General features: G+C 67.7%; 156 protein-coding genes, 1 tRNA gene and 2 pseudogenes (1 of these 159 only partly in view). 103 read left to right on the top strand and 56 right to left on the bottom strand.

Annotated features, from left to right (window positions below; genetic code table 11):
• The 4 genes from LRM18_RS08475 to LRM18_RS08490 form a co-directional block, all read right to left on the bottom strand.
• Positions 1-725, bottom strand: the 5' portion of a protein-coding gene (locus LRM18_RS08475) for a pilin (protein WP_049470973.1). 28 nt of this gene lie to the left of the window's left edge; 725 of the gene's 753 nt are visible here — the first part of the coding sequence; it begins with the start codon at positions 723-725; its stop codon lies off the left edge, out of view.
• A 39-nt stretch (positions 726-764) separates the two neighbouring features.
• Entirely contained in the window at positions 765-1,238 is a 474-nt protein-coding gene (locus LRM18_RS08480; protein ID WP_005419622.1) for a DUF494 family protein, read from the bottom strand.
• Between the two features lie 43 nt (positions 1,239-1,281).
• Positions 1,282-2,409: a DNA-processing protein DprA gene (gene dprA, locus LRM18_RS08485; protein ID WP_206632106.1), complete on the bottom strand. Its 1,128-nt coding sequence runs from the start codon at positions 2,407-2,409 to the stop codon at positions 1,282-1,284.
• 153 nt (positions 2,410-2,562) lie between these two features.
• Positions 2,563-3,693, bottom strand: coding sequence for a LysM peptidoglycan-binding domain-containing protein (locus LRM18_RS08490; protein WP_053461515.1), 1,131 nt, complete (start codon positions 3,691-3,693; stop codon positions 2,563-2,565).
• Between the two features lie 126 nt (positions 3,694-3,819).
• On the opposite strand from LRM18_RS08490, the gene def reads away from it, so the two are divergent.
• The 5 genes from def (at position 3,820) to LRM18_RS08515 (ending at position 9,852) form a co-directional block, all read left to right on the top strand.
• The gene (def, locus tag LRM18_RS08495) at positions 3,820-4,332 is read left to right on the top strand and encodes a peptide deformylase (protein WP_049470976.1); all 513 of its coding nucleotides are present in this window, start codon (positions 3,820-3,822) and stop codon (positions 4,330-4,332) included.
• A 120-nt stretch (positions 4,333-4,452) separates the two neighbouring features.
• Positions 4,453-5,376: a methionyl-tRNA formyltransferase gene (gene fmt / locus LRM18_RS08500; protein ID WP_270953510.1), complete on the top strand. Its 924-nt coding sequence runs from the start codon at positions 4,453-4,455 to the stop codon at positions 5,374-5,376.
• A gap of 3 nt (positions 5,377-5,379) precedes the next feature.
• Positions 5,380-6,711 carry a 16S rRNA (cytosine(967)-C(5))-methyltransferase RsmB gene (gene rsmB, locus LRM18_RS08505; protein ID WP_270953512.1) on the top strand — a complete coding sequence of 444 codons (1,332 nt, stop codon included), beginning with the start codon at positions 5,380-5,382 and terminating at the stop codon, positions 6,709-6,711.
• Positions 6,712-6,733: 22 nt separating this feature from the next.
• Entirely contained in the window at positions 6,734-8,443 is a 1,710-nt protein-coding gene (locus tag LRM18_RS08510) for a glycosyltransferase family 39 protein (protein WP_270953514.1), read from the top strand.
• A gap of 152 nt (positions 8,444-8,595) precedes the next feature.
• On the top strand, positions 8,596-9,852 hold the full coding sequence (locus LRM18_RS08515) for an O-antigen ligase (protein ID WP_270953741.1): 1,257 nt from the start codon (positions 8,596-8,598) through the stop codon (positions 9,850-9,852).
• Positions 9,853-9,882: 30 nt separating this feature from the next.
• Here the strand turns inward: LRM18_RS08515 and LRM18_RS08520 are convergent, their stop codons facing one another.
• Entirely contained in the window at positions 9,883-10,689 is an 807-nt protein-coding gene (locus LRM18_RS08520) for a glycosyltransferase family 2 protein (RefSeq protein WP_053505332.1), read from the bottom strand.
• Between LRM18_RS08520 and LRM18_RS08525 the strand changes: the two genes are divergently transcribed.
• On the top strand, positions 10,688-11,746 hold the full coding sequence (locus tag LRM18_RS08525; RefSeq protein WP_270953743.1) for a CDP-glycerol glycerophosphotransferase family protein: 1,059 nt from the start codon (positions 10,688-10,690) through the stop codon (positions 11,744-11,746). The two genes, LRM18_RS08520 and LRM18_RS08525, sit on opposite strands and share 2 nt — an antisense overlap.
• A gap of 124 nt (positions 11,747-11,870) precedes the next feature.
• On the opposite strand, the gene LRM18_RS08530 is transcribed toward LRM18_RS08525, so the two are convergent.
• The 4 genes from LRM18_RS08530 to LRM18_RS08545 all read right to left on the bottom strand — a co-directional run bounded on the left by LRM18_RS08530 (position 11,871) and on the right by LRM18_RS08545 (position 16,112).
• Complete coding sequence (locus LRM18_RS08530; protein WP_053461509.1) at positions 11,871-13,409, bottom strand: PH domain-containing protein; 1,539 nt, start codon at positions 13,407-13,409, stop codon at positions 11,871-11,873.
• Positions 13,406-13,906, bottom strand: a complete 501-nt coding sequence (locus tag LRM18_RS08535) for a PH domain-containing protein (protein WP_057493874.1) — start codon at positions 13,904-13,906, stop codon at positions 13,406-13,408. The genes LRM18_RS08530 and LRM18_RS08535 overlap by 4 nt, the downstream gene beginning before the upstream one ends.
• A gap of 75 nt (positions 13,907-13,981) precedes the next feature.
• A complete protein-coding gene (ribA, locus tag LRM18_RS08540; protein ID WP_270953520.1) occupies positions 13,982-15,118 on the bottom strand; it encodes a GTP cyclohydrolase II RibA in 1,137 nt (378 codons plus the stop codon).
• A gap of 73 nt (positions 15,119-15,191) precedes the next feature.
• Positions 15,192-16,112 carry a lauroyl acyltransferase gene (locus LRM18_RS08545; RefSeq protein WP_053505329.1) on the bottom strand — a complete coding sequence of 307 codons (921 nt, stop codon included), beginning with the start codon at positions 16,110-16,112 and terminating at the stop codon, positions 15,192-15,194.
• A gap of 61 nt (positions 16,113-16,173) precedes the next feature.
• Between LRM18_RS08545 and dtd the strand changes: the two genes are divergently transcribed.
• The 5 genes from dtd to LRM18_RS08570 all read left to right on the top strand — a co-directional run bounded on the left by dtd (position 16,174) and on the right by LRM18_RS08570 (position 20,225).
• A complete protein-coding gene (gene dtd, locus LRM18_RS08550; RefSeq protein WP_057493876.1) occupies positions 16,174-16,614 on the top strand; it encodes a D-aminoacyl-tRNA deacylase in 441 nt (146 codons plus the stop codon).
• A gap of 91 nt (positions 16,615-16,705) precedes the next feature.
• A complete protein-coding gene (rpoD, locus tag LRM18_RS08555; RefSeq protein WP_049470997.1) occupies positions 16,706-18,559 on the top strand; it encodes an RNA polymerase sigma factor RpoD in 1,854 nt (617 codons plus the stop codon).
• A gap of 566 nt (positions 18,560-19,125) precedes the next feature.
• Positions 19,126-19,455 (top strand): hypothetical protein, encoded by a 330-nt coding sequence (locus tag LRM18_RS08560; protein ID WP_223224756.1) that lies wholly within the window; start codon positions 19,126-19,128, stop codon positions 19,453-19,455.
• 40 nt (positions 19,456-19,495) lie between these two features.
• Positions 19,496-19,571, top strand: a tRNA-Ile gene (locus LRM18_RS08565).
• Between the two features lie 120 nt (positions 19,572-19,691).
• Positions 19,692-20,225 carry a hypothetical protein gene (locus LRM18_RS08570; protein ID WP_270953525.1) on the top strand — a complete coding sequence of 178 codons (534 nt, stop codon included), beginning with the start codon at positions 19,692-19,694 and terminating at the stop codon, positions 20,223-20,225.
• 78 nt (positions 20,226-20,303) lie between these two features.
• On the opposite strand, the gene LRM18_RS08575 is transcribed toward LRM18_RS08570, so the two are convergent.
• From LRM18_RS08575 to LRM18_RS08590, 4 genes are all read right to left on the bottom strand, one after another.
• Complete coding sequence (locus LRM18_RS08575) at positions 20,304-20,777, bottom strand: fasciclin domain-containing protein (protein WP_223224773.1); 474 nt, start codon at positions 20,775-20,777, stop codon at positions 20,304-20,306.
• 324 nt (positions 20,778-21,101) lie between these two features.
• Positions 21,102-21,524, bottom strand: coding sequence for a hypothetical protein (locus LRM18_RS08580; RefSeq protein ID WP_270953527.1), 423 nt, complete (start codon positions 21,522-21,524; stop codon positions 21,102-21,104).
• A 6-nt stretch (positions 21,525-21,530) separates the two neighbouring features.
• The gene (locus LRM18_RS08585) at positions 21,531-22,361 is read right to left on the bottom strand and encodes an alpha/beta hydrolase (RefSeq protein ID WP_049471000.1); all 831 of its coding nucleotides are present in this window, start codon (positions 22,359-22,361) and stop codon (positions 21,531-21,533) included.
• Positions 22,362-22,481: 120 nt separating this feature from the next.
• The gene (locus LRM18_RS08590) at positions 22,482-22,880 is read right to left on the bottom strand and encodes a DoxX family protein (protein ID WP_270953530.1); all 399 of its coding nucleotides are present in this window, start codon (positions 22,878-22,880) and stop codon (positions 22,482-22,484) included.
• Between the two features lie 120 nt (positions 22,881-23,000).
• Here LRM18_RS08590 and LRM18_RS08595 point away from each other — a divergent pair, with 120 nt between their 5' ends.
• Positions 23,001-23,420, top strand: coding sequence for an H-NS histone family protein (locus LRM18_RS08595; protein ID WP_270953532.1), 420 nt, complete (start codon positions 23,001-23,003; stop codon positions 23,418-23,420).
• Positions 23,421-23,428: 8 nt separating this feature from the next.
• A complete protein-coding gene (locus LRM18_RS08600) occupies positions 23,429-23,836 on the top strand; it encodes a hypothetical protein (RefSeq protein ID WP_049471007.1) in 408 nt (135 codons plus the stop codon).
• A gap of 22 nt (positions 23,837-23,858) precedes the next feature.
• On the opposite strand, the gene LRM18_RS08605 is transcribed toward LRM18_RS08600, so the two are convergent.
• A complete protein-coding gene (locus tag LRM18_RS08605; protein WP_049471009.1) occupies positions 23,859-24,500 on the bottom strand; it encodes a glutathione S-transferase family protein in 642 nt (213 codons plus the stop codon).
• Positions 24,501-24,966: 466 nt separating this feature from the next.
• On the opposite strand from LRM18_RS08605, the gene LRM18_RS08610 reads away from it, so the two are divergent.
• Entirely contained in the window at positions 24,967-25,419 is a 453-nt protein-coding gene (locus LRM18_RS08610) for a PA2169 family four-helix-bundle protein (protein WP_014648535.1), read from the top strand.
• Positions 25,420-25,557: 138 nt separating this feature from the next.
• Here the strand turns inward: LRM18_RS08610 and LRM18_RS08615 are convergent, their stop codons facing one another.
• Entirely contained in the window at positions 25,558-28,914 is a 3,357-nt protein-coding gene (locus LRM18_RS08615) for an autotransporter domain-containing protein (protein WP_270953537.1), read from the bottom strand.
• A 175-nt stretch (positions 28,915-29,089) separates the two neighbouring features.
• Between LRM18_RS08615 and LRM18_RS08620 the strand changes: the two genes are divergently transcribed.
• From LRM18_RS08620 to LRM18_RS08625, 3 genes are all read left to right on the top strand, one after another.
• Complete coding sequence (locus LRM18_RS08620; RefSeq protein WP_103282065.1) at positions 29,090-29,608, top strand: Rossmann fold nucleotide-binding protein; 519 nt, start codon at positions 29,090-29,092, stop codon at positions 29,606-29,608.
• Positions 29,609-29,699: 91 nt separating this feature from the next.
• Positions 29,700-29,900, top strand: coding sequence for a hypothetical protein (locus LRM18_RS20335; protein WP_326422214.1), 201 nt, complete (start codon positions 29,700-29,702; stop codon positions 29,898-29,900).
• A gap of 104 nt (positions 29,901-30,004) precedes the next feature.
• The gene (locus LRM18_RS08625; RefSeq protein WP_270953540.1) at positions 30,005-30,355 is read left to right on the top strand and encodes a VOC family protein; all 351 of its coding nucleotides are present in this window, start codon (positions 30,005-30,007) and stop codon (positions 30,353-30,355) included.
• A 15-nt stretch (positions 30,356-30,370) separates the two neighbouring features.
• On the opposite strand, the gene LRM18_RS08630 is transcribed toward LRM18_RS08625, so the two are convergent.
• Positions 30,371-31,000: a TetR/AcrR family transcriptional regulator gene (locus LRM18_RS08630; RefSeq protein WP_270953542.1), complete on the bottom strand. Its 630-nt coding sequence runs from the start codon at positions 30,998-31,000 to the stop codon at positions 30,371-30,373.
• A gap of 125 nt (positions 31,001-31,125) precedes the next feature.
• Here LRM18_RS08630 and LRM18_RS08635 point away from each other — a divergent pair, with 125 nt between their 5' ends.
• Positions 31,126-32,598, top strand: a complete 1,473-nt coding sequence (locus LRM18_RS08635; RefSeq protein WP_270953544.1) for an MFS transporter — start codon at positions 31,126-31,128, stop codon at positions 32,596-32,598.
• Positions 32,599-32,608: 10 nt separating this feature from the next.
• Here LRM18_RS08635 and LRM18_RS08640 read toward each other — a convergent pair whose 3' ends face one another.
• Positions 32,609-32,914 (bottom strand): KGG domain-containing protein, encoded by a 306-nt coding sequence (locus LRM18_RS08640; RefSeq protein WP_049471020.1) that lies wholly within the window; start codon positions 32,912-32,914, stop codon positions 32,609-32,611.
• 194 nt (positions 32,915-33,108) lie between these two features.
• Here LRM18_RS08640 and LRM18_RS08645 point away from each other — a divergent pair, with 194 nt between their 5' ends.
• Positions 33,109-34,593: a DUF4434 domain-containing protein gene (locus LRM18_RS08645; protein ID WP_270953546.1), complete on the top strand. Its 1,485-nt coding sequence runs from the start codon at positions 33,109-33,111 to the stop codon at positions 34,591-34,593.
• A 4-nt stretch (positions 34,594-34,597) separates the two neighbouring features.
• Here the strand turns inward: LRM18_RS08645 and LRM18_RS08650 are convergent, their stop codons facing one another.
• On the bottom strand, positions 34,598-35,062 hold the full coding sequence (locus LRM18_RS08650) for a MarR family transcriptional regulator (protein WP_053505837.1): 465 nt from the start codon (positions 35,060-35,062) through the stop codon (positions 34,598-34,600).
• A 50-nt stretch (positions 35,063-35,112) separates the two neighbouring features.
• Between LRM18_RS08650 and LRM18_RS08655 the strand changes: the two genes are divergently transcribed.
• The 3 genes from LRM18_RS08655 to LRM18_RS08665 all read left to right on the top strand — a co-directional run bounded on the left by LRM18_RS08655 (position 35,113) and on the right by LRM18_RS08665 (position 39,762).
• Complete coding sequence (locus LRM18_RS08655) at positions 35,113-36,024, top strand: S41 family peptidase (protein WP_270953549.1); 912 nt, start codon at positions 35,113-35,115, stop codon at positions 36,022-36,024.
• Between the two features lie 98 nt (positions 36,025-36,122).
• Positions 36,123-37,019 carry an NAD(P)-dependent oxidoreductase gene (locus tag LRM18_RS08660; RefSeq protein WP_154331232.1) on the top strand — a complete coding sequence of 299 codons (897 nt, stop codon included), beginning with the start codon at positions 36,123-36,125 and terminating at the stop codon, positions 37,017-37,019.
• A 211-nt stretch (positions 37,020-37,230) separates the two neighbouring features.
• Positions 37,231-39,762: a methyl-accepting chemotaxis protein gene (locus LRM18_RS08665; RefSeq protein WP_270953552.1), complete on the top strand. Its 2,532-nt coding sequence runs from the start codon at positions 37,231-37,233 to the stop codon at positions 39,760-39,762.
• Between the two features lie 78 nt (positions 39,763-39,840).
• Here LRM18_RS08665 and LRM18_RS08670 read toward each other — a convergent pair whose 3' ends face one another.
• Entirely contained in the window at positions 39,841-40,227 is a 387-nt protein-coding gene (locus tag LRM18_RS08670; protein ID WP_046432666.1) for a DUF2628 domain-containing protein, read from the bottom strand.
• 217 nt (positions 40,228-40,444) lie between these two features.
• On the opposite strand from LRM18_RS08670, the gene LRM18_RS08675 reads away from it, so the two are divergent.
• Positions 40,445-40,615, top strand: a complete 171-nt coding sequence (locus LRM18_RS08675) for a hypothetical protein (RefSeq protein WP_005419553.1) — start codon at positions 40,445-40,447, stop codon at positions 40,613-40,615.
• Positions 40,616-40,675: 60 nt separating this feature from the next.
• Here the strand turns inward: LRM18_RS08675 and LRM18_RS08680 are convergent, their stop codons facing one another.
• Positions 40,676-42,721, bottom strand: a complete 2,046-nt coding sequence (locus LRM18_RS08680; protein WP_270953558.1) for a TonB-dependent receptor — start codon at positions 42,719-42,721, stop codon at positions 40,676-40,678.
• 494 nt (positions 42,722-43,215) lie between these two features.
• On the opposite strand from LRM18_RS08680, the gene mdoH reads away from it, so the two are divergent.
• The 5 genes from mdoH to hemC all read left to right on the top strand — a co-directional run bounded on the left by mdoH (position 43,216) and on the right by hemC (position 49,194).
• Positions 43,216-45,141 (top strand): glucans biosynthesis glucosyltransferase MdoH, encoded by a 1,926-nt coding sequence (gene mdoH / locus LRM18_RS08685; RefSeq protein ID WP_053506877.1) that lies wholly within the window; start codon positions 43,216-43,218, stop codon positions 45,139-45,141.
• Positions 45,142-45,191: 50 nt separating this feature from the next.
• The gene (locus tag LRM18_RS08690) at positions 45,192-45,851 is read left to right on the top strand and encodes an alpha/beta hydrolase (RefSeq protein ID WP_270953561.1); all 660 of its coding nucleotides are present in this window, start codon (positions 45,192-45,194) and stop codon (positions 45,849-45,851) included.
• A 3-nt stretch (positions 45,852-45,854) separates the two neighbouring features.
• Positions 45,855-46,898 (top strand): sensor histidine kinase, encoded by a 1,044-nt coding sequence (locus LRM18_RS08695; RefSeq protein WP_049471035.1) that lies wholly within the window; start codon positions 45,855-45,857, stop codon positions 46,896-46,898.
• A 10-nt stretch (positions 46,899-46,908) separates the two neighbouring features.
• A complete protein-coding gene (locus LRM18_RS08700; RefSeq protein ID WP_049471037.1) occupies positions 46,909-47,640 on the top strand; it encodes a LytTR family DNA-binding domain-containing protein in 732 nt (243 codons plus the stop codon).
• A 642-nt stretch (positions 47,641-48,282) separates the two neighbouring features.
• Complete coding sequence (gene hemC / locus LRM18_RS08705; RefSeq protein ID WP_270953564.1) at positions 48,283-49,194, top strand: hydroxymethylbilane synthase; 912 nt, start codon at positions 48,283-48,285, stop codon at positions 49,192-49,194.
• Positions 49,195-49,311: 117 nt separating this feature from the next.
• Here hemC and LRM18_RS08710 read toward each other — a convergent pair whose 3' ends face one another.
• Positions 49,312-50,088: a DUF481 domain-containing protein gene (locus LRM18_RS08710; RefSeq protein ID WP_014648509.1), complete on the bottom strand. Its 777-nt coding sequence runs from the start codon at positions 50,086-50,088 to the stop codon at positions 49,312-49,314.
• A gap of 106 nt (positions 50,089-50,194) precedes the next feature.
• A complete protein-coding gene (locus LRM18_RS08715; RefSeq protein WP_053461456.1) occupies positions 50,195-50,797 on the bottom strand; it encodes a hypothetical protein in 603 nt (200 codons plus the stop codon).
• An 80-nt stretch (positions 50,798-50,877) separates the two neighbouring features.
• On the opposite strand from LRM18_RS08715, the gene LRM18_RS08720 reads away from it, so the two are divergent.
• On the top strand, positions 50,878-51,849 hold the full coding sequence (locus LRM18_RS08720; protein WP_049467495.1) for a YafY family protein: 972 nt from the start codon (positions 50,878-50,880) through the stop codon (positions 51,847-51,849).
• A gap of 26 nt (positions 51,850-51,875) precedes the next feature.
• Complete coding sequence (locus tag LRM18_RS08725; RefSeq protein WP_270953569.1) at positions 51,876-52,670, top strand: MetQ/NlpA family ABC transporter substrate-binding protein; 795 nt, start codon at positions 51,876-51,878, stop codon at positions 52,668-52,670.
• Between the two features lie 508 nt (positions 52,671-53,178).
• On the opposite strand, the gene glpK is transcribed toward LRM18_RS08725, so the two are convergent.
• The 3 genes from glpK to LRM18_RS08740 form a co-directional block, all read right to left on the bottom strand.
• On the bottom strand, positions 53,179-54,678 hold the full coding sequence (gene glpK, locus LRM18_RS08730; RefSeq protein ID WP_270953571.1) for a glycerol kinase GlpK: 1,500 nt from the start codon (positions 54,676-54,678) through the stop codon (positions 53,179-53,181).
• 105 nt (positions 54,679-54,783) lie between these two features.
• A complete protein-coding gene (gene glpD / locus LRM18_RS08735; RefSeq protein WP_270953573.1) occupies positions 54,784-56,289 on the bottom strand; it encodes a glycerol-3-phosphate dehydrogenase in 1,506 nt (501 codons plus the stop codon).
• Between the two features lie 128 nt (positions 56,290-56,417).
• A complete protein-coding gene (locus LRM18_RS08740) occupies positions 56,418-57,053 on the bottom strand; it encodes an OmpW family outer membrane protein (protein ID WP_019660737.1) in 636 nt (211 codons plus the stop codon).
• Positions 57,054-57,239: 186 nt separating this feature from the next.
• On the opposite strand from LRM18_RS08740, the gene LRM18_RS08745 reads away from it, so the two are divergent.
• From LRM18_RS08745 to lpdA, 3 genes are all read left to right on the top strand, one after another.
• The gene (locus LRM18_RS08745; protein ID WP_270953579.1) at positions 57,240-57,755 is read left to right on the top strand and encodes a DNA-deoxyinosine glycosylase; all 516 of its coding nucleotides are present in this window, start codon (positions 57,240-57,242) and stop codon (positions 57,753-57,755) included.
• Positions 57,756-57,922: 167 nt separating this feature from the next.
• The gene (gene aceF / locus LRM18_RS08750) at positions 57,923-59,644 is read left to right on the top strand and encodes a dihydrolipoyllysine-residue acetyltransferase (RefSeq protein ID WP_150827067.1); all 1,722 of its coding nucleotides are present in this window, start codon (positions 57,923-57,925) and stop codon (positions 59,642-59,644) included.
• Positions 59,645-59,751: 107 nt separating this feature from the next.
• On the top strand, positions 59,752-61,560 hold the full coding sequence (lpdA, locus tag LRM18_RS08755) for a dihydrolipoyl dehydrogenase (protein ID WP_057494523.1): 1,809 nt from the start codon (positions 59,752-59,754) through the stop codon (positions 61,558-61,560).
• Between the two features lie 663 nt (positions 61,561-62,223).
• Here lpdA and LRM18_RS08760 read toward each other — a convergent pair.
• The gene (locus LRM18_RS08760) at positions 62,224-63,042 is read right to left on the bottom strand and encodes a hypothetical protein (RefSeq protein WP_049466590.1); all 819 of its coding nucleotides are present in this window, start codon (positions 63,040-63,042) and stop codon (positions 62,224-62,226) included.
• 457 nt (positions 63,043-63,499) lie between these two features.
• Here LRM18_RS08760 and LRM18_RS08765 point away from each other — a divergent pair, with 457 nt between their 5' ends.
• From LRM18_RS08765 to LRM18_RS08805, 9 genes are all read left to right on the top strand, one after another.
• A complete protein-coding gene (locus LRM18_RS08765) occupies positions 63,500-63,865 on the top strand; it encodes a hypothetical protein (RefSeq protein WP_014648497.1) in 366 nt (121 codons plus the stop codon).
• Between the two features lie 31 nt (positions 63,866-63,896).
• Positions 63,897-64,697, top strand: coding sequence for a F0F1 ATP synthase subunit A (gene atpB / locus LRM18_RS08770; RefSeq protein ID WP_049466592.1), 801 nt, complete (start codon positions 63,897-63,899; stop codon positions 64,695-64,697).
• Positions 64,698-64,770: 73 nt separating this feature from the next.
• On the top strand, positions 64,771-65,076 hold the full coding sequence (atpE, locus tag LRM18_RS08775) for a F0F1 ATP synthase subunit C (protein ID WP_005411133.1): 306 nt from the start codon (positions 64,771-64,773) through the stop codon (positions 65,074-65,076).
• 106 nt (positions 65,077-65,182) lie between these two features.
• A complete protein-coding gene (locus LRM18_RS08780) occupies positions 65,183-65,653 on the top strand; it encodes a F0F1 ATP synthase subunit B (protein WP_005419512.1) in 471 nt (156 codons plus the stop codon).
• A 2-nt stretch (positions 65,654-65,655) separates the two neighbouring features.
• Positions 65,656-66,183, top strand: a complete 528-nt coding sequence (locus LRM18_RS08785; protein ID WP_049466594.1) for a F0F1 ATP synthase subunit delta — start codon at positions 65,656-65,658, stop codon at positions 66,181-66,183.
• Between the two features lie 44 nt (positions 66,184-66,227).
• Positions 66,228-67,775 carry a F0F1 ATP synthase subunit alpha gene (gene atpA, locus LRM18_RS08790; protein ID WP_005419511.1) on the top strand — a complete coding sequence of 516 codons (1,548 nt, stop codon included), beginning with the start codon at positions 66,228-66,230 and terminating at the stop codon, positions 67,773-67,775.
• A 97-nt stretch (positions 67,776-67,872) separates the two neighbouring features.
• Complete coding sequence (atpG, locus tag LRM18_RS08795) at positions 67,873-68,736, top strand: F0F1 ATP synthase subunit gamma (RefSeq protein WP_005411129.1); 864 nt, start codon at positions 67,873-67,875, stop codon at positions 68,734-68,736.
• A 37-nt stretch (positions 68,737-68,773) separates the two neighbouring features.
• Positions 68,774-70,180 (top strand): F0F1 ATP synthase subunit beta, encoded by a 1,407-nt coding sequence (atpD, locus tag LRM18_RS08800; RefSeq protein ID WP_005419510.1) that lies wholly within the window; start codon positions 68,774-68,776, stop codon positions 70,178-70,180.
• A gap of 113 nt (positions 70,181-70,293) precedes the next feature.
• Positions 70,294-70,716, top strand: a complete 423-nt coding sequence (locus tag LRM18_RS08805) for a F0F1 ATP synthase subunit epsilon (RefSeq protein WP_005411127.1) — start codon at positions 70,294-70,296, stop codon at positions 70,714-70,716.
• Between the two features lie 207 nt (positions 70,717-70,923).
• On the opposite strand, the gene LRM18_RS08810 is transcribed toward LRM18_RS08805, so the two are convergent.
• Positions 70,924-71,307, bottom strand: coding sequence for a GtrA family protein (locus LRM18_RS08810; RefSeq protein ID WP_270953596.1), 384 nt, complete (start codon positions 71,305-71,307; stop codon positions 70,924-70,926).
• A gap of 83 nt (positions 71,308-71,390) precedes the next feature.
• Here LRM18_RS08810 and glmU point away from each other — a divergent pair, with 83 nt between their 5' ends.
• Together glmU and LRM18_RS08820 are read left to right on the top strand one after the other, a co-directional pair.
• Entirely contained in the window at positions 71,391-72,758 is a 1,368-nt protein-coding gene (glmU, locus tag LRM18_RS08815; RefSeq protein WP_049466599.1) for a bifunctional UDP-N-acetylglucosamine diphosphorylase/glucosamine-1-phosphate N-acetyltransferase GlmU, read from the top strand.
• A complete protein-coding gene (locus LRM18_RS08820; protein ID WP_270953599.1) occupies positions 72,727-73,260 on the top strand; it encodes a GNAT family N-acetyltransferase in 534 nt (177 codons plus the stop codon). The genes glmU and LRM18_RS08820 overlap by 32 nt, the downstream gene beginning before the upstream one ends.
• Positions 73,261-73,307: 47 nt before the next feature.
• On the opposite strand, the pseudogene LRM18_RS08825 reads toward LRM18_RS08820, so the two are convergent.
• The 7 genes and pseudogenes from LRM18_RS08825 to LRM18_RS08855 form a co-directional block, all read right to left on the bottom strand.
• Positions 73,308-74,732: pseudogene (locus tag LRM18_RS08825) on the bottom strand (HAMP domain-containing sensor histidine kinase); the annotation flags it as partial.
• The gene (locus LRM18_RS08830; protein WP_064239236.1) at positions 74,657-76,003 is read right to left on the bottom strand and encodes a sigma-54 dependent transcriptional regulator; all 1,347 of its coding nucleotides are present in this window, start codon (positions 76,001-76,003) and stop codon (positions 74,657-74,659) included. The gene LRM18_RS08830 and the pseudogene LRM18_RS08825, both read right to left, overlap by 76 nt.
• 125 nt (positions 76,004-76,128) lie before the next feature.
• Entirely contained in the window at positions 76,129-76,512 is a 384-nt protein-coding gene (locus LRM18_RS08835) for a PDZ domain-containing protein (RefSeq protein WP_164688600.1), read from the bottom strand.
• Position 76,513: 1 nt separating this feature from the next.
• Positions 76,514-77,716: an FtsX-like permease family protein gene (locus tag LRM18_RS08840; protein WP_057495084.1), complete on the bottom strand. Its 1,203-nt coding sequence runs from the start codon at positions 77,714-77,716 to the stop codon at positions 76,514-76,516.
• Between the two features lie 21 nt (positions 77,717-77,737).
• On the bottom strand, positions 77,738-79,042 hold the full coding sequence (locus tag LRM18_RS08845; protein WP_270953604.1) for an ABC transporter permease: 1,305 nt from the start codon (positions 79,040-79,042) through the stop codon (positions 77,738-77,740).
• A gap of 10 nt (positions 79,043-79,052) precedes the next feature.
• A complete protein-coding gene (locus LRM18_RS08850) occupies positions 79,053-79,775 on the bottom strand; it encodes an ABC transporter ATP-binding protein (protein WP_049466611.1) in 723 nt (240 codons plus the stop codon).
• A 24-nt stretch (positions 79,776-79,799) separates the two neighbouring features.
• Complete coding sequence (locus LRM18_RS08855; protein WP_049466613.1) at positions 79,800-81,077, bottom strand: efflux RND transporter periplasmic adaptor subunit; 1,278 nt, start codon at positions 81,075-81,077, stop codon at positions 79,800-79,802.
• A 202-nt stretch (positions 81,078-81,279) separates the two neighbouring features.
• Here LRM18_RS08855 and glmS point away from each other — a divergent pair, with 202 nt between their 5' ends.
• The gene (glmS, locus tag LRM18_RS08860; RefSeq protein WP_270953607.1) at positions 81,280-83,118 is read left to right on the top strand and encodes a glutamine--fructose-6-phosphate transaminase (isomerizing); all 1,839 of its coding nucleotides are present in this window, start codon (positions 81,280-81,282) and stop codon (positions 83,116-83,118) included.
• Positions 83,119-83,566: 448 nt separating this feature from the next.
• Entirely contained in the window at positions 83,567-83,998 is a 432-nt protein-coding gene (locus LRM18_RS08865; RefSeq protein ID WP_064239232.1) for a CBS domain-containing protein, read from the top strand.
• A gap of 67 nt (positions 83,999-84,065) precedes the next feature.
• On the opposite strand, the gene LRM18_RS08870 is transcribed toward LRM18_RS08865, so the two are convergent.
• Both LRM18_RS08870 and gloA read right to left on the bottom strand, forming a co-directional pair.
• Positions 84,066-84,494 (bottom strand): VOC family protein, encoded by a 429-nt coding sequence (locus tag LRM18_RS08870; protein WP_049464657.1) that lies wholly within the window; start codon positions 84,492-84,494, stop codon positions 84,066-84,068.
• Between the two features lie 90 nt (positions 84,495-84,584).
• A complete protein-coding gene (gene gloA, locus LRM18_RS08875) occupies positions 84,585-85,100 on the bottom strand; it encodes a lactoylglutathione lyase (RefSeq protein ID WP_270953610.1) in 516 nt (171 codons plus the stop codon).
• 124 nt (positions 85,101-85,224) lie between these two features.
• On the opposite strand from gloA, the gene LRM18_RS08880 reads away from it, so the two are divergent.
• A complete protein-coding gene (locus tag LRM18_RS08880) occupies positions 85,225-86,337 on the top strand; it encodes a PLP-dependent cysteine synthase family protein (protein ID WP_057495081.1) in 1,113 nt (370 codons plus the stop codon).
• Between the two features lie 137 nt (positions 86,338-86,474).
• On the opposite strand, the gene LRM18_RS08885 is transcribed toward LRM18_RS08880, so the two are convergent.
• On the bottom strand, positions 86,475-86,879 hold the full coding sequence (locus LRM18_RS08885) for a hypothetical protein (protein WP_049464654.1): 405 nt from the start codon (positions 86,877-86,879) through the stop codon (positions 86,475-86,477).
• A 170-nt stretch (positions 86,880-87,049) separates the two neighbouring features.
• Between LRM18_RS08885 and LRM18_RS08890 the strand changes: the two genes are divergently transcribed.
• Entirely contained in the window at positions 87,050-89,080 is a 2,031-nt protein-coding gene (locus LRM18_RS08890) for a M3 family metallopeptidase (protein ID WP_270953613.1), read from the top strand.
• A gap of 105 nt (positions 89,081-89,185) precedes the next feature.
• Here LRM18_RS08890 and LRM18_RS08895 read toward each other — a convergent pair whose 3' ends face one another.
• Together LRM18_RS08895 and LRM18_RS08900 are read right to left on the bottom strand one after the other, a co-directional pair.
• A complete protein-coding gene (locus LRM18_RS08895) occupies positions 89,186-89,989 on the bottom strand; it encodes an SDR family oxidoreductase (protein ID WP_270953615.1) in 804 nt (267 codons plus the stop codon).
• Complete coding sequence (locus LRM18_RS08900) at positions 89,986-90,552, bottom strand: DUF1415 domain-containing protein (protein WP_103282041.1); 567 nt, start codon at positions 90,550-90,552, stop codon at positions 89,986-89,988. The genes LRM18_RS08895 and LRM18_RS08900 overlap by 4 nt, the downstream gene beginning before the upstream one ends.
• Positions 90,553-90,744: 192 nt before the next feature.
• On the opposite strand from LRM18_RS08900, the gene LRM18_RS08905 reads away from it, so the two are divergent.
• From LRM18_RS08905 to LRM18_RS08915, 3 genes are all read left to right on the top strand, one after another.
• The gene (locus tag LRM18_RS08905) at positions 90,745-92,211 is read left to right on the top strand and encodes a benzaldehyde dehydrogenase (RefSeq protein ID WP_270953618.1); all 1,467 of its coding nucleotides are present in this window, start codon (positions 90,745-90,747) and stop codon (positions 92,209-92,211) included.
• Between the two features lie 17 nt (positions 92,212-92,228).
• Complete coding sequence (locus tag LRM18_RS08910) at positions 92,229-93,356, top strand: NAD(P)-dependent alcohol dehydrogenase (RefSeq protein WP_049464645.1); 1,128 nt, start codon at positions 92,229-92,231, stop codon at positions 93,354-93,356.
• A 95-nt stretch (positions 93,357-93,451) separates the two neighbouring features.
• A complete protein-coding gene (locus LRM18_RS08915) occupies positions 93,452-94,549 on the top strand; it encodes a helix-turn-helix domain-containing protein (protein ID WP_053461427.1) in 1,098 nt (365 codons plus the stop codon).
• A 35-nt stretch (positions 94,550-94,584) separates the two neighbouring features.
• On the opposite strand, the gene LRM18_RS08920 is transcribed toward LRM18_RS08915, so the two are convergent.
• Positions 94,585-95,067 (bottom strand): YajQ family cyclic di-GMP-binding protein, encoded by a 483-nt coding sequence (locus tag LRM18_RS08920; RefSeq protein ID WP_049464641.1) that lies wholly within the window; start codon positions 95,065-95,067, stop codon positions 94,585-94,587.
• 95 nt (positions 95,068-95,162) lie between these two features.
• Here LRM18_RS08920 and LRM18_RS08925 point away from each other — a divergent pair, with 95 nt between their 5' ends.
• From LRM18_RS08925 to LRM18_RS08945, 5 genes are all read left to right on the top strand, one after another.
• Positions 95,163-96,059, top strand: coding sequence for a DMT family transporter (locus LRM18_RS08925; protein WP_014038546.1), 897 nt, complete (start codon positions 95,163-95,165; stop codon positions 96,057-96,059).
• Between the two features lie 209 nt (positions 96,060-96,268).
• A complete protein-coding gene (locus LRM18_RS08930; RefSeq protein WP_010481369.1) occupies positions 96,269-97,276 on the top strand; it encodes a methionine ABC transporter ATP-binding protein in 1,008 nt (335 codons plus the stop codon).
• Positions 97,273-97,962: a methionine ABC transporter permease gene (locus LRM18_RS08935; RefSeq protein ID WP_064239224.1), complete on the top strand. Its 690-nt coding sequence runs from the start codon at positions 97,273-97,275 to the stop codon at positions 97,960-97,962. The genes LRM18_RS08930 and LRM18_RS08935 overlap by 4 nt, the downstream gene beginning before the upstream one ends.
• Before the next feature lie 206 nt (positions 97,963-98,168).
• Positions 98,169-98,447, top strand: a complete 279-nt coding sequence (locus tag LRM18_RS08940) for a type II toxin-antitoxin system RelE/ParE family toxin (protein ID WP_270953626.1) — start codon at positions 98,169-98,171, stop codon at positions 98,445-98,447.
• A 10-nt stretch (positions 98,448-98,457) separates the two neighbouring features.
• Positions 98,458-98,757 (top strand): HigA family addiction module antitoxin, encoded by a 300-nt coding sequence (locus LRM18_RS08945; RefSeq protein ID WP_049439995.1) that lies wholly within the window; start codon positions 98,458-98,460, stop codon positions 98,755-98,757.
• A 40-nt stretch (positions 98,758-98,797) separates the two neighbouring features.
• On the opposite strand, the gene LRM18_RS08950 is transcribed toward LRM18_RS08945, so the two are convergent.
• Positions 98,798-99,400: a lipocalin family protein gene (locus LRM18_RS08950; RefSeq protein WP_049464637.1), complete on the bottom strand. Its 603-nt coding sequence runs from the start codon at positions 99,398-99,400 to the stop codon at positions 98,798-98,800.
• 128 nt (positions 99,401-99,528) lie between these two features.
• Between LRM18_RS08950 and LRM18_RS08955 the strand changes: the two genes are divergently transcribed.
• Complete coding sequence (locus LRM18_RS08955; RefSeq protein ID WP_270953631.1) at positions 99,529-99,852, top strand: hypothetical protein; 324 nt, start codon at positions 99,529-99,531, stop codon at positions 99,850-99,852.
• A 69-nt stretch (positions 99,853-99,921) separates the two neighbouring features.
• Complete coding sequence (locus tag LRM18_RS08960) at positions 99,922-102,018, top strand: prolyl oligopeptidase family serine peptidase (RefSeq protein WP_270953633.1); 2,097 nt, start codon at positions 99,922-99,924, stop codon at positions 102,016-102,018.
• Positions 102,019-102,136: 118 nt separating this feature from the next.
• On the opposite strand, the gene LRM18_RS08965 is transcribed toward LRM18_RS08960, so the two are convergent.
• A complete protein-coding gene (locus LRM18_RS08965) occupies positions 102,137-103,330 on the bottom strand; it encodes a pyridoxal phosphate-dependent aminotransferase (protein WP_270953635.1) in 1,194 nt (397 codons plus the stop codon).
• A 241-nt stretch (positions 103,331-103,571) separates the two neighbouring features.
• On the opposite strand from LRM18_RS08965, the gene LRM18_RS08970 reads away from it, so the two are divergent.
• The 8 genes from LRM18_RS08970 to hslU all read left to right on the top strand — a co-directional run bounded on the left by LRM18_RS08970 (position 103,572) and on the right by hslU (position 111,059).
• On the top strand, positions 103,572-105,683 hold the full coding sequence (locus LRM18_RS08970; protein ID WP_270953636.1) for a S9 family peptidase: 2,112 nt from the start codon (positions 103,572-103,574) through the stop codon (positions 105,681-105,683).
• A 53-nt stretch (positions 105,684-105,736) separates the two neighbouring features.
• Positions 105,737-106,162, top strand: a complete 426-nt coding sequence (locus tag LRM18_RS08975; RefSeq protein WP_103282035.1) for a YbaN family protein — start codon at positions 105,737-105,739, stop codon at positions 106,160-106,162.
• Positions 106,163-106,244: 82 nt separating this feature from the next.
• Complete coding sequence (locus tag LRM18_RS08980; protein WP_270953639.1) at positions 106,245-106,517, top strand: lipoprotein; 273 nt, start codon at positions 106,245-106,247, stop codon at positions 106,515-106,517.
• A complete protein-coding gene (dapF, locus tag LRM18_RS08985; protein ID WP_270953641.1) occupies positions 106,510-107,361 on the top strand; it encodes a diaminopimelate epimerase in 852 nt (283 codons plus the stop codon). Before LRM18_RS08980 ends, dapF begins: the two co-directional genes overlap by 8 nt.
• On the top strand, positions 107,358-108,032 hold the full coding sequence (locus LRM18_RS08990; protein WP_270953643.1) for a DUF484 family protein: 675 nt from the start codon (positions 107,358-107,360) through the stop codon (positions 108,030-108,032). The genes dapF and LRM18_RS08990 overlap by 4 nt, the downstream gene beginning before the upstream one ends.
• 16 nt (positions 108,033-108,048) lie before the next feature.
• Positions 108,049-108,945, top strand: a complete 897-nt coding sequence (gene xerC / locus LRM18_RS08995; protein ID WP_164082546.1) for a tyrosine recombinase XerC — start codon at positions 108,049-108,051, stop codon at positions 108,943-108,945.
• Positions 108,946-109,030: 85 nt separating this feature from the next.
• Positions 109,031-109,582: an ATP-dependent protease subunit HslV gene (hslV, locus tag LRM18_RS09000; protein WP_049464619.1), complete on the top strand. Its 552-nt coding sequence runs from the start codon at positions 109,031-109,033 to the stop codon at positions 109,580-109,582.
• A 103-nt stretch (positions 109,583-109,685) separates the two neighbouring features.
• Positions 109,686-111,059 carry an ATP-dependent protease ATPase subunit HslU gene (gene hslU, locus LRM18_RS09005; RefSeq protein ID WP_049464617.1) on the top strand — a complete coding sequence of 458 codons (1,374 nt, stop codon included), beginning with the start codon at positions 109,686-109,688 and terminating at the stop codon, positions 111,057-111,059.
• Between the two features lie 96 nt (positions 111,060-111,155).
• Here the strand turns inward: hslU and LRM18_RS09010 are convergent, their stop codons facing one another.
• Entirely contained in the window at positions 111,156-112,148 is a 993-nt protein-coding gene (locus tag LRM18_RS09010; protein ID WP_150827055.1) for a Gfo/Idh/MocA family oxidoreductase, read from the bottom strand.
• A gap of 45 nt (positions 112,149-112,193) precedes the next feature.
• The gene (gene smeT, locus LRM18_RS09015; RefSeq protein ID WP_005411090.1) at positions 112,194-112,853 is read right to left on the bottom strand and encodes an efflux transporter SmeDEF transcriptional repressor SmeT; all 660 of its coding nucleotides are present in this window, start codon (positions 112,851-112,853) and stop codon (positions 112,194-112,196) included.
• 208 nt (positions 112,854-113,061) lie between these two features.
• On the opposite strand from smeT, the gene smeD reads away from it, so the two are divergent.
• From smeD to smeF, 3 genes are all read left to right on the top strand, one after another.
• The gene (gene smeD, locus LRM18_RS09020; protein WP_164688589.1) at positions 113,062-114,246 is read left to right on the top strand and encodes a multidrug efflux RND transporter periplasmic adaptor subunit SmeD; all 1,185 of its coding nucleotides are present in this window, start codon (positions 113,062-113,064) and stop codon (positions 114,244-114,246) included.
• 12 nt (positions 114,247-114,258) lie between these two features.
• A complete protein-coding gene (gene smeE, locus LRM18_RS09025; RefSeq protein WP_049464609.1) occupies positions 114,259-117,381 on the top strand; it encodes a multidrug efflux RND transporter permease subunit SmeE in 3,123 nt (1,040 codons plus the stop codon).
• A gap of 109 nt (positions 117,382-117,490) precedes the next feature.
• Positions 117,491-118,891: a multidrug efflux RND transporter outer membrane subunit SmeF gene (smeF, locus tag LRM18_RS09030; protein ID WP_130768212.1), complete on the top strand. Its 1,401-nt coding sequence runs from the start codon at positions 117,491-117,493 to the stop codon at positions 118,889-118,891.
• Between the two features lie 79 nt (positions 118,892-118,970).
• Here smeF and LRM18_RS09035 read toward each other — a convergent pair whose 3' ends face one another.
• The 4 genes from LRM18_RS09035 to LRM18_RS09050 form a co-directional block, all read right to left on the bottom strand.
• Positions 118,971-119,393 carry a low affinity iron permease family protein gene (locus LRM18_RS09035; RefSeq protein WP_049464604.1) on the bottom strand — a complete coding sequence of 141 codons (423 nt, stop codon included), beginning with the start codon at positions 119,391-119,393 and terminating at the stop codon, positions 118,971-118,973.
• A gap of 77 nt (positions 119,394-119,470) precedes the next feature.
• The gene (locus LRM18_RS09040) at positions 119,471-119,797 is read right to left on the bottom strand and encodes a hypothetical protein (protein ID WP_049464602.1); all 327 of its coding nucleotides are present in this window, start codon (positions 119,795-119,797) and stop codon (positions 119,471-119,473) included.
• 74 nt (positions 119,798-119,871) lie between these two features.
• On the bottom strand, positions 119,872-120,132 hold the full coding sequence (locus LRM18_RS09045; RefSeq protein ID WP_064239212.1) for a hypothetical protein: 261 nt from the start codon (positions 120,130-120,132) through the stop codon (positions 119,872-119,874).
• Positions 120,133-120,331: 199 nt separating this feature from the next.
• Positions 120,332-120,784, bottom strand: coding sequence for a nucleoside deaminase (locus tag LRM18_RS09050; protein WP_005419409.1), 453 nt, complete (start codon positions 120,782-120,784; stop codon positions 120,332-120,334).
• Positions 120,785-120,864: 80 nt separating this feature from the next.
• Between LRM18_RS09050 and ubiE the strand changes: the two genes are divergently transcribed.
• The 5 genes and pseudogenes from ubiE to LRM18_RS09075 all read left to right on the top strand — a co-directional run.
• On the top strand, positions 120,865-121,626 hold the full coding sequence (gene ubiE / locus LRM18_RS09055) for a bifunctional demethylmenaquinone methyltransferase/2-methoxy-6-polyprenyl-1,4-benzoquinol methylase UbiE (RefSeq protein ID WP_270953660.1): 762 nt from the start codon (positions 120,865-120,867) through the stop codon (positions 121,624-121,626).
• Between the two features lie 183 nt (positions 121,627-121,809).
• Positions 121,810-123,738 carry a M1 family metallopeptidase gene (locus LRM18_RS09060; RefSeq protein ID WP_053505151.1) on the top strand — a complete coding sequence of 643 codons (1,929 nt, stop codon included), beginning with the start codon at positions 121,810-121,812 and terminating at the stop codon, positions 123,736-123,738.
• Between the two features lie 127 nt (positions 123,739-123,865).
• Positions 123,866-124,597: a hypothetical protein gene (locus LRM18_RS09065; protein WP_270953663.1), complete on the top strand. Its 732-nt coding sequence runs from the start codon at positions 123,866-123,868 to the stop codon at positions 124,595-124,597.
• Positions 124,585-125,220, top strand: a complete 636-nt coding sequence (locus tag LRM18_RS09070; RefSeq protein WP_270953665.1) for an HAD family hydrolase — start codon at positions 124,585-124,587, stop codon at positions 125,218-125,220. Before LRM18_RS09065 ends, LRM18_RS09070 begins: the two co-directional genes overlap by 13 nt.
• 36 nt (positions 125,221-125,256) lie before the next feature.
• Positions 125,257-125,346: pseudogene (locus LRM18_RS09075) on the top strand (HAD family hydrolase); the annotation flags it as partial.
• A gap of 144 nt (positions 125,347-125,490) precedes the next feature.
• On the opposite strand, the gene LRM18_RS09080 reads toward LRM18_RS09075, so the two are convergent.
• Entirely contained in the window at positions 125,491-126,429 is a 939-nt protein-coding gene (locus LRM18_RS09080; protein WP_005411078.1) for a carbohydrate kinase family protein, read from the bottom strand.
• A gap of 283 nt (positions 126,430-126,712) precedes the next feature.
• Between LRM18_RS09080 and LRM18_RS09085 the strand changes: the two genes are divergently transcribed.
• The 9 genes from LRM18_RS09085 to LRM18_RS09125 all read left to right on the top strand — a co-directional run bounded on the left by LRM18_RS09085 (position 126,713) and on the right by LRM18_RS09125 (position 138,524).
• Positions 126,713-127,759, top strand: coding sequence for a rod shape-determining protein (locus LRM18_RS09085; protein ID WP_005419402.1), 1,047 nt, complete (start codon positions 126,713-126,715; stop codon positions 127,757-127,759).
• 121 nt (positions 127,760-127,880) lie between these two features.
• Positions 127,881-128,978: a rod shape-determining protein MreC gene (gene mreC, locus LRM18_RS09090; RefSeq protein ID WP_053505148.1), complete on the top strand. Its 1,098-nt coding sequence runs from the start codon at positions 127,881-127,883 to the stop codon at positions 128,976-128,978.
• The gene (gene mreD / locus LRM18_RS09095) at positions 128,975-129,460 is read left to right on the top strand and encodes a rod shape-determining protein MreD (RefSeq protein WP_049470244.1); all 486 of its coding nucleotides are present in this window, start codon (positions 128,975-128,977) and stop codon (positions 129,458-129,460) included. Before mreC ends, mreD begins: the two co-directional genes overlap by 4 nt.
• A 3-nt stretch (positions 129,461-129,463) precedes the next feature.
• Positions 129,464-131,527, top strand: coding sequence for a penicillin-binding protein 2 (gene mrdA / locus LRM18_RS09100; protein WP_270953686.1), 2,064 nt, complete (start codon positions 129,464-129,466; stop codon positions 131,525-131,527).
• Positions 131,524-132,636 carry a rod shape-determining protein RodA gene (rodA, locus tag LRM18_RS09105; protein WP_053461406.1) on the top strand — a complete coding sequence of 371 codons (1,113 nt, stop codon included), beginning with the start codon at positions 131,524-131,526 and terminating at the stop codon, positions 132,634-132,636. Before mrdA ends, rodA (LRM18_RS09105) begins: the two co-directional genes overlap by 4 nt.
• A gap of 60 nt (positions 132,637-132,696) precedes the next feature.
• The gene (gene rodA / locus LRM18_RS09110) at positions 132,697-133,791 is read left to right on the top strand and encodes a rod shape-determining protein RodA (protein ID WP_187756830.1); all 1,095 of its coding nucleotides are present in this window, start codon (positions 132,697-132,699) and stop codon (positions 133,789-133,791) included.
• 1,004 nt (positions 133,792-134,795) lie between these two features.
• Positions 134,796-135,941, top strand: a complete 1,146-nt coding sequence (gene mltB, locus LRM18_RS09115) for a lytic murein transglycosylase B (protein ID WP_049468725.1) — start codon at positions 134,796-134,798, stop codon at positions 135,939-135,941.
• Positions 135,938-137,209: a septal ring lytic transglycosylase RlpA family protein gene (locus LRM18_RS09120; protein ID WP_154331206.1), complete on the top strand. Its 1,272-nt coding sequence runs from the start codon at positions 135,938-135,940 to the stop codon at positions 137,207-137,209. The genes mltB and LRM18_RS09120 overlap by 4 nt, the downstream gene beginning before the upstream one ends.
• 100 nt (positions 137,210-137,309) lie before the next feature.
• Positions 137,310-138,524, top strand: coding sequence for a D-alanyl-D-alanine carboxypeptidase family protein (locus tag LRM18_RS09125; RefSeq protein ID WP_074726183.1), 1,215 nt, complete (start codon positions 137,310-137,312; stop codon positions 138,522-138,524).
• Between the two features lie 222 nt (positions 138,525-138,746).
• Here LRM18_RS09125 and LRM18_RS09130 read toward each other — a convergent pair whose 3' ends face one another.
• The gene (locus LRM18_RS09130; protein WP_080355554.1) at positions 138,747-139,805 is read right to left on the bottom strand and encodes a lipid A deacylase LpxR family protein; all 1,059 of its coding nucleotides are present in this window, start codon (positions 139,803-139,805) and stop codon (positions 138,747-138,749) included.
• Positions 139,806-140,159: 354 nt separating this feature from the next.
• Here LRM18_RS09130 and LRM18_RS09135 point away from each other — a divergent pair, with 354 nt between their 5' ends.
• From LRM18_RS09135 to gnd, 7 genes are all read left to right on the top strand, one after another.
• Positions 140,160-140,438 carry a YbeD family protein gene (locus LRM18_RS09135; protein ID WP_049467948.1) on the top strand — a complete coding sequence of 93 codons (279 nt, stop codon included), beginning with the start codon at positions 140,160-140,162 and terminating at the stop codon, positions 140,436-140,438.
• Positions 140,426-141,136 (top strand): lipoyl(octanoyl) transferase LipB, encoded by a 711-nt coding sequence (gene lipB / locus LRM18_RS09140; RefSeq protein WP_154331205.1) that lies wholly within the window; start codon positions 140,426-140,428, stop codon positions 141,134-141,136. Before LRM18_RS09135 ends, lipB begins: the two co-directional genes overlap by 13 nt.
• Positions 141,137-141,153: 17 nt before the next feature.
• Complete coding sequence (lipA, locus tag LRM18_RS09145; protein WP_049467944.1) at positions 141,154-142,164, top strand: lipoyl synthase; 1,011 nt, start codon at positions 141,154-141,156, stop codon at positions 142,162-142,164.
• A gap of 223 nt (positions 142,165-142,387) precedes the next feature.
• A complete protein-coding gene (locus LRM18_RS09150; RefSeq protein ID WP_049467942.1) occupies positions 142,388-144,565 on the top strand; it encodes a carboxy terminal-processing peptidase in 2,178 nt (725 codons plus the stop codon).
• 191 nt (positions 144,566-144,756) lie between these two features.
• Complete coding sequence (locus LRM18_RS09155; RefSeq protein ID WP_049467940.1) at positions 144,757-145,347, top strand: DUF2242 domain-containing protein; 591 nt, start codon at positions 144,757-144,759, stop codon at positions 145,345-145,347.
• A 17-nt stretch (positions 145,348-145,364) separates the two neighbouring features.
• Positions 145,365-146,603 (top strand): hypothetical protein, encoded by a 1,239-nt coding sequence (locus LRM18_RS09160; protein ID WP_270953753.1) that lies wholly within the window; start codon positions 145,365-145,367, stop codon positions 146,601-146,603.
• A gap of 10 nt (positions 146,604-146,613) precedes the next feature.
• A complete protein-coding gene (gene gnd / locus LRM18_RS09165; RefSeq protein WP_049467934.1) occupies positions 146,614-147,519 on the top strand; it encodes a phosphogluconate dehydrogenase (NAD(+)-dependent, decarboxylating) in 906 nt (301 codons plus the stop codon).
• 192 nt (positions 147,520-147,711) lie between these two features.
• Here gnd and LRM18_RS09170 read toward each other — a convergent pair whose 3' ends face one another.
• On the bottom strand, positions 147,712-148,791 hold the full coding sequence (locus tag LRM18_RS09170; RefSeq protein ID WP_270953695.1) for an oxidoreductase: 1,080 nt from the start codon (positions 148,789-148,791) through the stop codon (positions 147,712-147,714).
• 171 nt (positions 148,792-148,962) lie between these two features.
• Here LRM18_RS09170 and LRM18_RS09175 point away from each other — a divergent pair, with 171 nt between their 5' ends.
• The 5 genes from LRM18_RS09175 to LRM18_RS09195 all read left to right on the top strand — a co-directional run bounded on the left by LRM18_RS09175 (position 148,963) and on the right by LRM18_RS09195 (position 154,030).
• The gene (locus tag LRM18_RS09175) at positions 148,963-149,346 is read left to right on the top strand and encodes a BON domain-containing protein (RefSeq protein ID WP_049467929.1); all 384 of its coding nucleotides are present in this window, start codon (positions 148,963-148,965) and stop codon (positions 149,344-149,346) included.
• A 193-nt stretch (positions 149,347-149,539) separates the two neighbouring features.
• Positions 149,540-151,357 (top strand): ATP-binding protein, encoded by a 1,818-nt coding sequence (locus LRM18_RS09180; protein WP_053461397.1) that lies wholly within the window; start codon positions 149,540-149,542, stop codon positions 151,355-151,357.
• Positions 151,354-151,794 (top strand): response regulator, encoded by a 441-nt coding sequence (locus LRM18_RS09185; protein ID WP_053461396.1) that lies wholly within the window; start codon positions 151,354-151,356, stop codon positions 151,792-151,794. Before LRM18_RS09180 ends, LRM18_RS09185 begins: the two co-directional genes overlap by 4 nt.
• Positions 151,795-151,798: 4 nt before the next feature.
• A complete protein-coding gene (locus LRM18_RS09190; protein ID WP_064239197.1) occupies positions 151,799-153,310 on the top strand; it encodes an ATP-binding protein in 1,512 nt (503 codons plus the stop codon).
• A gap of 597 nt (positions 153,311-153,907) precedes the next feature.
• Positions 153,908-154,030, top strand: a complete 123-nt coding sequence (locus LRM18_RS09195) for a hypothetical protein (RefSeq protein WP_270953700.1) — start codon at positions 153,908-153,910, stop codon at positions 154,028-154,030.
• Positions 154,031-154,288: 258 nt separating this feature from the next.
• Here LRM18_RS09195 and LRM18_RS09200 read toward each other — a convergent pair whose 3' ends face one another.
• On the bottom strand, positions 154,289-155,032 hold the full coding sequence (locus LRM18_RS09200) for a 20S proteasome subunit A/B (protein WP_270953702.1): 744 nt from the start codon (positions 155,030-155,032) through the stop codon (positions 154,289-154,291).
• A gap of 91 nt (positions 155,033-155,123) precedes the next feature.
• Here LRM18_RS09200 and folK point away from each other — a divergent pair, with 91 nt between their 5' ends.
• Complete coding sequence (gene folK, locus LRM18_RS09205; protein ID WP_049466693.1) at positions 155,124-155,609, top strand: 2-amino-4-hydroxy-6-hydroxymethyldihydropteridine diphosphokinase; 486 nt, start codon at positions 155,124-155,126, stop codon at positions 155,607-155,609.
• A gap of 58 nt (positions 155,610-155,667) precedes the next feature.
• Here folK and LRM18_RS09210 read toward each other — a convergent pair whose 3' ends face one another.
• A complete protein-coding gene (locus LRM18_RS09210) occupies positions 155,668-156,405 on the bottom strand; it encodes a pteridine reductase (protein ID WP_049466695.1) in 738 nt (245 codons plus the stop codon).
• Between the two features lie 59 nt (positions 156,406-156,464).
• Between LRM18_RS09210 and LRM18_RS09215 the strand changes: the two genes are divergently transcribed.
• Together LRM18_RS09215 and LRM18_RS09220 are read left to right on the top strand one after the other, a co-directional pair.
• Positions 156,465-157,649, top strand: coding sequence for an SAM-dependent methyltransferase (locus tag LRM18_RS09215; protein ID WP_057494987.1), 1,185 nt, complete (start codon positions 156,465-156,467; stop codon positions 157,647-157,649).
• On the top strand, positions 157,646-158,038 hold the full coding sequence (locus tag LRM18_RS09220) for a VanZ family protein (RefSeq protein ID WP_103282023.1): 393 nt from the start codon (positions 157,646-157,648) through the stop codon (positions 158,036-158,038). The genes LRM18_RS09215 and LRM18_RS09220 overlap by 4 nt, the downstream gene beginning before the upstream one ends.
• Before the next feature lie 105 nt (positions 158,039-158,143).
• Here the strand turns inward: LRM18_RS09220 and LRM18_RS09225 are convergent, their stop codons facing one another.
• The 3 genes from LRM18_RS09225 to LRM18_RS09235 all read right to left on the bottom strand — a co-directional run bounded on the left by LRM18_RS09225 (position 158,144) and on the right by LRM18_RS09235 (position 164,436).
• Positions 158,144-160,501, bottom strand: a complete 2,358-nt coding sequence (locus LRM18_RS09225) for a family 20 glycosylhydrolase (protein ID WP_270953707.1) — start codon at positions 160,499-160,501, stop codon at positions 158,144-158,146.
• Between the two features lie 111 nt (positions 160,502-160,612).
• Entirely contained in the window at positions 160,613-163,276 is a 2,664-nt protein-coding gene (locus tag LRM18_RS09230) for a TonB-dependent receptor (RefSeq protein ID WP_057494989.1), read from the bottom strand.
• A gap of 143 nt (positions 163,277-163,419) precedes the next feature.
• Complete coding sequence (locus LRM18_RS09235; protein ID WP_014038497.1) at positions 163,420-164,436, bottom strand: glucokinase family protein; 1,017 nt, start codon at positions 164,434-164,436, stop codon at positions 163,420-163,422.
• Between the two features lie 376 nt (positions 164,437-164,812).
• Between LRM18_RS09235 and LRM18_RS09240 the strand changes: the two genes are divergently transcribed.
• From LRM18_RS09240 to LRM18_RS09260, 5 genes are read left to right on the top strand one after another with little or no spacing between them, the layout of a single operon-like run.
• On the top strand, positions 164,813-166,102 hold the full coding sequence (locus LRM18_RS09240) for a sugar MFS transporter (RefSeq protein WP_049466707.1): 1,290 nt from the start codon (positions 164,813-164,815) through the stop codon (positions 166,100-166,102).
• Between the two features lie 39 nt (positions 166,103-166,141).
• A complete protein-coding gene (locus LRM18_RS09245) occupies positions 166,142-167,209 on the top strand; it encodes a LacI family DNA-binding transcriptional regulator (RefSeq protein WP_005411045.1) in 1,068 nt (355 codons plus the stop codon).
• Positions 167,210-167,216: 7 nt separating this feature from the next.
• On the top strand, positions 167,217-168,245 hold the full coding sequence (locus LRM18_RS09250; protein WP_270953718.1) for an SIS domain-containing protein: 1,029 nt from the start codon (positions 167,217-167,219) through the stop codon (positions 168,243-168,245).
• Complete coding sequence (gene nagA, locus LRM18_RS09255; protein WP_053505134.1) at positions 168,245-169,393, top strand: N-acetylglucosamine-6-phosphate deacetylase; 1,149 nt, start codon at positions 168,245-168,247, stop codon at positions 169,391-169,393. The genes LRM18_RS09250 and nagA overlap by 1 nt, the downstream gene beginning before the upstream one ends.
• Complete coding sequence (locus tag LRM18_RS09260; protein WP_270953720.1) at positions 169,393-170,460, top strand: heparan-alpha-glucosaminide N-acetyltransferase domain-containing protein; 1,068 nt, start codon at positions 169,393-169,395, stop codon at positions 170,458-170,460. The genes nagA and LRM18_RS09260 overlap by 1 nt, the downstream gene beginning before the upstream one ends.
• The last annotated feature ends 96 nt before the right edge of the window (positions 170,461-170,556 follow it).

Genomic DNA, 170,556 nt, shown 5'->3' on the forward strand with positions numbered 1-170,556 from the left:
TTGTCGTCGCTCTCGCCGCTGCATTGCCAGCGGCCGCTGTCGCGGTCGTATTCCAGCCACAGCAGGTCGCCATCGAGGCTCTTGCCGGGCACGGCCAGCGTGGCTTCGATGCCACAGTGGCCATTGTTGAAGCGGCCGATGTTCACCGCCGACAGGCCGGCCTGGGTGAAGTCACCCGGGGCCGGGAAACCGGCGTCGTTGGCACCCGGGCAGCGGCCTTCATCATCGGCGAAATGCTGCACCTGGTCCTTCAGTGGCTGCAGGGCATTGACCGCCGTGGCGACCTTGGCGCGCACGGTGTAGTCGTTGTAGGCAGGCAGTGCGATCGCCGCGAGGATGGCCACGATCGGCACCAGTACCAGCAGCAGCCCGCCGCCGATGATCGCGGTCAGGGCGCAGCCGGAAAGCTTCTTTTTCGGGGGCGGCAGGACGCCGGCCGGGGCCGGGGTGGCATAGGGCGTGGAAGGCGGCAGCACCGGCGGCTGCGGCGGCGGGGGTACGGCCGGTTCAGGCTCGGGCTCGGCGACCGGTGCGGCCACGTCCAGCGCCGGCACGATCAGGCCCAGCTCATCGACCACAGTGCGCAACGGCTGCCATTGCGGCAGGCCGTCACGCCACACCAATGTGTCCAGGGAGATCTGGTTGCTGCGGAACAGCTCGACCAACTGTTCCGCCGGCAGCGGGCCTTGCTGCCGGTTGCCTTCTGCATGGAACCACTCGCTCACGGGGACGCTCCTGAATGCGCTATGCCCCCAAGTGTACGGTCAGTGCAGGGGTTCTGGCTCGTCCATGAACATCTGCGTTTCCATCCAGGCATAGGCCGCTTCGGAGCCGGGCTGGTTGAACAGCACCATCAGCACGACCCACTTCAGGTCGTCCAGGTCCAGTTCGTCCTGGTCCAGGGCCATTGCCCGGTCCAGTACCAGCTCGCGCTGGTCGGCGTCGAGGATGCCGTGCTGCTCCAGGTACAGCAGGAAGCCACGGCATTCCACGTCCAGCTTGTCCAGCTCGGGCCCGTGGTAGATGCGCACGGGACCATCGACCCGCGCCTGGGCCACGCTCGGTCGCTGCGCGGCCAGGGCATCGAGCCAGTCGAACGCCTTGTTGATCTCGGTGGGGCTGAAACCGGCCTGGATCAGGCCGTTCTGGAGCGAATCGCGGTCACGGATCAGGTCCGCATCTTCGCTGAAATAGTGTTCAAACAGGTACAGCAGTACATCCAGGATGCTCTCTTTCATTGCCCCTCGGCCTGCGTCGCGCGACGCTGTGGAGGTGAAGAAACTAGGGAGTTCGACAGTAGCGGCCGTGTACGCACACCACGATTCCCGCCAGTTCCATGGCCAGCAGCATGGAGGACACCTGTGACGCCGTCAATCCACAACGCGTGATCAGTGAATCCATACCGCTTGGGTTGTGGTCCAGCGCCCGCCACAAGCACTGGTAGTCAGGGTCGTCGGCCCAGCGCGCCGGCAGGAGCGCCGGCGGTGCCTGTTCAGTGGGGGTGGCCAGGCGCGATTGCAAGCCCGGCAGCTGCTGGCGGAGGGCGGGCGCCAGCAGTTCCAGGACGTCCTCGGGGCGCTCGACCAGCGCGGCGCCCTCACGGATCAGGCGGTGGCAGCCCGCCGCGCACGGGTTCAGCACCGATCCGGGCAGTGCGCAGACCTCGCGGCCTGCCTCGGCGGCCAGCCGCGCGGTGATCAGCGCACCCGAGCGCTGGGCGGCCTCGACCACCACGGTCGCCAGCGCCAGCCCGGCCACCAGCCGGTTGCGTGCGGGAAAGTGGCCGGGGCGGGCGGCCGTGCCGGGCAGGTATTCGCTGAGCACCGCGCCTTCGGCGGCGATGCGCGCCTGCAGCCGGGCGTGGCTGTCCGGATAGGCGCGGTCAGGGCCGGTGCCGATCACCGCCACGGTGCAGCCACCGGCGTCCAGCGTGGCCTGGTGCGCGGCCGCATCGATGCCTGCGGCCAGGCCACTGGTCACGGCCAGGCCGGCCTCGACGAAACAGCCCGCAAAACGCGCGGCCAGTGCGCGCCCGCCCGGGGTGGGGGAACGGCTGCCGACCAGCGCCACCGAGGGGCGCCAGGCCAGGCAGGGATCACCGGCGACGAACAGCGCCAGCGGCGGGTTGGGCACCTCCAGCAGCGATGGCGGAAAGGCCGGATCGGTGCAGGGCAGCAGGTCATGGTTGTCCTGTTCCAGCCAGCGCAGGGTGGCTGTCCAGGCCCGGCGGTCAGGACGTTCCAGTGCGGCGCATTGCTCCGGCGTGCAGCCGTGCGCGCGCCAGTTCGCGCTGCCCTGCGCGATGGCGGCCTGCGCATCGCCCGCGGCCTGCAGCAGGGCCCGTCGTGGCGCCAGTGCGCCTCCCGCCATCAACAGGCGCAGCAGCGCCTCATATGCATGCGTGGTCATCCCCTACTATCGGCCGGATACAACGAAGGCGCCCTAGGGCGCCTTCGCATGTGACCGTCAGGGTTTGCCGGAGCGCCCTGCAGGGTCGACTGTCAGTCGAGCATCGCGCGCAGCGCGGGCGTTTTCGCGCATCTGGACGAAAAGCAGCCGACTCTACTTGGCGTCCGGGTGCAGCGCGTTGTAACCCACCTGCACCGGCTTCACGCCCTGCATCACCAGCGCATAGCTGACGTTGTCGAAGGTACGGAACACCATCGCATGCGCGGCATATTCGTCCGGCAGCGAGACCCGGCCGGCGCCGGTGCTGAGCGAATCGTCCATGCGCGAGGAGGTCGGGTACTTCATGCGGTGCGCCACATGGCGGCCCGGGCGCCACAGCGAGAACACGGTGCCGTTGTCCACGCCCTGGGCCCGGCCGGCCGAGATCGCGATCACGTCGCGCGGGCCACCGGCGTTGAACATGTCGGTGACGGCCAGCACGCGCACGTCCACGCCCTCGACGCCGGCAGCGGGCACGTGGGGCACGAACTGCAGGTCGTACGGCCGCGCCTCGATCGGCACCAGGCGGTCGCCGGCGCGCACTTCGCGGCCGCCGACGTTCTTGTCCAGCACCAGCGTGGAGGCCTCGACCTGGCCGCCGGCGATCCGGGTGATGGTGCCGGTGGCGACCTGGGCCAGCTCGTAGCCGAGCACGCCACGGCGCGCGTTGGGCGCGTTGTAGGCCTTCCACAGGTTGCCGCTGCCCGGGGTGACGTCGCCATTGGCGGTCAGGTCCTCGGTCGGCTTGGGCTGGGCGTAGCGCACGGTCGGGCGTACCACGGCCCAGCGCTGGCCCACCTGGGCATCGGCCAGGCGCACGTAGACGGTGTCACCGCCCGCAGCGCGCAGGCGGCTGTCCTCCAGGCCGACCACGTAGGGCAGCTGCTTGATGCTGTCGACGACGCTCAGCTGCTTCAGGAACGGCTCGACCTGGGCCAGCGGAATGGCGTCGATTGGGGCCTCCTGGCGCGGACCGGCCTGGGACACGGTCACCCGGTCCAGGTAGGCCAGGCTCAGCACGTCACCGGGATAGATCAGGTGCGGGTTGGCGATCTGCGGATTGGCCTGCCAGATCTCCGGCCACAGCCAAGGCTTCTGCAGGAAACGCGCGGCGATATCCCACAACGTATCCCCTTTTCGGACCACATAGGTGTCCGGGTGCCCGCCATTCACTTCCACGGCGGTAGCATAGGCAGCCACGGTCAGCATCGCCGCGGCGACGACCGTACGAAAACGAAGCAACATAGGTGTGAAGCCCTGATTCCCCAACAGGTCCACGCACTATAGTCCAGAAACCGGGGCGCAAGGCAAGCGTTGGAGCTAGAATCTGCGACGTATGCCGGCGTGCCGGCCCCCTACCCGGAAACAGCCATGGCCCTTCTCCCCATTCTCGAGTTCCCCGATCCGCGCCTGCGTACCAAGGCTGCGTTGATCGAAGCCGCCGAAGTCACCACGCCGGCCTTCCAGGAACTGATCGACAACATGTTCCAGACCATGTACGACGCGCCCGGCATCGGCCTGGCCGCCACCCAGGTGGACGTGCACAAGCGCTTCATGGTCATCGACGTCAGCGAAGAAAAGAATGAACCGCATGTGTTCATCAACCCGGAAATCGTCGCCAAGGAAGGGGGCCGGGTGTACCAGGAAGGCTGCCTGTCGGTGCCGGGCATCTTCGCCGACGTGACCCGTGCCGACACCATCACCGTGAAGTACCTGGACCGCAACGGCCAGGAACAGCAGCTGGAGGCGGGTGAAGTCCTGGCGACCTGCATCCAGCACGAGATGGACCACCTGGACGGCAAGCTGTTCATCGACTATCTGTCGCCGCTCAAGCGCGAGATGGTGCGCAAGAAGCTGGCCAAGCAGCGCAAGCACGTGGCGTGATCGCCGATCCGGGCCGCCCTTCGGGTGGCCCGTGCCTGCGCGACGCGCGCGGGCTCTACGGCGCCGGCCGACGGCGCCGTTTTCTTTCCTGCACGAATCCATCCTGCAAGTGGGGTAGCCATGAGGATTGTCTTTGCCGGTACGCCGGAATTCGCGGTGTCGTCGCTGCGCGCTGCGGCGCGCCACCACGAGGTCGTGGCCGTCTATACCCAGCCTGACCGCCCGGCCGGCCGTGGCCGTGGCCTGGCGCCGTCGCCGGTCAAGCTCGAGGCCGTGGCCCGCGGCATTCCGGTCTACCAGCCCGAATCGCTGAAGGACCCGGCTGCCCAGCAGCAGCTGCGTGACCTGCAGCCGGACCTGATGGTGGTGGTCGCCTACGGCCTGATCCTGCCCAGGGCCGTGCTGGCGATCCCGACCCACGGCTGCTGGAACGTGCATGCGTCGTTGCTGCCGCGCTGGCGTGGTGCCGCGCCGATCCAGCGCGCGATCCAGGCCGGTGACCCCACGACCGGCGTATGCCTGATGCAGATGGAGGCAGGGCTCGACACCGGCCCGGTGCTGCTGCACCAGCCGTTGCCGATCGCGGCGACCGATACCGGTGGCCAGCTGCATGACAAGCTGGCCGAACTGGGTGCACAGGTGCTGTCTGATGGCCTGGGCCTGCTGCGTGCCGGCATCAAGCCGATCGCGCGGCCGCAGCCGGAGCAGGGCGTGACCTACGCGCACAAGCTGGACAAGGCCGAGGCCCGGCTGGACTGGGCGCAGGACGCCCACGCGCTGGCGCGCACCGTGCGTGCCTTCAACCCGTGGCCGATCGCCGAGGCCACGCTGGCCGGCGAGCGCCTGCGCATCCATGGCGCGGTGGCGCTGGACGTGGCCCATGGCCAGGCGCCGGGTACCGTGCTGGCGGCCAGCCGCGACGGCATCGACATTGCCTGCGGCCAGGGCGTGCTGCGCCTGCGCACGCTGCAGCGCGAAGGCGGCAAGGCGATCACCGCCGCCGACTACCTCAATGCACGCCGCGACCTGCACGTGGGGGCATAAGCGGTGTCGAAGCAGAATGATTTCTCCGTCGCCAAGGCGGCGCCGGGCGCGGCCACCCGCATGCTGGCCGCACGCGTACTGGCGCAGGTGTTCACCCGTGGCCGCTCGCTGAAGGCGGAACTGGCCTGGGCCCTGCCCAAGCTGGCCGACAGCCGCGATCGCGCCCTGCTGGAAGCACTGTGCTTTGCGGTCCTGCGCCGCCGCAGTACCTATGACGCGGCCCTGCAGTCGTGGATGCAGAAGCCGCTGTCGGCGCGCGACGCCGACCTGCGCACGCTGCTGATGGTGGGCTTCGCGCAGCTGGACGTGCTGGAACTGCCGGCGCATGCGGCCCTGTCGGCCACGGTCGACGCCGCCCGCGCGCTGGGCCGTGAGCGCCAGGCCGGGCTGGTCAACGCGATCCTGCGCCGCGCGCAGCGCGAGGGTTTCCCGGAGCAGCCTGCGCGTGACGCCTTCCCGGCGTGGTTGGCCGATGCCATCGAGCGTGACTGGCCGGCGCAGGCCGAGGCGATCTTTGCTGCCAGCCTGCAGCCGGCGCCGCTGTGGCTGCGTGCCAACCGCCAGCAGGGGGGGCGTGACAAGGCGCTGGCCACGCTGGCCGAGGCCGGCATTGCCGCCGAAGCCAGCCCGCTCAGCGCCGACGCGCTGCGCCTGGCGGCGCCCATCGCGGTGAACCAGCTGCCGGGATTCGCGGACGGTGCGTTGTCGGTGCAGGACCTGTCGGCGCAATGTGCCGCCGACGCACTGGCGCCGGCGGCCGGCGCCCGCGTGCTGGATGCCTGCGCGGCGCCCGGTGGCAAGTCGGCGCACCTGCTGGAACGTGACCCGGGCCTGCGCCTGCTGGCGCTGGATATCGACGCGCGCCGACTCGCGCGTGCGCGCGACACCTACACCCGCACCGGCGTGGGCGAGGGCGCGCAGATCCGGGTGGCCGATGCAAGCGACCCCGGTGCCTGGTGGGATGGCACGCCGTTCGACGCGATCCTGCTGGATGCTCCGTGTTCGGCCACCGGCGTGATCCGTCGCCAGCCGGACGTGATGTTCCATCGCCGCGCCGAGGACATCGATGCGCTGGTCGGCGTGCAGGCCCGCCTGCTGGAGGCCTGCTGGTCGATGCTGCGCCCGGGCGGCGTGCTGCTGTACGCCACCTGCTCGATCCTGCGTGCCGAGAACATCGATCAGGTAAGGGCCTTCCTGAAATGGCATCCGGACGCGGTGGCAGAGCCGCTGGATGACAGATTCGGCCTGGACTGCGAGGGCATTGCGCGCCAGCGACTGCCCGGTGACAGCGATGCTGACGGATTCTTTTACGCGCGTCTGCTAAAAACAGCCTGACCCTGCTGACGTTGCGAGTCCCATGCTGAGATCCCGCGCATCGCGCGAGACGTGGTTGTTGGTGGTGATGGCCCTGCTGGTGCTGGGGGCCGGGCTGGGCCTTCGTGATCCGTGGCCATCGGACGAACCGCGCTTCGCGCTGGTGGCCAAGCAGATGATCGACAGCGGCCACTGGCTGTTCCCGCACCGCGGCACCGAGCTGTACTCGGACAAGCCGCCGATGCTGATGTGGTGGCAGGCCACGCTGTACGGGCTGGTCGGGCAGTGGCGCGTGGCGTTCCTGCTGCCGTCGCTGCTGGCGGCGCTGGGCACGCTGTGGTGCGTGGTCGATCTGGGCCGGCGCCTGTGGACGCGGCGGGTGGGGCTGTATGCCGGCTGGGCGCTGCTGTTCGCGCTGCAGTTCACCTTCCAGGCGAAGAAGGCGCAGATCGATCCCCTGCTGCTGCTGTTCATCACCCTGGCCAACTATGGCCTGCTGCGCCACCTGCTGCTGGGGCCGGCGTGGCGCTGGTGGTGGCTGGGCTGGTTCTTCGCCGGCATCGGCGTGATCACCAAGGGCGTGGGCATGCTGGCGCTGCTGATGATCGTGCCAGCGGCGATCGCCGCGGCGCTGCAGTGGCCCCGGGTAAGCCTGCATGCGCGCGACGTGCGCTTCTGGCTGGCGCCGCTGGCGTTCCTGCTGGCGGTATCGCTGTGGCTGGCGCCGATGCTGCTGGCCGGCTTTGCCACCGGCTCGGACGAATACCGCGCGTACATGGACGACATCCTGTTCCAGCAGACGGCGCGGCGCTATACGCATTCGTGGGACCACCACCAGCCCGGCTGGTACTTCCTGGCGACGATGCCGCTGATGTGGGTCCCGGCCTTCCTGGCGCTGCCCTGGGCGATTCCGGCCTGGCGCCGCCGGCTGCGCCGCCGCGACGCGCGCTATCTGCTGCCGCTGGCCTGGTGGCTGATGGTGGTGCTGTTCTTCTCGATCCCCGATGGCAAGCGCGATGTCTACATCCTGCCGGCGCTGCCGATGTTCTGCCTGGCGCTGGCGCCGTTGCTGCCGGGGCTGCTGAAGCGGCGCGATGTGCAGGCCGTGGTGGGGCTGTTCACCGGCCTGCTGTCACTGGGCCTGGCCGTGGCCGGCGCGATGGCGGTGGTGGGCGACCCGGCCTTCGAGCTGCGCCTGACCCATAGCCGCGGGCTGGCGCCCGGGGCCGTCAATGCACTGGCCTGGACGATCCTGGCGATGGGCCTGTGGGGCGGCCTGAGCCTGCTGGCCTGTGGCCGCCGCCGGCAGCATGCGCTGGTATCGACCCTGGCGATGGTCTGGGTGCTGTACAGCCTGGTCGGCTACCCGTTGCTGAACGATTCCAGTTCCGCCCGCGGCCTGATGCGCACGGTCGGCGCGCGCCTGGCCCCCGATGCCGAGCTGGGACTGGTGGCCTGGAAGGAACAGCATCTGCTGCTGGCCGATCGCCCTGCGGCGACCTTCGGTTTCGAGACCGATTGGGACGAGCAGCTCCTGGCGGCCACGCGCTGGCAGCGGCTGGCGCCCGATCGCCGTTGGCTGCTGGTCCATGAATACGCGATGCTGTCGTGCATCGACCGCAACCGCTCCGAACTGGCTGGCGTGGCCAACCGCCGGCGCTGGTGGCTGGTGCCGGCAGCGGCGGTGAAGGTGCCCTGCGTGGTCACCGCAGAGGAGCGGGAACGTGAACGGCGTCTGCAGGAACATGACTAGCCCGCCCCCTTCCTGCTTGTCCAGTCTGCCCAAGCGTGGCCAAAGGCAGTAAAACAGCAGGCCGGGATGGCCTGCATCGGCCGTTCCCGTTCTTCCAGCCGATTGCAGCGATACTTCCCGACGTGCCAGCTTCACCGGACAACCTGAACCTCATGGCCGGCGATCCGCTGGGCGTTCCCGCCGGCGGGCGTCACGGGGTGGCCCACGGCCTGGCCCAGCTGGGCCTGTTCTGCCTGCCGGCCCTGGTGCTGACCGTGCCGATCAACCTGTTGCCGTACGGCCTGCTGCTGCTGCTCAGCACCCTGCTGGCGCCGGAGCTGCTGTGGCGCGCGCGCGGCATGGCGGGCCAACCGGTGAAAGTGCTGGCCTGGCTGATGCTGGCGGTGCTGGCGCTCGGCCTGCTGTCGGTGCTGCTGTTCGAGCAGGGCCTGCGTGACGTCGACAACCGATCGCGGTTCGTGGTGATTCCGTGGATCGCGCTGTGGGTGTGCGCGCTGCGTCCCAACCTGCGCTGGCTCTGGTATGGCGCGTTGACCGGCCTGCTCGCCACCTTCGTGATGTCGCTGTGGCAGGTGCTGGACGGCGCCCCGCGCGCGGACCTGTTCACCAACGCCATCGTGCTGGCCGACATCGTGATGGTGCTGATGGTGCTGCTGGTGTTCTGCCGCCCGTCGCGGCGCTGGTCGCTGGTGATCCTTGGCATGGCCGCTGGCTGCGGCACCATCGTGCTGACTGGCAGCCGCGGTGTGTTTGCCGCCCTGCTGGCACTGCTGGTGGTGCTTGCGCTGAGCCTGCGCTGGCGCACCGGCGCGGCGCGCCTGTCGGTACTGGCCGGCATGCTGGCGATCGGTGCGACCCTGCTGCTGTCGGTACCGGAACTGCGCCACCAGGTCCGCCTGAGCGAGCTGCACAGCGACGTGCAGCGGATGGAACTGGGCGACAGCGACTCGTCCGCCGGGGCCCGCGTGGAGCGCCTGCAGGTGGCCTGGCAGACCTTCCTCGACCATCCGCTGGTGGGGGTGGGCATCGGTCATTTCGACAGCGCGATGCTGCGCGTGCCGGTCTGCCGCGAGAACCCGGAAGAGTTGCGTTGCCACCTGGGGCATGCACACAACGATGTCGCCGAATGGGCAGCGACCCAGGGCGCACCTGGCCTGCTGCTGTTGCTGGCGGTGTATGGCATCCCGCTCTGGCTGTTCGTGCGCCTGCATCGCCGCAGCGGACGATCGACCTTCCGGGGCCCGGCCGCCGCCGGCATCATGCTGGTGATCACCTACGCACTGTGCGGCCTGACCCAGTCGATGTTCGCGCACCAGATGACCGCCAGTTTCTACGTGACCCTGGTCGGCCTGCTGACCGGCCTGTCGATCGTCGAGGGCGCGCGCCACCGGGCAATCAGCGGGACGTGATCCAGCGGCGCCCCGCACAGGGCCGGGCGATCAGGGGTTCGGCGGGTCAGCCACGGCCTGGCCGTTGCCCAGCATCCACAGCATGATGGTCTTCTGGCGCACGTAGTTGGCGCGCACATAGGCGTAGACCAGGCCGTGCCAGCCGTCGCGGAAGCCGCCACGGAACAGGAAGCCGCGCCAGAACCGCCAGGCCGGCGCCAGCACCAGCTTGCCCAGCGTGGCCCGTTTGCCGCGCGCGAATTCGTGCTCGGCCATCATCCGTGCGTACTTCTCGGTCTTGGCCAGCTGCTGCTGCAAGGAGCGGTAGGGATAGTGGATCAGGTCGCCGCGCAGGGTGCCGACGCTGCCATCGACGCTGGCCGCCTCGTGGATCTCGCGCTTGCCGCGCCAGCCGCCGCGGCGGCGGTCGAACAGGCGCATCACCCGGTCCGGGTAGGCGTTGCCATGGCGCAGGAACCTGCCGAAGTACTCCGACAGGCGCGCGAAGCGGTAGCCGGCATGACCGGCGAAGCCCGCTTCACGGGCCTGTTCGATGGCCGCGCGCAGTTCCGGGCTGATCCGCTCATCGGCGTCCAGGCACAGCACCCAGTCGTGGCGGGCCTGCCCGACGCAGTAGTCCTTCTGGCTGCGGAAGCCGTCGAACGGGCGCTGCAGCACCCGGGCGCCCGCGGCCTCGGCGATGGCCACGGTGGCATCGGTGGAGTACGAGTCGATGACGACGATCTCATCGCAGAAGGCCAGCGAGGCCAGGCAGTCGCCGATGCGGCCCGCCTCGTTGAACGCGATAATGCAGGCCGAGATGCGAGGCCGTTCGATGGGAGCGGTCGTGGAGGACATGATGGCCGGGTACCTGTTGTTTGCGACGGAGCGCTATGCGCTGCCTATTCTCGCCCCGTTGGCGCAGGCCTTGCACGCCTCCGGGCAGGAGGTCGCGGCCTGGTTCGAGGACGGCGCGGCCGGCAGCCAGCTGCCAGGGGTGCCCAGCATCGGCCTGAAACAGGCGCTGGCGATGCGGCCGCGTGCGGTGTTCAGCGCCGCCAACTGGGTGCCGACCTTCCTGTCCGGGGCCAAGGTGCAGTTGTTCCATGGCTTCAACGTGGAGAAGCGCGACAGTGCGCGCGGCCACTTCCGGGTGCGCGGGATGTTCGACCTGTACTGCACGCAGGGGCCGGCCACCACCGCGCCGTTCCGTGAGATCGCGGCCCAGCAGGGCCACTTCGCCGTGGCCGAGACCGGCTGGCCGAAGCTGGATCCGCTGTTCCGCGACGACGGTGGCGAGAGCGCCGCGCTGCGCGCAGCAGCGGGCGGGCGCCCGGTGATCCTGTTCGGTTCGACGTTCACCGAGCGCCTGAGTGCCGCCCCGCACCTGCATGCGGAGATCGCGGCCGACATCGCGGCCGGTGAGCGCTACTGGCTGCTGACACTGCACCCGAAGTGCCCACCGGACCTGTTCGAACGCTACCGCGCGCTGGCCGGCGCCCATGCGCGCTTCATCGAGCCGGAGCAGGTGATGGCCGCACAGCGCGCTGCCGATGTGCTGGTGTCGGATACCTCGTCGATCGTTTCGGAGTTCATCGTCCAGCACAAGCCGGTGGTGACCTTCCGCAACCGCGTGCCCAAGCCGCACATGATCGACTTCGACGACCCGCTGCAGCTGCCGGCGATGCTGCAGCGCGCGCTGCATCCGGACGCGGCGCTGCAGGCGGAGATCGTGCGCTATGCCGACGCCATCCACCCTTACCGTGACGGCCTGTCCAGCGAACGGGTGATCGCGGCCACCGAGGATTTCCTGTCCGGTGAAATGGGCGCGTTGCGACGCAAGCCGTTCGGCAGCTGGGTGCGCGACCTGCAGATCCGCAAGGACCTGGGCTATTGGGGGCCGTCGCAGCGCTGATGGGTTGATGCGGATCCACGCCATGCGTGGATGCACGACTCCGCTCGCGGTAGGGCCGGCCGCTGGCCGGCAACCTCGGCAATGTCTGCGGTTGCCGGCCAGCGGCCGGCACTGCCTGTATTGCTTACCAGCGCAGCGTGCGCCGCGCCAGCGCTGCGGCCAGCTGCTCCATCACCTGGTGCGCCTGCGCCCGCGGCAGGTAGTGCAGGGTGAGCGCCACATCGCCATGCGCGCCGGCGGTATCCAGTTGCAGGCTGCTGGTACCCAGCAGCTTGTCCAGCGGTGAGCGCCGCAGGCGCAGGCCCTGCACCTTGTCCAGTTCGGCCCAGCGCCACCAGCGCTTCCACCAGCCGCCGCGCACGGCTACGTAGTGGTCATCCAGGTACCAGCCCATGCGCGCCATCTGCCGGTGCGCGACCAGCAGCGCCACCGGCAGCCAGGCCAGCACCAGCAGGCCCCACGTTCCCCAGCGCCAATAGCCCGCGACAGCCAGCAGGGGGACCAGCACCAGCGCGCCCAGGCACAGCCGCCACCATCCACGCTGCGGGATGGACTGCCACTGCGCCGGCGGCCACTGCAGCCGGGGCAGCAGGTGCCGCACCAGCTGCGTGCAGTGCTCGCGGGGGGCCAGCGGCGCCAGCTCGCGCAGGGCGCGATCCTCGTCGCGCGAGGGGCCGCCGGCAGCGCTGTCGATGCGCAGCTGGCGCAGTCCGAACCAGCGATGCAGGGTGGTTTCGCGCAGTGTCCAGGCCTGGATGCGGCGTCGCGCAACACTGCTGCGGGTGCGGCTGAGCAGGCCGGCCGAGACGGTCAGCCGGCGATCCTGCTCGCTGAGGGTGAAGCCGTGATAGCGCAGCAGGGTCAGCACCACCGACAGCAGGCGCAGCCCCAGCCAGCCCAGCAGCAGGGCCGCTGCCAGCAGCAGGAAAGCGCCGGCCACGCCGGGGTGCAGGTGGCTGGCATAACCGAATGCCTCGCGGCCGCCACGCTGGATGGCCGCGTCCATCACCGGGCGCGGCACGGTCTGGAACAGCACGCCGAAGGCGGCGACCGCCAGCGCCCAGCCGCGGTTGGAAAGCAGGCCCATGCGCACCACGTCCCAGCCCGACAGGCGCAGCAGGACGTGTTCGGTGCCGGCCGCGGTGTCCGCAGGCGTGGCGACAGCGTCGGCGGCCTGCGGTGCCTGCCCACGCTGGCGCACGAGACGTTCCAGCGCCAGCGCCTGGTCCAGCTTCAGCACCCGCATTTCCGCTTCCGGACGCACGCCGCCAGCCGACTCCAGGCGCAGCTCGGCCACGCCGAACAGCCGGTGCAGCGGGTTCTGCCGCACTTCCACGTTGTGGATGCGGGCGAACGGGATCTCGCGGCGGTTGCGCGCCAGCAGTCCGCTGCGCACGGTGATCGCGTCGCTGCCGATGCGGTAGCGGTAGCTGAGGTACTGCAGCACCGAGACCAGCACCAGCGCGGCAATCGCCGACAACGGGATCAGCTGTGCCCACATCGGATCGCGGTCGCCGCGCTGGCCGAACACCAGCAGTGCCACCAGTGGCAGGAAGTAGTGGCGCAGTTGCATCAGCAGCACGAACAGCCACGACCACGGGTGCAGGCGATGGTCTTCGCCACCGTCAGGCAGCGATGCGGGCAGGGGCGGTGGCAGGCTCACAGGGCGTCGGCGTCCTGGTCCAGCTGGTGCGAAAGCGTGTCGCGCAGGCGTTCGGCATCGACTTCATCCAGGCCGCTGACAGTCACCGCACTCATGCGGGTACCGGCGGTGTGCACGATCAGCGTGGCCAGGCCGGCGCGGCGTTCCAACGGGCCCCTGCGCAGGTCCAGGTGCTGCACGCGCGAAATGGGAATGCGGGTTTCCAGCTGCCACATCAGGTCGCGGCGCAGGCCCAGCCCCTGGGCATCCAGCCGCCAGCGGGTGCGGGTCAGTCGCCGGCGGCCGAGCCATGCGCCGAAGGCGATGCCCGCCAGCAGACCGATCACGGCGGTCCATAGGCCGCCTGGCAGATCGAAGAACCAGCCAGCTGCGGCCAGTGGCAGGCCCGGCACGAACGCGCCGCCGAATGCGCCTTCCAGTGCGGCCAGGCGCGCGGCGCGTTGCGGCAGCGACTGCCAGGCATCGGTGGGTGGGGCGGTAGGGGCGACGTCGGTCACGCAGGCTCCGTCAGGCGGCAGGGCGGGCGGTGGCGGCGCTGGCCGCACCGCGCAGACGGTAGCAGGTCGGCTGCGTTACTGGGCAGCCTGGATCAGCGCGTCAACATCCAGCAGATGGCCTGCACGATCGGCCTTGGTACGCAGGTAGTGCTCGTTCTCGGCAGTGATCTCGCCGGTGACCGGAATGCAGTCCAGCACCTCGATGCCGGCGTTGCGCAGCCGCTGTGCCTTGGTCGGATTGTTGCTGAGCAGGGCCACGCGCGAAATGCCCAGGCCGTGCAGCATCGCCACCGCACTGCCGTAGCGGCGCTCGTCGGCGCCGAAGCCCAGCTGCGCATCGGCATCGATGGTGTCCAGGCCGTCGTGCTGGTAGCCGTAGGCGCGCATCTTGGCCGCGATGCCGGTGCCGCGGCCTTCCTGGTCCAGGTACAGCAGCACGCCGCCGCCCAGTTCCTTCAGTTTGCGCAGGCCACGCCGCAGCTGGTCGCCGCAGTCGCACTTGAGTGAACCGAACAGGTCGCCGGTCAGGCATGAGGAGTGCACGCGTACCGGCACCACTGTCGACAGGTCCGGTTCGCCGACGATGATCGCGACCTGGTCGCGCTGGGCCACGCCGCCGCGGAACACCGCGAAGGTGGTCATGCCGACATCGCGCAGCGGCACCGGCGAACGGGCGACCAGTTCGTAATCGTGGGCGGCGTGTGCCGCGCCCTCGGCCAGGTCGCACAACGCCACTTCGGCCGCACCCGCAAAGGTCGTGTCCTCCGCATCCAGGCGCACCGCCACCATCGCCGGCAGCAGCAGGCCCAGGCGGGCCAGCTCCACCGCGCCGGCATCGAAGGCGTCGCCGGCACTCCAGTCTTCGGGCATCGGGCCGGGTTCGCGCAGGTAGCCCAGCGAGGGCAGGGCATCGAAGGCGACGCCGGCCAAGGGCAGGCGTGCGCCCTGCGGAGCCTCCACGCCGAGCACGCGGGCACGGGTGGCGGTCAGGAACAGGTAATGGCGTTGGCGTGCAGCACTGGCGAACGCGGCGAAGCTGCTGGCCGTGGCGCTGTCCAGCGCGATCACGGCCAGGCGCTGGCCCTGGCCGTCGTGGAGCAGCACCGGGCGACCGGCACGCAGTTCGGCCACCGCGCGTTCGCAGCGGATCGCGGCGGGGTCGCCGAACAGGGAAGAGGCAGCAGTCATGGCAGGACCGGGGGAGGCGGACATCGCAGTCTCTATGGGGGCAGCGGCGTCGTATTCAACGTGGTGCGGCCGCCGGTCGCAGGCGACCGGATAGCCGTCAATGCGGATGTTCTTCGGTCGCGTACGGGTCTTCCTCGCCGCTGCCCGGGGGCCGCAGCGTGTAGCGCTTGTAGGTCCACTGGTACTGCGCCGGGTCGCGACGGGCGATGCGCTCGATGCCGGCATTGAGCGCGGTGGCGGCCACCTGCGGGTCCGGGTCGGCCACGGCCGGGTCGGTCGGCTCGATGTGCAGGGCGAATTCCATGTCCGGCCCGATGCGCTCGCACCAGCCATACAGCACGGTGGCGCCGGTGCGCTCGGCCAGGCGGTTGACCAGGGTCATGGTCAGCGCCTGCACGCCGAAGAACGGCACGAATACGCCATCGCCGGCCTTGGGCTGCTGGTCGGGCAGGATGCCGGTGGCGCCGCCCTCCTTGAGTACCTTGAACAACTGGCGCACGGCCGGGCCCTCGGCGCGCACCTGCTGCACGTTCTGGCCGCCGCGCACCAGCTGCAGGAAGGCGTCGCTGGCTTCGTCCTCCGGCGGCTTGTAGACGATGGCGATCTGCCCGCGCGAGGCCAGCCACTGGTTCAGCAGCTCCCAGTTGCCGAAGTGCGGGGCGGCCACGATCACGCCCTTGCCGCTGGCCAGGGCTGCGTCGTACAGGGCTTCGCCGTGGCGCTGCTGCAGGTGCAGGCGCAGGTTGTCGGCCGGCTTCCGGCTCCACAGGCGCAGGGTCTCGATCGCCTGCAGGGCGGTCGAGCGCAGCAGCTCGCGGTGCAGGCGGTCGCGCGCGGGACCGTCCAGCTCCGGGTAGGCCAGTTCGAGGTTGCGCCGGGTAACGCGGCTCTCCCGGGCATTGAGACGGACCCATGTCCATGCCAGGGCGCGCGCGAACGCCCGCAGCAGCGGCCAGGGCAGGCGGGCGAACAGGGTGGTGGCGCGGTAGACCAGCCGGGCTTTGCGGTGCGGATTCATCGGCGCCAGTTTAGCCAAGGGCGCTGCTATCGTGGCCGGCCCTGTTCATCCGGAAACCACCATGCTCATCCTGATCCAGCGCGTCAGCCAGGCCGCCGTCCATGTGGACCAGGAGGTGGTGGGGCAGATCGGGCCCGGCCTGCTGGCCCTGGTCGGCATGGAGCCGGGCGACAGCGAGGCCCAGCTGCAGCGCATGGCCGAGCGCCTGCTGGGCTACCGGGTGTTCGCCGACGAGGCCGGGAAGATGAACCGCTCGCTGCGTGATACCGGCGGCGGCCTGCTGCTGGTCAGCCAGTTCACCCTGGCCGCCGACACCCGATCGGGCATGCGGCCCAGCTTCACCACCGCCGCGCCGCCGGACGAGGCTGAACGCGGGTTCAATCGATTTGTCGGGATCTGTCGTGAAAATCACGCGCCAGGGGTGGAAACGGGCCGGTTTGGTGCCCATATGGTCGTCAGCCTGGTCAATGACGGTCCTGTGACCTTCCTTCTCCGGCCCTGAGCCTGCGGGACCACCGCTCGGCAGGCGGGGCCCCGGGCTGGTATAATGCTACGTTCCCTATTTCCTACCCAGCCGGTGGCGCGAGCACTACATGGCCAACGAACGTCCTGCCCAATCCGAAATCAAGCAACTGATCAGCAAGGGCCTGGAACAGGGCTACCTGACCTACGCCGAAGTCAATGACCATCTGCCGGACGACATGGTCGACCCGGAACAGATCGAAGACATCATCGGCATGATCAACGGCATGGGCATCGATGTCCATGAAGTTGCGCCGGATGTGGAGACCCTGCTTCTCAACGACGGCAACACCGGCAACCGCGAAGTCGATGACACCGCGGCCGAAGAAGCCGCCGCTGCGCTGAGCGCGCTCGACACCGAAGGTGGCCGTACCACCGACCCGGTGCGCATGTACATGCGCGAAATGGGCACCGTCGAGCTGCTGACCCGCGAAGGCGAAATCGCCATCGCCAAGCGCATCGAGGAAGGCCTTTCGCAGGTCCAGGCCGCCCTCGGCCAGTTCCCGGTTTCGGTCGAGTCGCTGCTGAACGACTACGAAGCCCACAAGGAAGGCAAGAAGCGTCTGGCCGAAGTGATCGTCGGCTTCAACGATCTGGTCGACGAAGAGCCGGCGCCGCCGGTGGCCGCTGCCGATGACAGCAGCGATGCCGATGCCGAAGCCGACGAAGACGAGGACGATGATGTCGAGGGTGGCGAGGAAGAAGCCGCACCGACCGGTCCGGATCCGGAGGAAGTCGCTGCGCGCATGCAGGCGCTGAGCGACGCCTTCAACGCCTTCAAGAAGGCGGCGACCAAGGGCGACAAGAAGAACCTGCCGCGCCTGCGCGAAGAGATGTCGGCGGTGTTCGTCACCCTGAAGCTGCCGCTGCCGCTGACCGACGTGCTGACCAAGCAGCTGCGCGACACCATGGCTTCGATCAAGGCCCATGAGCGCCGCGTGCTGAACCTGGCCACCGTCACCGCCCGCATGCCGCGCAAGGACTTCATCCGTTCCTGGGAAGGCAACCAGACCAACCTGGAATGGGTGGAAGATGCACTGAAGCGCAAGCAGAAGTGGTCGTCGGCCCTGCGCGACGTGAAGGACCAGATCATTGCCGAACAGCAGGCGACGATCGACATCGAGAAGCTGACCCAGCTGGACCTGGAAGAGCTGAAGGAAATCAGCCGTGCCATGGCCTACGGTGAAGCCAAGGCGCGCAAGGCCAAGAAGGAAATGGTCGAGGCCAACCTGCGCCTGGTGATCTCGATCGCCAAGAAGTACACCAACCGTGGCCTGCAGTTCCTTGACCTGATCCAAGAAGGCAACATCGGCCTGATGAAGGCGGTGGACAAGTTCGAATACCGCCGCGGTTACAAGTTCTCGACCTACGCCACCTGGTGGATCCGCCAGGCGATCACCCGCTCGATCGCCGACCAGGCGCGCACCATCCGTATTCCGGTGCACATGATCGAGACGATCAACAAGTTGAACCGCATTTCCCGCCAGATGCTCCAGCAGTACGGCCGCGAGGCTACGCCGGAGGAGCTGGCCAAGGAAATGGACATGCCGGAAGACAAGATCCGCAAGGTGATGAAGATCGCCAAGGAGCCGATCTCGATGGAAACCCCGATCGGCGACGACGAGGATTCCCATCTGGGCGACTTCATCGAGGACACCAACGTGGAGTCCCCGATCGAGAACACCACCAACATCAACCTGTCTGAAACCGTGCGCGACGTGCTGGCCGGCCTCACCCCGAGGGAAGCCAAGGTGCTGCGCATGCGCTTCGGCATCGACATGAATACCGACCACACGCTGGAAGAGGTCGGCAAGCAGTTCGACGTGACCCGCGAGCGCATCCGCCAGATCGAAGCGAAGGCGCTGCGCAAGCTGCGTCACCCGAGCCGCTCGGAGCAGCTGCGCAGCTTCCTGGATATCGATTGATTTCCAGCGGTTGTTGCAGCGTTGAGAAACCCCGCCTGGTGCGGGGTTTTTCTTTTCCGGATGCCTGCGCTTTCTGTAGAGCCGAGCCATGCTCGGCTGCTGTTCGCGATGACGTATCCGGAAGATCTTCTCAACGAGTGACGGTTGCTTGCCGCACCTTGTGACGCAACTGGCCTGAGGATTGTTGAGGACTGTGCTGCAAAGGAGGAGACCATCCAGCGCAAATCCCAAGTGGCTCAATGCTGTGAGCTTCCTGCTGTGTGTGATTGGTATGGACCATGTCGCATTCGCCAATTGAAGCCACTACCTTCGCTTCCACACAGTCCCCTTCAGGTGCTCAACACACCTTCGTAGGCGGACTGTCTGCCGCAACAGCAGGCAATCCAAGGTCAAACCGCATCACTCGTCATCCCGGTGAGTCCAAGCGTTTCTGGCCGGGTGGCGCGCAGCCATACAAGACCCTGCATGGGGGAAAGCTGCGGGCGGCCCTACGACCGTGTTGAAGCACCCGGTCGCCTCTCTCAACAGGAGGCGCAACAGGTTCGACAAATCGTAGGAGAGTGCGTATGGAACTGAAGATGGTTGTCGATGCATGCGGCAGGGATGGATCGGATGCACGTGACTGCAACTTCCCGCCGTTGTTGGACTGGGACGATGTAATGCGTGATGAGCGCGATGACCCCCTCGGATTCGCCCGCCGAGCAACACTGGCGTTGCTGACGCAGCCGAGTGCTGGATTGCTTGCCGGATTCAGGGGCGACAACCAGAAGGCGCTTGAAGAGGCCAGAAGGACGGTGGCATTGTTTCAGGCACACCTGCGGCGGCAGGCGTGGTTTGCGGAAGTGGCGGAGAGGCGGTTGGGGCGCGTTGCCGAGGTTCTTGCTGCTGCCGGGTAGCCGATCGAGCGCAGGCTCCACTACACTGTGACGCTGCGCGGGGCCTATAGCTCAACGGTTAGAGCAGGGGACTCATAATCCCTTGGTTCCAGGTTCGAATCCTGGTGGGCCCACCAAGAAATTGGCACTCAGGCTCCACCCCGGCGCTTTTTTCGTACCGCCCGGAAACGTCAGCGCTTGCACGGTGGTTTCACTGGCACGTCGTGACAGCCACAGCCTGCAGCGGCTGCCGGTGCGTGTGCACGACGCCGGCCAGGGCACGCGCGCTGAAGATCATCCGGGAGGTTCATGTGCCGCATACACTGGACGTTGTTCTGAAGACGGCAGGCTTCAGTGTCCTCGCGGCGCTTCCGCTGGCGGCGATCGTGTTTATCCATCGACGCGGCGCACGGCACGCCCGTGCCGCATTGGCATCAGGGGTGCAGGTGAGCGCTCCGCGCCGAATCTCCAAGCGGTCCATGACCCTGGTCATGATCGACGGGAAAGAGGATCGTGAGCACTACTTCTTTGATGCAGAGGCGTTCTATCTGCAGCGGGGCGCGGTGCCCACGGCGGTTCCTCTCACGCAGATCATTGCGGTCAGGCGAACCTCCGACGTCATCTACGGACGCTATGTCTGGCAGGTGGATTTCAGCAGCGCGTCGGGCAGGCGCAGTGTGCGCTTCACCACCAACCTGACACTGTTCAACCGCGATTTCCTGTTGTTCCTGGAGGCGGTGCGGAAGGCCAATCCACTCGCAACTGTCGAACAAGCGGGCATCTTCTTCTGACGGCCAACGGCATGCCTGCACGGCAGCAGCGGCAGCCGCAGCGCGACTGCCGCCATGCCGTCTTCCCGCTGCCTGCACCTACTTCGGCATCAACACCGTATCGATCACATGGATCACGCCATTGGACTGGCCAACATCGGCAATGCTGATGCCGGCCTTGCCACCCTTGGCATCGATGACCCACAGCTTGCCGTCATGCAGGGCGACCGTGAGCGGTTCACCTTCAACGGTCTTCAGCGTGGCCTTGCCGCCGTGCTTCCTGGCGTCGGCCAGCAGCTGCGCAGCACTGTAGTTGCCCGGTACAACATGGTAGGTCAGGATCTTGGTCAGTTGCGCCTTGTTTTCGGGCTTCACCAGCGTATCAACGGTACCTGCGGGAAGCTTGTCGAAGGCTGCATTGGTTGGCGCGAAAACGGTGAAGGGGCCGGCTCCATTGAGCGTGTCGACCAGGCCGGCCGCCTTGACCGCAGCGACCAGGGTCGTGTGGTCCTTGGAGTTGATGGCGTTCTGGACAATGGTCTTGGTGGGATACATCTCGGCGCCGCCGACCATCACGGTATTGGCGGCGAAGCTCGTGGACGTGGCTGAAACGAGTACGGCGAAGCTTACGGTAGCGGCTATCCGCTGAAGAGCTTTCACGGCGCGTTCCTTTATGGGATGCCCGCAAGGCGCGGGCATCCTACATACGCGTGGGCGAGGTCGCTGGATGCAGGCAGAGCGCTCTGGATGCGGATCCGCAGGAAAAGGCGCGCGTTGTAAAAAGCAAGTGAATTCCCGTTGCATGGGGCAATGATCTGCCGCGGCCGAACCCGCGAACCCTGCACGGGTCCAACGGATATCGGGCGTGTCGACGCCGCGGAGTACATGGAGCGCGGGCTATTCGCCGTTGCGTTGGCTGAGTTCTTCGAGCCGTGCGCGGCTGACAGACTGGTGATTGCCGCAGGTGGGGCAGCTGAGCGCGGCCGCACCGTCGAGATCGACAAGACCATGGTTGGGGATGGCCCTGAACTGCCGGGAACACCTGATGCATGAGCAATCGATCCGGGTGACCTGCAGGAGTGTGCCGTCTGCCCGCGTCACTCCCTCGACGCTGATTACGTAGAACTGTCCGATGTCACGCATGAAGATGAACGATCGCCCTGGTTTTGTATGGCCGCCCATCATGCTGCTTTGCCGCTCGCATGGCACGAAGCGCGCGCGATCCAATGCTGAAGAATTAAGAATGCTGCTGCAGGCTCCGCAGATCGGAGAGGTGCGCGCCGCCGGCGTCCGGGAAAGGCCGACGCCCTTCCCGGACATCTTCGATCAGCTTTCCAGGAAGGCCAGCAGGTCGGCGTTGATCCGGTCCGCGTGCGTGGTCGGAATGCCGTGCGGTGCACCTTCGTAGGTGATCAGCTTGCCGTTCTTTACCAGCTTTGCGGAAAGAACGCCGGAGTCGGCGTATGGCACCACCTGGTCATCGTCGCCATGGATCACCAGGACGGGAATGGAAATGCCTTTCAGGTCTTCGGTGAAATCGGTCTGCGAGAAGGCAACGATGCCGTCGTAGTGCGCCTTCGCCGAGCCCTGCATGCCCTGTCGCCACCAGTTCCAGATCACCGCGTCCGAGGGCTTCGCGCCCGGGCGGTTGTAACCATAGAACGGGCCTGCCGGCACATCGTGGTAGAACTGCGCACGGTTGGCCGCCAGTTGCGCCTGGAAATCGTCGAAGACGGCCTTGGGCGTGCCCTGCGGATTTGCTGCAGTCTTGACCATCAACGGTGGCACCGAGCTGATCAGCACGGCCTTGGACACATTCTTCTCGCCGTGGCGTGCGATGTAGCGGACCACCTGGCCACCGCCGGTGGAATGGCCGACATGCATCGCTCCCTGGGTGCCCAGTGTCTCGACCACGGCCGCAACATCGTCGGCGTAGTGATCCATGTCATGGCCATCCGACACCTGGCTGGAGCGCCCATGCCCGCGGCGGTCGTGCGCGACCACGCGGTATCCCTTGTTGACGAAGAACAGCATCTGCGCGTCCCAGTCGTCGGAGGTAAGTGGCCAGCCGTGATGGAAATGAATGACCTTGGCGTCACGCGGACCCCAATCCTTGTAGAAGATCTCGACACCGTCTCGGGTGGTAACCGTAGCCATTTCAGGTTCCTCGCTGTTGGGAGTTGGGAGCGTCCGGCGTCGCGGCGATCACCGCGACCGAGTCCATTGCAGGCAGCGCTGCGCGCCGCCCTGCGCGCAACGCCTGAGGTGCCGCTGCTGTTACCGCTGCGCGCGCCGACCGCGCCCATCCACGCTGTAGCGCCCTGCACCGGTGCAGGCCAGCAGCAGGAATCCACCGGCCAGGCCCAGGTTCTTCAGGAACATGATCTGCTGGGTCGGGTCGGCGAGGTTGTGGTGGAAGATGGCGGCGGTGACCAGGCTGAAACCTGCCAGCATGATCGACACCAGCCGGGTCTGGAAGCCGAGCAGGATGCACAGGCCACTGCCGATCTCGAAGGCAATGGTCGGCCATAGCAGGATGCCGGGCACACCCATGGCTTCCATGTAGCCCTGGGTGCCACTGAGATCACCCAGCTTGCCCAGCCCGGAGACGAGGAACAGCGCCATCAGCAGGATGCGCGCAAGCAGATAGGCAAGCGAATGCGATGCGTGGCTCACGTCGAGGTCCTCTGAGGATGGCTGGCGAAGGCGATCGGAGCCCACGTCCGGTGAAGCCTGTGTGCAGGCGGCCGTCGCCGTGTCTTGACAGCCACCACGCCCCCGGTGGACCTTTCCTGCATGACGATCGATATCGAATCGCTCAGCCTTCGCGAGCTGGGTGCCCTGGTGGTTGCCGCCGAACAGCGGAAACAGCTTATTTCCCGTCGCCGTCCGGCCGCTGCGGTGCGGCGGATGCTGAAGGCCGCCGCTGCCGAAGCCGGCTATACCCTGGACGAACTGTTCGGCGCAGCGGCGGTCGACGCGCCCGCACCCGGCGCCAAGCCCGCGCGGCGCAGGACCGGCAAGGTGGCGGCCAAGTACCGCGATCCGGAGTACAAGCGGCTCACCTGGTCCGGACGTGGCCGCATGCCGCGATGGCTGGCGTCCAAGGTGCAGAAGGGTCACAAGGTCACCGACTTCCTCATTCCCGGCCTGGCCCGGCCGACGGCGCGCAAGAGCAGCCCCATCGGCAAGCGCACGGTCTTCAAGAAGGACTGAACCGCGGCATGGCAGATGATGCAGGCATGACGATCGCGCCCAGGGCCCTGTACACCGCCGCAGCCGCAGCCGTGCTGGTCAGTCTGCTCGCCTGGGCGGTGGAATGGAGCGGGATGGCCTATGTCTGCCCCTACTGCCGGGTGCAGCGCACGGTGATCGGCATTGTGGGCGTGCTGACGCTGTTCGCGCGACCGGGCGGCATCGTGGTGCCCTGGCTGTCGTACACCAGCGGCGCGTTCGCCTTCGTGGTGGCCGCGATGCAGCACTTCAACGGCTGGAAGCGCATTTCCGCGGGCGACTTCCGCTTCAACGAGCAGTGGTACATCGACCCCTGGCTGCTGTCGGGCTGTGCGATGCTGATTCTGATGGCGCAGTTGATGCTGGTGCAGGCGGCGTGCCGGCGCAGGCTGCAGTGATGCCTCGACGCGGGGCGCAGCGCTAGGCGTTCTGGAACACCGCCAGCTGCGCGGCGAAGGCCCGCTGGTAGGCGGGCCGCTGCGTCGCCCGGTCCGCGTAGGCGGCCACCTGTGGGTACGGGTCGAGCAGCCCGCTGCTGTTCAGCCGCAGCAGTACCGAGACCATCATCAGGTCACCCACACTGAATTCGCCGTCCAGCCATGGGCTCCTGGCCAACCACGTCGACAGCTGCGCCAGCCGGGTCCGGACCCGCTCATCGAGCATCGGCAGCCGCTGTGCGTACCATGGCTGTTCGCGCTCCAGTACCCAGGCCATGGAGCGTTCGACAATCGGCGGCTCCACCGTGTTCAGCGCGGCGAACAGCCACATGATCGCGCGCGTGCGGGCGTCGGGCTCGCGTGGCAGCAGGCCGGCGTGCCGTTCGGCCAGGTGCAGGACGATGGCGCCGGATTCGAACAGGGTCTGGCTGCCCTCCTGCCACGTCGGAATCTGCCCGAATGGATGCCTGGCCAGGTGCGCGGGCTGCTTCAGCTCAGCAAAGGTGAGCAGGTGCACGTCGTAGGGCACCTCCAGTTCCTCCAGTGCCCAGCGCACGCGCATGTCCCGGGCCAGGCCCTGGCCGCGGTCGGGGGAGTTGGCAAAGGCGGTGAGCACGGGAAGCATGGGTACACGCTCGGGTCGGCAAGGCTTTCATGGTCCGACGAACGGGCGGGCCGGGAATCGACACCGGCGCTGGCGACGTGCACGTCGCCTGCACGCGTTCTGCACGGGAGCACGGGCGCGGATTCATCAAGCTGCCGGGGTCATCCGTAGCTACAGGCAGGTAGGCATGAATACTCCCGGTAAACCCAAGCCCAGTGGACGCCAGCGCAACATCCTCCTGGCGGCGCTCGCCGCCGTGCTGGTGATCGTCCTGATCATCCTGTTCATTCCCTGGTGAGGCTGCGCGGGCACGCGCCGTGAACGGCATGCCGCTCTGACGTGAAGCAGTCAGTCCGGGTTGGGTGAAGTGATCTGCGCATCAATCGCTGCTCACCCGCGAACCACATGGGCCTGTCCACAGTGACCCCACAGGCAGCGCAGTCGAGGCTGCTTTTCTCCCCCGAAACGACGAAACAGGAGCAACGCCATGAGCACCCAGTCCACCATCGAACATCGCCTCAACGACCTGATCGAAATCGCTCGTGACGGCAAGTCGTTCTACGAAGAGGCTGCTACCAAGGTGAAGGATGCCGAGCTGTCGGCGCTGTTCACCCGCATCGCCGGGGTCAAGGGCCGCATCGTCGCCGCACTGAGCGGTTCGGTTGCCGCCAGCGGTGGCAAGCCGGCCGAACACGGCACCGTGGTGGGTTCCATGCAGCAGTTCTATGGCAAGGTCCGCGCCGCCTTCGGTGACACCAACTATGGCTACGTGGCCGAGCTGGAAGAATCCGAAGACCGCCTGCTGGGCGCGTTCAAGGACGTGCTGCAGGACAACGAGCTTCCGCCGGCGGTGCGCCAGGAAGTGACCCAGCTGCTGCCGGAAGTGCAGGAATGCCACAACGTGATGCGTGCTCGAAAGCACGCCATGAAGGCAGCCTGATCGTTCTTAGCGGCTGCTTCCGCTGAGTCGCCGAAGCCGGGGCAGTACGCTGCTCCGGCTTTTTTTTGCGGTACGTGGCAAGAAAGTGGGGGTGGCCCTCCGGCCACCCCGATTGTTCAACCAGACGCGGCTTCGGAATCAGAAGCGCACCGACCACCGTGCTTGGGCGCCGTGGTCGCGGCTTTCGCTGCCGAACTGGCCGCTGTAGCCCAGCTCCAGCTGCTGGCGCGCGGTCAGCCAGGCCGACAGGCCCAGCTCGGCGACCACCGCGTTGTCGGCGATCGGTGCACCGTTGACCGCAAACGTCGTGCTGCCGTTGGCGAAGGCCAGGTTGGCGACCTGGCTGCGATCACCGGAGGCGCGGCGATAGCCGACGCCACCGCGCAGGTGCAGCCAGCTCTCCTGCTGGAACGAAGCCTTCAGCCCCTTGTCGAAGCGCACGCCGGCGGTGGCGATGATGGTTCCGCTATCGTCCACCTTGCCCTGCAGTGCCGCTGCTCCACCGCGTTCGTTGACGCGCTTGAGGTCCACTTCGACACGCGCCACCTGCAGGTACGGTTCCAGCCCGGCCTCCGGGCCACCGAAGCGGTAGCCGGCTTCGATGAAGGCCTGGCGGGTGCGGGCGTCGTAACGCGCGCTGAGGCTGTCACTGAAACCTGCGAAGGCGACCTCGCGAGTACTCTTCACCTCGTGCTTGCTCCATGCCACACCACCGCGCAGGCCGAAGCCGCCCCAGGTGTGGCTGGCATAGGCACCGAAGTGCGTGTTGTCGATCTTCGACTTGGCGCGGCGGTCCTGCTGCTTGACGTCGGTACGGCCGGTCCCGGCCAGCACGCCAACCTGCCAGCCGGAGAACTCGCGGTCGAGGCCGACCAGCAGGCCGTTGCTGTTGGCTTCGGTGCGGGCAGTGTTGTAGTCACCGTCCAGCGTGCTGTTGCCACCGATGGCCTGCACCCATGCACCCGTCGCATCACCGGCGTCCGTACCGGGCGCGGCGACACCGGCGCGGCGTGACAACGCGGCATCGCGCACGTAGCGGCTGCCCTCGACCAGGGCGATGGCCGTGGCCGGATGCAGCTCGCCGCTGAGACCGTCGAGCACGCCGCCGATCTGCTGCGGGAACAGCTGGGTCAGCGGCTTGGGCAGGCCCTGGGCGATCGGCAGCAGGTCGGCCGCCGCCGCCACGGCACGCTGGTTGGGGGTGTTGGCAGCCGTGGTCAGCGAGGCGCCACGGGCGACCTCGATACGCGTGCCATTGGCGCCGTAGGCCAGGCTGAACTGCAGGAAGGGCGAGAACGCGCTGAAGTCGGTCCTGGCGAACTGGCCGCTGATGCCACCGTCGGCACGCAGGAAGTTGAACTGTTCGCCGAGGTAGTACACGCCCGGTTCCGGCAGTGCGACCAGGGTGCCGCCGAGGGTGGCGGTGCCGGTCACGTGCAGCTGGTCACTGCGGCCACCCGGGGCCAGCTCCGCCGCGTACACGCCGGTGGCGCCCTGCACGTAGTTGCCGTTGATGGTCAGCGTGCCGATCGAGTTGCCCGGCGCGATGATGCCGTCGACGCGGGTGTTGCCGAGCGTGCCGACGCCCTTCAGCAGGCCGTTGGCGCCGACCGTGGTGGTGCCGCCGGTCTGCGTGCCGTTGAAGGACACCACGCCGCCGTTGACCACCAGGTTGCTGTTCTTCAGCACGCCACTGGCGCTGACCGTGCTGACGCCCCCGGTGGTGGTCAGCGCGGTGGAGACCAGGCTGCCGTTGAGCAGGAACTGGCCGCCCTGCACCTCGACCGCCGAGGTGAGCGTGTTGGTGCCGTTCAACTCCAGCGTGCCCTCGCGCAGCACCGCGCCGTTGAAGCGGTTGTTGCCGCTCAGGCGCAGCCAACCGATGCCGGACTTGGTCAGCTTGCCGGGGCCGCCGATGTCGTTGGTCCAGTTGTCCCAGGCATCGCCTTCCCAGACCTTGAGGCCACCGGCCTTCTGGTTCATCACCACGTTGGTGTCCACGCGCAGCGAGCCATAGCCTTCGATGGCCTTGCGCAGGTCGACCATGCCCCAGCCGTAGATCGGGTCGATCCCCGGCGCGCCAAGGTCGCGCGCGGTGGTCAGCAGCACGTCGCGGACCTGGGCGTTGTCCAGGTAAGGGAAGCGCTCCATCAGCAGGCCGAGCGCGCCGGTGATGTGCGGCGCCGCCATCGACGTGCCGGTCTTCGTGCCGTAGACGTACTGGGTGTTCTCGCTGTCGATGATCAGCCGCACGTAAGCGGAGGTGTTCTCGACGCGGCCCTGGATATCGCCGGAGACGATCGTGCTGACGATGTCGGTGCCGGGTGCCGAGATGCACCAGTTGGCCGCAACGCCGCAGATGCTGGAGCTGCCATCGATGACGTAGTCGGTTTCCCCGGCGGCCGCGTTGGGCCGGCGCACGTTGGCCACTGCCAGCCAGTAGGGCTCCAGTTCGGGCTTCCAGCGCGGCATCGAGGCCGTGATACCGGCGACCGCACCACTGCCATTGCCGGCCGACCACACCTGGATGAGGGTCGAGCCCGGGGTGTCGCCGTTGCTGGCGTAGATGCTGCCGTACACGCCATAGTCGGCACCGATGTTGGCGTACTGCTGGTCCAGCGCGGCGGCGGTCATGTTGCGCGTGGAAATGCCCCAGCTGTGGTTGATGGCGCGTACGCCCTGCGCCTGGATCTGCGCATACATGTCCAGGGTCGCGGCGTCATCCGGATCGGTGCGGTACAGCGCGCGCGGGCGATAGAAATTGTCGGGGTCCAGGCGCCACTCGTAGTAGGTGTCGCCGAACACGCGGGCGGCGGTGAGGTTCGCACCGAACGCCACGCCGTGCATGCCCTTGCCATCGCGGTTGGCGCCGATGGTGCCCAGTACGTGGGTGCCATGGTCGGCATAGCTGAAGCCGTAAGGCTGGCCGGCAGCGATCAGGCGTGCTGCGAGTGCGGCCGGAACGCCCGCGCCGAGACCATAGTAGTTGTAGCCGGGTTGTTCACCGCGGGTCTGTTCGCAGGCGCCGGCACCTGCGACCACACCCGGCGTCGCACAGTTGGCGCCGATGGTGATGCTGGAGGTATTGCGCCCTGCAAACTCCGGATGCGCCAGCGCGGAGCCCGAATCGAACAGCGCCAAGCGTACGCCCTTGCCGGTCAGGCCGCGTGCATAGGCGTAATCCGCGCCCATCGCAGCCAGGCCCCAATCGGCGTTGAATTCATCGCTGCGCCAGCTGGCGGGATCGCCGGGGGTGCCGAGAACCGCGGACGGGGTGGCTGCGGTCGGCAGCGCCTGAGCAACGGACGCCTCGGCGGAGGTGTTCGTCGGCTGCGCCCACGCGGCCTGCAGCTGGCGCTGCTGCTGCCAGGCATCGAGTGATTCGCTGGCCATGGCTGGCAGTGCGGTGGCCAGCAGCAGCGAGCTGGCGACGGCAAGCGCCAGCGGGCGGTGCGACAGGGAGCGGGACGAACGGCCATACAGCGGGTGATTCATCGGACAACTTCCTTGGTTGACGGACAACAAGGCCGTTAACGGCAAGGCGAGGCGACATCCCCCATTGATGTGAAGATAATTTTATGAACGTGTTAATGTTCTGTGACGGGCATCTGCGGCGGCTCCGCCGGGCAGCGCACCGTGACTCTTTTTTTCCGAGGTGTTGGAGCCGTCCATGGAGAAAGCCGTCCGTAAACCACAGGTGGCGATATTGGGTAGCGCAGACCCTGGCAGCGACGCGTTCGAGCGTGCAGCGGAAGCAGGGCGTTTCCTGGCCATCCAGGGCATCACGGTCGTCAGTGGGTGTGGCAGTGCGGCTACGCGCGTGGCTGCCGAGCAGGCAATCGCCGCTGGTGGCCAGGTGCTCAGCGTCATTCCGGAGAGCAGCATGCCGCCGGCCGACTGGCCGGCGACGGTGGTGGTGCCCTGTGGCATGGGCGATGCGCGCAACCTGATCATGGCCCTGGCCGGCGATGCCTGCATCGTCATCGGCGGGCGCGCCGGTACGATCTCGGAGGTCTGCCTGGCGTGGCTGCACAAGCGGCCGCTGTTGCCGCTTGTCGGGGCCGGTGGCTGGTCCGACGCGCTGCCGGACAACCCGCCGGACGAGCGCGGCAATTCGCCGATCCTGCCGTGGCGCAACCTGGATGAGCTGGCCGCGCAGCTGCGTGTGCTGGGTCTGCTGCAACAGTGAGTCAAGCCGCAGCCGCCTTCACCCGACGTCCTGCGTGCAGCGCTATGGTGGCCTGGCCTGGGCTCACCAGGCTTATCAAGGAGTGATGTCGATGCGTACTTTCAGGAAAGTGATCGCCGGTGCTGTGTTCGCGTTGGCCTGCAGCGGCTCGGTGGCCGTGGCCGGACCGGTCCAGCCCTGCGATCTGCCCTGCTGGAAGGCCTACCAGGCGTGTATGGCCGGTGGGGGTGATGCCATGGAATGCCAGTACGAATACGATCGATGTGTCATGGAGCGCTGCGGCGCGGTGTAAGCCCAGCAATGATCGGCTGATGACGGGCCCCGTCCATGACGGGGCTCTTCTGTTCGTGCGCAAGGTCGGGCAGTCTCGACGCTTCCTTCCCGGTGGAGTGGAACATGGCCGTCAAGCGCGTCGTCGCCAACATCGCCACGTCAGATCCGGCGCGTGCGGCAGCCTTCTACAGCGAACTGCTGGACATGTCGGTGGTGATGGACCATGGCTGGATCGTCACCCACGGCGGGCAGGGCAGTGCCCCCGCCCAGATCAGCTTCGCCAGCGAAGGAGGTTCCGGCACACCGGTGCCGGACCTGTCGATTGAAGTGGACGACCTGCAGGAGGTACTGGAGCGCGTGCGCGCGGCCGGGGTGGCGGTGGAGTATGGCCCCGTCGACGAGCCCTGGGGCATGCGCCGCTTCTTCGTCCGCGACCCGTTCGGTCGGTTGCTGAACATCCTCGCCCACGCCTGAGCGACGGCGAGCGCTTCAGCGACGGGTGCCGCCACGCTTCGGGGCCGGCGACACGCCGACCATGCGCAGGCAATCGGCCACCACCGCCGCAATGAACACCTCTGCGTCCTGCGACGGCACAGCGATCAGGTCGTCGGTGGCGCCGTGCACGCCGGCATAGATCAGCGAGGCGGTGACCTGCGGTGCCGGCAGCTGCCACAGACCCGCGTGTACACCGGCTTCGAGGATGCGAAGCAGCTGCTGCTGGATCGCGTTGCGCTCGGCGTTGCCGCGCTGGTGGTGGTGATGGTTGGGGTACACGACGTCGTGCAGCGCGTGCGTGCGCACATAGATCTCGATGTTGGCGCGGATCCAGGCGCGCAGCCGGGCCACGCCATCATGGGCTGGATGCTGCTGCACGGCCTGGTCGACTTCGGCCATGAACCGCTGTGTGTAGCGCTGCGCCAGCGCCTGCAGGATTTCGGTGCGCGAGGCGAAGTAGGTATAGAACGTGCCCTTGGCCACATCGGCGGCGGCCACGATGTCACTGATGGTGGTCGCTTCCACGCCCTGTGACAGGAACAACGCCTGCGCGGCGTCCATCAGCTCTTCCTGGCGGGTTTCAGCAGGTTTGGTGCGGGGCCTGGCGACTGCGGGAATCGGCATGGGGCGGGGTCCGGGAGCGACGGTCGCCATTCTAGCCTTCCTCCGGCAATGACTGACCGTCGGTCATTGACTGACGGTCAGTCATCAAACTACGATGCGCGCACGCTCTCTCCCGGCATCCGCACATGCAACGCTTCCGACGGCCGGCCCTGGTGCTGGCGGCCTACCTGGGCACCTTCCTCGCCTCGCTGGACATCAGCATCGTCAACGTCGCGCTGCCGACGCTGCAGCAGGCACTGCACACCGACATGGCCGGGCTACAGTGGGTGATCAACGCCTATGCCATCGCCCTGTCCGCAGTGATGCTGTCGGCGGGGCCGCTGGGTGACCGCTATGGCCACCGCCGCATGTGGCTGCTCAGCGTGGCGACCTTCACCGTGGGCTCGCTGCTGTGTGCCTGCGCAGGGAGTCTTTCCGCACTGGTGGCGGGGCGGGCGGTGCAGGGTGTGGCCGGCGCCCTGCTGATCCCGAGTGCGATGCCGATCCTCAGCCATGCGTTTCCCGAAGCGCGTGCGCGTGCGCGCGTGATCGGGGGCTGGTCGGCGTTCAGTGCGCTGGCGCTGGTGCTGGGGCCGCTGCTGGGGGGCGAACTGGTCCAGCGCGCCGGCTGGCCTGGGATCTTCCTGATCAACCTGCCGCTGGGCCTGCTTGCACTCGCGCTGGGGGCCTGGGGCATTCCAGAGCGACGGCATCCGCAGCACGCCGCGCTGGATCCGGCCGGGCAACTGCTGAGCATTGTCGCGCTGGCTGCACTGAGCTATGGCCTGATCGCCATCGGCGAGCACGGCCTGCTGGCACCTGCAACCCTGCTGGCGCTCGGCATCGCGGCTGCGGGCCTGGCACTGTTTGGCCGGGTCGAGCGCCGGGTGGCGCGGCCGCTGCTGCCGCTGGACCTGTTGGCGATACCGGGTTTTGGCGTGCTCAACCTGGCCTCGTTCGTGCTCGGATTCACCGCCTATGCCAGCCTGTTCTTCCTGTCGCTGTTCTTCCAGCAGGCGCAGGGACACGGGGCTGCGCAGGCCGGTGCGCAGCTGGTACCGCAGTTCGTCCTGATGGCGGTGGTGTCGCTGCTGTTCGGCCGGCTGGCGGCGTGGATCGGGCTGCGTACCGCGCTGGTGGCGGGCTATGCACTGACCGGCATGGCGCTGTGTGCGATTGCCACGTTCGGGCCGACCACAGCGCACGGCCAGGCCAGCGCCCTGCTGATGCTGCTCGGCACTGGCATGGGGCTGGCGGTACCGGCGACCGGCATGGCGGTGATGTCATGCGTACCGGTCGAACGTGCCGGCATTGCGTCGGCCACGATGAACGCGCTGCGCCAGGCCGGCATGAGCCTGGGTATCGCGCTGCTGGGCAGCCTGATGGGCCTGCGCGCCGTGCAGCAGTTCGCTGCGGCGGCGCAGGCGTCCGGGCAGCCTGCGATGGCTGCGCAGGCCCGCGCACTCATCCTGCACCCGGCGTTGCCGCTGCCAGGATTGCAGGCCCAGGCGTGGTACCGCAGCGCGATGGCCAGCGGTTTCGACTGGGCAATGACGGTCGCCGGCGTGCTGGCCCTGCTGGCGGCGTTTGCACTCTACCGGCACCGCAAGCCGGGCTGAACCGACGGGCTCAACCCTGCTGACGCTGCGGCGTCGAGGTCGCTGGCGCGGGTTCGGCCGCCTGCTGCTGTTGCCGCCGTGCATTGGCATGGCGCGCGTGCCCGCCTTCGCGGCCGATCGCGGCCATGTGCTGGCGGTTGCGGCTGATTGCCTCGCCACCCTTGCGGCCCGCTTCGCGCGCCTCCGCCGGGCTGAATTCATGTGCGTTGCCGGAGGCGTGGGCGGCGCGTCCCCCCTTGGCGGCGATCGCGCGCTGCTTGTCCTGGTCCATCGAGGCGAAGCCACGGTGGGAGGTGCCGTGACGCTGGTCAGCCATGTGAATTCTCCCGGTGCATGGAAAGGAAGCTCATCCTTGCCGCTACGTGGCTAAGGCAGTGTCCGCACCGGTGGCCTTGCCTTCACGCTGCGTCGCGCGCGCGTTCACGGCCGCGCTACATGGCGGCGCGGAAGCGCCGGCTTGCTAGGATGGAGCCCGCACGCCGGATGGATGCCCGGCCAGGAAGGGACACCATGAACCGATTCGGATGGCTCGCCCTGTTGGCCTGCGCTGCGCCGGCGCACGCGGACAACGCACTGCTGAGCGGCAGTTTCGTCCACTTCGGCTATTCGGCCAGCGATGAGCAACTGCCGGTGGCACAGCTGCCGATGTTCCTCGACGAGCTGCAGGATCTGGGCAATGACACGCTCATCATCGGCCAGACCCGCGCCACCCGGGCTGGCGTGGGCTGTGCCGGCAGTACGCAGGATTTCGAATGGATCGCCGGCTTCCCGGCCAAGCTGGGCACGGTACTGGACGCCGCCGCAGCGCGTGGGATGAAAGTCGCGGTCGGCACCACCTACAGTTCGGGCCAGTGTGCGACGTTCTGGCAGGGATCGAATGCCGCGGCGGTGGCGCAGGATGCCGCGCAGTCGATGGCGCAGCTGGCCCAGCAGTACGCGGCGCATCCGGCATTCGCCGGCTGGTACATCACCGATGAGCCCGCGCAGGTGCCAGCCGAGCGTGCGTCCTTCTACCGCGCGATCGTCTCCGCACTGAAGGCGGCGACGCCCTCCCGGCCGGTGATGGTGGCGCCCTACCTGGCATCCTCCAGCGTCGATCCGGCCAGCGTGGCCAGCGCTGCGCTGCGGTTCCGTGCGGCCACGGGCGTCGACGTGCAGATCTGGCAGGACGGCATCGGCGCGGCGCCGCACGCGAAACTGTTCCAGTGGGATCGACCCGGCTACAGCACCGAGCAGTACTACCAGGCCTTGTCGGCGCAGCTGGGGGCCAGTGGCCTGTGGGCCGACATCGAACTGTTCAACCATGGCAGCCCGCTGTTCCTGGACACCGGCAACGGCCTGTCCGGTGCCTACCGGCCGGCGTCGGTGCAGCGCATCAACCAGCAGTTGTGGAGTGCGCGCTCGGCTGGCAAGCGCGTTGCCTGGCTCAACCAGTACCACCTGTCCGAAGTGGCCGGCCCCGGCCAGGGCTACGGCGAGGCGCCGCGGATGATGAACACCTATCGCGGCCTGTATGGCCTGGGTGCGTCGTACATCGTCGATCCGCTGCGGACCACCTACCACTACAGCGTGGCGCCGGCGGCCAGCTATCCCGACAGCAGCGGCCATGAGCTGTTCGACCGCCGTGTGGGCGACCCGCGCAATCCGATGGATGCGGGCTGGGTCGGCCTGCACGGCAACGTCAGCATCACCCTCGACCTCGGCCAGCGCCGGCGGGTGGACTGGATCGGCCTGCACACCATGACGCGCCCCGCCTGGGGCATCGTCACGCCGACATCGGTGGAGGTGATGTGCGCCGAGCCGGGGACTGCCGCCGTTTCGATCGGCGCGCTGTCGGCACCCTTCACCCAGGCCGGCGTGATGGGTTCGACCGAAGAGGAGTATGTACTCGGCAACGCAGTGCCGCTGGCCGCGCTATGCCGCACGCTGGAGCTGCGCGTGACCAACGGCAGCTGGACCTTCCTCAGCGAAATCGAGATGGCCGCCGAGCAGTAGCGCCTCAGCGCCGGCGCGCGTCCTGCAGGCGCTGGGTGAAGGGGCGCTGTTCGAGCGCGGCAAGCGCTTCGCGCAGCACCTGCTCCAGCGACTGCCCCAGATCGGCATCGAGGCTGCGCGCTGCACGCGCGGTGGCCTGCCATTGCGCCTGCAGCGCAGGCAGCGCCCGCTGCGCGCGCGGGCTCAGCTGCAGGATGCGTTCGCGCCCATCCTCGCCGTTGGCGGCGTGCAGCCAACCGTCGCGCACCATCGCCGCCACCGTCTGGCTGAGCGCCGAATGGCTGAGCCCGCAGGCCAGTGCCAGGTCCTTGATCCGGCAGGGGCCCTGTGCCATCAGCGTGCGCAGTACCGGCGTGTAGCGGGGGCGGTAGTCCAGCTGCAGGTCCCGGTAGGCCTGTTCCACCGCAGGGTCCAGCTGGTCGAGCAGGGCGCGCAGCAGGGTGCCCAGCGTGGCGTGTTGGAGATCCATGACCCGGGATGATATATAAGCACTTACATATCTTCAATGCGGGGTGGGGCATGGCGTTCTCCTGGATGCTCGGTGCGCTGCTGGGCGCGGCCTGCCCGGCGCAGGATGCGGTGCTGCAGGCGGCGGCCAGCGCCGTGCAGGCGCAGTACCTGGACGAGGCGGAGGGCGCCCGTATCGCCGATGCCCTGCGCACCTGGGCGGCGCAGCAGCGCTATGCGGGCAGCTGTGCCGATCCTGTGGCCTTCAGTGCACGCCTGAACCAGGACCTGGACCGCTTCGACGGCCACTTCCACGTTGAACGCGTGGACGCGGCGGCCGGCCAGGACGACTGGCTGATGGCCTGGCGCGCCGATGCCCGCGGCGATGGTGCCGGCGTGCGCGAGGTCCGGGTGTTGGAGGGCAACGTCGGCTACCTGCGGCTGAGCACCTTCTATCCGCTGGATCTGGCCCGGCCGAAGCTCGCAGCGGCCTTCACACTGCTGGCCGACACCGATGGGCTGGTGCTGGACCTGCGCCAGAACGGGGGCGGCGACGACGGCAGCGCGGACCTGCTGGTACGCACGCTGCTGGACACGAAGATCGACGCGGTGCAGCAGCTGGACCGGCGCGGCCAGCGCACGCCGGTACCGCTGCCTCCGGCGAACCTGCCCGCGTACCTGAAACCGCTGGTGGTGCTGATCGACCGCCGCACCGGCTCGGCGGCCGAGTTCGTTGCCTATTCACTGCAGGCGTTGGGCCGTGCCCGCATCGTCGGCACGCGCAGCGGCGGTGCCGCGCATATGTTTGGTGATCCTGTGCTGCTGCCCGATGGCTATCAGATCAGCATTCCCGACCGGCAACCGATCAACCTGCGCACCGGCGGAAACTGGGAACGAACCGGCGTAAGGCCCGATATTGCTGGTGGCGACGACCCGCTGTTCATCGCACGGCAACTGCTGGCGCCGGCAAAGTCGTCACGATGAACGCAGCATTGCGTGGCCATGCTCTCGCAGACGCGCGGATGCGTGCCTAGAATCGAAGCATCCCGGTAGTTCCCGGGCGCTTCGAGTGAATGGACTCAATGAAGATTCTGTTGACCGGCAGTTCCGGGCGCATCGGGCGCGCGATCTTCGGTGCGCTGGCAGCCACCCACGAGGTGGTGGGCCTGGACCGCAGCCCGTTCGCGACCACGCGCATCGTTGCCGACGTCACCGATCGCCAGGCCGTCGCGCGTGCGGTTCGCGGCGTGGACGCGGTCATCCATACTGCGGCCCTGCATGCCCCGCATGTCGGCCTGGTGCCGGATACGGTGTTCCAGCAGATCAATGTGGAGGCCACCGCACACCTGCTGCAGGCGGCGCGCGACGCCGGTGCACGGCGCTTCGTGCTGACCAGCACCACTGCCCTGTACGGCCACGCGGTGGTGGCCGGCGGCTGCCGTTGGATCGACGAAGACACCGAACCGCTGCCGCGCACGATCTACCACCGCACCAAGCTGCAGGCCGAGACCCTGGCCGAAGCCGCTGCCGCGCCGGGCTTCAGCGTTCGCGTGCTGCGCATGGGCCGCTGTTTCCCCGAGCCGCCCGAACGCATGGCAATGTTCCGCCTGCATCGTGGCATCGACGCGCGCGATGTGGCCAGCGCACATGCCGCGCTGCTGCTTGACCACGACGGCATCGGGTTCGCACGCTACCTCGCCTGTGCGCCGACGCCGTTCCGCCGCGAGGACTGCCTGGAGCTGGCCACCCATCCGCGCAGCGTGCTGGCCCGCCGCGCACCGCAGCTGCTGGCCGAGTTCGAGCGCCGTGGCTGGCCATTGCCATTGAGCATCGACCGCGTCTACGACAGTGCGCGCCTGCGCAGCGTGCTGGGCTGGCAGCCGAGCTTCGGGCCGGACGAGGTGCTGCAGCAGTACGCCGTCGGCAGCATCGAGGTACTGCCGCGCGCGCAGTGGCTCAAGGACCGCGTGGCCGAATGAGGGCGTGGGCAGGGACGGGCCGCTGACCCGACCCTGAGCAGATTCAGGAATATCCAGGCGGGTTGCCTCAACCTCGTTGGCGGGCGGCCGCTAACCCGGTGCGCTTCCAGCGCCGGGGCCACCCGGCGGCCGGTGGCCTGCGCGACGGATCGCGCGCCTGCGCGGTGCCCTCGGGGTGCCGGTCGTCCTGAACTGCCTTGTGGACCCTCCCATGCCTTCTTCCCGCTCCGCCGCCGCCCGCCGCCCGGGCAGCATCGCCCACAAGCTGATGCTGGGCACCGCCGCCATCGCACTGCTGTGCTTCGGCCTGACCGCGTTCCTGATCTATCGCCAGGCCAGCACCAGCCTGATCAATGCCTCGCGGCAGACCATGACCAGCGAGGCGACCGCCGAAGCGCGCCAGGTGGCGGCCGATCTGGGCACCGCCTTCGCCAGCAACGATGCCATGGTTGAAAGCGTGCTGGCCCAGCGCGCCCGTGGTGACGTGCCCGACCGCGCCAGCCTGGCGGCGGTGCTCGGCGAGCAGCTGCGCAGCCATCCCGAATGGCTGGGCAAGAGCACCATGTGGGAGGCCGATGCCTTCGACGGCAAGGATGCCGAGTTCGTCAACACCGAGGCGCACGATGCCACCGGTCGCTACATGAGCTACTGGGCCTGGCAGGAGGGCAAGCCGCAGCAGTCGGTGATGACCGATTACACCGAGACCGCCAGCGGATCGGGTGACTGGTACATGGGGCCCAGCCGCGACAAGCTGCCGAAAGTCAGTGAACCGTATGCCTATGACATCGCCGGGCAGCAGGTGCTGATGAGCACGCTGAGCACGCCGATCATCGAGAACGGCAGGTTCCTGGGTGTGTTCACCGTCGACTTCTCGCTGGCAGCGTTGCAGAAGCACCTGGCCACGCTGAAGCCGATGGGGGCCGGTCGTGTCGAACTGCTCTCGCCCAAGGGCGTGGTGCTGGCCTCGGCCAATGCCGCCGAGATCGGCAAGCCGCGCAGTGATGCATTGACCCGCAGCATGCTGGCCGAGATTGCCGCCGACCGCCCGTTCGAGGCCTTCAGCCCCGATGCGGCCGGCAACGTGCGCGTGTATGTGCCGCTGCGCGTGGGCGACGCCCCGCAGCGCTTCGCGCTGGGCGTGGTGGTGCCGCACGCGGTGATCGTGGCAGAAGCGCGCCAGCTGCTGTGGCTGACCCTGCTGGTCGGCGTGGTCGCCGCGCTGACCCTCAGCGCCGGCGTGTATGTGCTGCTGCGCCGCCTGGCGATCCGTCCGTTGGCTGAAGCCGTGCGCGTGGCCGGTGACGTCGCGGCCGGCAAGCTGGACAGCGCGCTGCCGGCGCGCAGCAATGACGAAGTGGGGCGGCTGCTGGACGCGATGCAGGGCATGCGCGGCCAGCTGCAGTCGGTGATGGCTGCGCAGGCCGAAATGGCGCGCCGCCACGATGCCGGTGAACTCAGCTACCGCATGGATGCGGCAGCGTTCCCGGGCGAATATGGCCGCATGGTGGCCGACAGCAACCAGCTGGTGGCCTCCAGCAACGCCGTCACCCAGCGCCTGGTGGAGGTCATGCAGCGTTATGCCGTGGGCGACCTCAGTGTGGACATGGAAGCGCTGCCGGGCGAGAAGGCGGTGTTCACCGCCGCAATGGCAACCACCAAGCACAACCTGGCCGCGATCAACGAGCAGATCCAGCAGCTGGCCGCTGCGGCGGCCGCCGGTGATTTCGCGGTGCGCGGTGATGCATTGCGCTTCGACCATGATTTCCGCCGCATGGTGGAGACCCTCAACACCATGATGCAGGTGAGCGACCACAACCTGGCTGCGCTGTCCACGCTGCTGCGTGCGATCGCCGCCGGTGACCTCAGCACCCGCATGCAGGGGGACTTCCACGGGGTGTTCGCGGTGATGCGCGACGATGCCAACAGCACCGTGCAGCAGCTGACCCAGATTGTCGGCCAGATCCAGCAGTCGGCGGCCAGCATCCGCCTGGCCGCCGGTGAGATCGCGGCCGGCAACAGCGACCTGTCGCGCCGCACCGAACAGCAGGCGGCCAACCTGGAAGAAACGGCTGCGTCGATGGAAGAGCTGACCTCGACCGTGCGCCAGAATGCCGAGCATGCGCTGCAGGCCAACACCCTCGCCGGTTCCGCGGCGGGCGTGGCCAGCGAAGGCGGGCAGGTGGTCAGCCAGGTGGTGCACACCATGGAACAGATCGAAGCGTCCTCGCAGCGCATTGCCGAAATCATCTCGGTGATCGATGGCATTGCATTCCAGACCAATATCCTGGCGCTGAACGCAGCAGTGGAAGCGGCGCGCGCCGGTGAGCAGGGCCGTGGCTTCGCCGTGGTCGCCAGTGAAGTGCGCGCGCTGGCGCAGCGCTCGGCAGGTGCCGCGAAGGAGATCAAGGCGCTGATCGACGCCTCGGTGGCCCAGGTCGGTGCCGGCGCGCAGCTGGTACACGGCGCGGGGCGCACCATGCAGGACATCGTCGGCCAGGTCGGTCGGGTCAACGAGATCATGGCCGAGATCTCGGCCGCCTCGCGCGAGCAGTCGGCCGGCATCGAGCAGGTCAACCAGACCGTGGTGCAGATGGACAAAACCACCCAGCAGAACGCCGCGCTGGTGGAGGAAGCCAGTGCCGCCGCGCGTGCGATGGAGGAGCAGGCCGAGCAGCTGGCGGTGGCGGTGTCGCGCTTCCGGCTGCAGGCCGAGCCGGCGGTCGTGGCACGCCGCGCGGCCTGATCGCACAAATGAAGACGCCCGGCGGGGGCCGGGCGTCGGTTGCATCCTTGCCGCGCATCCCTGCGCCGGTCTGATGGCTTAGAACATTCCTTCAAACGGGTTCCAGCTGGCGCGACCCTCCACCTTCTCCAGGTAGTAGCTGTAGTTGGTGCTGGAGGCGACCAGCAGATTCATCGCGATGAACAGCATGCGCCCGACGACGTCGGGAAGGAACATGCTGATGATGGCCAGCGCGATGTTGATGCCGATGACCACCAGCGCCTTGCGCCACATGCCCAGGATCAACAGGTAGATCGCACCGAAGAACAACGCGAAGAAGTTCAGGTTGATCTTCAGGCGGTCACCGAACGACAGCGCCTTCCAGGCCTGCTTGAAACCGGGATTCTTGGGGGCGCCATGCTGGCGGAAGAAGTTGAAGCGGAACTGCCACTTCGGGCTGAACTGGGACAGGTCAGTGGTATTCATTTTGGGGAAACATCCCTGTGAGAAAACGTTTTCATGATAAGGCAAGTCCTATTCAGGATCCAAGGGCTGCCGTCAAAAATGTGACGCGTGCCGTGTTCCACGTCGTGCGGCCGGGTGCCGCATCGTCACCCGCCTGCCTCGTTTTTGAGTTAGGGTGCGCAGTTCCGCTGCCGCCCCGGTTGGACCCGTGCGGCGGCGGGATGTCCATGGAGGTTGCATGACCACACCTGCTACACCGGAAAACGCACCGGGACCGGTGCTCCTGCCGACACCTGAAGTGGTGCAGGCACAACAACTGCTCGCACGCCAGCAACTGGCGGTGGCGATGGACCGTGCACGCACGGCCGCCACGCGCGACGCGGCACCGGCCGCGCTGGAAAGCGAGTAACCCGCAACACCGTCGATCGCGCTGGCAGGCCGCCAGCGCGATCACGGCGCGCGCCGCCGGTCAGAACCGTGCGGTCATGCTGAGGAAGTAGCTGCGCCCGGCGACGAAGTAGTCGGTGGAGCCCTCTGCATACAGCTTCTTGTCCGCCAGGTTGCTGACGCCACCGCGCAGGGTCAGCACCTCGTTGACGTTCCATGCCGCGGTCAGGTCATACAGGGTGTAGGCCTTGAGGAAGGTCGTGGCGGTGCCGGCCTGCCTGCCGGTGTACTGCGCCGACAGGCTGCTGGAGAACACCGTGCCGGGCGTCCAGTCCAGCGACGAATAGCCGGAGAATTCCGGCGTATCGATCAGGTCGCGGCCGGTGGTCAGGTTCCTGGCTTCCTTCATCCAGGTCGCCGACGTGCGCCAGCGCCACTGCTCGCCGAAGCGGACGTTGAAATTGCCTTCCATGCCACTGGTGCGCGCGCGCTGCACGTTGCTCATGCGCGTCCACCAGAGGCCGTTGAACAGGCCCAGGGGCGCGTACTCGATCTTGTTGCGGAAGTCGGTATGGAAATAGGTCACCCCGGCATCGATCAGGTCATTGTCGAAGCTGATGCCGATCTCGCGGTTGGTGCTGGTTTCCGGATCCAGGTCCGGGTTGCCGGCCATGTAACAGCCGCCGCGGGTATAGCCCAGCGGGATCAGCGAGGTGCAGCCGCGGCCGCCGGACTGGGTAGCCGCGCTGGCTGAGTTCTCGGTCAGGCTGGGCGCGCGGAAGCCCTTGGAGACACCACCGCGGATCGTCCACTGTTGGGCCGGGTGCCAGACCAGGTAGGCACGCGGGCTGACGTGGCCGCCGAACTGCGGGTGATGGTCCAGGCGCGCGCCCACGGTGAGGGCGAGGGTGCGGTGCAGCTTCAGTTCGTCCTCGACGAACAGCGCCCAGGTATCCACGTCCAGATCGGAGCCGCTCACCGCGTTGCCGGCGTAGTCGATCGGCGCGCGGCCGATGGTGTCGGTGTTGGTCAGCTGCTGGCGCTTCCACTGCCCACCCGCCGCGAACTGATGTTCAACGCCCAGGGTGAATGGCGTGGTCAGGCTGCCTTCGATGATCGTATCGGTGGCCTCGGAACGGCCGGTGGCACCAATGTCGTTCGTGTATTCGGTCCAGTACGCGCTGAGCCTGGAGGTGCCGAAGCGCCACCTGCCATCGTGGTTGAGCGCCAGCGAGCTGCGCTTGAGCTCACTGGCACCCCAGGCGCCTTCGTCCTGCTTTTCCAGCGACGCATCGATGAAGGCCTGCTGCACGCCATGGCCCGCCTCCAGCGACAGCGCCTGTGCGTCGCTGAGCGTCCACTGCAGCAGGGCATCGACATTGCGGTCCTTCTCGCCGGCGTAGGCGTTGCCATAGACGCCGCCGTTGGACTGGTCCGACTCACGGCGCATGCTGTTGGCACCGATGCGCAGGCCGAAGCGCTCGCCCAGCGGGCCGGAGAAAGTCGCGCCGATCTGCTGGGTATCGCCGCGCTTGCTGTCACCGGGGCGGGTAAGGCTGTGGGTGGCGCTGCCAGTCCAGGCGTCGCCGATGCGCCGGGTGATGATGTTGATCACCCCGCCCATGGCGTCGGAGCCGTACAGCGAGGACATCGGTCCACGTACCACTTCGATGCGCTCGATCTGCTCGGGCGCGATCCAGTTCAGGTCCTGGCGGCCGAGATCGGGGCGGTAGTGGGTCGAGGCCGAGCTGCCCATGCGCTTGCCGTCCACCAGCACCAGCGTGTAGTTGGACGGCATGCCGCGCAGCTTGATCTTGGACTGCTCGCCGACCGCACTGAGGCCACCGGTCACCCCCGGAACACGGCTGAGCAGGGTGGCCAGGTCGGGCACCGGCTGGCGCTCGATGTCCTCGCGGCTGATCACGCTGATGCTGGCCGGGGCATCCTTGATCCACTGCTGGCTGCCGGAGGCGGTGACCACCACGGCGTCCAGGTCCTGGGGGGAGGCCTCGGCGCTGGCCTCGGCGGCGGCCAGGACGGGCAGGGCCAGCAGGCAGGCGGTGGCCAGGGCGCTGGCCAGGCGGGTGCGCGGCAGGGGCGCGCGGGGGGAACGGGACGGCAGGGACATGACGGCTTCCATGGGAGGTAGGGTGACCCGGTGGAAGCAGCAGGCGCAGGCAGACAGCAGGCAGCTACCCTTCCGTGGGTCGTCGGGCGCGCAGTGCGGACCGGCGCAGCTGGGTGGGTCGCGGCCGTGCGGAAGACGGTGACCTGCCTGGTTTTTGAATGATACCCGTTCTCATTTGTTACGATCCAGTGCCGGCGCGGATGGAGTGACATCTGGCCGTCCCGCGACGTGATCGCCTGCTATTAGCTGAATGGGGAGAAATCCCGGCGTAGGCCTTCGCACCCGGCTTACATTTGGCGCCCTAGACTGGGCCGCATTTTCGATTCCGCCCCGTTGGAGATCGTGTGGGTTCCGGTAGTGACAGACATCGACTGTGCGGCCCCGGGCCGACACAGCCAGGACAAGTGCGGGCGCCGGGAAAGCGCGCCGGGAACCTTGGTGCATGCAGCCCGGCCGGGACGGCCGGCCTTGCCGACGGCGCGGAGTAGGTGTCGATGGGGGTGCAGACCATCCAGGCGGAAGCAGAATCGCCCCGGCGTGATGCCGGTTGGGCGCTGCTGCCCGCGGAATCGCCATTGCCGATGCCCGAGCAGACCCTGCGCCAAGGCGCACTGAAGGTCCGGCGGCACCGCACCTCGCCACGCCTGATCGGCCTGCGTCGGTTGTACATCTTCGGTGGCACGCTCGGGATGACCGCCGTGGCCACGCGGATGATGTGGCGGGTGCTGTCGGCCAATGGCATCAGCGTGCTCGAAGCCTGCCTGCTGGTGCTGTTCGTCGGCCTGTTCGCCTGGATCGCGCTGTCCTTTGCCAGCGCGCTGGCCGGCTTCCTGACCGCGGTGTTCGACCGCGGCTATCGCCTCGGCATCGACCCGGACAAACCGTTGCCGGCCGTGCACAGCCGTACCGCATTGTTGATGCCGACCTACAACGAGGATCCGCGCCGCCTGTTGGCCGGCCTGCAGGCGATCTATGAGTCGGTGGCGGCCACCGGCCAGCTCGACCGCTTCGATTTCTTCGTGCTCAGCGATACCCGCCGCGACGACATCGCCGCAGCCGAGGAACAGGTGTTCGCCGAACTGCGCGACCGGGTGCCGGACGGCCAGGCCCGCCTGTTCTACCGCCGCCGCGGTGACAACACCGGGCGCAAGGCCGGCAACATCGCCGACTGGGTGCGTCGCTTCGGCGGCGCCTACCCGCAGATGCTGATCCTGGATGCCGACAGCCTGATGACCGGCGACAGCATCGTGCGCCTGGTCGCCGGCATGGAGCACAACGCCGACGTCGGCCTGATCCAGACCCTGCCGTCGGTGATCGGTGGCCGCACCCTGTTCGCGCGCATGCAGCAGTTCGGCGGGCGCGTGTATGGCCCGGTGATCGCCCGTGGCGTGGCGTGGTGGCATGGCGCCGAAAGCAATTACTGGGGCCACAACGCGATCATCCGCACCCGCGCCTTCGCCGACCACGCCGGTCTGCCGGCGCTGCCAGGACGCAAGCCATTCGGCGGCCATGTGCTCAGCCACGACTTCGTCGAAGCGGCACTGATGCGCCGTGGCGGCTGGGCCGCGCACATGGTGCCCTACCTTGGTGGCAGCTACGAGGAAGGCCCGCCGACGCTGACCGACCTGCTGGTGCGCGACCGCCGCTGGTGCCAGGGCAACCTGCAGCACGGCAAGGTGGTCGGCAGCCGCGGCCTGCACTGGATCAGCCGCACGCACATGCTGATCGGCATCGGCCACTATTTCACCGCACCGATGTGGGCGATGCTGATGCTGATCGGCATCGCCATCCCGCTGTTCCAGGAGGGCATCGATTTCAATGCCCTGCTGCACCTGTCGCCCAGCGTGTACTGGCGCGCGCAGGACGAAGAACAGGTGGTGCGGCTGTTTGCCGCCACCATGGCGGTGCTGCTGCTGCCCAAGGTCCTGGGCTACCTGGCGATGCTGCTGGACCCGGTCGACCGCCGGGGCTGTGGCGGCGCGATCCGCGCCTTCGTGTCGATGCTGGTGGAAACCGTGCTGGCCGCGCTGATGGCGCCGGTGGTGATGTACGTGCAGTCGCGCGGCGTGGCCGAGGTGCTGTCCGGCCGCGACTCGGGCTGGGACGCGCAGCAGCGCGACGACGGCGGCATCTCGTGGATGGCGCTGATCCGCGGCTACGGCGGCCTGGGTGTGTTCGGCGCCTTCATGGGCGTGCTGGCCTGGGCCGTGTCGCCGTCGCTGGCGGCGTGGATGGCGCCGGTGGTGATCGGCATGGTGTTGGCCATTCCGGTGGTGGCGCTGACCTCCTCGCGGGGGCCGGGCGCCTTCCTGCATCGCCTGGGCCTGCTGGACATTCCCGAAGAGAACATCCCGCCACCGGTACTGGTTCGCGCCGCCCAGCTGCGGCGGGAAGCGGCCGAGCACCCGCCGCTGTACTGATTACCGCACGCCAGCGGCATAATGCGGCTCGAACTTGACGGAGCCGCATCATGCTGCAAACGGTGGAACAGGAAACCGGCGCCTCGCCGCATTGGTCGGTGATCTGGCTGCACGGCCTCGGCGCCGACGGCCACGACTTCGCGCCGATCGTGCCGGAACTGGTGCGGCCGCACTGGCCGGCGCTGCGCTTCGTGTTCCCGCACGCACCGGTGCGGCCGATCACGATCAACAACGGCGTGCCGATGCGCGGCTGGTACGACATCGTCGGCATGGACTTCCGGTCGCGTGCCGACATGGCCGGCGTCCAGGAATCGGTGGTGCAGCTGGACGCGCTGATCGCGCGCGAGATCGAGCGTGGCATCGCGGCGGAGAAGATCTTCCTGGCCGGCTTCTCGCAGGGCGGGGCGATCATCCTGACCGCCGCGCTGGCGCGCACCGCGCCACTGGCCGGCCTGATCGCCCTGTCCACCTATCTGCCCGAGGCCGACAGTGCCCGTCGCGCTGAAGGTGCCGTGCAGGTGCCGGTGTTCATGGCCCATGGCAGTGGCGACCCGGTGATCCCGCAGGCCGTCGCCGCGCACAGCGCACAGGCGCTGCGCACGCTGGGCCTGGACGTGGCGTGGCACAGCTACCCGATGGCCCACCAGGTCTGTGCCGAAGAAATCCAGGCGCTGGGTGACTGGCTGCAGGAACGGCTGGGCGCGGCCTGAGCCATGCCCCCGGCCAGCCCATCGCCGTGGATGCCGGAACTGTGCCGCCTGCCACGGCTGGCGGCGATGCTGGGCCTGGCCGAGCTGGTGGTGGTGGTGCTGGCGCTTGCGCCGGATGGCAGCCGCCACTGGACCGTTGGCGAACTGCTGTCGGCCAGCGGCTTCGCGCTGTGGCTGGCGCTGGCAGTGGCCGCCAGCCTGTGCGTGCTGCGGAAGGCGCTGTCGAGGCTGCCGCAGGTACTGGGCGCCGTTGCCGCGATCGCGCTGGCAACCCTGATCGCGGTGGTCTGCGCCGGCATCGTGCACGCGTTGTACGCGGTGCTGGGTGACAGTTTCGCCAACGGCATCAGCTTCTGGCGCTTCACCCTCGGCAGCGCCGCCACCACCGCGCTGATCAGCGCGCTGGCGCTTCGTTACTTCTATGTCAGCGACCGCTGGGCGGCCCAGGTGCAGGCCAATGCGCGCGCGCAGGCCGATGCGCTGCAGGCGCGCATCCGCCCGCATTTCCTGTTCAACAGCATGAACCTGATCGCCAGCCTGCTGCATCGGGACCCGGCGGTGGCCGAGCGTGCCGTGCTCGACCTGTCCGATCTGTTCCGTGCGGCGCTGGGCGCAGGCGAGGGTGATTCCACCCTGCGCGACGAATGCGAGCTGGCCGAGCGCTACCTGTCGATCGAATCGCTGCGCCTGGGCGAACGCCTGCAGGTGCGCTGGCAGCGCGAGGAACCGCTGCCGTGGGATCTGCCGTTGCCGAGGCTGGTACTGCAGCCGCTGGTGGAGAACGCCGTGCTGCATGGCATCTCGCGCCTGCCCGAAGGCGGCACCATCGAGCTGCACCTGGCGCGCGAGGGCAACGCGTTGCAGATCCGCGTGCGCAACCCGGCGCCCGATCCGCAGGCACCGGGGCTGGCGTTGGCGCGGGGCGCCGGCCATGCCCAGCACAGCATCGGCCATCGGCTGGCCTGGCGCTTCGGCAGCGCCGCGCGGATGACGGCTGGCTGGAGCGAGGGCTACTATGCCTGCCAGGTGACAGTGCCGATCCAGTGAGGGAACGATCGTGAGGGTAGTCATCGCCGATGACGAACCACTGGCGCGCGAGCGCCTGCGCAGCCTGTTGGCGGCGCAGGAGGGCGTGGACGTGGTGGCCGAGGCCGGCAACGGCGAGCAGGCCCTGCACGCGTGCGCGGCGCTGCAGCCGGACCTGGTCCTGCTGGATATCGCGATGCCCGGGCTGGATGGCCTGGAAGCGGCCCGCCACCTGGCCAGCTTCGAACCGCGGCCGGCGGTGGTGTTCTGCACCGCCTACGATGCGCATGCGCTGTCAGCGTTCGAGGCGGCGGCGATCGACTACCTGATGAAGCCAGTGCGTGCCGAACGGTTGGCGGCGGCGATTGCACGCGCCCGCACGTTCCTGGCCGGCCGCGATGGCCAGCCGCAGGCGCACAGCGGGCAGCAGGCGCGCAGCGTGCTGTGCGCGCGCCTGCGCGGCAGCCTGCGCCTGATTCCGCTGGACGACATCCACTACCTGCAGGCCGAGGAGAAGTACGTGGTGGTGCACCACGCGCGCGGCGAGGACCTGATCGAGGAATCGCTGAAGTCGCTGGAGGAGGAGTTCGCCAGCCGATTCATCCGCATCCATCGCAACTGCCTGGTGGCACGCCACGAGCTGGTGGAACTGCGTCGCGGCTCCGGCGGCCAGGTGCAGGCGGTGCTGCGGCATGGCAAGCAGCCGCTGGAAGTGAGCCGCCGCTGCGTGGCGACGCTGAAGCAGGAACTGCGGCATCTGTGAGTGGTCCCGCGCGGCCTGCGGCCGCGACTGCTGTGAAGTCAACAGCAACAGCAACAGCAACAGCGGGTCATGTCTCGTTGTTTCTACGTGCTGGGTCGGGCCGGGGTGGGGTGGCGGGACACGCTGCAAGTACATCCCTGTAAGCTCGATGGCGCCTTGCTCGTGTGCGCTGTCCTGCGCACACGGCAAGTCCGGGGTTGGGCGTCCTGCCCAACCCGCCCGAGGCATGCCTCGGGCCCATGGCGCCAACGGTCCCGCCACCCCACCCCGGCCCAACCCTCTCGTTTTTCCCGCGTCGGACGGCAAAGGCATTGTTGTTATCGGGTGGGGGAAGAGGGGTCAGATCCCTTTTCCTGCGGAAAAGGGATCTGACCCCGGAAGCCGTCGGCTGTTGCCTTTGCTTCTTCATTTTTCTTTTGATCTTCCGTGGCTGGCGCACACGGAAACTGTCAAAGGCCGGGGCGGTGGGGTCATGCGGGGTGTCCGCGGCATGGATGCCGCGGCCAAGCCCCCAGGGATGGGTTCACGGCGTCCCCGCATGACCCCACCGCCCCGGCCAAGCACGGCTTCTGCTTTGATACCCCCAGCCACGAGGGGCTCCGCCGTTGGCCGTATCCGCGCCGAAGGCGCGATAATGGCCGGATGGAAACCGTCCGCATCGCCACCCGCAAGAGCCCGCTCGCCCTCTGGCAGAGCGAACACGTCGCCGACCGCTTGCGCCAGGCCCATCCCGGCGTGCATGTGGAACTGGTGCCGATGAGCACCCGCGGTGACGAGGTGCTTGATCGCTCGCTTGCCGCGATCGGTGGCAAGGGCCTGTTCCTGAAGGAACTGGAGCTGGCCATGCTGCGCGGTGAGGCCGACTGCGCGGTGCACTCGCTGAAGGATGTGCCGATGGAACTGGACGAGCCGTTCGCGCTGCCGGCAATCCTGCCCCGCCACGATCCGGCCGATGGCTTTGTTTCCAACCTGTATGCCTCGCTGGACGCGCTGCCGATCGGTGCCCGGGTCGGTACTTCGTCGCTGCGCCGCCAGGCCCAGCTGCGCGCGCTGCGCCCGGACCTGCAGCTGCTGGACCTGCGTGGCAACGTCAACACGCGCCTGGCCAAACTCGACAATGGCGGCTACGACGCGATCGTGCTGGCCGTGGCCGGCCTGGAGCGCCTCGGCCTGGGCGCTCGCATCGTCGCGCGCCTGCAGCCGCCACAGTGGCTGCCGGCGCCGGCACAGGGCGCCGTCGCGGTGGAATGTGATGGCGGCAATGCGCGCCTGCGGGCGCTGTTCGCCACGCTTGATGACGCAGCCACGCGCGCCTGCGTGGAAGCCGAGCGGGCAATGAACCGCGCGCTGCATGGCAGCTGCCATGTGCCGGTGGCGGCCATTGCGCAGTGGCAGGGCGACGACCTGCACCTGCAGGGCTTGGTCGGCAGTGCCAGCGATGGCCGCGCGGTGCGTGCCGAAGCCGTGGGCCCGGGCAGCGACCCGGAGGCGCTCGGCCAGCAGGTGGCCAGGCAGCTGCTGGATGGCGGCGCCGGCGAGCTGTTGAACGCCTGAGCCATCGCCGGTAGTGCCGGCCGCTGGCCGGCAACCGCGTGCCCCGATTGAATGCAGTTGCCGGCCAGCGGCCGGCACTACCGAAAGAGGAACGGGCGCCCTGGGCGCCCGTTCTGCTTATTTGAACTTGTAGACCACGTTCATCGTGGTCAGCGTATCGGTCTTGCGCTTGTCCTCGGCGACGTCGCTGTTGTAACGCGCCTGCCAGCCGGCCTTCAGCGCCAGGTGCTCGTTCATGCTCACCGAGACACCGAAGTCGTTCTGGCCGAAGGTGTTGTACGAGCCGGACTCGACCAGCAGGGTGTTGACCAGGTCGGTGTTGTCGGTCAGCGAATACTTCATGTCGAACAGGCCACGGCCGATCAGGCCGGTGCGGGTGCGGTCGTCTTCGGTGCTGTGGGTGCGGCGCACACCGGGGCCGATCTGCGCGTCGAACGAGAAGCGCTCGGTGTTCCACAGGCGGGTGCCATAGCCCAGACCGAACGAGCTCTGGCGGTCGTAGGTGGCGAAGTCGTCGCGCTCGGTACGCACCGTGGCGGTCAGCTGGCGGTGCTCGCCCAGCTGCAGCGCGCTGCCGGCGCTGCCGGTGTAGCGGTTGGCAGTGGTGTTGTTGCGACGGGTGGTGGTGCCGTCGTCATTGGTCTCGGTCACCTTGGAGCTGGAGCGCAGGCCGAACAGGTCCATGCTGTGCACCCAGTCGCCGTCGGTGTAACGCAGGCGCAGGCGGCCGTTGAAGCTCTCGGTGCTGCTGTTGCCGCGTGCCGACGCAAAGCCGAGCTCGCCGCCGCTGCCGCTCCACGGCGAGGACATCGCCGCCAGCTCGGAGGCATCCTGCGCGTATGCGAGCGGCGCACACAGCAGCAGGGGGACCAGCAGGGACACGCGCAGGGACATCGAGGGTTCTCCGGAACGGTTGACAGCCGGTGATGATACTGGAAGCGTGATGGCGGTCCGAATCGATCCAATGCGCGCTTCAGCAAGCGTTGCTGCGATCCCCTATTCAGGGCAGATCGACGTGCAATGCCGGGTCGTTGAAGCGCGAATAGCGCAGGCGCAGCTGGAAGCTGCGGCCATGGCTGCTGCCACTGCGCACGATCTGCCGCGGCAGGCCCTGGGCATCCACCCAGTATTCCAGGCGTTCGCCGGGCTGGGCACCGCGCAGCCGGTAGTGACGGGTCTGGACCCCGTCCAGCGCCTGGCTGCCGAGGTCTTCGGCCTGCAGATCGGCCGGCAGGGCGTCGGCCGGCAGCGGGTTGCGCCATTGCTCCAGCAGGCCGGGCGGCGTCGGTACCTGGCGGATCGCGCCGTCGGCCTGCAGGAACAGGGTGTCGCCGATGATGGTCTGCGGACCGGCCGGGGTCTGCACCCGGAATCGATCGGGCGCGACGAAATCCATGGCGCTGCGCACCGGCTGCGGTGCGCCCAGGACCTCCAGTTCGGCGTGGAAGCTGCGCAGGGCCGCGAAACGCTGGCTGGCGCCCAGCACCGCCTGCGCCGGGTCGGCGGCTGGCACGGGGGCCGCGGTGCCGGCCGGCGCGGGCGCGCGATCACAGGCGGCCAGCAGCAGGCAGGCCAGCAGGGACAGGGCGGGCAACCGGCGCATCGGGCATTCCATGGGGTGGGGGCGACCACGATAGCCCAAACGTCCCACACAAGACCCGCGACTCGGACATAATCGGGGGCATGGACCGATACGAACGCATCACCGCCCTGCATCGTCTGCTCAAGTCCGCGCGCTATCCGGTCACGGTGGCGACCCTGCAGGACAAGCTCGGTTGTTCCCGTGCCACCGTGTACCGCGATCTGGCCTTCCTGCGCGACGCGCTGATGGCACCGATCGAGGGCGACGGCGAGGCGGGCTTCCGCTACCAGGCCGACGAGAGCGATCGCTTCGAGCTGCCCGGCCTATGGCTCAGCTCGGAGGAGCTGCATGCGCTGTTGGCCTCCCAGCACCTGCTGGCGCGTACCGGCGGTGGCGTGCTGTCCTCGGTGCTGGCACCGCTGCAGCAGCGCATCGAGAGCCTGCTGGCCGCCCAGGCGGGCGTCTCCAGCTGGCCGGTCGACCGCGTGCGGGTGATCCCGCATCGCGGCCGCAAGTTTGACGAGGGCAGCTTCCGCAGCGTCGCTTCGGCCGTGCTGGAGCGTCGCCAGCTGGCATTCGAGTACCGCGCCCGTTCCACCGACGAGCCGACCAAGCGCACGGTCTCGCCGCAGCGCCTGACCCACTATCGCGACAACTGGTACCTGGACGCCTGGGACCACGACCGCGAGGCCCTGCGCAGTTTTGCAGTGGACCGCATCCACAAGGCACGGGTGGTCGACAGCACCGCCCGCGACGTCGCCGACAGCGAGCTGGACGAGCAGCTCGGCGCCAGCTACGGCATTTTCTCCGGTGCGCCGAAGGGGTGGGCGACCATCCTGTTCAGCGCCAAGGCCGCGCGCTGGGTGGCCGACGAGCACTGGCATTCCAAGCAGCAGGGCCGCTTCCTGGCCGACGGCCGCTATGAGCTGAAGGTGCCGTACAGCGTCTCGCGCGAGTTGCTGATGGACGTGCTGCACTATGGATCGGATGCCGAGATCGTCGAGCCGATGATGCTGCGTGAGCAGGCCAAGGCGCTGCTTGAGCTGGCGCTGAGCAACTACGAACCCTCCTGACACTCCCCCCGAGAATCCCGTCCCCCATGAAGAAGACCCTGTTGTTGCCCCTGCTCGCCGCGGCGCTGGCCCTGACCGCCTGCGGCACGTCCAGCGAGCCCTCGCAGAAGCTGGTGGTGGCCGCCACGGCCGTGCCGCACGCCGAGATCCTCGAGGTGGTCAAGCCGATCCTCAAGCAGGAAGGCGTGGACCTGGACGTGCGCGTGTTCAATGACTACGTGCAGCCCAACGACCAGCTGGTGCAGAAGCAGGTGGACGCCAACTACTTCCAGACCGAGCCGTACCTGGATGCGTACAACCGCGACCGCAAGACCGACCTGGTGAAGGTGATCGGCGTGCATATCGAGCCGTTCGGCGCTTACTCGCGCAAGGTCAAGTCGCTGGCCGAGCTGCGCGAAGGTGCCGACGTGGTGATCCCGAACGACCCGAGCAACAACAGCCGCGCGCTGATCCTGCTGCACAAGGCCGGCGTGATTCAGCTGAAGGACCCGACCAATGCACTGTCGACCCAGCGCGACATCACCGCCAACCCGAAGAACCTGAAGTTCCGCGAGCTGGATTCGGCGATGCTGCCGCGCGTGCTGGACCAGGTCGACCTGGCGCTGATCAATACCAACTACGCGCTGGATGCCGGCCTCAACCCGACCCAGGACGCGCTGGCGATCGAGAGCAAGGATTCGCCGTACGTGAATTTCCTGGTCGCGCGCCCGGACAACAAGGACGACGCCCGCGTGCAGAAGCTGGCCAAGGCGCTGACCAGCCCGCAGGTGAAGGCCTTCATCGAGACCAAGTACAAGGGCGCGGTGCTGCCGGCGTTCTGACTGTGTGGTAGTGCCGGCCGCTGGCCGGCAATCACAGAGCATTGCGAAGATCACGGGTCTGCCGGCCAGCGGCCGGCACTACCCTCAATCCCGCGTACAGCCGCTCGCGCCGGGCCGCGTCCATCCAGCCCCCACTGCGCGGCGATCATCGAGACCAAGTACCAGGGCGCGGTGCTGCCGGCGTTCCGACCGTACGGTAGTGCCGGCCGCTGGCCGGCAATCACCGGGCATTGCGAAGATCACGGAGCTGCCGGCCAGCGGCCGGCACTACCCTCAATCGACGTGGAAGGCGAGGGTGGCAGCGACGGCCTGCTGCCACCCCGCGTACAACCGCTCGCGCCGGGCCGCGTCCATCCAGCCCCCACTGCGCGGCGATCATCGAGACCAAGTACAAGGGCGCGGTGCTGCCGGCGTTCCGACCGTACGGTAGTGCCGGCCGCTGGCCGGCAATCACCGAGCATTGCATTGCGAAGATCACGGGGCTGCCGGCCAGCGGCCGGCACTACCCTCAATCGACGTGGAAGGCGAGGGTGGCAGCGACGGCCTGCTGCCATCCCGCGTACAGCCGCTCGCGCCGGGCCGCGTCCATCTGCGGCTCGAAGCGCCTGTCCAGCCCCCACTGCGCGGCGATCTGTTCACGGCTGGACCAGAACCCTACCGCCAGCCCGGCCAGGTAGGCCGCGCCCAGCGCGGTGGTTTCGGTCAGCCGCGGCCGCAACAGCGGCACACCGAGAATGTCCGCCTGGAAACCGGCCAGGAAGTCGTTGCCGATCGCGCCGCCGTCGGCGCGCAGTTCGCTCAGCGCGATACCAGCATCGGACTGCATCGCATCGAGCACGTCGCGGGTCTGGTAGGCCATCGCTTCCAGCGCCGCGCGCACGAAATGCGCCTTGCGGGTACCCCGGGTCAGCCCGAACATCGCACCGCGCACATCGCTGCGCCAATAGGGCGCACCGAGGCCGACGAACGCCGGCACCAGGTAGGCGCCGCCACTGTCGGGCACCTGCGCGGCCAGTGCCTGGCTGTCACTGGCGCGTTCGATCATGCGCAGCCCGTCGCGCAGCCACTGCACCACCGAGCCGGCGATGAAGATCGAACCTTCCAGTGCGTACTCCACGCGCCCGTCCAGGCCCCAGGCAATGGTGGTCAACAGGCCATTGCGCGAGCGCACCGCCTGCGCGCCAGTGTGCATCAGCATGAAGCAGCCGGTGCCATAGGTGTTCTTGACCATGCCCGGCTGGAAGCAGGCCTGGCCGAACAGCGCGGCCTGCTGGTCACCGGCGATGCCGGCGATCGGGATCGGGTGGTCGAAGAAGAACTGCGGCCGGGTATGCGCGTACACCGCGCTGGAGTCGCGCACCTGCGGCAGCATCGCGCGCGGGATGTCGAGCAGGGCCAGCAGGTCGTCGTCCCAATCCAGCGTGTGGATGTTGAACAACAGGGTGCGCGCCGCGTTGCTGTAGTCGGTCACATGCGCCTGGCCGCCGCTGAGGTTCCACACCAGCCAGCTGTCGATGGTGCCGAACAGCAGCTCGCCACGCTCGGCGCGCTGTTGCGCACCTTCCACGTGGTCGAGGATCCAGCGCACCTTGGTCGCGGAGAAATACGCATCGATCAACAGGCCGGTCCGTTCGCGGATCAGCGCTTCATGCCCTCCGGACTTCAGGCGCTCGCAGATGGCGTGGCTCTGCCGCGATTGCCAGACGATGGCGTTGTGGATGGGCTGGCCGGTGGTACGGTCCCACACCACGGTGGTTTCGCGCTGGTTGGTGATGCCCAGCGCGGCGATATGGCGCGGGTCGATCTGCCCGCGGCTGAGCAGTTCGGTCAACGTGGCATAGACGCTGGTGAGGATCTCGCGCGGGTCATGCTCGACCCAGCCGGGATGCGGGAAGATCTGCGCGAACTCGCGCTGTGCGCTGCCGACGATGTCGCCGGCGCGGTCGAACAGGATCGCGCGCGAACTGGTGGTGCCCTGATCGATGGCCAGCACGTAGCGGGGCGTCATGCAGCGTCTCCGATGGCGATGGGGAAATCCTAATGCATCGATCGCGTTGCGCGCGGCTGCCCTGGTAGCTGCCAACCTTGGTTGGCACACGTGGCAATACGGGGCTCAAAGCCCTTTCTGTGGGAAAGGGATCCGACCCTCCATCCACGCCTGCAGCCGTGCCACCTGCGCAGCATCCAGCCGCAACCCCAGCTTGCTCCTGCGCCACAACACATCGTCGGAGTCGAGCGCCCACTCATGCCTGCGCAGGAAGTCCACTTCGCAGGCATGCAGGCCGCCGCCAAACGCCTCGCCAAGGTCGTGCAGGCCCTGTACACCCTGCAGCAGTTCCGCGCTGCGACTGCCGTAGGCCCCGGCCCAGCGCTGTGCGATCCCGCTCGGCAACCACGGTGCCAGTGACTGCAGGCGCGAGCACGCCTGCGTGGCGTCGCCCCAGTCGCTGCCCGGCAGCGGGTCTCCGCCTGCCGTCCACGCCGGCCCCATCTGTGGCAGCGCTGGCCGCAGCAGCTCCAGCGCCTCCTCGGCCAGCACCCGGTAGGTGGTCAGCTTGCCGCCCAGCACATGCAGCGCCGGTGCCGGGTGGGACTGCAGCTGCAGACGGTAATCACGGCTGAGTCGTGCCGCACGCGGATCGGGATCGGCCAGCAACGGGCGTACGCCAGCGAACCGCCAGACCACGTCTTCCGCTGCGATGGGATCACGCAGGTAGCGATTGGCCGCATCACACAGGTACGTCACCTCCGCAGGGAGCACGCTGCAGCGCGCCGGGTCACCGCGATAGTCGGTGTCGGTGGTGCCGACCAGCAGGTGGTCGTGGGCGAAGGGCAGCAGGAACACCACGCGCCCATCGGGCTGCTGCAGCAGGCAGGCGCTGTCGCTGGGCCAGGGGCGGCGCAGCACGATGTGGCTGCCCTGCACCAGGCGCAGCGCGGGGCCATCGCCGCGCCCCTGCATCTGTTCCAGCAGGCCACCGGCCCACGGACCAGCCGCATTGACAACGGCGCGCGCCGTCACCGGGTGCGGCTGGCCATCGGCGGATTCCAGAATGGCCTGCCATCGGCCCTGCACGGGGCGCAGGTCGATGCAGTGGCTGCGGACCCGCACCTGTGCGCCGCGCTGCGCGGCATCCAGGGCGTTGAGCAGCACCAGCCGCGCGTCATCGACCTGCGCATCGGCGTAGCTGAAGCCGTGCCGCAACGAGGGGGAGAGCCAGCGACCCAGCGGATCGCGTTGCAGGTCCAGTGCGTGCGATGCGGGGAACGCAGGGCTGCGCCGGCCCAGATGGTCGTACAGCCACAGTCCCGCGCGCAGCATCCAGCGCGGGCGCAGGTGCGGCTCCCAGGGCAGGACGAAACGCAGCGGATGGACCAGGTGAGGGGCTTGCCGGCGTACCGTCTCACGCTCACCCAGCGCTTTGCGCACCAGGCCGAACTCGCCCTGTTCGAGGTAGCGCAGGCCGCCATGGATCAGCTTGCTGCTGGCACTGGAGGTGTGTGCGGCCAGGTCATGCTGCTCGCAGAGCAGGACGCGCAGGCCGCGGCCGCTGGCGTCACGGGCGATGCCGGCGCCGTTGATGCCGCCACCGATGACCAGCAGGTCGAGGTCGTCCATCGGGCCTCCGCGTCCTGTGTGTGCGTAGAGTCGACTGTCAGTCGACTCTACAGAACGCGGGTGACGGAAACGACGACGGGCCCCGAAGGGCCCGTCGCGTTACATCCGTGAACCAGGTGCTGCCTGGATCAGAAGCGGGCGCCGATGCCGAAGCCGACGGTCCACGGATCCATCTTGGCTTCGCCGATCTTCTCGCCGCCAACCTTCACGTCCGGGCGGGCGCGCATGTAGCGGGCGTCGGCACGGGCGAACCAGGTGGAGTTGATGTTCATGTCCACGCCGACGGTACCGATCACGCCCTTGGCATCCTTGAAGCGGATGTCGGTGTCAGCGCCGTTGCCCAGCTTCTCGTTGCTGAAGCTCGACTGGTAGTAACCCACGCCCACGAACGGGCGGAACACGTTGTCAGCCTGGCCGAAGTGGTACTGGCCGCTCAGCGCGACCGGCTGCTGCTCGACCGAGCCCAGGCGGGCGTTGTTCGGGCCCTTGAACTTGTTTTCGAACTTGTCGGCAGCGCCCCACAGTTCAACGGCCCAGTTGTCGTTGATGTAGTAGCTGAAGCTGACGGTCGGCGCCGGGCCACCATCGGTCTTCTTCACGCCGGTGATCGGGTCGTTCTTCGGTTCCAGCAGCGAGATGCCGCCGACAACGGCAAAATGCTTGCCCGACGCGGTGTCGGTGCTGCTGCTGTCCTGGGCGAAAGCGGCCGGCGCGAAGGCGGCGGAGGTCAGCAGGGCGAGACTCAGGATACGGATGGAGCGCATGGGGGTATCTCCTAATGTTTCTTGTTTTGGGCCCCCGGTTGCGGGGCGAGCACACCGTAGTCGCCCCAACATGAATCGAATCCGACGCACGTTAAAAAATAGTTTTCCTTGTTCAGCGACCGGTGCGGAATGCCTGTATTCATGGGGTTTCTGGCACGCGGTGACATTCATGCAGTTGGAGAAGATGTGAGCACAGCAACGGTGTGCATCGGCCTGCAAGCGCAGGTGAACGTGGACTGCAGGGTGCTGGTGCTGGGCTCGATGCCAGGCGTGGCATCGCTGCAGCAGCAGCGGTATTACGCCCATCCGCGCAACCGCTTCTGGCCGCTGATGGCCGACATCTGCGGTTTCAGCGTGGACCTGCCCTATGCAGCGCGGCTGCAGGCGTTGAACGCTGCGGGCATCGGCCTGTGGGATGTGATCGGCCGCTGCGAGCGGCGCGGCAGCCTGGATGCGGACATCGTGCGCGGCACCGAAGTGGCCAATGCGCTGCCGGAACTGATCGCCACGCTGCCTGAGCTGACGCTGATCGGCTGCAATGGCGGTGCATCACTGCAGGCCTTCCAGCGCTGGGTGCTGCCGCGGCTGGAGGCGTCGCCCCCGGTGATCGCGTTGCCGTCAACCAGCCCTGCCAATGCCGCGTGGTCGCTGCCGCGCCTGCGCAAGGCCTGGCAACCGGTCGCTGACGCACGGGCGACATGAGGCGGACATCGCCTGGACAATACGCTACCGACTGGTCGCGCACCCGACCCATGGGCAACAGCCTGTCCCGGCTGCGTGTGTACTGAAAACACCTGTAACGGTTGGCGCTGGCCCCCGCTGGCCGCACAATAGACGTTTCCCTACACCAGATTGCCGGAGTTATCCCCATGGCCGAAATCAAGGAAGCACTTGTCCCCGATATCGGTGACTACAGCGATATCCCGGTAATCGAGGTGCTTGTCGCCGTCGGCGACACGGTCAAGAAGGACCAGGGCCTGGTGACGCTGGAAAGCGACAAGGCGACCATGGAAGTGCCGTCGTCGGTGGCGGGCGTGGTCAAGGAACTCAAGGTCAAGGTCGGCGACAGCCTGTCCGAAGGCAAGGTCGTGGCGCTGATCGAAGTGGCCGAAGGCGAAGCCGCCTCGCCGGCCGCCGCCGCACCGGCCCCGGCCAAGGCCGCTGCCCCGGCTGCCGCCACCCAGAGCGCGCCGGCCCCGGCGGCTGCCGCACCGGCTGCCCCGGCTGCCCCGGCTGCCAGCGGCGGTGCGGTTGAAGCCCGGGTGCCGGACATCGGCGATTACACCGACATCCCGGTCATCGAAGTGCTGGTCGCCGTGGGCGACACGGTCAAGAAGGACCAGGGCCTGGTGACGCTGGAAAGCGACAAGGCGACCATGGAAGTACCGTCGTCGGTGGCCGGCGTGGTCAAGGAGCTGAAGGTCAAGGTCGGCGACACCCTGTCGCAGGGTGCCGTGGTCGCCATCATCGAGGCCGAAGGCGCTGCCGCACCGGCCCCGAGCAAGGCCGCTGCTGCCGCCGCCCCGGCCGCTGCCGAGACCGCCACCAAGGTCGAGCCGGTGGCCGTTCCGGCCCAGCCGGACAAGCTGGCGGCCCGCGAGATCGCCTCGGCCGGTACCCCGTCCAGCCCGCCGGTGCAGTTCAACGCCGACGGCGTGCTGCCGGCCAAGGTGCCGTACGCCACCCCGGCCGTGCGCGTGTTCGCCCGCGAGCTGGGCGTGGACCTGCTGCAGGTCAACGGCACCGAGAAGGGCGGCCGCATCACCAAGGGCGACGTGCAGAAGTTCGTCAAGGCCGCGCTCAGCGGTGGCGTGCCGGCTGCCGGCGGTGGCGCCGTCGCCGCCGGTGGTGGCCTGAACCTGCTGCCGTGGCCGAAGGTCGACTTCAGCAAGTTCGGCGAGACCGAAGTCCAGCCGCTGTCGCGCATCAAGAAGATCTCCGGTGCGAACCTGGCCCGCAACTGGGCGATGATCCCGCACGTGACCCAGTTCGAACAGGCCGACATCACCGACCTGGAAGCCCTGCGCGTGGCGCTGAACAAGGAGAACGAGAAGGCCGGCATCAAGCTGACCATGCTCGCCTTCCTGATCAAGGCCAGCGCTGCGGCGCTGAAGAAGTTCCCGGAGTTCAACGCCTCGCTCGATGCCAGCGGCGAAAACCTGACCCTGAAGAAGTACTTCCACATCGGCTTTGCCGCCGACACGCCGAACGGCCTGGTCGTGCCGGTCATCCGCGACGTGGACAAGAAGGGCGTGGTGCAGATCGCGCAGGAAACCGGCGAACTGGCCAAGAAGGCGCGCGACGGCAAGCTGGGCCCGGCCGACATGAGCGGCGGCTGCTTCTCGATCAGCTCGCTGGGCGGCATCGGCGGCACCGCGTTCACCCCGATCGTCAATGCACCGGAAGTGGCCATCCTGGGCGTCTCCAAGTCGTCCATCCAGCCGGTCTGGAACGGCAAGGACTTCGCGCCGAAGCTGATGCTGCCGCTGTCGCTGAGCTACGACCACCGCGTCATCGATGGCGCCCTGGCCGCACGCTTCACCACGTACCTGTCGCAGGTACTGGCCGACATGCGCCGCGTGCTGCTGTAACGCACCGCTTCGCCCCTACCGTGCGGCCGCTGCCCCTGGCGCGGCCGCGTGAACAGATGCAGTGACAGCCCGCCGGCGGCGCCGGCCGGGCATGAGGAAAACCCACCATGGCCACGATTGAAGTCAAGGTTCCCGACATCGGCGATTACAGCGATGTGCCGGTGATTGAAGTGTTGGTCGCCGTCGGCGACACGGTGAAGAAGGATCAGGGTCTGGTGACCCTGGAATCGGACAAGGCCACCCTGGAAGTGCCGTCCTCGGCCGCCGGCGTGGTCAAGGAGATCAAGGTCAAGCTGGGCGACACCCTGTCCGAAGGCGCCGTGGTCGTGGTGCTGGATGCTGAAGGTGCCGCCGAAGCCCCGGCCAAGGCCGCTGCGCCGGCGCCCGCTGCGGCCGCCCCGGCCAGCAAGCCGCCGGTGACCCCGTCGCACCGTGCCCCGGCCGAACCGGCTGCGCCGAAGCCGGCGCTGTCCAGCGGCAAGCCGGCCGACATTGAATGCGAGATGGTCGTGCTGGGCTCGGGCCCGGGCGGCTACACGGCTGCGTTCCGCGCCGCCGACGTCGGCCTGGATACGGTGCTGGTCGAGCGCTATGCCAGCCTCGGCGGCGTCTGCCTCAACGTGGGCTGCATTCCGTCCAAGGCGCTGCTGCATGCTGCTGCGGTGATCGACGAAGTGGCCCACGCCGGTGATTTCGGCGTCGAGTTCGGCAAGCCGACCATCACCCTGGACAAGCTGCGCGAGTACAAGGAAAAGGTCGTCAACCAGCTGACCAAGGGCCTGGCCGGCATGGCCAAGCAGCGCAAGGTCCGCAACGTGCAGGGCGTCGGCAGGTTTGTTTCGGCCAACGAGCTGGAAATCACCGCCGCTGACGGCAGCACCCAGCTGCTGCGCTTCCAGAAGTGCATCATCGCCGCCGGTTCGCAGGCGGTGAAGCTGCCGAATTTCCCGTGGGACGACAAGCGCGTGATGGATTCCACCGACGCGCTGGAGCTGGCCGAAGTGCCGGGCTCGCTGCTGGTCGTCGGTGGCGGCATCATCGGCCTGGAAATGGCCACCGTGTACAGCGCGCTGGGCAGCAAGGTCACCGTGGTCGAGTTCATGGACCAGCTGATGCCGGGTGCCGACAAGGACCTGGTCAAGCCGCTGGCCGACCGCCTGAAGAAGCAGGGCATCGACGTGCACCTGAAGACCAAGGCATCGGGTGTCACTGCCGACGCCAAGGGCATCACCGTGACCTTCGACGCCGCCGAGGAAGGCCAGGCGCCGGCGCTGGCGAAGGGCACCTTCGACCGCGTGCTGGTGGCCGTGGGCCGTTCGCCGAACGGCAAGAAGATCGATGCCGAAAAGGCCGGCGTGCAGGTCACCGATCGTGGCTTCATCCCGGTCGATCGGCAGATGCGCACCAACGTGCCGCACATCTTTGCCATCGGCGATATCGTCGGCAACCCGATGCTGGCCCACAAGGCTACGCACGAGGGCAAGCTGGCGGCCGAAGTGGCGGCCGGCCACAAGAAGGAGTGGGTGGCCCGCGTGATTCCGTCGGTGGCCTACACCAACCCGGAAATCGCCTGGGTTGGCGTCACGGAGACCGAAGCCAAGGCCAAGGGCCTGAAGGTCGGCGTGGCCAAGTTCCCGTGGGCGGCCAGCGGCCGCGCGATCGGCATCGGTCGCACCGAGGGCTTCACCAAGCTGATCTTCGACGAAGAGACGCACCGCATCATCGGTGGCGCGATCGTTGGCGTGCATGCCGGTGACCTGCTGGCCGAGATCGGCCTGGCGATTGAGATGGGTGCGGAAGCCGAGGACATCGGCCACACCATCCACGCCCACCCGACGCTGAGCGAGTCGGTGGCGATGGCCTCGGAAATCTACGACGGCACGATCACCGATCTGTACATGCCGAAGAAGAAGTAAGGCGCCCGCGCCGTTCCGAACGAAAAGCCCCGGTTTCTGCCGGGGTTTTTTGTTGGCTGCGGGGATGCCTTCGGCAGCACATCGCGAGGGTCTGGGCCACTGCGTGGGTGGCAGGCATTTCGACAAATGTCCCCCGTCGCCCGCCTGCGGCGGTCGCCTCCTCCTTTACTTTGTCCAGACGCCTGCCACCCACGCAGCGGCCCGGCTTGCGGACGGAGCAGCCACAGCCGGCTGTTCTGCCACGGCCGCCTGGATGCCTGATACGCGGAGGGAGCGGGGGTTGTGTGCGAAGTAAAGGAGGAGGCGCCGGCCGCAGGCCGGCGCCGGGGGACATTCGCACGCAGCCCCCGCTCCCTCCAGCGCTCGACCACGCATGCGTCTACGGCAATTGCCACCCGCGCAGCGGCTCGACTTGCGGATAGTCGAGAGCCACAGCCTGGGCCGCCGGGATGCCTTACACGCGGAGGGAGCGGGGGGTGTGTGCGAAGTAAAGGAGGAGGTGCCGGCCGCAGGCCGGCGCCGGGGGACATTCGCACGCAGCCCCCGCTCCCTCCGGCGCTCGACCAACCCGCTTCTGCTCTTCGCCAGCAACCCACAAAAAACGCGGCCCCGATGTTCCGGAGGCCGCGCCAGGAGAGAAGATGCCGTGGAAGGGGCAGGGGATCAGAACACGAAGCTGATGCCGGCCACCGGGCCCTTGAACTCCTGCTTCAGGCCGACCGTGCCGTCGCTGCCCTTCTTGTCCACGTCCAGCTTGAACCAGTCGTAGCCGGCGAACACGCCGAAGTTCTTGGTGAAGCGATAATCAACGATCGCATTGGCGCGGCTCAGGTCGCCCTTGTAGTCATCGAAGCTGCCCCAGCGCGTGTTGAGGTACTGGCCCTGCAGCGTGATCATCCAGCGCTCGGACGGAGTGAAGGTCATGCGTGCACCCACCACCGGTGCCACGCCGTCGGCCTTCTCGTTGAGGAACTGGCCTTCGTACACAGTGCCCAAGTCGGCGTAGCCCTTGGTGCTCACCTTGGCGTACTCGCCACCGATCTGCAGGCCCAGGTCGAAGGTGTCGGTATCGACGACCGAGTAGTCGTAGACCAGGCTGGCCACCTGGTACTTCAGCTCGCCCTTCACGAAGCTGCCGGCCGGCACCGTCTCACCGCCGAAGGAAATGCCCTGGTCGAGCGTCTCGCGGCGGTCCTTGTCGTACTTGAAGTAGTTGAACAGCAGGCGCTGGCGGTTGCTGATGCGGAACATGCCGTCGATGCGCGGCTCCCATTCCTTGCCGCCCAGCTTGAAGTCCTGGTCCAGGGAGATGTCCTGGCCGGCCACGGTGGTGCTGCCGCGCAGCGTGTTGTCCGAGTCGATGTTCATCGCACCCAGGCGGATGGCGAAGCGGTCATCGCCTTCGGCGGCGTGGGCCGCAGAGGCGAACGAAGCGCCGGCGGCGAGCAGGGAAAGGGCGAGCAGGGTGGGTACGGGGCGCATCGAAGAGTCCTTGCAGTGGTTCATCAGAATGAAGACCACTGTGCCGGACGCACGCGTCCACCATGCGTGAACGTATGGTCCATGGGGCGTGTACGGTTCAGCCCTGTCGCGATCCTGCAAAAGGATGGCCCCGGAGCGGGGCTTCGGGGCCATCGTGGGACCTGCGGGGTGGAGCCGACGAGGATGCTGCAGGCAGGTCGAATGATCGGACCGGCATGCCTGACGAAAGTTCCGCAGCCTGCGACCAAAGTTCAATACTGCGCCGCAACATGGTGCGGACGTCATTGTCCCCCTGGTGGCACGCAAAAATGTAACCGTTACCGCAACTTGCGGCTTCCAGGGATGAACAGGCAGCGGTTGTCTCGCAAATTGTCCCATTGCTATAATTTGGCGGCTCGATGAGGCCCCCCTGCTTTAGCCGCCTCAGCCTTCCACTTGCAACCACGCGGGACGTCCTGTGCTGAACTCCGTTGATGCGGGTCGGCGACTGATGCTGCGCGCCGCGGTCTACCCGCTGGCCGCGGTCGCTGTCCTGGCCCTGGCCTTCCTGCTGGTGGGTCCGAAATATGCCCTCGGTGCGCTGGCGTCCGGAGTGGCGATTTCCGCCGGTGGCTGGGTGGCTGCACGGATGGCACTGGGCGGTGGCGCGGTGGCCGCAGGATCGGCGATGGCTCGCCTGATCATTGCGATCGTGGCCAAGTGGGTCGTGGTTTTCGGCGTCCTGCTGGTGGGGTTCCTGGTCTTCAAGCTGCCTGCATTGGCGCTGTTGGCCGGTATCGCCGTCGGCTTGATGTTCCAGGTCCTGGCCATGGCCAGGCGTTGACAGAATTCAATTAACTGAAGGTTCCGGACACATGGCGGGCGAGGCTCTAACCCCTACCAGCTACATCCAGCATCACCTGCACAACCTGACCGCGCCGGTCGGCAAGGGTGAGGGTATGTTCTGGCATATCCACGTCGATACCTTCCTCACCGCCGTCCTGATGGGCCTGGTGATCGTGGTCGCGTTCTGGCTGGGCACCCGCAAGGCCACTGCCGGCGTGCCGGGCAAGTGGCAGGCCTTCGTCGAGATCTGCCTGGAGTTCGTCGACCGACAGGCCAAGGACACCTATCACGGCAAGAGCAAGCTGGTCACGCCGATCGCCATCACGATCTTCTTCTGGATCCTGATGATGAACCTGATCAAGATGATCCCGGCCGACTTCATCGCCAAGCCGCTGGAATGGGCGGGCATCCATTACTGGAAGCCGGTACCGACCGCTGACGTCAACGCCACCCTCGGCATGGCCATCAGCGTGTTCTTCCTGATGCTGTTCTTCGCGCTGAAGTCCAAGGGCCTGCTGGGCTTCATCAAGGAATTCCTGACGGCGCCGTTCGGCAAGTGGATGATGCCGTTCAACCTGATCCTCAACATCGTCGAGTGGCTGAGCAAGCCGATCTCGCTGGCGATGCGACTGTTCGGCAACATGTTCGGCGGCGAAATCGTGTTCCTGCTGATTTGGGTGCTGGGTGGTGCCGGTTTCTTCGGTGCCATTGCCGGTGGTGCGTTCGGCCTTGGCTGGATGCTGTTCCACCTGCTGGTGATCCCGCTGCAGGCCTTCATCTTCATGATGCTGTCGATCGTGTACCTGAGCCTGTCGGAAGACGCTCACTGAGTTTCAAGCTTCAACGCGTTTCAACCTTCATCCGTTTCATCACCCTTAGCAACTTAAGTTCCTGGAGATAACCATGTACTTCGCCGTCCTGACCAACTTCGCGCAGATTCAGAGCTCCACCGCCCTTGCCGTCGGCATCATGATCGGCCTGGCCGCGCTGGGCGCCGGTCTGGGTCTGGCCATCATGGCTGGTAAGTTCCTGGAGTCGGCCGCGCGCCAGCCGGAACTGATCCCGGTCCTGCAGGTCCGCATGTTCATCACCGCCGGCCTGATCGACGCCGCGTTCATCATCTCGGTCGCCGTTGGCCTGCTGCTGGCCTTCGCCAACCCGCTGTCGGCTGCCTTCGCTGGCGCCGTCACCAAGGCTCTGGCCGGCTGATACAGCGGTTTGAGACGACCGGGTGCTGATGCACCCGGTTTCGGATGAAGGCCGGATGTGCCGCTACGGCGGCGCGTCCACCCCGAAACCAGCGATCGAGCTAACCATGAATATCAATTTCACCCTCCTTGCGCAGGCGCTGGCCTTCGCTGGTCTGATCTGGATCATCGCGACCAAGATCTGGCCGCCGCTGATGAACGCGATCGAAGAGCGCCAGCAGAAGATTGCTGAAGGCCTCGCCGCGGCCGACCGCAGCCAGAAAGACCTGGCCCAGGCGCAGGAGAAGGTCAACGAAGCGCTGAAGGAAGCCCGCACCAAGGCCAACGAGATCATCGATCAGGCCCACGCGCGTGCCAACCAGATCGTTGATGCTGCCCGTAACGAAGCGATCACCGAAGCCACCCGTCAGAAGGAACTGGCCCAGGCTGAAATCGACGCCGCCGCCAACCGTGCCCGTGAAGATCTGCGCAAGCAGGTGTCCGCGCTGGCCGTGACCGGTGCCGAAAAGCTGCTCAAGCGCGAAATCGACGCCAACGCCCACAAGGCGCTGCTCGACGAGCTGGCCTCGGAGATCTAAGGATGAGCCAGGCCCTCACGCTTGCCCGCCCGTACGCCCGCGCCGCGTTCGCGACCGCGCGCGACGAAGGCGCGTTCGCGCCGTGGTCGGACGCCCTGGCGTTCTCCGCCCACGTCGCCGCCGACCCGCGCGTGGCGGCCCTGCTCGCCAACCCGGAGCTGGGTCGTGACGACGCCGTCGCCCTGCTGGCGCCGGTGTCGCACGGCGAGACCTACTCGCGCTTCCTGGCCATCCTGGCCGAATCGCATCGTCTGCCGCTGCTGCCGGAAATCTCCGGCATGTTCGACGCCCTGCGCGCCGAAGCCGAGCACGTGGTCAAGGCCACGGTGACCTCGGCGGCCGAACTGTCGGCCGGTGAGCTGGACGCGATCAAGGCTGCGCTGCGCAAGCGCTTCAACCGCGAGGTCGACGTGACCACCGCGGTCGATGCCTCGCTGATCGGCGGCGCCGTGATCGACGCCGGCGACGTGGTCATCGATGGTTCGCTGAAGGGCAAGCTGGCCCGTCTGCAGACCGCGCTCGCTAACTGAATTCATTTAACGTCCGGCCCCGCTGCCGGCACTAGGACTTGACGATGGCAACCACGCTCAACCCCTCCGAAATCAGCGAACTGATCAAGAACCGCATCGAGAAGGTCAAGCTGGCCGCGGAATCGCGCAACGAAGGCACCGTGACCAGCGTGTCCGACGGCATCGTGCGCATCTTCGGTCTGGCCGACGTGATGCAGGGCGAAATGATCGAACTGCCGAACAACACCTTCGCCCTGGCCCTGAACCTGGAGCGCGACTCGGTCGGCGCCGTGGTCCTGGGTGACTACGAGCACCTGCGCGAAGGCGACGTCGCCAAGACCACCGGCCGCATCCTGGAAGTGCCGGTCGGTCCGGAACTGCTGGGCCGCGTGGTCAACGCGCTGGGCGAGCCGATCGATGGCAAGGGCCCGCTGGGCACCGACCTGACCGCTCCGGTGGAGCGTGTTGCGCCGGGCGTGATCTGGCGCAAGTCGGTCGACCAGCCGGTGCAGACCGGTTACAAGTCGGTCGACTCGATGATCCCGATCGGCCGTGGCCAGCGTGAGCTGATCATCGGTGACCGCCAGACCGGCAAGACCGCCATGGCGATCGATGCGGTGATCAACCAGAAGGGCACCGGCATCAAGTGCGTGTACGTTGCGATCGGCCAGAAGGCGTCGACCATCGCCAACATCGTGCGCAAGCTGGAAGAGAACGGCGCGCTGGCCCACACCATCGTGGTGGCCGCGACCGCCTCCGAATCGGCCGCCATGCAGTACATCAGCGCCTACTCGGGCTGCACCATGGGTGAGTACTTCATGGATCGCGGCGAAGACGCGCTGATCGTGTACGACGATCTGTCCAAGCAGGCCGTGGCCTACCGCCAGATCTCGCTGCTGCTGAAGCGCCCGCCGGGCCGTGAAGCCTACCCGGGTGACGTGTTCTACCTGCACTCGCGCCTGCTGGAACGCGCGGCCCGCGTGTCCGAGGAATACGTCGAGAAGTTCACCGAAGGCAAGGTCACCGGCAAGACCGGTTCGCTGACCGCGCTGCCGATCATCGAGACCCAGGCCGGCGACGTGTCCGCCTTCGTTCCGACCAACGTGATCTCGATCACCGACGGCCAGATCTTCCTGGAAACCGACCTGTTCAATGCCGGCATCCGTCCGGCCGTGAACGCCGGTATCTCGGTGTCGCGCGTCGGTGGCTCGGCCCAGACCAAGATCATCAAGAAGCTGTCGGGCGGCATCCGTATCTCGCTGGCCCAGTACCGTGAGCTGGCTGCGTTCGCGCAGTTCGCCTCGGACCTGGACGAAGCGACCCGCAAGCAGCTGGAGCGTGGCCAGCGCGTCACCGAGCTGATGAAGCAGAAGCAGTACGCGCCGATGTCGATCGCCAACCAGGCGCTGTCGATCTACGCCGTCAACGAGGGTTACCTCGACGACGTGCCGGTCAACAAGCTGCTGGCGTTCGAAGAAGGCCTGCACGCCCACTTCGCCAACACCCAGGGCGAGCTGATCAGCAAGGTCAACGCCACCGGCGGTTGGGACAACGACATCGAAGGTGCCTTCAAGAAGGGCATCGCCGAGTTCAAGACCACCGGCAGCTGGTAATCGCGGTCCTGTAGAGCGGAGCCGCTGGCTCCGCTGGACCAGATGACAAACGGTTGAACAACGCGGGGCATCAGCCCCGCGCCACGGGAAACAAGAGATGGCAAGCGGACGCGAAATCAAAACCAAGATCAAGAGCGTGCAGAACACCCGCAAGGTGACGCGCGCCCTGGAAATGGTCTCGGCCTCCAAGATCCGCAAGGCGCAGGATCGGATGAAGACCTCGCGTCCGTACGCGCAGGCGATGAAGCAGGTGATCGGTCATCTGGCCCAGGCCAGCACCGACTACCAGCATCCGTTCCTGGTCGAGCGCGAGCAGGTCAAGCGGGTCGGTTTCATCGTGATCTCCTCCGATCGCGGTCTGGCCGGCGGCCTGAACAACAACCTGTTCCGCAAGATGCTGGGCGAAGCCAAGGCATGGCAGGACAAGGGTGCCGAAGTGGACCTGGTGACCATCGGCCAGAAGGCTTCGACCTTCTTCCGCCGCGTGAAGGTCAACATGGTCGGCAGCGTGACCCACATCGGCGACGTGCCGAAGCTGGAGTCGCTGATCGGTGTGATCAAGGTCATGCTCGACGCCTTCACCGAAGGCAAGATCGACCGCGTGTACCTGGTCTACAACCGCTTCGTGAACACCATGGTGCAGAAGGCCAGCTTCGATCAGCTGCTGCCGCTGCCGCCGGCTGAGAAGCAGGTCGCTCACCACGACTGGGATTACCTGTACGAACCCGATGCCGCGACCGTGCTCGAGCACGTGATGACGCGTTACATCGAGTCGCTGGTGTACCAGGCACTGCTGGAAAACGTCGCCTCCGAGCATGCGGCACGCATGGTTGCGATGAAGGCGGCGAGCGACAACGCCAACAAGCTGATCGGCACCCTGCAGCTCGTCTACAACAAGGCGCGCCAGGCAGCGATCACCCAGGAAATCTCCGAAATCGTCGGCGGCGCGGCAGCAGTCTGACCGCGTTCGTTCAAAGCACACATTAGAGGATGCAGCAATGAGTCAGGGCAAGATCGTTCAGATCATCGGCGCGGTCGTCGACGTCGAATTCCCGCGTGAATCGGTGCCGAAGGTGTACGACGCACTGAAGGTGGAAAACACCGAGATCACCCTCGAAGTCCAGCAGCAGCTGGGCGACGGCGTGGTGCGTACCATCGCCCTCGGTTCCACCGACGGCCTGAAGCGCAACCTGGTTGCCGTCAACACCGGCCGTGGCATCTCGGTGCCGGTCGGCGCCGGCACCCTGGGCCGCATCATGGACGTGCTGGGCCGTCCGATCGACGAAGCCGGCCCGGTCGCTGCCAGCGACAACTGGGAAATCCACCGCGCTGCGCCGTCGTATGAAGACCAGTCCCCGGCCACCGAGCTGCTGGAAACCGGCATCAAGGTCATCGACCTGATGTGCCCGTTCGCCAAGGGCGGCAAGGTCGGCCTGTTCGGCGGCGCCGGCGTCGGCAAGACCGTCAACATGATGGAACTGATCAACAACATCGCCAAGGCGCACAGCGGTCTGTCCGTGTTCGCCGGCGTGGGTGAGCGTACCCGTGAGGGCAACGACTTCTACCACGAAATGAAGGACTCCAACGTCCTGGACAAGGTGGCGATGGTGTACGGCCAGATGAACGAGCCGCCGGGCAACCGTCTGCGCGTCGCCCTGACCGGCCTGACCATGGCCGAGTACTTCCGCGACGAGAAGGACGAAAACGGCAAGGGCAAGGACGTCCTGCTGTTCGTCGACAACATCTACCGCTACACCCTGGCCGGTACCGAAGTGTCGGCACTGCTGGGCCGCATGCCGTCCGCGGTGGGTTACCAGCCGACCCTGGCCGAGGAAATGGGCGTCCTGCAGGAGCGCATCACCTCGACCAAAAATGGTTCGATCACCTCGATCCAGGCCGTCTACGTTCCCGCGGACGACCTGACCGACCCGTCGCCGGCGACCACCTTCGCCCACCTGGACTCGACCGTGACCCTGTCGCGTTCGATCGCCTCGCTGGGTATCTACCCGGCCGTCGATCCGCTGGACTCCACCAGCCGCCAGATGGACCCGCTGGTCATCGGCCACGAGCACTACGACACCGCCCAGCGCGTCCAGCAGACCCTGCAGAAGTACAAGGAACTGAAGGACATCATCGCGATCCTGGGCATGGACGAGCTGTCCGAAGAGGACAAGCAGGCCGTGTCGCGCGCCCGTAAGATCGAGCGCTTCTTCAGCCAGCCGTTCCACGTGGCCGAAGTGTTCACCGGTTCGCCGGGCAAGTACGTGCCGCTGAAGGACACCATCCGTGGCTTCAAGGCCATCGTCGATGGCGAATACGACCACCTGCCGGAGCAGGCGTTTTACATGGTCGGCGGCATCGAAGAAGCGGTCGAGAAGGCCAAGAAGATGGCCGAGAAGGCCTGATCCGGGCCGGGCGGGAGCGATCCTGCCCGACCTGACGCCGGCGCCGGGCGACCGCCCGCGCCGGTGGACCCCCACGGTGGCATTGCGCCGCCGCGAACAGCGAAGAGATTTGCATGAGCACGATCCGTTGCGACATCGTCAGCGCCGAGCAGGAAATCTTCCGTGGCGAAGCGACCCTGGTCGTGGCCACCGGTGAGCTGGGCGAACTGGGCATCGCGCCCAAGCACGCGCCGCTGATCACCCGCCTGAAGCCGGGCAAGGTGGTGGTGACCACGCCGAACGGCGAGCAGCTGGATTTCGCCATTTCCGGCGGCATCCTGGAAGTGCAGCCGCAGGTGGTGACCGTGCTGGCCGACACCGCGATCCGCGCGCAGGACATCGACGAAGCCTCGGTCCGCAAGGCCAAGGAAGAAGCCGAGCGCATCCTGGCCAACCGCGGCGAAGCGATGGAAGTGGCCGAAGCCCAGCAGAAGCTGGCCGAGGCCGTCGTCCAGCTGCAGGCACTGGAACGCCTGCGCAAGACCCTCAAGCACTGAGGTTCGCGCAGCATCCACGAGAACGCCGGCCCCGTGCCGGCGTTTTTGTTTGGCGCGGGCAGGGCCGACTGGCTGGAGCCGACCGGGTAGAGTCGACTGTTAGTCGACTATCGCGCGCAGCGCGGCATTCTGGCGACCTGATGGAAGAGCAGTCGACTGACAGTCGACTCTACCAATCCCAGCCCCGATCCCGATCCTGGTGCCGTCTCAGCGGTACACCACGTAGCGCATCAGCAGGAACGACACGCACGCCAGACCGCCTTCCACCAGCGGCTTGGCCAGCCAGGTGTACTGCAGGCCCAGCGCCTGGTCGACCAGGCTGACCAGCAGCGTGCTCGCCGCCGTCAGCAGCAGCCACAGCCCGAAGAAGCGTGCAAAGCGCTTCCATCCCAGCTTGCGGGTACCGGCCTCTGCAAAGGTGTAGCGGCCGTTGAGCCAGAAGCCCAGCAGCATGCCGGCCAGGCGACCGGCGATGTTGGCTGGCGCCACCGGCATGCCCAGCGCGGTGGCGGCCACAAACACCAGCCAATCGACCAGCAGCTGCACGAGCCCAATCACGAGGTAGGCGCCTCCCTGGCGGACGAGGCTCATCGGCATGGTGAAGGAGGAAGGATGCCCATGTTAACGGCCCACGCTCTAGAATCACCGGCAACGAATTACGGACCGCCGCTCCCATGACCCAAGCCCTGCACGTCATCATCCTCGCCGCCGGCGCCGGCAAGCGCATGAAGTCGGTGCTGCCGAAGGTGCTGCAGCCGATCGCCGGCCAGCCGATGCTGGCGCACGTGATCGATACCGCCCGCGCGTTGCAGCCGGCGGCCATCCACGTGGTCTACGGCCACGGTGGCGAGGCGGTGCGGCAGTACTTTGCCGACCAGCCCGACCTGCAGTGGGCCGAGCAGGCACAACAGCTCGGCACCGGCCACGCGGTGGCGCAGGCAATGCCGCAGGTGCCCGATGCCGCGCAGGTGCTGGTGCTGTACGGCGACGTGCCGCTGATCCGCGCGCAGACGCTGCGCGACCTGCTGGCCGAGCCGGGGCGACTGGCGGTGCTGGTGGCCGAGGTCGATGATCCGACCGGTTACGGGCGCGTGCTGCGTGACGCCGAGGGCAGGGTCGGCGCGATCGTCGAGCAGAAGGACGCCACCGACGACCAGCTGCGCGTGCGCACGATCAACACCGGCATCATCGCCGCTGAATCCACCGCGCTGCGACGCTGGCTGTCGCAGCTGTCCAACAGCAACGCACAGGGCGAGTACTACCTCACCGACGTGTTCGCCTTCGCCGCGCATGAGTACACCCCGGCCGAAATGGCGCTGGTGGCCGACGCGCAGGAAGCCGAAGGCGCAAACGATCCCTGGCAGCTGTCGCAGCTGGAGCGTGCGTGGCAGCGTCGCGCGGTGCGGGCGTTGTGCGCGCAGGGCGCGCGGGTGCGCGATCCGGCGCGCCTGGACATCCGCGGCACGGTCACCGTCGGCAGTGACGTGCTGATCGATGTCGATGTCATCCTCGAGGGCAACATCGTGCTCGGTGACGGCGTCACCGTGGGCCCGTTCAATCGCCTGAAGGATGTCAATCTGGGCCCGGGCACCGAGGTGCGCGCGCACTGCGATCTGGAAGGCGTGGTCACCGAAGGTGCCGCGCTGGTGGGACCGTTCGCGCGCCTGCGCCCCGGTACCGTGCTGGCCGATGGCGTGCACGTCGGCAACTTCGTTGAAACCAAGAAGGTCACCCTTGGCGTCGGCAGCAAGGCCAACCACCTGACCTACCTGGGCGATGCCGAGATTGGCAGCCGGGTCAACATCGGTGCCGGCACGATCACCTGCAACTACGATGGCGTGAACAAGTCCACCACCACCATCGGCGACAACGCGTTCATCGGCTCCAACAGCTCGCTGGTGGCGCCGCTGACGATCGGCGAGGGCGCCACCATCGCCGCGGGTTCGGTCATCACCCGCACCGCTCCGGACGGCAAGCTGACCCTGGCGCGCGCACGACAGGAAACGATCGATGGCTGGAAGCGCCCGGTCAAGAAGCCCTGAGCCACGTGTCCCGCGCGCCGACGAGCTCGGCCTGTTGCCGGCAATTGAACAGCGTGCCGGCGAACTGCTGAAGGGCCACGAAGCCTATCCGGTGTTTGCCGGCCACGGCCTGGACCTGCAGGCACTGCAGGATGGCCTTCGGCGCGGGCAGCTGTGGGTGGTCGATGCCGCTGAAGGCGGTATTGCGGGTTACCTGCTGGGCGGCGAGCTGTGCGGCGAGTTCCATGTCGTGCAGATGGATGTGGACCCGGCACATGCGCGTCGTGGCCATGGCCGTGCCCTGCTGCGGCATGCCGTGGCGCAGGCCAGGGCGGCCGGTTTTGCCGCCGCGGTGCTGACCACCTTGAGCGATGTCCCGTGGAATGCAGCCTTCTACGCCAGCGAAGGGTTCGTTGAAGTGCCGGAAGCGGAGTGGAGCGAGGGCCTGCGCGCGGTGATGGCCGAAGAGGCCGCGTTGGGGTTCCCGATACACCTGCGGGTGGCGATGCGGCAGGTTGGGTAGGTGCCGACCTGGGTCGGCACATCCACGCATGGCGTGGATCTACCCGATCAAGCCACCGGCAACAGGATCGACACGCACAAGCCGCCATCACCGCGGTTCTGCAGCGACACCCGTCCTCCGTGCGCCTCCACGATCTCGCGGGTCAGCGCCAATCCCAGGCCGGTGCCATTGCGCTTGGTCGAATAGAAGGGCATCAGCGCGTTCTGCAGCACCTGCTCGTTCATGCCCTTGCCGCGATCCAGCACATCCAGGCGCAGCCACTGCGGCAGCCGCGTCAGCTGCACCCGCACGTCATCATTGGGCGGATCGGCTTCGGCGCAGGCTTCGTGGGCGTTCTTCAGCAGGTTCAACAGCGCCTGCCCGAACTGCGCGATGTCGATGCGGCTGCTCAGTTCCTCGTCCGGCTCCTGCTCCAGGGTGAACGGGATCTGCTGGCGCAGGCTGGACAGGAAGGGCGCCCAGTGCACGGTCTGCAGTTGTGGCTGGGGCAGCTTGGCAAAGCGCGCATAGCCACGGATGAAGCCCTCCAGGTGGCGCGCCCGGTCCTCGATGGTGGTGAAGATCTCCGGCAGCCGTTCGAAACGCTCCCGCTGCACCAGCACGCCGCCGGAATGGGCCAGCGAGGCGATCGGTGCCAGCGAATTGTTGAGCTCGTGGCTGATCACCCGGATCACCTTTTTCCACGTCTGCACTTCCTGGCGGCGCAGCTCGGCAGTGAGCAGGCGCACCAGCAGCAGATCGTGAGGGCGGCCGTTGAGCTGGAAGGCGCGGCGGGAGAGGTGATAGACCTGCTCGTCCTCCTCATCGCCTTCTTCGCCCTCGGCATGCACCGCAAAGAGGCTGTCGCCGCCGCGGACGATGGCATCGCGCAGCTCCACCGGCACCTGCTCCAGCACCTCTTCCAGGCGCTGGCCCTCCAGCTTCCAGCCGCCGTGCAGCAGCTTGCGCGCGGCCAGGTTGGAGAACACCACGCGGGCGATGCCATCGCCGCCGGATGCAATCAACAGCATCGCCACCGGCGTGTTCTGCACCATCGTGTCCAGCAGCAGTTCGCGCTGCACCAGGCCCTGCCGCTGTTCGCGCAGCACATCGCCCAGCTCGCGGTGGGCCTGCACCAGGTCGCCCAGTTCGTCGTTGTCCGGCCAGTACACGCCGAAGGTGTACTCGCCGTCGCGGTAGCTGCTGGTGGTGCCGGACAGCGCGCGCATCAACGAGCGCACCGGAGCGGTGGCGCGGCGCAGGGTCCACCACATCAGCGCCAGCAGCAGCGCCGCCGACACCGAGGTCACCACCCAGCCATGGTCCATCCAGTAGGCCAGCAGCCACGGCAACGCAGCGGCCAGGGCCAGCACCGGCAGCAGGCGCAGGAACAGGCGGAAGGTGAACGAGCGCCGTTTCATTCGCGTGGGATGCCGTGCCGGTCCATGCGCCGGTACAGCGCCTGGCGGCTCAGGCCGAGCTCGGCGGCCGCCTGGGCGATGACGCCATGGTGGCGCGCCAGCACGTCCTCGATGCGCGCGCGGTCTGGATCATTGCCGGCGCTCGCGGTGGCGCGCGGTGCCGGTGCCGCACGCGGCAGGTTGAGATCGGCCACGTCGATGCGGTTGCCGGTCGCCAGCAGTTCGGCGCGCTGGATCACGTTGCGCAGTTCGCGCACGTTGCCCGGCCACGGGTGCCGCTGCAGGGCGGCAGCGGCGGCGCTGGCCAGCGGCTTGCCGGCAGCCAGGAAGCGCTCGGCCAGCGGCACGATGTCACCCGGACGTTCGGCCAGCGGCGGCAGCACCAGTTCGACCGTGTTGAGGCGGTAATACAGGTCCTCGCGGAAGCTGCCGTCGCGGATCATCGCCGGCAGGTCGGCGTTGGTCGCGCTGACCACGCGGACCTTGACCTGTCGTTCGCGGTTGGAGCCCAGGCGCTCGAAGCGGCCGGTCTCCAGCACGCGCAACAGCTTCATCTGCCCGCCCAGCGACAGGTTGCCGATCTCATCCAGGAACAGCGTGCCGCCGTCGGCAGCTTCGAACTTGCCTTCGCGTGCCTTGTTGGCGCCGGTATACGCGCCGGCCTCGGCGCCGAACAGTTCCGCCTCGATCAGTTCCGACGGCAGTGCGCCGCAGTTGACCGTGACGAACGGGCCCTTGGCCACCAGCGAGTTGGCCTGGATGATCTGCGCGATCTTCTCCTTGCCAGCGCCGTTGGGGCCGGTGATCAGCACGGGCAGCTCCGAGCGCGCGACCTGGCAGGCCAGGGCGATGACGCGCTCGCTGGCCGGATCGGCGAAGACCGCGCCACACAGGTCGTACTTCTCCTCCAGCGCAGTGCGCTGCCGCAGCTCACGCGCGCGCCGCCGGTCCAGCTCGCGACGGGCCTCGGACAGTTCCAGCAGGTTGTTGACCGTGGTCAGCAGCTTGCGGTCGTCCCACGGCTTGGCCAGGTAGTCGGCGGCACCGGCCTTGACCAGGTCCACTGCGCTGCTCAGGTGGGTCCAGGCAGTCAGCAGGATCACCGGCAGGTCCGGGTGGCGCGCGCGGATCTGTGCGAACAGCGCTTCGCCCTCCTCGCCGGAGGTGGTGTCCTCGCTGAAGTTCATGTCCTGGATCACCAGGTCGACCGGCTGCGACTCCAGCAGCGCCAGGCCCTCGGCCGGGCTCTGCGCCTGCAGGGTGTCGATGTCGTGCAGGGAGAACAGCACGTCCAGCGCGGTGCCCACACTGGCGTTGTCATCGATGATCAGGATCGAAGGCATCAAGCGGTTCTGCAGAAAGGGATGGGCGGCACCGATGGAGCCGTGTTCGTGTCCGTACGCCGGGAGAGCCCGGCGCCACCCATCAAGCATAGCCAAAGCCGTGGCCATGCAGGCGTTGCCGCTTCTCAGGGGCGGGGCGGAGGAGGCGGCGGCGGGGGCGGCGGAGCGTCCAGCGCCTGGCGCCAGGCGTCCACATCCACCGCGACGCTCACCAGCCGTCGCTCCCGCCGCAGCAGCAGGTAGGCCCGCGCGGCGGGGGAATCGATCAGCGCCCGGGACAGGTGATCGATCTGGTACACGGGCGTGTCATCCACGCGCAGGATGCGGTCCCCGCGGCGGACACCGAATCGGCCCTCCGGGCGCGCCGCCTCCACCTGGATCTGCCCTTCGGTCGAGTGCAGCGCCAGCCGGGCCTCGCCCTGCTGCCACTGCAGGGTGCTTGCGCTGCCACCGCCGGCAACTGCCGGCAGTGGGAGGAGCATCAGCAGGGTCATCAGCCGTGTGCGCATCTCAGGCTCCGCGCGTGGCGACTGCGGGGGGGACCGCCGCAGCGCGGCGCGCCGGGCCGAACACCGCGACCTGGCCCAGCGTCCACAGCAGCAGGGCGCCCAGCGGCAGGTACAGCAGCGGCATGCGCGGCAGCTCGTACAGGTTCATCAGTGCCAGGTTGATCGCGTAGGCGGCCAGCATGCCCAGCACGATGCCCAGCGTGGCCAGCAGGAAGTTTTCGGTCTGGAAGTAGCGCAGGATCTGGCCCCGGGTGGCGCCGAGCGCGCGGCGGATGCCGATCTGCTTGCTGCGCTGCTGCACCCAGAAGCTGGCCAGCCCGACGATGCCGAGCGCAGTGACCACCAGCAGCGCCACGCAGACGGTGATCAGCAGGCCGACCATTGCGCGGTCGTTCTTGAAGAAGTCCTCGCGCTGGTCGGTGAACGACTGCTTCTCGCGGATCAGGCGGTTGGGATCGTTGCGGTCCAGGGCCGACAGTGCGGCCTTGAGCACCTCATCGCGGCGCGCAGGATCGGTGCGCAGCATGTAGATGCCATCGCCGAAGACGCGGCGCACCGGCATGATCATGGTGTCATCCCAGTTGTTGCCCCAGCCATTGGGCGTGGCCAGCGTATCGACGATGCCGATCACGTTCACCGTCTGCTTGCCCATGTAGTACGTCTTGCCCAGCGCATTGCCGTCCGGCGCCATCTTGTGCGCGGCGGCCTGGCTGAGGATCACCGGCGTGCCGTTGGCCTTGCTCAGGTTGTCGAAGTCGAAGTACTCGGCCGGCTGGAAGTCGCGGCCGGCAACCAGGTTGAGGCCCAGCGTGCGCAAGGCGTCTTCGGAGAACGTGTACATGCCGACGCTGGCCGTCGGCCGTTCCTGGTTCATTTCGCGCGAAATGCTGGTGTTGGACGAGCTGTTGCGGAACGGCACCTGGTTGATCACGCTGACCGCGGTGACCCCGGGGATGGCGCGCAGCGATGCCAGGTCCTCGCGGGTGCGGGCGGCGGCATCGGTCTGCTTGCCGACGCCGGTCACGCGGACCAGGACCAGCTCGTTTTCGGCCATGCCGCTGGTCCGGCTGATGCGCTCCACGCGCTGGCTGACCAGGAACAGGGCATTGCAGACGATGGCGCAGGTCAGGGCGATTTCAAGCACGATCAGCGCGGCAGCGGTCTTGTGCCGGCGCAGGGTGCTGAGGATGGGGCGGATGTCCATGGGAGGTCCTCGTTCTCGTGCTTACTGCGACTTGAGCTGGATGGCGGGAGTGACCTGCATCGCGCGCCAGGCGGGCAGGAAGCCGGCGGCGAGGCTGGCGAGCAGGGTCAGGCCCAGCGCGAGCAGCAGCATGCTGCCATCCAGGTGGGCCAGCTGCGCGTAGCTGACGGGCTGCTGGCGGACCGCGTACAGCCCCAGCAGGGCCAGTCCGATGCCGAGCACGCCGCCGACCACACCCACGGCACCGGCTTCGACCAGGCACTGCAGGAAGATCTGGCCGCGGCTGGCGCCCAGCGCGCGGCGCACACCGATCTCGCCGCTGCGGCGCAGGAACTTCGCCAGCAGCAGGCCGACCGTGTTGACCAGGCAGACGCCGAGGAAGCCCAGGGCCAGCCACAGCTGCAGCCGCACGTCGCTGGGTACCGCGCCCTTGAAGTCCAGCCACTCCATCACGTTGCGCAGGCGGACGTTGACCGGGCGTTCGAAGCGGCTGGCCTGGCGCTGCAGGCTGGAGTAGTTCTCCAGATAGCGCCGGTAGTCGCCGGCCTTGGACGGATCCATCTCTGCCCAGTACTGCAGGTAGGCGCAGGGCGCGTTGACGGAGTAGCTGTTGGCGCCGTCGGGATTTTCACCGAAGCAGTTCATGTTGCCATTGCTGCCCAGCTGCAGATCGAACGAGGTGGAGATCGGCGCCAGCAGATCCTCTTCCTTGCCGAACGCGCCGGTGGTGAGGTCGAAGAAGTGTGGCTCCGGGTTCCAGGCCTTCATGACGCCGACGATGCGCAGCGCATTGCCCTCGAGCCGGATTTCGCGACCGACGCTGTTCGCGCCCTGGAACAGCTTCTCGTTGAGCGCCTTGGAGATGACGGCCACGCGGGCCCGCCCGTTGTCGTCCTCGCGGGTCCACGGCCGCCCGTACTGCATGGGCACGTTGAACATCGGGAAGAAGTCGGCCGAGGTCCAGCGGGTGTCGATGGAGAACGGCTTGAGCGTACTGTTGTCCGGTTCGATCGTTGCATCACCGGCAGTCATCATCACCTGGCGCTCGGCTTTCGCTTCGCGCAGCAGCGCTTCGGCGTCATAGCGCGTCATCTGCTCTTCCGGTTCCTCCTCAAGGCCGAAGCCGTTGCGGGGCCGCGGGTCGATCTGCGCGTAGAACAGGCGCTCGCTCTTGTCCGGAATGGGGTTGCCGGACAGGACGTGGAACACGGTCAGGGTGGTCATCGAGGCACCGATGCCGAGCGCGATGGCCACCACCATCAGCGCGGTCAGGACCTTGTTGCGGCGGAAGCTGCGTACCGCCAATCGGGCGTAGTAGGCGAACATGGCCGGGCCCTCACTCGTTGACGGCGACGATGTGGCGCGGCGTGGCCAGCACCGGCTCGCGGACCAGGTCGGTGACCTGGCCGTCGACGATGTGCACGTTGCGCTGTGCACGCGCGGCCAGTTCCGGATCATGGGTGACCATCACGATGGTGGTGCCGGCGGCGTTGATCTCCTCCAGCAGTTCCATCACGCCGCGCGCCATCTGCGTGTCCAGGTTGCCGGTCGGTTCGTCGGCCAGCAGCAGGCGCGGGCTGCCGGCCAGCGCACGCGCGATCGCCGCGCGCTGCTGCTGGCCACCGGACAGCTCATTCGGGTAGTGCTTCATGCGCGAGCCCAGGCCGACCTGGGTCAGCGCCTTCTCGATGCGTTCGCGGCGCTCGTTGGCGCTCATCTTGCGGTAGCGCAGCGGCACGTCGACGTTGTCGAACAGGTTCAGGTCGGGGATCAGGTTGAAGCCCTGGAAGATGAAACCGATCTTCTGGTTGCGCAGGCGGCTGCGGGCGTCGTCGCCCAGCGTGCTCACGTCCTGGCCGTCCAGCAGGTAGGTGCCGCTGGTGAAGGTCTCCAGCAGGCCGGCGATGTTGAGGAAGGTGGTCTTGCCGGAGCCGGACGGACCCGTGACGGCGACGAACTCGCCCTCCTTGACCTGCAGTTCCAGTGAGCGCAACGCGTGGGTTTCCACCTGTTCGGTGCGGAAGACCTTGGCGACCGAACGCATTTCGAGCATGTACATGGGGTGTCCTCTCTCCAGAATGTGTCAGTTGACGGAGACGCGTTCGGCGTCCTTGAACAGGTCGCTGCCGGAGACCACGATGCGGTCGCCCGGCTGCACACCCGACTTGATTTCCACTTCGCCCAGGCTGCTGACGCCCAGTTCCACCGGACGCCGCACGGCGGTGCGGCCATCCATCACGTAGGCCATGCCATTGCCCTGCTCGACGAACGGGCCGCGCTCGACCTTCAGCACGTCCTTGCGGGTATCGAGCAGCACCCGCACCGACATCCGCTGGCTCTGGCGCAGGCCTTCCGGCTGCGCACTGGCAAAGCGCACGCGGGCGTTGACCTCGCCGTTGACCACTTCCGGCGACACCGCGCTGATCTCGCCCGGGAAGGGCTTGCCGTTGCCGCCGGTCAGCTGGGCCGGCATGCCGATCGCCAGGTCGCGGGCGAAGCTTTCCGGCACCTTGATCTCGACTTCGAACTTGGACAGGTCGACCACGCCCAGCACCGGTGCATTGGCGGCCAGGTTGGTGGACTGGACGGCCTGCACCTGGCCGACCTGGCCATCGAACGGCGCGCGCAGGGTCAGTGCATCGACCTGGCGTTGCACCTCGGCCACCACGGCCTTCTGGCGGTCGGCCAGCAGGCGCTTGTTGCGGGCATCCAGGTCCGCGCCCTGGCTCTGCAGGCGCGCATCGGTGGTGGCGTTGGCCAGGGTGATGTCGGCCTTCTTCAGCGAGTCCTTGGCCTTGGCCAGGTCGATCTGCGGCACCGCACCGCCGTCATAGCCGCGCTGGTAGCGCTGCAGGTCGCGGTCGGCGGCCTGCCGTTCGATCGTGGCCTGGTCGGTTTCCTTGCGCGACTTGGCGCGGGCCAGGGTCGCGTCCAGCGCGGCGCGGCTGGCCTCGGCTTCCAGGCCCGCCAGCGTTGCCTGTTCCTGGGCCAGCTTGCTGCGCAGTTCCGGGCTGTCGATGATCGCCAGCTCCTGGCCCTTCTTCACCACGTCACCGGCAACGACCTTCAGGTCGACGGTGCCGGCCGACACGGCATACAGGATCGGGCTGTTGGCCGCGATCACCCGTCCATCGGCGGCGATGTCGCGGACCAGATCGCCCCGCTTCACCTCCGCGATGCGCACGCGGCTGCTGTCGAAGGAGCGGCTGGCATTGGACCAGGCATGCACCGCCCAGCCGATGCCGGCCAGCAGCGCGATGGCGCCCAGCGCCGGCCAGCGGTAGCGGTGCCAGCTTGCGCGGGAGGTGCCGGCCGGGGCGGAGGAAACGATCTGGTCCTGTGCGGAAGTGTCGCGGATCATCGGTGCGTGCCTGACGGTGGTAGCCAATAGCAAGCACGTAGCGTGCCAACTTTATTTCATTGCAGATCAATGATTTGGGTGGCTTCCACGAGTGTCCGGGTGTCCGCGGACACCTTTCCGGACACTTTCATTAAGCGGACAGGAGGGCGAAGCCGGACGCGCGGGCTAGAATGCGCCGATCGTCTTCATGGAAACGCGTGACATGTGTGGAATCGTGGGTGCAATCGCCGATCGCGACGTGGTGCCGCTACTGATCGAAGGCCTGAAGCGGCTTGAGTACCGTGGCTATGACTCCTCGGGTATCGCGGTGATCGACCACGCCGAGCGCCCCGAGGTACGGCGTGTGCGCCGTACCGGCCGCGTATCGGAAATGGCGACGGCGGCTGAAGCCGAAGGCTTCCATGCGGTGCTGGGCATCGGCCACACCCGCTGGGCCACCCATGGTGGCGTCACCGAGGCCAACGCGCATCCGCACATCAGCCACGGCGTGGCGCTGGTGCACAACGGCATCATCGAGAACCACGAAGAGCAGCGCGAGAAGCTGCGTGCGCTGGGCTACACCTTCGAGTCGCAGACCGACACCGAAGTCATCGCGCACCTGATCCACCATCACCTGAAGGGCGGCGATGACCTGCTGGTGGCGCTGCAGCACACGGTGAAGGAGCTGACCGGCGCCTACGCGCTGGCCGTGGTCAGCCGTGCCGAGCCGGAGCGCTTCGTCTGCGCGCGTATGGGCTGCCCGCTGCTGGTGGGCCTGGGCGAGGGCGAGAACTTCGTCGCCTCCGACGTCTCGGCGGTGATCTCGGCCACCCGCAAGGTGATCTTCCTGGAAGAGGGCGACACCGCTGAGATCCGTCGCGATGGCGTGCGCATCTTCGATGAGCATGACCGGCCGGTCGAGCGCGATGTGCACCTGTCCGACGTGTCGCTGGCATCGCTGGAGCTGGGCCCGTACCGCCACTTCATGCAGAAGGAAATCCACGAGCAGCCGCGCGCACTGGGTGACACCATCGAGGCGGCGATCGACGCCGGTGGTTTCCCGGCCGAGCTGTTCGGCAAGAACGCCGAAGCGGTGCTGTCGGGCATCGAGGGCGTGCAGATCATTGCCTGCGGCACCAGCTACTACGCCGGCCTGACCGCGCGCTACTGGATCGAGGCCATCGCTGGCCTGCCGTGCAGCGTGGAGATCGCCAGCGAGTACCGTTATCGCGCGGCCTATGCCAACCCGAAGCACCTGATCGTCACCATCTCCCAGTCGGGCGAAACGCTGGATACGATGGAGGCACTGAAGTACGCCAAGTCGCTCGGCCACACGCACACGCTGTCGATCTGCAACGTGCCGGAAAGCGCGATCCCGCGCGCCAGCGAACTGGTGTGCTACACCCGCGCCGGCGCCGAGATCGGCGTGGCCTCGACCAAGGCCTTCACCACCCAGCTGGCCGCGCTGTTCCAGCTGACCGTGGTGCTGGGCAAGCTGCATGGCCGCATCGACGGGGCGCAGGAAGCGGATTACCTGGAGCAGTTGCGCTTCCTGCCGGGCAGCGTGCAGCACGCACTGAACCTGGAGCCGCAGATCGCGGCGTGGGCCGAGCGCTTCGCGCGCAAGTCCAATGCGCTGTTCCTGGGCCGTGGCCTGCATTACCCGATCGCGCTGGAAGGCTCGCTCAAGCTCAAGGAGATTTCCTATATCCACGCCGAGGCCTACCCGGCAGGTGAACTGAAGCACGGCCCGCTGGCGCTGGTGGACGAGGACATGCCGGTGGTGGTGATCGCCCCCAACGACAGCCTGCTGGAGAAGGTGAAGTCGAACATGCAGGAAGTGCGCGCCCGTGGTGGCGAGCTGTTCGTGTTCGCCGACCAGGACAGCAACTTCAATGAGTCCGACGGCGTGCACGTGATCCGCACCCCGCGCCACGCCGGCGTGCTCAGCCCGATCGTGCACACGATCCCGGTGCAGCTGCTGGCCTACCACACCGCGCTGGCACGCGGCACCGACGTGGACAAGCCGCGCAACCTGGCCAAGAGCGTGACGGTGGAGTAACAGCTGTCGGATGGCGGCGACGCTGCAAGCGAAGGGGGCCCGCGTGGCCCCCTTTCGTTTGCAGCGGTGGCAGCGCCAAGTGGGACAGCGGCCGGCTGTTCTGTCCGCGGGCGGCAGGCGTCCGTCAATCTTTAATGCGCAGGGCCGGCAGTATTCAGCGGCGGTTTCAGCCGCGGTGCCATTCTCTGGATCGTCAGTTGGTTCCCACGACGAACTGTCCCATCGATGCCGGTAGTGACCGAGGGTCGCAGTCGTAGAATCGATTGGACCGAGGTCCGGGTTGAGCGGTTGAACCCTTCCTCGTTCGCGTTGCAGCACGTCGCCTGCCGAAGCATTCGATGCGGCAGCCGGGTGCGCCAGACGTGCGCTGAAAGGTCTGTTCCCGGGGAGGGGGCGTATCGGAAGAGCACACTTTTTTGACTTCAGTGACCTGCACCAGGAAACAAGAATGAACGTCCGCGAACTCCTGCAATCCAAGAAAGAAGCTGTCATCACCATCGATGCCGAAGACACGATCGGTGCCGCCGCCCACAAGATGAGCGCGAACAGGATCGCTGCGCTGGTGGTGATGAAGGACGGTGCCCCGGTCGGCATCATTTCCGAGAAGGACATCGTGCGTACCCTGGCCGACGACGGCCCGCAGGCCGGCCGCCGGGTGATTTCCAGCCTGCCGTCCACCGGCCTTGAGGGCATTGCGCCGGACGCCACGCTGAAGCAGGCCATGTCGCTGATGACGTACTCGCGGCGCCGTCATCTGATGGTGACCGACGGCAACCAGCTGGTCGGCATCCTCAGCCTGGGCGATATCGTGAAGAACCTGCTGGGCGAGCTGGAGCTGGAAAAGGCCGTGCTGCAGGATATCTACATGGCGGCCCACTGAAGGCCGCAGCGCTGGATGCAGGGAAGCCGGGCATTGCCCGGCTTCTTCGTTCACGGCGCCGGTGAAATCAGAACGTGACCTTCACCGAATCGGCGCTGTAACTGGCCGGGCCGTGGTAGACCACTTCGATGTTGTTGCCATCCGGGTCGAGCACGAAGGCGCCGTAGTAGCCCGGATGGTAGGGACGTTCGCCCGGCGCGCCGTTGTCGGTGCCACCTGCGGCGATCGCGGCGGTGTGGAAGGCATCGACGGTCGCGCTGTCACGTGCCTGGAACGCCAGATGGTGGCGGCCGGTCAACTGGCCAGCGGCAGCCTTGCTGCTGGCGCTGGAAATGAACAGCTCGTCGGCCCAGAAGAAGTCCGGCCCTTCGCCGCCCAGCGGCACGCCGATCGTATCAAACACCGCCTGGTAGAAGCGGCGGCTGGCGGCCAGGTCACGCACCACCAGCTGCAGGTGGTCGATCAAGCGGCCGCGGTGCAGTTCCATCGTTTCCATGCGAACCTCGCAAAAAAGGGGACGGAGGGGATTAAGTCGCTTCCGGCCAATAGTGCCAGAAACGGCTTAATCCCCTCCGTCCCCTTTTTGTCAGTTGGCGATGATCTCGACCCAGTAGCCGTCCGGGTCCTTGATGAAGGCCAGGTTCTTCATGCGGCCGTCGGTCAGGCGCTTCTGGAAAGTCACGCCCAGGTCTTCGAAGCGCTGGCAGGCCGCCTCGATGTCCGGCACCGACACGCAGATGTGGCCGAAGCCGCGCGGGTCGCTGTTGCCGTCGTGGTAGACCGCGCCCTGCTGGGTCTCGGTGCCGTGGTTGTGGGTCAGTTCCAGCACGCCCGGCAGGCCGGCCATCCACAGGCGGCGCTGGCTGTCGTCTTCCGGCACCACCGCGCCGGTCGGCACATAGGCCAGGAAGTACAGGCTGAACTGGGCCTCGGGGAAGTCGCGCTTGTCGATCAGCTGGTAGCCGAGTACGCGGGTGTAGAAGTCTAGCGAGGCGGTGATGTCCTTGACCCGCAGCATGGTGTGGTTGAACACAAAGCCGCTGGTTTCGGCCGGGGCCTGGGCGGCGACGCCGGGGACATCGCGCAGGGCGGGAATGGTCATGGGGGAGGTCCTTCAGACAGGGCCGTTGCCGGCCGGATGGCCCATTCTACCGGCCGGCACCTGACGGCACTGCGACGTACAATGGCTGGATCGCACCGTTCCGTCCTGAAGACGATTGCCCGCCATGTCGCAGCGTGAATGGGTGGCCGCCGCCATCCGCAAGATCGAAGCCGATTTCAACCGTTCCGCCGATACGCACCTGATCCCGCTGGCACTGCCCGGGTTCGAGGGCATCGACCTCTACCTGAAGGATGAATCGAGCCATCCCACCGGCAGCCTCAAGCATCGGCTGGCGCGTTCGCTGTTCCTGTACGCGCTGGCCAATGGCTGGCTGCGCGAAGGAAGGCCCGTGATCGAAGCGTCCAGCGGCTCGACCGCGGTGTCCGAAGCCTATTTCGCGCGCCTGCTCGGCCTGCCGTTCATCGCCGTGATCCCGGCCACCACCTCGCCGGAGAAGATCGCCGCGATCGAATTCCACGGTGGCCGCTGCCACCTGGTCGAGCGCGCCTGCGACCTCAACTGTGATTCGGAAAAGCTGGCCCGCGAAACCGGCGGCCACTTCATGGACCAGTTCACCTATGCCGAGCGCGCGACCGACTGGCGCGCCAACAACAACATCGCCGAGTCCATCTTCAAGCAGATGGCCGAAGAGCCCAGCCCGGTTCCGGAATGGATCGTATGCAGCCCCGGCACCGGCGGCACCGCAGCCACGTTGGGCCGTTATGTCAGCTACCGCCGGCATGACACCCGCATCCTGTGCGCGGACCCGGAAGTGTCGGTGTTCTTCGATGGTTACAGGGCCGCTGTGGCGGGTGAACAGGACTGGCGCGCGCTGACCTGCAGCGGTGGTTCGCGCGTGGAAGGCATCGGCCGGCCGCGGGTGGAGCCGAGTTTCATCCCGACCAGCGTCGATGCGATGGTGAAGGTGCCCGATGCGCTGAGCCTGGCCGCCATGCGCCATGTGAGCCGGCAGTTGGGGCGCCGCGTCGGCGGCTCGACCGGGACCAACTTCATCGGCGTGCTGCAGGCCGCGCAGTGGATGCGCGAGGCGGGCCACCGCGGCAGCATCGTCAGCATCCTGTGCGACAGCGGCGAGCGCTATGCGCAGAGTTACTACGACCCGGCGTGGTACGCGCGGATGGGGATCGATGTCGACGGCGCCGACGCACAGCTGGCCGCAGCGGTGGCCGGGCAGGGCTTGCCCGAACTGCCGTGGTGCAGTCTGGAAGCGCTGTAGCACGGCAACGCACGGCCGGATCTGCATCGGCTGGGTAGCGTCGACGGTTGCTCGACTGCTCTCCGTTCAGGTCGTGAAATTGCCGCGCTGCGCGCGATGGTCGACCAACCGTCGACTCTGCCCGTCGCCGGGCCGTCTCAATATCCCGCCGCAGTGAACGCATCCAGCACGGCGTCGCGCAGCGCGTCCGGCAACGCCTCGATATCCATCGCGCGGTCATCCAGGTGCAGGCTGGGGTCCAGGATGCTGGCGCGGCCCTGGGCCAGCGCCTGCAGCCACAGCAGCACGCAGATCACGAACTCACGTTCGTGGCCCAGCTGCAACTGGCTGGCGCCGCGCTCGATCACCTCGAACGGGTACCACTCCTGGGCGTCGTTGAAGGTGCCCCCCTGCTGCAGTACCGCCTGCAGCTGCTGCAGATGGCGCGGGGCGTCGTCGCCGGCATCGCACAGCGCGGCGATCCAGGCCAGCTCGGCCGCACTGGCGGTTAATGCCAGCGAGCGCGGCGGTGCGGCGGATGCAACTGCAGCCAGACCTTCCATGTAGGGCCTCGTTCGATAAGTACCGCTGCGGACTCCCCCGCAGCCAGAGCTTCGGCGCGCGGCCGTCAGGCCGACGTGAACGGCAATGCACGCCCCCTTGTCAGCCGCACCTGGCAGCGCCATATCGGGAACGCTGCCCGCGTGCCGGGCCCGTCCCCTGGAGATCTGCCGTGACCGTTGCCAACCCCCTGCTCGATTTTTCCGGCCTGCCGCGCTTCGAGGCGATCCGCCCCGAGCACGTGGCGCCGGCGCTGGACGTGCTGCTGGCCGAGGCCGAAGCCGCCGTCAGCGCGGCCGAGCAGGTGCAGCCGGTGCGCTGGGACACCTTCGTGACCCCGCTGGACGATGCCACCGAGCGCCTGTGGCGCGCCTGGGGGCTGGTCGGTCACCTGCAGGGCGTGGTCAACACGCCCGAACTGCGTGAGGCCTACAACAGCAATCTGCCGCGGGTGACCCGCTTCGCCAGTGCGCTGGGCCAGAACCTGGCGCTGTATCGCCAATACCAGGCACTGGCCGCCAGCCCGGAGGCAGCACACTTCGATGAAGCCCGGCGCAAGGTGCTGGACAACACGCTGCGTGACTTCCGGCTGGGCGGTGCCGAGCTGGCGCCGGAGGCGCAGCAGCGTTTCGCTGCGATCAAGGAGGAACTGTCGGCGCTGTCGGCCAAGTTCTCGCAGAACGTGCTCGACGCCACCGATGCATGGTCGCTGTTCATCGAGGACGAAGCGCGGCTGCAGGGCCTGCCGGAAGACGTGAAGGCCGCCGCGCGCGCTGCGGCAGAGAAGGACGGCAGGACCGGCTGGAAACTGACCCTGCAGATGCCGTGCTACTTGCCGGTGCAGACCTGGGCCGAAGACCGCGACCTGCGCGAGATCCTGTACCGCGCCAGCGCGCAGCGTGCGTCCGAGTTCGGCGACGAGGCCCTGGACAACAGTGGCAACATCGACCGCATTCTGGCCCTGCGCGCCGAACTGGCCGCGTTGCTCGGCTTCGATTCGTACGGCCATTACTCGGTGGCGACCAAGATGGCGCAGGACCCGGCCGAAGTGCTTGGCTTCCTGCGCGACCTGGCCGCGCGTGCCAAGCCGTTCGCGGCCCGCGACCGGGCCGAGCTGGAGCAGTTCGCACGCGCGCAGCTGGGCATCGACGACCTGCAGGCCTGGGACCTGGCGTTCGCCGCCGACCGCCTGAAGCAGGCGCGTTACAGCTATTCCGAGCAGGAAGTGAAGCAGTACTTCACCGAGCCGAAGGTGCTGGGCGGCCTGTTCTCGGTGATCGAGCAGCTGTATGGCCTGCATGTGCAGGAGGACAGCGCGCCGGTCTGGCACGAAGACGTGCGCTTCTTCCGCCTGGTCGATGCGCAGGGCGCGCTGGTCGGCCAGTTCTACCTGGACCTGTACGCACGCGAGGGCAAGCGCGGTGGCGCGTGGATGGATGACTGCCGCAACCGTCGCGTGCGCGCCGACGGCAGCGTGCAGACGCCGCTGGTCTACCTGGTGTGCAACTTCGGACGTGGCGCCAACGGCAAGCCGGCCACCTTCAGCCACAACGAAGTGACCACGCTGTTCCACGAGATGGGCCATGGCCTGCACCAGCTGCTGACCCGCATCGGCGAGCTGGGTGTGGCCGGGATCAATGGCGTGGAATGGGATGCAGTGGAACTGCCCAGCCAGTTCATGGAGAACTTCTGCTGGGAATGGGCGCACCTGCAGGGCATGACCGCGCACGTGGACACGGGCGAGCCGCTGCCGCGCGCGCTGTATGAGCGCATGCTGGCCGCGCGCAACTTCCACAGCGGCATGGCCACCGTGCGCCAGCTGGAGTTCGGCCTGTTCGACATGCTGCTGCACAGCCAGTTCGAACCGGCGCAGGACAGCGTGCTGGCCCTGCTGGACCGCGTGCGCGCCGAGGTGGCGGTGAACCACCCGCCGGTCTGGAACCGCTTCCCGCACCAGTTCAGCCACATCTTCGCCGGCGGTTACGCGGCCGGTTACTACAGCTACAAGTGGGCTGAAGTGCTCAGTGCCGACGCCTATGCCGCGTTCGAGGAAGCACCGCAGGCAGTGGCCGAAACCGGCGCACGCTTCCGCGATGAAATCCTGTCGCGGGGTGGCAGCCGTCCGGCAGCGGAGAACTTCAAGGCCTTCCGTGGTCGTGCCCCGCAGATCGACGCGCTGCTGCGCCACTCGGGCATGGCGTAAACCCTCAGTGTGGCGGGGCCAACCCTGGTTGGCACGTCACCGTTATCCACGCAGGGCGTGGACCCACCGGAATGCCGGCCAGCGGCCGGCACTACCGGAGGCGGGTCATTCGGCGTAGATCATCTTCCGGGTCATGCCGCCGTCGACGATGAAATCCTGGCCGGTGCTGAAGCCGGACAGTGAGGACAGCAGGTACACCGCCAGCGCACCGATGTCCTCGGGGCGGCCGACACGACCGACCGGGTGCTGTGCATGGTCAATGGCCGAGTACGCGGGTGCGTGGCGGCGCGAAGGCGCCTGCCACGCCGCCGTACCGATCCAGCCGGGGCTGATGCTGTTGACCCGCACCGCCGGGCCGGCACTGATCGCCAGCGCATGGGTGAAGGCGACCAGCCCGCCCTTGGCTGCGGCGTAGGCTTCGCTGTGCGCTTCGGACTGCCAGGCCCGGGTGGAGGCGAGGTTGATGATCGCGCCCGCAGCGTTCGCCGACAGCGCCGGCAGCGCGTGCTTGCTGCACAGGAAGGCACCGTGCAGCGACGACAGGCGGCGCTGCCATTCGTCCCAGTCCATGTCCTGCAGCAGCGTGCCGTGCGGTGCGGCGATGCCGGCATTGTTGACCAGTCCATCGATGCGGCCGAAACGCTGCAGCGCGGCCGCGACGAAACCGCGCACGCTGGCTTCGTCCATGATGTCCAGGCGCTGGAACGCGGCGTCATCGCCGCGCTGCCATTCGTCCAGGCAGGCCTGCCCTGCGTCCACGTCGAGGTCGCCGATCAGCACGCGGCCGCCTGCACCGAGCACGGACTGGGCAATGCCACGGCCGATGCCGTTGGCGCCGCCAGTGACCAGCACCACCTTGCCCGACAGCGGCGCGGCCGGCCATGGGGCAATCGATGGCACCGTGCTCACGTCAGGTCCTCGCCACGCAGGCGGCGGTGCCAGCCGTCCACGCCGATGCGGTCGAGGGTCTGGATGTTGCGCTCGACGATCACGTCCGGGTCCGGATAGACGTCCACCGCGCGCGCCACGCTGTCTTCGCGCAGCAGGTGCAGGGTTGGGAAGGGGGAGCGGTTGGTGTAGTTGCTGGCATCGTCCGCCGCCACGCCTTCGAACTGGTAGTCCGGGTGGAAGCTGGCCACCTGCAGGATGCCCTGCAGGTCCAGCGCCTCGATGGCCGCGTCGGCGTTGTCGAGGAAATCGTTGTAGTCGAGGAAGTCGGTCAGCACCTGCGGGTGCACGATCAGCGTGGTATCGATCTGCTCGGCCGGCGTATCGCGCAGCAGCACCAGCTCCTCGGCCAGCTGCTCAACCAGCGCTTCGGGCGTGGTCGCATCGCTGAGCACGATGCGGACCTGCTCCTTCACATACACCGCCTTGGCGAACGGGCACAGGTTCAGGCCGATGACGATGCGCTCCAGCCACAGGCGGGTAGCGGCGATCGGGTCATCGATGGGCAGGGGGGAATCGGTCATGGCGGGCACGTCGGCTGGCGGGGCCGCCCATTGTAGGCGTGTGCCGCTACGCGCCGTTCACTGTGCAGGAACTGGACAGCGGCGATGCTGGAAATCCCCGCCACGTCAATCCCTTGCAGGCCAGCGGCGGATGGCGGATTGCCTGCCGACGGCGGTGGGCGTGGAATGGACGCACGACACAGGAGGACACCCATGACTGCAACTTCCCCGTGGCTGCCGGATGCGCTCTGGTCCGGCACCTTCTTTGATGGCCGTTGGCAGGCCGCCGTGCAGCGGCAGCCGGTGATCGAGCCGGCCACCGGCCGGGCGCTCGGCGAGATCGGCCTGGCCGACCCGGCGCAGGTCGCGCGTTCGGCAGCCGCTGCGGCGCAGGCCCAGCAGGCCTGGGCCGCGGCTCCCTATGAGCAGCGCGCACAGGTGCTGCGCACCGCCGCGCGGCTGGCCGAGGAGAATGTCGACACCCTGGTGGAATGGCTGGTCCGCGAAAGCGGATCGACCCGCCTGAAGGCCGGCTTCGAGGCCAAGGTGACCGTCAAGGCGCTGCACGAGGCCGCCGCACTACCGTCGCGCAGTGTGGGCGAGATCCTGCCCTCCGAACCCGGCCGGCTGAACCTGGCGCGGCGTCGCCCGCTGGGCGTGGTCGGCGTCATTTCACCGTTCAATTTTCCACTGTATCTGGCGATGCGCGCGGTGGCCCCGGCGATCGCGCTGGGCAATGCGGTGGTGCTCAAGCCGGACCCACGCACGGCGGTATGTGGTGGCGCGGTGATTGCCCGCCTGTTCGAGCAGGCCGGCTTGCCCGCGGGCGTCCTGCACGTGCTGCCGGGTGACGGCGCCGCCGGCGCCGCACTGACCAGCGATCCGAACGTGGCGATGATCCAGTTCACCGGCTCCACCGCGGCCGGGCGCAAGGTGGGAGAAGCCGCAGGCCGGCACCTGAAGAAGGTTTCGCTGGAGCTGGGCGGCAAGAATTCGCTGATCATTCTTGACGACGCCGATCTCGAGCTGGCGGTGGCCAATACGGCATGGGGCGTCTACCTGCACCAGGGACAGATCTGCATGGCCACCGGCCGCGTGCTGGTGCACAGGAAGATCCATGATGCGTTCCTGCAGAAGCTGGTGGCCAAGGCGGCGTCGCTGAAGGTGGGGGATCCGGCGCGCGAAGACGTGGCAATCGGCCCGTTGATCAATGCCGGCCAGCGCGACCATGCCGCGCGCGTGGTCGAGCAGGCGGTGCAGGCCGGCGCTTCGCTGGAAGCCGGTGGCACGTACCACGATCTGTTTTTCGCACCGACCGTGCTCGGCAACGTCGACGCCGGCAATCCCGCGTTCAACGAAGAGATCTTCGCGCCGGTCGCCGTGGTGGTGCCGTTCGACGACGACGACCACGCCGTGCAGCTGGCAAACAACAGCGAGTACGGGCTGTCGATGGCCATCGTCTCCAGCGATGTCGGTCGCGCGCTGCAGCTGGGTGAGCGCCTGCGCACCGGCCTGCTGCACATCAACGACCAGACAGTGAACGACGAGGTGATCAATCCCTTCGGCGGCGTGGGTGCGTCCGGCAACGGCACCAGCATCGGCGGCCCGGCCAACGGGGAAGAATTCACCCAGTGGCAGTGGTTGACCGTCAAGGGCGAAGCGCCCGCCTACCCGATCTGATCCAGGAGGACCCACGCATGAACAACGACGCTGCATCCCGTGAGATCACCGCTGCCGTTGTGCGCGGCAAGGAACAGCCCTTCGTCATCGAGCAGGCCACGCTGCGTGGCGTGCAGGATGACGAAGTACGGGTGAAAGTGGTGGCCGCCGGCCTGTGCCACACCGACCTGATCGTGCGCGACCAGTACTACCCGGTGCCATTGCCGGCTGTGCTCGGCCACGAAGGTGCCGGCATCGTCGAAGCGGTCGGGCCCAACGTCAAGGCGCTGCAGGTGGGTGACCACGTGGTGCTGACCTATGGTGCCTGCGGCCACTGCAATCCCTGCCGCGGCGGTCACGGCGCCTACTGCCGGGACTTCTTCGCATTGAATTTCGGTGGCGACGATGGCCACGGCCATACCGCGATCACCGATGCGCACGGCCAGCCGCTGCACGACCACTTCTTTGCACAGTCCTCGTTCGCCACCTATGCGCTGGCGCGCGAGATCAACGCGATCAAGGTGCCCGACGATGCGCCACTGGAACTGCTCGGCCCGCTGGGCTGTGGCATCCAGACCGGCGCCGGTGCGGTGCTCAATGCACTGCAGGTACGGTCCGGCAGCAGCTTCGCCAGCTACGGTGCCGGTGCGGTCGGGCTGAGCGCGGTGATGGCGGCCAAGGTGGCCGGCGCCACCACCATCATCGCCATCGATGTGGTGCCATCGCGCCTGGAACTGGCGCTGGAGCTGGGGGCCACGCACGTGGTCAACAGTCGCGAGACTGACGTGGTCGAGGCGGTGCGTGCGATCACCGGCGGCGGGGCCGACTACGCGCTGGAATCGACCGGGCGCCCGGAGGTGCTTTCAGCCGGGATCGAGGCGCTCGGCGGACGGGGCATGATGGGCGTGGTGGGTGCGCCGAAGCTGGGCACCACTGCCAGCTTCGATGTCAACAACCTGCTGCTGGGGGGCCGCAGCATCCGTGGCATCGTCGAGGGCGACAGCGTGCCGCAGGTGTTCATTCCGCAGCTGGTGGCCCTGTTCCAGCAGGGACGCTTCCCGTTCGACAAGCTGGTGAAGTTCTATCCGCTGGAACAGATCAACCAGGCCGCCGAAGACAGCACCCGTGGCATCACGCTGAAGCCGATCCTGCGCATCGCGGCATGAAACGATGCGTTGCCGCGGCGCCTGGTTCGCCGCGGCAACGCAGGTGTACCCTCGGTAGCCGTGGCCGCATCGGCCACCGGCGGAGGGCGCAGGTGATGATGGCCACGACAGTCGGGCAACAGCAGGTGGTGGCGGCGCGTGCCGCCTTCGCCGAGGGCGATGCGCAGTCATTGCGGCTGTTGCCGTTGCCCCTGCAGCGGTCGTGGCAGCGCTCGCGTGCGGCGGGCCTGCAGCCGGGACAGGAGCCCTGCTATCCACCGCTGCTGGGAGACGGCCGCCACCTGTCCCATCCCGATGACCGGCGCCTGGCGGGCTGCGTGCGGCCCGAGCTCGAACAGCTGTGGGCCGCGTTCGGTGGGCGCGGCTGGACGATGTTCTGCGCCAACCGCGATGGCATGGTAATCGCGCAGCAGGCGCATGGCCTGGAAGACGCGCCCCTGCTGCGGCCGATCCAGGTCGGGCGGCGGCTCGGCGAGAGCGTGATCGGCACCACCGCACCGGCGGTCAGCCTGGCCGACGACCTGCCTGCGCTGGTGCGTGGCAACGAGCACTACCTGCAGCGTTTCGCCCCGGTGTTCTGCCTGAGTGAGCCGCTGCATGATCCCGATGGCCGGGTCTGCGGGGCGATCGACATTACCGGCCTGGGCGAGCGGGATCCGTCCTTGCTGCAGGGCTATTTCCGGCAGGCGGCGCTGGCCAGCGAGAATCGCCTGTTCAGTGCGCTGGCCGACGTCCACCTGCTGGCAGTGCAGCATGATCCGCGCTGGTTGCTGTCGCCGCTGCAGGGGCTGCTGGCAGTGCAGGAGGATGGCCAGCTGCGCGCGGCCAACCGCGTTGCGCGGCGCCTGCTGGGCCTGCCCAGGCGCGGGCCGTTGCCCTTGCTGGACCTGGGCGTGCTGTTTGCCGGCGCCAGTGCGGCACAGCGGCGCCGCCTGCTGCAACCCGGTGCACCGCATCGGGTCCGGCTGGGCGAGGGCAGTGCGGTCTACCTGCAGCATCTGCAGGGGCCGCGGTGCGCGGCGCGGCGCGGTACGCCGCGCCGTGCCAGCAACACCACCGGTACGCCACTGCTGCGTCAGCAGCAGCGCGAGGCGGCACGCCGCGCGGCGCAGGCCGCGGACGGCAATCTCAGCCTGGCTGCGCGCCAGCTGGGTATCTCGCGCACCACGCTGTACAAGCTGCTGCGCGATTGACGCGGGGATCGCCGGGCACGGCCCGGCCGGATCGATCAGTCGCGGAAGTTGTTGAACTGCAGCGGCAGCTCGAACTTGCCCGCTTTCAGCACTGCGATGGCCTCCTGCAGATCGTCGCGCTTCTTGCCCTGCACGCGCAGCTTGTCGCCGTTGATCTGGCTTTCCACCTTCAGCTTGGCGTCCTTCAGTGCAGCGGCGATCTTCTTGGCGATCTTCTGCTCGATGCCCTGCTTGACGGTGATCTTCTGCCGGGCCTGGGCCAGGTTGGTCTCGATGTCACCGAACTCCAGGCTGAGCACGTCGATGCCGCGCGCGGCCAGGCGTGCGCGCAGGATGTCGTTCATCTGCTTGAGCTGGAACTCGGTCGGCGCGGTCTGGTTGATCACATCGCCGTCGCGTTCGAACCGGGCATCCACGCCCTTGAAGTCGAAGCGGGTGCTCAGTTCGCGGTTGGCCTGGTCGATGGCGTTGGTCAGTTCGTGGGTGTCGACTTCGGACACGACGTCGAAGGAAGGCATGGGCGATGCTCCGCAGGATTCAGTGGCGACCATTCTATCGCGAGGGCCCGCATGCCCGTGTTCTGCAGAAGGCGACGACCGGGCGATAATGGGCCATGAACGTGCAACGCTCCCCTTCGCGCGCGGTGGCCTGGATGGTCGCTGCGGTCGCCTGTTTCTCGCTGATGGACGCTGGCATGAAGCAGCTGTCGGCCAGCTACCCCACCCTGGAAGTGACCTTCCTGCGCGGCGCCGCCTCGTTGCCGTTCGTGCTGGTGTGGGTGCTGGCCAGCGCGGGGCCGCGTTCGCTGGTGCCGCGCCGCTGGGGCCTGCACCTGCTGCGCGGGGCGCTGGGCATGGCGATGATCGGCTGCTTCGTGTTCGCCCTGCGCGACCTGCCGCTGTCCACCGCCTACACCATCTACTTCGTCGCCCCGCTGCTGATCGCCGCCTTGTCGGTGCCGCTGCTGGGCGAGCGGGTCGGGCCGCGGCGCTGGGTCGCCATCGGCATCGGCCTGGTCGGCGTGCTGGTGGTGCTGCGTCCGGGCGTGGACGGCTTCATTTCGGTGCCCGGCCTGATGGTGCTGGCGGCGGCAACCGCCTATGCCGTGGCGGCGATCACGGTCAGCCTGCTGACCCGCACCGATACCTCGCAGTCGATGGTGGTGTGGTTCCTGGTCATCATGGCCATCGGTGCCGGCCTGCTGTCCATTCCCGGCTGGGTGCCGCTGCAGCTGGCGCATGCGCCGCTGATCGCCGGCATGGGCCTGGCCGGGGCCCTGGGCCAGATCGCCCTGACCAAGGCTTTCCAGCTGGGCGAGGCCTCGATGATCGCGCCGCTGGAGTACAGCGGGCTGGTCTGGGTGATCGGCTGGGACCTGGCCTTCTGGGGCCAGCTGCCCGACGGCTATACCTGGGTGGGCGCCGCGATCATCGTCGCCTCCGGTCTGTACCTGCTGCACCGCGAGCGGGTGAACCGGCAGGAGCCGCCGAAGCCGCTGGATCATCCCTGAGCCGGTTGGGCCAGGGAATGCGGTCAGAGCCCCTGCGGGTATCCGACCCCGGGGTCGGATCCCGCAGGGGCTCTGACCCCGGCCTACGCGCCGGCGCGGGCGGCTTAGAACCAAAAGGAATAACATTCTGGCCCATGGCGCGGGCGCGCGACCGCCTGCGCTGGTAGGCTGCACGCCCCCTTCCGTCACCCAGCCGGTGAGCCACGCCCGTGATCGAGTTCCAGCGCCTGCACAAATCCTATGCCGTTGCCGGCCGCGAAGTCAGCGCGCTGCAACCGCTGGACCTGACCATCGAAGCCGGTGAGGTATTCGGCATCATCGGCCATTCCGGCGCCGGCAAATCGACCCTGATCCGCATGATCAACCGGCTGGAAGAACCCAGTGGCGGGCGGTTGCTGATCGGCGGCGAGGATGTCACCGCGCTGGACGCGGACGGCCTGCGCGCGCTGCGCCGGCGCATCGGCATGATCTTCCAGCACTTCAACCTGCTGTCCTCGCGCACCGTGGCCGGCAATGTCGCCTTCCCGCTGGAGCTGGCCGGGACGCCGAAGGCGGAGATCGATGCGCGCGTGGCCGAACTGCTGCAGACCGTCGGCCTGGAAGCGCATGCGCAGAAGTATCCGGCGCAGCTGTCCGGTGGCCAGAAGCAGCGCGTCGGCATCGCCCGTGCGCTGGCGACCCGCCCGCAGATCCTGCTGTGCGACGAGGCCACCAGTGCGCTCGACCCGCAGACCACTGCATCGGTGCTGTCGCTGCTGTCGAAGATCAACCGCGAGCTCGGCCTGACCATCGTGCTGATCACCCACGAGATGGATGTGATCCGCCGCGTCTGCGACCGCGTCGCCGTGCTCGATGCCGGCCAGATGGTCGAAACCGGACCGGTTACCCGCGTCTTCCTGCACCCGCAGCACCCGACCACGCGCCGGTTCGTCAGCGAGTCGGAGCATGTGGACGAAGGCGCGTTGCACCGCGATTTCGACGTGGTCGGCGGGCGCATCGTGCGCCTGACCTTCCTCGGCGGTGACACCTACGAACCCCTGCTCGGCAGCGTCGCGCGCCAGACCGGGGTCGACTACAACATCCTGTCCGGGCGTATCGACCGGATCAAGGACACCCCGTATGGCCAGCTGGTGGTCGCCCTGGTGGGCGGCGACCAGTCCGCCGCGCAGGCCGCGTTCGTGGCTGCCGGCGTGCATGTTGAGGAGCTGCGTCGATGATCATCGCCACTGCCGGTGGTTTCTTCCGCCATCTGGATGCGGGCAAGTGGGCCGACATCGGCCAGGCGACCCTCGACACCCTGCTGATGCTGCTTGGTTCGCTGCCGCTGACCCTGGCCATCGGCCTGCCGCTGGGCGTGCTGCTGTACCTGTTCGGCGCGCCGCAGATGAAGCGGCGTCCGTTCGCCTACGGTGCACTGGCGCTGGTGGTGAACCTGCTGCGCTCGGTGCCTTTCATCATCCTGATGATCGTGCTGATCCCGGTCACGCTGTTCCTGATGGGCACCTCGCTGGGCGTGCGCGGTGCGATCGTGCCGCTGGTCATTGGTGCCGCGCCGTTCTACGCGCGCCTGGTCGAGACCGCGCTGCGCGAAGTGGATCGGGGCGTGATCGAGGCGACCCAGGCGATGGGTGCCACCACCTGGCAGCTGGTCACCCGCGTGCTGCTGCCGGAAGCGCGCCCGGGCCTGATTGCCGGTGCGACGGTCACCACCGTGGCCCTGATCGGCTTCACCGCGATGGGCGGTGCGATCGGCTCGGGCGGCCTTGGCGACCTGGCGTTCCGCGATGGTTACCAGCGTTCGCACACCGACGTCGCCCTGGTCACCGTGGTCCTGCTGCTGGTGCTGGTGCAGGTGCTGCAGATGCTCGGCGACCGCCTGGTCGCGCATTACAGCCGCAGATAACAGAGTGCCGGGCGGCGCCCGGCATCGTTCGGGTAGTGCCGGCCGCTGGCCGGCAGCTTGCAGCCTGCAGAGGGTCGACGGGGTGCCTGTCATAGCGCCGGGCTCTGGAAGCCGCCACGCCCATCAGGGATCGATATCGCCAGACTGGGACTGGCAGCACATCGCGTTCCTTGGTATGTTCCGTAAGGCGTAATACGTTTGGCGGAATGATCCGTTCATTCCGCTGCAAGCAGACCCGCGCCCTGTTTGAAGGAGCCTGCCCTCGCGCTTGGCGCCCGATACGACGCGCGGCTGAACGTAAACTCCAGCTGCTCGATTCGGCACAGCCGCTGGCCTTCCTGCGCAGCCCGCCCGGGAATCGTCTTGAGGCGCTGTCAGGTGATCGGAGAGGACAATACAGCCTCCGCATCAATGATCAGTGGCGGCTCTGTTTCACCTGGACCGACAGCGGCGCCGATGCCGTGGAAATTGTTGACTATCACTGAGGTGCCCGCCATGAAGCGTCCCCACAACGGCATGCGCGCCATCCATCCTGGCGAGATCCTGCGCGAAGAGTTTCTGCTGCCCCTGTCGCTGAGCGTGAATGCGCTGGCGAAGGCGCTTGATGTGCCCGCAACGCGGCTGCACGCCATCGTCCACGGTCAGCGCAGCATCTCGGCGGACACGGCAGCGCGGTTGGCACGGCATTTCGGCGGGGATGCCGCTTCCTGGCTTGCGATGCAGGCGGCCTACGATCTCAAGACATTGCCAACACGCAGCGAGATCGAACGCCGCGTGCAGCCTCGGGCGGCATGAATCCTGGACGCGCGGCCCCGGATCCGCGCCCACGATCCGGTCAACGCGCGTTCGGTACTTCGTAGCCCAGCTTGCCGACCTGCTCCGGGTGCTGCGGCACGCGCTTGAGCTTGTCGGTGTTTACCCCGTACTCGTCACGCAGGCGCTCGGCCAGCTCCTTGTACAGGGCTTTGTCCATGTCCGGCGTGCGCGAGAAGATCCAGGCCATCTCACGGCCCGGATAACCGATCAGCGCCCACGAGTAATCCGGAGCGACTTCCAGCACCCGCGAATGGGTGGGCACCACGCGGTAGAACCAGGTGCGCCAGCCGTGGTTGCCGCTGTCCGGGTCGACGCTGGCGCGCGCGCGCACTTCCTGCAGCGGTTCGCCGAAGCCATCGCGGTAACGGTAGGTGATGCCGACCTTGTGCGCGTCGCGCAGTTCGTACTCGTTGACGCTGGCCACGTGCCCGCGCTCGATGAAGTTCGGCACGCGGCCGATCACGTACCAGGTGCCCATGAAGCGCTTCAGGTCGATCGGTGCATCCGGATCGGCGGCGCGCGGGACGCTGGCACGGGGTGATGGCGGCTCACCGGCCGCCATGGCGGGACCCGCCAGGGACAGGGCCAGCAACACGGCGCAGAGCGGGCGGATCGAAGTCATGCGGGAGCGGGCTCAGGAGGGCTTTGCCTGAGCATGGTCGACTGAGCGTGCGCGATCCGTCAATGGTGTCGCAACCTGTGAGAAGGGGCTTGCCCAAGCTGTGTTGCATTGTCTACCGGAGAAGCCCCATGAACGCACGTTCCGTCCGTCGCCCTGCAACTGAACGCATTGTCGAACGCGCCGACCCGCGCCTGCTGCGTGGCGTGCGGCAGCTGGCCCTGGCCGGGCTGGCGCTGGTGCTGGTCTGGCCGGCGGCACGTGGCAACAGCACGTGGCTGGGCTGGCTGCCGATGTGGCTGGTGGGCATGCCGCTGGTGGCCTGGTGGGCGCTGCTGCGCTTTCCACTGCCGCGCCTGCCAGGGCTGCGGCTGGCGCGGCGTACCGGTGGACAGGCGCGGCGCAGGCCTGTTCCGGCCTCGCGTGGCCGGCGCAGCCCGGCCGCCACGGCCTGACCTTCGACACGGGGGAGGCCACGACATTCCGTGCTAGCGTTCCACGGCTTATGACTGCCTGGAGCTGCAATGTCACGACTCGCTTCCGCCTGCCTGCTGGCCGGCATGATGACCGCTGCCTCGGTGGGGACCGCCGTGGCCGCTGAAGACACCGATCGCTACGCCTGGCTGGAGGACGTCACCGGCGACAAGCCGCTGTCCTGGGTCAAGGAACAGAATGCCAAGTCCGAGGCGCGCCTGGCGCAGACCCCGGCCTTCAAGCAGATGGAGACCCGCATCCGCGAGGTGCTCGACTCCGATGCCAAGATTCCCGGCGTGCAGAAGATCGGTGACTACTACTACAACTTCTGGAAGGACCAGCAGCACGAGCGCGGCCTGTGGCGGCGCACCACCCTGGCCGAGTACCGCAAGGCCTCGCCGCAGTGGGAGACCGTGCTCGACCTGGATGCACTGAACAAGGCCGAGGGTGAGAACTGGGTCTGGCACGGCGCCGACTGCCTGCGCCCGGATTACAGCCGCTGCCTGATCGCGCTGTCGCGCGGCGGTGCCGACGCCGACGTGACCCGCGAGTTCGACCTGGCCAACAAGACCTGGATCAAGGACGGCTTCTTCCGTCCGGAGTCGAAGGGCGGCCTCAACTGGGTCGATCGCGACACCGTGTTCGTCTACACCGACTTCGGTGCCGGCTCGATGACCACCTCCGGCTACCCGCGCGTGGCCAAGCTGTGGAAGCGCGGCACGCCGATGGCCTCGGCCACCGTGGTGTATGAAGGCAAGCCGGAGGACATGTACATCGCGGCGATGCACGACGACACCCCGGGCTTCGAACGCAACCTGGTCAGCCGCACCCTGGCGTTCTACAACAACGAGATCTACCTGCGCGGGGACGACGGCACGCTGACCAAGATCGACGCGCCGAATTCGGCCGAGAAGGGCCTGCACAAGCAGTGGCTGACCCTGGAGCTGCGCGATCCGTGGACCGTGGGCGGAAAGACGTACGCGTCCGGTTCGCTGCTGGCGACGAAGCTGGATGACTTCCTGGCCGGCAAGCGCGAGTTCGACGTGCTGTTCACCCCGACCGCGACCACCTCGCTGGCCAGCGCCACCTGGACCAAGAACCACCTGGTGCTGAATGTGCTGGACGACGTCAAGAACCGCCTGTCGGTGCTGACCCCGGGCGCCAATGGCTGGCAGACCACCCGCTTCGTGGGCGCGCCGGCCTTTGGCACGCTGGGCGTGGCGGCCGTGGACAGCAGCGACAGCGATGCGGTGTGGCTGACTGCAACCGACTACCTGACCCCGACCACGCTGGCCCTGGCCGAGATCGGCCAGGCACCGGAAACGCTGAAGACCATGCCGGCCTTCTTCGATGCCAAGGGCAAGGTGATCGAGCAGCACTTCGCCACCAGCAAGGACGGCACCCGCGTGCCGTACTTCGTGGTGCACGACAGGGCGATGAAGCTCGATGGCTCCAATCCGACGCTGCTGTACGGCTACGGTGGCTTCGAGATCTCGCTGACCCCGAGCTATTCCGGTGGCATGGGCCGCGCCTGGCTGGAGAAGGGCGGTGTGTATGTGGTCGCCAACATCCGCGGCGGCGGCGAGTACGGCCCGCGCTGGCACCAGGCGGCGCTGAAGCAGAACCGTCACAAGGCCTATGAAGACATGGCTGCGGTGGCGCGGGACCTGGTCAAGCGCAAGATCACCAGCGCCAAGCACCTGGGCGTGCAGGGCGGCAGCAACGGTGGCCTGCTGACCGGCAACATGCTGACCCAGTACCCGGAGCTGTTCGGTGCGGTGGTGGTGCAGGTGCCGCTGCTGGACATGAAGCGCTACAGCCACCTGCTGGCCGGTGCCTCGTGGATGGCCGAGTACGGCAACCCGGATACCAGCGACTGGGAGTTCATCAAGACCTTCTCGCCGTACCACCTGTTCAACGCGAAGAAGAACTACCCGCCGGTGCTGTTCACCACCTCGACCCGCGACGACCGCGTGCACCCGGGCCACGCCCGCAAGATGGCCGCGAAGATGATCGACGCCGGCAAGGACGTGACCTACTACGAGAACATCGAAGGGGGCCACGGCGGCGCCGCCAACAACGCGCAGGCCGCGCACATGTCGGCGCTGGCTTACAGCTTCCTGTGGGAGCGGCTGGGCGGCAAGTAAGCAGAACGGAAAACGCCGCCCGAGGGCGGCGTTTTTCTTTGCCGGTAGTGCCGGCCGCTGGCCGGCAACTGCATCATTCACGCATTCCCTGGTTGCCGGCCAGCGGCCGGCACTACCGTCAACGTGATCCCTGCCAGCGCTTCAACCCGCGCGCGATCCGCGCCACCGCCTCCTGCAACCGGGGTACTTCCTGCGTGTACGCCAGCCGCACGTGCTGGTTGGCGCGATGGAAACCGAAATCCAGGCCCGGGGTGAACGCCACGTGCTCGGTTTCCAGGAAGTGGGCGCAGAACGCCTGCGCATCGTCGGTGAAGGCGCTGACGTCGGCGTACAGGTAGAACGCGCCCTGCGGCTCGACCTCGATACGGAAGCCCAGCTCACGCAGCGCGGGCAGCAGGAAGTCGCGACGCTGGCGGAACGCTTCGCGACGCTGCTCGAAGATCGCCATCGATTCTTCGCTGAAACACGCCAGCGCGGCGTGCTGGGCGATGCTGGAGGCGCTGATGTACAGGTTCTGCGCCAGCTTCTCCAGGTCCGGTACCGCTGCCGGGGGGGCCACCAGCCAGCCCAGCCGCCAGCCGGTCATGCCGAAGTACTTGGAGAAACTGTTCAGCACGAACGCGCTGTCGTCCACCTGCAGCACGCTGGGCGCATCCAGGCCGTAGGTCAGGCCGTGGTAGATCTCGTCGACCACCAGGTGGCCGCCCCGCGCGTGCAGGGCCTGCGACAGTGCCGCCAGTTCGTCGGCGGCAAGCACGGTGCCGGTGGGGTTGGCCGGCGAGGCGACCAGCGCGCCGACGCTGTCGGCGTTCCAGTGCTGTTCGACCAGGGAGGGGGTGAGCTGGTAGGCCGTGTCCGGGCCAACCGGCACCAGCTGCGCGCCGCCTTCCACCAGGCGCAGGAAATGACGGTTGCACGGATAACCGGGGTCGGCCAGCAGCCAGTGGCGCCCGGGGTCGACCAGCAGGCTGCTGGCCAGCAGCAGCGCACCGGAGCCGCCCGGAGTGACCAGGATGCGTTCAGGGTCGACGTCCAGCCCGTAGTGGCTGCGATAGAAGCCGCTGATCGCCTGGCGCAGCGCCGGCAGGCCGCGTGCAGCGGTGTAGCGGGTATGGCCGGCGGCCAATGCGGCCTGGCCGGCACGCACGACCGGTTCGGCCGTGGTGAAGTCCGGCTCGCCGATTTCCAGGTGGATCACATCGTGGCCGGCCTGTTCCAGCGCCTGCGCGCGGGCCAGCAGGGACATCACGTGGAACGGGGCGATTTCATGGCTGCGCCGGCTGTAGCCCGGCGGGTGGGGCAGGGTGCTCATGTGCCCATGGTACGCCGCGCGCCGGGGTCACGCGCTCCGGTAGTGCCGGCCGCTGGCCGGCAACCTCACGGCCTGCGGGTGGGTCGGTTGCCGGCCTGCGGCCGGCACTACCGGCAGGCATGGCCACCATGACGATCCGCAGGGTTGCCGCATTGCCGGGATTGGGGTCAGATCCCCTTTCGGGAAAACGGATGTGACCCCGCCGAAGACCATTGCATTGATGCGCCAGGAACCCTATTTCATGAAGTCCACCCTCTGCCTGTTGCTCGCCAGCCTGATGACCACGACTGCTACCGCCGCCACTCCGCCCGTTCCGCCGGATGCCGCCAGGCATCCGCATGTGGTCAAGGCGCCGTTCGGCGCGACCCGCAACGATGACTATTACTGGCTGCGCGACGACAAGCGCGAGAACGAGGACATGCTGGCTTACCTGCAGGCCGAGAATGCCTACGCCGACCAGGTGCTGGCGCCGCTCAAGCCGCTCGAAGACACCCTCTACAAGGAGATCGTCGGCCGCATCAAGCAGGATGATTCCAGCGTGCCGGCGCGCGAGCGCGGTTACTGGTATTACAGCCGCTTCGAGACCGGCCAGGACTATCCGATCCACGCGCGCCGCAAGGGCAGCATGGAGGCCGCCGAGGAGATCCTGCTGGACGTCAACGCCATGGCCGCCGGCAAGGGCTATTTCAGCGTCGGCTCGATGGAAGTGAGCCAGGACAACCAGCTGCTGGCCTGGGCCGATGATGATGTCGGCCGCCGCCAGTACACGATCCGCTTCAAGGACCTGCGCACCGGCCAGGTGCTGCCCGATGTGATCACCGGCAGCTCCGGCGACCTGGTCTGGGCCGACGACAACCGCACCGTGCTGTACGTCGAGAACGATCCGGAAACGCTGCTGACCGTGCGGGTGAAAAAGCACGTGCTGGGCACCCCGGTCAGCGCCGACACCGTGGTCTACGAAGAACAGGACGACAGCTTCTACATGGGCATCGGCCGCACCCGCGACGATCGCTTCATCACCATCGGCGTGCACAGCACGGTGTCGTCGGAAGAGCGCTACGCGCCGGCCAACGATCCGACCACGTTCACCGTGCTGGCCCCGCGCCAGCGCGACGTCGAATACGACGCCGACCACTACGACGGCCGCTGGGTGATCCGCACCAACGACGGTGCGAAGAACTTCAAGCTGGTCACTGCGCCGACCGATGCCACCTCGCGCGCGCAATGGAAGGATTGGATCGCGCACGACGATGCGGTGTTCATCGAGGGCTTTGAACTGTTCGATGCGTACACCGCCATCGCCGAACGTTCCGAGGGCCTGGAGCGTATCCGCCTGCTGTTCAAGGATGGCCGCAGCGACTACGTGAAGGCTGATGAGCCGGCGTATTCGATGGGCCTGGGCGACAACACCGAGGCCGACACGCCGTGGCTGCGCTACGTCTACACCTCGATGACCACCCCGACCACCGTGTTCGAACTGAACACCGCCACCGGTGAGCGCCGCCAACTGAAGGTGCAGCCGGTGATCGGCTATGACGTCTCGAAGTACGAAACCGATCGCGTCTGGATCACCGCGCGTGATGGGGTGAAGGTGCCGGTGTCGCTGGTCTACCGCAAGGGCTACCAGAAGGATGGCAAGGGCGCGCTGTTCCAGTACGCCTACGGCAGCTACGGCATGTCGATGGACCCGTACTTCAACCAGACGGCGGTCAGCCTGCTCGATCGTGGCGTGGTGTATGCCATCGCCCACATCCGCGGCGGCCAGGAGATGGGCCGCGACTGGTACGAGAACGGCAAGCTGCTGCACAAGCAGAACACCTTCAACGACTTCATCGATGTCACCCGCGGCCTGGTCGCGCAGGGTTGGGCGGCGAAGGATCGCGTCGCCGCGTCCGGCGGCAGCGCCGGTGGCCTGCTGATGGGCGCGGTGGCCAACCAGGCCCCGCAGGATTACCGGGTGATGGTGGCGCAGGTGCCGTTCGTCGACGTGGTCACCACCATGCTCGACCCGACCATTCCGCTGACCACCAACGAGTACGACGAGTGGGGCAACCCGGAACAGAAACAGTATTACGACTACATGCTGTCCTACTCGCCCTACGACAACGTGAAGCGGCAGGCCTACCCGGCGCTGTTCGTGGGCACCGGCCTGTGGGATTCGCAGGTGCAGTACTGGGAACCGGCCAAGTGGGTGGCCAAGCTGCGGGATGACAACACCGGCCACTACCCGATCCTGTTCCGCACCAACATGGAAGCCGGCCACGGCGGCAAGTCGGGGCGCTTCCAGCGCTACCGCGAGCTGTCCGAGTCGTACGCATTCGTGCTGCAGCAGCTGGGCATCGCCCAGCCTTGAGCGTGAAGGGGTGCCGGGCATTCCCGGCGCCCCGAACCGGTATCCTTGCGGCCATGAGCCTGCCCGAACCACCAGCCTCCGGCGATAGCGCTGTGCCGCCACGCGTGGTGCGTTTCCGCTGGGCGTGGTGGCTGCTGGCCTACGCCAGCCTGGGCACCGGCATCGTCGGCATCTTCGTGCCGGGCCTTCCCACCACCGTGTTCATCCTGATATCGGCGTGGGCCGCCTCGCGCGGATCCGAGCGCCTGCACACCTGGCTGCTGCAGCATCCGCGCTTCGGCCCGGCCATCGCCAACTGGCAGGCGCACGGCGCGGTCAGCCGCTACGGCAAGTGGATGGCCACGATCACCATGGCCGTGTGCGCCTGCATCATGCTGTGGTGCGTGCCGATCGCGTGGGTGAAGTGGTTCTCGATCGGCAGCATGACCGTGGTGGCGATCTGGCTGTGGACCCGGCCACTGCCGCCCCCCGCGGATTGAGCACCGGCGGTAGTGCCGGCCGCTGGCCGGCAACCCGATCCCCTGCACCAACCGCTCAGCCGCCAATGGCTATACTCGGGGCATGAAGATCCCCCATCGAAACGCCATCCTGATTCCGCTGGCAGCGGCCTCGCTGCTGTTCCTCGCCGCCTGCGGCAACAAGGGCCCGCTGGTACTGCCGCAGAAGCCGGTGCCGGTGGAAGAGACCGTCGAACCGGCAGCTGAGCCCGCCACCGAGGCGACCCCGGCGCAGACCCAGGGCACCGCTACCCCGGCCACGACCGTGGACCCGGCCGCACCGGCCGCCCAGCCGGCACCCGCGCCGGAGAAGAAGGCGGGCAGCGGGAATGAGTAAGGCCGGTTCCAAGGCCCTGCGCTTCAGCAAGATGCATGGCGCGGGCAATGATTTCGTAGTGATTGATCTGCGTGACGGCACCGCGCCGCCCACGCCTGAACTGGCCGCGCGCCTGGCCGACCGCCACACCGGCGTCGGCTGCGACCAGATCCTGACCATCGAGGCGCCGCGTGCGGACGGTTCGGTGGCCTCGTACCGCATCTGGAATGCCGACGGCTCCAACTCCGAACAGTGCGGCAACGGCGCGCGCTGCATCGCGGCCTGGCTGGTGCGCGAAGGCAGTGCGCAGGGCGAGCAGTTCGTCATCGACAGCCCGTTGGCCAGCCATGAAGTGAAGGTGCTGGGCGATGGCCAGTTCGCCGTGACCATGGGGGTGCCCGCGTTCGAGCCGGCCAACGTGCCGCTGGTGGGCTTTGCCCACCCGCGCGAGGAATACCTGCTGCCGCTGCAGGGCGAGAGCGTACGCTTCGCCGCAGTGTCGATGGGCAACCCGCATGCCGTGATCGAAGTGGGCCTGATCGATGCCGCACCGGTCGAGCGCGTGGGTGCGCTGCTGCAGCAGCACGCGTCGTTCCCGAGGTCGGTGAACGTGGGCTTTGCCCAGGTCATGGGCCCGGCGCACGCCCGCCTGCGCGTGTTCGAGCGCGGCGTCGGCGAAACCCTGGCCTGCGGCAGTGGCGCCTGCGCCGCCGCGGTGACCCTGATGCAGCGCGGCCGCCTGCAGCGGGATGCCCGCATCAGCCTGCCCGGCGGTGACCTGCGCATCCAGTGGCCGGGCGAGGGCCAGCCGGTGGTGATGGCCGGCCCGACCGCATTCGTCTTCGAAGGGGAGTGGGTGGCATGACCGAAACCGTCGACAAGCTCGGGGCCCATGAAGTCGCTGCCTGGTTGCGGCGTCATCCGGGCTTCCTCAAGCAGTTCCCGGACCTGGCGCTGACCCTGGTGGTGCCGCGTGATGACGGCCCGACCGCGTCGCTGGCCAGCTACCAGCTGGAAGTGCTGCGCGAGAAGAACCGCGAGCTGGCGCGACGGTTGGCCGACCTGGGCGCGACCGCCCAGGTCAATGAACGGCTGGCGGTGCGTACGCACCAGCTGACCCTGGCACTGATGAAGCAGGACAACGCGGCTGACACCCTGCGCGCGATGGCCGCATCGCTTGAGGAAGACTTCGCCGGCGACCTGGTGCGGCTGGTGGTGCATGCGCCGGTGGCCGGGCTGGAGCAGGCCGACTGGCTGCAGGTGATCGCTGCCGATGATCCGCAGCTGGGGCCGTTCCGCGACTGCCTGAAGGACGGCGAGCCGATCTGCGGCCGCCTGCAGCCGGAAAAGAACGCCGTGCTGTACGGCGCGCGCAGCGAGGAAGTGCAGACCACCGCGCTGCTGCCACTGCCGGGGGTGGGCCTGATCGCGGTCGGCAGCCACGACCCGAACCGCTTCTACCCGGGCATGGGCACGTTGTTCCTGCGCATGATGGGCGACGCCCTGGCCACTGGCCTGAAGCGCTTCGCGGGCTGAGCAGGGTACGACGGCGATGAGCGCGGTACAGGCCTTCCTGCAGCACCTGCAGGTGGAGCGGCGGATGTCGGCGCATACGCTCGACGCCTATCGCCGCGACCTGGACGCGCTGTCGGCCTGGGCCGAGCCGCGCGGCGTGGCCGTGGAAGCACTGGATGCCGATGCGTTGCGCCAGTTCGTGGCCGACGAGCATCGGCGCGGGCTGTCGGCCAAGAGCCTGCAGCGCCGCCTGTCGGCCTGCCGAAGCTTCTACGCGTGGCTGCTCAAGCACGGACGCATCGAGGCCAGCCCGGCGGCGACGTTGAAGGCCCCGCGCGCGCCGCGCCGCTTGCCGCAGGTTCTCGATGCCGATGAGGCCGTGCAGCTGGTCGAGCTGGAGCCGGACGGCGACCTCGGCCGGCGTGACCGCGCGCTGCTGGAGCTGTTCTATTCCTCGGGCCTGCGCCTGAGCGAAGTCTGCGCGCTGACCTGGCGCGATCTGGATTTCGACAGCGGCCTGGTCAACGTGCTGGGCAAGGGCAACCGCCAGCGCAGGGTGCCGTTCGGCCGGCCGGCGCGCGAAGCGCTGCAGGCCTGGCGCGCGGAAAGTGGTGGCGGCCCGGCTTCGCCGGTATTCCCCGGCCGCAACGGGCCGATCAGCCCGCGTGCGGTACAGATCCGCATCCGCCAGCTGGCGCAGCGCCAGGGCCTGTTCAAACAGGTGCATCCGCACATGCTGCGGCACAGTTTTGCCAGCCACATCCTGGAATCGTCCGGTGACCTGCGCGGCGTGCAGGAACTGCTCGGCCACGCCGACATCGCTACCACGCAGATCTACACCCACCTCGATTTCCAGCACCTGGCCAAGGTCTACGACGCCGCGCACCCGCGCGCGAAGCGCCGACGCAGCAACGACGGCAGCGGAGAAAGCTGAACGTTGCCCCTGCGGCGGCCGGTCGCGGGTGGCTTGAAGGGCGCAGCGCAGTCCCCACCTCTGGTTCTGTCACCCCGGAGGCATCATGGACCCCAGTCAGAACCCCAACGTTTTCCACGCCACCACCATCGTCTGCGTCCGTCGCGGCGAGCACGTGGCCATCGCCGGCGACGGCCAGGTCACGCTGGGCCACACCGTGATGAAGGGCAATGCACGCAAGGTGCGCCGCCTTGGCCGCGACGGCCAGGTGCTGGCCGGCTTCGCCGGTGCGGCCGCCGATGCCTTCACCCTGTTCGAGCTGTTCGAGGCCAAGCTGGAGAAGCACGGCCAGTTGCAGCGCGCGGCGGTCGAACTGGCCAAGGATTGGCGCACCGAGCGCCGCCTGGGCAAGCTGGAAGCCCTGTTGGCGGTGGCAGACAAGGAAACCTCGCTGATCATCAGCGGCACCGGCGATGTGATCGAGCCAGAGGACGGCATCATCGCCATCGGCTCCGGTGGCTCGTACGCGCTGTCTGCGGCGCGCGCGCTGATGGCGCACACCGCGCTGGATGCGCGCACCATTGCCAGCGAAGCGATCGGCATCGCCGGCGACATCTGCATCTACACCAACCGCAACGTGGTGGTCGAGGAGCTGTGAGGGTAGCGTCGGCCGCTGGCCGGAAACCTCATGCTCCCCCGCACGCGTGCCTGGTTGCCGGCCAGCGGCCGGCACTACCGACAAAGAATCCGTGAGCACATCCATGTCGAAGATCGAAGTTTCCTCCGCCACCATGACCCCGCGCGAGATCGTGCAGGAACTGGACCGGCACATCGTCGGCCAGCACGACGCCAAGCGCGCGGTGGCCATCGCCCTGCGCAACCGCTGGCGCCGCATGCAGCTGGTGCCCGAGCTGCGCAATGAAGTGATGCCGAAGAACATCCTGATGATCGGCCCGACCGGCGTCGGCAAGACCGAGATCGCGCGCCGCCTGGCCACCCTGGCCAACGCGCCGTTCGTGAAGGTCGAAGCCACCCGCTTCACCGAAGTCGGCTATGTCGGCAAGGACGTCGAGCAGATCATCCGCGACCTGGCCGATACCGCGGTCAAGCTGTATCGCGAACAGGCCAAGGTGCGCGTACGCACCCAGGCCGAAGAGCGCGCCGAAGACCGCATCCTCGATGCACTGCTGCCGCGTCGCAGCGGCGGCATCGGTTTCGATCCGGAAGTGGCGCGCAACGAGCCGTCGGCGCAGGACAACGAGACCCGCATCAAGTTCCGCAAGATGCTGCGCAACGGCGAGCTGGACGAGCGCGAGATCGAACTCGACCTGGCCGCCAACGTCAGCATGGACATCATGACCCCGCCGGGCATGGAGGAAATGGGCCAGCAGCTGAAGTCGATGTTCGCCAACCTGGGGGGCGGTGCGAAGGCGCACAAGCGCACGCTGACCATCAAGGCCGCGCGCCCGTTGCTGGTCGAGGAAGAGGCCGGCAAGCTGGTCAACGAGGACGACATCCGTACCGCCGCGATCGAGGCGTGCGAGCAGCATGGCATCGTCTTCATCGACGAGATCGACAAGGTCGCCAAGCGCGGTGACAACGTGGGCGGTGGTGATGTATCGCGCGAAGGCGTGCAGCGTGACCTGCTGCCGCTGGTGGAAGGCTCCAACGTGTCCACCAAGTACGGCACGATCAAGACCGACCACATCCTGTTCATCGCGTCGGGCGCGTTCCACCTGGCCAAGCCCAGCGACCTGATTCCGGAACTGCAGGGTCGTTTCCCGATCCGCGTTGAACTGGGTGCACTGAGCAAGCATGACTTCGTGCGCATCCTGACCGAACCGAAGGCCGCGCTGACCAAGCAGTACGAAGCACTGCTGGCCACCGAAGGGGTCAAGGTCAGCTTCACCGCCGATGCCATCGACCGCCTGGCCGAGATCGCCTTCCAGGTGAACGAGCGCCAGGAGAACATCGGTGCCCGCCGCCTGCACACCGTGCTGGAGCGCCTGCTGGATTCACTCAGCTACGAGGCGCCGGACCGTGACGGTGAAAGCCTGGCGATCGACAGCGCCTACGTGGACAAGCACCTGGGCGAACTGGTGCAGGATCCGGACCTGAGCCGCTACATCCTGTAACGCCCGATGGGGTCGGATCCCTCGCCGCGGCGAGGGCTCTGGCCCCGCCCGCTGCAACAGAAAAGGCCGCCGCAAGGCGGCCTTTTCCTTGTGCGGTCAGCGCGATGGCCGGGTGCGGTAGTCCCGCAGCACCTGGTCGATCACCGCACTGGTGCGCGCAGCGCTGGCGCCGGTCGAGGGCGAACGGCCGCTGCCACGCAGCTCGCCCACGAGGTGCGCGATCAACGGCTGCTGGATCGACGGCGGGTTCGGGATGTCGAAGGCCTGCACGCCCGCTTCGGTTTCCAGCACCACCGGTACATCCTCGAAGGTCGCAAAGCGCAGCTGGCCACGGTCGCCGGTGATCTCGACCTCATCCTGGCGACGGAACGCGCAGAAGCTCCATTGCGCGATGCCATGCACGCCTGGCCCGATGCGGAAGCACATCGAGACGCTGTCCTCGGCGGCGTAAGCGCCGGTCAACGAACTGGCCAGGCCGCGCACATCGCTCAGCGGCCCCAGCAGATGGTCGAGCAGGTCCAGCGTGTGCGAGCCTAGGTCGACGAACAGCCCGCCGCCGGCGATGGCGGGGTTGGTCCGCCAGAAATCCGGCGATGCGGCAGCCGCCGAATGCGGCCGGTGCAGGGTCGCGCGCACGCTGCGCGGCGTACCGATCGCGCCGCTGTCCAGCAGCTGCTTCACCTGCGCGAAACGGGGCAGGGCACGGCGGTAATAAGCCACGAACACCGGCACGCCACGGCGCGCGCTGGCCTCCAGAACGCGTTCGCATTCGCCATGGTCCATTGCCATCGGCTTTTCGATGTAGACCGGCTTGCCTGCGGCGATCGCCTGCAATGCGTACTGCATGTGCGTGGAGGGCGGCGTGGCGACGTACACCGCGTTCACTTCCGGGTCTGCGATCAGTGCATCGGCATCCGCGTACCAGCGCGCAATCGCGTGGCGGCGCGCATAGTCTTCGGCCAATGCGGCATTGCGGCGCATGACCGCCGCCACCCGCGAGCCGGGCGTACTGGCCAGCGCCGGACCGCTCTTCTTCTCGGTGACGCTGCCGCAGCCGATGAAGCCCCACACCACGTTGTCCAGGATCATCGATCTACCCTTGCAGGGGCGCCGCAGTGATGGGAGCAGCCTCGTTCACGCCTCGGGCAGCGGCTCGGGGACGGTGCCGGGAACGAACACGCCGTCCTTCACGTAGGCAGCCAGAGTCATGTCCAGCGCGAGCATGCCATCGCGCTTGAGGTCCATCAGGTCCGGTTCGACCATCGCGCCGTGCAGCACGCCCAGCACGGTGGCGTGCAGCATGCGTGCGGCGATCTTGGGGTCGGCACCCTCGCGCAGCTGGCCCAGGTCGCGGGCGCGGCGCAGCGCGCGCTCCATCCGGTCCAGCGCATCACGGAAGCCGGCCTGCTGCATTTCGGTCAGTACCCGGGTGTCGGCCGACGCATCACTGCGCAGCATGATCTCCATGGTCTTGCGCAGGCGCTCGTCCTCGGACAGCTCGATGAACGAGTGGATCATCACCGCGCGCAGGTCGTGCACCGGGGTATCGCGCTGGTCGGTCGAGGTGCGCTCCAGTTCCTGCATGAAAGGCAGGTGCACGCGTTCGACGATCGCGGCCAGCACCTCGCTCTTGTTCTTGAAGTGCCAGTAGACCGCGCCGCGGGTGTAACCGGCGCGGGCACCGATCATCTCCAGCGTGGTCCGGGCCACGCCGTGTTCATGGAAGCAGGCTTCGGCGGCGTCAAGGATGCCTTCCCGGGTTGCCTGGGTGTCCTCTTTGGTCTTGCGGGCCATGGATGAGTACGAGTGCGGGTGAAACGTCGCTGAATTGTACCTGTTTACAAACAAACAAGCATGTATGTATATTTCGCTCCCATCATTCCCGCCGTGTACCTGGCAGGCCGCCCGTGGCCGCCGCCGCACGCCGGAGCGCGTTGCCGGCCGGCCCCATCGGTCAATATCAGCGCATTTTGAGATTCCTTCCCCTGAGAGCCTTTCCGTCATGTTGCTGAGCCGAATCCGACCCATTGCGTTGTCGCTGGCGATCGCTGCGACCGTGGCTGCCTGTGGCGGCCAACCCCAGGCCCCCGAGCAGGGCCCGGGCGAGGTCAGCGTGGTCACCCTGAAGTCCGAGACCGTGGGCCTGACCCGCGAACTGCCGGGCCGTACCAACGCCTTCCTGGTCGCCGAAGTGCGCCCGCAGGTCAATGGCATCGTCGCCAAGCGCCTGTTCACCGAGGGCGGCATGGTCAAGGCCGGCGAGCCGCTGTACCAGCTCGACGACGCCAGCTACCGCGCCCAGGCCAACAACGCCCGCGCCCAGCTGGCCCGTGCCGAAGCCACCGCCAATGCCGCCCGCCTGAGCGCCAGGCGCATCACCGAGCTGGCCAAGGTCGATGCGGTCAGCCAGCAGGACCTGGAAAACGCCGTGGCCGCGCAGAAGCAGGCCGAAGCGGACGTCGGTGCCGCCAAGGCCTCGCTGGATGCCGCCAACGTCACCCTGGGCTACGCCCGCATCACTGCGCCGATCAGCGGCCGCATCGGCAAGTCCAGCGTCACCCAGGGCGCGCTGGTCAGCGCCGGTCAGGCCAATGCACTGGCCACGGTGCAGCAGCTGGACCCGATCTATGTCGACCTGACCCAGTCTTCGGCCGAGCTGCTGCAGCTGCGCCGCGAACTGGCTGCCGGCCGCCTGCAGGACAACCAGACCCTCCCGGTCAGCATCCTGATGGAAGACGGCAGCACCTTCGAGCACAAGGGCACGCTGGAGTTCTCCGAAGTCAGCGTCGATCCGACCACCGGCAGCTTCGGCCTGCGCGTGAAGGTGGACAACCCGGACGGCCTGCTGATGCCGGGCATGTACGTGCGTGCGGTGATCGGCGGCGGCGTGCGCAGCGATGCGGTGCTGGTGCCGATGCAGGGCATCGCCCGCGACCCGAAGGGCGACACCACCGCGATGGTGGTCGGCAAGGACAACAAGGTCGAAGTGCGCCCGGTCAAGGTCAGCCGCACGGTCGGCGACAAGTGGCTGGTCGAGGACGGCCTGAAGGCCGGCGACAAGGTCATCGTCGAAGGCCTGCAGAAGATCGGCCCCGGCATGCCGGTCAAGGCCACCGAGAAGGGCGCAGCTCCGGCCACGCCGGCAGCGACCGCCCAGCCTGCCGCCCCGGCCGGCGACGCGAAGTAAGCGGAGAACCCCATGGCACGCTTTTTCATCGATCGACCCATCTTTGCGTGGGTGATCGCCATCATCATCATGCTCGCCGGCGGCCTGGCCCTGTTCAAGCTGCCGGTCTCGATGTACCCCAACGTCGCACCGCCGGCGGTGGAAATCAGCGCCACCTACCCGGGTGCGTCGGCCAAGGTGGTCGAGGACTCGGTGACGCAGATCATCGAGCAGAACATGAAGGGCCTTGATGGCCTGATCTACTTCTCCTCCAACAGCTCGTCCAACGGCCAGGCCACCATCACGCTGACCTTCGAGAGCGGCACCAACCCGGACATCGCCCAGGTGCAGGTGCAGAACAAGCTGCAGCTGGCCATGCCGCTGCTGCCGCAGGAAGTGCAGCGGCAGGGCATCAACGTGGCCAAGTCCAGCTCGGGCTTCCTGAACGTCATCGCGTTCGTGTCCGAGAATGGCAGCATGGACGCCAACGACATCGCCGACTACGTCGGTTCCAATGTCGTCGACCGCCTGAGCCGCGTGCCGGGCGTGGGCAACATCCAGGTGTTCGGCGGCAAGTACGCCATGCGCATCTGGCTGGACCCGAACAAGCTGCACACCTATGGCCTGTCAGTGCCGGAAGTGACCGCTGCGATCAAGGCGCAGAATGCCCAGGTAGCGATCGGCCAGCTCGGCGGTGCGCCATCGGTGAAGGGCCAGCAGCTCAACGCCACCATCAACGCGCAGTCGCGCCTGCAGACCCCGGAACAGTTCCGCAACATCATCGTGCGCGGCGCGCAGGACGGTGCCGAGCTGCGCCTGGGCGACGTTGCCCGTGTCGAACTGGGTGCCGAATCCTATGACTTCGTCACCCGTTACAACGGACAGCCGGCCAGCGGCCTGGCGGTCACCCTGGCCACCGGCGCCAACGCGCTGGACACCGCCGCCGGCGTGAACGCTGCTCTGGAGGACATGAAGAGCTTCTTCCCGGCCGGGTTGAAGGCCGAGGTCCCGTACGACACCACCCCGTTCGTGCGCGTGTCGATCAAGGGCGTGGTGCAGACCCTGATCGAAGCGATCGTGCTGGTGTTCGTGGTGATGTACCTGTTCCTGCAGAACTTCCGCGCCACCCTGATCCCGACCATCGCGGTGCCGGTGGTGCTGCTGGGTACGTTCGGCGTGCTGGCGATGCTGGGCTTCTCGGTGAACATGCTGACCATGTTCGCGATGGTGCTGGCGATCGGCCTGCTGGTGGACGATGCCATCGTGGTGGTGGAGAACGTCGAGCGCATCATGTCCGAGGAAGGACTGTCGCCGCTTGAAGCGACCCGCAAGTCGATGGGCCAGATCACCGGTGCGCTGGTCGGCATCGGCCTGGTGCTGTCGGCGGTGTTCGTGCCGATGGCCTTCATGAGCGGCTCCACCGGCGTGATCTACCGCCAGTTCTCGGCCACGATCGTCTCGGCGATGGCGCTGTCGGTGCTGGTCGCGATCGTGCTGACCCCGGCGCTGTGCGCGACCCTGCTCAAGCCGCTGAAGAAGGGCGAGCACCACGTCGCCCACCGTGGCCTGGCCGGTCGCTTCTTCAATGGCTTCAACCGCGGCTTCGACCGCACCAGCGAACGCTACCAGCGCGGCGTGCGCGGCATCATCCACCGTCCGTGGCGCTTCATGGGCATCGTGGCGGCGCTGTTCGTGCTGATGGGCGTGCTGTTCGTGCGCCTGCCCAGCTCGTTCCTGCCCAACGAGGACCAGGGCGTGCTGATGGCGCTGGTGCAGGCGCCGGTCGGCGCCACCCAGGAGCGCACGCTGGAATCGATCGCGGCACTGGAAAACCACTTCCTGCAGAACGAGAAGGACGCGGTGGACTCGGTGTTCTCGGTGCAGGGCTTCAGCTTCGCCGGCATGGGCCAGAATGCGGGCATGGCGTTCGTCAAGCTGAAGGACTGGAGCGAACGTGACGCCAACAATGGCGTGATGCCGATCACCGGCCGCGCGATGGCGGCACTGGGCCAGATCAAGGATGCCTTCATCTTCGCCTTCCCGCCGCCGGCCATTCCGGAACTGGGTACCGCCTCGGGCTACACCTTCTTCCTGAAGGACAACAGTGGCCAGGGCCACGAGGCCCTGGTGGCCGCGCGCAACCAGCTGCTTGGCCTTGCCGCCGGCAGCAAGAAGCTGGCCAACGTGCGCCCGAACGGCCAGGAAGACACGCCGCAGTTCCGCATCGACATCGACGCAGCCAAGGCAACCTCGCTGGGGCTGTCGATCGACCAGATCAACGGCACGCTGGCGGCCGCATGGGGCAGTTCGTACATCGATGACTTCGTCGATCGCGGCCGCGTCAAGCGCGTGTTCGTGCAGGCCGACCAGGCGTTCCGCATGGTGCCGGAGGACTTCGATCTCTGGTCCGTGAAGAACGACAAGGGCGAGATGGTGCCGTTCAGCGCCTTTGCCACCAAGCACTGGGACTACGGCTCGCCGCGCCTGGAGCGCTACAACGGCGTATCGGCAATGGAAATCCAGGGTGAACCGGCCCCGGGTGTTGCCTCCGGTGATGCCATGGCCGAAATCGAGCAGCTGGCCAAGCAGTTGCCGGCAGGCTTCGGCATCGAGTGGACGGCGATGTCCTACCAGGAGCGCCAGGCCGGCTCGCAGACGCCGCTGCTGTACACGCTGTCGCTGATGATCGTGTTCCTGTGCCTGGCCGCGATGTACGAAAGCTGGAGCGTGCCGACCGCGGTGCTGCTGGCCGCCCCGCTGGGCATCCTCGGTGCCGTGCTGGCCAACACCTTCAAGGGCCTGGAGCGCGACATCTACTTCCAGGTGGCGATGCTGACCACGGTGGGCCTGACCAGCAAGAACGCGATCCTGATCGTCGAGTTCGCCAAGGAAAACCTGGAGAAGGGCGCCAGCCTGGTCGACGCGATCATGCACGCCGTGCGCGACCGCCTGCGTCCGATCGTGATGACTTCGCTGGCCTTCGGCATGGGCGTGGTACCGCTGGCGATTTCCAGCGGTGCCGGCTCCGGCGCCAAACAGGCGATCGGCACCGGCGTGCTGGGCGGCATGATCGTCGGCACCGTGCTCGGCGTGTTCTTCGTGCCGCTGTTCTTCGTGGTGGTGCAGCGCGTGTTCAAGCGCAAGTCCGCGACGTAAGTGAATCGGTAGTGCCGGCCGCTGGCCGGCACCTGCTGCTTGCTTGATGTGAATCCAACGAGGTTGCCGGCCAGCGGCCGGCACTACCTCCTGCCATCCGGCAGTACCGATGGAAGCCATTCCCATGAAAAGTGCATCCCTGTTCCTCTCCATTGCCGCCGCGCTCGCGCTCGCCGGCTGCTCCACCCTGGCGCCGAAGGACACCGCCGTCGCGCCGGCCATCCCGGCGCAGTGGCCGGCCGAGGCCGCGCAGGGCCAGGTCGCCGATGTCGCCGCCGTCGGCTGGCGCGACTTCTTCACCGATCGGCGCCTGCAGCAGGTGATCGAGCAGTCGCTGCAGAACAACCGCGACCTGCGCGTGGCCGTGCTCAACGTCGAACGCGCGCGGGGGCAGTACCGCGTGCAGCGTGCCGACCGCGTGCCCGGCGTGGCCGTGACCGGGCAGATGCAGCGCCAGGGCACCGACGCCGGCGTCACCGAGCAGTTCACCGCCGGGGTTGGCGTGGCCGAGTTCGAGCTGGACCTGTTCGGCCGCGTCCGCAACCTCAGCGAAGCGGCGCTGCAGCAGTACTTCGCCGTGGCCGCCAACCGCCGCAACGCGCAGCTGAGCCTGGTGGCCGAGACCGCCACCGCGTGGCTGACCTATGGTGCCGATGCGCAGCAGCTGAAGATTGCCGAGGCCACGCTGAAGACCTACGAGGATTCGCTGCGCCTGGCCGAGGCACGCCACGAACGCGGTGGCAGCTCCGCCCTGGAGCTGACCCAGACCCGCACCCTGGTCGAGACCGCACGCACCGATGCCGCGCGCCTGCGCGGGCAGCTGGCCCAGGACCGCAATGCGCTGGCGCTGCTGGCCGGTGGCCAGCTGGATCCGGCATTGCTGCCGGACAGCATCGGCCCGCAGCTGCTCGCGCTGGCGCCGCCGCCGGCGGGCCTGCCCAGCGACGTGCTGCTGCAGCGCCCGGACATCATGGCCGCCGAGCACCAGCTGCTGGCCGCCAACGCCAACATCGGCGCCGCACGTGCGGCGTTCTTCCCGAGCATTTCGCTGACCGGCAGCATCGGCAGTGGCTCGACCGAACTGTCCAACCTGTTCGACAGCGGCACCCGCGTGTGGAGCTTCCTGCCGAAGATCACCCTGCCGATCTTCCAGGGCGGCAAGCTGCGCGCCAACCTCGCCATTGCCAATGCCGACCGCGATATCGCGCTGGCGCAGTACGAGAAGGCGATCCAGGTGGGCTTCCGCGAAACCGCCGACGCGCTGGCGCTGAACGTCAGCCTGGACGAGCAGGTCAGCGCGCAGCAGCGCCTGGTGGAGGCGGCCGAGCAGGCCAATCGCCTGTCGCAGGCGCGCTATGACGCCGGGTTGGACAGCTTCGTGACCCTGCTCGACGCACGGCGCACCGCCTACAACGCGCAGCAGACCCAGCTGCAGGCCCAGCTGGCGCAGCAGTCCAACCGCATCACCCTGTACAAGGTGCTGGGCGGCGGCTGGCACGAGCGCGGCTGAGAGAAAGCCGGCCCGCGGCCGGCTCTTCCTTGATGATCGAGGGCAGTGCCGGCCGCTGGCCGGCAGTGTCACTACAGGGCTAGACCGCTTCGTCGTCACGCCGCGCGGCGTGGCAGGCGCGGACGCGCGCCAGCGCGTCGCCGGCTTCGCGTGCCATCTGCTCGTACTCGCGCCGGATTTCTTCCAGCCGCTCCTCGTCCAGTTCTTCCAGGTCCAGGAGCTCGTTGTTGGCCTCGCTGGTCGCGCGGATCAGCTCGTCCAGCTTGATCTGCATCGCGGCAGTGTCCGCGTTCTGCGTGTGCTGGATCAGGAACACCATCAGGAACGTGATGATGGTGGTGCCGGTGTTGATCACCAGCTGCCAGGTGTCGTTGAAGCCGAACACCGGACCGCTGATGCCCCAGACCACCACGATGGTCACGGCGGCCAGGAAGGTCCAGGGCGAGCCGGTGGCTGCCGCGGCCTTCTTGGCGATGGTGTTGAACAGGTTGCGTGCTTTCATCGTCGTCCGTCCCACTCAGGTGACGAGGATGATCGGTAGTGGCTCGTGCAGGGACCGTGCAGCCGCTTCGCCGCAGCTCAGGCGCGCAGGCGCGGCGCGTCCTGCAGGCGTACCGGGCTGCTCTGGTAGACGTGCTGCCAGCAACGGTCGACGAATTCGCGGGCCTGGGCTTCGCTCAGGCGGGGCATGATCTGCAGGGCGTACTGGGTCTGGAACATCTCGTCGCGCTGCGCATTGCTGGCGCGCGGCTGGGTGATCAGCGAATCACAGGCGAACTTGATCCACGGCACGTAGGAGCCGAACGAGTTGTGCGGCAGCGCGCCGTCGGCATGCTGGCGGCGCCAGTGATCAAGCTCGGCGTCAACGTTGATGACCGGGGGAATGGCGGGAACTTCAGCGTGCATGTCGATCCAATCGGTTGAGGTGGATGGGAGTGGGGGGTGATCGCAGTGTGGCGTATGCGCCGGTGCATGCCGTGTCAGCGGGATGTGGAGCCGGCGTTGCGATTGCCTATGAGCTGCGCGTGCTCGACGGCGCCGAGGTCTTCGGCCATGTCAGCCATGGCGTTGCACAGGCGCTCATGCTCCAGCGGATGGCTGCGCGCCAGTTCCAGCTGCAGCCCCTGGTAGGCGGTCCAGAACAATGCACCGCGCCGATGCAGCGCGAACTGTTGCTGCAGGCGGTCGCGGATCGGGGCAAGAATCGGGTCTGGCGTAGGGCGTACGGCGTGCGCGCACATGGCTGGCTCCGCCGGGGAAAGGAGCCCCGGTGAACCCCACCGTAGGCGTGTTGGCGGGGGCGAGTGTTACCGCAACGTGTGCAGGCCCGCTCCCTGACTGTGCACACGGTCACAGTGATGGCCGCAAACGCTGCCGGCACTAGAGCGTGCCGGCACTGAAGCGTTCATTAAACGGGTGGAACGGCAGGCGCTGCGCTGCTCATTCACCGATGTCTTCGTTCCAGATGTCCGGGTGGCGGCTGATGAAATCACCCAGGAGGTCCACGCATTCCTGGTTGTCCAGGTCGATCACGTTGACGCCGTTCTCCCGCAGCCAGTCGATGCCGCCCTGGAACGTGCGCGATTCGCCCACCACCACGGTGCCGATGTTGAACTGGCGCACCAGTCCGGAGCAGTACCAGCACGGGGCCAGGGTGGTGACCATGATGGTGTCCTGGTAGCGGCGCTGGCGGCCGGCCTTGCGGAAGGCGTCGGTCTCGCCATGCACCGACGGGTCACCTTCCTGCACGCGACGGTTGTGGCCGCAGCCGAGCAGGCGCCCGTCGTTGTGGTACAGCGCCGCGCCGATCGGCACCCCGCCTTCGGCCAGGCCCTGGCGGGCTTCGGCGATGGCGGTCTGCAGCAGGGCCTGGTAGTCGGGCGTGGTGATCATGTGGGGCTCCGGTAAGTCGTGGCCCGCCATGATACGGGCAGGGGGTGCCGCTGGCCCCCGGCGGTGCGATAATCGGGGGCATGAGCGAATCCCCCTACAAAGCCGGTACCACCCATTTCGGGTTCCGCGACGTCGCCGCCAAGGACAAGCAGAAGCTGGTCGGCCAGGTGTTCACCTCGGTCGCGCGCAACTACGACCTGATGAACGACCTGATGAGCCTGGGCGTGCACCGGGCGTGGAAGCGCTACTACGTGGCGACCGCGCAGGTGAAGCCGGGCGACCGCGTGCTGGACCTGGCCGGCGGCACCGGCGACATCGCCGCCCTGCTGAAGGAGCGCGTCGGCGCCGAGGGTTCGGTGGTGCTGGGCGACATCAACGCCGGCATGCTGTCGGTCGGCCGTGACCGCCTGACCAACCGCGGCCTGGTGCTGGGCCTGGACTACGTGCAGTGCAACGCCGAAGCCCTGCCGTTCCCGGACCACAGCTTCGATCTGGTCACCATTGCCTTCGGCCTGCGCAACGTGACCGACAAGGACGCCGGCCTGCGCGAGATGTACCGCGTGCTGAAGGTGGGCGGCCAGGCCCGCGTGCTGGAATTCTCCGAAGTGACGGCGGACTGGTTCAAGCCGATCTACGACTTCCACTCGTTCAAGATCCTGCCCAAGCTGGGCAAGCTGTTCGCCAACGATTCGGACAGCTACCAGTACCTGGCCGAGAGCATCCGCAAGCACCCGCCGCAGGACGAACTGAAGGCGATGATGGGGCAGGCCGGCTTCGAGCGCTGCCACTACAAGAACCTGACCGGCGGCATCGTTTCGATCCACTCCGGCTACAAGCTGTAAGCCCGGTGTCCGGGTAGTGCCGGCCGCTGGCCGGCATCCCCGTGCCCGGTCATCGTCCGTGCGGATGCCGGCCAGCGGCCGGCACTACCGGTGCTGTGGGCCGCCATTACCCCGCACCGCGCAACGCCTGCGCGGCCGGAGGGAGGTACCATTGGGGTTTGATCCCCGTAACGGTCCCGATTCATGCGTAATCCGCTGATGCTCCTTCCGTTGGCCGTGGCCCTGGCCGCCGGCTGCTCCCAGGAGGCGGCCGCGCCCGCCGCCGCCCCGACTGCCGCAAAGGCCCCCGCCGCCCCCGTGAACGCCGAAAACCGCAGCCACGACGAAAGCTCGTACGCCGAGCCGGACAAGGTCGTCATCAAGGACATCGCGCTGGATCTGAAGCTGGACTTCGACCAGAAGCAGATCGGCGGTACCGCCACCTATACGCTGGAGTGGAAGCAGAAGGACGCCAGCCAGCTGGTGCTCGACACCCGCGAGCTGACCGTGTCCAAGGTCGAGGCCGTCGCCGCCGATGGCGCGCGCAGCCCGCTGAAGTTCGAACTGGCCCCGGCCGACAAGGTGTTCGGCAGCAAGCTGACCATCGAGGCCGCGGAGCAGCCGGCCAAGGTGGAAGTGACCTACCACACCGCACCGACCGCCTCGGGCCTGCAGTGGCTGGCGCCGTCGATGACCGAGGGCAAGAAGCTGCCCTTCATGTTCAGCCAGTCGCAGGCCATCCATGCCCGCTCCTGGGTGCCGCTGCAGGACACCCCGAGCGTGCGCTTCACCTACAGCGCGCACGTGGTCTCGCGCCCGGACGTGATGGTGCTGATGAGCGCCGACAACGATCCGAAGGCCGCGCGTGACGGTGACTACACCTTCAAGATGCCGCAGCCGATTCCGTCCTACCTGCTGGCCATCGCCGCCGGTGACCTGGTGTTCGAGCCGATCTCCGGCCGCTCCGGCGTCTGGGCCGAGCCGACCATGGTCAACAAGGCCGCCAAGGAATTCGAAGACACCGAGAAGATGATCGGTGCCGCCGAGAAGCTGTACGGTGAATACCGCTGGGGCCGCTACGACATGCTGGTGCTGCCGCCGTCGTTCCCGTTCGGCGGCATGGAAAACCCGCGCCTGACCTTCGCCACCCCGACCGTGATCGTCGGCGACAAGTCGCTGGTCTCGCTGGTTGCCCACGAACTGGCGCACAGCTGGTCGGGCAACCTGGTGACCAACGCCAGCTGGAAGGACATCTGGCTCAATGAAGGCTTCACCACCTACGTCCAGGGCCGCATCACCGAAGCCCTGTACGGCAAGGAGATGGCCGAGATGGAGAAGCAGATCGACCAGACTGACCTGCTGGCCGAAGTGAAGGACATGAGCCCGGCCGACCAGGCGCTGGCGCTGCCGCCGCTGAACGAGCGCGACCCCGACGAAGCGCTCAGCCAGGTCGCCTACGTCAAGGGTGCATGGTTCCTGGAGTTCCTGGAACAGCGCTTCGGCCGTGAGACCTTCGATCCGTTCCTGCGGGGCTGGTTCGATGACCACGCCTTCCAGAGCGCGAACACCGACCAGTTCGTCGCGTACATGAAGAAGAACCTGCTGCCGAAGAATCCGTCGGCCGTGACCGAGGCTGAACTGAAGGCGTGGCTGGACGAGCCGGGCATCCCGGCGTTTGCGGCCAAGGCGCAGTCGCGCAACTTCAGCAGCGTCGATACCGCGCGCATTGCCTTCGCCAGCGCCGGCACCGTGCCCAGCAGCCAGGTCATCGCCGACTGGAGCACGCAGGAATGGGTGCGCTTCATCGACGGCCTGGGCGCGACCCAGCCGCTGGACAAGCTGGCCACGCTGGACAAGGCGTTCCACTTCACCGGCACCCCGAATGGCGAAATCGCCATGCGCTGGTACCCGCTGGCGATCCGCAGCGGCTACGAGCAGGCCAATGAAGGTGCTGCCGCGTTCATCGAGCGCGTCGGCCGTCGCAAGCTGATCCTGCCGATCTACGCCGAACTGGTGAAGACCCCGAAGGGGCTGGAGCTGGCCAAGCAGGCCTTCGAAAAGGCCAAGCCGGGCTACCACCCGATCACCACCGCCTCGGTACAGGACATGCTGGCCAAGGCCGAAGCCAAGTAAGCGGTAGTGCCGGCCGCTGGCCGGCAACCGGTCATTGCTTCACCACCAACGGCGGGGAAACCCGCCGTTGGTGTATCCGCTTTTCGCTGCCGATAGAATCGGGATGCACTCGCATAGGACCTCCGCCATGAAACGACTGATCCTGCTCACCGCCTGCATGCTGGCCCTGGCCGGCTGCAGCAACCCCGAGGAAGAGCGCAAGGCGCAGGAAGCCGCCGCGGCCGCCGTGCAGGCGCAGAAGGAAGCCAAGGCCGAAGACGTGGCCAAGCAGTACGACATGGCCGTGGCCGCGCAGGACTGGGAACGCGCGCGCCTGCATGGCGCCTCGCTGCTGGACCAGTACAAGGACACCGCCGCCGCCGAGCGCATCGCCGCCGGCTTCGACGAGGTCAAGGCCAAGGGCGATGCCGCGCGCGACCTGCGCCGCATGCAGGCGCTGTGGCAGTACAACCAGATCCCGGTGGGCAACAAGGGCAACCAGGTGTCGGCGCAGATCTACAGCAAGGAACGGGTGGACGTGGATGGCAGCGGCGCCAAGCCGGTGCAGCTGGTGTTCCGCGATCACCCGGAGTGGAAGCGGCACGCTTACCTGGTGCTGCAGGCCGGTGATTTCCGCTGCCCGCAGTGCACGGTGAAGGTGACCGTGGACGACGGCAAGCCGGTATCGATGGCCGCGTGGCGCCCGAAGACCGATGAAGCCATCGCCCTGTTCATCACCGACCAGAAGGCGCTGTGGAAGCTGGCGCGCAAGGGCAAGTCGATCAGCATCGAGTTCCCGGTCAAGGCCGGCGGCACCCGCACGGCGGTGTTCGAAACCGGTGGCGTCGACGCCAGCCGCATGCCGCAGTGGTGGCAGTGACGGGGGCGGCGGGCAGCGCAGTGCACGCGTTGTCCGCGATCCGGCACTGGGTGTTCGACATGGACGGCACGCTGACGGTGGCCGTGCATGATTTCGCCGCGATCCGCCGTGCGCTGCAGATCGCGGCCGAGGAGGACATCCTCGACCATATCGCGGCGCTGCCGGATGCGCCGGCGCAGGCCAAGCGCGCGTGGTTGCTGGATCATGAGCGCGCGCTGGCCGAGGACGCACTGCCCGCGCCGGGCGCGGTGACGCTGCTGCGCGCGCTGGCGGCCGCCGGGTGCCGGCTGGGCATCCTGACCCGCAACGACCATGCGCTGGCGAAGCTGACGCTGGAGGCGATCGGGGTCGGGGAACTGTTCGATGATGCCGACATCGTCGGCCGTGATGAAGCGGTGCCCAAGCCCTCGCCGGATGGCCTGCAGCAGCACCTGCGGCGCTGGGGCATTGCAGCGGCGGAGGCGGTGATGGTTGGCGACCACGCCTACGACCTGGAGTGCGGCCGTGCCGCAGGCACGCACACCGTGCTGGTCAATCTGCCGGAGAACCCATGGCCGGGCCGGGCCGACTGGCATTTCGCCGATTGCCGCGCGCTGTTGGCGGCGTGGCAGCAGAAGGGGTAGTGCCGGCCGCTGGCCGGCAGTGTCGACCAAGGTCGACACCTACCAGAACACCCATGGCCGGGCCGGGCCGACTGGCATTTCGCCGATTGCCGCGCGCTGTTGGCGGCCTGGCAGCAGAAGGGGTAGTGCCGGCCGCTGGCCGGCAGTGTCGATCAAGGTCGACACCTACCAACAGCATTCCCAGCAGCGCATCGGGTGGAAAGCCCCCTTGTTGTTCAAGGGGGCGCGCCGAAGGCGCGGGGATAAGGTGGAATGCGCGGGCAGTTCGGTTTACGCGCCCAGCGCGTAACCGAACTGCTGCTTGAACTGCTCGTTGAACTCATCGAAGGTGAAGCGCTGGTTCTGCGTGCCCGGATGCTCGACCTTCAGTGCGCCCATCAGGTTGCCCATGCGGCCGATGGTCAGCCAGTCGTAGCCCTTCTGGATGCCGTAGATCAGGCCGGCGCGGAAGGCGTCGCCACAGCCGGTCGGGTCGACCACGCGGCGCTCGTGCGCCGGCGGGATGTCGTAGCTCTTTTCCGGGGTGTGGATGACCGCGCCCTTCGGGCCGCGGGTGGTGATGTAGGCCTTGACCCGGCTGACGATCTCCTTTTCGTCCCAGCCGGTGCGCTCCTGCAGCAGGTTCGACTCGTAGTCGTTGACCACCACGTAGTCGGCCTGATCGATGAAGGCGCGCAGCTCAGGGCCGTTGAACAGCGGCATGGCCTGGCCCGGGTCGAAGATGAACGGGATGCCGTCCTCGTGGAATTCCTGTGCGTTCTGGATCATGCCTTCGCGGCCGTCCGGGCCGACCAGGCCCAGGGTCACGCCCGGCACGCCGCGCACATGGTTCTCGTAGGAACGCATCATCGCGCCCGGGTGGAAGGCGGTGATCTGGTTGTTGTCGTGGTCGGTGGTGATGAACGCCTGCGGGGTGAACAGCTCATCGATCACGCGCACGCGCGACAGGTCGATGCCCAGGCCTTCGAAATACTCGCGGTACGGGCCGAAGTCCGAACCCACGGTGCCCATCGGGATCGGCTGGCCGCCCAGCAGGTGCAGGTTGTAGGCGATGTTGCCGGCGCAGCCACCGAACTCGCGGCGCATGCGCGGCACCAGGAAAGACACGTTCAGGATGTGCACCTTGTCCGGCAGGATGTGATTCTTGAACTGGTCCGGGAACACCATGATGGTGTCGAAGGCAAGAGAACCACAGATCAGAGCGGACATCGATGTAAGCCTATGCGGTGAATTTTGGGGTGGGCCGGCCCGGTTCAGCGGGCAAGCAAACGGCGCCCTTGGGCGCCCGACGGCGCAAAGGTTACCCGCTGGTGCCGCTCAGGGCCAGAACCGGGTGATGCCCGATCAGGCCGAAAGCCTGTGAAGACGCGGGTTCAGCTAGTTTTTTCCTTGCTCGGCGGCAGGCGGGTTGCTAGGCTTGTCGGCCTCGATTTCTGCCCATTTTTTCGCCATCCCGCGGCGGGCACGACACCCCTCAGGACTCCTTCCTCAGATGTTCAAGAAACTCCGTGGCATGTTCTCCAACGACCTGTCCATCGACCTGGGCACGGCCAACACCCTCATCTACGTGCGCGGGCAGGGGATCGTGCTGAACGAGCCGTCGGTCGTGGCCGTGCGCCAGGACCGTGCCATCGGTGGCACCCGCTCGGTGGCAGCCGTGGGCGCCGAGGCCAAGCAGATGCTCGGCCGTACCCCGGGCCACATCACCACCATCCGCCCGATGAAGGACGGCGTCATCGCCGACTTCACCTACACCGAGGCGATGCTCAAGCACTTCATCAAGAAGGTGCACAAGTCGCGCGTGCTGCGCCCGAGCCCGCGCGTGCTGGTCTGCGTACCGGCCGGTTCGACCCAGGTCGAGCGCCGCGCGATCAAGGAATCGGCCGAGGAAGCCGGTGCCCGTGACGTGTTCCTGATCGAAGAGCCGATGGCCGCCGCGATCGGCGCCGGCATGCCGGTTACCGAGGCCCGTGGCTCGATGGTCATCGACATCGGCGGCGGCACCACCGAAGTGGCAGTGATCTCGCTCAACGGCATCGTCTATTCGGCCTCGGTCCGCATCGGCGGCGACCGCTTCGACGAGTCGATCACCAACTACGTGCGCCGCAACCACGGCATGCTGATCGGTGAAGCCACCGCCGAGCGCATCAAGGTCGAGCTGGGCTGCGCCTACCCGCAGGCGGAAGTGATCGAGATGGAAATCTCCGGCCGCAACCTCGCCGAGGGCGTGCCGAAGATGATCAAGATCAGCTCCAACGAGGTGCTCGAGGCCCTGCACGAACCGCTGTCGGGCATCGTCAGCGCGGTCAAGCTGGCGCTGGAGCAGACCCCGCCGGAACTGTGCGCCGACGTCGCCGAGCGCGGCATCGTGCTGACCGGTGGTGGCGCCCTGCTGCGCGACCTGGATCGCCTGATTTCCGAGGAGACCGGCCTGCACGTGCAGGTGGCCGACGATCCGCTGACCTGCGTGGCCCGCGGCGGTGGTCGTGCGCTGGAGCTGGTGGACATGCACGGCAACGAGTTCTTTGCGCCGGAATAAGCCGTCCCGGCCGTTCCTGCCCGCCGCGCCCTTCCGGGGTGCGGCCCGCCGTGAAGGCGGGCCGGCACCGGCGGGGCGTCCGCGTGTTTCCCTTCCGCCTTCTGCCAGTTGAATCGTTGCCGTGCCGCCCTACGCCGGTCCTCCCGTCGCCTCCCGATCCGGTGATGCCGCCAGCCCCCTGCGGTTGCTGGCCTATCTCGCGTTGGCCATCACCCTGATCGTGCTCGATGACCAGGCCGGCTGGCTGGCGCGCCTGCGCGAGCAGGCCAACAGCCTGGTGCAGCCGGTGTGGGCCCTGGCCGGCCTGCCCGGCAAGCTCGGCAACCAGGTCAAGGATTCCGCCGCCAGCCATACCCAGCTGGTCGCCGAGAACCGCGAACTGCGCAACCAGCTGCTGCTGGCCAACGCGCGCCTGACCCGCCTGCAGACCGCCGCGCTGGACAATGCGCAGCTGCGCGAACTGCTGAACGTGGCCGAGCGCAGCGGCCTGGACGTGCAGCTGGCGCCGATCCTGGACATCGACCTGGACCCGGTGAAGCAGCGCCTGGTGCTCGACGCTGGCGCCCGCGAAGGCGTGCACGTCGGCCAGGCCGTGATCGACGCCGGCGGCCTGATGGGGCAGGTGATCAGCGTGACCGGTGGCACCTCCACCGTGCTGCTGCTGACCGATCCCGACCACGCGGTGCCGGTCACCGTGGCCCGCAACGGCGTGCGCCTGATCGTCTACGGCCGCGGCGACACGCTGGAGCTGCGCGATATTCCGCTCAGCGCCGGGGTGGAAGTGGGCGATGAGATCGTTACCTCCGGTCTTGGCGGGCGTTTCCCGGCCGGCTTCCCGGTCGGCACCATCACCGGCCTGCGCCCGGACGACACTCATGCGTTCCTGGTCGGCGAACTGAAGCCGGCGGCGCAGCTCGACCGCGGCCGCGACGTGCTGCTGCTGCGCCCGGGCGCGGCGATCCGCATTCCGCCGGAGCTGCGCCTCCAGCTGGAAGAAACCGCCCCGGGTGGCCCGGCCACCGGCGCCACCGTGCCTGTGGGGACCGCGCCAGCGGCAACGACGCCAGCTCCGGTCAGCGCCCCGGTAGTGCCGGCCGCTGGCCGGCAACAGCCCTCGTCGCAAACGAGGACTGTTGCCCCCGCATCCTCGCCTGATCCTGCTGCTCCGGTAGTGCCGGCCGCTGGCCGGCAACCGACCACGCCGGAGGCGCAGCGATGAGCCGCCTGCGCGACAACCCATGGGTGCTGCCGGCCAGCCTGGTGGTGGCGCTGCTGCTGGGCCTGCTGCCGTTGCCGGCGCTGCTGCAGCCGCTGCGCCCGTACTGGCTGGCGCTGGTGCTGGCGTACTGGGTCATCGAAGCGCCCGAGCGCGTCGGCCTGGGCATCGCCTTCGCCAGCGGCGTGGTCGCCGACCTGCTGTACGGCGGTGTCCTCGGCGAACAGGCGCTGCGGCTGGTGATGCTGGCCTTCATCCTGCAGCGCTTCCGCGCCCGCATCCGCTTCTTCCCGATGTCGCAGCAGATGCTGGCCATCGGTGGCCTGCTGTTCAACGACCGCATCGTCAGCGCGCTGGTGCACATCCTGGTGGGCGAACCGACCCTGCCGTGGTCGTACTGGTGGGCGCCGCTGCTGGGCATGGGCCTGTGGCCGCTGGTGTTCGTGCTGCTGGACGCGGTGCGCTTCGGCAAGCGCGGGCGCTGAGCCATGATTCCGCGCCGCCAGGTCAAGAATCCGCACGCCGAAGCCGAGCAGTTCCGCCGTCGCGCGGCGCTCGGCTTCCTGGGCGTGCTGGTCTGCCTGCTGGGCCTGGGCGGCTGGTACTTCAAGCTGCAGGTGCTGGACCACGATGTCTACGCCACCCGCTCGGAAGCCAACCGCATCAAGCCGCGGCCGGTGGTGCCCGGGCGCGGCATGATCTACGACCGCAACGGCCGCCTGCTGGCCGAGAACGTGCCGGCGTTCCGCCTGGACGTCACCCCGGACAAGGTCAAGGACATGGACGCCACCCTGGAAGGGCTGGCGAAGATCATCAGCATCAGCCCGGAAGAGCTGGAAGCGTTCAACAAGTCGCGCAAGGCGCGCCGCAAGTTCCTGCCGGTCACGCTGAAGCTGCGCATGAGCGACGAGGAGATGGCGCGCTTTGCCGTCGACCGCTGGCGGTTCCCGGGGGTCGAGCTGGAACCCTACCTGACCCGGCGCTATCCGTATGGCGATCTGTTCGCGCACATCATCGGCTACGTCGGTCGCGTCGATGACAAGGATCTGGAGATCCTCGGCGAAGGCAATGCCGCGCTGACGCACATCGGCAAATCCGGGCTGGAGCGCTATTACGAGCAGCAGCTGCGTGGCCGGGTCGGCTACGAACAGGTCGAGACCAACGTGCAGGGCCGCGCGATCCGCACCATCGGCCGCGTTGCCGCGCAGTCCGGTGCCGATCTGCGGTTGTCGATCGACGCCGACCTGCAGCGCGCCATGGTCGCTGCCTTCGGCGACCAAGAAGGCTCGGCGGTGGCCATGGACCCGCGCACCGGCGAAGTGCTGGCGATGGTGAGCCTGCCGTCCTACGATCCGAACCTGTTCGTCAACGGCATTTCCCATGCCGACTTCAAGGCATTGAACGAAAACCCGTCGCGGCCGCAGTTCAACCGCCTGGTGCTCGGTGGCGTTGCCCCCGGTTCCACGCTGAAGCCGCTGATCGGCCTGGCCGGACTGGATTCGGGTGTGCGCCGCCCGGAAGACAAGGTGCTGTCCACCGGCATGTTCTACCTGCCCGGCACTTCCCGTGGCTGGGGTGATGCGCATCGTGGCGGCCACGGCTGGACCGACCTGCGCAAGTCCATCGCTGAGTCGGTCAACACCTATTACTACAAGCTGGCGCTGGACCTGGGCATCGAGCGCTTCGACCATTACATGGAGTACTACGGCTTCGGCCAGCCGACCGGCATCGACCTCACCGGCGAAATCGGCGGCATCCTGCCGTCGCCGGCCTACAAGCGGAAGACCCGCAAGGAAGCCTGGTTCCCGGGCGACACGGTCAACATCAGCATCGGCCAGGGCGACTGGAAGGTGACCCCGCTGCAGCTGGCGCGCGGCGTCAGCGCGCTGGCCGACGGGCAGCTGCGCACCCCGCACCTGGTGATCCAGCAGCGCGAAGGATTCGACAGTGACTGGACGGCCATGCCGGCCGGCGCAAGCAAGCCGATCAGTCCCAACCCCAACAACGTGCAGGCCGTGCGCGAGGGCATGATGGCGACCATGCGGCCTGGCGGCAGTGGTTGGCGCGTGGCGGTGGGTGCGCCGTACGTGATGGCCGGCAAGACCGGCACCGCGCAGGTCATCAGCCGCAAGGGCACCGCTGCGGTGAATCCGAAGAGCCTGCCGATGCACCTGCGCCACCGCGCGTTGTTCGTGGGTTTCGCGCCGGTCGAGAACCCGGTGATCGCGATTGCGGTGGCGGTGGAAGGCGGCGGCTACGGCGGCTCGGCCGCCGCACCGATCGCACGCAAGGTGTTCGATGCCTACCTGCTGGGCAAGATGCCCGAGGGCATGCAGCCGCTGGACAGCGAGCGCGGCACCACGGCCATCGGCGCCACCGCGTTCGACAACGAGGACGCGGGCGCGCGCCAGGCAGGCGACCTTGCCGCCGCGCAGCTCGAAGACCATCCGGTGCTGATCGGCGTGCCCGCGCCCGCACCGCAACCGGATGCACCGGCGGCGGCCGCACTGCCGGCCACGCCACGCCCGACCCACGCGGAGCCTGCACGATGAGCGTCTTCCTGCGCTGGGCCGGCGACATGCTGCGCCGCTTCTTCAGCACCCTGGACTGGGTGCTGTGCCTGGCGCTGGGCGCGCTGATGCTGATCGGCCTGGCCACCCTGAAGAGCGCCGGTGGCGACAGCCTGGTGATGGCCCAGGGCGCGCGCTTCGCAGTGGGCATGGCCGCGCTGTGGGGCATCTCGCGGGTCTCGATCCTGCGCATCCGCTCGGCCACGCCGATGATCTACGCGATCTCGATGATCCCGTTGCTGGCGGTGTTCGTGCTGGGCACCGGCAAGTACGGCCGGCAGTGGCTGGACCTGAAGTTCTTCTACCTGCAGCCGGCCGAGCTGCTGAAGGTCAGCCTGCCGATGATGGTGGCCTGGTACCTGCACAGGATGCCGCTGCCGCCGCGCTTCAGCACGGTGCTGACCGCGCTGGTCATCATCGGCGTGCCGACCGGCCTGGTGATGCTGCAGCCGGACTTCGGTACCGGCGTGCTGATCGCCGCCAGTGGCGTGTTCGTGCTGCTGCTGGCGGGCCTGCCGTGGTGGTGGGTGGGCCTGGGCGTGGGCGGCGTGGCCGCAGTCGCGCCGGTGGCGTGGTTCTGGCTGCTGCGGCCGTACCAGAAGGACCGCATCATGATGTTCCTGGACCCGGAGATGGATGCGCTGGGCGCCGGCTGGAACATCATCCAGTCGAAGATCGCGATCGGTTCCGGTGGCTTCGACGGCAAGGGCTGGGGCGAGGGCTCGCAGTCGCACCTGAACTTCATTCCCGAGCAGACCACCGACTTCGCGTTCTCGGTGCTGAGCGAGGAGTTCGGCTGGATCGGCGTGGCCACCGTGCTGGCGCTGTACCTGGTGGTGATCGGGCGTTGCCTGTGGATTGCCAGCCAATCGCGCGATTCCTATTCGCGCCTGCTGGCCGGTGCCACTGGCCTGGCGTTCTTCGTTTACGTGCTGGTCAACGGCGGGATGATTTCCGGCCTGCTGCCTGTGGTGGGCGTGCCGATGCCGCTGATCAGCTACGGCGGTACCTCGGCGGTGTCGCTGCTGGCTGGCTTCGGGCTGGTGATGGCGGTGCGCAGCCACAACCCGGTGCACGGCGGCTACGGCTGAGTCCGGGAGCGGAAACACCCTGACAGCTTCACGCAAGCGCCCGTTGCTAGCGTGCTGCGCGTGGAATGGAAACGACTGTTTGGCGGCTGCCGTGAGGCAGTGCGCACGATCGATCTGCCGTTGCTGGTCGCATTGCTGATCCTGATGGGCGCGGGCCTGGCGGTGCTGCACAGTGTGTCCGGGCCGGTGGCCGGGCAGGCGGCGCGCTTTGCCGGTGGACTGCTGGCCATGTGGCTGCTGTCGCGTGTTTCGCTGCTGCGCCTGCGCGCGTGGACACCGGCGTTGTATGCGTTGTCGATGCTGCCGCTGATGGCCGTGTACGTGATCGGTACCGGCAAATACGGGCAGCGCTGGCTGAACCTCGGCGTGTTCTACCTGCAGCCGTCGGAGCTGCTCAAGCTCAGCCTGCCGCTGATGATGGCCTGGTACCTGCACCGGCAACCGCTGCCGCCGTCGCCACGCACGGTACTGACCGCCGCGGTGCTGATCGGCGCGCCGGCGCTGCTGATCCTGATGCAGCCCAACCTCGGCACCGCCACGCTGGTCACCGCCAGCGGCGTGTTCGCGTTGTTGCTGGCAGGCCTGCACTGGGGCTGGGTGGCGACCGGTGCGGCGGGGCTGGCAGTGGCCGCGCCGCTGGCGTGGTTCGGGCTGTTGCGGCAATACCAGAAGGACCGCGTGTTGACCTTCCTCGATCCGGCGGCCGACCCCCTGGGCACCGGCTGGAACATCCTGCAGTCGCGCATCGCGATCGGCTCCGGGGGATGGCAGGGACGCGGTTGGGGGCAGGGCACCCAGGCCACGCTGGATTTCCTGCCCGAATACACCACCGACTTCGCGTTTTCGGTGCTGGCCGAAGAGTTCGGCTGGATCGGCGTGGCGACGCTGTTCGCGCTGTACCTGTTCGTGGTGGGGCGTTGCCTGTGGATTGCGGTGCACGCGCGCGACACGCATGCGCGGTTGCTGGCCGGCAGCCTGGGCCTGGCCTTCTTCGTCTACGTACTGGTGAACGGTGGAATGATTTCCGGCCTGCTGCCGGTGGTGGGCATTCCGATGCCGCTGATCAGTTACGGCGGGACCTCGGCGGTTTCGCTGTTGGCCGGCATCGGACTGGTGATGGCGGTGCGTGGGCACCGGCCCGTGCACGGGGGATAGCGCTTCCAGCCAACGGCGCAGCCCCTCGTGGGTGGAGTCTGGGTGGTCGCGGAAAGCAGAAGCCGCGGGTAGGCCGGTCGGGTTGGGTACGCGGGGGACGCCGTGAATCCGTCCCTGGAGGCTTGGCAGCCGCATCCATGCGGCTGACACCCCCGCGTACCCAACCCGACCGCCCTCTGACAGATTTTGGCGGTCTGCCACCCACGGAGAAGCAAGAGAAAATCAAAAGCGGGTCGCGGCGCTGCGCTTGCTCGTGAGCCGAGCATGGCTCGGCTCCACACAAGGCAATGAAGCGACCCGCCAAACCGCTTTTGCTTTTGATCTTCTCTTTTCTTCTCCGTGGGTGAACGCGCCCGACAACTGTCAGCGGCCGGGTGGGTGGGCAGTGCGGGGTGTCCGCGGCATGGATGCCGCGGCCAAGCCCCCATGGATGGGTTCACGGCGTCCCCGCACTGCCCACCCACCCGGCCAGCCCTCAGCAATCCGGCTTTCTGCGACCACCCAGACTCCACCCACGAGGGGCTGCGCCGTTGGCTGGAAACTCTCTGACGTTGCGCAGTGCCTGTTGTGGAAGCGTTCTCACAACAATGCGAAGCAATACACCCACCGACCAAAGTCCGCAAAAAACGTTATCTGGTTCACACTTTTACACCGCGTTGATCTTGATCAATGGACTTGTCGTAATCGGCCTGCACAATGGCGGCCCGTTCGGCACGGCGCGCCGTCAATCGTTGCAGCGCGAGGGGGCGTCGGGCGGGAAGCAGTACTGATCCAACGGGTACAGGGAGCGCGGGGTACTGCCACTGGGGAGCGGCAGCCGCGCAGGTACCGACCGGATCCGGTCGCCGGTTGCGTCTGCGGGGATGGGGACGCAACCGGCAACCTCTCACTGAATGGGGAAGCCCGATCACGACGTCTTCACATTTCCCGCTGAACGCGGGCAAATCGTTGTGATTCATGGTGTTAGGGGTTTTAATTCATCCATGACCTGCTAACCTGCGACGATGATTCGACGCACTCTGGCCTGCATGCTCACCCTCGGCCTGGTCGCCTGCGCGACCCAGCCGAAGTCCCCACCGTCTTCGCCCCAGGCCAGCAGCACGCCGCGCCAGCCCGCCGCCAAGGCCCATGGCCCGGCCGAGGCCGCGCCTGAAGCCACCGCCGCCACCGCGCCGCCGGTCGATCTCACCCCGGTCCCGTTCGAGGTCGCGCGGGACCGCTTCATCGCCGATACCGCCAAGCGCTATGGCCTGAAGCCGGAGCAGATCCGCAGTGTGCTCGACCAGGCACAGGTGCGCCAACCGATCATCGCCGCGATGTCGCGCCCGGCCGAACGGGTCAAGCCGTGGAATGAATACCGGCCGATGTTCATCAGCAAGGCGCGCATCGATGGCGGCCGCGCGTTTCTGGCCGAACACCGCGCCGAACTGGATCGCGTGCAGCAGCGCACCGGCGTGCCGGCCGAAGTGATCGTGGCGATCATCGGCGTGGAAACCAGCTATGGCAGGAATGCCGGCAACCACCGCGTGCTCGATGCGCTGTACACGCTGGCGTTCTATTACCCGCGCAGTGGCGACCCGGCCAAGCTGGAACGCGAAGTGCGCCGCGAGCTGTTCTTCCGCGACGAACTGGCCAAGCTGTTCGAGCTGGGCCGCGAGGAGAAGCTGGACATCACCACGCTCAAGGGCAGCTATGCCGGTGCGATGGGCATGGGCCAGTTCATGCCGTCCAGCTATCTGGATTACGCCGTGGACGGCAATGGCGATGGCCGTCGTGACTTGTTCACCAGCTATGACGATGTGTTCTCGTCCATCGCCAACTACTTCGTGAAGAAGGGCGGCTGGGTCCGGGGTGGCCAGGTGGCCGTACCGGCCACGCTGGCGCCGGGGCGCGAGGAATTCAACCCGACCGAGTGGATGCCGACCTGGTCGCTGGCCGATCTGGCGCAGCGCGGCTACCAGCCCAGCGCACCGGTGCAGCCGGGCGCCACGGCCACGCCGATCACGCTGGAAGGCAGCACGGGCAAGCAGTACTGGCTGGGCTTCCAGAACTACTACGCGATCACCCGCTACAACCTCTCGAAGATGTACGCGATGGCCGTGTTCCAATTGTCCCAGGCCATCGCCGGACAGGAGCTGCCCCCGGCATGAACATCAGATGGCTGGTCCCGAGCTTGATCGTCTTCGCGCTGGCCGCCTGCAGCAGCGCGCCGAAGAAGCCGGCCACGGCCGGCCACGGTGGCAAGCCCAGCGGCACGGTGGTGCAGGGCCGCGGCGCGCGCCCGGCGCATTGCCCGGAGGGCTCGCCGTATGCGGCGGCCAAGGAAGACCCGAACACGCGCGGCAACTACACCGCCGGCGGCCTGTACAGACCCGGCGTGCGTGACAGCACCCCGGACTACATTCCCAACGTCGCCTGCATTCCCGAGCCGGAAGTGACCGCCGAAGAGCGTTCGGCGATCGGCAACAAATCGCCCTACGTGGTGCTGGGCAAGTCGTACAAGGTGCTCGACGACACCCGCAACTATGTCGAGCGCGGCACGGCGTCGTACTACGGCGCCAAGTTCCATGGCCGCCTGACCTCCAACCGCGAGGTCTACGACATGTACCAGTTCACCGCCGCGCACAAGACACTGCCGCTGCCCAGCTTCGCCCGCGTCACCAACCTGGACAACGGCGAATCGGTCATCGTGCGCGTCAACGACCGTGGCCCGTTCCATGACGGCCGCGTGGTCGATCTCAGTTATGCCGCCGCAGTGCGCCTGGGCATCACCCAGCGCGGCACCGGCAACGTGGAAGTGCGTGCGCTGCAGCCGGGCGAGAGCAACCTGCTGGCGCAGAAGCCGTCGCGCCGCGAGCGCCGTGCCGCCGAAACCGCGGTCGCGGTGGCCGGGGCGCGCCCGGTACCGGCCGCGCGTGCCACCGCCGACAGCGACATCGATCGCCTGGTCAAGCGCCTGCCGGCCGACGCCACGCCTGCGCGTGGCCAGCCGGCCACCACCCAGGGCGTGGCCAGCGCGGTGCCGGACGTGGCGGTCAGCAGCCTGCCGCCGAGCGCACCGCCGGTGCGCAGCCCCACAACGGCGCCGGTTGCAGTCGCCAGCGCCGCACCGCGCGCGGTCGCGCCGGCCGCAGTGCGTACGGTGCCCGCCACCGCAGCAGCCCCCAGCCTGTCGCAGCAGGTGGTCGGCGCAGTGATGGTGCAGGTCGCCAGCTTCTCCAGCCGCGACAATGCCAACCGCGCGATGGGCCAGCTCAACGCGGCCGGCATTGTCGGCGCCACCATCAGCGACATCGCCGCCGGTGGCCGTACCCTGTTCCGCCTGCGCGTTCCCGCCAGCGACCATGCCAGTGCCGCGGAACTTGTCGGCCGCATCGCCGGTCTGGGCCTGGGTTCGCCGCAGATCGTCAAGGATTGATCCGCCTGGGCTGGTGCTGCCGGCCCGGGCTCGCCCGGCCTTACAATGGCCGCTTCGTTCCACCCTCCATTCCTGGCCGTCCCCTGGAGCCTGCTGTCCAATGAATTTCCGTTCCGCCGCCACCGCCCTGGCCGCCACCCTGGTGGTGGGCCTGGCTTCCGCCCAGACGCCGCTGCCGACCCCGGCCACCCCGGCGCCTGCCGCCGCTGCCCCGGCCACCGTCGCGACCCCGCCGGCCCCGGCGCCGAGCGTGTCCAAGGCCTGGGTCCTGATGGACTACGCCACCGGCCAGGTGCTGGCCGGCGAGAACATCCACGAGCAGCTGGCCCCGGCCAGCATCACCAAGGTGATGACGTCCTACGTGGTTGCCGCCGAGGTCAAGAACGGCAAGGTCCGTGCAGATGACCAGGTGATGATGAGCGAGCGCGCCTGGCGCGAGGGTGGCGCGGGTACCGACGGCAGCTACAGCGGCTTCCCGGTCAACCAGACCGCGCGCCTGGAAGACATGGAAAAGGGCATGGCGATCCAGTCCGGCAATGACGCCGCGATCGCCCTGGCCGAGCATGTGGCCGGCAGCGAAGAAGCCTTCGCGTCGCTGATGAACAGCTACGCCGCCAAGATCGGCATGAAGGACTCGCACTTCGTCAACGCGCACGGCCTGACCGCCGAAGGCCATCACAGCACCGCCTACGACCTGGCACTGCTGGGCCGCGCGATGGTGCGTGATTACCCGGAAACCTACGCGTACAACAAGATCAAGGAATTCCAGGTCGGCAACATCAAGCAGCCGAACCGCAACCTGCTGCTGTGGCGCGATGGCAGCGTGGATGGCATCAAGACCGGCCACACCTCCGAAGCCGGCTACTGCCTGATGAGCTCGGCCCAGCGTGGCGACCAGCGCCTGATTGCCGTGGTGCTGGGCGGTGCGTCGGAAAAGCAGCGTGCCGATGACAGCCTGGCCCTGCTGAACTGGGGCTTCCGCTTCTTCGAGACCCATCGCCTGTACGAGCCGGGCAAGGCCGTGGCCGAGCACAAGGTCTGGAAGGGCACCACCGACAAGGTGCAGCTGGGCGTGGCCCAGCCGATGCTGGTGAGCGTGCCGCGCGGCCGCTACAACGACCTGAAGCCGAGCATCGACGTGCCCAAGACCCTGGAGGCACCGTTCACCGCGGGCCAGCAGATCGGCACTGTGAAGGTCACGCTGGATGGCAAGGTCATCGCCGAAGCGCCGCTGGTGGCTGTGGCCGCCGTCGAACAGGCCGGTTTCTTCAAGCGCCTGTGGGACAGCTTCTGGATGTGGTGGGAATCGGAATGATCCACGCCCCGGCGTGGTGAACGAAAAGGCCGGCAATGCCGGCCTTTTCTGTTTCGGGAGGCCGCTTTCCCCCCGCATGCGCGGGGTAGGGCCGGCCGCTGGCCGGCTCCCAGCAACCCAACCGGGACGGGGGGTAGAGCCGGCCGCTGGCCGGCTCCGCAGCAACCCATCCGGATCTGCCGGCAGCCGGCCAGCGGCCGGCACTACCGGCAGCCTGCCCGCTTACAGCGCGCGGCTGATGGTGAAGCTGCCGAACACGGGTGACTGGCGCTGGCCATCGAACTCGCGGGTGCTGTGGTAACGCGCCATCGCGAATTTCCAGCGCCCGCGCATCACCGCGATGCCGTAGCCGCCCTGTGCCACCACATGGCGCTTGTCCACGCTGTGGCTGCTGCGGAACGTGTTGCCGTCCAGGGTGATGTCTCGGATCATCCAGGCCGCGTCGGTGGTCACGAACAGGTGCCAGGACCAGCCACTGGGGCGGCCGCCGCGGGTCGGTGCCGTGTTCTCGCCCGCCGGGCGCAACGGCGTGCTGCCGAAATCGTCGGGCAGCTTCCAGCCGAAACGCAGCTCGCCGCCGGCATTGGCCTTGGTCTCCAGATTGCCGATGGCACCGCCGTAGTGGCTGATCGCATCCCAGCCCCAGCCGCCGGCGTTGACACTGGCATCGGCCGGCCAGCGCCGCATGCGCTCGTGGGTCAGCATGAACACCGGTTCGTTGTGCAGCTGGTTGTCCCAGCCCTCGAACTTCTTGTCGCCCAGAAGGTCGTGCACCGCATCCTGCACCTGCTTGCCCTGTGCCCAGGGGCCGACCACGCCCACCGCCAGCTGGGTGGTCTGCAGCCGGTCGCCACTGCGCGCATTGAAACCGAAGCTGGCCAGCAGCACGCCGGCATACGGCCGGTCCTCCTTGATCAGGTCGCGGCGGGCCGGGTCGGAGGGGGTGAAGATGCCCTGGCCGATGCTGAAGATCATGTTCTGCTGTTCGAACCGGCCCGGGTGCAGGCCTTCCAGGTACTGGTTCACCCAGCGCGCCATGCGCGGCAGGCAGGGGTCATCGGTGTAGTCGACCAGGTTCGGCGAGACCAGGGTCAGCTGCGCGCCGTTGGTGTAGCCCTGGTCCTGGTGGCGGCCACCGAACAGGTCGTTGTCGACGCGGAAATTGACCTGGGGCGGGTGGTCGCGCATGGCGTCCGGACCACACTGTTCGGCCGCCTGTGCGGCAAGGGGGAGGGCAGTGGCCAGCAGGCCGGCCAGCCCAAGGACTGCGACACGATGCATGGATGGAATGCTCATGGGGAAGGGGATGGTTTTCTGTCGTTTTGTGCAACGCCACGGTACTCGCGCCCGCGCGCCGGAACGAGCGCGTCCGGATCACTTGTCTGTTCCGAAAACAACATTGTCCGGCGGACACAATTTGTTACCCGCGCAGGCGCCGGGGGCCTCGCGTGAAGGCGGGCGCCAGCCGTGCGGCGCGGCATCGCGGCCTGCGCCGGCGCAGGAATCGCAGTCAGCTGCCGTTGGGCATGGCAGCGCCGGTGTGGGTGCCACCTGCAACGCAGCAGGCCGCCGGTACCGCCTTTGATGTTGATGAATACTCTTGGGTTTGTTGCCCTGCGGCCCGATAATGGGCCCATGGAAATCAAGTCCGACAACCCCGACCACGGCTTCCAGTTCCCCGGCCAGTTCGAGCTCAGCGCCATGGGCGCGGCCAACCGCGGCCTGGAACATGAGCTCCCCCGCCTGCTGCTGGCTGCCGGCATCGATGTGGTGAACGAACGCATCAGCTGGAAGCATTCGTCCAACGGCAAGTACGTGTCCGTCCGCATCGTGTTCAAGGCAGAAAGCCGCGAACAGTACGACCTGGCCCACCAGGCGCTGCGCGACCACCCGGAAGTGAAGTGGACGCTGTAGCCGACAGCTGCCCGGCCGAGGCCGCCCCGGAACACCGCGCGCCGCGTCCGGCGGTGGTGCGTGACCTTGGCCGCCAGGCCTATGAGCCGGTGTGGCGCGCCATGCAGCGCTTTACCGACCAGCGCAGCGACGCCGATGCCGACGAGCTGTGGGTGGTCGAGCACGATCCGGTCTTCACCCTGGGCCAGGCCGGCAAGGACGAGCATGTGCTGGCGCCGGGCGACATCCCCGTGCTGCACGTGGACCGCGGCGGCCAGGTGACCTATCACGGTCCCGGCCAGATCGTGGTCTATCCGCTGCTGCGCCTGCCGCGGCTGGGCATTGGTGTGCGCGACTACGTGTGCCGCATCGAGCAGGCCCTCATCGATACGCTGGCCGAGTGGAACATCGGTGCCGAACGCCGCGAGGGCGCCCCGGGCGTCTACGTCGGTGGCGCCAAGATCGCCGCGCTCGGCATCCGCGTGCGGCGCGGCTGCACCTTCCATGGGCTGGCCTTCAACGTGTCCATGGACCTGGAACCCTTCCACCGCATCAATCCCTGTGGCTATCAGGGGTTGCAGGTGACCTCGGTGGTAGACTTGGGCGGCCCCTCCGGCATGGAGGCCGTCAAGCCGGTGCTGCTGGACCACCTGGCCCGCCAGTTCGGCCTGCTGCTGCAGCACACGCCCGAACTGCCCGATCTTTCTGCGGCCGCCTGACCGCCCCCGGAACCGCCATGACTGAAACCACCGCCCGTTCCATTCCCCTGCAGATCGTGCAGGGCGATTCTCCGTCCGCCGCGCCGTTGCAGGCCGGGGTCAAGCAGCTGGGCGGTGACAAGATCAACCGTTCGCCGGTGCAGTTCGCCGATGCGCCCGTGCTGCGCAAGCCGTCGTGGATCCGCGTGCGCATTCCTTCGGGCAATGCGGTGCAGAACCTGAAGGCCAAGCTGCGCGAGAACCGCCTGGTGACGGTCTGCGAGGAAGCCAGCTGCCCGAATATCCATGAGTGCTTCGGGCACGGCACCGCCACCTTCATGATCCTCGGCGAGGTCTGCACCCGCCGCTGCTCGTTCTGCGACGTCGCCCACGGCCGCCCGAAGCCGCCGGATGCCAACGAACCGGCCAGCCTGGGCCAGACCGTGGCCGACATGGGCCTGAAGTACGTGGTGGTGACCAGCGTCGACCGCGATGACCTGCGTGACGGCGGTGCCCAGCACTTCGTTGACTGCATCACCGCCATCCGCGAAAAGTCGCCGGGCACCCGCATCGAAGTGCTGACCCCGGACTTCCGCGGCAAGGGCCGCATGGAACGTGCGCTGGAGATCCTGGCGCAGAATCCGCCGGATGTGTTCAACCACAACATCGAGACCGTGCCGGACCTGTACCGCAACGTGCGCCCGGGTGCGGACTACCAGTGGTCGCTGAACCTGCTGAAGAACTTCAAGGCGCAGCACCCGGACGTGCCGACCAAGAGCGGCATCATGCTGGGCCTGGGTGAAGACTTCGAACAGATCAAGGCCACGATGCGTGACCTGCGCGCGCACGATGTGGACATGATCACCATCGGCCAGTACCTGCAGCCGACCGCGCATCACCACCCGGTGCTGAAGTACTGGACCCCCGAGGACTACAAGGCGCTGGAAGACTACGGCTACGCGCTGGGCTTCAGCCATGTGGCATCCGGCCCGATGGTGCGCTCGTCGTACCATGCCGACGTCCAGGCCAAGGGCGCCGGCGTCCGGTAAGCGGTTGCCGCCGGGACATGGCCCGGCGCTGCCAAGGGATGCCACCACCACCCTGGTGGGCGCGCGCACGCCTTCGCCTGCATTCACAATTTGCTACACCGGCCCGGCTAGGCTGGTTTTCCACCGAGCGCGGCCGGGTGACAAACCCGGCAACTTTCGGCACTGTCGCGGTGTCAGAGCACCCCGCAGTCTCTCCCTTGGCAAGGCGCCTTCGAGCACGTCAATGAAATTCAAAGCCCCCGCATTCCTGATGGCCCTGGCGCTGGTCGCGCCGCTGGCGCTGGCGGCCAAGGCCGACTCGCCTGCCTTGCCCGCCGCGGCCACCGCCGATCAGGTGACCACCTCCAAGCTGGTGTACGGCCTGTTGTCCGACAGCCGCTACGCCTATCGCCCGCGCGCGCTGGACGAGGCCACCTCCAAGGACGTGTTCAAGCGCTACCTGGAAACGCTGGACGGCGCCAAGCAGTACTTCACCCAGGCCGACGTGGCGCGCTTCGCGCCGTTCGAAGCCAACATCTCCTCGGCCATCCGTGGTGGCGAGCTGGAGCCGGCGTTCCAGGTGTTCGCGGTCTACAAGCAACGGGTCGGCGAACGCGTGGCCTATGCGCGCAAGCTGCTCAAGCAGGAGCCGGACTTCACCACCGACGAACGCTTCGAGTACGACCGCAAGAAGGTGCCGTGGGCGGCCAGCAGCGCCGAGCTGGACGAGCTGTGGCGCAAGTCGGTCAAGAATGACTGGCTGCGCCTGAAACTGGCCGGCAAGAAGCCCGATGACATCCGCAAGACGCTGGACAAGCGCTATGCCACGCTGGAAAAGTCGGTCAATGAGCTGAAGGGCGAGGACGTCTTCCAGTTCTTCATGAACGCCTACACCAGCGCTGTCGATCCGCACACCGACTACTTCACCCCGCGCACCGCCGAGAACTTCAACCAGGCGATGTCGCTGTCGCTGGAAGGCATCGGTGCGCAGCTGCAGCGGCAGGACGACATGGTGGTGATCCGCGAGATCATCGCCGGTGGTCCGGCCGCAGTGGACGGCACCCTGAAACCGGGCGACCGCATCGTCGGCGTGGGCCAGGGCAAGTCCGGGCCGGTCGAGGACGTGATCGGCTGGCGCATCGACGACGTCGTGGCCAAGATCCGCGGTGCCAAGGATACCCAGGTCAAGCTGGAGTTCATCCCGGCCGCCGAGGGCGTGGACGGCAAGCACCACACGCTGGTGCTGACCCGCCAGAAGGTGCGCCTGGCCGAACAGGCCGCCAAGGGCGAGACCATGAGCATCCCGGCCGCCAACGGCGAACCGGCGCGCAGGATCGGCGTGATCAAGCTGCCGACCTTCTACCAGGACTTTGAAGGCCGCCGCCGCAATGCCGCCGACTACGCCTCGGCTACCCGCGACGTGGCCAAGCTGCTGGCCGGCTTCAAGAACGACAAGCTGGACGGCGTGGTGCTGGACCTGCGCAACAACGGGGGCGGCTCGCTGGATGAAGCGATCGAACTGACCGGCCTGTTCATTGAACAGGGCCCGGTGGTGCAGGTGCGCGAGTCCGGCGGACGCGTCACCGTCAACAGCGACCGCAACCAGGGCGTGGCGTGGGACGGCCCGCTGGCGGTGCTGATCAACCGCGGTTCGGCCTCGGCTTCGGAGATCTTCGCCGGTGCCATCCAGGACTACGGCCGTGGCCTGGTGATCGGTGAAACCAGCTTCGGCAAGGGCACCGTGCAGAACATCGTCGACCTCGATCGCTGGCCGAGCGGCGAAACCCAGCGCTTCGGCCAGGTCAAGCTGACCATCGCCCAGTTCTTCCGCATCAGCGGCAGCAGCACCCAGCACAAGGGCGTGGTGCCGGACCTGGCGTTCCCGGCCAGCGTCGATGCCACCGAGTTCGGCGAAAGCACCTACGACAACGCATTGCCGTGGACCCGCATCGCTGCCGTGCCGCATACCCAGTACGGCAACTTCGCGCCGCTGCTGCCGAAGCTGGAAACCCGTCATGACGCGCGCATCGCGACCGACAAGGAATTCCAGTGGTGGAACGAGGACGTGGAGCAGTTCCGTGCCGAGGCGGCCAAGAAGTACATCTCGCTCAACGAGGCCACCCGCCGCGCCGAGCGTGAGCGCCAGGATGCCCAGCGCAAGGAGCGCCAGGTGCAGCGCAAGGCACTGGGCCTGGCCCTGGACCCGCTGGCCGATGACAGCAGCGATGATGGCCTGACCGGCAACGAGCGTGACATCGTCAAGGATGCCGCGCGCGAGAAGGCTGCCGAGAAGCGCCCGGACCCGCTGCTGCGCGAGTCGGCGTCGATCCTGGCCGACGCGGTGAATCTGCTGGCCAACGACCGCCCGCTGTCGGCACAGGTGCTGCCGCAGTCCACCGGCGCGGGCCGCTGGGCGGACTGAACCGGCGCACCACGCGATCCCCGAGGGGCCGGCATTGCCGGCCCCTTTCTATTTTGGGGCCCCGTCTGTTTGAGGGCCCCCGTCCGTGGCGCTGCCGGCGCATGAACCGGGAGCAACATGGGCGGCGATGTCGACCTGCCGCACACGGCGGCGGGACTACCCTTGCCGCTACCGTCCTCGCAGGAGTACCCATGCGGGCCTCCCGTCTTTCCAGCGCTGCCGTCGCCTGTGCCAGCGCCCTGATCCTGTCGGCCTGTGGTGGCCGCGCCGCCGACAGCACCGTGCTGCGCGAGTCCTTCGACTCCGGCGACACCTTCTCGCGTACCGTCGAGGGACGCCCTGCGGAGGCCTGTGAAGCAGCGCGCCGCACGCTGCTCAGCCAGGGCTATGCCATCGCCCGTGCCGATGATGCCCAGGTGGAAGGCAACAAGAACTTCCAGCCGCGCGAGGACGATCATGAGCAGCTGGTGCTGCGCATCTCGTGTGCGCCGCGTGGCGGCCAGGCGCTGGTGTTTGTCAGCGCGGTGCAGGACCGTTACGCGCTGAAGAAGAGCCCGACGTCGGCCAGTGTCGGCGTGGGCGCATTGGGCTCAGTGTCGCTGCCGTTCGGCAGCAACGACGACTCGCTGGTGAAGGTGGCCAGCAGCACGGTCACCGATGCCGAGTTCTATCGCCGCTTCTTCCAGCGCCTGCAGCAGTACCTTCCCGCCGCGGCGGGCGCGCCATCGCCATCACCGGCCGCAGCGCCGGAACCCGCACCGGCGGCGACGGACCAGGGCTGAGCGTGCGCGGCAGGTTGCTGAGCGTGGCCCTGCTGCTGGTGCCATCGTGGGTCGTGGCAGCGCCGTCGCTGGACTGTGCGCAGGGCCTGCTGCAACGGCTAGGCTGGCGCTTCGAGGACGCGGTCGTGAGTGCACCGCAGGTACACGGCGGCGCAGTGTGCACGCGTGCGTCGCTGGCTGCGGCGCAGGCCGCCGGCGATCTGCAGGTGCGTTGGCCAGCGGCTCTCGCCCCGACCGCACGGCAGGCGCTGCTGCAGCAGCTGCTGGATGATCCGGCCACGCTCTGCGCCTACGCGTTCGAGCTGGGCGCAGCCACGCGGCGTGCGACGGAGGCGCTGGAGGGCAATCCCGGATTCCGGTTCTCCGGCCTGCAGCTGGGCTGGATCGGCTTCGGCGTGCGCGGTGCGCCGGCACAGGGGTGGCAGCGCACGCGCAGCCTCGGCCGTGGCTTCATGCCCAGTGCGGGCAACAGCCGCGCACTGGAGGCGTTCTATAGCGGGGCCGTGCGTGCCGAATGCGGTGTCGGTCGCCAGGTTGCGCAGCTGGCCACCCAGCGCGAGCTGTACGGCGACGCTGCGTTCGACGCCGGCTTTGCGGCGGATGAACTGTCGATCGGCACCTTCCTCGCGCTGCACCGGACCGACAGCATTCTGCTTGGCGCGCACGCGGGCGAGTTCTTCGCCGATGGCAAGGCAGTGCGCACCTCGGCGATGGGACGGCAGGCGTTCGTCGGCGTGCCCGGTTTCATCGAACATGTGTACGACAAAGGCACGCTGGACGACCTGAGCAACCAGGCCGAGAACTTCGTGGTGGTCGAGGTGGGCGAGGATGCTGCGCGGGCGCTGGCCACGCACGGCGGACTGGCCTGGTATGACCAGCGCAATGCCGAGGTGTGGGCACTGGCGCAGGACATACCGCGTACCGGCCAGCGCTACTTCGAGCGGCTGCTGTACGAGCGCGATCCACAGCTGCGCGCACGGCTGGCGCCGCGCTACCACGCGGCGCTGGCGCGCATGGACCAGCTGCTGGACGATCCGTTCTACCGGCAGTTCGTGATCTACGTGCATCCACGCGGTATACGTCCCATCGGCTACCACATCGCCCGGCTGCTCGACCGCAACCCGCGAACCCCGTTTTCGATCGACCTGGCGGTGCACAATCTGCACACCACGCTCTACCGGCGTTGGCGCGAGGCGCAACTGCGCCACTGCGCGGCTACCGGCAGGCCAGGCAGCCTGACCCTAGACCCCAACTGAAGGTGAAACAATGGATATTGCAATGATCGGCCTCGGCCGCATGGGCGCCAACATGGCCCAGCGCCTGCATCGCGGCGGCCACCGCGTAGTCGGCTACGACCCGGGCGAAGGCGCCCGCCAGCGCGCCGCCGAGGCCGGCCTGGAGGTGGTCGATTCGCTGGCCGCCGCCGTGGCCGCGCTGCCGGTGCCGCGCGTGGTGTGGCTGATGGTGCCGGCCGGTGAAACCGTCGACCAGACGCTGGGCCAGCTGACCCCGCACCTGGCCGAAGGTGACATCGTCATCGACGGCGGCAACTCCAACTACCAGGACTCGATCCGCCGCGCCAGGGCGCTGGCCGAGGACGATCTGGGCTACGTCGACTGCGGCACCAGCGGTGGCGTGTGGGGCCTGCAGGAAGGCTACAGCCTGATGGTCGGTGGCGAAGCGTCGGTGGTGGAGCAGATCGCACCGCTGCTGCGCACGCTGGCACCGGCCGAGGACCGGGGCTGGGGTCGTGTCGGCCCGTCCGGCGCTGGCCACTTCACCAAGATGGTCCACAACGGCATCGAGTACGGAATGATGCAGGCCTACGCCGAGGGCTTCGCGCTGATGGAGCGCAAGCAGGAAATGGAACTGGACCTGGCCCAGGTCGCCGAGGTGTGGCGCCACGGCAGCGTGGTGCGTTCGTGGCTGCTGGACCTGAGTGCCGAAGCCCTCAAGCGCAATCCGTCGCTGGATGGCATCGCACCGTACGTCGAGGATTCCGGTGAAGGCCGCTGGACCGTAGCCGAAGCAATCGCGTTGGACGTGCCTGCACCGGTGATCACGCTGTCGCTGCTGGAACGCCTGCGTTCGCGCGAATCCAATTCGTTCACCGACCGCCTGCTGTCGGCGATGCGCAATGAATTCGGCGGGCACGCGATCAAGAAGTCGTAAGCACTGCGGTGGGGTCAGAGCCCTTCGGCGTTGCCGAAGGGATCCGACCCCAGGCAGATCGGGGTCGGATCCCCTTTCGCAGGAAAGGGCTCTGACCTCATGCAGCCAGTCGAGCATGGCTCGACTCTACAAGAGCCTCACGGATAGCCGGCTTTTGCTGTTGCTGTTGAGGTTGCCGGCCAGCGGCCGGCACTACCGTTTCTGCGGGTGCAGGGCGCAGCCCTGCCGATCACCCAACGCGATCCGCCGCCCTTCGCGCGCGCTGTCCATGCCGGCTTGCAGCAGCCGCATCAGCTGCAGGGCCTGCACCGGGCTGACCGTGGCTTCGCCCTCGCCGTGCATCGCCGAGGCGAACTGTGCATACAGGCGGCGGTAGTCGCCGGGCAGATTGTCGACGGTGCTGCGCTGCACGTTGTCTTCGGCATCGCAGCGCACCAGCTCGCCATGCCGCGGATCAATGCCCCAGCCCGGTGCGCCCGGCGCAACGCCGCGGCGCAGCTGCGCCTCCTGTACGTCCAGTCCGTGCTTGATCCAGCTGGCGGTGCTGCCATGCACGCTGAAGTGCGGCGTCTGCGCTGCCACCAGTGAACCGGCGTGGACGATCGCCCGATGCCGCGGGTAGTGCAGTATCGCGTGGAAGTAATCGATGCCGCCGCCGCCTTCGCGCTGCACGGCCAGATCGGCATCGATGGCGTCGGGCCAGCCGAACAGCACCAGCATCTGGTCCAGCAGGTGCGGACCGAGGTCGTACCACAGGCCACTGCCGGGCCCGTCCTGTTCGCGCCAGCGGTCGCGCACCTGTGGCCGGTAGCGGTCGAAGTGCGCGTGGCACTCGGCCACGTCGCCCAAGGTGCCTTCGGCCAGCAGCGACTGCAGGGTGAGGAAGTCGGCATCGAAACGCCGGTTCTGGAACACGGTGGCGATGCGCCCGGCGTTGCGTGCCGCCGCCAGCACCGTTTCCGCTTCGGCCACGTCCAGTGCGAACGGCTTGTCGACCAGCACATGCTTGCCTGCCGCCAGCGCCGCGATGGCCAGTGGCGCATGCTGTTCGTTGGGCGTGGCGATCACTACGGCATCCACGGCCGGATCATCGAATACCTGCTGCGGCGTGGCACGCACGTGCACATCGCTGAACGTCCGCAGCAGCGTGTCGCGTTGTGAACTGACGATGCTGTGCAGCGCCAGCCCGGGCGTGTGCTGGATCAGCGGCGCATGGAAGACGCGGCCGGCGAGGCCGTAACCGATCAGGGCCAGTTGCAGGTCGGGGCGCATGGCAGGGCTCCGGCAATGGGGAAGGGCAGGGTAAACGACGATGGCGGACGATCCCAAACTGAACCATTGGCATCGCCGGGCTGCCGATTCACGGCAGCATGACCGCAACGCCACGCCTGCTCCACGTGCGCTTGTCCAGACTGGCAGCACATTCCGAAGGAGTACGACACGATGAGCAATACGACCCGCACGCTGATTGCCTCGGCCCTGACGCTGGGCCTGGCCATGTCCTCCTCGGCCGCATTCGCCAAGGATCCGGCCGCGAAGAGCCCGCCGACCAGTGCCCACCCGACCACCCATGCCGATCGCCATGACTCCAATGAGCCGGTGACCGACACCTGGATCACCACCAAGGTGAAGGCTGACCTGCTGGCCAGCAGCAACGTCCCGGGCACCGAGATCAAGGTGGAAACCGTGAACGGCGTGGTCAGCCTGAGCGGCGCCGTCGCCACGCAGGCGGAGAAGGACAAGGCAGTCAATACCGCCAAGGGCATCAAGGGCGTGACCCGCGTCGATGCCGCCGCGCTGAAGGTCAGCGCCGCCGCCAAGCGCTGAACAGCCACCACGCGTTGAACAGGTTGGGCGCCCCGCAAGGGGCGCCCACTCGCGTATGGGGCCGGCTGCGTGAGCCCGTTCAGCCTGCCGCGCATCGGGCTCCAGAGTTGTGACCGCCTGCGCTATATTGCCGGTTCCGCCGCAGCCGGGCTCCGCCCCGGGTCCCGCTCCGCGGCCGTGCTGACGAGGAACTATGGCGCTGGTTTTCAGTGACGACATCTGGGACCGCTGGCGGTTGCCGGCCCTGGCGCTGGCGGCTGCCGCGATCATCGTGGTGCCGTGGTTGACCCTGCGCAAACTGCAGCAGGACAGCGAAGAGGCGATGGCCTGGGTCAACCATACCCAGGCCGTGGGCGTGGCACTGCAACAGCTGCAGGCCGATGTGCGCGACGTCGAATCGGCCGCCCTGACCCTGTCCAAGGGCGTGGATGCGCCCGGCCTGCGCGAGCGCATGGCCAAGGCCAACGACATTCCCGGACGACTGGCCGAGCTGGGGCGGATGACCCGCGACAACCCCGAGCAGCTGATCCGCATTGGCCGCATCGAATCGATGCTGGACGGCCGCCTGGCGGTGGCACGCGAACTGGCCCGGTCCGAACCGAACAGCGACCAGCGCGAACTGGTGCAGGACCTGAGCACGCGGTACCCGATCCGGGGCCTGGTGGAAGAACTGCAGGCCAGCGAGCAGACGCTGCTGGCACGGCGTGCGGAGCAGGCCGCGCGCCAGCGCAAGCAGACCGAACTGGTCGCGTGGAGCTCGCTGGTGATCCAGCTGGCGCTGCTGGGCCTGGTGCTGTGGCTGCTGCAGCGGCAGATCGGCCGCCGCCTGCATGCCGAACGCCAGTCGCTGCGCTCGGCCGCGCGTGCGGCGTCGGTACTGCAGACCGTGCGCGAACCCATCGTGCTGCTCGACCGCGACCTGCGCGTGCAGCTGCACAACCCGGCGTTCGCCGAACTGTACGACCTGCAGGACGAGCGTGCCGATGGCCTGCTGCTGGAAAACGTCGGCGACGGCGCTTGGCGGGATACGGTGGTGCGCCAGCGCCTGGCCGATGTGTTGTCGCGTGGCCGCGAGCTCTGGGACTTCGAGCATGAGCAGCGTACCGCCGATGGCATGGTGCGCTACATGATGCTCAATGCGCGCCGCATGCCGCTGCCCGACACCGATGACGAGGTGGTGCTGCTGACCATCAGCGACGTCACCCTGCAGCGCGCAGTGCAGTTGCGCGTGGAAGAGCTGAACCGCCAGCTGGAAGGCAAGGTCGCGCAGGTGTCCGAGGTCAACCGCGAGCTGGAAGCCTTCAGCTATTCGGTCTCGCACGACCTGCGCGCGCCGCTGCGCCACGTGGCCGGATTCTCCGACAAGCTGTCGCGCCACCTTGGCGATGCTGCCGATGACAAGAGCCGCCACTACCTGGAGGTGATCTCCAGTTCCGCCCGTCGCATGGCGGCGCTGATCGACGACCTGCTGGTCTACTCGCGCCTGGGCCGTGCGGCGATGCGCCAGCAGGCCGTGGACATGCAGTCGCTGGTGGCCGATACCCGCGCCATGCTCGATGCCAACCTGCAGACCGAGGCCGAGAACAGCGGTCATGCGCACCGGGTGGAGTGGAGCATCGCGCCGTTGCCGATCGTGGTGGGCGACGAGAACATGATCCGCCAGGTCTGGCTGAACCTGCTTGGCAACGCGGTGAAATACTCGGGCAACCGTGAACCGGCGAAGATCCGCGTGGACTATCAGCCGCAGCCCGATGGCGGCCATCAGTTCACGGTCAGCGACAATGGTGCAGGCTTTGACATGGCTTACGCCGGCAAACTGTTTGGTGTGTTCCAGCGCCTGCACAAGGCCAGCGATTATCCGGGCACCGGCATCGGCCTGGCCAGCGTGCGCCGCGTGCTGACCCGCCATGGCGGCCGCATCTGGGCCGAGGCCGAGCCGGACGTCGGCGCCACCTTCCACTTCTACCTGCCTCCCGCGAACGACGCGGACAAACAAGGGCCTTCTGCATGACCACTCTGCGCACCATCCTTCTCGCCGAAGACAGCCCGGCCGACGCCGAAATGGCGATCGATGCCCTGGAAGAGGCGCGCTTGGCCAATCCCATCGTGCACGTCGAAGACGGCGTGGAAGTGATGGACTACCTGCTGCGTCGCGGCGCCTTCGCCGAGCGCGAGGAAGGCCTGCCGGCGGTGCTGCTGCTGGACATCAAGATGCCGCGCATGGATGGCCTGGAAGTGCTGCGGCAGATCCGCGAGCACGAGGAGCTCAAGCGCCTGCCGGTGGTGATCCTGTCGTCCTCGCGCGAGGAAAGCGATCTGGCCCGCAGCTGGGACATGGGCGTGAACGCCTACGTGGTCAAGCCGGTGGATGTGGACCAGTTCTTCGGCGCAGTGCAGACCCTGGGCAAGTTCTGGGCGTTGATCAACCAGGCACCGGAACTCGAGTGAGCCCATGCCCCTGACCGGTCCCGCCCTGGGGGCGCTGCGCATCCTGCTGGTGGAGGATTCACCGGAAGATGCCGAGCTGATGTCCGAACAGATGCTCGATGCGGGCCTGGACGCCCGTTTCGAGCGCGTCGAGAGCGAGGCTGAACTGCGCCAGGCACTGGCCGCGTTCCAGCCGGACATCGTGCTGTCCGACCTGAGCATGCCGGGGTTCTCCGGTGATGATGCGCTGCGCATCGTGCGCGAGACCTCGCCGGAAGTGCCCTTCATCTTCGTCTCCGGCACCATGGGCGAGGAGAACGCGGTGGCGGCGCTGCAGAAGGGCGCCAACGACTACATCATCAAGCACCTGCCGGCACGCCTGCCCTCGGCGGTCGCGCGTGCGATCCGCGATGCACGCAGTGCGGTCGAGCGCGCACGCGTGGAAACCGAACTGATGCGTGCGCAGCGGCTGGAAAGCCTGTCCCTGCTTGCCGCCGGGCTCAGCCACGACCTGCGCAACATCCTGCAGCCGTTGCTGATCATGCCGGACCTGCTGAAGGCGCGTACCGACGATCCGCAGCTGCACCACCTGGCCGATGTCATCGCCGAGTGTGGCCGCCGTGGCCACGAGATGGCCGAATCGATGCTGTCGTTCGTGCGCGGATCGCGCAAGCCGAGCGAGCGCATCGAGATCAAGGGCCTGTTCGATGCGGTGGCCCTGCTGTTGCGCAGCAACGTGCCCGATGCCGTGCGCCTGGAACTGTTGGTGCAGGATGAAGGGCTGGTGGTCGACGCCAACTACACCGAACTGCAGCAGGTGATGCTGAACCTTGCGCTCAACGCGATCCAGGCGATGCCCAACGGTGGCCGCCTGAGCCTGACCGCCAGCCATGCCGGCCAGCGCGATGGCGTGGACTGGATGCGCATCTGCGTGGCCGATGAAGGCATCGGCATGGACGCGGACACGTTGTCGCACCTGTTCAATCCGTTCTTCACCACCAAGGCCGATGGCACCGGCCTGGGCCTGATTTCCTGCAAGCGCATCGTGGAAGGCGCCGGCGGCAGCATCCATGTCAGCAGCCAGCCGGGGCAGGGCACCTGCTTCGAACTGCGCTTGCCCATGCACGAAGCCAGCGACGGTAGCGAGCCGATCGAACAGCTGGTGGCGTTGGGCAGTGGCCAGTCGATCCTGGTCGTCGACGGCGAAGCCACGCGCCTGTCGCTGCTCGGCAATGCGTTGTCCAGCCAGGGCTACCAGCTGCAGCTGGCGTCCGACGGCCCGGCGGCGCTGCGCTGGATGCAGCAGGAGGCGATGCCGGCCCTGGTGATCGCCGATGCCGGTTCCAAGCTGCTGCCGGCCAGCCAGCTGCTGGGCGAGATGGCCGCGTTGGGCTATCGCGGGCCGGCGCTGGTGCTGGAGGATGCCGCGGTGGCCGTGCCCGCCGATGCGTTCCCGCCCGGCGTGGAGGTGCATGTGCTGCGCAAGCCGCTGCAGATGCAGCAGGTGTTCCGCGCGGTGGCCGAAGCGCTGGGCTGATCTCGCGGTAGTGCCGGCCGCTGGCCGGCATCCCTGTGTGGTGGGATCAACGCGGTTGCCGGCCAGCGGCCGGCACTACCGGTCCAGGGTTTCCCAGGGGAAGCGCGGCAGCGCATCCACTGCCTGTTCCAGCCGCAGCCGATGCAGCTGGTCTTCCGCGCGGTGGCCGAAGCGCTGGGCTGATGCCACGGTAGTGCCGGCCGCTGGCCGGCATCCCCGTGTGGTGGGATCAACGCGGTTGCCGGCCAGCGGCCGGCACTACCGGTCCAGGGTTTCCCAAGGGAAGCGCGGCAAGGCATCCACTCCCTGTTCCAGCCGCTGCAGATGCAGCCGGTGTTCCGCGCGGTGGCTGAAGCGCTGGGCTGATGCCACGGTAGTGCCGGCCGCTGGCCGGCATCCCTGTGTGGGGGGATCAACGCGGTTGCCGGCCAGCGGCCGGCACTACCGGTCCAGGGTTTCCCCAAGGGAATCGCGGCAAGGCATCCACTGCCTGTTCCAGCCGCTGCAGATGCAGCAGGTGTTCCGCGCGGTGGCTGAAGCGCTGAGCTGATGCCACGGTAGTGCCGGCCGCTGGCCGGCATCCCTGGGGTCGGGTCAATGCGGTTGCCGGCCAGCGGCCGGCACTACCGTCCGGCGGTTTCCCAGGGGAATCGCGGCTACCTGTTCCAGCCGCAGCAGATGCAGCAGGTGTTCCGCGCGGTGGCCGAAGCGCTGGGCTGATGCCACGGTAGTGCCGGCCGCTGGCCGGCATCCCTGTGTGGTGGGATCAACGCGGTTGCCGGCCAGCGGCCGGCACTACCGGTCCAGGGTTTCCCAGGGGAAGCGCGGCAAGGCATCCACTGCCTGTTCCAGCCGCAGCAGATGCAGCCGGTGTTGCGCGCGGTGGCCGAAGCGCTGGGCTGATACCAGGGTAGTACCGGCCGCTGGCCGGCATCCCCGTGTGGTGGGATCAACGCGGTTGCCGGCCAGCGGCCGGCACTACCGGTCCAGGGTTTCCCAGGGGAAGCGCGGCAGCGCGTCCACCGCCTGTTCCAGCCGCCGCGACCAGTTCTGGTGGATGTCGGCATACAGCGTGGAATCCGCGCCCAGCCGCAGCTGCTGGCCGATGCGCAGTTCGCCGTCGCGCAGCAGCGCCAGATCGATCGGCAGGCCCACCGACAGATTGGAACGGATGGTGGAATCGAGCGACACGATTGCCGTACGCGCGGCATCCTCCAGGTGCGTGGCCGGGCTGAGGATGCGGTCGAGGATCGGCTTCCCGTACTTGGATTCGCCGATCTGCAGGTAGGGCGTCTCCGGCGAGGCGGCAATGGCGTTGCCGAGCGGGTAGATCATGTACAGCCCGGGCCGCTCGCCGGCGATCTGGCCGCCGAAGATCAGCGTGGCCTGGGTGTTGACCCCGTCATGGCCGTGTTCGCTGTGGCTGCCGTGCACCTGGCTGTCCACCAGCAGCTGGCCCACATACGCGGCGGCTTCGAACAGGTGGGTCATGTCGCGCAGGTTGGGCACGCGTCGCTCTGCGGCGTCGCGGCCCAGGCGCGACACCAGCAGCTGGGTGGTGGCCAGGTTGCCAGCCGCCATCAGCACGTAGGCTGCCTGGCCGGGATACTCGAACACGTGCAGCTTGCGATGCACGCGCACATCGTCCAGCGAGGCATTGGTCCGGGTGTCGGCAGCGAAGACCAAGCCCTCGTCCACCTCGATTCCAACGCAATAGGTCATGTCGGTGCCCTATCATGTGCGTCCCGGATTGTAGGCAGGCCGCCGTGACGACGGCATGTCCACGCCCCCCAAGTGCCGTCACCTGAACCGCATGACCACCGTGCTCCTGAGCCTGGGCAGCAACGTCCAGCCCCGCCGCTACCTCCACGCCGCGGTGACGGCCCTGCGCGAGCGCTTCGGCGCGCTGCAGGTCTCGCCCGCCTACCGTACTGCCGCGGTCGGCTTCGATGGCCCGGCCTTCCTCAACAACGCGGTGGCGATCGAGACCGGCCTGCCGCTGCAGGAACTGGACGACTGGCTGCATGCGCTGGAGGATGCGCATGGCCGCGACCGCAGCGGGCCGCGCTTCTCCGACCGCACCCTGGACATCGACGTGGTGTTCTATGGCGACCTGGTGGTGGAAGGGCCGGGGCACCTGCGCATCCCGCGGCCGGAGCTGAAGCACGCGTTCGTGTTGAAGCCGCTGGCCGACATCGCGCCGGACTTCATCGATCCGGTCAGCGGACTGGACCTGGCCACGCTGTGGCGCGCGCACCCGCAGTTTGGCGAGGCGTTCGAGGTGGTTGACCTGGAATGATGGGGTTGCCGGCCAGCGGCCAGCACTACCGGTATGCCGGTCGCTGGCCGGCAACCTCTCAGCTGACCGTACGCCCGCCATCCACGCGCAGGGTATGGCCGGTCACGAAGCTGGCCTCGGCCACCAACCAGTACACCGCCTCGGCGATCTCCTCGACCGTGCCGATCCGCGCCAGCGGCGTGCGTGCCAGCAGCGCCTCGCGGGCGAAATCGTCCTTGCCCTGTTCCGGCCACAGGATCGCCCCCGGCGCGACCGCATTGACCCGCACCTTCGGTGCCAGCTCCAGCGCCAGCGCGCGGGTGGCCATCTCCAGCGCGGCCTTGGCCATGGTGTAGGCGATGTGGTCGCGCATCGGGTCGGTGCCGTGCAGGTCGGTCAAATTGACGATGCAGCCCTGCTGGCGGCGCAGGTACGGCGCCGCCGCCTGTGACAGCAGCAATGGCGCGCGTGCGTTGACCGCATACAGCGCGTCCATCGCCTCAGCGGTGACCTGGCCGAGCGGAGTGGGGAAGAAGTTGGACGCGTTGTTGACCAGCGCATCCAGGCGGCCGAAGTGGGTAACCGCCTGTTCCACCAGGTCGGGCAGGGCGTCGGCGTCACGCAGGTCGGCCTGCAGGGCCAGCACGCTGCCGGGGCGCACGTTGTCGAAATCGAACGCGGCCTGCTGCAGCTCGGCGCTGGAGGTGTGGGCGTGCAGCACCACCGACCAGCCGCAGGCATGGAACTGGCGGGCGATGGCCGCACCGATCCGGCGTGCGCTGCCGGTGATCAGGACCACGGGGTGGGTGTCGCTCATCGAGGGTCCTCCAAGGGTCGGCTATCCTGTGCACCATTGTCACCGCATTCGAAGACGCCATGCAGCCCACCTTCCCCCTGCCCGAAGCCGATGCCCTGGCCCACAGCGACCAGCTGGCGGCCGCCCTGCGCGCCGAAATCCTTGCCCAGGGCGGGGCGATGCCGTTTTCCCGCTTCATGGAGCTGTGCCTGTATGCCCCCGGCTGGGGCTATTACAGCGCGGGTGCCAGCAAGTTTGGTGGCAGTGGCGATTTCACCACCGCGCCCGAGCTCGGCAGCCTGTTCGCCGGCAGCGTAGCCAATGCGCTGGCGCCGGTATTCGCACAGCTGGGCGCGCAGTCGCGCCTGCTGGAACTGGGGGGCGGCACCGGTGCGTTCGCCGAGGCGGTGCTGCTGCGCCTGGCGGAACTTGATGCACTGCCGTCGCGCTACGCCATCCTTGAACCCAGCGCCGACCTGCGCGAGCGCCAGCAGCAACGGCTGCAGCAGAACCTGCCGGTGGAGCTGGCCGCGCGCGTGGACTGGGTCGACCGCCCGTTCGAAGAGGACTGGGAGGGCGTGGTGTTTGCCAACGAAGTGATCGACGCGCTGCCGACGCCGCGCTTCCTCATCCGGGATGGCGAGGTCTACGAGGAAACCGTGGAACTGGATGCCGAAGGCAACTTCATCCGTGGCGCGCAGCCGGCCGACATCCTGCTCAACGGTGCGGTGCGCCACATCGAGCGCTACCTGGAGCGCCCCTTCGCCGAGGGCTACCGCTCCGAGGTGCTGCCGCAGCTGCCGTACTGGTTGCAGGCAGTGGCGGGCGGCCTGCAGCGCGGCGCGATGCTGTTCATCGACTACGGTTACAACCGTGGCGAGTTCTACCAGCACGACCGTGATGAGGGCACCGTGCGCGCGTTCTACCGCCACCACGTGCACAACGACGTGCACCGCTGGCCGGGCCTGCAGGACATCACCGCGTCGGTGGATTTCACCGCGATGGCCGAGGCCGGCATGCACGGCGGTTTCGAGCTGGCGGGCTACTGCAGCCAGGCCAGCTTCCTGCTCGGCAACGGCCTGGACCAGGTGCTGTCGCTGGCCGAGGAGCGGACCGATGAAGTCGGCCGTATCCAGCTGCGCGACCAGGTGAAGAAGCTGACCCTGCCGACCGAGATGGGGGAGCGCTTCCAGGCGATCGGCCTGCAGCGCGGCGTCGACTTCGAGCCCGCCTTCGAGCTGGGTGACCTGAGCTGGCGCCTGTGAGCGATGCGCTGCCGCTGATCAAGCCGCTGCGGCGGCCGCGGCTGTGGACCGCGCTTTGGACATTGGCGGTGCTGCTGGTGATCGTGGTCTGCCTGATCCCGCCGCCGCCGATCCCGCTGCCGGAAAACGGCGACAAGGGCGAACACGTCCTCGCTTACTTCATCCTGGCCGGCAGCGCGGTGCAGCTGTTCCGTCGCGGTCGTCCGCTGCTGTGGGTGGCCGTGGGCCTGGTGCTGATGGGGATCGGCATCGAGTTCGCGCAGGGTGCATTGACCGATGACCGCATGGCCGATCCGATGGACGCCATCGCCAACACGGTGGGCGTGCTGGCGGGCATGGGCACGGCATTGACCCCCATGCGCGACCTGCTGCTGCGCTGGCGCGGGTAACGTCGTGCCAACCCAGGTTGGCACCTAACCGTAGATCCACGCCATGCATGGATGAAGTGCCCGAGGTGCCGACCAAGGTCGGCACCCACCCGGACAGGCCTGCCGTCATTTCCGCAGCGTGACCTCATCCAGAACCCACATCGCCGGGCGCGTGTCGCCGGTGAAGTTGATGCACAGGTCAGCGGTGCCCTGCGTCCGCTTCGGCAGCGCCGCACGCAGCGTCACGAAGCCATCGGCATCCGGCTTGGCCGGCAACGGCACTTCCGCCAGCACCTTGCCGCTGCAGTCGCCACGACGAACCAGCATCTCCCCATGCGCGCGCTTGGGCTTCTCGAAGCGACGCTTGGGCTCGTCGTGGGCCAGCTGGAAGTAGTACGGAATGCGCCCCGCGCGGACTTCCACGCTGCCGATGCCGTCCAGCTGCGCCTGCGGCCAGCGCCAGCACGGCTGGAAGATGTCCACGTTGAACACCGCACGCGTTCCCTCGCGCGGGCCATCGTCTTCCAGGCGCAGCACCAGACCCTTCTTGCCCACGCAGCTGAGCAGTTCATCGCTGCGGCGGCTGAGCAGCGATTGTGCGCTGAACGCTGCGACCGTCGGCTTCGCCGCCAGCATCTGGCCCTGGTAGAACGCGGCGGCCTGTACGGTAGCAGGCAGCTGCGCGGTCAGCGGCTGCTGGTACAGCGGCGACTGCGCCGTCACCGGCTGGCCATCGGTGCTGTAGCGCACCTCATAGCCCAGCGGGTTGGCCAGCGACACGGTCACGGAGTTCTTCGCGCGATCATCGGTGTAGTCCACGCCCACTTCGAACGGCGTCTGCGCGTAGGCCAGGCCCCAGGCGCGGTAGCGTTGCAGCTGCGCGGGCAGGCGCGCGAGGAAATCGCGGAAGTCACGATGTTCCGGCGTGCTCCAGCCGGTCTCGGCCACTGCGGCCAGGCGTGGGAACAGGTTGTGCTGCAGGCGCGCGTAGGTGCGCGTGTGTTCGGTGAACATGTTGGCCTGCAGGCCCAGGATGTGCTGGCGCTTGTCGGCCGCAAGCTCGGCCGGCACCGGTTCGAAGTTGTACAGCTTGCCGAGGTTGACCTGGGTCGGGCGGCCGGGAGGTTCGTTCGGCGAGGCCGTCTGCAGGTAGTCCAGATACAGGTAGCCGACCGGCGACATGACCACGTCATGGCCGGCACTGGCCGCGGCCAGGCCACCTTCGGTGCCCTGCCAGGACATCACCGTGGCCTGCGGCGGCAGCCCGCCTTCGAGGATTTCATCCCAGCCGATCAGGCGCCGGTCGTGCTCCTCCAGGAAGGTCTCCAGGCGCTTGATGATGTGGCTCTGCATGGCCATTTCATCCTTGATGCCCAGCGCACGCATGCGCTGCTGGACCTGCCTGGAGGCTTCCCACTGGTCCTTGACCGCCTCGTCGCCGCCGACGTGCACGTACCTGGCCGGGAACAGCGCAATCACCTCTTCCAGCACGTTTTCGAGGAAGGTGACGGTGCTGTCTTCGACGTTGAACAGGTTCGGGAACACGCCCCATTCGCTGATCGGCTTCAGCGGGGTATTGATCGAACCCAGTTCCGGGTACGCGGCAATCGCTGCGGTCGCGTGCCCCGGCACATCGATTTCCGGAATCACCTGGATATGCAGCTTCGCGGCATAGGCGATCACTTCGCGGATCTGGTCCTGCGTGTAGAAGCCGCAATACGGATGCTCCTTGCCAGTGACCGGATCGATGCCACCGTCGCCGGCCGGCAGGCGGCAGCTGCCCACCTCGGTCAGCTTCGGGTAGCGCTTGATCTCCATGCGCCAACCCTGGTCATCGGTCAGGTGCCAATGGAAGGTGTTCAGCTTGTGCGCGGCCATCGCATCGAGCACGCGCTTGATCTCGTCCAGGCTCTGGAAATGCCGTGCCGAGTCGAGCATGAAACCGCGCCAGCTGAAGCGTGGCGCGTCCTGGATCTGCACTGCCGGCAGCACGCCGTTGCTGCCGCCGGTGGCGAGCTGTGCGAGGGTGGTTGCGCCATAGAACAGGCCGGTTTCGTTGCCGGCCTGTACCACGACGCCCTGTGCGGTGCTTTCCAGCGTGTAGCTCTCACCGCTGTCGCGGAAGGTGGGCACGATCTGGAAGCGGATGCCACCGGTCCTGGCCGCCGTCTTGCCCTTGGCCAGCGCCAGGCGCGGGCCGCCACTGCGCGCCAGCAGGTCGGCGAACTGGCTGGCGACGCGCTGTGCGGCCTCGCCTTCGGCCAGCAGCACGGTATCGCCGCGCACGGTGATGCCGCTGCCCTGGCCGCGTTGCACAGTGGCTGGCGCGGGAATCAGCATCAGGCTGCCGGTGCGCAGCTGCGGGCCGGGGGCTTCGGTGGCGGGCGTGGGATCGGCGGCCAGCGCCGGCAGTGCCGGCAGCAGGGCGATCAGGCTGCCCAGCAGCAGCGCGCTGCGCATCCGGGCGCGGGAAGGCTTGACCATCGGAACGACTCCTTGGAACGGTGCGATGAACGCTATACATGAAAAACGCCGGGCCCGGAATGACCCAGGCCCGGCGTGCGTGCACGACTCGGCGATGTTGCTGCCGCTGGATCAGTACTTGAAGCGGAAGTTGAGGTAGTACTGGCGACCGTTGCTGTAGAACGAGGTCGGGATGGCCGCGGTCTGGTAGTACTTGTAGGTCGGGTTGTTGAGGTTCAGGCCATCCAGGCTGATGCTCAGCCAATCGGTGGCCTTGAAGCTCAGCGATGCCGACAGCGTGCCGAAGTCATCCTGGTAGTACGGATTGGTACCGGACAGGCTGATCAGGAACGAGGAACGGCGGGTGTAGCTGACGCGGGCACCGAAGCGCTCGTTCTCGAAGTAGGCACCCACGTTGTAGGTGTTCTTCGAGGTGCCCAGCAGGTTGTGCGAGCCATCCGACCAGGTATGCGAGGTGGTGCCGTTGGCATAGGTGTAGTTGGCATTGATGCCGAAGTACTCGCCGATCGGCTGCTCGTAGGCCACTTCCACGCCGGTGACCTTGCCGTCGGCATTGATCGGGGTGGAGATCTGGTAGGTCTCGAGCTGGTTGGTCAGTTCGCTGTACAGCTGGCGCGAGACCACGTCGAAGGCGATGTAGTCCTTCAGGTCCATGTGATACGCGCCCACCGACAGCAGGCCGCGCGGCATGAAGTACCACTCCAGGTTGGCGTCCAGGTTGGTGGACAGGGTCGGCTTGAGGTTCGGATTGCCGCCGCCGCCGGTGCGGTTCAGGTCCGAACCGTACGAGGAGGCACCCAGTGCCGAATAGTCCGGCAGGGTCTGGGTCTGCGAGGCGGCGACGCGCAGCACCAGCGAGTCGTCCAGGTCGAACTTGATGTTGGCGCTGGGCAGCACACGGTTGCGCTTGTTCTGGAAGGCCAGGCGCTCCCACATGCCGAACAGGCTGCTGACATCGGCATCGGCGGCCTTGCTGACGGCGTTGTAGGTGTCGATGTCCTGCTTGATGTTGACGTAGCGCAGGCCGACGTTGCCGCTCCACCAGTCGCCGCGGAAGTTGGCCTGCACGTAGCCGGCGAAGTTCTTTTCCTTCACCTTCCATTCGGCGCCGTAGTTGTGGCGACCGGTCGGGCCATCATTGCCGGCCAGCCAGGTGGAGTTGTTGGTCACCGCGTCCTTCAGCGCGCCCGGCGTGAAGTACCAGAGGTTGCGCGGGAAGGTGCCGCCGATGTCGCCGGCAAAGCCGCTGGGATAGTTGGCCGTCGCGCCGTTCTTCAGTGCGCTCCAGATGTCACCCGGCGTTGCGCCTTCCGGCGACAGTGCTTCGCGCTTGTGGTCGGCGAAACGCAGGCCGAAGTCGATCGAGCTCAGCACGCCGCCATCGTTGAAGTACTGGTTGAAGTCGAGCGTGGCCCACTTCTCCTTGTCTTCGGCGGTGACCTGCTGGTTGCCCCAGGTGCCGAAGCTGGTCACGCCGTTGGGCGAGATGTCGCCGCCGACGTTCCAGTCGATCGGCGAGCCATTGCCGTGGGTGGCCCAGCTGGCGCCGCCGCCGTTGGCCAGGGTGACTTCGGCGATGTACTGGCGCGGCGTTTCGCCGGTGCCCTTGGTGCTGCCGGCCTGGAACTTTGCCGTCAGGCTGTCGTTGATTTGCCAGTCGGCATCGAAGGTGACATAGCTCGACTTGGCCTTCGACTCACGGTAGATCATGTCGTACACCGCGTAGTCGGTGCCCGGCACGCCCCGGTAGGTGGCATTGGTCAGCACGCCATCCTTGACCACATAGCCCGGATCCGGCGCCTGCGACTTGGCGAAGCTGTTGCCGAACATCATGAAGTTGCGGTTGTAGTTGTTCGCCTTCAGCTCGGAGCTGAAACCATTCAGGCCGAGGGTGAGGCTGTCACTCGGCTTGAACTGCAGCGAGACCAGGCCGCCCTTGCGCTCGCGGGTCTGTTCGAACAGGGTCGAACCCAGCAGGCCCGGAACGTTGACGCCGATCAGGTCCGGATTGGTCCTGGCGACCGGATCGTTTGCGCCGATCTTGAAGAAGCCACCCGGGATTTCCTGCGCTTCACGGCGCAGTTCGCGCTTCTGGCTGAAGCCCTGCACCATCACGCCGAAGGTGCCTTCGTCGTTCTTGTAGTTGAACAGCGCCGAATACTGCGGGTCGTTCGACTTGGCCTGGTCCGAGCGCACCAGGCCGATCGAGCCTTCCGCGGTGAACGGCTTGGAGAACTCCAGTGGCTTGCGGGTGATGATGTTGACGGTGCCGGTGGTGCCGCCGTCCTGCAGCTTGGCCTGCGAGGACTTGTTCACTTCCACCGAGCTGACCAGTTCGGACGGCAGCAGCGAGTAGCTGACGCTGCGGCCGACGTTGTTGCCCTGGCTGAGCACGAACCAGTCGGCCGAACCGACGGTGTGGCCGTTGATCAGGGTCTGGGTCAGGCTCGGGCTGGTGCCGCGCAGGCTGACACGGTCGGCTTCGTCGAAGCCGCCTTCATCGGCGCTGGAGGAGCTGATGTTGACGCCCGGCAGGCGCTGCAGGGTGTCGGCAACGTTGTGCGCCGGCAGCTTGCCCACGTCTTCGGCGGTGACCACTTCCACGCGCGCATTGGCTTCGCGCTTGGTGTCCAGCGATTTTTCCATCGAGCCACGGATGCCGGTAACGGTCACGGTGTCCAGGTCGGTGGCGGTCGGGGCAGCCTGCTGCGCGTGCGCACTGAAGGCGATGCAGCTGACGATGGCGGCCGAAAGCAGGGTCTTGCGGGTGTTCATGATGTCTCTCCTCATCACTCGATTGGATGCCGGCGGCGGTGTTCGATAACGGTTGCGATGACATGCGCGGGGCGGCGGCGAAGTCCCGTGCGTTGGCGTGCCACGTACTGCGTGCTGCGATTGCGTTGAAGCCTGTTGCGGTGTCAGGCCGCGGACTGCTGCAGGTACCAGCTGGCCGCGCCCACCACGCCCAGCTGGCCGTGCTCGACGACCTTCACCGGGATGCGTGCCAGCGCTTCGCCCATCGGTCCCTTCTGCAGGTAGCGCTCGACGAACGTGCTGGCATGCAGGTATTCGCGGATCTGCGGCAGGATGCCGCCGGCCAGGTAGACGCCCCCATGCGCGCCGTAGAACAGCGCCATGTCACCGATGGTGCTGCCGAGCAGGCCGCAGAACACATCCAGCGCCTGGCGCGCGTGCGCATCGGTATCGGCCATGGCCGCAGCGGTGACCGCATCGGGGCTGGCCAGCGTCGGCGCCTGCCCCTGCAGCGCGCAGACCGCGCGGTACAGGTTCATCAGGCCCGGGCCAGAGATCGCATGCTCGATCGACACATGGGCGCGATCACGCTGCATGTGGCGGACGATGGCCATTTCCAGTTCGGTGCTGGCCGCCAGGGTCGGCTGGCCGGCTTCGGTGGGCAGCACCACCGGGCCGTGCGCGGTGGGGATCCACAGCGCGGCGCCCAGGCCGGTGCCGGGGCCGACCACCAGGGTCGGGCCACGCGCGGCGGTGTCCGGGCCGCACAGGTGCAGCACGCCGCTGGCGTCGACCTGCGCGGCAGCGTAGGCCACCGCCTCGAAGTCGTTGACGATGTAGACCCGCTGCAGGCCCACATCGGCTTCCACCTGGCGCGCCGACAACGGCCACGGCAGGTTTGCGGTGATCACGGTGCCGTCCTCGCGGGCGTAGCCGGCGCTGGCGACCACGCAGTGCGTGGGGCGCGGGCCTTCGCCCAGGAAGTCGGACAGGATCGCGCTGAGACCGGCGTGGTCGGCGTTGCGGTACTTGCGGTATTCCAGCACCTGCACCGGATGGGCGGCATCGCCGCTGGCCTGGACCCGGGCCACGCGCACATGGGTGCCACCGACGTCGGCGGCCAGGAACGAGGGCGCGACGCGGGACAGGACATGGGCCGGGGCGGGGTGGCTGGCGGTCACGCGGGCTCCTGCTGCAGGTGGGGCCGGCCCAGGGATCGGGAGCGGCGATTGGGCCGGAGTCTGTAACCGCGCTGACAACGATGTCAACGAGTTCGTGACACTTTCGTTGCTGCGCCGCAACGAATGCGCCACGTGGTAAACGTTTACATGGCGTGAATGCGGGATTCACGCGTGAACCGTTGTGCCATGGGGCTCAAGCCGCGCGGCGCATTCAGCGGGATGCACGGCCACTCCCTTGCGCAGTGCAACATGGCGCGCAGGGGGCGTCGGATGGAAGTTGACAAACCGCCGTTGTCCATCGAAAGAATGTGACAACGTTGTTCCCAGCCACTCTCCGACGCCGCGTTCTGCGGCCGTCGCCGCAGGAGCCCTCCTGATGTCCGCCGTCCCCGCTGCAAGCGCGCGCCCGAACGTGGCCACCTCCATCGCCATCGTCGGCGTGCTGTTCTTCCTGATCGGCTTCTTCACCTGGCTCAACGGTCCGCTGATCACCTTCGTCAAGCTGGCCTTCGAACTCAGCGAGGTCGGCGCCTTCCTGGTGCTGATGGTGTTCTACCTGTCCTACTTCTTCCTGGCCCTGCCAGCGTCGTGGATCCTGCGCCGTACCGGCATGAAGAAGGGCCTGAGCCTGAGCCTGCTGGTGATGGCCGGGGGGGCCGCCCTGTTCGGCGAATTCGCCACCCAGCGCTGGTACCCGGGCGCGCTCGGCGGCCTGTTCGTGATCGGCAGCGGCCTGGCCCTGCTGCAGACCGCGATCAACCCCTACATTTCCATCCTCGGCCCGATCGAGACCGCAGCGCGCCGCATCGCGCTGATGGGCATCTGCAACAAGATCGCCGGCATGCTCGCCCCGGTGCTGATCGGCACGCTGGTGCTGCATGGCATCGGCGACCTTGATGCGCAGGTGCAGGCGGCTGATGCGGTCACCAAGGCCGCGCTGCTGAACGAGTTCGCGGCCAAGATCCACACCCCGTACCTGGCGATGGCCGCGCTGCTGGTGGTGCTGGCGGTGGCCGTGCTGTTCTCGCCGCTGCCGGAAATCAAGTCATCCGAAGCCAACGCCACGCCGGTCGCCGCCGGTGCCGCCGAACGGCGCAGCATCTTCCAGTTCCCGCACCTGTGGCTGGGCGTGTTGTGCCTGTTCGTCTACGTGGGCGTGGAGGTGATGGCCGGTGATGCGATCGGTACCTACGGCCATGGTTTCGACCTGCCGCTGGACCAGACCAAGATGTTCACCTCGCTGACCCTGGGCGCGATGCTGGTCGGCTATGTCGTCGGCCTGCTGCTGATCCCCAACGTGGTGTCGCAGTCGCGCTACCTGACCTTCTCGGCCGTGCTGGGCGTGGTGTTCTGCCTGGGCGCCTGGGCCACCCACGGCTACGTCTCGGTGGCCTTCGTGGCCCTGCTGGGCTTCGCCAACGCCATGATGTGGCCGGCGATCTTCCCGCTGGCGATCCGCGGCCTGGGCCGTTTCACCGAGACCGGCTCGGCGCTGCTGGTGATGGGCATTGCCGGCGGCGCGATCATTCCGCAGCTGTTCGCCGTGCTCAAGCAGCACATCGACTTCCAGCTGGTGTTCGTGCTGCTGATGGTGCCGTGCTACCTGTACATCCTGTTCTACTCGGTGATCGGCCATCGTGCCGGCCTGCCGCAGGACAAGGCCTGATCGGCGATGATGGACGGCAGCCAACCCCAGGGAAAACCCATGCGCAGAGCGACCATCAAGGACGTTGCGGAGAAGGCCAAGGTCTCGCTGAAGACGGTCTCGCGGGTGATCAACAACGAACCTTCGGTGATGCAGGCCACCCGTGCGCGGGTACTGCGTGCCATCGCCGAACTCGACTACGAGCCCGATCCGTCCGCACGCAACCTGCGCAGCGGCACCACCTTCGTGATCGGGCTGGTCTACGACAACCCGAACCCGTACCACATCATCGGCGTGCAGAACGGCGTGCTGGCCGCCTGCCGCGAGACCGGCTTCGGCCTGCAGATCCATCCCTGCGATTCCAGCTCGCCGCTGCTGGCCGATGAGCTGGCCGACTGGGTACAGCGTTCGCGCCTGGCCGGGCTGGTGCTGACCGCGCCGATGTCCGAGCGCCGCGACCTGATCCAGGCGCTGACTGCGCGTGGCATCAAGCTGGTGCGCATCATCGCCGCCACTGAAGACCCGGCCGACGGTGCCTGCGTGTTCGTCGACGACCGCGAGGCCGCCTACGAGATCACCGAACACCTGATCCAGCTGGGCCACCAGCGCATCGGCTTCCTGTGGGGGGGCAGCTCGCACCGCTCCTCGGGCGAACGCTATGCCGGTTACGAAGCCGCGCTGAAGGACTACGGCATGACCGTGGACAAGCACCTGGTGGTGCAGGGCGACTACACCTTCGACGACGGCTTCCGGGGTGCGCGCCGCCTGCTGGCGCTGCGCGAGCCGCCCACCGCCATCTTCGGTTCCAACGACGAAATCGCCGCCGGCGTGCTGGCCGCTGCCAAGTCGGCCGGCATGAACGTGCCCTACGACCTGTCCATCGCCGGGTTCGAGGACAGCCCGTTCTCGCGCCAGTCGTGGCCGCCGCTGACCACCGCCAAGCAGGCCACCGAGGACATCGCCCGCCACGCCGCGCGCCTGCTGATCGCGCAGCTGCGCAGCGATGCCTACGACGATGCGCCGGCGCCGCTGCACAACCAGGGCTTCGTGCCGCAGCTGGTGGTGCGCGGCTCGACCGCGCCGATGCGCCCGGCCGGCGCACGCCCCCTTCCTTCCGATCCTGCCTGAGCCCGCCATGTCGCTGTCAGATCCCACGTCCACCCTGATGTTCGCCGAGGCCGCCGAAGCGGCCGACGTGGTTGCCCGCCAGTTCTCGCGCAACCACGCCACCCTGGAAACGCTGGCTGCCAGCCTGCGCGCCGCGCCGCCGCCGTTCGTGGTCACCTGCGCACGTGGCAGCTCCGACCACGCCGCTACCTACGGCAAATACCTGCTGGAGACCCAACTGGGCCTGGTGGTCGCGTCGGCCTCGCCGTCGGTGGGTTCGGTCTACGCCGCGCCGCTGCAGCTGCGCGGTGCGTTGTTCATCGTCATTTCGCAGTCGGGCAAGAGCCCGGACCTGCTGCGCAACGCCGAGGCGGCCAAGGCCGCCGGCGCGGGCGTGATCGCGCTGGTCAACGTCGAGGATTCGCCGCTGGCGCAGCTGGCCGACACGGTCATTCCGCTGCACGCGGGCGCCGAAAAGAGCGTGGCGGCGACCAAGAGCTACCTGGCCTCGCTGGCCGCGTTGCTGCAGCTGGCCGCGTACTGGAAGCAGGACAGCAGCCTGCGTGCAGCGCTGGACCTGCTGCCCGATGCGCTGCGTGAGGCCTGGCAGTGCGACTGGAGCGCGGTGACCGAGGGCCTGGTCGACGCCACCAACCTGTTCGTGCTCGGCCGTGGCCTGGGCCTGGGTGCAGCGCAGGAAGCCGCGCTGAAGTTCAAGGAAACCTGCAGCCTGCACGCCGAGGCCTACAGCTCGGCCGAGGTCAAGCACGGCCCGATGGCGCTGGTCGACCGCGGCTTCCCGGTGCTGGCCTTCGCCCAGCCGGACGAAACCGGCGCCGGTACCCGTGCGGTGGTCGATGAGTTCACCGCACGCGGCGCGCAGGTGTGGCTGGCCGGTGCCGGTGGCAACCTGCCGGTGGCCGCCGCGCCGCATCCGTTGTGTGCACCGTTGCTGACCGTGCAGAGCTTCTACCGCGCGATCAACGCGCTGGCGCTGCGCCGTGGCTTCAACCCGGACCTGCCGCCGCATCTGAACAAGGTCACGGAGACGGTGTGATGGCAACCGTGCTGCGCAACGCCCGCATCCTGGCGGGCGATGAGTTCCGCGACGACCTGGCGGTGGTGATCGAAGACGGCCGCATCAGCGCGCTGCTGCCCGATGCCGCGCCGCAGCTTGGCCACGCGGCCGAACAGGTGGACCTGGGCGGCGGCTGGCTGCTGCCCGGCTTCATCGACGTGCAGGTCAATGGCGGCGGCGGCGCGCTGTTCAACAACACGCCGGACGTGGCGGCGCTGCGCACCATCGCGCAGGCCCATCGCCGTTTCGGTACCACCGCGATGCTGCCCACGCTGATCAGCGATGACGTGGCGGTGATGCGCGAAGCCATCGGTGCGATGCGCGAGGCCATCGCGCAGGGCGTGCCGGGGGTGATCGGCATCCACCTGGAAGGCCCGTACATCGCGCCGGCGCGCAAGGGCACGCACGATGCCAGCAAGTTCCGCGTGCCGGATGAAGAAGAGATCGCACTGGCCGCGTCGCTGGACAACGGCGTGACCCTGCTGACGCTGGCGCCGGAGCGCGTGCCGCTGGAGACCATCCGTGCACTGGTCGAGCGGGGCGTGATCGTTGCCGCCGGCCACACCGCAGGCACCTACGAAGAAATCCGCGCCGGCCTGGATGCGGGCGTGCGCGGTTTCACCCACCTGTACAACGCGATGTCGCCACTGCAGGGCCGCGAGCCCGGCGCAGTGGGCGCTGCGCTGGAAGACCGCGACAGCTGGATCGGCATCATCGTCGATGGCGTGCATGTGCACCCGGCCAGCCTGCGCGTGGCACTGGCGGCCAAGCCGCGTGGCCGCCTGCTGCTGGTAACCGATGCGATGCCGCCGGTCGGTGCCGACGATCCCAGCTATGTGCTGTACGGTGAAACCATCACCGCCATCGATGGCGTGGTGCGCAATGCCGCCGGTTCGCTGGCCGGTTCTGCGCTGGACATGGCCACCGCCGTGCGCAATACCGTGCAGCTGCTTGGCCAACCGCTGGCCGAAGCCGCACGCATGGCGTCGACCTATCCGGCGCAGTTCCTCAACGTCGACGACCGCCTGGGCCATATCGCCGAGGGCTACCAGGCCGACCTGGTGCTGCTGGACGACGCCCTGCAGGTGCGTGGTACCTGGATTGCCGGACAGTACGAGGCCGCCTGATGAACAGTACGCCGCCACGCCGCCTGGGCTCGATCGATGCCCTGCGCGGCATCACCGTGGCGGCGATGCTGCTGGTCAACAATCCGGGTGACTGGAGTGCGGTGTTTGCACCGCTGCGCCATTCGGAATGGCACGGCTGCACGCCCACCGACCTGGTGTTCCCGTTCTTCCTGTTCCTGGTGGGCGTGTCGATGGCCTTCAGCGTGGCACCGCGCGCGCAGGATACGGCGGCGCGACCGGCGTTGGCGCGCGGCGTACTGGAGCGCGCGCTGCGCATCCTGGCGGCCGGTGCGCTGCTGCACCTGCTGATCTGGTGGGCGCTGCATACCCATCACTTCCGCATCTGGGGCGTGCTGCAAAGGATCGCGGTGTGCGCAGCGTTGGTGGGTGTGCTGGCGGTGTATGCGCGGCCGCGCATGCAGGTGGGCGTGCTGGTCACGCTGCTGGTGGGGTACACGGTGCTGCTGCTGGGCATCGGTGAGCTGGCGCCGTGGACCAACCCGGCCAGCCGCCTGGACACCACGCTGTTCGCCCCCTGGATCTACCAGTGGCAGGCCGATACCGGACTGGGCCACGACCCGGAAGGGTTGCTGAGCACGCTGGGTGCGCTGGCCAGTACCGTACTTGGCCTGTTGGCCGGTGGCCTGCTGCGCAGCGGACGTGCCGCCGCGCTGGCGGGGCTGGGTGCGGTGACCGCCGTGCTGGGCCTGCTGCTGGCCGGGGTGCTGCCGTTGAACAAGCAGCTGTGGACGCCCAGCTACGTGCTGTGGACCGGTGGCCTGGCCGCGCTGGCACTGTGGTTGGGCCACGTGCTGATCGACCAGAAGGGATGGCCGGCGCTGGGCCGGCGCTTCGGCGTCAATGCGATCACCGCGTATCTGGGGGCCTCGGTGATGTCGGTGGCGTTGATGGCCAGCGGTGCCTGGAGCTGGATCTGGCAGCAACTGGCCGCCGCGATGCCGCAGGCGCTTGAGCTGGCATCGATGCTGCAGGCGCTGGCGTTCGTCGCGCTGTGGTGGGGCGTGGTGTGGTGGCTGGACCGGCGCAAGATCTATTTGAAGATCTGATGGCACGGAGTCGGATCCCTTTCCGCAGGCAAGGGCTCTGACCCTACCCGGGAGGGCACCTCATCCACGCATGGCGTGGATCTACCAGGTGCGCCA

The sequence above is a fragment of the Stenotrophomonas sp. PI_27 genome, from assembly GCF_027854495.1.
GTDB classification, from domain to species: Bacteria; Pseudomonadota; Gammaproteobacteria; order Xanthomonadales; family Xanthomonadaceae; genus Stenotrophomonas; species Stenotrophomonas pavanii.

Coding starts and splice junctions, on each gene's coding strand:
- LRM18_RS08480 (WP_005419622.1), bottom strand. CDS start 1,238: ATGAAAGAGAGCATCCTGGATGTACTGCTGTACCTGTTTGAACACTAT.
- dprA (WP_206632106.1), bottom strand. CDS start 2,409: ATGACCACGCATGCATATGAGGCGCTGCTGCGCCTGTTGATGGCGGGA.
- LRM18_RS08490 (WP_053461515.1), bottom strand. CDS start 3,693: ATGTTGCTTCGTTTTCGTACGGTCGTCGCCGCGGCGATGCTGACCGTG.
- def (WP_049470976.1), top strand. CDS start 3,820: ATGGCCCTTCTCCCCATTCTCGAGTTCCCCGATCCGCGCCTGCGTACC.
- fmt (WP_270953510.1), top strand. CDS start 4,453: ATGAGGATTGTCTTTGCCGGTACGCCGGAATTCGCGGTGTCGTCGCTG.
- LRM18_RS08510 (WP_270953514.1), top strand. CDS start 6,734: ATGCTGAGATCCCGCGCATCGCGCGAGACGTGGTTGTTGGTGGTGATG.
- LRM18_RS08515 (WP_270953741.1), top strand. CDS start 8,596: ATGGCCGGCGATCCGCTGGGCGTTCCCGCCGGCGGGCGTCACGGGGTG.
- LRM18_RS08525 (WP_270953743.1), top strand. CDS start 10,688: ATGATGGCCGGGTACCTGTTGTTTGCGACGGAGCGCTATGCGCTGCCT.
- LRM18_RS08520 (WP_053505332.1), bottom strand. CDS start 10,689: ATGTCCTCCACGACCGCTCCCATCGAACGGCCTCGCATCTCGGCCTGC.
- ribA (WP_270953520.1), bottom strand. CDS start 15,118: ATGTCCGCCTCCCCCGGTCCTGCCATGACTGCTGCCTCTTCCCTGTTC.
- LRM18_RS08545 (WP_053505329.1), bottom strand. CDS start 16,112: ATGAATCCGCACCGCAAAGCCCGGCTGGTCTACCGCGCCACCACCCTG.
- dtd (WP_057493876.1), top strand. CDS start 16,174: ATGCTCATCCTGATCCAGCGCGTCAGCCAGGCCGCCGTCCATGTGGAC.
- rpoD (WP_049470997.1), top strand. CDS start 16,706: ATGGCCAACGAACGTCCTGCCCAATCCGAAATCAAGCAACTGATCAGC.
- LRM18_RS08560 (WP_223224756.1), top strand. CDS start 19,126: ATGGAACTGAAGATGGTTGTCGATGCATGCGGCAGGGATGGATCGGAT.
- LRM18_RS08575 (WP_223224773.1), bottom strand. CDS start 20,777: ATGGTCGGCGGCGCCGAGATGTATCCCACCAAGACCATTGTCCAGAAC.
- LRM18_RS08580 (WP_270953527.1), bottom strand. CDS start 21,524: ATGTCCGGGAAGGGCGTCGGCCTTTCCCGGACGCCGGCGGCGCGCACC.
- LRM18_RS08585 (WP_049471000.1), bottom strand. CDS start 22,361: ATGGCTACGGTTACCACCCGAGACGGTGTCGAGATCTTCTACAAGGAT.
- LRM18_RS08595 (WP_270953532.1), top strand. CDS start 23,001: ATGACGATCGATATCGAATCGCTCAGCCTTCGCGAGCTGGGTGCCCTG.
- LRM18_RS08600 (WP_049471007.1), top strand. CDS start 23,429: ATGGCAGATGATGCAGGCATGACGATCGCGCCCAGGGCCCTGTACACC.
- LRM18_RS08605 (WP_049471009.1), bottom strand. CDS start 24,500: ATGCTTCCCGTGCTCACCGCCTTTGCCAACTCCCCCGACCGCGGCCAG.
- LRM18_RS08610 (WP_014648535.1), top strand. CDS start 24,967: ATGAGCACCCAGTCCACCATCGAACATCGCCTCAACGACCTGATCGAA.
- LRM18_RS08615 (WP_270953537.1), bottom strand. CDS start 28,914: ATGAATCACCCGCTGTATGGCCGTTCGTCCCGCTCCCTGTCGCACCGC.
- LRM18_RS08620 (WP_103282065.1), top strand. CDS start 29,090: ATGGAGAAAGCCGTCCGTAAACCACAGGTGGCGATATTGGGTAGCGCA.
- LRM18_RS20335 (WP_326422214.1), top strand. CDS start 29,700: ATGCGTACTTTCAGGAAAGTGATCGCCGGTGCTGTGTTCGCGTTGGCC.
- LRM18_RS08625 (WP_270953540.1), top strand. CDS start 30,005: ATGGCCGTCAAGCGCGTCGTCGCCAACATCGCCACGTCAGATCCGGCG.
- LRM18_RS08630 (WP_270953542.1), bottom strand. CDS start 31,000: ATGCCGATTCCCGCAGTCGCCAGGCCCCGCACCAAACCTGCTGAAACC.
- LRM18_RS08635 (WP_270953544.1), top strand. CDS start 31,126: ATGCAACGCTTCCGACGGCCGGCCCTGGTGCTGGCGGCCTACCTGGGC.
- LRM18_RS08640 (WP_049471020.1), bottom strand. CDS start 32,914: ATGGCTGACCAGCGTCACGGCACCTCCCACCGTGGCTTCGCCTCGATG.
- LRM18_RS08645 (WP_270953546.1), top strand. CDS start 33,109: ATGAACCGATTCGGATGGCTCGCCCTGTTGGCCTGCGCTGCGCCGGCG.
- LRM18_RS08650 (WP_053505837.1), bottom strand. CDS start 35,062: ATGGATCTCCAACACGCCACGCTGGGCACCCTGCTGCGCGCCCTGCTC.
- LRM18_RS08655 (WP_270953549.1), top strand. CDS start 35,113: ATGGCGTTCTCCTGGATGCTCGGTGCGCTGCTGGGCGCGGCCTGCCCG.
- LRM18_RS08660 (WP_154331232.1), top strand. CDS start 36,123: ATGAAGATTCTGTTGACCGGCAGTTCCGGGCGCATCGGGCGCGCGATC.
- LRM18_RS08665 (WP_270953552.1), top strand. CDS start 37,231: ATGCCTTCTTCCCGCTCCGCCGCCGCCCGCCGCCCGGGCAGCATCGCC.
- LRM18_RS08670 (WP_046432666.1), bottom strand. CDS start 40,227: ATGAATACCACTGACCTGTCCCAGTTCAGCCCGAAGTGGCAGTTCCGC.
- LRM18_RS08675 (WP_005419553.1), top strand. CDS start 40,445: ATGACCACACCTGCTACACCGGAAAACGCACCGGGACCGGTGCTCCTG.
- LRM18_RS08680 (WP_270953558.1), bottom strand. CDS start 42,721: ATGTCCCTGCCGTCCCGTTCCCCCCGCGCGCCCCTGCCGCGCACCCGC.
- mdoH (WP_053506877.1), top strand. CDS start 43,216: ATGGGGGTGCAGACCATCCAGGCGGAAGCAGAATCGCCCCGGCGTGAT.
- LRM18_RS08690 (WP_270953561.1), top strand. CDS start 45,192: ATGCTGCAAACGGTGGAACAGGAAACCGGCGCCTCGCCGCATTGGTCG.
- LRM18_RS08695 (WP_049471035.1), top strand. CDS start 45,855: ATGCCCCCGGCCAGCCCATCGCCGTGGATGCCGGAACTGTGCCGCCTG.
- hemC (WP_270953564.1), top strand. CDS start 48,283: ATGGAAACCGTCCGCATCGCCACCCGCAAGAGCCCGCTCGCCCTCTGG.
- LRM18_RS08710 (WP_014648509.1), bottom strand. CDS start 50,088: ATGTCCCTGCGCGTGTCCCTGCTGGTCCCCCTGCTGCTGTGTGCGCCG.
- LRM18_RS08715 (WP_053461456.1), bottom strand. CDS start 50,797: ATGCGCCGGTTGCCCGCCCTGTCCCTGCTGGCCTGCCTGCTGCTGGCC.
- LRM18_RS08720 (WP_049467495.1), top strand. CDS start 50,878: ATGGACCGATACGAACGCATCACCGCCCTGCATCGTCTGCTCAAGTCC.
- LRM18_RS08725 (WP_270953569.1), top strand. CDS start 51,876: ATGAAGAAGACCCTGTTGTTGCCCCTGCTCGCCGCGGCGCTGGCCCTG.
- glpK (WP_270953571.1), bottom strand. CDS start 54,678: ATGACGCCCCGCTACGTGCTGGCCATCGATCAGGGCACCACCAGTTCG.
- glpD (WP_270953573.1), bottom strand. CDS start 56,289: ATGGACGACCTCGACCTGCTGGTCATCGGTGGCGGCATCAACGGCGCC.
- LRM18_RS08740 (WP_019660737.1), bottom strand. CDS start 57,053: ATGCGCTCCATCCGTATCCTGAGTCTCGCCCTGCTGACCTCCGCCGCC.
- aceF (WP_150827067.1), top strand. CDS start 57,923: ATGGCCGAAATCAAGGAAGCACTTGTCCCCGATATCGGTGACTACAGC.
- lpdA (WP_057494523.1), top strand. CDS start 59,752: ATGGCCACGATTGAAGTCAAGGTTCCCGACATCGGCGATTACAGCGAT.
- LRM18_RS08760 (WP_049466590.1), bottom strand. CDS start 63,042: ATGCGCCCCGTACCCACCCTGCTCGCCCTTTCCCTGCTCGCCGCCGGC.
- atpB (WP_049466592.1), top strand. CDS start 63,897: ATGGCGGGCGAGGCTCTAACCCCTACCAGCTACATCCAGCATCACCTG.
- atpE (WP_005411133.1), top strand. CDS start 64,771: ATGTACTTCGCCGTCCTGACCAACTTCGCGCAGATTCAGAGCTCCACC.
- LRM18_RS08780 (WP_005419512.1), top strand. CDS start 65,183: ATGAATATCAATTTCACCCTCCTTGCGCAGGCGCTGGCCTTCGCTGGT.
- LRM18_RS08785 (WP_049466594.1), top strand. CDS start 65,656: ATGAGCCAGGCCCTCACGCTTGCCCGCCCGTACGCCCGCGCCGCGTTC.
- atpA (WP_005419511.1), top strand. CDS start 66,228: ATGGCAACCACGCTCAACCCCTCCGAAATCAGCGAACTGATCAAGAAC.
- atpG (WP_005411129.1), top strand. CDS start 67,873: ATGGCAAGCGGACGCGAAATCAAAACCAAGATCAAGAGCGTGCAGAAC.
- atpD (WP_005419510.1), top strand. CDS start 68,774: ATGAGTCAGGGCAAGATCGTTCAGATCATCGGCGCGGTCGTCGACGTC.
- LRM18_RS08805 (WP_005411127.1), top strand. CDS start 70,294: ATGAGCACGATCCGTTGCGACATCGTCAGCGCCGAGCAGGAAATCTTC.
- LRM18_RS08810 (WP_270953596.1), bottom strand. CDS start 71,307: ATGAGCCTCGTCCGCCAGGGAGGCGCCTACCTCGTGATTGGGCTCGTG.
- glmU (WP_049466599.1), top strand. CDS start 71,391: ATGACCCAAGCCCTGCACGTCATCATCCTCGCCGCCGGCGCCGGCAAG.
- LRM18_RS08820 (WP_270953599.1), top strand. CDS start 72,727: ATGGCTGGAAGCGCCCGGTCAAGAAGCCCTGAGCCACGTGTCCCGCGC.
- LRM18_RS08830 (WP_064239236.1), bottom strand. CDS start 76,003: ATGCCTTCGATCCTGATCATCGATGACAACGCCAGTGTGGGCACCGCG.
- LRM18_RS08835 (WP_164688600.1), bottom strand. CDS start 76,512: ATGCGCACACGGCTGATGACCCTGCTGATGCTCCTCCCACTGCCGGCA.
- LRM18_RS08840 (WP_057495084.1), bottom strand. CDS start 77,716: ATGGACATCCGCCCCATCCTCAGCACCCTGCGCCGGCACAAGACCGCT.
- LRM18_RS08845 (WP_270953604.1), bottom strand. CDS start 79,042: ATGTTCGCCTACTACGCCCGATTGGCGGTACGCAGCTTCCGCCGCAAC.
- LRM18_RS08850 (WP_049466611.1), bottom strand. CDS start 79,775: ATGTACATGCTCGAAATGCGTTCGGTCGCCAAGGTCTTCCGCACCGAA.
- LRM18_RS08855 (WP_049466613.1), bottom strand. CDS start 81,077: ATGATCCGCGACACTTCCGCACAGGACCAGATCGTTTCCTCCGCCCCG.
- glmS (WP_270953607.1), top strand. CDS start 81,280: ATGTGTGGAATCGTGGGTGCAATCGCCGATCGCGACGTGGTGCCGCTA.
- LRM18_RS08865 (WP_064239232.1), top strand. CDS start 83,567: ATGAACGTCCGCGAACTCCTGCAATCCAAGAAAGAAGCTGTCATCACC.
- LRM18_RS08870 (WP_049464657.1), bottom strand. CDS start 84,494: ATGGAAACGATGGAACTGCACCGCGGCCGCTTGATCGACCACCTGCAG.
- gloA (WP_270953610.1), bottom strand. CDS start 85,100: ATGACCATTCCCGCCCTGCGCGATGTCCCCGGCGTCGCCGCCCAGGCC.
- LRM18_RS08880 (WP_057495081.1), top strand. CDS start 85,225: ATGTCGCAGCGTGAATGGGTGGCCGCCGCCATCCGCAAGATCGAAGCC.
- LRM18_RS08885 (WP_049464654.1), bottom strand. CDS start 86,879: ATGGAAGGTCTGGCTGCAGTTGCATCCGCCGCACCGCCGCGCTCGCTG.
- LRM18_RS08900 (WP_103282041.1), bottom strand. CDS start 90,552: ATGACCGATTCCCCCCTGCCCATCGATGACCCGATCGCCGCTACCCGC.
- LRM18_RS08905 (WP_270953618.1), top strand. CDS start 90,745: ATGACTGCAACTTCCCCGTGGCTGCCGGATGCGCTCTGGTCCGGCACC.
- LRM18_RS08910 (WP_049464645.1), top strand. CDS start 92,229: ATGAACAACGACGCTGCATCCCGTGAGATCACCGCTGCCGTTGTGCGC.
- LRM18_RS08915 (WP_053461427.1), top strand. CDS start 93,452: ATGATGGCCACGACAGTCGGGCAACAGCAGGTGGTGGCGGCGCGTGCC.
- LRM18_RS08920 (WP_049464641.1), bottom strand. CDS start 95,067: ATGCCTTCCTTCGACGTCGTGTCCGAAGTCGACACCCACGAACTGACC.
- LRM18_RS08925 (WP_014038546.1), top strand. CDS start 95,163: ATGAACGTGCAACGCTCCCCTTCGCGCGCGGTGGCCTGGATGGTCGCT.
- LRM18_RS08935 (WP_064239224.1), top strand. CDS start 97,273: ATGATCATCGCCACTGCCGGTGGTTTCTTCCGCCATCTGGATGCGGGC.
- LRM18_RS08940 (WP_270953626.1), top strand. CDS start 98,169: ATGATCCGTTCATTCCGCTGCAAGCAGACCCGCGCCCTGTTTGAAGGA.
- LRM18_RS08945 (WP_049439995.1), top strand. CDS start 98,458: ATGAAGCGTCCCCACAACGGCATGCGCGCCATCCATCCTGGCGAGATC.
- LRM18_RS08950 (WP_049464637.1), bottom strand. CDS start 99,400: ATGACTTCGATCCGCCCGCTCTGCGCCGTGTTGCTGGCCCTGTCCCTG.
- LRM18_RS08955 (WP_270953631.1), top strand. CDS start 99,529: ATGAACGCACGTTCCGTCCGTCGCCCTGCAACTGAACGCATTGTCGAA.
- LRM18_RS08960 (WP_270953633.1), top strand. CDS start 99,922: ATGTCACGACTCGCTTCCGCCTGCCTGCTGGCCGGCATGATGACCGCT.
- LRM18_RS08965 (WP_270953635.1), bottom strand. CDS start 103,330: ATGAGCACCCTGCCCCACCCGCCGGGCTACAGCCGGCGCAGCCATGAA.
- LRM18_RS08970 (WP_270953636.1), top strand. CDS start 103,572: ATGAAGTCCACCCTCTGCCTGTTGCTCGCCAGCCTGATGACCACGACT.
- LRM18_RS08975 (WP_103282035.1), top strand. CDS start 105,737: ATGAGCCTGCCCGAACCACCAGCCTCCGGCGATAGCGCTGTGCCGCCA.
- LRM18_RS08980 (WP_270953639.1), top strand. CDS start 106,245: ATGAAGATCCCCCATCGAAACGCCATCCTGATTCCGCTGGCAGCGGCC.
- dapF (WP_270953641.1), top strand. CDS start 106,510: ATGAGTAAGGCCGGTTCCAAGGCCCTGCGCTTCAGCAAGATGCATGGC.
- LRM18_RS08990 (WP_270953643.1), top strand. CDS start 107,358: ATGACCGAAACCGTCGACAAGCTCGGGGCCCATGAAGTCGCTGCCTGG.
- xerC (WP_164082546.1), top strand. CDS start 108,049: ATGAGCGCGGTACAGGCCTTCCTGCAGCACCTGCAGGTGGAGCGGCGG.
- hslV (WP_049464619.1), top strand. CDS start 109,031: ATGGACCCCAGTCAGAACCCCAACGTTTTCCACGCCACCACCATCGTC.
- hslU (WP_049464617.1), top strand. CDS start 109,686: ATGTCGAAGATCGAAGTTTCCTCCGCCACCATGACCCCGCGCGAGATC.
- LRM18_RS09010 (WP_150827055.1), bottom strand. CDS start 112,148: ATGATCCTGGACAACGTGGTGTGGGGCTTCATCGGCTGCGGCAGCGTC.
- smeT (WP_005411090.1), bottom strand. CDS start 112,853: ATGGCCCGCAAGACCAAAGAGGACACCCAGGCAACCCGGGAAGGCATC.
- smeD (WP_164688589.1), top strand. CDS start 113,062: ATGTTGCTGAGCCGAATCCGACCCATTGCGTTGTCGCTGGCGATCGCT.
- smeE (WP_049464609.1), top strand. CDS start 114,259: ATGGCACGCTTTTTCATCGATCGACCCATCTTTGCGTGGGTGATCGCC.
- smeF (WP_130768212.1), top strand. CDS start 117,491: ATGGAAGCCATTCCCATGAAAAGTGCATCCCTGTTCCTCTCCATTGCC.
- LRM18_RS09035 (WP_049464604.1), bottom strand. CDS start 119,393: ATGAAAGCACGCAACCTGTTCAACACCATCGCCAAGAAGGCCGCGGCA.
- LRM18_RS09040 (WP_049464602.1), bottom strand. CDS start 119,797: ATGCACGCTGAAGTTCCCGCCATTCCCCCGGTCATCAACGTTGACGCC.
- LRM18_RS09045 (WP_064239212.1), bottom strand. CDS start 120,132: ATGTGCGCGCACGCCGTACGCCCTACGCCAGACCCGATTCTTGCCCCG.
- LRM18_RS09050 (WP_005419409.1), bottom strand. CDS start 120,784: ATGATCACCACGCCCGACTACCAGGCCCTGCTGCAGACCGCCATCGCC.
- ubiE (WP_270953660.1), top strand. CDS start 120,865: ATGAGCGAATCCCCCTACAAAGCCGGTACCACCCATTTCGGGTTCCGC.
- LRM18_RS09060 (WP_053505151.1), top strand. CDS start 121,810: ATGCGTAATCCGCTGATGCTCCTTCCGTTGGCCGTGGCCCTGGCCGCC.
- LRM18_RS09065 (WP_270953663.1), top strand. CDS start 123,866: ATGAAACGACTGATCCTGCTCACCGCCTGCATGCTGGCCCTGGCCGGC.
- LRM18_RS09080 (WP_005411078.1), bottom strand. CDS start 126,429: ATGTCCGCTCTGATCTGTGGTTCTCTTGCCTTCGACACCATCATGGTG.
- LRM18_RS09085 (WP_005419402.1), top strand. CDS start 126,713: ATGTTCAAGAAACTCCGTGGCATGTTCTCCAACGACCTGTCCATCGAC.
- mreD (WP_049470244.1), top strand. CDS start 128,975: ATGAGCCGCCTGCGCGACAACCCATGGGTGCTGCCGGCCAGCCTGGTG.
- mrdA (WP_270953686.1), top strand. CDS start 129,464: ATGATTCCGCGCCGCCAGGTCAAGAATCCGCACGCCGAAGCCGAGCAG.
- rodA (WP_053461406.1), top strand. CDS start 131,524: ATGAGCGTCTTCCTGCGCTGGGCCGGCGACATGCTGCGCCGCTTCTTC.
- mltB (WP_049468725.1), top strand. CDS start 134,796: ATGATTCGACGCACTCTGGCCTGCATGCTCACCCTCGGCCTGGTCGCC.
- LRM18_RS09120 (WP_154331206.1), top strand. CDS start 135,938: ATGAACATCAGATGGCTGGTCCCGAGCTTGATCGTCTTCGCGCTGGCC.
- LRM18_RS09125 (WP_074726183.1), top strand. CDS start 137,310: ATGAATTTCCGTTCCGCCGCCACCGCCCTGGCCGCCACCCTGGTGGTG.
- LRM18_RS09130 (WP_080355554.1), bottom strand. CDS start 139,805: ATGCATCGTGTCGCAGTCCTTGGGCTGGCCGGCCTGCTGGCCACTGCC.
- LRM18_RS09135 (WP_049467948.1), top strand. CDS start 140,160: ATGGAAATCAAGTCCGACAACCCCGACCACGGCTTCCAGTTCCCCGGC.
- lipA (WP_049467944.1), top strand. CDS start 141,154: ATGACTGAAACCACCGCCCGTTCCATTCCCCTGCAGATCGTGCAGGGC.
- LRM18_RS09150 (WP_049467942.1), top strand. CDS start 142,388: ATGAAATTCAAAGCCCCCGCATTCCTGATGGCCCTGGCGCTGGTCGCG.
- LRM18_RS09155 (WP_049467940.1), top strand. CDS start 144,757: ATGCGGGCCTCCCGTCTTTCCAGCGCTGCCGTCGCCTGTGCCAGCGCC.
- gnd (WP_049467934.1), top strand. CDS start 146,614: ATGGATATTGCAATGATCGGCCTCGGCCGCATGGGCGCCAACATGGCC.
- LRM18_RS09170 (WP_270953695.1), bottom strand. CDS start 148,791: ATGCGCCCCGACCTGCAACTGGCCCTGATCGGTTACGGCCTCGCCGGC.
- LRM18_RS09175 (WP_049467929.1), top strand. CDS start 148,963: ATGAGCAATACGACCCGCACGCTGATTGCCTCGGCCCTGACGCTGGGC.
- LRM18_RS09180 (WP_053461397.1), top strand. CDS start 149,540: ATGGCGCTGGTTTTCAGTGACGACATCTGGGACCGCTGGCGGTTGCCG.
- LRM18_RS09185 (WP_053461396.1), top strand. CDS start 151,354: ATGACCACTCTGCGCACCATCCTTCTCGCCGAAGACAGCCCGGCCGAC.
- LRM18_RS09190 (WP_064239197.1), top strand. CDS start 151,799: ATGCCCCTGACCGGTCCCGCCCTGGGGGCGCTGCGCATCCTGCTGGTG.
- LRM18_RS09195 (WP_270953700.1), top strand. CDS start 153,908: ATGCGGTTGCCGGCCAGCGGCCGGCACTACCGTCCGGCGGTTTCCCAG.
- LRM18_RS09200 (WP_270953702.1), bottom strand. CDS start 155,032: ATGACCTATTGCGTTGGAATCGAGGTGGACGAGGGCTTGGTCTTCGCT.
- folK (WP_049466693.1), top strand. CDS start 155,124: ATGACCACCGTGCTCCTGAGCCTGGGCAGCAACGTCCAGCCCCGCCGC.
- LRM18_RS09210 (WP_049466695.1), bottom strand. CDS start 156,405: ATGAGCGACACCCACCCCGTGGTCCTGATCACCGGCAGCGCACGCCGG.
- LRM18_RS09215 (WP_057494987.1), top strand. CDS start 156,465: ATGCAGCCCACCTTCCCCCTGCCCGAAGCCGATGCCCTGGCCCACAGC.
- LRM18_RS09225 (WP_270953707.1), bottom strand. CDS start 160,501: ATGGTCAAGCCTTCCCGCGCCCGGATGCGCAGCGCGCTGCTGCTGGGC.
- LRM18_RS09230 (WP_057494989.1), bottom strand. CDS start 163,276: ATGAACACCCGCAAGACCCTGCTTTCGGCCGCCATCGTCAGCTGCATC.
- LRM18_RS09240 (WP_049466707.1), top strand. CDS start 164,813: ATGTCCGCCGTCCCCGCTGCAAGCGCGCGCCCGAACGTGGCCACCTCC.
- LRM18_RS09245 (WP_005411045.1), top strand. CDS start 166,142: ATGCGCAGAGCGACCATCAAGGACGTTGCGGAGAAGGCCAAGGTCTCG.
- LRM18_RS09250 (WP_270953718.1), top strand. CDS start 167,217: ATGTCGCTGTCAGATCCCACGTCCACCCTGATGTTCGCCGAGGCCGCC.
- nagA (WP_053505134.1), top strand. CDS start 168,245: ATGGCAACCGTGCTGCGCAACGCCCGCATCCTGGCGGGCGATGAGTTC.
- LRM18_RS09260 (WP_270953720.1), top strand. CDS start 169,393: ATGAACAGTACGCCGCCACGCCGCCTGGGCTCGATCGATGCCCTGCGC.